The 224,117-nt window shown below is 62.1% G+C and carries 230 protein-coding genes, 3 tRNA genes and 1 pseudogene (2 of these 234 cut by a window edge); 105 read left to right on the forward strand and 129 right to left on the reverse strand.

Translation table 11 applies throughout. The annotated features are described in order from the left end of the window. On the reverse strand, positions 1–455 hold the 5' portion of the coding sequence (locus EOC83_RS05660) for an alpha/beta hydrolase (protein WP_063168027.1). Its footprint begins 382 nt before the window's first position; 455 of the gene's 837 nt are visible here — the first part of the coding sequence; its start codon is at positions 453–455; its stop codon lies off the left edge, out of view. Positions 456–762: 307 nt separating this feature from the next. Here EOC83_RS05660 and EOC83_RS05665 point away from each other — a divergent pair, with 307 nt between their 5' ends. Together EOC83_RS05665 and EOC83_RS05670 are read left to right on the forward strand one after the other, a co-directional pair. Beyond that, the gene (locus tag EOC83_RS05665; protein WP_013531545.1) at positions 763–1,380 is read left to right on the forward strand and encodes an NAD(P)H-dependent oxidoreductase; all 618 of its coding nucleotides are present in this window, start codon (positions 763–765) and stop codon (positions 1,378–1,380) included. Positions 1,381–1,536: 156 nt separating this feature from the next. Continuing rightward, the gene (locus tag EOC83_RS05670; RefSeq protein ID WP_013531546.1) at positions 1,537–1,701 is read left to right on the forward strand and encodes a DUF3309 family protein; all 165 of its coding nucleotides are present in this window, start codon (positions 1,537–1,539) and stop codon (positions 1,699–1,701) included. 128 nt (positions 1,702–1,829) lie between these two features. On the opposite strand, the gene EOC83_RS05675 is transcribed toward EOC83_RS05670, so the two are convergent. Next, complete coding sequence (locus EOC83_RS05675) at positions 1,830–2,651, reverse strand: DUF1236 domain-containing protein (RefSeq protein ID WP_127312568.1); 822 nt, start codon at positions 2,649–2,651, stop codon at positions 1,830–1,832. Between the two features lie 154 nt (positions 2,652–2,805). On the opposite strand from EOC83_RS05675, the gene EOC83_RS05680 reads away from it, so the two are divergent. Then, positions 2,806–3,297, forward strand: a complete 492-nt coding sequence (locus EOC83_RS05680; protein ID WP_224674205.1) for a hypothetical protein — start codon at positions 2,806–2,808, stop codon at positions 3,295–3,297. 91 nt (positions 3,298–3,388) lie between these two features. Next, a complete protein-coding gene (locus EOC83_RS05685; protein WP_013531549.1) occupies positions 3,389–3,625 on the forward strand; it encodes a hypothetical protein in 237 nt (78 codons plus the stop codon). A gap of 10 nt (positions 3,626–3,635) precedes the next feature. Here the strand turns inward: EOC83_RS05685 and EOC83_RS05690 are convergent, their stop codons facing one another. Continuing rightward, the gene (locus EOC83_RS05690; RefSeq protein WP_013531550.1) at positions 3,636–3,893 is read right to left on the reverse strand and encodes a hypothetical protein; all 258 of its coding nucleotides are present in this window, start codon (positions 3,891–3,893) and stop codon (positions 3,636–3,638) included. Positions 3,894–4,187: 294 nt separating this feature from the next. Between EOC83_RS05690 and EOC83_RS05695 the strand changes: the two genes are divergently transcribed. The 4 genes from EOC83_RS05695 to EOC83_RS05710 all read left to right on the forward strand — a co-directional run bounded on the left by EOC83_RS05695 (position 4,188) and on the right by EOC83_RS05710 (position 6,075). Then, positions 4,188–4,382 (forward strand): DUF2934 domain-containing protein, encoded by a 195-nt coding sequence (locus EOC83_RS05695; protein WP_013531551.1) that lies wholly within the window; start codon positions 4,188–4,190, stop codon positions 4,380–4,382. An 89-nt stretch (positions 4,383–4,471) separates the two neighbouring features. Next, positions 4,472–4,648 carry a hypothetical protein gene (locus EOC83_RS05700; protein ID WP_013531552.1) on the forward strand — a complete coding sequence of 59 codons (177 nt, stop codon included), beginning with the start codon at positions 4,472–4,474 and terminating at the stop codon, positions 4,646–4,648. Continuing rightward, complete coding sequence (locus EOC83_RS05705) at positions 4,645–5,541, forward strand: alpha/beta hydrolase (protein ID WP_063168025.1); 897 nt, start codon at positions 4,645–4,647, stop codon at positions 5,539–5,541. Before EOC83_RS05700 ends, EOC83_RS05705 begins: the two co-directional genes overlap by 4 nt. Positions 5,542–5,664: 123 nt before the next feature. Beyond that, positions 5,665–6,075, forward strand: a complete 411-nt coding sequence (locus EOC83_RS05710) for a DUF427 domain-containing protein (protein WP_013531554.1) — start codon at positions 5,665–5,667, stop codon at positions 6,073–6,075. 43 nt (positions 6,076–6,118) lie between these two features. On the opposite strand, the gene EOC83_RS05715 is transcribed toward EOC83_RS05710, so the two are convergent. Beyond that, the gene (locus EOC83_RS05715) at positions 6,119–6,538 is read right to left on the reverse strand and encodes an HD domain-containing protein (RefSeq protein ID WP_027161658.1); all 420 of its coding nucleotides are present in this window, start codon (positions 6,536–6,538) and stop codon (positions 6,119–6,121) included. 24 nt (positions 6,539–6,562) lie between these two features. Beyond that, positions 6,563–6,958, reverse strand: a complete 396-nt coding sequence (locus tag EOC83_RS05720; RefSeq protein ID WP_027161657.1) for a GFA family protein — start codon at positions 6,956–6,958, stop codon at positions 6,563–6,565. Between the two features lie 200 nt (positions 6,959–7,158). On the opposite strand from EOC83_RS05720, the gene EOC83_RS05725 reads away from it, so the two are divergent. Together EOC83_RS05725 and EOC83_RS05730 are read left to right on the forward strand one after the other, a co-directional pair. Further along, positions 7,159–7,767, forward strand: a complete 609-nt coding sequence (locus tag EOC83_RS05725; protein ID WP_063168024.1) for a cysteine hydrolase — start codon at positions 7,159–7,161, stop codon at positions 7,765–7,767. 100 nt (positions 7,768–7,867) lie between these two features. Next, a complete protein-coding gene (locus tag EOC83_RS05730) occupies positions 7,868–9,142 on the forward strand; it encodes a DUF763 domain-containing protein (RefSeq protein ID WP_063168023.1) in 1,275 nt (424 codons plus the stop codon). 23 nt (positions 9,143–9,165) lie between these two features. Here EOC83_RS05730 and EOC83_RS05735 read toward each other — a convergent pair whose 3' ends face one another. The 5 genes from EOC83_RS05735 to EOC83_RS05755 form a co-directional block, all read right to left on the reverse strand. Further along, complete coding sequence (locus EOC83_RS05735; protein ID WP_027161655.1) at positions 9,166–9,609, reverse strand: PPC domain-containing DNA-binding protein; 444 nt, start codon at positions 9,607–9,609, stop codon at positions 9,166–9,168. 44 nt (positions 9,610–9,653) lie between these two features. Beyond that, positions 9,654–9,971: a hypothetical protein gene (locus EOC83_RS05740; protein WP_013531559.1), complete on the reverse strand. Its 318-nt coding sequence runs from the start codon at positions 9,969–9,971 to the stop codon at positions 9,654–9,656. A gap of 117 nt (positions 9,972–10,088) precedes the next feature. Beyond that, a complete protein-coding gene (locus EOC83_RS05745; protein ID WP_082826674.1) occupies positions 10,089–11,669 on the reverse strand; it encodes a DHA2 family efflux MFS transporter permease subunit in 1,581 nt (526 codons plus the stop codon). A gap of 11 nt (positions 11,670–11,680) precedes the next feature. Further along, on the reverse strand, positions 11,681–12,856 hold the full coding sequence (locus EOC83_RS05750) for an HlyD family secretion protein (protein ID WP_244514300.1): 1,176 nt from the start codon (positions 12,854–12,856) through the stop codon (positions 11,681–11,683). Positions 12,857–12,955: 99 nt separating this feature from the next. Then, positions 12,956–13,126: a hypothetical protein gene (locus tag EOC83_RS05755; protein WP_082826673.1), complete on the reverse strand. Its 171-nt coding sequence runs from the start codon at positions 13,124–13,126 to the stop codon at positions 12,956–12,958. 181 nt (positions 13,127–13,307) lie between these two features. Between EOC83_RS05755 and EOC83_RS05760 the strand changes: the two genes are divergently transcribed. The 4 genes from EOC83_RS05760 to EOC83_RS05775 are packed head-to-tail and all read left to right on the forward strand — an operon-like array spanning position 13,308 to position 17,717. Continuing rightward, positions 13,308–13,925 (forward strand): (2Fe-2S)-binding protein, encoded by a 618-nt coding sequence (locus EOC83_RS05760; protein ID WP_013531562.1) that lies wholly within the window; start codon positions 13,308–13,310, stop codon positions 13,923–13,925. A gap of 1 nt (position 13,926) precedes the next feature. Continuing rightward, the gene (locus tag EOC83_RS05765) at positions 13,927–14,949 is read left to right on the forward strand and encodes a xanthine dehydrogenase family protein subunit M (protein WP_063168019.1); all 1,023 of its coding nucleotides are present in this window, start codon (positions 13,927–13,929) and stop codon (positions 14,947–14,949) included. A gap of 3 nt (positions 14,950–14,952) precedes the next feature. Continuing rightward, entirely contained in the window at positions 14,953–17,232 is a 2,280-nt protein-coding gene (locus EOC83_RS05770) for a xanthine dehydrogenase family protein molybdopterin-binding subunit (protein ID WP_063168018.1), read from the forward strand. Between the two features lie 23 nt (positions 17,233–17,255). Further along, positions 17,256–17,717, forward strand: coding sequence for a RidA family protein (locus tag EOC83_RS05775; protein ID WP_063168017.1), 462 nt, complete (start codon positions 17,256–17,258; stop codon positions 17,715–17,717). A 46-nt stretch (positions 17,718–17,763) separates the two neighbouring features. Here the strand turns inward: EOC83_RS05775 and EOC83_RS05780 are convergent, their stop codons facing one another. After that, positions 17,764–19,473 (reverse strand): HAD family hydrolase, encoded by a 1,710-nt coding sequence (locus EOC83_RS05780; protein WP_063168016.1) that lies wholly within the window; start codon positions 19,471–19,473, stop codon positions 17,764–17,766. 234 nt (positions 19,474–19,707) lie between these two features. Here EOC83_RS05780 and EOC83_RS05785 point away from each other — a divergent pair, with 234 nt between their 5' ends. Further along, a complete protein-coding gene (locus EOC83_RS05785; protein WP_013531567.1) occupies positions 19,708–20,214 on the forward strand; it encodes a ferritin-like domain-containing protein in 507 nt (168 codons plus the stop codon). A 59-nt stretch (positions 20,215–20,273) separates the two neighbouring features. On the opposite strand, the gene EOC83_RS05790 is transcribed toward EOC83_RS05785, so the two are convergent. From EOC83_RS05790 to EOC83_RS05800, 3 genes are all read right to left on the reverse strand, one after another. After that, positions 20,274–20,423 carry a hypothetical protein gene (locus EOC83_RS05790; protein WP_013531568.1) on the reverse strand — a complete coding sequence of 50 codons (150 nt, stop codon included), beginning with the start codon at positions 20,421–20,423 and terminating at the stop codon, positions 20,274–20,276. Positions 20,424–20,463: 40 nt separating this feature from the next. Then, positions 20,464–21,435: an SDR family oxidoreductase gene (locus EOC83_RS05795; protein WP_024505521.1), complete on the reverse strand. Its 972-nt coding sequence runs from the start codon at positions 21,433–21,435 to the stop codon at positions 20,464–20,466. A gap of 307 nt (positions 21,436–21,742) precedes the next feature. Next, positions 21,743–22,438, reverse strand: coding sequence for a TetR/AcrR family transcriptional regulator C-terminal domain-containing protein (locus tag EOC83_RS05800; RefSeq protein WP_013531570.1), 696 nt, complete (start codon positions 22,436–22,438; stop codon positions 21,743–21,745). A gap of 192 nt (positions 22,439–22,630) precedes the next feature. Between EOC83_RS05800 and EOC83_RS05805 the strand changes: the two genes are divergently transcribed. Together EOC83_RS05805 and EOC83_RS05810 are read left to right on the forward strand one after the other, a co-directional pair. Beyond that, on the forward strand, positions 22,631–23,113 hold the full coding sequence (locus tag EOC83_RS05805; protein WP_027161647.1) for a RidA family protein: 483 nt from the start codon (positions 22,631–22,633) through the stop codon (positions 23,111–23,113). A 418-nt stretch (positions 23,114–23,531) separates the two neighbouring features. Further along, complete coding sequence (locus EOC83_RS05810; protein WP_224620913.1) at positions 23,532–24,176, forward strand: GNAT family N-acetyltransferase; 645 nt, start codon at positions 23,532–23,534, stop codon at positions 24,174–24,176. 4 nt (positions 24,177–24,180) lie between these two features. Here EOC83_RS05810 and EOC83_RS05815 read toward each other — a convergent pair whose 3' ends face one another. From EOC83_RS05815 to EOC83_RS05845, 7 genes are all read right to left on the reverse strand, one after another. Next, positions 24,181–25,008: an MBL fold metallo-hydrolase gene (locus tag EOC83_RS05815; protein ID WP_127325922.1), complete on the reverse strand. Its 828-nt coding sequence runs from the start codon at positions 25,006–25,008 to the stop codon at positions 24,181–24,183. Between the two features lie 3 nt (positions 25,009–25,011). After that, positions 25,012–25,806, reverse strand: a complete 795-nt coding sequence (locus EOC83_RS05820) for a TatD family hydrolase (protein ID WP_063168015.1) — start codon at positions 25,804–25,806, stop codon at positions 25,012–25,014. Further along, entirely contained in the window at positions 25,806–27,356 is a 1,551-nt protein-coding gene (metG, locus tag EOC83_RS05825) for a methionine--tRNA ligase (protein ID WP_063168014.1), read from the reverse strand. The genes EOC83_RS05820 and metG overlap by 1 nt, the downstream gene beginning before the upstream one ends. A 90-nt stretch (positions 27,357–27,446) precedes the next feature. After that, a complete protein-coding gene (locus tag EOC83_RS05830) occupies positions 27,447–28,502 on the reverse strand; it encodes a DNA polymerase III subunit delta' (RefSeq protein WP_063168013.1) in 1,056 nt (351 codons plus the stop codon). Further along, on the reverse strand, positions 28,499–29,173 hold the full coding sequence (gene tmk, locus EOC83_RS05835) for a dTMP kinase (RefSeq protein WP_063170241.1): 675 nt from the start codon (positions 29,171–29,173) through the stop codon (positions 28,499–28,501). The genes EOC83_RS05830 and tmk overlap by 4 nt, the downstream gene beginning before the upstream one ends. Positions 29,174–29,313: 140 nt before the next feature. Then, positions 29,314–30,480: a D-alanyl-D-alanine carboxypeptidase family protein gene (locus EOC83_RS05840; RefSeq protein ID WP_063170240.1), complete on the reverse strand. Its 1,167-nt coding sequence runs from the start codon at positions 30,478–30,480 to the stop codon at positions 29,314–29,316. Between the two features lie 103 nt (positions 30,481–30,583). Beyond that, the gene (locus EOC83_RS05845; RefSeq protein ID WP_063168012.1) at positions 30,584–31,816 is read right to left on the reverse strand and encodes a septal ring lytic transglycosylase RlpA family protein; all 1,233 of its coding nucleotides are present in this window, start codon (positions 31,814–31,816) and stop codon (positions 30,584–30,586) included. A gap of 377 nt (positions 31,817–32,193) precedes the next feature. Here EOC83_RS05845 and EOC83_RS05850 point away from each other — a divergent pair, with 377 nt between their 5' ends. From EOC83_RS05850 to EOC83_RS05895, 10 genes are all read left to right on the forward strand, one after another. Next, entirely contained in the window at positions 32,194–32,529 is a 336-nt protein-coding gene (locus tag EOC83_RS05850) for a hypothetical protein (RefSeq protein WP_013531580.1), read from the forward strand. 362 nt (positions 32,530–32,891) lie between these two features. Then, positions 32,892–32,981, forward strand: a tRNA-Ser gene (locus tag EOC83_RS05855). A gap of 217 nt (positions 32,982–33,198) precedes the next feature. Next, a complete protein-coding gene (locus EOC83_RS05860) occupies positions 33,199–34,323 on the forward strand; it encodes a helix-turn-helix transcriptional regulator (protein WP_063168011.1) in 1,125 nt (374 codons plus the stop codon). Between the two features lie 227 nt (positions 34,324–34,550). Beyond that, positions 34,551–38,381, forward strand: coding sequence for an autotransporter domain-containing protein (locus EOC83_RS05865; RefSeq protein ID WP_063168010.1), 3,831 nt, complete (start codon positions 34,551–34,553; stop codon positions 38,379–38,381). Between the two features lie 177 nt (positions 38,382–38,558). Then, positions 38,559–39,356, forward strand: a complete 798-nt coding sequence (locus EOC83_RS05870) for a sterol desaturase family protein (protein ID WP_063168009.1) — start codon at positions 38,559–38,561, stop codon at positions 39,354–39,356. A gap of 102 nt (positions 39,357–39,458) precedes the next feature. Then, positions 39,459–40,157 carry a DUF2161 domain-containing phosphodiesterase gene (locus EOC83_RS05875; RefSeq protein ID WP_063168008.1) on the forward strand — a complete coding sequence of 233 codons (699 nt, stop codon included), beginning with the start codon at positions 39,459–39,461 and terminating at the stop codon, positions 40,155–40,157. Between the two features lie 56 nt (positions 40,158–40,213). Continuing rightward, positions 40,214–40,621, forward strand: coding sequence for a DUF930 domain-containing protein (locus tag EOC83_RS05880; RefSeq protein ID WP_032808257.1), 408 nt, complete (start codon positions 40,214–40,216; stop codon positions 40,619–40,621). A gap of 181 nt (positions 40,622–40,802) precedes the next feature. Further along, positions 40,803–41,465 carry a TerC family protein gene (locus EOC83_RS05885; RefSeq protein WP_013531644.1) on the forward strand — a complete coding sequence of 221 codons (663 nt, stop codon included), beginning with the start codon at positions 40,803–40,805 and terminating at the stop codon, positions 41,463–41,465. Positions 41,466–41,601: 136 nt separating this feature from the next. Next, positions 41,602–42,915 carry a 30S ribosomal protein S12 methylthiotransferase RimO gene (gene rimO, locus EOC83_RS05890; protein WP_013531645.1) on the forward strand — a complete coding sequence of 438 codons (1,314 nt, stop codon included), beginning with the start codon at positions 41,602–41,604 and terminating at the stop codon, positions 42,913–42,915. Positions 42,916–43,023: 108 nt separating this feature from the next. Then, positions 43,024–44,130, forward strand: coding sequence for an acyltransferase (locus EOC83_RS05895; protein ID WP_063168007.1), 1,107 nt, complete (start codon positions 43,024–43,026; stop codon positions 44,128–44,130). A 47-nt stretch (positions 44,131–44,177) separates the two neighbouring features. On the opposite strand, the gene EOC83_RS05900 is transcribed toward EOC83_RS05895, so the two are convergent. The 8 genes from EOC83_RS05900 to EOC83_RS05935 all read right to left on the reverse strand — a co-directional run bounded on the left by EOC83_RS05900 (position 44,178) and on the right by EOC83_RS05935 (position 52,485). After that, entirely contained in the window at positions 44,178–45,245 is a 1,068-nt protein-coding gene (locus tag EOC83_RS05900) for a BMP family ABC transporter substrate-binding protein (protein ID WP_013531647.1), read from the reverse strand. 49 nt (positions 45,246–45,294) lie between these two features. Continuing rightward, positions 45,295–46,215 carry an ABC transporter permease gene (locus EOC83_RS05905; protein ID WP_024503273.1) on the reverse strand — a complete coding sequence of 307 codons (921 nt, stop codon included), beginning with the start codon at positions 46,213–46,215 and terminating at the stop codon, positions 45,295–45,297. Then, positions 46,215–47,345, reverse strand: coding sequence for an ABC transporter permease (locus EOC83_RS05910; protein WP_013531649.1), 1,131 nt, complete (start codon positions 47,343–47,345; stop codon positions 46,215–46,217). Before EOC83_RS05910 ends, EOC83_RS05905 begins: the two co-directional genes overlap by 1 nt. Beyond that, on the reverse strand, positions 47,342–48,919 hold the full coding sequence (locus EOC83_RS05915; RefSeq protein ID WP_063168006.1) for an ABC transporter ATP-binding protein: 1,578 nt from the start codon (positions 48,917–48,919) through the stop codon (positions 47,342–47,344). The genes EOC83_RS05910 and EOC83_RS05915 overlap by 4 nt, the downstream gene beginning before the upstream one ends. Positions 48,920–49,052: 133 nt before the next feature. Continuing rightward, complete coding sequence (locus EOC83_RS05920) at positions 49,053–50,030, reverse strand: quinone oxidoreductase (protein WP_063168005.1); 978 nt, start codon at positions 50,028–50,030, stop codon at positions 49,053–49,055. Between the two features lie 57 nt (positions 50,031–50,087). Continuing rightward, on the reverse strand, positions 50,088–50,894 hold the full coding sequence (pcsA, locus tag EOC83_RS05925) for a phosphatidylcholine synthase (protein WP_024503276.1): 807 nt from the start codon (positions 50,892–50,894) through the stop codon (positions 50,088–50,090). A gap of 23 nt (positions 50,895–50,917) precedes the next feature. Continuing rightward, the gene (locus EOC83_RS05930; RefSeq protein ID WP_063168004.1) at positions 50,918–51,532 is read right to left on the reverse strand and encodes a DUF1326 domain-containing protein; all 615 of its coding nucleotides are present in this window, start codon (positions 51,530–51,532) and stop codon (positions 50,918–50,920) included. Between the two features lie 14 nt (positions 51,533–51,546). Then, a complete protein-coding gene (locus EOC83_RS05935; RefSeq protein WP_082826671.1) occupies positions 51,547–52,485 on the reverse strand; it encodes a DUF2182 domain-containing protein in 939 nt (312 codons plus the stop codon). A 70-nt stretch (positions 52,486–52,555) separates the two neighbouring features. Between EOC83_RS05935 and EOC83_RS05940 the strand changes: the two genes are divergently transcribed. Then, a complete protein-coding gene (locus tag EOC83_RS05940; protein ID WP_063168003.1) occupies positions 52,556–53,767 on the forward strand; it encodes a UbiH/UbiF family hydroxylase in 1,212 nt (403 codons plus the stop codon). Here EOC83_RS05940 and EOC83_RS05945 read toward each other — a convergent pair. Next, entirely contained in the window at positions 53,744–54,706 is a 963-nt protein-coding gene (locus tag EOC83_RS05945; RefSeq protein WP_063168002.1) for an AEC family transporter, read from the reverse strand. The genes EOC83_RS05940 and EOC83_RS05945 overlap by 24 nt on opposite strands. A 125-nt stretch (positions 54,707–54,831) precedes the next feature. Between EOC83_RS05945 and hspQ the strand changes: the two genes are divergently transcribed. Continuing rightward, positions 54,832–55,155 (forward strand): heat shock protein HspQ, encoded by a 324-nt coding sequence (gene hspQ, locus EOC83_RS05950; RefSeq protein ID WP_024503281.1) that lies wholly within the window; start codon positions 54,832–54,834, stop codon positions 55,153–55,155. A gap of 72 nt (positions 55,156–55,227) precedes the next feature. Here the strand turns inward: hspQ and EOC83_RS05955 are convergent, their stop codons facing one another. After that, positions 55,228–55,857, reverse strand: a complete 630-nt coding sequence (locus EOC83_RS05955; RefSeq protein WP_013531658.1) for an invasion associated locus B family protein — start codon at positions 55,855–55,857, stop codon at positions 55,228–55,230. A 260-nt stretch (positions 55,858–56,117) separates the two neighbouring features. Between EOC83_RS05955 and EOC83_RS05960 the strand changes: the two genes are divergently transcribed. Together EOC83_RS05960 and EOC83_RS05965 are read left to right on the forward strand one after the other, a co-directional pair. Beyond that, positions 56,118–57,938: an extracellular solute-binding protein gene (locus EOC83_RS05960; RefSeq protein WP_063168001.1), complete on the forward strand. Its 1,821-nt coding sequence runs from the start codon at positions 56,118–56,120 to the stop codon at positions 57,936–57,938. A 17-nt stretch (positions 57,939–57,955) separates the two neighbouring features. After that, the gene (locus EOC83_RS05965; RefSeq protein WP_063170238.1) at positions 57,956–58,636 is read left to right on the forward strand and encodes a DsbA family protein; all 681 of its coding nucleotides are present in this window, start codon (positions 57,956–57,958) and stop codon (positions 58,634–58,636) included. 38 nt (positions 58,637–58,674) lie between these two features. Here EOC83_RS05965 and EOC83_RS05970 read toward each other — a convergent pair whose 3' ends face one another. Continuing rightward, the gene (locus EOC83_RS05970; protein WP_024503284.1) at positions 58,675–59,103 is read right to left on the reverse strand and encodes a hypothetical protein; all 429 of its coding nucleotides are present in this window, start codon (positions 59,101–59,103) and stop codon (positions 58,675–58,677) included. A gap of 603 nt (positions 59,104–59,706) precedes the next feature. Between EOC83_RS05970 and EOC83_RS05975 the strand changes: the two genes are divergently transcribed. Then, complete coding sequence (locus tag EOC83_RS05975) at positions 59,707–61,611, forward strand: ABC transporter ATP-binding protein/permease (RefSeq protein WP_024503285.1); 1,905 nt, start codon at positions 59,707–59,709, stop codon at positions 61,609–61,611. Positions 61,612–61,883: 272 nt separating this feature from the next. Further along, positions 61,884–63,248 carry a magnesium transporter gene (gene mgtE / locus EOC83_RS05980; RefSeq protein WP_063168000.1) on the forward strand — a complete coding sequence of 455 codons (1,365 nt, stop codon included), beginning with the start codon at positions 61,884–61,886 and terminating at the stop codon, positions 63,246–63,248. A 60-nt stretch (positions 63,249–63,308) separates the two neighbouring features. On the opposite strand, the gene gor is transcribed toward mgtE, so the two are convergent. From gor to rpiA, 3 genes are all read right to left on the reverse strand, one after another. Beyond that, positions 63,309–64,700: a glutathione-disulfide reductase gene (gene gor / locus EOC83_RS05985; protein WP_063167999.1), complete on the reverse strand. Its 1,392-nt coding sequence runs from the start codon at positions 64,698–64,700 to the stop codon at positions 63,309–63,311. A 116-nt stretch (positions 64,701–64,816) separates the two neighbouring features. Further along, entirely contained in the window at positions 64,817–65,419 is a 603-nt protein-coding gene (locus tag EOC83_RS05990) for a DUF2059 domain-containing protein (protein WP_013531665.1), read from the reverse strand. Further along, positions 65,406–66,137, reverse strand: coding sequence for a ribose-5-phosphate isomerase RpiA (gene rpiA / locus EOC83_RS05995; protein WP_027036598.1), 732 nt, complete (start codon positions 66,135–66,137; stop codon positions 65,406–65,408). The genes EOC83_RS05990 and rpiA overlap by 14 nt, the downstream gene beginning before the upstream one ends. Before the next feature lie 325 nt (positions 66,138–66,462). Here rpiA and EOC83_RS06000 point away from each other — a divergent pair, with 325 nt between their 5' ends. Then, positions 66,463–67,146 carry a phosphoglycolate phosphatase gene (locus EOC83_RS06000; protein ID WP_063167998.1) on the forward strand — a complete coding sequence of 228 codons (684 nt, stop codon included), beginning with the start codon at positions 66,463–66,465 and terminating at the stop codon, positions 67,144–67,146. A 129-nt stretch (positions 67,147–67,275) separates the two neighbouring features. Then, positions 67,276–67,350 (forward strand) — tRNA-Val (locus EOC83_RS06005). 403 nt (positions 67,351–67,753) lie between these two features. Here the strand turns inward: EOC83_RS06005 and EOC83_RS06010 are convergent. Further along, positions 67,754–68,107: a hypothetical protein gene (locus EOC83_RS06010; protein ID WP_013531688.1), complete on the reverse strand. Its 354-nt coding sequence runs from the start codon at positions 68,105–68,107 to the stop codon at positions 67,754–67,756. Between the two features lie 671 nt (positions 68,108–68,778). Here EOC83_RS06010 and EOC83_RS06020 point away from each other — a divergent pair. Both EOC83_RS06020 and EOC83_RS06025 read left to right on the forward strand, forming a co-directional pair. Beyond that, positions 68,779–69,036, forward strand: a complete 258-nt coding sequence (locus EOC83_RS06020; protein ID WP_013531689.1) for a PepSY domain-containing protein — start codon at positions 68,779–68,781, stop codon at positions 69,034–69,036. Between the two features lie 153 nt (positions 69,037–69,189). Further along, positions 69,190–69,672: a hypothetical protein gene (locus EOC83_RS06025; RefSeq protein WP_063167997.1), complete on the forward strand. Its 483-nt coding sequence runs from the start codon at positions 69,190–69,192 to the stop codon at positions 69,670–69,672. Between the two features lies 1 nt (position 69,673). On the opposite strand, the gene EOC83_RS06030 is transcribed toward EOC83_RS06025, so the two are convergent. Continuing rightward, on the reverse strand, positions 69,674–71,563 hold the full coding sequence (locus tag EOC83_RS06030) for a murein L,D-transpeptidase (RefSeq protein ID WP_063167996.1): 1,890 nt from the start codon (positions 71,561–71,563) through the stop codon (positions 69,674–69,676). A gap of 210 nt (positions 71,564–71,773) precedes the next feature. Beyond that, entirely contained in the window at positions 71,774–72,517 is a 744-nt protein-coding gene (locus tag EOC83_RS06035) for a 3-oxoacyl-ACP reductase family protein (RefSeq protein ID WP_063167995.1), read from the reverse strand. Positions 72,518–72,616: 99 nt separating this feature from the next. Here EOC83_RS06035 and EOC83_RS06040 point away from each other — a divergent pair, with 99 nt between their 5' ends. After that, entirely contained in the window at positions 72,617–73,231 is a 615-nt protein-coding gene (locus EOC83_RS06040) for a TetR/AcrR family transcriptional regulator (protein WP_063167994.1), read from the forward strand. A 55-nt stretch (positions 73,232–73,286) separates the two neighbouring features. Further along, positions 73,287–73,682 carry a rhodanese-like domain-containing protein gene (locus EOC83_RS06045; protein ID WP_063167993.1) on the forward strand — a complete coding sequence of 132 codons (396 nt, stop codon included), beginning with the start codon at positions 73,287–73,289 and terminating at the stop codon, positions 73,680–73,682. A 13-nt stretch (positions 73,683–73,695) separates the two neighbouring features. Here the strand turns inward: EOC83_RS06045 and EOC83_RS06050 are convergent, their stop codons facing one another. Next, a complete protein-coding gene (locus EOC83_RS06050; protein WP_027161593.1) occupies positions 73,696–74,604 on the reverse strand; it encodes an alpha/beta fold hydrolase in 909 nt (302 codons plus the stop codon). 47 nt (positions 74,605–74,651) lie between these two features. On the opposite strand from EOC83_RS06050, the gene EOC83_RS06055 reads away from it, so the two are divergent. After that, complete coding sequence (locus EOC83_RS06055) at positions 74,652–75,104, forward strand: MarR family transcriptional regulator (protein ID WP_013531696.1); 453 nt, start codon at positions 74,652–74,654, stop codon at positions 75,102–75,104. Between the two features lie 18 nt (positions 75,105–75,122). Here the strand turns inward: EOC83_RS06055 and EOC83_RS06060 are convergent, their stop codons facing one another. Together EOC83_RS06060 and EOC83_RS06065 are read right to left on the reverse strand one after the other, a co-directional pair. Further along, a complete protein-coding gene (locus EOC83_RS06060; RefSeq protein WP_063167992.1) occupies positions 75,123–75,734 on the reverse strand; it encodes a pyridoxamine 5'-phosphate oxidase family protein in 612 nt (203 codons plus the stop codon). 65 nt (positions 75,735–75,799) lie between these two features. Next, entirely contained in the window at positions 75,800–76,153 is a 354-nt protein-coding gene (locus EOC83_RS06065) for a DUF971 domain-containing protein (protein WP_013531698.1), read from the reverse strand. Positions 76,154–76,352: 199 nt separating this feature from the next. Between EOC83_RS06065 and moaA the strand changes: the two genes are divergently transcribed. From moaA to EOC83_RS06125, 12 genes are all read left to right on the forward strand, one after another. Continuing rightward, the gene (gene moaA, locus EOC83_RS06070; protein WP_013531699.1) at positions 76,353–77,348 is read left to right on the forward strand and encodes a GTP 3',8-cyclase MoaA; all 996 of its coding nucleotides are present in this window, start codon (positions 76,353–76,355) and stop codon (positions 77,346–77,348) included. A gap of 54 nt (positions 77,349–77,402) precedes the next feature. Beyond that, complete coding sequence (locus tag EOC83_RS06075; protein ID WP_063167991.1) at positions 77,403–77,873, forward strand: hypothetical protein; 471 nt, start codon at positions 77,403–77,405, stop codon at positions 77,871–77,873. Positions 77,874–77,992: 119 nt separating this feature from the next. Beyond that, on the forward strand, positions 77,993–78,352 hold the full coding sequence (locus EOC83_RS06080) for a hypothetical protein (protein ID WP_013531701.1): 360 nt from the start codon (positions 77,993–77,995) through the stop codon (positions 78,350–78,352). Between the two features lie 221 nt (positions 78,353–78,573). After that, entirely contained in the window at positions 78,574–79,494 is a 921-nt protein-coding gene (locus EOC83_RS06085; RefSeq protein WP_063167990.1) for a DMT family transporter, read from the forward strand. Positions 79,495–79,549: 55 nt separating this feature from the next. Further along, complete coding sequence (gene mobA, locus EOC83_RS06090; RefSeq protein ID WP_063167989.1) at positions 79,550–80,176, forward strand: molybdenum cofactor guanylyltransferase MobA; 627 nt, start codon at positions 79,550–79,552, stop codon at positions 80,174–80,176. Next, a complete protein-coding gene (gene mobB, locus EOC83_RS06095) occupies positions 80,173–80,682 on the forward strand; it encodes a molybdopterin-guanine dinucleotide biosynthesis protein B (protein ID WP_024503305.1) in 510 nt (169 codons plus the stop codon). Before mobA ends, mobB begins: the two co-directional genes overlap by 4 nt. Before the next feature lie 157 nt (positions 80,683–80,839). Next, positions 80,840–81,625, forward strand: coding sequence for an ABC transporter substrate-binding protein (locus EOC83_RS06100; RefSeq protein WP_013531705.1), 786 nt, complete (start codon positions 80,840–80,842; stop codon positions 81,623–81,625). A gap of 80 nt (positions 81,626–81,705) precedes the next feature. Beyond that, positions 81,706–82,425: an ABC transporter permease gene (locus EOC83_RS06105; protein ID WP_024503306.1), complete on the forward strand. Its 720-nt coding sequence runs from the start codon at positions 81,706–81,708 to the stop codon at positions 82,423–82,425. Next, positions 82,422–83,243, forward strand: a complete 822-nt coding sequence (locus EOC83_RS06110; RefSeq protein ID WP_024503307.1) for an ABC transporter permease — start codon at positions 82,422–82,424, stop codon at positions 83,241–83,243. The genes EOC83_RS06105 and EOC83_RS06110 overlap by 4 nt, the downstream gene beginning before the upstream one ends. Positions 83,244–83,355: 112 nt before the next feature. Then, positions 83,356–84,225, forward strand: a complete 870-nt coding sequence (locus tag EOC83_RS06115) for an NAD(P)-dependent oxidoreductase (protein ID WP_024503308.1) — start codon at positions 83,356–83,358, stop codon at positions 84,223–84,225. Between the two features lie 9 nt (positions 84,226–84,234). After that, positions 84,235–84,939 (forward strand): DNA alkylation repair protein, encoded by a 705-nt coding sequence (locus tag EOC83_RS06120; protein ID WP_063167988.1) that lies wholly within the window; start codon positions 84,235–84,237, stop codon positions 84,937–84,939. Between the two features lie 124 nt (positions 84,940–85,063). Then, complete coding sequence (locus EOC83_RS06125; protein ID WP_013531710.1) at positions 85,064–85,633, forward strand: DUF3299 domain-containing protein; 570 nt, start codon at positions 85,064–85,066, stop codon at positions 85,631–85,633. 27 nt (positions 85,634–85,660) lie between these two features. Here the strand turns inward: EOC83_RS06125 and EOC83_RS06130 are convergent, their stop codons facing one another. From EOC83_RS06130 to EOC83_RS06145, 4 genes are all read right to left on the reverse strand, one after another. Continuing rightward, positions 85,661–86,152 carry an Lrp/AsnC family transcriptional regulator gene (locus EOC83_RS06130; protein WP_006205209.1) on the reverse strand — a complete coding sequence of 164 codons (492 nt, stop codon included), beginning with the start codon at positions 86,150–86,152 and terminating at the stop codon, positions 85,661–85,663. Positions 86,153–86,260: 108 nt separating this feature from the next. Then, positions 86,261–86,878 carry a uracil-DNA glycosylase family protein gene (locus tag EOC83_RS06135; RefSeq protein WP_024503311.1) on the reverse strand — a complete coding sequence of 206 codons (618 nt, stop codon included), beginning with the start codon at positions 86,876–86,878 and terminating at the stop codon, positions 86,261–86,263. Between the two features lie 2 nt (positions 86,879–86,880). Next, positions 86,881–87,492 carry a glutathione S-transferase gene (locus EOC83_RS06140; RefSeq protein ID WP_027161586.1) on the reverse strand — a complete coding sequence of 204 codons (612 nt, stop codon included), beginning with the start codon at positions 87,490–87,492 and terminating at the stop codon, positions 86,881–86,883. A gap of 43 nt (positions 87,493–87,535) precedes the next feature. Further along, a complete protein-coding gene (locus EOC83_RS06145) occupies positions 87,536–88,156 on the reverse strand; it encodes a thermonuclease family protein (protein WP_063167987.1) in 621 nt (206 codons plus the stop codon). 75 nt (positions 88,157–88,231) lie between these two features. On the opposite strand from EOC83_RS06145, the gene EOC83_RS06150 reads away from it, so the two are divergent. Continuing rightward, on the forward strand, positions 88,232–89,752 hold the full coding sequence (locus EOC83_RS06150) for a HAMP domain-containing sensor histidine kinase (RefSeq protein ID WP_063167986.1): 1,521 nt from the start codon (positions 88,232–88,234) through the stop codon (positions 89,750–89,752). Positions 89,753–89,763: 11 nt separating this feature from the next. On the opposite strand, the gene EOC83_RS06155 is transcribed toward EOC83_RS06150, so the two are convergent. Further along, a complete protein-coding gene (locus EOC83_RS06155) occupies positions 89,764–90,759 on the reverse strand; it encodes a nicotinate-nucleotide--dimethylbenzimidazole phosphoribosyltransferase (protein WP_063170237.1) in 996 nt (331 codons plus the stop codon). A 197-nt stretch (positions 90,760–90,956) separates the two neighbouring features. Between EOC83_RS06155 and EOC83_RS06160 the strand changes: the two genes are divergently transcribed. After that, positions 90,957–91,190 carry a DUF1289 domain-containing protein gene (locus tag EOC83_RS06160; RefSeq protein ID WP_024503316.1) on the forward strand — a complete coding sequence of 78 codons (234 nt, stop codon included), beginning with the start codon at positions 90,957–90,959 and terminating at the stop codon, positions 91,188–91,190. A gap of 7 nt (positions 91,191–91,197) precedes the next feature. Further along, positions 91,198–91,902 (forward strand): TIGR02281 family clan AA aspartic protease, encoded by a 705-nt coding sequence (locus tag EOC83_RS06165; protein ID WP_024503317.1) that lies wholly within the window; start codon positions 91,198–91,200, stop codon positions 91,900–91,902. 10 nt (positions 91,903–91,912) lie between these two features. Here the strand turns inward: EOC83_RS06165 and dusA are convergent, their stop codons facing one another. Beyond that, positions 91,913–92,911: a tRNA dihydrouridine(20/20a) synthase DusA gene (gene dusA, locus EOC83_RS06170; protein WP_063167985.1), complete on the reverse strand. Its 999-nt coding sequence runs from the start codon at positions 92,909–92,911 to the stop codon at positions 91,913–91,915. A gap of 242 nt (positions 92,912–93,153) precedes the next feature. After that, positions 93,154–95,136, reverse strand: a complete 1,983-nt coding sequence (locus EOC83_RS06175; protein WP_063167984.1) for a BTAD domain-containing putative transcriptional regulator — start codon at positions 95,134–95,136, stop codon at positions 93,154–93,156. A 151-nt stretch (positions 95,137–95,287) separates the two neighbouring features. Here EOC83_RS06175 and EOC83_RS06180 point away from each other — a divergent pair, with 151 nt between their 5' ends. The 3 genes from EOC83_RS06180 to EOC83_RS06190 are packed head-to-tail and all read left to right on the forward strand — an operon-like array spanning position 95,288 to position 97,885. Then, positions 95,288–96,286 (forward strand): DMT family transporter, encoded by a 999-nt coding sequence (locus tag EOC83_RS06180; RefSeq protein ID WP_063167983.1) that lies wholly within the window; start codon positions 95,288–95,290, stop codon positions 96,284–96,286. Positions 96,287–96,334: 48 nt separating this feature from the next. Further along, positions 96,335–97,036, forward strand: coding sequence for a hypothetical protein (locus EOC83_RS06185; protein WP_127224125.1), 702 nt, complete (start codon positions 96,335–96,337; stop codon positions 97,034–97,036). Between the two features lie 42 nt (positions 97,037–97,078). Beyond that, the gene (locus EOC83_RS06190) at positions 97,079–97,885 is read left to right on the forward strand and encodes a DUF1194 domain-containing protein (protein WP_063170236.1); all 807 of its coding nucleotides are present in this window, start codon (positions 97,079–97,081) and stop codon (positions 97,883–97,885) included. Between the two features lie 110 nt (positions 97,886–97,995). Here EOC83_RS06190 and EOC83_RS33175 read toward each other — a convergent pair whose 3' ends face one another. From EOC83_RS33175 to EOC83_RS06230, 8 genes are read right to left on the reverse strand one after another with little or no spacing between them, the layout of a single operon-like run. Continuing rightward, positions 97,996–98,535, reverse strand: a complete 540-nt coding sequence (locus tag EOC83_RS33175; protein ID WP_224619186.1) for a DUF982 domain-containing protein — start codon at positions 98,533–98,535, stop codon at positions 97,996–97,998. After that, a complete protein-coding gene (locus EOC83_RS06200) occupies positions 98,439–99,425 on the reverse strand; it encodes a dipeptide ABC transporter ATP-binding protein (RefSeq protein ID WP_013531723.1) in 987 nt (328 codons plus the stop codon). The genes EOC83_RS33175 and EOC83_RS06200 overlap by 97 nt, the downstream gene beginning before the upstream one ends. A gap of 8 nt (positions 99,426–99,433) precedes the next feature. Continuing rightward, the gene (locus EOC83_RS06205; protein WP_024503324.1) at positions 99,434–100,393 is read right to left on the reverse strand and encodes an ABC transporter ATP-binding protein; all 960 of its coding nucleotides are present in this window, start codon (positions 100,391–100,393) and stop codon (positions 99,434–99,436) included. Beyond that, a complete protein-coding gene (locus EOC83_RS06210; RefSeq protein WP_013531725.1) occupies positions 100,390–101,361 on the reverse strand; it encodes an ABC transporter permease in 972 nt (323 codons plus the stop codon). The genes EOC83_RS06205 and EOC83_RS06210 overlap by 4 nt, the downstream gene beginning before the upstream one ends. After that, positions 101,361–102,377 (reverse strand): ABC transporter permease, encoded by a 1,017-nt coding sequence (locus EOC83_RS06215; protein WP_063167981.1) that lies wholly within the window; start codon positions 102,375–102,377, stop codon positions 101,361–101,363. Before EOC83_RS06215 ends, EOC83_RS06210 begins: the two co-directional genes overlap by 1 nt. Before the next feature lie 39 nt (positions 102,378–102,416). Then, positions 102,417–104,078 carry an ABC transporter substrate-binding protein gene (locus EOC83_RS06220; protein WP_024503325.1) on the reverse strand — a complete coding sequence of 554 codons (1,662 nt, stop codon included), beginning with the start codon at positions 104,076–104,078 and terminating at the stop codon, positions 102,417–102,419. An 18-nt stretch (positions 104,079–104,096) separates the two neighbouring features. Then, positions 104,097–105,002 (reverse strand): proline iminopeptidase-family hydrolase, encoded by a 906-nt coding sequence (locus EOC83_RS06225; RefSeq protein ID WP_027161573.1) that lies wholly within the window; start codon positions 105,000–105,002, stop codon positions 104,097–104,099. A gap of 52 nt (positions 105,003–105,054) precedes the next feature. Then, positions 105,055–106,569, reverse strand: a complete 1,515-nt coding sequence (locus EOC83_RS06230) for a leucyl aminopeptidase (RefSeq protein WP_063167980.1) — start codon at positions 106,567–106,569, stop codon at positions 105,055–105,057. A 247-nt stretch (positions 106,570–106,816) separates the two neighbouring features. On the opposite strand from EOC83_RS06230, the gene EOC83_RS06235 reads away from it, so the two are divergent. Next, positions 106,817–107,719, forward strand: a complete 903-nt coding sequence (locus tag EOC83_RS06235; RefSeq protein ID WP_024503328.1) for a LysR substrate-binding domain-containing protein — start codon at positions 106,817–106,819, stop codon at positions 107,717–107,719. A 240-nt stretch (positions 107,720–107,959) separates the two neighbouring features. After that, positions 107,960–109,417: an NCS1 family nucleobase:cation symporter-1 gene (locus EOC83_RS06240; protein WP_024503329.1), complete on the forward strand. Its 1,458-nt coding sequence runs from the start codon at positions 107,960–107,962 to the stop codon at positions 109,415–109,417. A 38-nt stretch (positions 109,418–109,455) separates the two neighbouring features. Here EOC83_RS06240 and EOC83_RS06245 read toward each other — a convergent pair whose 3' ends face one another. The 5 genes from EOC83_RS06245 to tpiA form a co-directional block, all read right to left on the reverse strand. Continuing rightward, a complete protein-coding gene (locus tag EOC83_RS06245) occupies positions 109,456–109,992 on the reverse strand; it encodes a DUF1697 domain-containing protein (RefSeq protein WP_013531732.1) in 537 nt (178 codons plus the stop codon). Positions 109,993–110,003: 11 nt separating this feature from the next. Continuing rightward, the gene (locus EOC83_RS06250) at positions 110,004–111,641 is read right to left on the reverse strand and encodes a CTP synthase (RefSeq protein ID WP_013531733.1); all 1,638 of its coding nucleotides are present in this window, start codon (positions 111,639–111,641) and stop codon (positions 110,004–110,006) included. A 137-nt stretch (positions 111,642–111,778) separates the two neighbouring features. Next, the gene (locus EOC83_RS06255; RefSeq protein WP_013531734.1) at positions 111,779–112,906 is read right to left on the reverse strand and encodes a L,D-transpeptidase; all 1,128 of its coding nucleotides are present in this window, start codon (positions 112,904–112,906) and stop codon (positions 111,779–111,781) included. A gap of 209 nt (positions 112,907–113,115) precedes the next feature. Continuing rightward, the gene (secG, locus tag EOC83_RS06260) at positions 113,116–113,586 is read right to left on the reverse strand and encodes a preprotein translocase subunit SecG (RefSeq protein WP_013531735.1); all 471 of its coding nucleotides are present in this window, start codon (positions 113,584–113,586) and stop codon (positions 113,116–113,118) included. A gap of 170 nt (positions 113,587–113,756) precedes the next feature. Further along, positions 113,757–114,524, reverse strand: a complete 768-nt coding sequence (gene tpiA / locus EOC83_RS06265) for a triose-phosphate isomerase (RefSeq protein WP_013531736.1) — start codon at positions 114,522–114,524, stop codon at positions 113,757–113,759. A 145-nt stretch (positions 114,525–114,669) separates the two neighbouring features. On the opposite strand from tpiA, the gene EOC83_RS06270 reads away from it, so the two are divergent. The 5 genes from EOC83_RS06270 to glp are packed head-to-tail and all read left to right on the forward strand — an operon-like array spanning position 114,670 to position 120,075. Continuing rightward, entirely contained in the window at positions 114,670–116,562 is a 1,893-nt protein-coding gene (locus EOC83_RS06270; protein WP_063167979.1) for a SurA N-terminal domain-containing protein, read from the forward strand. Continuing rightward, the gene (trpD, locus tag EOC83_RS06275; RefSeq protein WP_063167978.1) at positions 116,559–117,569 is read left to right on the forward strand and encodes an anthranilate phosphoribosyltransferase; all 1,011 of its coding nucleotides are present in this window, start codon (positions 116,559–116,561) and stop codon (positions 117,567–117,569) included. The genes EOC83_RS06270 and trpD overlap by 4 nt, the downstream gene beginning before the upstream one ends. A gap of 3 nt (positions 117,570–117,572) precedes the next feature. Next, a complete protein-coding gene (gene trpC / locus EOC83_RS06280) occupies positions 117,573–118,385 on the forward strand; it encodes an indole-3-glycerol phosphate synthase TrpC (protein ID WP_063167977.1) in 813 nt (270 codons plus the stop codon). 2 nt (positions 118,386–118,387) lie between these two features. Then, entirely contained in the window at positions 118,388–118,870 is a 483-nt protein-coding gene (gene moaC, locus EOC83_RS06285) for a cyclic pyranopterin monophosphate synthase MoaC (protein WP_013531740.1), read from the forward strand. Beyond that, the gene (glp, locus tag EOC83_RS06290) at positions 118,870–120,075 is read left to right on the forward strand and encodes a gephyrin-like molybdotransferase Glp (protein ID WP_063167976.1); all 1,206 of its coding nucleotides are present in this window, start codon (positions 118,870–118,872) and stop codon (positions 120,073–120,075) included. Before moaC ends, glp begins: the two co-directional genes overlap by 1 nt. Positions 120,076–120,123: 48 nt before the next feature. Here the strand turns inward: glp and EOC83_RS06295 are convergent, their stop codons facing one another. After that, a complete protein-coding gene (locus tag EOC83_RS06295; protein WP_063167975.1) occupies positions 120,124–120,954 on the reverse strand; it encodes an alpha/beta hydrolase in 831 nt (276 codons plus the stop codon). A gap of 313 nt (positions 120,955–121,267) precedes the next feature. On the opposite strand from EOC83_RS06295, the gene EOC83_RS06300 reads away from it, so the two are divergent. The 4 genes from EOC83_RS06300 to lexA all read left to right on the forward strand — a co-directional run bounded on the left by EOC83_RS06300 (position 121,268) and on the right by lexA (position 126,203). Then, positions 121,268–122,893 carry an AMP-binding protein gene (locus tag EOC83_RS06300; RefSeq protein ID WP_063167974.1) on the forward strand — a complete coding sequence of 542 codons (1,626 nt, stop codon included), beginning with the start codon at positions 121,268–121,270 and terminating at the stop codon, positions 122,891–122,893. Then, entirely contained in the window at positions 122,890–123,726 is an 837-nt protein-coding gene (gene kynA / locus EOC83_RS06305; RefSeq protein ID WP_013531744.1) for a tryptophan 2,3-dioxygenase, read from the forward strand. The genes EOC83_RS06300 and kynA overlap by 4 nt, the downstream gene beginning before the upstream one ends. A gap of 78 nt (positions 123,727–123,804) precedes the next feature. Beyond that, a complete protein-coding gene (gene kynU / locus EOC83_RS06310; RefSeq protein ID WP_024503342.1) occupies positions 123,805–125,052 on the forward strand; it encodes a kynureninase in 1,248 nt (415 codons plus the stop codon). A 410-nt stretch (positions 125,053–125,462) separates the two neighbouring features. Then, on the forward strand, positions 125,463–126,203 hold the full coding sequence (gene lexA / locus EOC83_RS06315; RefSeq protein ID WP_013531746.1) for a transcriptional repressor LexA: 741 nt from the start codon (positions 125,463–125,465) through the stop codon (positions 126,201–126,203). On the opposite strand, the gene EOC83_RS06320 is transcribed toward lexA, so the two are convergent. After that, complete coding sequence (locus tag EOC83_RS06320; protein ID WP_063167973.1) at positions 126,197–128,659, reverse strand: ComEC/Rec2 family competence protein; 2,463 nt, start codon at positions 128,657–128,659, stop codon at positions 126,197–126,199. The genes lexA and EOC83_RS06320 overlap by 7 nt on opposite strands. Positions 128,660–128,761: 102 nt before the next feature. On the opposite strand from EOC83_RS06320, the gene gltX reads away from it, so the two are divergent. Next, positions 128,762–130,186: a glutamate--tRNA ligase gene (gene gltX / locus EOC83_RS06325; protein ID WP_063170234.1), complete on the forward strand. Its 1,425-nt coding sequence runs from the start codon at positions 128,762–128,764 to the stop codon at positions 130,184–130,186. A 184-nt stretch (positions 130,187–130,370) separates the two neighbouring features. Further along, the gene (gltA, locus tag EOC83_RS06330) at positions 130,371–131,696 is read left to right on the forward strand and encodes a citrate synthase (protein WP_013531749.1); all 1,326 of its coding nucleotides are present in this window, start codon (positions 130,371–130,373) and stop codon (positions 131,694–131,696) included. Between the two features lie 69 nt (positions 131,697–131,765). On the opposite strand, the gene lpxB is transcribed toward gltA, so the two are convergent. From lpxB to EOC83_RS06395, 13 genes are all read right to left on the reverse strand, one after another. Next, positions 131,766–132,944, reverse strand: coding sequence for a lipid-A-disaccharide synthase (gene lpxB, locus EOC83_RS06335; RefSeq protein WP_063167972.1), 1,179 nt, complete (start codon positions 132,942–132,944; stop codon positions 131,766–131,768). Next, positions 132,937–133,854, reverse strand: coding sequence for an LpxI family protein (locus EOC83_RS06340; RefSeq protein WP_063170233.1), 918 nt, complete (start codon positions 133,852–133,854; stop codon positions 132,937–132,939). Before EOC83_RS06340 ends, lpxB begins: the two co-directional genes overlap by 8 nt. Next, entirely contained in the window at positions 133,826–134,659 is an 834-nt protein-coding gene (gene lpxA / locus EOC83_RS06345; RefSeq protein WP_063167971.1) for an acyl-ACP--UDP-N-acetylglucosamine O-acyltransferase, read from the reverse strand. The genes EOC83_RS06340 and lpxA overlap by 29 nt, the downstream gene beginning before the upstream one ends. A 13-nt stretch (positions 134,660–134,672) precedes the next feature. Next, positions 134,673–135,140, reverse strand: a complete 468-nt coding sequence (gene fabZ / locus EOC83_RS06350; protein ID WP_027036657.1) for a 3-hydroxyacyl-ACP dehydratase FabZ — start codon at positions 135,138–135,140, stop codon at positions 134,673–134,675. Further along, positions 135,133–136,191, reverse strand: coding sequence for a UDP-3-O-(3-hydroxymyristoyl)glucosamine N-acyltransferase (gene lpxD / locus EOC83_RS06355; RefSeq protein ID WP_063167970.1), 1,059 nt, complete (start codon positions 136,189–136,191; stop codon positions 135,133–135,135). Before lpxD ends, fabZ begins: the two co-directional genes overlap by 8 nt. A 75-nt stretch (positions 136,192–136,266) precedes the next feature. Further along, entirely contained in the window at positions 136,267–138,633 is a 2,367-nt protein-coding gene (bamA, locus tag EOC83_RS06360; RefSeq protein ID WP_063167969.1) for an outer membrane protein assembly factor BamA, read from the reverse strand. A gap of 217 nt (positions 138,634–138,850) precedes the next feature. Then, entirely contained in the window at positions 138,851–139,993 is a 1,143-nt protein-coding gene (gene rseP / locus EOC83_RS06365) for an RIP metalloprotease RseP (RefSeq protein ID WP_063167968.1), read from the reverse strand. Positions 139,994–140,096: 103 nt separating this feature from the next. Then, positions 140,097–140,912: a phosphatidate cytidylyltransferase gene (locus tag EOC83_RS06370; RefSeq protein WP_013531757.1), complete on the reverse strand. Its 816-nt coding sequence runs from the start codon at positions 140,910–140,912 to the stop codon at positions 140,097–140,099. After that, entirely contained in the window at positions 140,909–141,643 is a 735-nt protein-coding gene (locus EOC83_RS06375) for an isoprenyl transferase (protein ID WP_013531758.1), read from the reverse strand. Before EOC83_RS06375 ends, EOC83_RS06370 begins: the two co-directional genes overlap by 4 nt. Before the next feature lie 34 nt (positions 141,644–141,677). Beyond that, on the reverse strand, positions 141,678–142,232 hold the full coding sequence (frr, locus tag EOC83_RS06380) for a ribosome recycling factor (RefSeq protein WP_013531759.1): 555 nt from the start codon (positions 142,230–142,232) through the stop codon (positions 141,678–141,680). Positions 142,233–142,324: 92 nt separating this feature from the next. After that, on the reverse strand, positions 142,325–143,047 hold the full coding sequence (pyrH, locus tag EOC83_RS06385; RefSeq protein WP_013531760.1) for a UMP kinase: 723 nt from the start codon (positions 143,045–143,047) through the stop codon (positions 142,325–142,327). A 147-nt stretch (positions 143,048–143,194) separates the two neighbouring features. Then, positions 143,195–144,304 carry an aldo/keto reductase gene (locus EOC83_RS06390; RefSeq protein WP_063167967.1) on the reverse strand — a complete coding sequence of 370 codons (1,110 nt, stop codon included), beginning with the start codon at positions 144,302–144,304 and terminating at the stop codon, positions 143,195–143,197. A gap of 37 nt (positions 144,305–144,341) precedes the next feature. Continuing rightward, a complete protein-coding gene (locus EOC83_RS06395) occupies positions 144,342–144,869 on the reverse strand; it encodes a nuclear transport factor 2 family protein (protein WP_063167966.1) in 528 nt (175 codons plus the stop codon). 116 nt (positions 144,870–144,985) lie between these two features. Between EOC83_RS06395 and EOC83_RS06400 the strand changes: the two genes are divergently transcribed. After that, positions 144,986–145,912 (forward strand): LysR family transcriptional regulator, encoded by a 927-nt coding sequence (locus tag EOC83_RS06400; RefSeq protein ID WP_063167965.1) that lies wholly within the window; start codon positions 144,986–144,988, stop codon positions 145,910–145,912. A 34-nt stretch (positions 145,913–145,946) separates the two neighbouring features. Here EOC83_RS06400 and tsf read toward each other — a convergent pair whose 3' ends face one another. The 5 genes from tsf to EOC83_RS06425 all read right to left on the reverse strand — a co-directional run bounded on the left by tsf (position 145,947) and on the right by EOC83_RS06425 (position 150,544). Continuing rightward, on the reverse strand, positions 145,947–146,867 hold the full coding sequence (tsf, locus tag EOC83_RS06405; RefSeq protein WP_013531764.1) for a translation elongation factor Ts: 921 nt from the start codon (positions 146,865–146,867) through the stop codon (positions 145,947–145,949). Between the two features lie 109 nt (positions 146,868–146,976). Beyond that, a complete protein-coding gene (gene rpsB, locus EOC83_RS06410; RefSeq protein ID WP_013531765.1) occupies positions 146,977–147,765 on the reverse strand; it encodes a 30S ribosomal protein S2 in 789 nt (262 codons plus the stop codon). Between the two features lie 202 nt (positions 147,766–147,967). Then, positions 147,968–148,246, reverse strand: a complete 279-nt coding sequence (locus tag EOC83_RS06415) for a DUF4031 domain-containing protein (RefSeq protein WP_013531766.1) — start codon at positions 148,244–148,246, stop codon at positions 147,968–147,970. Positions 148,247–148,304: 58 nt separating this feature from the next. Continuing rightward, positions 148,305–149,603, reverse strand: coding sequence for a hypothetical protein (locus EOC83_RS06420; RefSeq protein WP_063167964.1), 1,299 nt, complete (start codon positions 149,601–149,603; stop codon positions 148,305–148,307). Between the two features lie 113 nt (positions 149,604–149,716). Further along, complete coding sequence (locus EOC83_RS06425; protein WP_063167963.1) at positions 149,717–150,544, reverse strand: cell envelope integrity EipB family protein; 828 nt, start codon at positions 150,542–150,544, stop codon at positions 149,717–149,719. 138 nt (positions 150,545–150,682) lie between these two features. Here EOC83_RS06425 and EOC83_RS06430 point away from each other — a divergent pair, with 138 nt between their 5' ends. From EOC83_RS06430 to EOC83_RS06450, 5 genes are all read left to right on the forward strand, one after another. Continuing rightward, positions 150,683–151,147, forward strand: a complete 465-nt coding sequence (locus tag EOC83_RS06430) for a RidA family protein (RefSeq protein WP_063167962.1) — start codon at positions 150,683–150,685, stop codon at positions 151,145–151,147. A 14-nt stretch (positions 151,148–151,161) separates the two neighbouring features. Continuing rightward, a complete protein-coding gene (locus tag EOC83_RS06435) occupies positions 151,162–151,890 on the forward strand; it encodes a glycerophosphodiester phosphodiesterase (protein ID WP_063170232.1) in 729 nt (242 codons plus the stop codon). A 50-nt stretch (positions 151,891–151,940) separates the two neighbouring features. Beyond that, on the forward strand, positions 151,941–153,155 hold the full coding sequence (locus EOC83_RS06440) for a GNAT family N-acetyltransferase (RefSeq protein WP_063167961.1): 1,215 nt from the start codon (positions 151,941–151,943) through the stop codon (positions 153,153–153,155). An 86-nt stretch (positions 153,156–153,241) separates the two neighbouring features. Next, positions 153,242–153,673, forward strand: coding sequence for an HIT family protein (locus tag EOC83_RS06445; RefSeq protein ID WP_013531772.1), 432 nt, complete (start codon positions 153,242–153,244; stop codon positions 153,671–153,673). Positions 153,674–153,876: 203 nt separating this feature from the next. Then, positions 153,877–154,905, forward strand: coding sequence for a phosphatase PAP2 family protein (locus tag EOC83_RS06450; RefSeq protein WP_244514298.1), 1,029 nt, complete (start codon positions 153,877–153,879; stop codon positions 154,903–154,905). Between the two features lie 186 nt (positions 154,906–155,091). On the opposite strand, the pseudogene EOC83_RS06455 reads toward EOC83_RS06450, so the two are convergent. The 4 genes and pseudogenes from EOC83_RS06455 to EOC83_RS06470 form a co-directional block, all read right to left on the reverse strand. Next, positions 155,092–155,399, reverse strand: a pseudogene (locus EOC83_RS06455) (hypothetical protein); the annotation flags it as partial. A 59-nt stretch (positions 155,400–155,458) separates the two neighbouring features. Further along, a complete protein-coding gene (gene clpA / locus EOC83_RS06460; RefSeq protein ID WP_013531774.1) occupies positions 155,459–157,927 on the reverse strand; it encodes an ATP-dependent Clp protease ATP-binding subunit ClpA in 2,469 nt (822 codons plus the stop codon). 6 nt (positions 157,928–157,933) lie between these two features. Continuing rightward, a complete protein-coding gene (gene clpS, locus EOC83_RS06465; protein ID WP_023812950.1) occupies positions 157,934–158,263 on the reverse strand; it encodes an ATP-dependent Clp protease adapter ClpS in 330 nt (109 codons plus the stop codon). A 296-nt stretch (positions 158,264–158,559) separates the two neighbouring features. Beyond that, a complete protein-coding gene (locus EOC83_RS06470; protein WP_013531776.1) occupies positions 158,560–158,889 on the reverse strand; it encodes a phasin family protein in 330 nt (109 codons plus the stop codon). Between the two features lie 285 nt (positions 158,890–159,174). On the opposite strand from EOC83_RS06470, the gene EOC83_RS06475 reads away from it, so the two are divergent. Next, on the forward strand, positions 159,175–160,584 hold the full coding sequence (locus EOC83_RS06475; RefSeq protein WP_013531777.1) for a D-alanyl-D-alanine carboxypeptidase: 1,410 nt from the start codon (positions 159,175–159,177) through the stop codon (positions 160,582–160,584). Positions 160,585–160,630: 46 nt separating this feature from the next. Here EOC83_RS06475 and EOC83_RS06480 read toward each other — a convergent pair whose 3' ends face one another. The 4 genes from EOC83_RS06480 to EOC83_RS06495 form a co-directional block, all read right to left on the reverse strand. Next, the gene (locus EOC83_RS06480; RefSeq protein WP_013531778.1) at positions 160,631–161,329 is read right to left on the reverse strand and encodes a DnaJ domain-containing protein; all 699 of its coding nucleotides are present in this window, start codon (positions 161,327–161,329) and stop codon (positions 160,631–160,633) included. Next, positions 161,329–162,060, reverse strand: a complete 732-nt coding sequence (locus EOC83_RS06485; RefSeq protein WP_027161546.1) for a hypothetical protein — start codon at positions 162,058–162,060, stop codon at positions 161,329–161,331. The genes EOC83_RS06480 and EOC83_RS06485 overlap by 1 nt, the downstream gene beginning before the upstream one ends. A gap of 84 nt (positions 162,061–162,144) precedes the next feature. Beyond that, positions 162,145–162,582 carry a DUF1489 family protein gene (locus EOC83_RS06490; RefSeq protein ID WP_013531780.1) on the reverse strand — a complete coding sequence of 146 codons (438 nt, stop codon included), beginning with the start codon at positions 162,580–162,582 and terminating at the stop codon, positions 162,145–162,147. Positions 162,583–162,658: 76 nt separating this feature from the next. After that, complete coding sequence (locus EOC83_RS06495; RefSeq protein WP_063167959.1) at positions 162,659–164,062, reverse strand: L-serine ammonia-lyase; 1,404 nt, start codon at positions 164,060–164,062, stop codon at positions 162,659–162,661. Positions 164,063–164,240: 178 nt separating this feature from the next. Between EOC83_RS06495 and EOC83_RS06500 the strand changes: the two genes are divergently transcribed. Beyond that, positions 164,241–164,954 (forward strand): DUF599 domain-containing protein, encoded by a 714-nt coding sequence (locus tag EOC83_RS06500; protein ID WP_027161543.1) that lies wholly within the window; start codon positions 164,241–164,243, stop codon positions 164,952–164,954. Here EOC83_RS06500 and EOC83_RS06505 read toward each other — a convergent pair. From EOC83_RS06505 to EOC83_RS06535, 7 genes are all read right to left on the reverse strand, one after another. Beyond that, complete coding sequence (locus EOC83_RS06505; protein ID WP_063167958.1) at positions 164,933–165,724, reverse strand: YdcF family protein; 792 nt, start codon at positions 165,722–165,724, stop codon at positions 164,933–164,935. The two genes, EOC83_RS06500 and EOC83_RS06505, sit on opposite strands and share 22 nt — an antisense overlap. Before the next feature lie 7 nt (positions 165,725–165,731). After that, positions 165,732–166,262 (reverse strand): hypothetical protein, encoded by a 531-nt coding sequence (locus tag EOC83_RS06510; RefSeq protein WP_013531784.1) that lies wholly within the window; start codon positions 166,260–166,262, stop codon positions 165,732–165,734. A gap of 1 nt (position 166,263) precedes the next feature. Beyond that, a complete protein-coding gene (locus EOC83_RS06515; RefSeq protein WP_027161542.1) occupies positions 166,264–167,829 on the reverse strand; it encodes an amidase family protein in 1,566 nt (521 codons plus the stop codon). Continuing rightward, the gene (locus EOC83_RS06520; protein WP_013531786.1) at positions 167,829–168,284 is read right to left on the reverse strand and encodes a GNAT family N-acetyltransferase; all 456 of its coding nucleotides are present in this window, start codon (positions 168,282–168,284) and stop codon (positions 167,829–167,831) included. Before EOC83_RS06520 ends, EOC83_RS06515 begins: the two co-directional genes overlap by 1 nt. Before the next feature lie 8 nt (positions 168,285–168,292). Continuing rightward, entirely contained in the window at positions 168,293–168,580 is a 288-nt protein-coding gene (gene gatC, locus EOC83_RS06525; protein WP_013531787.1) for an Asp-tRNA(Asn)/Glu-tRNA(Gln) amidotransferase subunit GatC, read from the reverse strand. Between the two features lie 130 nt (positions 168,581–168,710). After that, positions 168,711–169,127 carry a hypothetical protein gene (locus tag EOC83_RS06530; protein WP_082826453.1) on the reverse strand — a complete coding sequence of 139 codons (417 nt, stop codon included), beginning with the start codon at positions 169,125–169,127 and terminating at the stop codon, positions 168,711–168,713. 24 nt (positions 169,128–169,151) lie between these two features. Then, positions 169,152–169,859, reverse strand: a complete 708-nt coding sequence (locus EOC83_RS06535; protein ID WP_063167956.1) for a metal-dependent hydrolase — start codon at positions 169,857–169,859, stop codon at positions 169,152–169,154. Positions 169,860–169,981: 122 nt separating this feature from the next. Here EOC83_RS06535 and ruvX point away from each other — a divergent pair, with 122 nt between their 5' ends. Beyond that, a complete protein-coding gene (gene ruvX, locus EOC83_RS06540) occupies positions 169,982–170,488 on the forward strand; it encodes a Holliday junction resolvase RuvX (RefSeq protein WP_063170231.1) in 507 nt (168 codons plus the stop codon). Here the strand turns inward: ruvX and EOC83_RS06545 are convergent. The 3 genes from EOC83_RS06545 to EOC83_RS06555 all read right to left on the reverse strand — a co-directional run bounded on the left by EOC83_RS06545 (position 170,406) and on the right by EOC83_RS06555 (position 173,139). Further along, complete coding sequence (locus EOC83_RS06545; RefSeq protein WP_063167955.1) at positions 170,406–170,747, reverse strand: DUF6105 family protein; 342 nt, start codon at positions 170,745–170,747, stop codon at positions 170,406–170,408. The genes ruvX and EOC83_RS06545 overlap by 83 nt on opposite strands. Beyond that, positions 170,747–171,316: a hypothetical protein gene (locus tag EOC83_RS06550; protein ID WP_013531792.1), complete on the reverse strand. Its 570-nt coding sequence runs from the start codon at positions 171,314–171,316 to the stop codon at positions 170,747–170,749. Before EOC83_RS06550 ends, EOC83_RS06545 begins: the two co-directional genes overlap by 1 nt. Before the next feature lie 194 nt (positions 171,317–171,510). Then, positions 171,511–173,139 carry a DNA alkylation response protein gene (locus EOC83_RS06555; RefSeq protein WP_013531793.1) on the reverse strand — a complete coding sequence of 543 codons (1,629 nt, stop codon included), beginning with the start codon at positions 173,137–173,139 and terminating at the stop codon, positions 171,511–171,513. A 193-nt stretch (positions 173,140–173,332) separates the two neighbouring features. Between EOC83_RS06555 and EOC83_RS06560 the strand changes: the two genes are divergently transcribed. The 11 genes from EOC83_RS06560 to EOC83_RS06610 all read left to right on the forward strand — a co-directional run bounded on the left by EOC83_RS06560 (position 173,333) and on the right by EOC83_RS06610 (position 183,936). Beyond that, positions 173,333–174,292: an aspartate carbamoyltransferase catalytic subunit gene (locus EOC83_RS06560; protein ID WP_063167954.1), complete on the forward strand. Its 960-nt coding sequence runs from the start codon at positions 173,333–173,335 to the stop codon at positions 174,290–174,292. Next, a complete protein-coding gene (locus EOC83_RS06565) occupies positions 174,289–175,575 on the forward strand; it encodes a dihydroorotase (protein WP_063167953.1) in 1,287 nt (428 codons plus the stop codon). Before EOC83_RS06560 ends, EOC83_RS06565 begins: the two co-directional genes overlap by 4 nt. A gap of 60 nt (positions 175,576–175,635) precedes the next feature. Then, positions 175,636–176,223 (forward strand): glycerol-3-phosphate 1-O-acyltransferase PlsY, encoded by a 588-nt coding sequence (plsY, locus tag EOC83_RS06570; RefSeq protein WP_063167952.1) that lies wholly within the window; start codon positions 175,636–175,638, stop codon positions 176,221–176,223. Continuing rightward, positions 176,220–177,359, forward strand: coding sequence for a DNA-processing protein DprA (gene dprA, locus EOC83_RS06575; RefSeq protein WP_063167951.1), 1,140 nt, complete (start codon positions 176,220–176,222; stop codon positions 177,357–177,359). Before plsY ends, dprA begins: the two co-directional genes overlap by 4 nt. A gap of 146 nt (positions 177,360–177,505) precedes the next feature. Further along, positions 177,506–178,390, forward strand: a complete 885-nt coding sequence (locus EOC83_RS06580) for a dihydrodipicolinate synthase family protein (protein ID WP_063167950.1) — start codon at positions 177,506–177,508, stop codon at positions 178,388–178,390. Positions 178,391–178,413: 23 nt separating this feature from the next. Continuing rightward, on the forward strand, positions 178,414–179,073 hold the full coding sequence (locus EOC83_RS06585) for a GntR family transcriptional regulator (RefSeq protein WP_063167949.1): 660 nt from the start codon (positions 178,414–178,416) through the stop codon (positions 179,071–179,073). Between the two features lie 62 nt (positions 179,074–179,135). Next, positions 179,136–180,473, forward strand: coding sequence for a sugar ABC transporter substrate-binding protein (locus EOC83_RS06590; RefSeq protein ID WP_027161536.1), 1,338 nt, complete (start codon positions 179,136–179,138; stop codon positions 180,471–180,473). Continuing rightward, positions 180,473–181,411 carry a sugar ABC transporter permease gene (locus EOC83_RS06595; protein WP_013531801.1) on the forward strand — a complete coding sequence of 313 codons (939 nt, stop codon included), beginning with the start codon at positions 180,473–180,475 and terminating at the stop codon, positions 181,409–181,411. Before EOC83_RS06590 ends, EOC83_RS06595 begins: the two co-directional genes overlap by 1 nt. Continuing rightward, positions 181,412–182,233 (forward strand): carbohydrate ABC transporter permease, encoded by an 822-nt coding sequence (locus tag EOC83_RS06600; RefSeq protein ID WP_013531802.1) that lies wholly within the window; start codon positions 181,412–181,414, stop codon positions 182,231–182,233. 41 nt (positions 182,234–182,274) lie between these two features. Next, a complete protein-coding gene (gene ugpC / locus EOC83_RS06605; RefSeq protein ID WP_013531803.1) occupies positions 182,275–183,336 on the forward strand; it encodes a sn-glycerol-3-phosphate ABC transporter ATP-binding protein UgpC in 1,062 nt (353 codons plus the stop codon). A gap of 129 nt (positions 183,337–183,465) precedes the next feature. Continuing rightward, complete coding sequence (locus tag EOC83_RS06610) at positions 183,466–183,936, forward strand: nucleoside deaminase (RefSeq protein ID WP_063170230.1); 471 nt, start codon at positions 183,466–183,468, stop codon at positions 183,934–183,936. 247 nt (positions 183,937–184,183) lie between these two features. On the opposite strand, the gene EOC83_RS06615 is transcribed toward EOC83_RS06610, so the two are convergent. Beyond that, positions 184,184–184,259: transfer RNA gene (locus tag EOC83_RS06615), tRNA-Lys, on the reverse strand. A 257-nt stretch (positions 184,260–184,516) separates the two neighbouring features. On the opposite strand from EOC83_RS06615, the gene EOC83_RS06620 reads away from it, so the two are divergent. After that, a complete protein-coding gene (locus EOC83_RS06620) occupies positions 184,517–185,002 on the forward strand; it encodes a BA14K family protein (protein WP_063167948.1) in 486 nt (161 codons plus the stop codon). Positions 185,003–185,097: 95 nt separating this feature from the next. Here EOC83_RS06620 and glpK read toward each other — a convergent pair whose 3' ends face one another. The 15 genes from glpK to EOC83_RS06695 form a co-directional block, all read right to left on the reverse strand. Beyond that, positions 185,098–186,591 (reverse strand): glycerol kinase GlpK, encoded by a 1,494-nt coding sequence (glpK, locus tag EOC83_RS06625; RefSeq protein ID WP_063167947.1) that lies wholly within the window; start codon positions 186,589–186,591, stop codon positions 185,098–185,100. Between the two features lie 200 nt (positions 186,592–186,791). After that, positions 186,792–188,519, reverse strand: coding sequence for an ABC transporter substrate-binding protein (locus EOC83_RS06630; protein WP_013531807.1), 1,728 nt, complete (start codon positions 188,517–188,519; stop codon positions 186,792–186,794). A gap of 79 nt (positions 188,520–188,598) precedes the next feature. After that, positions 188,599–188,892, reverse strand: a complete 294-nt coding sequence (locus EOC83_RS06635; protein WP_024503495.1) for a DUF2160 domain-containing protein — start codon at positions 188,890–188,892, stop codon at positions 188,599–188,601. Further along, positions 188,889–189,803 carry a carbohydrate ABC transporter permease gene (locus EOC83_RS06640; RefSeq protein ID WP_063167946.1) on the reverse strand — a complete coding sequence of 305 codons (915 nt, stop codon included), beginning with the start codon at positions 189,801–189,803 and terminating at the stop codon, positions 188,889–188,891. The genes EOC83_RS06635 and EOC83_RS06640 overlap by 4 nt, the downstream gene beginning before the upstream one ends. A 1-nt stretch (position 189,804) precedes the next feature. Continuing rightward, the gene (locus EOC83_RS06645) at positions 189,805–190,671 is read right to left on the reverse strand and encodes a sugar ABC transporter permease (protein ID WP_013531810.1); all 867 of its coding nucleotides are present in this window, start codon (positions 190,669–190,671) and stop codon (positions 189,805–189,807) included. After that, positions 190,672–191,739, reverse strand: a complete 1,068-nt coding sequence (locus tag EOC83_RS06650; RefSeq protein WP_013531811.1) for an ABC transporter ATP-binding protein — start codon at positions 191,737–191,739, stop codon at positions 190,672–190,674. Between the two features lie 10 nt (positions 191,740–191,749). Then, the gene (locus EOC83_RS06655; protein ID WP_063167945.1) at positions 191,750–192,829 is read right to left on the reverse strand and encodes an ABC transporter ATP-binding protein; all 1,080 of its coding nucleotides are present in this window, start codon (positions 192,827–192,829) and stop codon (positions 191,750–191,752) included. Between the two features lie 42 nt (positions 192,830–192,871). After that, the gene (gene glpD, locus EOC83_RS06660; RefSeq protein ID WP_013531813.1) at positions 192,872–194,398 is read right to left on the reverse strand and encodes a glycerol-3-phosphate dehydrogenase; all 1,527 of its coding nucleotides are present in this window, start codon (positions 194,396–194,398) and stop codon (positions 192,872–192,874) included. A 126-nt stretch (positions 194,399–194,524) separates the two neighbouring features. Continuing rightward, entirely contained in the window at positions 194,525–195,292 is a 768-nt protein-coding gene (locus EOC83_RS06665; protein ID WP_013531814.1) for a DeoR/GlpR family DNA-binding transcription regulator, read from the reverse strand. 78 nt (positions 195,293–195,370) lie between these two features. Beyond that, positions 195,371–196,780 (reverse strand): aspartate aminotransferase family protein, encoded by a 1,410-nt coding sequence (locus EOC83_RS06670; protein WP_063167944.1) that lies wholly within the window; start codon positions 196,778–196,780, stop codon positions 195,371–195,373. A 100-nt stretch (positions 196,781–196,880) separates the two neighbouring features. Further along, positions 196,881–197,612 carry a peptidase gene (locus EOC83_RS06675; protein WP_013531816.1) on the reverse strand — a complete coding sequence of 244 codons (732 nt, stop codon included), beginning with the start codon at positions 197,610–197,612 and terminating at the stop codon, positions 196,881–196,883. A gap of 132 nt (positions 197,613–197,744) precedes the next feature. Beyond that, positions 197,745–198,539, reverse strand: coding sequence for a transglutaminase family protein (locus EOC83_RS06680; protein ID WP_063167943.1), 795 nt, complete (start codon positions 198,537–198,539; stop codon positions 197,745–197,747). An 85-nt stretch (positions 198,540–198,624) separates the two neighbouring features. After that, positions 198,625–199,566 (reverse strand): alpha-E domain-containing protein, encoded by a 942-nt coding sequence (locus tag EOC83_RS06685; RefSeq protein WP_024503501.1) that lies wholly within the window; start codon positions 199,564–199,566, stop codon positions 198,625–198,627. 133 nt (positions 199,567–199,699) lie between these two features. Continuing rightward, the gene (locus tag EOC83_RS06690) at positions 199,700–201,112 is read right to left on the reverse strand and encodes a circularly permuted type 2 ATP-grasp protein (protein WP_024503502.1); all 1,413 of its coding nucleotides are present in this window, start codon (positions 201,110–201,112) and stop codon (positions 199,700–199,702) included. 171 nt (positions 201,113–201,283) lie between these two features. Beyond that, the gene (locus EOC83_RS06695) at positions 201,284–201,520 is read right to left on the reverse strand and encodes an Lrp/AsnC family transcriptional regulator (RefSeq protein ID WP_010909609.1); all 237 of its coding nucleotides are present in this window, start codon (positions 201,518–201,520) and stop codon (positions 201,284–201,286) included. 264 nt (positions 201,521–201,784) lie between these two features. Here EOC83_RS06695 and EOC83_RS06700 point away from each other — a divergent pair, with 264 nt between their 5' ends. After that, on the forward strand, positions 201,785–202,204 hold the full coding sequence (locus EOC83_RS06700) for a DUF4864 domain-containing protein (RefSeq protein WP_063167942.1): 420 nt from the start codon (positions 201,785–201,787) through the stop codon (positions 202,202–202,204). A 4-nt stretch (positions 202,205–202,208) separates the two neighbouring features. Here EOC83_RS06700 and tgt read toward each other — a convergent pair whose 3' ends face one another. The 7 genes from tgt to coaD form a co-directional block, all read right to left on the reverse strand. Continuing rightward, positions 202,209–203,339: a tRNA guanosine(34) transglycosylase Tgt gene (gene tgt, locus EOC83_RS06705; RefSeq protein WP_024503503.1), complete on the reverse strand. Its 1,131-nt coding sequence runs from the start codon at positions 203,337–203,339 to the stop codon at positions 202,209–202,211. Beyond that, on the reverse strand, positions 203,332–203,601 hold the full coding sequence (locus EOC83_RS06710) for a hypothetical protein (RefSeq protein ID WP_013531822.1): 270 nt from the start codon (positions 203,599–203,601) through the stop codon (positions 203,332–203,334). Before EOC83_RS06710 ends, tgt begins: the two co-directional genes overlap by 8 nt. After that, the gene (gene queA / locus EOC83_RS06715; protein WP_063167941.1) at positions 203,591–204,679 is read right to left on the reverse strand and encodes a tRNA preQ1(34) S-adenosylmethionine ribosyltransferase-isomerase QueA; all 1,089 of its coding nucleotides are present in this window, start codon (positions 204,677–204,679) and stop codon (positions 203,591–203,593) included. The genes EOC83_RS06710 and queA overlap by 11 nt, the downstream gene beginning before the upstream one ends. Continuing rightward, positions 204,679–205,128 carry a DMT family transporter gene (locus tag EOC83_RS06720; RefSeq protein ID WP_013531824.1) on the reverse strand — a complete coding sequence of 150 codons (450 nt, stop codon included), beginning with the start codon at positions 205,126–205,128 and terminating at the stop codon, positions 204,679–204,681. The genes queA and EOC83_RS06720 overlap by 1 nt, the downstream gene beginning before the upstream one ends. A gap of 12 nt (positions 205,129–205,140) precedes the next feature. Next, on the reverse strand, positions 205,141–205,653 hold the full coding sequence (locus tag EOC83_RS06725; RefSeq protein ID WP_013531825.1) for a peptidylprolyl isomerase: 513 nt from the start codon (positions 205,651–205,653) through the stop codon (positions 205,141–205,143). A 40-nt stretch (positions 205,654–205,693) separates the two neighbouring features. After that, positions 205,694–206,188, reverse strand: a complete 495-nt coding sequence (locus EOC83_RS06730) for a peptidylprolyl isomerase (RefSeq protein WP_224619653.1) — start codon at positions 206,186–206,188, stop codon at positions 205,694–205,696. A 109-nt stretch (positions 206,189–206,297) separates the two neighbouring features. After that, on the reverse strand, positions 206,298–206,798 hold the full coding sequence (coaD, locus tag EOC83_RS06735) for a pantetheine-phosphate adenylyltransferase (RefSeq protein WP_063167940.1): 501 nt from the start codon (positions 206,796–206,798) through the stop codon (positions 206,298–206,300). 322 nt (positions 206,799–207,120) lie between these two features. On the opposite strand from coaD, the gene EOC83_RS06740 reads away from it, so the two are divergent. Next, positions 207,121–207,273, forward strand: a complete 153-nt coding sequence (locus tag EOC83_RS06740; RefSeq protein WP_081714296.1) for a hypothetical protein — start codon at positions 207,121–207,123, stop codon at positions 207,271–207,273. Positions 207,274–207,342: 69 nt separating this feature from the next. Here EOC83_RS06740 and gyrA read toward each other — a convergent pair whose 3' ends face one another. Next, the gene (gyrA, locus tag EOC83_RS06745) at positions 207,343–210,144 is read right to left on the reverse strand and encodes a DNA gyrase subunit A (protein WP_013531829.1); all 2,802 of its coding nucleotides are present in this window, start codon (positions 210,142–210,144) and stop codon (positions 207,343–207,345) included. Positions 210,145–210,365: 221 nt separating this feature from the next. Continuing rightward, complete coding sequence (locus tag EOC83_RS06750; protein ID WP_063167939.1) at positions 210,366–211,190, reverse strand: AraC family transcriptional regulator; 825 nt, start codon at positions 211,188–211,190, stop codon at positions 210,366–210,368. A gap of 86 nt (positions 211,191–211,276) precedes the next feature. Here EOC83_RS06750 and EOC83_RS06755 point away from each other — a divergent pair, with 86 nt between their 5' ends. Both EOC83_RS06755 and EOC83_RS06760 read left to right on the forward strand, forming a co-directional pair. After that, positions 211,277–211,807 carry a hypothetical protein gene (locus EOC83_RS06755; RefSeq protein WP_063167938.1) on the forward strand — a complete coding sequence of 177 codons (531 nt, stop codon included), beginning with the start codon at positions 211,277–211,279 and terminating at the stop codon, positions 211,805–211,807. 160 nt (positions 211,808–211,967) lie between these two features. Further along, positions 211,968–212,597, forward strand: a complete 630-nt coding sequence (locus EOC83_RS06760) for a MarC family protein (RefSeq protein ID WP_013531832.1) — start codon at positions 211,968–211,970, stop codon at positions 212,595–212,597. 33 nt (positions 212,598–212,630) lie between these two features. Here EOC83_RS06760 and EOC83_RS06765 read toward each other — a convergent pair whose 3' ends face one another. Next, the gene (locus EOC83_RS06765) at positions 212,631–213,056 is read right to left on the reverse strand and encodes an OsmC family protein (protein WP_063167937.1); all 426 of its coding nucleotides are present in this window, start codon (positions 213,054–213,056) and stop codon (positions 212,631–212,633) included. Positions 213,057–213,191: 135 nt separating this feature from the next. Next, on the reverse strand, positions 213,192–213,713 hold the full coding sequence (locus EOC83_RS06770) for a single-stranded DNA-binding protein (RefSeq protein WP_063167936.1): 522 nt from the start codon (positions 213,711–213,713) through the stop codon (positions 213,192–213,194). A 183-nt stretch (positions 213,714–213,896) separates the two neighbouring features. On the opposite strand from EOC83_RS06770, the gene EOC83_RS06775 reads away from it, so the two are divergent. The 9 genes from EOC83_RS06775 to EOC83_RS06815 all read left to right on the forward strand — a co-directional run bounded on the left by EOC83_RS06775 (position 213,897) and on the right by EOC83_RS06815 (position 222,404). Next, on the forward strand, positions 213,897–214,316 hold the full coding sequence (locus EOC83_RS06775; protein ID WP_013531835.1) for a cupin domain-containing protein: 420 nt from the start codon (positions 213,897–213,899) through the stop codon (positions 214,314–214,316). Positions 214,317–214,360: 44 nt separating this feature from the next. Then, the gene (locus EOC83_RS06780) at positions 214,361–214,675 is read left to right on the forward strand and encodes a metalloregulator ArsR/SmtB family transcription factor (protein WP_013531836.1); all 315 of its coding nucleotides are present in this window, start codon (positions 214,361–214,363) and stop codon (positions 214,673–214,675) included. After that, a complete protein-coding gene (locus EOC83_RS06785; RefSeq protein WP_063167935.1) occupies positions 214,672–215,163 on the forward strand; it encodes an SRPBCC domain-containing protein in 492 nt (163 codons plus the stop codon). The genes EOC83_RS06780 and EOC83_RS06785 overlap by 4 nt, the downstream gene beginning before the upstream one ends. A gap of 20 nt (positions 215,164–215,183) precedes the next feature. Then, positions 215,184–215,789 carry an ATP-dependent Clp protease proteolytic subunit gene (locus EOC83_RS06790; RefSeq protein WP_063167934.1) on the forward strand — a complete coding sequence of 202 codons (606 nt, stop codon included), beginning with the start codon at positions 215,184–215,186 and terminating at the stop codon, positions 215,787–215,789. Positions 215,790–215,877: 88 nt separating this feature from the next. After that, on the forward strand, positions 215,878–216,174 hold the full coding sequence (locus tag EOC83_RS06795) for a hypothetical protein (RefSeq protein WP_063167933.1): 297 nt from the start codon (positions 215,878–215,880) through the stop codon (positions 216,172–216,174). A 692-nt stretch (positions 216,175–216,866) separates the two neighbouring features. Beyond that, positions 216,867–219,788 carry an excinuclease ABC subunit UvrA gene (uvrA, locus tag EOC83_RS06800; RefSeq protein WP_063167932.1) on the forward strand — a complete coding sequence of 974 codons (2,922 nt, stop codon included), beginning with the start codon at positions 216,867–216,869 and terminating at the stop codon, positions 219,786–219,788. Between the two features lie 30 nt (positions 219,789–219,818). Continuing rightward, positions 219,819–220,289: a GNAT family N-acetyltransferase gene (locus EOC83_RS06805; protein ID WP_063167931.1), complete on the forward strand. Its 471-nt coding sequence runs from the start codon at positions 219,819–219,821 to the stop codon at positions 220,287–220,289. 26 nt (positions 220,290–220,315) lie between these two features. Further along, on the forward strand, positions 220,316–221,137 hold the full coding sequence (locus EOC83_RS06810; RefSeq protein WP_063167930.1) for a DUF72 domain-containing protein: 822 nt from the start codon (positions 220,316–220,318) through the stop codon (positions 221,135–221,137). Positions 221,138–221,252: 115 nt separating this feature from the next. After that, on the forward strand, positions 221,253–222,404 hold the full coding sequence (locus EOC83_RS06815; RefSeq protein ID WP_013531843.1) for a GGDEF domain-containing protein: 1,152 nt from the start codon (positions 221,253–221,255) through the stop codon (positions 222,402–222,404). Between the two features lie 44 nt (positions 222,405–222,448). Here EOC83_RS06815 and EOC83_RS06820 read toward each other — a convergent pair whose 3' ends face one another. The 3 genes from EOC83_RS06820 to urtD all read right to left on the reverse strand — a co-directional run. Continuing rightward, a complete protein-coding gene (locus EOC83_RS06820) occupies positions 222,449–222,625 on the reverse strand; it encodes a hypothetical protein (RefSeq protein ID WP_013531844.1) in 177 nt (58 codons plus the stop codon). Between the two features lie 269 nt (positions 222,626–222,894). Next, positions 222,895–223,590 (reverse strand): urea ABC transporter ATP-binding subunit UrtE, encoded by a 696-nt coding sequence (gene urtE / locus EOC83_RS06825; protein ID WP_013531845.1) that lies wholly within the window; start codon positions 223,588–223,590, stop codon positions 222,895–222,897. Between the two features lie 69 nt (positions 223,591–223,659). Continuing rightward, a protein-coding gene (gene urtD / locus EOC83_RS06830) for an urea ABC transporter ATP-binding protein UrtD (RefSeq protein WP_013531846.1) crosses the window boundary here: on the reverse strand, positions 223,660–224,117 show its 3' portion. The gene runs 289 nt beyond the window's last position; the window shows 458 of its 747 coding nt (coding positions 290–747); the start codon falls outside the window, past its right edge; the stop codon is at positions 223,660–223,662.

The raw sequence follows: 224,117 nt of genomic DNA on the forward strand, positions 1-224,117 counted from the left end.
TCCGGTAACTCAGGCACCGCATGAAACGCAAAGTGCCAGATGCCCGGGTTTGCGACTACCTTCGTCCATGGATGAAGGCCGGGGATAACCGTATTCATCGGCACCGCGCCGACGATGCGACCGCCATGATGGCGAGCAGCAGCGAAGGCAATCATGCCGCCCACATCGAAGCCTGCAACGACGATGGATTTGGCCCCAAGCGCCTCGGCGGCTGAAATCACAATATCGGCAAGAACCTTCTTTTCCGCCGACGGCGGAGTGCCACGCGATTCACCGATCTCCGGAAGATCGAAAGCCAGCGTAAAGTATCGCGTGCCGAGTTCATCGAGCACACCATCATAGATTTTCCGGGAATGGGGCCAGCCGTGCAGAAGGATCAAGGCCGGTCGGCGCGGATCGCCGGCCGTGGATACCGCCAGCTGCATATCGCCTGCTTCGAGGGTCTGGACGAGCATCGTCTATCCATTTTCGGGAACTCAGAAGAAAACGAAGAGCGAACGAATAGGTTGCCCCACCAGTTCAATCTGCGTCGCTCGCCGCTGTCCGTTCTCCAACGTCTGTGCTCAAGGACCAGCCCGCTTTCTGAGCCGGCTCGACCGTCACCAAGTGGGAGGAGGGGGCCATCCACCGGCCCTGTTGGTCCGCCTGCGGAACAAGCATTTAACCCTGGCGTTAGAATGCCGGGCGATCCCGCAACGGGCGAATGGGCAGTCGCGAAGTCGTCGCGGCGGTTTGCAATTAGGACAATGCAGGGAGATTCACATGCCGCTTACGGCCTTCGCACTCAATTGCTCGCTCAAAGCTTCGAACGACAGGGAAAAATCCTCCACCGATCGGTTGCTCGCCGATGTCCTGGCGGCGTTGATGCAATACGATGTGAAGGGCGAGATCGTGCGTGCGCTCAGCCACGATATCAAGCCCGGCGTGCTCTCCGACATGGGCGAGGGCGACGATTGGCCGAAACTCAGAAAGAAGATACTGGCGGCCGACATCTTCGTGCTCGGGCTTCCGATCTGGCTTGGCCAGCCCTCGAGTGTGGCCAAGCGCGTCCTGGAGCGGATGGATGCCTTTCTCGAGGAGACGGATGACAGAGGGCGAATGCCGGCAGCAGGAAAGGTGGCCCTGGTGGCCATCGTCGGTAATGAGGACGGTGCGCATCACTGCCACGCGGAATGCTTTCAGGCATTGAACGATGTCGGCTTCACCATCCCGGCCAATGGCGGGGTCTACTGGGTTGGCGAGGCGATGGAGGACGTCAACTATGTCGACCTGCCGGCAACTCCGGAAAAAGTCTCGGGTGCGATCGAAATGGCAGCCTCAAACGCCGCCCATCTCGCTGGATTGCTGAAAGACCAGGGCTATTCGGGCGTCTCGGGATGACCTTTGTTCGCCTAAACAACTTTGAGCGGCCAGACATTGCAGCGTCGATGAGGTCTCAATCGGGAACAGGAAGGCTTGTAGCGAGTTCATATTCTCATCAGCCGGCGACCGCCGCTCCGTCTACACGGCGCGAAGCCGCAAACAGGAGAGCAAGTCATGGGTCTCGGCACAATTCTTATCATCATTCTGATTATCGCATTGCTTGGCGGCTTTAGTGGACTTGGCGGCGGGCCATTCTACGGCACCGGCTATTACGGGGGCGGCGGCCTCGGTCTTCTGCTGCTTATAGTCATAATCCTGGTCGTGCTCGGGCGTCTCTAGCCGAGTCCGCCATGCGGTGGCAGATTGTATCACCTGCCGCTTGCGGTTCTCTTCGGAGTTGCTTTGAATCCATAGCAGTCCGGCAATGACGGTCCGCCCTCTGGAGGGCGGACCACTCGTCGGACATATCAGGTCAAAATCAGCACGATCTTGAACGTATCCGGATCAACGATGACGATCCGACCGTCCGCAAGCACGAAATACTCGTAGCTTTCGTAAGCGGGAACGATCTTGACGATACGAGCCGGCAGCCGATGCAGCCTGACCTTGTGCCGCGGAACTTCGACGCCGACGCTGATGTCAAAATTGACATTGGACACAGGCTCGACCTTCGTCTCCCGGATAATCTGAGTGACTTGGGTTTTCTGCTCCACCGTCACGTTGTTGATGGAACCGGTCGACGTCGTATCCTGTGTCGAGGCCTTGCCCTGGGCCTGCTGGTCGGTGGTGGTGCCGGTCTTGCCCTGAGCCTGCTCGTCGGTCTGCATCTTGGTCTTGCCCTGGGCCTGCTGGTCGGTGGTGGTGCCGGCCTTGCCCTGAGCCTGCTCGTCGGTCTGCATCTTGGTCTTGCCCTGGGCCTGCTGGTCGGTGGTGGTGCCGGCCTTGCCCTGAGCCTGCTCGTCAGTCTTCAGCTTGGCTTTGCCCTGGGCCTGCTGGTCGGTGGTGGTGCCGGCCTTGCCCTGAGCCTGCTCATCGGTCTTCAGCTTGGCTTTGCCCTGGGCCTGCTGGTCGGTGGTGGTGCCGGCCTTGCCCTGAGCCTGCTCGTCGGTCTTCAGCTTGGCTTTGCCCTGGGCCTGCTCGCCCATCTTGGAGCCGTTCTGGCAGTCAGCCTGCCCGGAAGCGCAGTTGGCGTCTGCGCCAGATTGGCTTTCGGTCTGTTGTGTCTGAGCCGCCGCCGTTCCACAGCCGAGCCCGATGGCCAGCATGCTGGTAATGAGAACACGTTTCATGGGAAATCTCCCTGGGTAAGGTTCGTCCCTTCACTGGGTAGAACCAGCACCCAAAAAAAATGTTCCGAGATAGATGCGTGAGTGCTAAAAAACGACCCCGCTTGAGATCATACGATCGCGGGCGGAAGCCGCCGTTAAAGCGACCTTTTCAACCTTGGCGATTGCCCTAGCTGTCTCCGGAGAGGAGACCGACATGGCAATCTATAGTCTGAGAGTGGTCAGCTTCATTTTCGTTGCCCTGGCTTTCGCTCCGGCCGCCGCGCATTTCTTCGCTATGTTCAACAAGATGAAGCTCGACGGGCCAAACTATCTGGCTGCGCAGCGCGCCTATGATGGATGGAGCCTGTTCGGCATCGTGGTGCTGGGAGCATTGCTCTCCACGGCCGCCCTGGCGATCCTGCTCTATCGAGCGAGCGCATCTTTCGGCTTGGTTGTTGTCGCCTTTCTAAGCATCGGCGCCACGCAGTTTGCCTTCTGGACGCTGACCTATCCAATCAATCAGGCGACCCGGAACTGGACTGTCCTCCCTGAAAACTGGGAGCTGCTGCGGCGCCAATGGGAGTATTCGCATGCCATCGCCGCAGGCCTCAACGCCTTGGCGTTGCTGGTGCTTTTCATATCGGCGCTTCGCCCTGCGGTGCGTTGAACGACCACGTCGTCACCAGCACGGCCAGCGGGCAGGAACCACCATGAAGCGGAATCATTGAAACGCCAGATGTTCCAGCGCGGCAGGAAAAATGAAACGGTACTATTTTGATCTTCAAAACGGTGACGGCACGGTACCCGACGATGACGGGCAGCTGTTCGAATCCCGGGAACAAGCCAGAGCGGAAGCAATTCGTATTTTGCAGGATGTCGCCCAAGACGAAATGCCCGACTGCGATTTCGTCAAGATAACCGTCAAGGTACGCGATGAGATCGGTGCGCAGATGTTTGAGGCGTCGCTTGTTCTGACCTCCGGATGGAGCGTTTGATGTCGCAGTGCTAGCGGCGATACCGCACCGGGATTTGCACGACATTCTCCGATCCAGGCAGATCAAAGGCCATGGCCAGCTGACGTACGGAGGCCATCTCCACGATCAGTTCTTCAATCGAAAGGTCTGGCAGGCCGGTCTTCACCCTCTGCCTCACCCTGGCCGCAAGTTCATGAACCCGCACCGGGACGAAAAGCGGGCTGTCGTCCAGCAGCTTGCTGATTTCGATGACCACATCGGCGTCGATGTCTTTCGGCAATTCCCGCATGAGCGTCACCTCCAATCGAAGCAACAGCCCGCCATGTCGATGCGACGAGCGATCCGGCGTTGAGCGCCGGGCAGTGGGATCGGAGAGGGACGTGCTCGGCGCTGGCCGATATCCTGATTCATAAAACTGCGAGCATAGGTGTGTCACGAAAAAATATCGGTACGAAATTTACCAAGCCGGTCATCCCATGCAATCCACAAGGGCCTTCCCGAAATCCGGCAGCGGCTGTTGCCGACAGAGGAGGAACAAAAAATATGGCCCGGAATTGAGACTGACGAATTGGAGGATCTAGCCATGGACAGCAGGGAAGAAAAGATCAAACGACGGGCCTATGAAATCTGGGAACAAGAGGGCCGGCCGGTAGGCCGCGAGCAGGAGCACTGGGATCGGGCCGTGCAGGAGATCGAAGCTGAGGGTTCGGAGACTGAACGTGGCCCGGTTCTGCCTGACCCGACAGTTGCGGCCGATTCCAATAGCTCGAAGCGTTGATCGGCAATCCCATGGCGTCTTGAGGACCCCGGTCGGGCAACCAAATTGGCGGAACCTCGTTTGCCGGGCATCAACCAGAGGAGGTTTCGATGAAGAGGTTCTTTTCATTCCTGGTCTTGGCCGCTGCCCTTGCGCTCGGCGCCTGCGACAACAACACCGAGCCGATGAAAGCCACCAGCAACAAGAACCCACAGGTTGATCAGGCCGCCAGACCAGGCCCCACGACTGGCGGCGACCAGCCAGCTACGGTGCCTCAGAGCAAATGAACTCCGTCTCACATTGCGACACACCTCTGCTGCGCGTCGCCTATCTCGATGGTGGACCGCAGGACGGCGCCCCGGTTATCCTGCTGCATGGCTGGCCCGACGACGCGACGACATACGCTCGTATTTCGCCGATGCTTCATGAAGCTGGCTTCCGGACGTTTTCCCCTTGGTTGCGAGGCTTTGGGCCGACATCGTTCCTGTCGAAAGAAACCATGCGCTCGGGCGAGATTGCCGCGATGGCGCAGGATGTGCTGGATTTTGCAGATGCGCTTGGCATCAGCCGCTTTGCAGTTGTCGGACATGATTGGGGCGCTCGGATATCCTATCTGCTCGCGTCGGTTTTTCCGGACCGCATCAAGTGCTGCGCTGCGCTGTCCCTCGGCTGGCAACCAGGCAAACCAGCAACGCCGACGCCCGAACAGGCGAAAGCATTTTGGTATCAATGGTTCATGGCGACCGCACGGGGCGCCGAGTTCGTACGAAAGAACGGCAAGGAATTCGCCAGGTATCAGTGGGACAGCTGGGGTCCATTAGGCTGGTTCGACGACGCCATTTTCGATGGCGTTGCGAGCTCGTTCGAAAATCCTGACTGGGCGGATGTGACGTTGCATTCCTATCGGGTCCGGTGGGAAGAGGCCGAGCCCGATCCGCGTTATGCTGAACTCGCCCGCCGGCAAGCAACGGTCAAGATCATCACCGTGCCGATCCTGACGCTTCACGGTGGTGACGACCGCGTTGTGTTTGCCCAGTCTTCAGAGGGGCTCGAAGAGCATTTCACCGCGTTCTACAGGCGGGTGGTGCTGGATGGCATCGGACACTTCCCGACGCGTGAGGCTTCTGATCAGGTTTCGCGAATGTTGGCTGCGTTTCTCGATAGCCATGGCAAGCGCTGAAGGAGGGGCGCCATCGACCCCATAGTAAAGGCCGGAACCTGACGCATCGCCGCGCATTTCGTCTCCATGCATGACGAACCGAAATGCGGTCTCGCAATCAATCGGCAGCCAGGGAGAATTTGGATGCAAGCTTCAGGCGCAATCTCAAGACACCATGCTGGCCAGTTGGCCATAGAACCGTTTGCGGGCACGGTGACGGTACGATTTTCCGACGCCATAGTCGCTGCCACGGAACGGGCGAAAGTGCTTCAGGAAGAAGGACATGAGCCCGTGTTCTATATTCCTTTCGAAGACATCTATTTTGACCTTTTCGAAAAAACGAACACCACCAGCCGCTCCCCTTTGAAAGGTACCGCGAGCTACTGGCGCGTCCATGCCGTGGGCAGCTCGGCTGACGATTTCATGTGGGCGTACGAGACGCCTGAAACCGCGGCGCGGGCCATTGCACGTCATGGTGCATTCGATCCGGAAAAGGCGCGCATCGATGTCGAGCCCGCGGAGGACAGAAGGCATACGCCCCACGTCACGGAGTAGATTGCCCGTTCTCATCGGCGCGAGCTGAAATTCAAGGCAGGTGCTAACCGCGTGGAAACTCTTCATCAAGGATGCGTAGTGCCTCCTCGTATCTGACGGTTGATGCCCCGGCCTGTCGTGCCTGCCAGATATTGTCCGCCAGATCCGCGCGCTTCACCGGCAGCGCCAATGGATTCGATGCCGCTCGTCGCACGAACGCGAAGTAATCCTCGCCGTCCCTACGCGACATGGCGTCGACGGCCGACGCGATCGTCGGGCCAAAACCGGCCTCTTCCAACCTGGTCCGGTCCCAGCCTTCGCCCTTTTCCAGGACGTCATGGAGATAGGCGACGACCTTCTGATCCTTGGTTTCGACCGCGTCAACGACACGGCGACAGTGCTCGATATAAGGTCGCCCGGTCTTGTCGCGCTGTGCCTGGTGGACCTCTTCGGCAATCTTGGCCGCCCGGTAAAACATGCTCATCAGGCTTCCCCTTCAGACATGGTTTCACCATCGCTCCTCGGTGTCGTGGTGCGGCAGGTCCATTCCGCAGCAAACCCAGCCAAGTCGCTGCCTCGATCCATAATTGTAGCGCGGCTCCAGGCGAGCCGGATCGTCGAACGTTCCGACATGAAGCGCGATCTCTCCCGGCGATGCGTCATAGGCGAGGCTGAGCGGCGATCCGCAGGCGGAGCAAAACCCCCTGCAGGCAATCGGCGAAGACCTGCGATAGGTCGGCGTCGCATCGGTCCAGGTCACGCTTTGGGAAGGCACCCAGGCCAGAACCGCGAACGCACTGCCGGTCGCTCGCCGGCACATATCACAATGGCAGTAATGCACTCTCGGTTCGCTTCCAACGCGGAAGCGGATCGTGCCGCAGAGACATCCTCCGCTCAGTTCCATTTTGGCGCCCCGGTTGACTTGCGGCTCCAACGCCTCTCGCGCGGTCTCATGCGAGCACCTCCATTCATCACAGCGAAAACGCCGGTCATTTGCGTCGGTTCCTGTTGGCTATCTCAGGAACCAGTGCTTGCGCGCGGCGTTGCGTGTCTTTGCTGGCAAAATGAGGAGTCAGGAATGCTTGGCCGGTCGGAGACGCACTGATGTCGATGCCGGGGCTGGCATACGGTCCCCTGGGCGATCGATGCATGCATGTCTGCGTGGACATGCAGCGGCTGTTTGCCGAGCCGTCTCAATGGGCAACACCCTGGATCACCCGGGTTCTCCCGCAGATCGAGACGCTGGTCGAAAGACGCGCGCCGCAGACGGTCTTTACACGCTTCCTGCCAGCCAAGAAGCCGGGGCAGGGCGTCGGCACCTGGAAGCGCTATTATGAGCGCTGGGCTTCACAGACGATCGAGACGATCGGGCCTGAAATGACCGAACTGTTGCCGTCTTTAGCCGGCTACTGCCCGCCAGCGGCGATCATCGACAAGCACATCTACTCGCCCTGGTTCGAAGGGCGCCTCAGAGCCTTCCTGGTGGAGCGCGGCATCGATACGCTCGTCATCACCGGTGGCGAAACGGATGTTTGCGTTCTGGCCACGGTGCTCGGAGCCATCGATTTCGGCTATCGCGTGGTTCTCGTCACGGACGCGCTATGCAGTTCTTCCGATTCAACCCACGACGCACTGCTGACCGTTTACCACCAACGTTTCGCGCAGCAGGTCGAGACGGTTGAGATGGAAACGGTTCTCTCGAACTGGACTTGACGTTCGCCAACTCGGCTCGGCGGAAAGTGTCCATGCTTCCTTGCGCGGTTTGGCTGCCTATCTGTTAAGAGAATAACGGACACCAGAACGGATAGCAGACGTGACGCAACGATCGGGAAGTGCTGATCTTCCACTCCATGGCGGGCGCGTGCCAAAATGGCTCGGCGACCGCATGACGCGTCTTGGCGCCGTGATGTGCGAAGCGATCATTCATCACTATGGTCGAGACGAACTGCTGCGACGGCTGGCGCATCCGTTCTGGTTCCAGTCCTTTGGTGCTGTCATGGGCATGGATTGGCATTCGTCGGGGATCACGACCAGCGTCGTGGGCGCTTTGAAGCGTGGCCTCACGCCGCTTTCCGGCGAGCTCGGCATTCATGTCTGCGGTGGTCGCGGCGCGCATTCGCGAAAAACCCCGCATGAACTCGAAGCCATCGGCCAACGCGTCGGCTTTGACGGAGCGGGCCTGGCCACCGTCAGCCGTCTTGTCGCCAAGGTCGACAGCGCCGCAGTCCAGGACGGTTTCGATCTTTACCTGCATGGTTTCATCGTCACCGATGACGGTCGCTGGGTCGTGGTGCAGCAAGGCATGAACGGTGACAGCAAGGTGGCGCGCCGCTACCATTGGCTCTCCGAGGGGCTCAAGAGTTTTGTCGACCAGCCGCATGCCGCCATCGAGGGCATCAATCAAGGCGAGATCGTCAACCTGACCGACAGGCGCGCCGACGCGTCGCGCCAAGGGCAACTGAACCTTTTGCAGGAGCTCGGACCCGATCGCATCCTGGGCGAGCTTGCAGCATTGGAGCGTTGCGCGGAGCCGAGGCGCCGGCAGGAACCGGAGCAGCCGCTGCTGCCGCATTTGGTCATGCCGGCCCATCACGACGTTCGCGAAAGCGATGTCGTCATGCATCGTCTTCACGGCAATATCGCCGCCGCCGCGGACCGCGGTCCCACCGATTTCGCCGAGCTCCTTCTGGTCCCCGGCGTCGGCGCGCGCACGGTGCGCGCGCTGGCCCTCGTTGCCGAGGTGGTGCATGGCGCGCCTTGCCGCTTTTCCGATCCCGGCCGCTTCTCGCTGGCGCATGGCGGCAAGGACAGGCACCCGTTCCCTGTGCCGCTTAAGGTCTATGACGAGACGATCGGCGTGCTGAAGTCGGCCGTGCAAAAGGCAAAGCTCGGTCGCGATGAAGAAATCGGCGCCTTGAGGCGGCTCGACGATCAGTCGCGGCAAGTCGAACGATACGTCACCGGCCTCAGCCTGAAGGAAATTGTCGCGGGAGAATTCGACCAGTCGCATCTGCTTGGCGGGCGCAGCGTGTTCGGGTGGGAAGCGGCCCCGGACACAGCACCTGCTGAGCGGAGCAAGAAGGCCTGAGAACGAGCTAGAGCGGCTGTAGATCAATCGTCCAGATCGATGAGCGCGACACCGAGATCCGGGCGCTTGCTGCGGCGCAGATGGCCGGGCGCTTCCACCAGGGTGATTTCGAGCGTTGGCCGAACGATGCCATCAAGCAGATGTCCACCCCGGGTGGTGCCATCGCTCAATCCCAGCACCGCATGGACGTGCAGGCTGGGCTTATCGTCATCACCCAGTGCGACATCGCCGATCGCGCTCAGAACCTCGCACTGTTCGTCGATAGGGATTTTGCGGTAGGTCTTCGCGTCCGGATCAAACCAGCCCACGGTGGCTTTTTCGAAAGCCCCTATGGCGGTCAGGGACGCGCTGCCGATCTTCTGGTCGACCGCGAAGGCGGTCAGTGCCGCGAACGCTTCTTCGCCTGGGTCGAGCACCAGGACAAATGTCCTTTGTCCGCCGATCTCATTGACGAGCTGCGATTTCATCCCTGTCCTTCCATCGTTCGGCCCCATTGAGCGCCGCCGTCAGATCAATGGGCACGGTGTTCCGCATTGCGCTTGCGGGTCGCTGCAGCTTTCTTTGCCGATTCCGATCGGCTTGCGGCAGACCGTGATGCCGATGCCTTGCCGCCGCTTTTGCCGCCTTTGTGCGCCGCCGGATGGCCCGTGTGTTTGCCGCGGCCCGAACCGCCTTCCTTCTTGCCACCGCCATCGTCCTTGTTGACGGTTGCCCATGCGCGCCGCTCTGCCTCCTTGTCGGAAACCCCGCGCTTCTCATAACCTTCGGCAATGTGGTCGGCTTTACGCTCCTGCTTGTCAGTGTACTTCGATTTGTCGCCTCGTGGCATGGCCAGCTCCTCCTGTTGAACAAGGGCTGAACGTCGACCCGACGCGGTGGTTCCAACATAAGTTCGCGAAGCCGAGGCCGCATGGCGGGGCAGCGCCATACACCGCCGCGGCGCGAGCTAACGCTTTTCGGGCCGGGGAGAGCGCAGCAGCAAGGCGAGAGGAACGAGCAGTGCGGTCGCTACCGCGCAATATCGAAAGACATCGATATAGGCGAGCAATGAGGCCTGCCGCGCTATCAACTGTCCTATCCAGCCGAGCGCCTGCTGTTTTGCGTCGATCATCGGCGAGCCTTGAGCCACGAAGTGCTCGGTCGCCTGACGCAGAACCTGCTGGTAGGCCGGTGACGACTGTGCCGTGTGGCCGACGAGGTTTGCCTGATGGATTTGCGCGTTCTGGGCTATCACCGTGTTGGACAGCGACACACCGATGCTTCCGCCGATGTTACGGGCAACGTTGATGAGTGCCGACGCCTGGTTCGTCTGCTGCGGAGCAAGACCGACGTAAGCCGCCGTCGAGATGGGGATGAACAGGAAGGGCAAACCGATCATCAGGAAGATGCGCGCGAAGGCAAAGAAGCCGAAACTGACGTCCGGGGTGAGCGATGTCATATGCCAGAGCGCGACAGCGACGACGGACATGCCTGCCATGATCAGGTATTTGGGCTGGACGATGGCGCCGGCAAATCCGGAAATCGGCATAAGCATCAACATTGCGATGCCACCCGGCATCATCGACAGGCCCGACAGGGTCGCCGTATAGTTGAAGGCGGTCTGCTGCAGTTGCGGCATCAACTGGGTGGTGCTGAACAGCACGGCGCCCACTGCCATCATCACCAGGAACGATGTGCCGAACTGGCGGCTGAACAGCAGGCGGACGTCGACGATCGGATCGCGGTGACTGAATTCCCACGGGATCAGCAGCAGAAATGAGACCGCCGAAATCGCCGCGAAGGTCACGATGAAACCTGATGCGAACCAGTCGTTGCGCTGGCCCTCATCGAGAAAGATCTCCAGGCAGCCGAGTGCCGTGGCGACCAGGATGAAACCGACCCAGTCTATTCTGAGGCCGCCCTTCAACCGTTCCTGCCGTTCGCGCTCGAGCACATCAGGCTCGACCACCAGCCACTGCACCAAGGCAAGCGACATGATGCCGAACGGGACATTGATGAAGAATATCCAGTGCCAGGAGAAATGGTCGGTCAGCCAACCGCCGATGGTCGGCCCGACTGTCGGTGCGACGATGACGGCAATGCCGTAAAGAGCAAATGCCTGGGAGCGTTTTTCGGGTGGAAAGGTGTCGGCGAGAATGGATTGTTCGCTGGGTGCCATGCCGCCGCCCCCGAGGCCTTGCAGGATCCTGAAGACGATGAGCATTTCCAGATTGGGCGCCAGGCCGCACAGCAGCGACGCTATGGTGAAGATCGCCACGCAAAGCATGTAGTAACGCTTGCGGCCGATGACGCTGGCCAACCAGCCGCTAACCGGGATGATCACGGAATTCGCGACCAGATAGGTGGTGATCACCCAGGTGCTTTCGTCCATCCCGGCCGCGAGGCTGCCGGCGATGTTGCGCAGCGCCACGTTGGCGATCGAGGTGTCGAGCACCAGCATGAAGGTGGCGATCGAGACGACGACTGCGATCAGCCACGGATTGCGCCCGCCGGCGGCGGACCGGGTTTCGCTCCGTTCACCAGCCATTTCGACGGCGCTCATCTCACCTTGACTGTCGGCACCACCGACAGGCCTGGACCCAGCAGCACGCCCGGCGGTCGGTCGAAGACGATCTTCACGGGCACGCGCTGCACCACCTTGACGAAGTTGCCGGTGGCATTCTCGGCCGGCAGCAGGCTGAAGGCGGTGCCACTGCCCGCCTGGATGCTGTCGACGCGGCCGTGGAAGTTCTTTTCGGGATAGGCGTCGATATCGATGTCGACGGGCTGTCCCGGCCGCATCAGATCAAGCTGGGTCTCCTTGAAATTAGCCTTCACCCAGACCTCGTCGGGAACGAACATCATCAGCACCTGACCAGGCTGGGCGTAGGTGCCCTTGGCGGCCGTGATACTGGTGGCGCGACCGGCGACAGGCGCGGTTATGATGGTGCGCGACAGCATGGTGCGGGCCTGCTCCTGGCTGGCCTTGGCTTGATTGAGCTTTGCTTGCGCGCTCTTGGTCTGTGCTTGCAGAACAGTGACCTGGCTTTTCGCGGCTGCCACGTTTGCTCCGGCGCTGTCGAGGGCGGCCTGGTCCTGGCGCAGGGTAGAAGCGGCCTGTTCCGCCTGCTGTTGGGTGGAGGTTCCCTTGGCCAGCAGCTCACGGTTGCGCTTGTCCTCCGCTTTGGCAAACTCGAGCGCGGCCTGGGCCTGCGCCACCTGCTTCTGTGCCGCATCGATCTTGGCGTTTTGTGCTTCGATCTGTGCACCGACATCGACGATCTCGGCCTGCGCCGAGGCCACACCGGCGTCGGCTTCCGCCAGGCTTGCCTGATAGTCGCTGTCGTCGATGCGCAAGAGCACGTCGCCGGCTTTCACAGACTGGTTGTCGGTGACCGCGACATCGGTGATACGACCCGATATCTCGGCACCGATCGTCACCGTGCGGGCGTCGATGAAAGCATCGTCGGTCGATTCATACTGACGCGCGTCCAGCCACCACAAGACCAGCCCTACGGCAATCAGCAGCACTGCGAGCAGGATGGCGATGGATATGTAAGGGTGCCGCCGAGGGAAGCTCAGCAGGCTGGGCTTTGGTTCTCCGGCCTGCTTATCCTGCTTGTGCTCCTGACCGACGTCTCTCCGGTGCTTTGGCGCCGCCTCTGAGGTGGCCCTGCGTGACGTGGCGTGCGTGTCGCCGGTTTCAGATTCTTCGGTTTGGGTTTTCGCGTCCACGGGAGAACTCCCAGGAGTTTTGACCGTGGCCAGTCAACGACAACTGGTCGTAAAAGGTTCCTGGCGACCGGGCACGGTTTCGCGCCTGGCGGAATTGGTTCAGCCGATTGCCAACCTGACCACGATGGCCAGGATCACGATACCGACCAAGCCGGCTATGAACATAACCCGACGCGTGCGCGTTCGCAGGATGATCTCGCCCTGTCTCGCCTGCTCCGCAGAGAACACAGGTCCATTGTCACCGTCCTTGTCATGCCGACCATCGCTCATGATCGCCTCCTTCCGGCCCTTGGCACACACCGGCTCTTGGCACACAACCATCGCTCGACAGGCGAGGTTCCGGTTATATCGATCCCGCCAGCAGAAAAAGGATCACAGGCTCGTGAGGAGGGAACTTTGTCCTCCGCGACTGGTTTGGGCCGCTTGAGACCCAGCCAGCCCGGAGCCAGCCATGCCCGATGCCAAGATGTCCAGTGGCCTGAGCAGACGCATGTTCATGACGGCCTCTGTTTCGGCGGCGGCGGCGATGCCGCTTGTGAATTCCCCGACGAGAGCTGCCCAGCCAGCGTCCGCAAAGCCAGCCGAACCGCGCGACTTGTCGGCGGTTTCAATGCGTATCAACAAACAGACCTACAATCTCGCGCTCGACAATCGAACCAGCCTGCTTGACGCTCTGCGCGACCACGTCGGCCTGACCGGCACCAAGAAAGGTTGCGATCACGGTCAGTGCGGCGCCTGCACGGTTCTGATCGATGGAAAGCGGGTACTGTCCTGCTTGAGCTTTGCCGTCATGAACCAGGGGCGGGAGATCACAACGGTGGAAGGCCTGGCCTCGACGGACGGGGAACTGCATCCGGTCCAGCAGGCCTTCGTCGACCACGATGCCTTTCAATGCGGCTATTGCACACCGGGTCAGATCATGTCCGCAATCGGTTGCATCAACGAAGGCCATGCTGGATCGGAAGATGACATTCGCGAATATATGAGCGGCAATCTATGTCGCTGTGCGGCGTATCCCAACATCGTTGCGGCGATCGTCCAGGCGCGCGACGAGATCAGGAGGGCTTAGGATGCGCCCCTTCGTTTATGAAAGACCAACCAGCGTCTCCGCTGCAATCGCCATGGCATCCCGTGTCGATGCCGTGCGCGTTCCGCCAACCGGCGCCGACACGCAATTCATCGCCGGCGGCACCAATCTGGCCGACTACATGAAGCTCGGTGTCGCGCGGCCGGACCGACTGCTTGACCTCAACACTCTTGCCGAGCCAGCCTTGCGGCAGATCAGGATAAACGATAACACGATCCGGTTTGGTGCACTGGTCCGCATGGGTGAAGCAGCCGACAACGATGACGTCCGGCGGCGTTGCCCCGCCCTTGCCGACAGCCTGAAATTCGCCGCCAGCGGTCAGCTTCGCAACATGGCGAGCCTGGGCGGCAATGTGCTGCAACGTACGCGCTGCGAGTATTTTCGAGAGATTTCCTGGCCGTGCAACAAGCGCGAACCCGGCTCCGGTTGCGCTGCGATGGAAGGGTCCAATCGCCAACACGCCGTGCTGGGTACGAGCGATGCCTGCATCGCCACGTATCACGGCGATTTCGCGCAGGCGCTGGTTGCGCTCGATGCCACCGTCGAGATCGAAGGTCCGCGGGGAAGGCGCACGCTTGCATTTGCCAAGCTGCACAAACGGCCGGGCGACACGCCCGACATCGAGACGGATCTCGCCGCCGACGAGCTCATAACCGCCATCGAAGTGCGGCTCGAACGGTGGAGCAGCCGGTCGCGCTATCTGAAGATTCGTGATCGCGAATCCTACGCGTTTGCGTTGGCGTCCGCGGCTGTTGCGCTCGACATGGATGGCGAGACGGTAAGGAGTGCGCGCATTGCGCTTGGTGGTGTGGCGACGGTGCCGTGGCGGGCGCGCGAAGCAGAGGACGCGCTACAGGGCAAAGTGCTTGACGAAGCCGCGGCGCAAGAGGCTGCCGAGGCTGCCTTCGCCGATGCCAGACCGCGCGAGCATAACGCATTCAAGATACCGCTCGGCAAGCGCACGCTGGTGCGGGCGCTGCTCGAAACCCGGGATATGAAGGGCTGAGCCATGAACCAAGCTGCACCCGCCCCCAGGGAAAACCAGGGCGATCCGGTTGTCCGCATTGACGCCCGGCTAAAAGTTACCGGACAGGCCGGCTATCCCGCCGACATCGTCACGGCCAACGTCGCCTACGGTGCCCTTGCCACCAGCAGCATTGCCCGGGGCAAGGTTTCGGGACTTCACACGAAAGACGCCCGGGCCGTACCCGGTGTGCTGGACATCGTCACCTATGACGATATGGACAAGACCGACACGCCGAAATTCGGCAACACCGGCGCAAGTTCGATCGGGCCTTTGCACGACAAGACGGTTTTTCACGACGGTCAGATCATCGCTCTGGTGGTTGCCGAGACCTTCGAGGCGGCGGAGGAAGCCGCAATGTTGATCCGCGCCGACTATGAGGACGAACGGCCCGCCGCCAGCTTTGATTCCAAGGGCGTGAAGATGGAGCCGGCTGCCGGCAAAAACCCTATGTTCAAGGAGGATGCGAAGGCCGGTGATTTCGATGCCGCCTGGGCGGATGCGACGGTAAAGATCGACGAAAAATATTCGACACCGACCCAGCATCACAATCCGATCGAACTGTTTTCGACCACCGCAATATGGCAAGGCGACCAGTTGACCATACACGAGCCCAGCCAGAACGTTACCGGCTGGAAGGTGGAACTGGCACGCCAGCTGAAGCTCGATCCGGCCAATGTGCGGATCGTCAGTCCCTATATCGGCGGCGCCTTCGGCTCCAAGGGGCCGATGACGGCACGCACCGCTATCGTTGCCGTCGCGGCGCGACGCATTGGCCGCCCGGTTCGTTGCGTCGTCAATCGCATGCAAGCCTTCGGTACGCAGACCTATCGCGCCGAAACGCGGCATCGGATCCGCATGGGCGCCGGCAAGGACGGCCGCATCACGGCGTTCGGACATGAGGCCTGGGAGGTGACGTCACGCCCCGACCCTTATGTCGTCGGCGGCACGTCCGCCACCGCGCGCATGTACAATTACGGCGCCGTTCTGACGCATGTTTCGCTGGTTCATGCCGACCGCAACACGCCTGGCTACATGCGATCGCCGCCGGAGACGCCTTATGTCTACGCGCTGGAAAACGCCATGGACGAAATGGCCGTGGCCCTCGGCATGGATCCTGTCGAGTTTCGTCGCATCAATGAACCGGAGAAGGAGCCCATCGGAGGCAAGCCATTTTCCAGCCGCTCACTCATCAAGTGCTACGACCAGGCGTCGGAGGCCTTTGGCTGGTCGAAGCGCGATCCCAAGGTCGGCTCGATGCGCGACGGCGACTGGCTGGTCGGGATGGGCTGTGCGACGGCGATCTATCCGACTGCCGCCGCGCCCTGCGCGGCCCGGGTTCGTCTCACCGCCGACGGCGAGGTTCGGATCCAGTGCGGCTCGCATGAAATCGGCACCGGCGTTCGCACCATTGCCGGCCAGATGGCGGCCGAAAGACTGGGCATCGGCATGGACAAGATCAGCGTCGAGATGGGCGACAGTGCCTTGCCGCCGGCTCCCGTGTCGGGCGGATCGATCTCGACCGCCAGTGTCTGCTCGGCGGTCATGAAAGCCTGCGACGCGATACGCGAAAAGCTGTTCGCCGCCGCTGCGGGCAGGGGGGCTCCGCTGGCCGGTTCGGGCAATGCGAAGCTGGACTTGAAGGACGAAGAGGTCGTCACCGAGACCGGCAAATCCGCAAAGCTGGCTGATGTCTTCAAGGCTATGCAAGTCGGCGCCATCGAGGAATATGCCGAGTTTGCGCCGAAGGGTTCTTCGCCTGAAGCCCTCAGCAAACTCTATGCCGGACAGTCGGAATTTCATGGTGGAGAGAACGACGAAGATTCGGTCAAATATGCCTTTGGCGCCGAGTTCGTCGAAGTGCGCATCAACAGCTATACACGCGAAATCCGGGCCCCGCGCATCGTCGGGGCCTTCGCCGCCGGGCGCATCATGAACACGCGCACCGCGCGCAGCCAGCTGATGGGTGGCATGATCTGGGGTATCGGCCAGGCGTTGCACGAGGCGACGGAAATCGATCAGCGACACGCGCGCTACGTCAACCGCGACCTGCAGGACTATCTCGTACCGGTCAACGCCGACATCAAACAGGTCGACGTTATCCTGGTCCCCGAAATCGACCATCAGGTCAACCCTGCCGGCGTCAAGGGTTTGGGCGAACTCGGCAATGTCGGAACGGCTGCTGCCGTGGCGAGTGCCGTCTATCATGCCACCGGCAAGCGCATTCGCGATCTGCCGATCAGAATAGACGATTTGATAGGCTGACGATCAAGAGTTCTGGACGAAGCATGGAACTCGTAACCCATAAGAAATTCAAAAACGGAAAGTTGATGCCGTGGGGAAAAGGCACGGTCGTCTCCGGAGCAAAGGGATTTGTCTACCTTTGCGGAAATACGGCAACCGCCGAAAATTATGATCCGACCGGAAAGAGAGGAGGGGGATTCACTGGCGATGCGGCGGCACAGTGGCGTGCAATTCTGGCGAACATCAAATCAGATCTGGAAGAACTCGGCAGCGCGCTCGACTATCTCATCCGGCTGACCTTCTTCATCAAGGGGCCATTTCCCGATGGCGGCGTTCTGAGTTCACCCAATTTTCGTCTCGACGTACTGGACGAGTTCTTTGCCGAGCATTGCCCGAAGCACTGCAGCTATAACAACCCGCCGCCTTCGGAGGTGATCGGAGTTGCAGCGCTTGCGCAAGCCGACATCGTCGTTGAAATTGTCGCGGTGGCGGCGTTGCCTGACTGAAGAATTTCGCATGCAGCGCTGGCTTGATTGCCTTGGCTCTCGCGTGTCACTCCGGGGCTGTGGCGGGAGCCGTGTAACGGCGGCGCACGGCATCAAGCACCCGCTTGCGGCTCTCCTCCGCCGACAGGGTCTTGTCCTCTTCCGCCTCGGCGGTTTCGCGCGCCAGGTCCTTGTCCCTGATCTGATGTCGAAACCATTTGGAATAGTCGCCGGTGCGCAAATGAAACTCCCAGGTCTTGTCATCTATGCCCTCGGCGATCTGAGCGAAGATCATCAGATTGTGAGCCCTGAGATTCATCGCATTCTCAGGGCCATGGAAATAGAAGCTGCCGGCTTCGTCGAGCTGGCCTTCGGCATATTTCCGGCTGTGCCGCTTGAGTGACTGACGTGGTTCGACCACTTTGACCGTCTTGACTTTTTTGCCTGCCTGCGGCCGCCAGAACAGCACGCGCGCACCTTTCGGGCTGGGGATGACCTTCGGCGGCTCAATGCCGGTTTCACGGCAGAAGACCTTCACGACGTCCTTTGCCTTGGGGCCAAGCGCAATGATGGCTGTCACCAGGCGCAAGGCGTCTGTCGAGATCGCCTCGGGGTGAACGGTGATCAGGATTGTGCCAGGCAATTCCAATGACAGAACCGCCCGCGTATCGTCGCGCCGCTTGGGCAGAAGATGATGCGCTTCATCGATCACGAGCCAGTGCGGTCTCGCGGTGCGCCGGCGGAAACTGCTGAGGCCAGGCAGCAGGTCGGCAAAGAAATCCGGCCTCTCGTCGACCCGCAGGGCCAGTCCATTGACGACTATGTTGCTGTCGGCCTTGGCGATCAGATCGAGCACTTGCGCCTTTGTCGGCGCGCTTGAGCCGTCTCCCAGGCGAACGGCGCCTTCGAGGCCATCATAGTCGCCTTCGGGATCGAAGACACAAAACTGAAAGCCGCTTTCGACGAAGCGTTCGGTCAGCGCGGTGGCCAAGGTGGATTTACCGATACCGGAACTCCCGGCAATGAGGATCGTGTCGCTCGGCGACAGGTAGGTATCATCGCCGCCAGATGATCCAAGAACGATGCCGTCATGGCGCTTCGGCACTATCGCGTGATCACGCTTTATCAGCTTTGCGATCAGTTGCTCCACGCCTTTGCCTCGGGCGCCAGGCATGATCAGGTTGGCTGTATCCTTGACCGCCGGAATTGCATTGTCGACGGCGACGCTGCAGCCACAGGCTTGCAGGAACGCATGATCGTTCTCGGCGTCGCCGACGCCGACGACGTTGTGCGGCGAAAGTCGAAGGTCCTGAAGGGCCGCGGCGAGCCCGGTGGCTTTGTTGATGCCGCTCGGCAGGATCATCACCGCGCCCTTGTTGAAGATGATTTCCAGTTCGAGACCCATCTTCTTGATGACCTCAAGCACGGTCGCTTGATGCGGTTCCCAGGTCGCGACGATCGATCGTCCGACCGAAAGCGGCTTGACGCCCTGCCTCTTCAACCTGGCGACGAATTTGGGCTCGGGCGGCGGGGCGATCACCCGCTCTTCCTCGCTGGCCGGCGTGTAGATCATCGCGCCATTCTCAGCGACGACCTTGTCGAAGAGGCTAAGCTCGGGAAAGACGCCCTTGAGATCGGGCAGTTCACGCCCGGTGACGAGAACCAGCTTGCGGCCGCTTTTCTTGAACCGCTCAAGCGCAGTGAGCGTTTTCTTGGCGACGACCCCATCATGAGCCAGCGTGCCGTCATAGTCAGTCGCCAATGCAATGAAATACATTCCGCCAACCCTTCTCGGTTCCGATTGCTCTGCGGCTAGAACGTGTGATCGAGACAAAGGCTCCCCGCCGACCGGATCGAGGTCTTGGAGAAGGGGGAACGGTCCGCCCTCGGAAATCAGGAACTCCTTCGGTGCCGGCACGTTGACCAGAGAAGCCGGGAACCGTCCCGGTCTTTGTTGGCGGCGCAAACCCCGTCGCCGAAATCCACACCAAGCGCAATGAAAGGTAAGGCCATGGGCTTCTTTTCGAAGGACATAAAGACACTCGACGATCTCTTCGTGCACACGCTGCGCGACATCTATTACGCCGAAAAGCAGATCGAGAAAGCGCTGCCGAAGATGATCGACAAGGCAACCGACCCGCAATTGAAAGCCGGATTTGAAAAGCACCTCGATCAGACGAGAGGCCATGTCGAGCGCGTCGAACAGGTGTTTGAGTTGCATGGCGTCAAGGCCAAGGAGGTCAACTGTCCGGCAATCGACGGCATTCTCGAGGAGGCCGACGATGTGAGCGGTGACGTCGATGACAAGGAGGTTCTCGACGCGGCGCTGATTGCTTCGGCGCAGGCCGTCGAACACTACGAGATGACGCGCTACGGCACGCTCATCGCCTGGGCCAAGCAGCTTGGCCGCACCGACTGCGCCAATGTGCTGGCCAAGAATCTCAAGGAAGAACAGGCGACAGATCGCAAGCTCACCGAAATGGCGGAAAGCAAGATCAACCTGCAGGCAGCCGAATAAGGCTGCAATCCGGCCGGCTGGTAACTCGGCCGGCCGGATTGCCGGTAGGTTCCATCCCGTCAGCGAGACGGGTCGACGCCCAGTGCCGCTGATTGCTTGCGCAGCGCCTCACCGTCATCCTGCGGCACATGCCGAGCAGACCCTGCGGTTTCCGTGTAGATGCGATACGCTACACAAGCGAACGCCACCATGAAAAGCAGACGGCCCATCCATCCTACTCCTTCGTTGCGGACTTCGTTTCGGCCATCCTCAGTACCCTCCGACGACGGGCAAGATTTCGCCGGTGATGTAGCTCGAGCAATGCGGCGAAGCGAGGAACACATAGGCCGGCGCGAGCTCTTCCGGTTGCGCTGGTCGTTTCATTGGCGTGTCGGCGCCGAATTTCGAGACGTCGTCAGCTTCCTTGTCCGACGGATTGAGCGGCGTCCACACCGGACCCGGTGCTACCGCATTCACCCTTATGCCCTTGCCGATGAGATTGCCCGACAGGGCCCGCGTGAAAGCATGAATGCCGCCCTTGGTCATCGAATAGTCGACCAGCTGTTTTGAACCGTCGATACCGGTTACCGAACCGGTGTTGATGATCGCCGAACCGGGTTTCATGTGCGGCACCGCTTCCTGCGCCATATGAAAATAGCCGTAAAGATTGGTCTTCAACGTCGTGTCGAAATGTTCTTCGGTGAGCTCGCCGAAGTCGCTGGAATGGATCTGGAACGCAGCATTGTTGACCAGCACGTCGATGCGGCCGAATTTTTCAACGGTCTCCATGACCGCCTTGTGGCAGTGGCTGCGTTCGCTGACATCGGCCTTGACCAGGAGGCAGCGTCGTCCCTCCTTTTCCACCGCGGATTTGGTCTCTTCAGCGTCCTTGTCCTCGGCCAGATAGACGATCGCGACGTCGGCGCCCTCGCGGGCGAACAACACCGCCACCGAGCGGCCGATGCCCGAATCGCCGCCCGTGATGAGCGCTACCTTTTGGTTGAGTTTTTTCGATCCGAGATAGTAAGGCGCATCGTACAGCGGCGCCGGCTCTATGGCCCATTCATGTCCCGGTTTGGGCTGATGTTGCTCAGGGAAGGGGGGCTCGGGATATTCGCGGGCGCCAGCCTGCATGGCGCCTTGAAGCTTCCCATCGCCTTTCGATTTGTCCTTGGCATCGATGCCACGTTGGATATGGCGCTGCTTGGCCGCTTCACCGGCTATTTCCGACTTCATCTGCATGATCGTCTCCTTGGCTTGGAGAGAAAACAACGCATGTCGGCCAAAAAGGTTTTGCGCAAAAGATCGACTGCAGAGAGGATTCCGACCAGCGGTTGGCAATGCGTGGCGACGACATCGCCAACTGCAACAATTCAGCTGCAATGCAGCCGCACCAGCCACCGCCGCGATGGGATCGAGCATCTGGGGCTTGCCCGCTGCCTGCGCCGCCTTGGCGGCGAGCCAAACGTGATGATGTGGACTGGGAAGCTCTTGCGTCGCGTGCGCAAAGCAGCGCCATCCGGTCTGCTCCGGGCGGAGCGCCGGAATTCTATCTTGGCGAGAGGCCGTCGAGCAGGAAGTCGAGGCCTCTTCGGAAGGCGCCATCCCAATCGTTGTCCAACAGCAGACGAGAGCGTTCGATTGTCGGGTAGTGTTCGCTGAGATGTGTAAGACGCTGCTGTGCGGCTGCCCTGTCTTCTTCCGAGAGATCGAAGCTTGCCCGGGTGAGGGTGGCGCCCATCACATAGTTCCAGAGCGACCATATCGCGGCGTTCAGATCCGCGTCCGCAACACCGGCTCTGGACAAGGTCTTGCTCAGCATTTCCAGGCGACCGAGAATGTTCCGACCGAGCGCCCGGCGCGGCAACAGCGATGCCGACCAAGGATGGCGCAACATTCTGGCGCGCCAGTCTTCGAGCATATGAACGACGTCTCCGCGCCAGTCCGGAGACTCACCTGTTTCAGGCGATCCGCGATGTTCGAGCACCGAATCGACTGCTAGATCAAAGACATCCTCCTTGTTGTCGACGTGCCAATATAGACTCATCACACCCGAGCCGAGGCGATCGGCCAGCCGACGCATTGTCAATCCGTCTATGCCCTGGGCGTCCAGCAGTTCCACCGCGGTCGCCACGATACGCTCTCGAGACAGCGGCGGCTCGGTGCTCGCTTGCTGCACGGGCTGGAGCGACACGCTTATCCGTTGATCCCCTTTGCTCCGGGCGCCGCTGCGTTTGGCTACCATCCGTCGTCCTCGCTTTTTCAGAACATCGATTTTGACCGGCAACGCGACAAATGTCGATCTTGAGCGATTGACTCGTACGACGTACCATACGATGACTCGTACATCGCACGATTCACGTAGCGATTAGGTTAAAGTTCAATCTGCAGGCGCCAGGGTAGGTTGCTCGCAGGCTGCGGAGCCAAGCGAAAAACCATGTCACGCGCAATCAAGCATCTGCTTATCGGAGGGCTAATCATCATGACCATTGCAGTCCCCACTGCGTCGCCGGCGAACGAGTTCAAGCTGACTATTGTCAATCCACAGGCACTCTACGACCCGTCGCCGAATGGCTACAGCACCGCCGTAATCGCACCGCTCGGAGCTCGGATCGCCTACATCTCCGGGCAGGGCGGCCAAGACAGCACAGGAACCTTGTCACCGGATTTCGCCGTCCAGGTGAAGCAGGCCTACGCAAATTTGCATGCTGCGCTTGAGGGCATCGGCGCCAAGCCGGATCAGGTGGCGAAGCTCACGGTCTTCGTGGTCGACCACGACATGTCCAAGCTCGAGGTGTTGACCAGGAACGTCAAGGACATGTTCGGCGAGGCGCTGCCGGCGCAGACTCTGGTTCCCGTTCCCAAGCTTGCAATCGATCCCATGCTTTTCGAGGTGGAGGCCACCGTTATTCTGGAATAGTCGCTCCGATTGACCCGATCGTTCGAACAAAGAGTCGAGCGCGCTGCCGACGGCTGCGCGCTCACAATATCGAGCGGATGTTTCCAAGCCTCACGTGTTTCCAGGCTGAAGCCTCCAAGGGAACTGGAAAGTGAAGTCGGGGACCGCCGCATCCATGCCGCTCGCCGTATCCAAAAGTCGCATAAGATAGATTATGGAACTAACGCATGGGCCAAGAACTGTAAATTGCCGCTGATTCTCATAGGCTTGAGCCGATTGTGGCGTATTGCCTTGAGCGGATCGCCAACGCTAGGCTGTTGAAATGAAGATGGCAAACAGCGAGATCGAAGCGGCAATCGAAGTGTTCGTGCATGGCTTCAGCGCTGATAGGAGCCGCACCTTTCCTTACGAGGCCAGCCGCGTTGGACCATTGTGGCTGATGCGCGATGCCGAACGCAAGAATCCTCGCGATTACCGCGGCGAAGAATGGGTCGTCCATGACGTCGCCGCTCAAGAGACCGATGCCGTCGTGCGGCAGCATGCGCGGCCGGGCTTTGCCATTTCCGTTGTGATCGCGAACGACGATCCGGACGGGCCGACACGAACCGCCTACAAAGCTCTCGGCTACCGGCTGCTGCGGACCGAAGGCTTTTTCGTCCACCGATTGCACCGGATTCCGAACCCGCCATCGGTTGCTTCGGTCGAACGCGTGCAGACGGCCGAACGGGCGGCACAGTTGGGAAAGATCATCCGCAGGCAGCCGATCCCAGACGATTTGCTCGGCGACACCGCGCCGTTCCGCCAGTATGTGGCAATCGACGGCGCCGACATCGTTGGGCGCGTTCGCAGCCTGGATGCCGTGGGAGCCACCTGGTGTTCGAGCATGTATGTCGAGCCGTCGCACCGGCGTCGCGGCATTGGTCAGGCTTTGATATCGAAAATGTTGCACGACGATCGCGCGCGCGGGTCAAGGTACTCGGTGCTGGCAGCAACCCATGCCGGGGCGCTGCTTTATCCCCGGATGGGCTACGAGCGGATCGGAACGCTGCTGATATTTGCACCAAGGAGCCGAAAGCCCTCATGAAGCTCTATTCGCATCGTGCTGATTCATAAGGGATTTCTATAACCATGCCGTCATAGGCGGGTTCGACATTGGCTGGTGTCTCGGCCATCACCGAGACGTAGTCGAGCGGCACGTGCATATGTGTCAGCACCGCATGTATCGGCGCCAGCCGCTGGATCCATTCAAGCGCTTCGCCAAGTGACAGATGACTTGGATGCGTCCGGTACTGCAGCGCGTCGATGATCAGCACGTCGAGGTCGCCCAGCCGTTCGGCGGTGGGTTCCGGAAAGTCGCTGATGTCGGGGCAATAGGCGAGACCGCCAATGCGGAAACCGAGCGATACGATGTCGCCGTGGATCTGCGGCAGCGGCTCGAGGGTGAGGGTACCCCCCTCTCCTTCGACGACCACCGGCCTGGTGTGGTCGATGAGATGCGGCCTGACGATCGGCGGATAGGAACTGCCTTGCGGCGTCTCGAAACAGTATCCGAACGCTTCCCGCAGCCGAAGCATCGTCGCCCTGTCGGCATGGACGTCGATGAGCTGGCGCTGATCGAGGACGAAACCGCGCAGATCGTCGATGCCATGGATATGGTCGGCATGCGGGTGGGTATAGACGACCGCATCGACACGGTTGACGCCGGCCAGCAGCATCTGCTGCCGAAAATCCGGCCCCGTGTCGATGACGACAGTCGTTCGGCTGCCGTTCGCCGCAATCCGCTCGACGAGCGCGGCGGCACGGGTGCGCCGGTTCCTGGGGTTGTCGGGGTCGCAATTGCCCCAATCGCCGGTGATGCGCGGCGTACCTGGGGACGAGCCGCAGCCGAGAATGGTGAGGCGCAGCCGGTCAGTCATCGTTCAGGCACTTTGCTCTGCAGGCCGCGGCATCTTGCCGAACAGCCGGAAGAAATTATCTGTGGTCAGATCGGCGATTTCAGCTTCGCTTACCCCGATCGTTTCGGCCAGCACTTTGGCGGTATGGGCGACATAGGCGGGCTCGTTGCGTTTGCCGCGAAACGGCACGGGCGCCAGATAGGGCGCATCGGTTTCGACCAGCAATCGGGCATGCGGGACATCGGCGGCAATGGCACGCAACTCAGCTGAATTCTTGAAGGTCAGGATGCCCGAGAACGACACGTAGCCACCGAGAGCGACGCCCACCTCGGCAAGCCGGCGCCCGGAAGAAAAGCAATGCAGGATGAAGGGGAAGGCGCCCTTCCCTGTTTCGTCCTCGAGAATATCAGCCATGTCGGCATCGGCATCGCGCGAATGGATGACCAGCGGCAGCCCCGTTTCACGGGCGGCGGCGATGTGGTTGCGAAAGCCTTGCGCCTGTGCATCGCGTGGCGCCTTGTCGTAAAAATAGTCGAGACCGGCCTCGCCGATGGCCACTACTTTTGGGTGCGCGGATAGCCGCACAAGCTCCTCGACCGTGATATCCAGTTCTTCGGCCGCATTGTGCGGATGAGTGCCGACAGAGCAATAGATTTCGTCGAAAGTTTCAGCGATCTCAAGTACTTGCGGAAACCGCTTCACGCGTGTCGAGATCGTCACCATACGGCCAATTCCGGCGGCTAAAGCGCGGGCGACGATGGCCGCCCGCTCCTCGGCGAAATCTGGAAAATCCAGATGGCAGTGGCTGTCGACGAGCATCAGATGTTCGCGTCCGGCTGTTCGACGTAACGCGGAAACACGCCTTCCGGCACCGGCAACGCAGTGCCGGGCACAAGCGCGTGATCCGCGTGGACATGCACGAAATCGCGGCTCTCCGCCGGCACCGCCAGCAGGTCGAGCAGTTTCGCGGCCGAGCCCGGAGTGAAGGGCTGACACAGCACCGCCACGCGGCGCACGACTTCGGCGGTCGTCCACAGCACCGTTTCCATGCGCGCCGGGTTGGTCTTCTTCAGCGCCCATGGTGCCTCGCCGGCGAAGTAGCGATCGGCTTCCGCCACCACGCCGAAGATAGCTGCCAGCGCCAGATGGATGCCCTGCTCGGCGACCGCCTTGCGCGCGGTGTCGAGCGCGGCGGCGGCCTGATCCAGGATCGCTCTGTCTGCATCCGTCAGCTCGCCGCGCTGCGGCACCACGCCGCCGCAGTTCTTGGCGATCATCGACAGCGAACGCTGCGCCAGGTTGCCGAGACCGTTGGCAAGATCGGCATTGGTGCGGTTGACGATCGCGTCATGGCTGTAGCTGCCATCGTTACCGAACGGCACCTCGCGCAGGAAGAAGTAGCGCACCTGGTCGAGACCGTAGTGCTCGACCATCGCGAATGGATCGACGACGTTGCCAACAGATTTCGACATCTTCTCGCCGCGGTTGAACAGGAAGCCATGCGCGAAGACGCGCTTTGGCAACTCGATGCCCGCCGACATCAGAAATGCCGGCCAATAGACCGCATGGAAGCGGACAATGTCCTTGCCGATGATGTGCGTGGCCGGCCAATAGTGCCATTGCTCGGCCTTTGTGTCGGGATAGCCGGCGGCGGTGATGTAGTTGGTCAAGGCGTCGACCCAGACATACATCACATGCTTGTCGTCGCCTGGCACCGGCACGCCCCATTTGAAGGTCGTGCGCGAGATCGACAGATCCTTCAGCCCCGACTTGACGAAGCTGAGCACCTCGTTGCGGCGCTCGGTCGGACCGACAAAGTCGGGCTGGCTCTCATAAAGCGCCAGCAATTTGTCCTGATAGGCGGAAAGCCGGAAGAAATAGCTTTCTTCCTCGTTCCATTCGACCGGCGACCCAAGCGGTTCGCGGCGCACGCCGTCGTCGCCGAGCGTCGTCTCGCTCTCGTCGAAATAGGCTTCCTGGCGCACCGAATACCAGCCGCTATAGCGGTCGAGATAGATGTCGCCATTGGCGGCCATCGCTTTCCAGATCGCCTGACAGGATTCGTAGTGGCGCGGTTCGGTCGTGCGAATGTATTGGTCATTCGAGCCGCCCATCGCCTCGGTCATTGCGCGGAAAATCGCCGAATTGCGGTCGGCCAGCGCCAGTGGCGTTATACCTTCCTTCTCGGCAGTTTGCTGCATCTTCAGGCCATGCTCGTCGGTGCCGGTCAGGAAGAAGACGTCCTTGCCGTCCAGGCGCTGGAAGCGTGCCAGGGCGTCGGTTGCAATGACCGTATAGGCGTGGCCGATATGCGGCTTGCCGTTCGGATAAAAGATCGGGGTGGTGATGTAGAATTTGTCGCGTGACATGAATGAACCGTCATGAATGTCTGAATGGAAAGGCGTGGCGGTGGATATCGTATCGAGGCAGCATTTGCCATCCCGATCCAGGAAACCCAGTCACATTCGCATTGCAGAATTCAGGCGGTCGATCATGATCAAGGCGTGCTGCTTCTTATCGAGATTGTAAGTATCGGTCTCAGATATAGCGTCCAGCGCCTCATGCCAAGTGTCCGACAGCGTTTTGGCTCGTGCGAGATCGCCAGCCAGTGCTGCCTGGCTTGCCGCGTCCGACAACAGGTCTAGCACCCGGCGGTTGAAGATATCGAACTGGATCGCCTGATCGCGGCCGGCCACGGCTTCGGCGAGGCGGAACGCGCCGCCGACATCGCTCTTTTTCCCGGTGACCAGAGCGTCGAGCGTCGAAGCGATCTCCAACCCGCCATACTGCGTCAAGAGGATCGCGGTGCGGGCGCTGCCCCCTGCCCGCTCGGCCAGTGCCGCGCGCGCCGCCGGATCCTCAGGCGGCGCCGGCTCGGTCGTTTCCAGCACCGTCATCAGGTCGTCGGCGTCGAGCGGGTTCAATCTCACCACCTGACAGCGCGACCGGATCGTCGGCAGCAGGCTGCCCGGCGCGTGGACAATCAGGATGAACAGAGTCCGTGCCGGCGGCTCTTCAAGATTTTTCAGCAAGGCATTGGCGGCATTGGTGTTCATGTCGTCGGCGGGGTCGACGATGACGACCCGGTAGCTGCCGTCATGCGAGGTCAGCGACAGGAAGCGGCTGACCTTGCGGATCTCATCGACGGTGACGACCGTCTTGAAACTCTTGGTCTTGTCGTTCAGCGGCCGGGTCAGATGCAGCACGGAAGGATGCGCCCCGGTGGCGATCTGGCGAAACAGCGACGACGCCGGATCGGGAGCGGCAAGGCTTTCCGGCGCCTGCGCGAAATCCGGGTGCTTCAGCAGATGATGCGCAAGGTGGAAGGCGAGCGTCGCCTTGCCGATGCCGACTGGCCCGGAAAAGATCAGCGCATGCGGCAGCTTGCCGGCGCGATAGGCGGCGGTGAGCACGCCTGCAGCCTGGCCGTGCCCGACCAGAAGGGGCGTTTCGGAGGGCTCCGGCACGCCGTCGAGCGTGTCGTGCTGCTCGGGTGCGATGCGCTCGAAGATCATGCCGGCGTCGCCTGCCTGTCGCGTGCCGGCGCTCTCGCCGCCAGCGCCGCGAACACTGCCGCGGTGACGACGTTCTCAACCGCGTCGGGCTCGGCGGCTGCGTCGACGACGATGCAGCGCTCCGGCTCGGCCTTGGCGATCGCCAGAAACGCCTCGCGGCGGGCCTGGTGGATCGCCAGCGTCTCCTTTTCGAAACGGTCGGCGACTGCCTCGGCGCCGCGCCGCAGCGTTGCGCGCCTCAGGCCTTCCGCTGGGTCGATGTCGAAGATCAGCGTCATGTCCGGCATCATGCCGTTGATGGCGACCTGTTCCAGCGCATCCATGAACGCCGGATCGATGCCGCCGGTGACGCCCTGATAGACGCGTGAGGAATCGAGGAAGCGGTCGCAAAGCACGATGGAGCCACGCTCGACCGCCGGCCGGATCACCTGCTCGACATGATCGGACCGCGCGGCGGCGAACAGCAGCGCTTCCATCTTCGGCCCGAACGGTTCGGCTGCGCCCGACAGCAGCACATGCCTGACCGCTTCGGCGCCCGGCGAGCCGCCGGGTTCGCGGGTAAGCAGCACGTCGTATTTCTTGGCGCGCATCTTCCTGGCCAGCCGCTCGATCTGCGTCGACTTGCCTGCCCCCTCGCCGCCTTCGAAGGTGATGAAAAAACCGCGTGCCAACCGAGAGGCCTTCTTGTCCATGGCTGAATGGGATTGTAGCGCTCTAGATAGTCCGCGTTGGGCCAAACGTCCATGCCGTCGATTTTTTGCCCTTATGCATGCCGTTCCCCAAAACCATGGCTGGTTTTGAGCGACATGCGTTAGCGCAGCCAGCCGATCACCAGTTCCTTGACGGCATCGAGCGCGCGCTGCGGCAGCGTGCCGACGCCGATCGATTCGGCAGCGAAAAGCGGCGTCTCCTGGCTCAGCGTATCGCCGATCCAGACGCGCAGCGCACCCACCGGCTGCCCCTCCTCCACCGGTGCTGCAACCGGGCCGTCATAGACGATCCTGGCCGTCAGCTTGTCGCGGTTGGTGATCGGCAGGAAGATGTCGATCGGTCCCTTTGCCTTCAGCGTCACCCCGGATTTGGCGCCGCCGAAAACCTGGGCTTCTCCAACCACCTCGTCCCTGGCGAAAATTTCGGTCTTCTCGAAGGAGCGGACACCCCAGTCGAGCAGCTTTCGCGCTTCCTCGGCGCGCTCCTTGTCCGAGGCCAGCCCGCTCATCGCCGCGATCACGCGGGTACCATTGTGGCTGAGCGAACCGACGATGCCGAAGCCGGCTGCCTCGCTCGCCCCGACCGCCAGGCCGTCGGCGCCGATGTCCATCGCCAGCAGCGGATTGCGGTTCCTCTGTGAGATCTTGTTCCAGGTGAAATCCTTTTGGGCATAATAGCGATAGAAATCCGGATAATCGCGCCACAGGTGCAGGGCGAGCTGCGCCAGCTCGCGCACGGTCGTCTGCTGGCCATCCGCCGGCAGGCCGGTCGAATTGACGAAAGTCGACGTCTTGAGGCCGATCTGGCGGGCGCGTTCGGTCATCTGCACGGCAAAATTGTCTTCGGATCCCGACATGCCTTCGGCGATGACGATGCAGCCGTCATTGGCCGCCTGCACGGTCACGCCCTGAATCAGGTCTTCGAGCCGGATCGACGACTTGAGCTTGGCGAACATCGTCGATGTTCCCGAAGGCGCGCCACCCTTGCGCCAGGCGTTCTCGCTGACCACGAACGTATCGTCGAGCTTCAGGCGGCCGGATTTGATGGCATTGAAAACCACTTCCATGGTCATCAGCTTGGCCATCGAGGCCGGCGGTATCGGCTTGTCGGCCTCCTTGGAAAACAGCACCGTCCCGGTCTCGGCATCGATCATGAAGGCCTGCGCGGCCTTGGTCTCGAACAGCTGTGCACCGGCCGGAGCCTGGAAAAACAGCAGCAAGCCAAAAACCAGAAGCCCGGCGAGAGGCGGGAGCAAGCGAAATTGCATGATGTTCGACCCGTTGGCCGGCACCGCCGGCAAGCCCGCGAAAAGTATCAGGCTTTTTGCGCGGCGGATCAACCGCGCAGCGGAAATCCCATCAGGCTTGCGCTCAGTTGCGCACAGCCAGCGCATCGGGCGCGCCATGCGACCAGGCAGCCTGCAGCAAATCATCGAGATTGCGGTGGCCATCGGGATAGAGATTGACCGAATACCAATCCTCGCCATCGAGTTCCGAACGCTGGATCTCGATCTTGCCGTATGCGGCAAGCTCAGCGGCAACACGCTTGGCCTCCGCTGCATCCTCGAACGAACCAGCCGCGACGTAGTCAGTGGACGGACCGGCCGCTGGCGGCTGCCGCTTCCATGATTGGAGCACATCGGCCGGCGACATGCCGTCGCCACCCATCGCGGCGAAGGCATTTGAGGCGCGTTCGACCCGCTCGTCGGCATAGGACAGCGAGGCCACGGCAAACGGCGATTGCGGCGGCAGATTGATCTGCGGACGCTCCGGCACGATCGGGCCGAAATCCGGAAGCGCCAGATCGCCATAGGCCGACGACTGCGTCGACATGATCGGCTGGACAGAACCGGTATCTGTCAACTGGCCCGGAAACGGCACGGCAGCAGTGCCGGCAGGCAGGCTTGGCGACGGCCCGTTCATGGCGACCATGACGCCGGTCGGCAGTCCATCCGACGGGTCTGGCGCCCTGTTGCCGGGATGATAGGAGGCCATCAGATACTGGTCGTCATCGCCGTCGAGCGGCGCGCGGCCGACATATTCGACCTTCACCTGAGCGGTGCCGGTGTTGGCATAGTCAAGCATCTGGGCAGCGCGCTCCGATACGTCGATGATGCGGCCTTCGTGATATGGGCCGCGATCGTTGACGCGAACGATGACCGAACTGCCGGTCTTGAGATTGGTGACGCGGGCATAGCTTGGCAGCGGCATGGTCGGGTGCGCCGCCGTCAGATGGGTCATGTCGTAGACTTCGCCATTGGCGGTAAGCCGGCCATGGAAGGCGTCGCCATACCAGGAGGCGAGGCCGACCTTGGCGTAGCGCTTGTCTTCCTTCGGGTAATACCACTTGCCACGGACCTGATAGGGTTTGCCAAGCTGATCCCTGCCGCCGCCACGTTGGATGCGCCCGTTCCGGGAGATCACACGCGGGCTTGCCTTCACGCCATATTCGGATTCGGCGAAATACTCCTTGGAGCGGGTCTTCTTGTTGACCATCGCTTTCGGCTCAGGCTGCGACGCGCAGGCGGCCAGCAAGGCAGCCGACATGGCGAACAACGCGACGGTAGCAGCGCGACGAAGACGCGGTGGCGTCACAGCCTGCATTTTCCTGATGTCCCCTTCAGTCTCAACTCAAGGCGTCGCGTTCAACCACCAGAGGAGCCAAAACACTCACCCGACAATACCAACGACGCTTAAAACCCCGATCCTTTGTGCGCAGGAATTGCTTATCACGGTATTAACCGATTGTGGCCGCAACCGGGCAAGATTGTGGCGTCTCCACCGTAAGAGCTCTCTGAAAAGTAACGGTTTTCGTGCTTCCACGCGAGAGATGTGATGCCCTCTGCCACAGAAAGCCTGGCTTCGCTCCTGCCCGCCGTGTCTGCCGGTTGACCGGGCTTTGTCGGGCAGCGGACCGACCGCCGGAACAAAGAAATGCGCCGCTAGTTTCATCCGCAGGGCACTCGAACAGAAGGACGAGCATGATGAAAATGACTTCATTGATGGTCGCGATCGCGATGTCGCTTTCTGCCGGGTCTGCGATCGCCGCATGTCCGGACAAGTCAGCTTCGAACACCGGGACCGATGCCGGACAGACCGCCGGTATTTCGAAAGATGGAACCCACGCGCCTTTAGAGACTCCGAAGGCCATGGGCAACGCGAACAAGCCAGCCGCCAAGGATGGCACCACGATGCCATTGGCGGGCGCTGAAGGCGGGGGCGACAAAAACCTTGCAACCTCGCAGCAGGATATCGAGGCGCAGCAGCACGGTGATAAGGCCGCGGCGGCAAAGGCGGACGAAAATTGCAAAGACTGAGGACCGTACAGGCCGGAGCCGATTTGCAGCTTCGGCCTTCCTCACCAGTAGCTGTTCCCTTGGCGAAAGTTAAATCTGCGGGATACCGCAGCTGTCCCAAGAGGCTGACCCGTAGGGATTCGCCAGTCGGCGGGCTCCTTCTTCATCATGCACCAATGGGATAGCGAGTTCCGGTGCTCGATTCCGACAAACTCAGAGCCTGCCAGGACGGCAGGAACCGACACAGTGGTGGTTGACGCAGCCCTCAATGCCGCTTTACAGGAATGAGGCGTGAACCAGCCGGGAGCGCCTTCGGTGCCAATCCGGTGCCACAGGCCAAACGAGTTGGCCCCGCGCTGCCCAAATGGTTGAAAAACCACGATGGAGGAATGGCCGAGCGGTTTAAGGCACCGGTCTTGAAAACCGGCGTGGGTGCAAGCTCACCGTGGGTTCGAATCCCACTTCCTCCGCCATTCGATCGAGAAGGGCATACAGAGCATACAGAACTGAGTACGCCGATTTCCGCCTCCGTGGACGTAAGGGTGAAGCGTCAAACATCATGTCTGCTTTCTCCTGACCTTGGGCGTCAGCACTGGTAACCCCCCTGCTCATTCGACGTTCTATCCCTTGCATCGACCGCAATCAGAGGTATGCTAACACTTCATTCTGGTTGTATATTTCGCAAGGCTTATGGGATATTCGATCTCTCACGAGCGCCTGTCGGTAGTGATCGGTCGCATATATGAGGCCGCCTACGATCAATCGATTTGGCTTGACGTGGTCCTTCAGTTGCAAGCCATGTTTCATGGCTCCAGAGCCTGTTTCTCGGGCATCGACTGGGCCAATGTCGAGGATAGCTTTTGCGTCTCACCGAGCCGCGACCCCTATTGGGACAGGATTTTCCTTGACCATTTCGCGACCAACGAACTCTTTGCGCCGCGTGTGGCCGCGCCGCTTGGCCGGGTTTTTAGCGACACCCAGTTGATTGGGCGGCACCGTATTGAACGCACCTCCGTCTGGAACGAATGGATGATGCCGCAGGACATGTATGACGGCATGTTCTGCAATCTGCGCGCGTCGGAAAAGAACTACTGGTTTTTCGACGTGCAGCGAGGCCGAGGGCAGCCGGCGTTCGACGCCGATGATCGTGCGATGCTCGCCCTGATCACGCCTCATCTGCAGCGCGCTGCGGGTTTGGGCCGACATTTCGAGGCGCGACCTGTGCTCCGATCGCTGCTCGGCCACCTGCCCTTCGCCGGCTTTATCGTCGATCCGCGCCTGCGCATCCTTGACATGAATGACGCCGCGCAAAGACTTTTGGTACAGCCGATCACTCTGCTGACGGCGAACGGTGGCCATCTGGCCACCTCCGATTCCACGCAAACCCAAATGCTGCAACGTGCGGTCGCACGAGTCTGCCGGGTGGACGAGAGCGAGTTTCCCATTTCGGCTGCCGATTTGATCTTGCGGTCGGAGCGCGGCGACCAACTGGTATTGTCGATTGGATTGTTGCCCGACGGCGAGATGTTCGGCCTGTCGGCTGGACCTTGCGCGGTGGTGCTGGCGCGCGAATCACGTTTGGCCCTGTCGACGAGCTTAGCCGATCAACTGCGAAAAACCTTTGGGCTGACAGGGAAAGAAGCTTCCGTCGCGCTCGCGCTCGCAAGCGGATTGTCCTTGAAGGAAATAGCGATCAGGGAAAACATGGCCTACGGCACCGCACGCGTTCATCTGGACAAGATTTTTCGCAAGACAGATACGCAGAGGCAGAGTCAGCTCATTGCGCTGCTGAATGCATTTCGTCTTCTGCCCTAACAAGCTGCAATAGCACATTAAGGTTCTTCGAGTGCAGGGCGTTGCGACTGTGGCGAGCCAGCGACAGTGCGCCACTCTTTGGCCGGTCTATGGCATTTGATATATATATCGCCCACCCATCATCCGTTATTGCGAATCTGAAGCACTGATTTGCTCGAAGCATTGCTTTGCTTGGGCTGTTCTGATGACGGCAGATTGCATTTATTGGACGATGGGGCGGGCCTATCATGAGACTCTACGGTTTTTCGGCAGACAAAGCCTACCCACTCGTTTCCTTGCGCGCGCAACTCCTCTCGCAGGCCAGTCGCTCGGCACTGCGTTTCGCAATCGGCATGGCCGGTTTCGCCGGCTCGGCTGTTTTCTTTTCCCCGCAGGCGCAGGCGGCATGTACGGTCACTCTGGGAACTGATGTGCAGTGCGGCACCACCTCCACGGTCAATGCCGTCAATCCGGCTGCTCCTCCCAACGACCGGGGCTATTCATTTTCTTCACCGTTTACGGCCCACCTCGCGATCGATGCCGGGGCGACGGTCAGCGGATTTGGCCTCGCGATCGAGAATACCGGCAATGGCGCCGTCATGGTCGTCAACAACGGCACGATCAGTGTCGATGCGGGCAACACGCCAACAGCCGGCGGGACCGCGGCACTCAATATCGATGCCGCCTCCAACCTGATCACGTACACAGGCAGCGGCGCGATCACCAATAACGGCAGTGGCGATGCCTTCGCAATAAAGCAGAATGGCCTGGGCTCGATCGATGTCGATGCCACCGGCGATATCACGGCGGCTGCCGGCTCAGGCATTGTGGTGCGTAACACGGCGGCGAGTGGCTCCATCGATGTCACCACGGGCGCGGTGACGGCGCTGGCTGCTGGCATGTTCGGTATCGACGTCCAGTCGTCTTCGACGGCAGGCAATCTCACGACCGTGGCGAACGGCGATGTGACGGCGGGCAATACCGGTATCTTGGGTCGAGTTTCCTCCACAGGAACTGGCAACATCGATATCACGGCGAACGGCGCCATCGACGCAGGCAACGGCATTATCGCGCAGAACTTGGGCAACGGCTCGACGACGGTGAAGGCGATGGGACCGGTCACCGCGACAATGGCGTCGGGCCTTGGCGTCTTCGCTCAGGGCCGGGGCGATGTCTCGATAACAACGGGTGCGGTGACCTCGACGGGCGGTCAGGCGGTCTATGCAATAGGGACCGGCACAGGCACAGGCACAATCGATGTGACGACCAACGGCAACGTCTCGGGCACTGCAGGCATCCTCGCAGGTAACTCCGGCACGGGCATGATCAGCGTGATCGCCAATGGTGCGGTGACCGGCACATCCTTTGACGGCATCGTCGCGAACGGTGGTGGCGCGGTGGACGTGCAGGTCGCCGGCACGGTGATGGGCGCGCGTTCCGGCCTGACCTTGATTGGTGGCGGCGGCGGCACGGGTAATCTCTCGGTGACGGGCGCGGGCGGCTTCGTCGGCGGCAGCGACGATGCGGTGAATATTCAGAACTATGGCCCGGGCACGGTCACGGTCGATATATCCGGCGCCAGCAGCTCGACGAGTGGCGGCGGCATCGTGGTGCGCGACACGGCGACGGGCGGCAACATCGGCGTCACGACGGGCGCGGTGACGGCGCTGGCTGCCGGCAGGATCGGCATCGACGTTGAGACGCTGTCGGCGACGGCCAATGTGACGATCGTGGCGAACGGCGATGTGAAGGCGGGCGGCCCCGGTATCTTCGCTGGCCTTTCCTCGGGAAGCGGCAACGTCGATGTCACGGCGAACGGCGCGATCGACGCGAGCAGCGGGATTGTCGCAGGGACTGTCGGTACAGGTTCGGTGACCGTGAAGGCGGTTGGTCCGATCACCGCGACGACTGGTCGAGGTATCGACGCTGAAAGCTCGGCCGGCAATGTCGCGGTGATAACGGGTGCTGTGAACGCAACTGCGGCTACGGCGATCTTCGCGCTCCAGGACAATCCGGTGGGCGCTGGCACGATCAATGTGACGACGAATGGCAATGTCTCGGGTACGACAGGTATCCAGGCAACCAATCTTGGCACGGGCGCGATCACGGTGATCGCCAATGGCGCGGTGACCGGAACGTCGGCCGAGGGCATCGTCGCGACGGGCAACGGCGTAGTGGATGTGCAAGTCGCCGGCACGGTGACGGGCGCGACGCGTGGCCTGACTTTGACTGGTGGGACGGGCGCCATCAACGTCGCCTCGTCGGGCGCGATCCGTAGTCTTTCCGGACTGTCCAGCGATGCGGCGATCGAGACCAATGCCGCGACGATGGCGCTCACAAACGCCGGTTCGATCGTCGGTACAGCGCAGTTTGCCGGCGGCGCGACACTGTTCGCCAACGACGGGAACTGGAACGGCGCCGGTGGAACCAGTGATTTCGGCGGTGGCGCCAGCAGGCTGGTCAACGACGGGACCGCCGTCGGTGGAAACTCCGCCGGCGTCGCGGAGACGACGCAATGGACCAATCTGTTTCAGTTCACCAATCAAGGCACCTTGACAATGGCCGACGCTGGCGCCGGCGATGTGATCCGGCAAACCGGCGGCAATGCCGCTTTCGCGACTGGCAGCATCATGGCGATCGATATCAACACGGCCGGCCAGGCCGACAGGTTCAGCACCTCCGGCACCGCGACGATCACTGGCGCGACGCTGACCGTGAACGCCGCGGGCGGCATTGCGGTGCCGGGCACCCGCTATACGGTGTTGACCGCCGATGCCGGGCTGACCGGGCAGTTCGCTGCCTTGACTGGAGTTCTCAACACCGCCTTCCTCAGGCTTGTCGATACCTATGACACCAACAACGCCTATCTCGACATCCTGAAATACCGCAACTTCACCGACGCAGCCTTGACCCGCAATCAGATCGCAACCGCTGGGGGGCTCGAGAGCCTGCCGACATCCGGATCCCTGTACAACGTCATCCTCAACCTCGCGACCGACGTGCAGGCACGTGATGCCTTCGACCAGCTCTCGGGCGAGGTGTATCCCTCGGCGCAGACTTCCCTCATCGAAGATAGCCGTCTTCTGCGCGACGCGGCGACGAACCGCATCCGGGCCGCTTTCGGTATCGTCGGTGCATCGGCCGCTCCGGTCATGGCCTACGCCGATCAGACCTATGGCGGTGCTGCGGGCGCCTATGTCTCGCTCGATCCCAATACGACCGCTGCAGTGGCGTCGGACACCGATCGCTTCGCCCTCTGGAGTCAGGGCTTTGGTTCATGGGGCCATACTGGCAGCGACGGCAATGCTGCCCGCGTTGACCGCTCGACTGGCGGTTTCCTGGCCGGCGGTGACGCCGCCATTTTCGACACCTGGCGATTGGGTATCATGGCGGGATACAGCCGCACCAACCTCGATGTGAAAGACCGCGCCTCGTCGGGCTCGAGCGACAACTATCATCTCGGCCTCTATGGCGGCACCACTTGGGATGTTGGGGGCGGCACGCTCGGCTTGCGCACCGGTACATCCTATACTTGGCACGACATCGCGACGAGCCGCTCCGTCACTTTCCCCGGTTTCAATGACAGCCTCAAGGCAGATTATCGCGCCGGAACGGCGCAGGTGTTCGGCGAACTGGGCTATGGTATCCATGCTGGAAATTTAGGCTTTGAGCCCTTCGCCAATCTCGCCTATGTGAACCTCCGGACTGACGGCTTCACCGAGACAGGCGGCGCGGCGACGCTGACAAGCGCTTCGGCAATCACCGATGCGATCTTCACCACGCTCGGCCTACATGCCTCAGGCGAGTTCACCGTCGGCGAGATGGCGGCGACGGTTCGCGGCACGCTCGGCTGGCGCCATGCCTTCGGCGAGACCGTACCGCTGTCGCGCTTCGCATTCGCCGGCGGCGCATCATTCACCGTCGCGGGCGTGCCGATCGCCAAGGACGGGCTGATACTCGATGTCGGGTTCGACATCGCCATCGCACACAATGCCACGCTCGGCCTCACCTATGGGGGACAATTCGGCAGTCGCGCCGCAGACCAGAGCGTGAAAGCCAATCTCGCGGTCAGGTTCTAGTTGGGGGATGGGCCACACGCCGCAGGACGAGCCCGCATTCGCGTCTCCTCGTCCACCCGCGTTCCATTCACAATCCGCGTTTGCCGCCGCCACTTGCGCAAAAGGTAGAGCCTTTAGCCTTTGGAAAGGGAGATGTGGTTCCTCTCAGAGGCGCGGACTGCGCGCTGAGGCGAATCGATGGATATCTTTGGCATCAAGGCACTTCTGATCTGCGCCCTGATCTTCATTCCGTTCGAACATCTGTTTGCCGAGCGGCCGCAGAAGATCTTTCGCAAGGGCTTCGCTGTCGATCTGATTTATCTGCTGTTCAACGGCTTCATCATAAAGCTGGCCATCGTCATGATGGCGGCAGGCGCGCTCGGTGCCGCTGCACTCCTGGTCCCGCAAGCGATAACGCATGCCGTCAGCGGCCAGCCCGTCTGGCTGCAGGTTGCCGAAATCATCGTGATCACCGATGTCGGCGTCTACTGGACACATCGGGCCTTTCACAAAATCCCGGCGCTTTGGAAGTTCCATGCCGTTCACCACGGCATTGAGGAACTCGACTGGCTCGGGGCCTTCCACAATCATCCCGTCGACGCCATCGTCACAAAGGCAATATCGCTGACGCCGATCTTTTTCCTCGGCTTCTCGGAAGCGTCGATCGCCGTCTTTTCGACTCTCTACCTTGGACATACGCTGCTTGTGCATTCAAACGTGCGGATTCCGTTCGGCCCCTTGAAGTGGCTGATCGCCAGCCCGCAGTTCCATCGCTGGCACCATGCCAACCAGCGCGAAGCCTATGACAAGAACTTCGCCGGGCAGTTGCCTTTCCTCGACGTGCTGTTCGGCACCTACAATCCCACCGGTGACAAGGTGCCGGACAAGTACGGCGTCGACGATCCGATCCCTTCCACCTATTTCGGCCAGATCGGCTATCCGCTCCTGCGCCGCAGGAAGCTGCCGAACCGGGCGGTGCCGAACGCCGAAGCCTGACGGCTGGCCCGGCGTTGCGGTATCCACACCGGTCCCCTTTCGAGCCGCAGGACGCCGAACCACCGGAAGGCTTTTCGCCTCGAATCGGCTAAACCTTGCGCCATGAACGAGACCTCACTCTATGCGCCGGTGAAGCGGTTCCTCGAAAGCCTCGACTTTGTCGTCAAAGGCGAGATCGACGGCTGCGATGTTGTTGCGTTGCGCGAGGGGGAGCCGCCGGTTGTCGTCATCTGCGAGTTGAAGCTGCAGTTCAATCTCGAACTGGTGCTGCAAGGTGTCGATCGTGCGGCGGCCTGTGACGAGGTGTGGCTGGCCGCGCGCATGTCGGCTCGCGGCAAGGGACGCGAAAGCGATGCCAGGTTCCGCAATCTCTGCCGCCGGCTTGGCTTCGGCTTGCTTGGCGTGACCGCGACGGACCGGGTCGAGGTGCTTCTCAGCCCGATCGCGCTGGCGCCGCGCAAAAATGCCCGCCGGCGCTCCCGCCTGGTCGATGAGCACCAGCGCCGTCGCGGCGATCCCGTTGCCGGAGGAGGATCGCGCAATCCGATCATGACCGCCTATCGCCAAAGCGCCCTCGCCTGCGCTGCCGCCATGGTGGATGGCCCCAGGCGGCCGCGAGATCTGAAGGCGGTGACGCCGATCGCGCCCAAGATCCTGCAGCACAATGTCTATGGCTGGTTCGCGCGCGTCGACCGCGGCCTCTACGATCTTACCGATGCCGGCCGTGCCTCTTTGATCCGTTGGCCGCAGGCATCGCACGACGAATCCCGACACGCAATTTTGAACGCAGCAGCCATATGATTGAAGATTCCCGCAGCGTCCGAGGCGGTCCGCTCGGTTGATTTCTCCGACAAAATATGTTGCTTGTCCCGCCCATGAAGAAGCTCTGCATGACCGCCTTGGCGTCAGTGACACTGAGTTTTCCAGCCAGCGCAATGGACAATGCATTGCGCGCCGGACTGATGAAACTCGATCCCCAAACTCGCCTTGAACAGCGTTGCGACGCCGAAGTGCTCGACCGCATCACCCATGACGATCGCAAGTTCAAAGCCGATCGCGTCGTCGCCTACGCCTTTGCCACGCCCGAGATGGGCGCCGATGCAATCAAGAGCCCGGGTGCTGCGTTTCGCAGCAAGGGGCAGTGGTACAGGCTGAAATTCAAGTGCCAGACCGGGCCGGACCATATGGAAGTCTTGCAACTCCGCTACCGGATCGGCGACGAGATTCCGGAAGCCGACTGGGCAAAGTATAATCTCTACGATTGATTGGCGATCGGCCATGGTTTTGCCTGGCTGTCGGCGAGTGCCGCGAGCATTGGATCTGGCTTGACGTAGCGATGCTTCGGTGATGGCGCCACGCGTGATCCCTTGACGCCAAGGGACCACCAAGTTAGGGCCTCTGGGTAATCGACGAACACTCGGCAAAATCAGCAAGGGCTTCCGGTCGATGGACATTTTTTTCAGCGCTGCCAGCCTGACCGCCCTGCTCCAGGTCATCGCCATCGACCTCGTGCTGGCCGGCGACAATGCGATCGTCATCGGCCTTGCCGCTGCCGGCCTGCCGGCTGACCAACGCAAGAAGGCGATCCTCATCGGCGTGATTGCGGCAACGGTGCTGCGCATCGGTTTTGCCGCAATTACCGTCAAGCTGCTGGCGATCGTCGGCCTGCTGCTGGCCGGCGGCATCCTGCTGCTGTGGGTCTGCTGGAAAATGTACCGCGAGCTGCGCACGTCACATGCCGATGAGCTGGAAGCGACCGAGGCGCTGTCGAATTCGGACCTCAACAGTGACCAAGCAGTCGCCGGCAAGTCGAAGCGCAAGACCCTTGGCCAGGCTGCCTTGCAGATTGTCGTCGCCGATGTGTCGATGTCGCTCGACAACGTGCTGGCGGTGGCTGGAGCGGCGCGTGATCATTTTCCGGTGCTGGTCATCGGCCTTGTGCTGTCGATCGCGCTCATGGGGCTGGCTGCGACCTTCATTGCCAAGCTGCTGCATCGCCACCGCTGGATCGCCTATGTCGGCCTGCTGATCATACTCTATGTCGCGCTGGACATGGTCTATCGCGGCGCGGTGGAGGTCTGGCCACATGTGAACAACGTGGTCGGCTGAAGCTGGCGGACATCCGCGTCTTCACTCCGTCGAAGCAAGACCGCCGTGCGTTTTGCCGCATCGCGGGCCTGCCCATACCAATGCCGCAATAAGTGTGGTACTGCGCCGGCAATCCTGAAAAGCCCGGAAACCCTCTATGTCCGCTCCCCGCGTGAGTTTTGTCAGTCTTGGATGCCCGAAGGCCCTCGTGGATTCGGAGCGCATCATCACGCGCCTGCGCGCCGAAGGTTACGAAATCGCGCGCAAGCATGACGGCGCCGACCTCGTCGTCGTCAACACCTGCGGTTTTCTCGATTCCGCCCGCGACGAGTCGCTCAACGCCATCGGTTCCGCGCTTTCGGAAAACGGCCGAGTGATCGTCACCGGTTGCCTGGGCGCCGAGCCGGACGTCATTCGCGAAAAGCACCCCAATGTGCTGGCGATCACCGGGCCGCAGGCCTATGAGAGCGTGATGGCCGCGGTGCATGAGGCCGCACCGCCGTCGCACGATCCCTATATCGATCTCCTGCCGCCGCAGGGTGTCAAGCTGACGCCGCGTCACTACGCCTATCTCAAGATTTCCGAAGGCTGCAACAACCGCTGCACCTTCTGCATCATTCCCGCACTGCGTGGCGACCTCGTCTCGCGGCCGGCGGCCGATGTGCTGCGTGAGGCTGAGAAACTGGCCAAGGCTGGCGTCAAGGAACTTCTGGTCATCTCGCAGGACACCAGCGCCTACGGCATCGACATCAAATACCAGACGTCGATGTTCGGCGACCGTGAAGTGCGCGCAAAATTCCTCGATCTTTCGGAGGAACTGGGCAAGCTCGGCATCTGGGTGCGCATGCACTATGTCTACCCCTACCCGCATGTCGCCGACGTCATCCCGCTGATGGCGGAGGGCAAGATCCTCCCTTACCTGGATATCCCGTTCCAGCATGCCTCGCCGCAGGTGCTGAAAAACATGCGCCGGCCCGCGCATGGCGAAAAGACGCTCGAGCGCATTCGCGGCTGGCGCGAGGTCTGTCCGGATCTGGCCATCCGCTCGACCTTCATCGTCGGCTTCCCCGGCGAGACGGATGACGATTTCGAGATGCTGCTCGACTGGCTCGATGAAGCCAAGATCGACCGCGCCGGCTGCTTCAAATACGAGCCGGTCCGCGGCGCCCGCTCCAACGATCTCGGTCTCGAACAGGTCCCGCAGGAAATCAAGGAGGCGCGCTGGCACCGCTTCATGCAGCGTCAGCAGAAGATTTCGGCGACACAGCTGGCCAGAAAAGTCGGCAAGCGCCTCCCGGTGCTGATCGACGAGGCGCATGGCACATCGGCAAAGGGCCGCACCAAATACGACGCGCCCGAGATCGATGGCTCGGTGCACATCCAGTCGCGTCGTCCGCTGCGCCAAGGCGATATCGTCACCGTCAAGATCGACCGTGCCGACGCCTATGACCTCTATGGTTCGGCGGTCTGACGCCTCGTTCCGCGTAAATTTACTACATCTGGCGATAATCTAGGCCTCTTAACCCGCTCAGCCGCGATCCGCTCTATGGTTTGCCGACCGTAGATGCGGGAAATGCGGATGAACACCAGACCTGCGGAACAAAATTACATTGCGACGCTGGACCTGCTCAGGCTGGTCGCGGCGATGGCTGTCGTGTTCTTCCACTATTTCTTTCGCGGCGCGGCTGCCGAGGGCATTCTGGCTGAGGGTTATCCGCTTGCGGCACCGTTCGCCCTCTACGGCTATCTCGGCGTCAATCTGTTCTTCCTGATCAGCGGTTTCGTCATTGCCTGGTCGGCGGAAAACCGCAGTTGGGACCAGTTTGCGGTCGCGCGGTTCGTTCGCCTCTATCCGGGCTTCCTGCTCTGCATGACGATCACCTTCGCGATTGTCTTCCTTGCCGGGTCGCCGCTGCTTTCGGCCTCTTTCGTTCAGTATGCCGCCAATCTGTCGATGTTCGCGCCGGCGTTCGGCCAGCCCTTCATGGACGGCGTCTACTGGTCGATCGTTCTTGAGCTGGTGTTCTACGGCTGGGTGACGCTGGCGCTGCTCACCGGGCTGTTTCAGAAACGCAAGCTGGAGCTGATCTTGATCTGGCTGGCGATCTCGGCCTTGAACGAGTTCTTCATCGGCAGCGGCGCCGCCAGGCTGCTGTTCATCACCGAGTTTGGACCGTTCTTCGCCGCCGGCGTGCTGGTCCACCACCTGCATGCGCATGGCCGTTCACTGCCTGCAATGCTGCTGCTTGCCGCCGCGTTCCTGATCTCCTGCGGCACGCTGTCGGTGACGCAGCACTGGATGCTTGGCCACTACGGCATTGCCGTTTCGTCGGCCAATCTGGTCATCGCCAACGTCGTCATGCACGCGGCCTTGATCGGTGCGGTGCTGCTGCGCGGCCGTATCAGGGCATCGGGGCTCACCCTGGCGCTGGGCGGGCTGACCTATCCGCTCTATTTGCTGCACCAGGACATCGGCTATCTCGTCATCAATGCGGCAACGCCCCTTATCGGCAAATGGTTTGCCGCCTTTGGCTGCGGCGCACTTATGCTTTTCGTTTCGTGGGCAATCTGGCGCGCCTGCGAACGACCCGCACAGCGGCTGCTGAGGATTTGGCTCGGCCGCGCGGTCGATGCTGGCCTGGCGCGATTTCGTCGCGTCTCAGCCGGAGCGCAGCCCGCCGAATGAAAAAGGGCGCCTCGCGGCGCCCTCCTCATTTCGATCTCTTGCGCTACTTACTGCGGCAGCTTGTCGTCGACACCCTTCACATAAAAATTCATGCCGAGCAGCGTGCCGTCATCGGCGACTTCGCCATCCTTCAGCCACGGCGTGCCGTCTTGCTTGGCGATCGGCCCGGTGAAGGGGTTCCAGCCGCCGGCGATCTTCTTCTCGGTGGCCTCCGCCATCGCCTTCACGTCGTCGGGCATGTTGGTGTAGGGGGCGAGCTTGACCGCGCCGTCCTTGATGCCAAGCCAGACATTGTCCGGCTTCCAGGTGCCGTCGAGGGCTGCCTGGACCCGGCTGATGTAATAGGGACCCCATTCGTCGGTGAGCGAGGTCAGCTGCGCGTTCGGCGCGAACTTGATCATGTCGGAGGACTGGCCGAAGCCGTGCAGCTTGCGCTCCTCGGCCACCTGCAGGGCAGCGGTCGAATCGGTGTGCTGGACAATAATGTCGGCACCCTGGTCGAACAGCGCCTTGGCGGCGTCGGCTTCCTTGCCCGGATCGAACCAGGAATTCACCCAGACGATCTTGGCCTTGAAGTTCGGGTTGATCGACTGCGCGCCGAGCATGAAGGAGTTGATGCCCATCACCACTTCGGGGATCGGGAAGGAAACGATGTAGCCGGCAACGCCTGCCTTCGATTCCTTGGCGGCGATCTGGCCGAGCACATAACGGCCTTCATAGAAACGCGCATTGTAGATGCCGAGATTGTCAGATGTCTTGTAGCCGGTGGCGTGCTCGAACATCACCTTCGGGAATTTCTTGGCGACCTTCACTTCTGGGTCCATGAAGCCGAAGGAGGTGCCGAAAATGATCTTGCAGCCTTCGCGTGCCAGGCGCTCGAAAGCGCGGTCGGCGTCGGGGCCTTCCGAGACGTTTTCAAGATAGGCGGTTTCGACCTTGTCGCCGAGCGCCTTCTCCACTTCGAGACGGCCCTGGTCGTGCTGGTAGGAATAGCCGAAATCGCCGATCGGGCCGGTGTAGACCCAGCAGGCCTTCAGCTTGTCCGCGGCCTCGGCCGTCGCTGCCAGCGACATGGCGGCGGTCGTGGTCATCAGGGCAATAAGCAGTTTTTTCATCGTGTTACCTCTCTGAGTTAGCCTTGGAGCTTCCCGTTTGTTTTTGTTGTCAACGATCCGGAACGAATGGCTGCCCCAAGGAAGCCGGCGTGTTCATCATCGTCAGACGCTTGTTGCGCGAGATTAGAACGAGAACCACGACGGTTGCCAGATAGGGCAGCGAAGAAAGGAACTGTGAGGGCACTGGAATGCCAAAAGCCTGTGCATGAAGCTGGCCGATCCATACCGCGCCGAAGATGTAGGCGCCGGCCAGCACCCGCCATGGCCGCCAGGAGGCGAACACCACCAGCGCCAGCGCGATCCAGCCGCGGCCGGCGCTCATGTTCTCCACCCATTGCGGCGTGTAGACCAGCGAGAGATGGCCGCCGGCGAGACCGGCACAGGCGCCGCCGAAGATGACCGCGAGGTATCGGTAGCGGATGACCTTGATGCCAAGCGCATGCGCCGAGGTGTGGCTGTCGCCGATCGAACGCAGCGTCAGCCCGGTGCGGGTCTTGAACAGGAACCACATGACGGCGGCGGTCAGTGCGATCGAGATGTAGAAGATCGGATCCTGGCCAAACAGCAGCCTGCCGACCACAGGGATTTCCGTCAGGCCGGGAATGTCGAGGTTGGGCAGCCTTTCGCCGGGCTGGCCGACGAAGCTGGTGCCCATCATGCCGGACAGGCCAAGGCCGAGCAGCGTCAGCGACAGGCCGGTCGCCACCTGATTGGTGGCCAGCGACAGCGTCATGACGGCAAACAGCAGCGAGAACACCGCGCCCATGGCAATGGCCGCCAAAAGGCCGATCCAGGGTGATCCGGTGAGATAGGTTGCGCCGAAGCCGCCGACGGCGCCCATGATCATCATGCCTTCGACGCCGAGATTGAGTACGCCGGAGCGCTCGACCACCAGCTCACCGATTGCCGCGATCAGCAGCGGCGTTGCCGCGGTGGCGATGGTCAGAAGGATGTTTACGGTGATGTCCATCAACGGGCTTCCTTCAGCTTCGGTGCGGCTTCGAGTTTGGCCACGCCTTCCGGTTTGGTCAGCGCCAGGCCGACCAGACGTATGCGGTAGTGGATGAGCGTGTCGCAGCCGAGCACGAAGAACAAAAGCATGCCCTGGAACACCCGCGCCACCTTGTCGGAGATGCCGAGCGCGCTCTGCACTGCTTCGCCGCCGAGATAGGTCAGTGCCAGCACCAGTCCGGCGGCAACGATGCCAAGCGGGTTGAGACGGCCGAGGAACGCCACGATGATGGCGGTGAAGCCGTAGCCGGGCGAAATGACGGGCTGCAGCTGGCCGATGGCGCCCGAGACCTCCGAGATGCCGGCAAGTCCCGCCAGCGCGCCCGACAGCAGGAAGGCAAAGAACACCATCCGGTTGAGGCCGAAGCCGGCGAAGCGTCCTGCCCGCGGGCTCGAGCCCAGCACGCGCACCTCGAAACCTTTCAGCATGCGGCTCATCAGGATCCAGACCAGCACCGCGGCGACCAGCGCGAAGACAAAACCCCAGTTTGCCCGTCCGGCATCCGGCATCAGTTCCGGCAACACGGCCGAATCGTTGAACTGGATGGTCTGCGGGAAGCCATGGCCCTGCGGATCGCGCCAGGGGCCGCGCACCAGCCAGTCAAGGAAAAGTTGCGCGACATAGACCAGCATCAGGCTGGTCAGGATCTCGTTGGTGCCGAAGCGCGTCTTGAGCAGAGCCGGGATCGCCGCATAGGCCGCACCTCCGACCATGCCGAGCAACAGCATCAACGGCAGCACCAGCGGGCCTTCGAACTGCGGAAACAGTACTGGAAGCATCGAGCCAACGATGCCGCCGAGGATGAACTGGCCTTCGGCGCCGATGTTCCAGATGTTGGCCTTGTAGCAAACCGACAGGCCGACAGCGATCAGGATGAGCGGCGCGGCCTTGATCGCCAGCTCATGCAACTGCCAGATTTGGCTGATCGGCTCGATGAAATAGATGTTGAACGCAGTCAGCGGATTGACGCCGAGCAGTGCGAACATGACGGCCCCGGCAATGATGGTCAGCGCGAAAGCGATGAACGGCGACAGGGCCGAAAACAGCATGGAGCGCTGCGGGCGTTTGACGAGTTCGAGGCGCATCATGCCGTCTCCAACGTGTGTTCGGCGTGACCGGGTTCGGCGCCACCCATCAGCAAGCCGACCTTCTCGAAGGTCGCTTCGGCGATCGGCATCGGCTTCGACAACTCGCCATTGTGCATGACCGCGATCGCATCCGAGATCTCGAACAGCTCGTCGAGATCCTGGCTGATCACCAGCACCGCTGATCCGCTGCGCGACAACTCGATCAAGGCCTGGCGGATGTGGGCGGCAGCGCCCGCATCGACGCCCCAGGTCGGCTGGTTCACCACCATGACGCTTGGCCGGCGGTCGAGTTCGCGGCCGACGATGAATTTCTGCAGATTGCCGCCCGAAAGAGCCGCGGCCTCCGGATCCGGCGCGCTCTTGCGCACGTCCATCGCCTCGATGATGCGTTGGGACGCGGCCTGGATGGCGGCGCTCTTGACCATTCCGCCGGAACCGACGAACGCCTTGCCGTCGGTGGCATGGCGCGACAGCAGCAGGTTTTCGGAAAGCTTCATGCGCGGTGCGGCACCGTGGCCGAGGCGCTCCTCCGGCACGAAGGCAGCGCCCAGCAGGCGCCGTCCGGTGATGGTGAGGCTTCCCGAATCCTTGCCGCGAATGCGCACCGAGGCGGCATCCTGCTGCAGCACTTCGCCCGAAACGGATTCGAAGAACTCGCCCTGACCATTGCCGGCGACGCCGGCGATGCCGATCACCTCGCCGGCGCGGACGTTCAGGTTGATGCCCTTGAGCGGGATCGAGAACGGCGTCGCCGGTTGGCGGCTGAGATTGCGGATTTCGAGCAGCGGCTGCGCCTTGTCGATGCCCTCGACCGGCGCGCGCACCACGGCCTGCACCTCATTGCCGACCATCATTCGCGCCAGCGAAGAGGCTGTTTCCTCACGCGGATTGCAATGGCCGACCACCTTGCCGTGGCGCAGCACGGTGGCGCGGTCGCAGATGCGTTTGACCTCTTCGAGCCGGTGCGAGATGTAGAGGATGGATTTGCCTTCCGAGCGCAGGCGCTCCAGCGTCTCGAACAGCTTGTCGGCTTCCTGCGGCGTCAACACCGAGGTCGGTTCGTCCAGGATGATGAGCTGCGGCGTCTGCAGCAGGCAGCGGATGATTTCGATGCGCTGGCGCTCGCCCACCGACAGGTCGCCGACCAGCGATTCAGGATCGAGCGGCAGGCCATAGCTGAAGGAAAGCGCCCTCGCCTTCGCAGCGATGCTGCTGATCGGCGAGCCGTCGTCCAGCGACAGCGCGATGTTTTCGGCCGCGGTCAGCGCCTCGAACAGCGAAAAATGCTGGAACACCATGCCGATGCCGAGCTTTTTCGCGACGCCCGGGCTGGAAATCCTGACGGCCTGACCGTTCCAGAAGATCTCGCCGGCATTGGGCTCCAGCGAGCCGAAAAGCATCTTGACCAGCGTCGACTTGCCGGCGCCGTTTTCGCCGAGCAAGGCGTGGATCTCACCCCTGGCGATGTCGAGATCGATATGATCGCACGCCGTCAGCGTGCCGAATATCTTGGTGAGGCCACGCACCTCAAGCAGGTTCGTGCCGTCCTGATTTGCACTCACAGTGCCTCCCATCTGGTTAGCCAGACATGTTCTGTGTTCCCGCAGGCATGGTAGGCGCGGCCGGCTCTCATCGGAAAGCGGCACACGTCTTGAAAGAGCTTCAAGAATTTCAGCGGAAATTCAAGGGATAGCAAGGCAGAACGAACTAAGGGATGAGAATGGTCGTCCCTGTGGTCCTGCGGCCCTCGAGGTCGGAATGCGCCTTGCCGGCGTCCTTCAGCGCGTAGCGCTGGTTGATCCGGATCTCGACCGCGCCGCTGAGCACGACCTCGAACAGGGCGGCAGCAGAAGCGTCGAGGTCCTCGCGTTTTGCGTTGTAGACGAACAGTGTCGGCCTTGTTGCGAACAACGAGCCCTTCTGTGCCAGCAACGACATGCTGAACGGCGGTATAGGTCCCGAGGACTGGCCAAAGCTGACGAACATGCCGAGCGGCCGCAGGCAGTCGAGCGAAGCCGGAAACGTGTCGTTGCCGACCGAATCGTAGACGACATCGCATTTCTTGCCGCCGGTGATGGCGGCGACGCCGGCGACGAAATCCTGTTCCTTGTAGTTGATGACGTGATCGAAACCATGCGCCCTGGCGAGCTCGATCTTGTCGGACGAGCTGGCGGTGCCGATGACGGTGGCGCCGAGATGTTTTGCCCATTGGCCGAGGATCAGGCCGACGCCGCCTGCAGCGGCATGGAACAGGATCGTGTCGCCGGCCTTCACCTTGAACGTCCGGCGCAGCAGATATTCCGCGGTCATGCCCTTCAGCATCATCGCTGCGGCCTGTTCGTCGCTGATGCCATCCGGAACCTTGACGACGCGGCTGGCATCGATGACGCGTTCTTGCGCGTAAGCCCCCGTCGTCACGGCATAGGCGATGCGATCGCCCGGATTCAGCCAGTCGACGCCATGGCCGACCTCCAGCACCACGCCGGCGGCTTCGCTGCCTGGCACGAGCGGGAAGCCGCCGGGTGGCGGATAGAGACCGGAGCGATGGTAGACATCGATGAAATTGAGGCCGATCGCGGTGTGCCGGACCAGGATCTGCCCGGATCCCGGCTGGCCGGGATCAGCGTCCTCATAGGTCAGAACTTCCGGGCCGCCATTGGCATGAATGCGGATCGCTTTGGACATTGCTAGGCTTCCTGTGGGCTAGGCTTGTGGGGCCAGGCTCCCTGTGGGAGTGGCCGATCAGGCCTTTTTGGCACCGAGATTGGGAAAGAACTGCATGATGCCACCGATGCAGGCAAGATAAAGCCCGGTGATGGTGATGCCGATCTTGGTGAAGGTGCTGACCTGCTCGCCCAGCACGCCGATCTGATCGTAGAAGGCGGCGAGCGCCGCTTGGGCCAGGGCAAGCGCGCCGAAAGCGCACCACAACAGGGTCATCCCAAGGTTGATGCGCCGCAGCCGCACCACCCGCACCGGGTGGATGAAGTTGATCGGCACGAAAGTCAGGACGCCGGCCACCACCACCACCGCGAACGAAACCCATTGTCCGGGCTCGATGACGAACAGGGTGAACACCACCATGTTCCAGACCACCGGGAATCCCTTGAAGAAATTCTCCTTCGTCTTCATGCCGGTGTCGGCATAGTAGATGGCGCTGGAAACGACGATGATCGCCGCCGACAGGAATGACAGGCCCTCGCCCATGAAGCCGCGCTGATAGAGCGCGAAGGCCGGGATCAGCACGTAGGTCACGTAGTCGATGATGTTGTCGAGCAGTTCGCCCGACCATGTCGGCAGGATCTCCTTGACCTCGAGTTTTCTGGCGATCGGCCCATCGATGCCGTCGACGAACAGGGCCAGCCCGAGCCACCAGAACATTGCGGTCCAGCGCTCTTCACTTGCCGCCACGAGCGACAGGAAGGCCAGGAACGACCCCGAGGCGGTCAAAAGGTGGACGGAGAACGCCCTCGCCTGCGGCCAGGTGACCTTCTTCTTCGGGCGCGGAATCCGGTCCGTGATCTTTTTGGCGGCTTTTCGTGCTGCCAAATTCCTGGCCGTTGTGTTCTTGCTCACGGGCCCCGCCAATCCAGCTTGCAGATTTCGGCCGAACGGCCGGCGAAATTCCAGTTGCGGCCAAAAGCCCGCACCTTGCTCTTGTCGGACCTGGCCACGATGATCTCGGGCGCGATCCAGTATTCCGAATTGCTGATCACCGTATCCTTGTCACGGTCCTTGCCTTGGAAGGGTGTGACCGCTCCGTCGATAATCCTGGGTATCTGGAAGATACGCGTTTTGTCACGCGTCTCATAGGTGATCGGCACCTGCTCGACACCGAGGAATTTGCCGACGAGGATTGAGAGCAGCGATGTGGTTCCACCTGCCTTGCCCGTGAAGATCTTTGTCAGCGCCTTGACCGCATAGACAGAGGCGCGGCTGTCGATGAACAGGCCCGCGGTCCAGTTGCCGCGGCTCATATAGCCTGGGATTTCCATGATCAGCCCAAGATTGAGCCCGGACAGATCGACCTCACCGAAATGGCCGGCATCGATGCGAAACCCGGCCCATGTCTGGCAATAGCCTTCGGTCGGCGGATGATTGCCAAGCGAGAGCACGCAAGGGCAAAAAACCGTGCAATTGCAGGAGAGTACGAGCTCTCCCTTCATCGCCCAGCTCTGGTCTGCCATCGATTTTCCCCCACTCACAGCGAGACTACTAGCAGCGCGGCTGCCCAGACAAGCAGTATCGCACCGGCCAGCCGGGTTGGAACCCTGCTGGCCGTTTGTTTTTCGATCAGGGTGAACAGGCCGATCAACGCCATCCAGAAAACGTTCATGACGCCCACGGCGAACATCACCAGCATCAAGGCCCAGCAGCAGCCCAGACACCACAGACCTTGCGCGGCACCGAGCCGAAAGATGTTAAGGGGCCTTGCGCTCCAGCTCGCGAAAAGGATCGAGAACGGGTTCCTGCATTTCTTCAGGCAAGCTTCCTTCAGGCCGCTGAACTGGTAGAGGCCGGCAATCAGCAGAGCGAGCGCACCGGCAATGCCGACGACCGGATCGAGAATCCCGGCTGACGAAGCGAATGCATGGACGGCCAAGGTCAGCGCCGCGAACACAATTGAAGCGGCGAGCCAGACGCTGAGATAGCCGGCGACCAGCAGCAGCGGGTGAACGACCGGTTCGCCCTTGATGCGTGCCGTGTCAGCGATCTCGCAATAGGTGCGTATCATCGGCGCCGCCGAAGGCAGCATCGTCGCGATCGCCATCAGGAACCACATCGAAACGAGCGCGCCGGCCCGCAAGCCGAGACCTGCGTCCAAAGGCACCGGTGAGAGGCACAGCACAAAGAACCGTTCCAGGAAATCGGGCAGCGGCAGTTGCGGCAGGCTGCGAAGGATCGTGTCGCCAGGGGCGCCGACGCCCGCAATCCCTGTTTCAGCCCCGCGGATTGCCATCGCCGCAAGAGACAGCCATGCAAGCAGGATGCAAGCGCCGACAACGACGTTTACCGTAACCCGGGGATTGCGCGCGATGCCGGCCATGGCGCGGCCGGCGCGGTCGAGATGGCTGAAGTCGTCCTGCTGGCCGGTCATGACATCCGAATGGGCCGAATCGCCGCGTTGATCAAGCGGCATGATCTGACCTATATGCTGATCGAACGGCAGGTCGGGTGGACCGCCTCGCATTGCAAGCCGGAAGCCGATCTTGGAGCATCAGCAAACTGCGCGGATACTGGTTGCCGGCACGGGGCCGGCAGGGCTGATCGCGGCACTGGGTTTTGCCGCCGAAGGTTTCCCGGTGACACTGGTCGGGCCGGAGGCCACCGCCCCCGATGGTCGCACGACGGCCCTGATGAACCCTGCCTTGAAAGTGCTCGACCGGCTCGGCGTGCTCGAAGCCGTCGTATCCAAGGCGGCGCCTTTGAAGGTGATGCGCATCGTCGATGCCACCAGCCGGCTGATCCGCAGCCCGGTCGTCACCTTCCGCGCCAGCGAGATCGACGAGGATGAATTCGGGCTGAATCTTCCCAACAGCGTCCTCACCCCGGCACTCGCCAGCGCCGTTGCCGCGCGCGCCGGCATCGACTGGCTGAGGTCGATGGTGGCGAACTGGCATCTCGATGCCGAGCATGTTCGTGCCGGCCTCGCCGACGGCAGCTCGGTTGACGCATCGCTGGCGGTCGCCGCTGACGGACGCTTGTCACCGGCGCGCCAGGCGGCCGGCATCTCGACCTCGGCCCGCTCCTATCCGCAGGCAGCTCTCGTCCTCAATTTCGGCCATAGCGGCGATCACGCCTTCACCTCGACGGAATTCCACACCGAGACCGGTCCGTTCACGCAGGTCCCGCTGCCCGGCAATCGCTCCAGCCTGGTCTGGGTGGTCAAGCCCGAGACCGCGACCGAGCTCGCCGCGCTGGACGATGCGACACTTTCTCAGCGGGTCGAACAGCAGATGCAGTCGATGCTGGGCCGGGTGGCTGTCGAGCCGGGCCGGCAGATCTACCCGCTATCGGCGGTGACGCCGCTTCGTTTCGCAAGGGATCGGGTGGCGCTGGTCGGCGAAGCCGCCCATGTGTTTCCGCCGATCGGTGCGCAAGGCCTCAACCTCGGCATCAGAGACGTCGACGATCTAATTGGAATCGCTTGTGAAAATCGATCCGATCCGGGCGCAGCCAAGGCGCTTGCAGCCTACGATTTCAAGCGCCGCCCCGACATTCTGGCGCGCAGCAGCGCGGTCAACCTGCTCAACATGTCGCTGCTTTCCGACATGCTGCCGGCGCAGATGGCCCGCGTTGCCGGGCTCGGCGTGCTCGGAGGCTTCGCGCCGCTTCGGGCTTTTTTCATGCGCGAGGGGCTTCGTCCCGGCAGCGGTTTTGCCGCGCTTGCCGGCGGGTTAGGGAAACAGGTCCGGCGCTAGGATATTGTGCCGGATCAGGTAGAGCAGCCCGGTAACGGTCACGACCGACAGGCAGGTTGTGATCAGCACACTGGCCGACGCTCGCTGTACCCAGACGCCATACTGCTGGGCGATGACGAAGACGTTCGTGGCGGTCGGCAATGCGGCCAGAAGCACCGCCGAGAAGACCCATGTCTCAGAGAAATTGCCGATCCAGCTCAGCACGACATAACAGAGCAACGGGTGCAGGATCAGCTTCAGCGCGGCGATCGGAACCATCTCATGCGGGACGCGATTGAGTGGCCTGAGCGCCAGCGTGACGCCCATGGCAAACAGCGCGCAAGGTGCGGCCGCACGGGAAAGATATTCTAGAAATCGCTCCACCGGCACGGGCGGTCGAAAGCCGATATAGGCGGCGCCGACACCCAGGGCGGTTGCGATGATGAACGGATGCAGCACGATCTTGCGCAGGACGCCCAGGGCAAGCCGGAGAGGAGTGGTCTTCTCGTCGCCAGACAGCGCCATCATCATGGGCGCGATGGCGAAATGCATGATGTTCTCGAAACAGAAGATCAAGGCGACCGGCACAGCCGCCTCCTCGCCGAAGGCCAGCAGCGCCAGCCCCGGCCCCATATAGCCGATATTGCCATAGGCGGCCGCGAGCGCCTTGATGGTCGATTGCGCTATCTCGCCGCGCGAGGTCAGGACCGACCCCATGAACATCAAGGAAAATATCATGAAGGTCGAGACGACCGAGCCGAAGATGAAGCGCCATTCCGTCAGGTCTTCGAACGGCGTCTTGGCAAGCAGTTGAAAGAAAAGTGCCGGCAGCGCGACATAGACGATGAACGTGTTCATCCAGCCGAGCGCGTCCAGCGGCTGCCTGGTGATGCGCGCCACCAGAAACCCGACAAAAATCAAGCCGAAGAACGGAAGAACAAGACCGATGACGTCAGACATTTTTATGCTGGTCCGAAACCCTGGCGCCGGGCTAACCCGTTGCTTAATAGGGCGTCAAGCGCCTCGGGATTGAATTGATGCGCGGTCTGCGCCAAATAAGCTCAAGGAACTCAGTGGTGAGTACGATGAAAACAGCCAAATTCGCAATCGGACAGGTGGTTCGCCACCGGCTGTTTCCATTCAGGGGCATCATTTTCGATGTCGATCCGCAATTCGCCAACACCGACGAATGGTACGAAGCCATCCCCGCCGACGTGCGGCCGCGCAAGGATCAGCCTTTCTACCATCTGCTCGCCGAGAATTCGGAGACCGAATACATCGCCTACGTCTCCGAGCAGAACCTGCTCGAGGACCAGTCGGGCGAGCCGGTCCGGCATCCGCAGATCAAGGAAATGTTCGACAAGAAGCCGGACGGCGGCTACCAACAGAAGCGGCAGTCCAGGCATTAGCCTGCTGGAAGACAGTCACAAAAAAGCGGGGCATGAACCCCGCTTTTTTGTTGGCTCGGCGATATCGGCCGATCAGTTGGCGGTCTTCGCCTTGTCCTGCTCTTCCTTGAGCTTCTTGGCGAAATCCTGGTTGTTCTTGGCGACGAAGTCCTGAAGCTTCTTCTGCCTGTCCTCGATGTCCGACTGCTGCAGCGCCGGGCCGTCATAGGCGCCGCTGAAGCCCTGCAGGGCGATCTTGATCGGATTGGGCTGATTCTGGAAATTGACCGAAGTCAGCGTGATCGCCTGGCCTTTCTTGAATGCCGCGACGAGCTGATCGGTCAGCGGCACTTCGGCCACGCAACGATCCGGGAAGCAGATCACATAGTCGAGCTTCTGCGCCTTGCCGGTGTCGATCTGCAGGCCGATGCCGGGAGGCACCAGACGGCCGGTCGGAACCGTCACCTGGAACACCTTGCGGTTCACCTTGCCCTTGAGCTCGATCAGGCTGACGCCGGTGACCAGCTGGCCATTGCCGGCAGTGGTGATGTTCTGGACGTTGCAGATGTCGACATCTTCCTGCTTGGTGCAGGCCTTGAACCAGCCTTGCGGAATCTGCTGCTGCTGCTGTGCGGAAGCGGCGGGAAGCCCTGCGCCGAGAAAGCCGACCACGCCAGCGGCCATGACCGACAGGCGGTACGCGTTGCTGTTCAGGCTCGTCATGTCGTGCACTTCCTCTCAAATGATCCCGGGACCGGCTTCTTCGTGCCGTGTGGTCCAGCTACCTGTTGCCGAAATGAGGCAACAGAATGACTTCGGAGGGCGTGTTACACTGCAAGCGAGGCCGAATCCAGCCCGGCGCCTGCGATTCTTGGCCGTGCGATTTGGGCCGTGCGATTTGGGCTGATGTATCTGGCCGGAGCGCGGTGGCGCCATGCTAGGGTGCAGTCCGAATCATCAAGCCGCCCAGTAAGGAGACGGTCATGGGCCGCGTTCTTGTTTGGCTGATCACCGCGATATCGTTTCTCGCCCTTTCGCATCAGCCGGCCGCATCGGAGCCGAAGCACGCCATCGCCATGCAGGGCGAGCCGGCGCTGCCGCCCGACTATACGCATTTCAACTACGTCAATCCCGACGCGCCGAAGGGTGGCTCGATCACCTATTGCGTCGTCGGCAGCTTCGACAATCTCAACCCTTTCATCCTCAAGAGCCTGCGCACCACGGCGCGCGGCATGATGGATACGATCTTCGGCAATCTGGTCTTCGAGCCGTTGATGCAGCGCAATGCCGACGAGGCTTTCACGCTCTACGGTTTGTTGGCCGAAAGCGCCGACATGGATCCGGAGCGCAAGAGCATCGAGTTCCATCTCAATCCGAGGGCCAAATGGTCGGACGGTCAGCCGGTGACGCCGGAGGACGTGCTGTTCAGTTATGATGTCTACACCGACAAAGGCCGCCCGCCTTACAGCGACCGCATGGCCAGGGTCGCCAAGCTCGAAAAGACCGGCGACCACAGCGTGCGCTTCACCTTCAACGACAAGGCCGATCGCGAATTCCCGCTGATCATCGCGCTGACCCCGATCATCCCGAAGCACGCCTTCGACAAGGAGACTTTCGACAGGACGACGCTCAAGCCGGTGATCGGCAGCGGTCCGTATACGATCGCGCAGGTGCAGCCAGGCCAGCGCATCGTCTTCAAGCGCAACCCGGACTATTGGGGCAAGGATGTCCCCGCCAAGCGCGGTTTCGACAATTACGACCAGATCACCATCGAGTATTTCCTCAACGCCAACGCCAAGCTCGAAGCGTTCAAGAAAGGCCTCTGCGCCATCGATGACGACAGCGATCCGGTGAAGCGCGAGCGCGATCTCGATTTTCCGGCCTTCCACAAGGGGGACGTGATCGCCGAAACCTTCGACACCGGCATTCCGCCGGTGGTGACCGGTTTCCTGTTCAACACGCGGTTGCCGAAATTCGCCAACCCGGTCGTGCGGCGCGCGCTCGGCATGCTCTACGACTTCGAATGGGCCAACAAGAACCTGTTCGGCGGCAAATACACGCGCACGATGAGTTACTGGCAGAATTCCGAGCTTTCCGCGCTCGGCCATCCGGCCGACGACAGGGAGAAAGCGCTTCTGGCGCCCTACCCCGGCCGCGTGCCGGCCGATGTCATGGACGGCACATGGCGGCCGCCGGTGACCGACGGATCGGGCCAGGATCGGCGCGTCTTGAAGGCAGCTTTCGATCTTTTGAAAAGTGTCGGCTACCACGTGCAGAATGGAACGATGCTTGATCCCGAAGGCAAACCCTTCGGCTTCGAGATCCTGACCGCTTCGCAGGACGAGGAGCGCCTTGCCGGCATCTATCAGCGCACGCTGGAGAAGATCGGCATCAATCTCACCATTCGCAGCCTCGACGGCGATCAGATACAGTCGCGCAAGCAGCGCTTCGATTTCGAGGTCTTGGTCGGATCGAGCGGCTTCAACAATTCGTTGTCACCCGGCATCGAGCAGAGCGGGCGCTGGAGTTCGACTGCCGCCCGGACGGAAGGCTCGTTCAATCTCGCCGGCGTCGCCGACCCGGCTGTGGACGCGGCAATCGAGGCGATGCTGCGCGCCCGTTCCAAGGAGGATTATGTTGCCGCCGTTCGCGTTCTCGACCGGCTGCTGATCTCCGGCAACTACATGGTGCCGATGCAGTACAACACGCAGCAATGGATCGCCTACTGGAACTACCTGGAACATCCGCAAAAGACGCCCATATTCGGATATCAACTGCCAACATGGTGGCGCAAACCCAACTGAGGGATCAGGAGATCGAGATGAGCGAATTGAACGCCATCACCGTCGATGTGGTGTCCGATGTCGTCTGCCCCTGGTGCTTCATCGGCCAGAAGCGGCTCGACAGGGCAATCGCCGCCGTCGGCGATGTCGACGTGCATGTCCGCTGGCGGCCGTTCCAGCTCGATCCGACCATTCCGCCTGAAGGCAAGGACCGGCGCGAATACATGCTGGCAAAATTCGGCAGCGACGAGCGTATCCGCGAGATTCACGACCGCATCGAGCCGCTGGGCGAAGCGGAAGACATTTCCTTTGCCTTCGACGCCATCAAAGTGGCGCCGAATACGCTGGATGCGCACCGGCTGATCCGCTGGGCAGGGGCCGCCGGCGAAGCCATTCAGAACAGGCTTGTACGGCGGCTGTTCCAGCTGAATTTCGAGGAAGGCGCTGACATCGGCGACCATGCCGTGCTGGTCGAAGCCGCGCGCGAGGCTGGCATGGATGCGTCCGTGGTCGCCTCGCTTTTGCCGACCGAGGCCGATGTCGAGGCGGTGCGCACCGAGATCGCCACCGCGTCGCGCATGGGCATTTCTGGTGTGCCGTGCTTCCTGCTCGAGGACAAATACGCCGTCATGGGCGCGCAGGATGCCGATACGCTGGCCGATGCCATTCGCCAGGTGGCGGCCGCCAAGGCGCGCGGCGAACTGGACAAGGCCGGCTGAGGCCGGCCGGCCTCTCCTCTCCGCGACAGCGGCAGACGTTACTTCGCCGTCGCCTTGGCCTTGCTGATGAAAAATCCATGGCCGTTCGTGGCCGTGCAGGTCAGTCCCTTGGTTGACGACTGGCACGAGAACGGCCCGGCGCTCCAGCTGTTGCCGTAGCCAAGCTTATCGACATCGCTGCAGCAGCCCTGCTCGCCTGGGTTCTTGATCAGCGTTGCTGGCCCCTTCGGACCCAGGATAATCGTAAGGTAGCTCGGCTCGACGCGCGAGCAGCTCAGTTCCGGGCCGCCATCCCTCGGCTCATAGGTGCCGGTGCCGCCTTTGGGCGTGTAGATGCAGCCGATGTTGCCGGACGGCGTGTTGAACTCGATCTGGCCCTCGGCGCTGGCCGGAATGCTTTGCTCGCCGGCATGCGCCAAAGGTACAAAGGCAAAGAGGGACAGGATTGCGGCCGCGCGTGCAAGCATTGGGAGCTTCCTTGTTGAAGAACCGGACATGCATGAGTGTCGCCGATGCCGGGCAAGGTTCAATCCCAGGCGGATGAATTGTCAAACGCAGTCCCTCAGCCGATCCGACAAGACGGAACGCGCCGCTCGATCGATTCTCTCGTCAATTCCTGCCCCCGGCAGGGACGACCCCGGCAATCCTGGCGAGTCACGAGCCGCAGATTTTCGAGCTCTTTGAGCCGTCCACAGTGAGAAAACCGGTCGCTCGATACGATTTCGAGTTCACGAAACCGTGTGAAAGCCTTCCCTAGGGGAAGCCGTGCCAACGCCACGCCCTCGATATATCAAGCCCATGAAATTAAAAGCAATATCCGGATTTTTGTCGACTGTTGTCGCTATATTTCAGCATGTAATCTGTTGCCTCACGGCAACGGCTGCCGGGGCAATCCGGTCGGCCCGGTTTTAAATTAATGGAAAATGATCAATTGGTGTTACCATCCGTAACAAAAGAAAAAAGGTTTGGGCGGGATAGTGATTCGGGTCGGTAGACCATCGCAAGAGTCAGTACCGGAAAAAACACCTCGCGATGCCGCAGGGCGATCGCTTCTGACGCCGGTGTCGTCGATGCGCAGCTTCTGGGGCCTGATGCGGGCCTACTGGGTTTCCGACCGCTGGAAGGAAGCCTGGACGCTGACGCTGGTGATCGCGCTGCTCACGGCGTTGTCCAGCAAGGCCGGTGTCTGGTTCGCCGAAGCCTCGGGCGAACTGGTCAATTCCATCGCCTTCTTCCATGACGCCGCCAACACCACGCCGCTTCGCTCGCTTTTGGTCAATGCCGGCGTCCTCGTGCTGCTGGTCGTACTCAAGGACGCTGGCTTCACCGGCATCCGCAACCTTGTCTCGGCGACGTTGCACCGCAAATGGCGCGGTTGGCTGGACAGCCGCTTCAATGAAGCGCTGCTGGACGGCAATCATACGCATTTCCATGCCCAGCACGCGTCGACCGGCAGCGGCGCACCGGCCCCCGACAATATCGACCAGCGCGTCCAGGAATCCATCAAGGACATGACCGGTGGCGCCATCGGGCTCGCCATGGGCGTGCTTGGCGTTGCCACATCGCTCTATTTCGTCGGCCAGAAGCTGCTCGAAAACTCCGTCGAGGTGAAGGGGCTGGAATTCCTCGGCAGCTATGGCAGCGCCATCCTCGCCTTCCTGGCCGTCGCCACCTACGTGCCGCTGAACACTTGGATCGCGGTCAAGCTCGGCGGCCTGCTCGAGCGCCTCAATGTCAGGATGCAGCAGGCCGAGGGCAGCTATCGCGGCGAGCTGACGACATTCCTGCGCCGCTCCTTCCATGTCGCGGCGTCTCAGGGCGAAGGCGTGCAAAGGACCATGCATGGCCGGCTTTATGTCGACATCGACGGCACCTGGACGCGGCTGAACATCGTCAACACCGTCTACATGTCGTTCGAGCTGATCTACAATTTCATCGGTGCCCGCATTGTCGCCTACGGACCGGGCCTGGTGCCGTTCATCCACAACGGTCTCGACCTCAAGGGCTACATAACCGGCTCCGAGCTGGTCAATTCGCTGATCGGCCAGTGTTCCTGGTTCATCCACGTCATGCCCGCCATCGCCACGTTGCGCGCCAACAGCCAGCGTGTCACCGAGCTGGCCAATGCGATCGAGAATGTCCAGCATCCGCAGGAATTCTACAGCCAGACCGGCCGCTCCGACTTCCACTATGCCAGCCAGAACCCGGTTTTCGGCCTGACCATCCAGAAGCTCGAACTGGCGCATCAGGGCGAGGACGCGACGCCCTTTCTCAGCGCCGCCAATCTGCGCTTCCGGCGCGGCGAATGGACTTTCCTGAAAGGCGAGTCCGGTTGCGGCAAGACCTCGCTGATCAAGGCGATCAACGGCCTGTGGCCCTATGGCCGCGGCACCATCGTCTTCCCAGAGGGCGTCAAGAGTTTCTATGCCGCCCAGGAGGTCAAGCTGCAGCCTGTGTCGCTGAAGCAACTGGTCTGCCTGCCCGGCTCCGAGCACGACCATGGCGATGCGCAGGTGGCGTCGGCGCTGCACAAGGCGGGGCTCGGCGACTTTATCGAGCACATGGCCGACGAAAGCCGCGAAGGCAAAAGCTGGGACCAGGTTCTGTCGGGCGGCCAGAAACAGAAGCTGGTGGTGGCCCGCATCGTGCTGCAGCAGCCGGGATTGCTGTTCCTCGACGAGGCGACCGGCGCGCTCGACCCCGATGGCAAGGTCGCCTTCCACCAGGCCATCAAGGACAACTGCCCCGATGTCACGGTGATCTCCGTCATGCACGAGGCGGTGGCGCCGAGATCGATGACGGGCAGCGAATTCTATCACAGCATCGTCGCGATCGCCGACGGCGTCGCCACCAAGAAGCCGCTGGTTCCGACCCTGCCCGCCGAACTCACCACCATTCTGGTGCAGCCAAGGCCGGTCCCAAGGCCGGTCGAAGACAAGTGGCTGCGCTTCTCGCGCCGGCTGAAGCAGAAATAACGGTTATTCCACCCCGGTCTGCCTGGTCGAACGGCGGCCGGTGATCACAGTCTCGCGATCTTGCCCGCTCGTCGGCATTTTCCCTCCTCACCGCGATTGACACGGCGAGGCGCGCTCCTATGTTGCGCCCGCTTGCAGACAATCAAACGCGAACCCGCAAGCGGAAAGGTCACCGCGCCATGCCTGGCGACAGTCACAGTCGAACGCAACAGCCGTCCGCCCTGACGTGACCTCACATGGTTCATGTCCTGCCGGACGGCAAGGAGTGAGCCATGAACGAATTTACCACGGTGGCAAGCGACGAGGCCGTCGCGATTGCCCGTATCCTAGCCAACGATCACGTCGCCGACATTGTCGAGGCCCTGAACAGGGAGCCTCGAGAGACCGCGACGGAACTGCTCTGTGAAGTGACGTTCGAACGTCTGGTCGAGATCTTCGATCAGCCGGAACTCGACGGCGCGTCGGAACGCATGGAGGCGCTGCCGCGCGCCAAGGCGGGCAAGCTGCTCACCGCCATGTCGGTCGACCGGGCAGCCGACATCCTGCGCGAGCTGGAAGAGCCGGCGCGTTCCGAGCTGCTTGGCGGACTTGCGCCGCCGCTGCGCGCAACGCTGCTCTCCATCCTCGGCTATCCCGAAGGCAGTGCCGCATCGATCATGACGACGGAGTTCGTCAGCGTGCCCTCGGACTGGAGCGTCGGGCAAACGCTCGACTACATCCGCAAGGTGGAGCGGACGCGCGAGACCGTCTATGCGATCTATATCGTCGATCCGCAAACGCACCTGCTTGTGCGCTCGACGGGCCTGCGCCGGCTGATCACCGGTGAGCCGGACGATTCGATCATGACGGTGGCGCCGGATCATCTTCCGATGACGGTCGGCCCGCTGACCGATCGCGAAACGCTGGCGCAGACGATCTCCAAATACGATCTGCTCGCCGTTCCGGTCGTCGACCATGGCAAGATCCTCGGCATCGTCACCATCGACGACATCATCGACACGATGATCGCGGAGACGACCGAGGACGTGCACCGTTTCGGCGGCATGGAGGCGCTGGACGAGCCGTACATGAAGATGAGCTTCCTCGCCATGATCAGGAAACGCGGCGGCTGGCTGTGCGCGCTGTTCATCTCGGAGATGCTGACGGCCAACGCCATGCAGAGCTATGAGGGCGAGCTGGAGAAGGCGATCGTGCTGACGCTGTTCATCCCGCTGATCATGAGCTCCGGCGGCAATTCCGGCTCGCAGGCGACCTCGCTGGTCATCCGCGCGCTGGCCTTGCGCGAGATCGGCCTTGGCGACTGGTGGCGGGTGGCGCTGCGCGAGCTGCCCACCGGCCTGGTGCTGGGCGCCATGCTCGGTGTGGTCGGCGTCTGCCGCATCGCGCTCTGGCAGTATATGGGCTTCTACGACTATGGCCCGCACTGGCCGCTGATCGCCACCACGGTGGGTGCTGCACTGGTCGGCATCGTCACCTTCGGTTCGCTGTCGGGGTCGATGCTGCCGTTCGCCTTGAAGCGCATCGGCTTCGACCCGGCCAGCGCATCGGCGCCGTTCGTTGCCACGCTGGTCGATGTCACCGGGCTGGTGATCTATTTCTCGGTGGCGCTGGTGATCCTGCGCGGCACGCTTCTGTAGCAACCATCTCCGCCGTGGCATGACCTTGCCGCGGCGGAGTTCCTCAACCAGGATTTGCCGTCAATCGACCCGCTCGCCGTCCTTCACGCGATAGGTCGGCTTGTACATGGTGACCAGTTCTTCCGCCGCTGTCGGATGCACGGCCATCGTACGGTCGAAATCGTCCTTGGTCAGGCCGGCCTTCAGCGGGATGCCGAGAAGCTGCGCCATCTCGCCGGCGTCCGGCCCCAATATGTGGGCGCCAAGCACTTTCTTCGACGCGCCATCGACCACCAGCTTTATCAGCATCTTCTCGTCGCGCCCGGACAGGGTGTGCCGCATCGGCCGGAATGTGGCGCGGTAGATCTCGATGTCGGAAAAGCGTTTGACGGCGTCGTCCTCCGACAGGCCGACAGTGCCGATCTCGGGCTGTGAAAAGACGGCGGTCGCGATCGTCTCGTGATCGGGAGCGGTCGGATTTCCCTTGAAGGCGGTTTCGATGAAGCACATCGCCTCATGGATCGCCACCGGCGTCAACTGCACGCGGTTGGTGACGTCGCCGATTGCCCAGATGTTGTCGACATTGGTGCGGGAATATTGGTCGACGGCGATGGCGCCGGTCTTGGTCATCTCCAGTCCGATGCCTTCCAGGCCCATATTCTCGGTGTTGGGAATGCGGCCGATGGCCAGCATCACCTGGTCGACGGTCAGCACCTCGCCGCCGCTGACCAGCGCGTCGAGCCGGCCGTCCGGCCGCTTGCGGATCCATTCGGACACGGAATGGCAAAGGATCCTTATCCCCTTCTTTTCCATGGTTTCGTGCAGCATGCGCCGCAGGTCCATGTCGAACCGGCTGAGGATCTCCTTGCCGCGATAGACCAGCGTCGTGTCGACGCCGAGACCGTGAAAAATGTTGGCGAACTCGACGGCGATGTAACCGCCGCCCTCGATCATGATCGCCCTGGGCAACTCCTTGAGGTCGAAAGCTTCGTTGGAAAAGATGCAATGTTCGTGGCCGGGCAGCGCCGGATGCGCCGCCGGGCGGCCGCCGGTGGCAATCAGGATCTGGTCTGCTGTGACGGTGCGATCCTCACCCAGGAGATGCACGACATGCGGATCGACGATCATGGCGCGCGAGTGGAAGGTCTCGCCGCCGGCGCCCTCGACGTTCCTGACGTAGATCGCCTCCAGCCGGCTGATCTCGCGATCCTTGTTGGCGACCAGCGTCTGCCAGTCGAAACTGGCTTCCGGCACCGTCCAGCCATAGCCGGCGGCGTCGGCGAAGTGCTCGGGAAATTGCGAGGCATAGACGTAGAGCTTTTTCGGCACGCAGCCGCGGATGACGCAGGTGCCGCCATAGCGGTATTCCTCGGCGATGCCGACACGCTTGCCGAGTGCCGCGGCGACGCGGGCCGCCCTCACCCCGCCCGAGCCGCCGCCGATGACGAAAAGATCGTAGTCGTAACCGGCCATGACGCGGCTCCCAGGCTTCAGAAATGTGTCAGACAGGTAGGCCGCAAAACGGCAAAAGAAAAGCCCGGACAGGCCGGGCTTTCGCAGTAGGCCGCAAGGCCATTTGAAAATGCGCGTCAGTTGTTGTCCGCGGGGGCCGCACCATCGGCGGGCGCTGCGCCATCGGCCGGAGCGGCGGCTCCGTCGGCGGGCGCGGCGGGTGCTGCCTGCGCCTTTGCCTTGGCGGCAGCGGCCAGCGTTTCGCCGACCTGCTGGGCGAGATCGCGGCCGAGGCCGTTCTGCCAGATGTCGGCTGCCTTGACCAATTCGCGGGTCACCGTCGGGCCGCTATCGAGCAGCTTCTTGCCCGAATCGGAATTGTAGAAGGCGGCGATGTCGGTCAGTTCCTTTTCGGAGAACACTTTCGCGTAGGCGAGTGCGGCTTCCTTCTCGAGGTCGGCACGGCGCGAGGCCAGCGCCAGAGCCTTCTCGTTGATGGTCTTGCCGATCAGTTCCTGCATGTCCGGGTTCTTCTGGATCAGCTGCGATTCGAGCGCCGCGGCTGCCTGCGGCAGGATGTTGTCGAACGGGTCGGTCGCGTGGATCGCAGCGACCGCCGCGCGGGCGGCCTTCAGGTGCGCTTCCGTGACATCCTGCGAAAACGCCGGCGACGAGAAGGCGAAAACGGCCGAGGCCGCCAGAAGGACGGAAAGGCTGCGAACCCGGTTATGCAACGTCATGATCGGTAGAACTCCCTGGTTTTCGGGCGGCATGGACGGTTTGGATACCGTCGCCGCCGGCGATGATGGCCGCTGAAGCCAGCCCGATGAAAAGACCATGCTCGACCACGCCCGGAATGGCGTGGAGAGCATTCGAAAGCGCTCTTGTATCCGGAATGCGGCCAAAAGATGCATCGAGGATAAAATGGCCGCCGTCTGTAACAAAAGCCTGCCCGCCCGTCATCCTCAATGTGACCGGTCCGGAAAGACCGAGCTTTTCAGCCGCCGCGGCAACCGCGATTTCAGTGGCGCGCAGGCCGAACGGATTGACTTCGATCGGCAGGGGAAAACGGCCGAGCGTCTCGACCATCTTGGAGCGGTCGGCGATGACGATCATGCGCTGGGACGCCGCGGCGACGATCTTCTCGCGCAGCAGCGCGCCGCCGCCGCCCTTGACCAGGGTCAGTTCCGGGTCGACTTCGTCGGCGCCGTCGACGGTGAGATCCAGCTCTGGCGTTTCCTCCAGCGTCGACAGCGGCACGCCAAGCTCGCGGCAGAGCAACGCGGTGCGCTCCGAAGTCGGTACGCCGATGACGGTCATGCCGGTTGCAACCTTTTCGGCAAGCAGCCGCACGAACTCCTCGGCCGTGGTGCCGGTGCCGATGCCAAGCCGCATGCCGTCGCTTACATGGGCGAGTGCTGCCCGCGCGGCTTCGACCTTCAACTGCCTTGCATCCATGTCGGTTATTGCCCCGGAAATTCGCTGCCGGGCTCGTAGCATTTTTGCCGGTCCGGTCAAAGCCCTGGACGGCGCTTCTCCAGGTGATGCTCAGTGTAGGAATTATTTCCTTGACGGGTGAGTGCAGCTATGCTACATTTTTGCCTATGGTGCTGATTTGCGCCAACAACCCGCCGTCGAAGCGGGTTTTTTCATATCGGACGGGCCCGCTGCGAATGCCCGGCCTGATAAGCAGGCCCCGCCTGAACGAGCTGGCCCAGCGCTTGCCTTGACGCGCCGCAGCCTTTATCGCCTGCCCCTGTAGAAACTTGCCCCAGGACAGACCATGACCCGACCGATCATCGTGTTCGACCTCGACGGTACGCTGATCGACACAGCGCCGGACCTGCTCGACAGCCTCAACCACAGCCTGGCCGCCAGCGAGATCGCGGCGGTCGACGAAGCCGGCTTCAGGCGCTTTGTCGGTCACGGCGGCCGGGTGATGATCGAGCGGGCGCACGCCGCCCATCAGCGATCGCTTGCCGTCGAGGAGCACGACCGGCTGCTGAAACTTTTCCTCGACCACTACACGCTCAACATCCCCGGCAAGTCACGCCCCTACCCCGGTGTCGTCGAGGCGATCGCGCGCTTCGAGGAGGCCGGCTATACCCTCGCCATCTGCACCAACAAATACGAAGCCAACTCGCTGGCGCTGATCGAGGCGCTCGGCCTGACCAAACATTTCGCGGCCATCGCGGGCCAGGACACGTTCGCCTTCCGCAAACCCGACCCGCGCCATTTGATCGAGACCATAAAGCTGGCCGGCGGCGACCCTCACCGCGCCCTGATGGTCGGCGATTCGCAAACCGACATCGACACGGCGAAAGCCGCCGGCATTCCGGTGGTGGCGGTCGATTTCGGCTACACCGACCGCCATGTGCGCGAATTCGAACCGTCGGCTGTCATTTCGCATTTCGACGCCCTGACGCTCGACCTGGCGCAAAGGCTGATTGCCGCTGCCGGAAACTGACTGGAAGGCGGCCGGAGACAGGGCGCAAAGCACAGCAAAACCGATCCGTGTCAGAACGCCGGACAGCGCCTTGACTTCCCGCACCCGCCTCCCTTATATCGCGGCTCGCTTGGCCTTCGGGCAACGAGCGGGCGATTAGCTCAGCGGGAGAGCACACCCTTCACACGGGTGGGGTCGCAGGTTCAATCCCTGCATCGCCCACCATCGGCCTTCCTGAACGCCGCACCCCAAAATGCCTAGCAACTACACCCCGCCCCTTGCCCGCCAAAAATTCTTCTGGGCGAATTCCACGCGCTGCTGTAGCTCGCATATCTCTGGAACGGGCAGACGTCGGAGCCGTTTTGGACCTTCATCTGTTCGCGATCCCAAAACGACACCCTCGATGCGGTCGTCGGCGCAAAAGACCGTATAGCGTTGTTCCGGCTCAGCGCTCGGGCTTGCTCCATGGGCCGGGCTTCATCGAGCGCCACTTGCCCGACAGGTCGCTGACCGCTTCGTCCGTTAGCCAAAGATGCGTAGTCGCAGCAATGGAAGGCGGCGAGATAGTCGCCGCGCATGAACTCCTGTCGATGGGGCCAAACTCTGCCCTACGCCGGTCGAGCCGCGATCAGCGCTTCATCGCGTGCAGGATGGCCTGCATGTGCTCTTCCAGGTCGAGTTCGCCCCGAGCCTCGGCGGTCAACAGGTAATCGGCCTTGGCCCGGCGGTCGCCTCGGCTGATCGCAGGATAGGAGCAGATGGCAAGCAATGCTTCCTGTTCAATCCGGTCTGCCCTCTTGCGATCGTGGCTGCTGCTGCCCGCTTGATGAACAACCCTGTGAAGCCCGACATAGCTGGCTTCATGGGCTCCGATCAGCGCCCGCAATTCGGGTGAGGCCCCTTCCGCTTCGGCAAATGTCGGTTCAACAACCGAGGCCACGGCGGTGAACGCAAGAAGTGTACGGCGTGTGATTTCGGGCATGCCTCATATCCCTGCTGTCTGATCATGCAGGCACACCATAGCACCGGCGCAACGGTTCGAAGAGATGCTCCTGGACGCGACCGCACTGTCTGCTGACAAAATGTACTCGCTCCCGTAGCTCGCCCGCCCAGCAGCCAGTGTGGCCTTAAGTCGCAAGGATTGGCTTGCGAAAGCGGGGTTTCGGCCTTCATTGACGCTGCGATCGACACCATATGGTGATCCACAGCCCTCCAAACGAGAGAAGCTCGCTTGACGCGGTCGCATAGCGGCCGTCAGCCGGCAATGGCTATGAACCAGGAACCTGAAAAACCATGCCTGAAAATGTCAGACCAATTTCGAAAGACGTCCCCCTCATTCAGCTAGGCGTCTATCAGTGCCGCTTCCCGGTAAGCGAAGACCGGTCGGTACCCGGCGGTTATCGTTTTTGTGCCGGGCCAACTTCGGCGGATCGCGTCTATTGCGATCACCACCACAGCATCGTGACCGCCGTCGACCCTCGCCGAACCCGTTCAGGTCTCCACCCCGCTCAACGACGCGCCGCGTAAGTCAAGCGGGCAGCGGCCCCTCGTTCGGGCAGCTGCAAACCGGTGGACTGAATCGGCACGCATTCCACCCGCGGAACAAACCGGTACGCCAGCGAGTTTCTCCCCGACGAAACTTGAGGGAAAGCCATGTCCAGATTTCTGCTGGCGACCAGCGTCGCCGTTCTTTTCGCCGTCGCGCCGGCCTTGGCCGCGGACGACAAGCCGCTGCCGCCGCCCAATGCCAAGAAGCTGTCGGAGATCATCGCCAAGGTCGAGCAGCGCGACGGCTTTCGCTATGTGGACGAGGTCGACTGGGACAGCGGCGCCTACACCGTCACCTATTACACGGCGGACAAGGCGAAGGTCGAAATCACCTACGATCCTGTGACGGCGGAGCCGAAATAGGGACGCTCCGACGCGAATTCGTTCTCGGCTGCGTCACAGGCTCCCGGCGCCAACTTCGGCGATCGCCCTGGCGCGGGCGCCTCCCCTTGCGTCAGTCGTGCTTTGATGGCTGACTGTCGTTTCCTGGAATAGCTCCGGGCGCCGCATTGGGGGATGGGGATGGCGACGGCAAAGCACGTGATGAAGCGCATATTGATGATGTTGGCCGGCTACTTCGTATCGGTGCTGGTCGGCCTGATCGCCGTGGCGGTGATCTATGGCGTGCTCAGTTCCTTGCCCAATGCGCCCAACTATTTCGACGTCATGGGTGTTTCGCCGATCGCGGTGCTGCTGGTGCCGCCGCTCGGCATGTTCGTCTATTTCCTGACGATCGTGGTGACCGCGCTGCAAACGTTGATCTTCGCGCTGATCGCAGAGTTCTTCTCGCTGCGCAATGTCCTGCTGCACATGGTTTTCGGCGCTGGCGCCGCAGTCGGCGGCTTCGCCCTGATCTGGCCGAGCGCACCGGAGGACATGGACCCGGAGCGTTGGGTCGACATCGGCATCATTGCCGCTGCCGGCCTTGTCGCCGGGTTGCTCTATTGGCTGATCGCCGGGCGCGACGCCGGCTTCCGACGGCCACTGTTCGAGCGCTAAATCAACTCGAAGGCGAGCGAACCGCCTCCGTGGCATCCAGGGCCTGCTTCAGCCGCGAGTCGCGGTCGTAGACGTCGCCGAAATATTCGACCTTGCCCGACAGATCGGGCCATGCGGTGAAATAGGCGACATAGACCGGGATCGTGCGTGTCACGTTCTCGGTCGCGTGGCCGTGCTTCAGCTTCTCGGCGATATAGTCCACGGAGGTGCCAAGCACCGCCGCCGCCATGCCGCGCGGGTCCTGCAGCCGCACGCAGCCATGGCTGAGCGCGCGCATATCGCGCTGGAAGAACGATTTCTGCGGCGTGTCGTGCATGTAGATCGCATGCTTGTTGGGGAACAGGATCTTCAACTCGCCCAGCGCGTTGGCCTCGCTCGGCTGCTGGCGCACGCTGTATGGGATGTTCGAGCCATAGGCGCCCCAGTTGACCGCCGACGAAGGAATGCGCTTGCCGCGCGAATCCGTCACCTCATAGCCGGCCCGGTCGAGATAGCCCGGATCGTTGCGCAATCTCGGCAGCATCTCGTTGACGATGATCGACTGGGGCACGCCCCAATAGGGATGGAAATCGACCTGCTTGATCTGGTCGTAGAAGAAGGAGGTCTGGTTGGTGGTCCGGCCAATGACGGCACGCGTCTTGAGCTTTTCCTCGCCATTGTCGATGTAGCTCGCGGTGAAGGCCGGCTGGTTGATGAAGACGCGCGGGCTGCCGAGATCGGAGGGCAGCCAGCGCAGTTCCTCCAGCGCCACTTCCACCTTCAGCAACTTGTCGGCCTTGGATGTTCCGGCCAGCGACGCGACGGTGCGCGGGCCGATGACGCCGTCGCCCTTCATGCCTGCCTTTTGCTGCACGGCCTTGATGACCGGGATCAGTTCCGGATCATAAACTTCGCTGGTGGCCAGCCTGGACAGGACCTCGCCATAGGCGCCGCCCATCTCGTCATCGAGATTGCGCGCGATCAGGGTCAGCAGCTTCGGCAGTTCGGGGCTGGTTTCGCCCGGCTTCAACAACAGTTTGGGGTCGACGACGATTTCGTTTTCCGCACTGGCCTGCAGCGCTTCCAGTTCGACGCGCAGCGCCTGGTATTCCGCATTCTGCGGGTGCCGCGATTCGAGATAGGTGCGCACCTGCTGGGTATGCGCCAGCGTTTTCAGCACGCCTTGCAGATCGAGCGGCTTGGCCGGGAAATCATAATAGCCGGTCATGCGGTTGGGATCGACGCGGCCGTTCTGGGCGTCGTGGGCATAGCGCAGCACACGCGCCGAAAGCGCCATCTCGAAACGGACGAGTTCTTTCAGTTGCGCATTGGCATCGGTCGTCGATGCGCCGGCAGCGGGCACTTCGACCGTATAGTCGGCGGGCGTGAGGCCATAGCTTGAAGCCTCGCCAAGCACCCGCACCGCATCCTGCGCACGGCTGTTGAGGCTGGTTCCGCTTATCCAGATGAAATCCGGATTGGCCGAGTAGTACGCGATCAGCGCCTTGGCGATGTCGGGCTCGGCTAAGAATTCGTAGTCGCCCAAGCTGGCAACCGCATCACGAAACGCGGCACCCGTAGCCGACGGGACGAAGGCGGCGTCCTGCGGTGTCGCCTGCGCCGGCGTCGCGGCCAATGCCGAGAAGTCGACGCGAACCAGCCGGTCGGCCTTGTAGGTGTAGTAGGACGGGCTGCTGATCTTCACATTGCCGCCGCCGCCACCGGACACTTTCGGCTTTGGCTTGTTCTTCGGTGGCGGGGGCGGAAACTCGCCTTTCGGCGCATGCCTGACGCCGCCGCCGAAAAGCATGTCGAAGAGCCCCTGCGCGCCTGCCTGGGGTACACCGAAAGCCAGCGTCGCCGTGATTGCCATCAGCGGCATCACGGTTGCTTTGTTTCCGAGGAATTTCATGAATCACCCGCTCCGGCCGCAACCGGTTCCCGTTCCGCACGCTCGATCGTCCCGCTCACCGCATGGCGGATGTAAGGCGCGACTATACTGATTCATACCGATTTCGTTAAGCTTTCATAAATTTTGGAAAGCCTGTTGCAGAACGGTTTCACAAGATCGTGACGGCTGGAGCGGAGGGTGGTTCCGCCCCAGCCGGAAATCCCCGCGGGATCAGGCGTTGGCGCCGCCGTCGATGGTCAGGGCAGCGCCGGTGACGAAGCGGCCTTCCGGGCCTGCGAGCCAGGCGACCATGCCGGCAATGTCGTCGGCCTTGCCGAAGCGCGGCGTTGCCATCTTCCGGCGCTGATGCTCGGCATGCGGGCCGTCGGCCGGGTTCATGTCGGTGTCGGTCGAACCGGGGTGGACGACATTGGCGGTGATGCCGCGCGGGCCGAGGTCACGCGCCAGCGCCTTGGTCAGGCCGACCAGCGCCGCCTTGCTGGCTGAATAGGCCGTGAGGCTGCCGTCGGCCCGCTCGGCAAGGTTGCTGCCGATCGAGATGATGCTGCCGCCCTCACCCATATGGGCGGCCGCGGCCTTGGAAGCGATGAATGGGGCCCGGAGATTGACCTCCATGGTCTCGTCGAAATCGGCGAGCGACAGCGTGTCGATTGGGGCGGCGCGCCAGATGCCGGCGCTGTTGACCAGGATGTCGAGCCGGCCAAAGGCGGTTACGGCGTCGTCGACTGCCTTGTCTAGGGCGACCGCATCGCGGTTGTCGGCTTTGATCGCGATGGCGCGGCCGCCCTTGGCCTCGATCTCGGCGACGACAGCGCGGGCCTGTTCCTCGCCATGCACATAGGTCAGCGCGACGCTGGCGCCATCGGCCGCCAGCCTCCGCGCAATCGCTGCGCCGATGCCGCGACTGCCGCCGGTGACGAGCGCGGCCTTGCCGTTCAATCTGCTGGAAGACATCGAATTCTCCTTTTATGTAATGATCGATACATAAATATCTGTCAGCCTTGCCCGCTGGCGTCAACTGAATTATGTATCGATCAACACAGAAAGAGCGTCATGTCGGAACGAGGCCGTCCCCGCACCTTCGATCGAACCGCAGCCCTGCGTTGCGCGATGCAGGTGTTTTGGGCGCGTGGTTACGAAGGTGCATCGATGAGCGAACTGACCGCCGCCATGGGCATCAACTCGCCCAGCCTCTACGCTGCCTTCGGCAGCAAGGAGGCGCTGTTCCTGGAGGCGACGGATTTTTACTCGCACACCGAGGGTGCCGACATCTGGCTGGCATTGGACGAGGCTCCGACCGCGCGGCAGGCGATCGAACAATTCCTGTGCCTGACGGCGAAAGCCTATGCGCAGAGCGATCGCCCGCAGGGCTGCCTGATCACGCTGGGCGCACTGCATCAGGATTCGAGCCGCGGCGCCATCTGCGACGATCTGCGCCGCCGTCGTGCCGAAAACCACACCGCCCTGCAAAAACGTCTGGAGCGCGGTATTGCCGAAGGCGAATTGCCGGCGGATTTCGACGCGAGCGCTGCCGCGACCTTCTTCGCCACGGTCCAGCACGGCATGTCGATCCAGGCGCGAGACGGCGCCTTGCACGCTGCCCTGCTGGCGACGGTTGCCGGGGCCATGGCTGCCTGGCAGACGTTGGCCGGCGGCAACGCGGCGTGACAAACGCCGGCTGGTGTGCTCGAAATCCGCCAGCAAGGCCGGGAGGGACGAGAGCGTGAAAAAGGGTTATCGCGAGCTGCTGGACGAGGCGAATGCCGTGATCGAGGTGGTTTCGCCGGAGGAAGCGGCCGGGCTGCTCGACGATGAAGACACCATCTTCGTCGATCTGCGCGATCCACGCGAAGTGGAACGCGACGGCCGGATTCCGGGCGCCAAGCATGTCACGCGCGGCATGCTGGAATTCTGGATCGACCCCGAAAGCCCTTACCACAAGCCGTTCTTCGCCTCGGGAAAGAGCTTCGTGTTCTTCTGCGCCGGCGGCTGGCGCTCTGCCCTGGCCACAAAGACGGCGCAGGACATGGGGCTTTCGCCGGTCAAGCACATCCTCGGCGGCTACACCGCCTGGAAGGCCGCCGGACTGCCGGTCGAACCCGGCGAGCAGAAGAAATAATCTCGACCGCCGCTCAATGCAGCAGCAATGGCTCGCGATGCGTCACGAAGCCGACCGCGCGTTCGACCACGCCCTTGTCGGCAAGAATGCGGCGATGGCCAAGCCCGTCGGCCCAGTAGAGCCGCACATGGCCGCCGGCACCGGCATAGCGCCTTGCGTGATCGGCCGAGACTTCGCGGTCGTCCGGCGCGTGGATGACCAGGGTCGGCACCGGTGCCTGGGCGAGCTGGCGGTCGCCGGTGAATTCGTGCAGCGGCCGGCCGGAAAGATGCTCGACCCGGTCCGCCATGGCGGCTTGCGAGCGCGGGCCGACATTCAACATATGACTGAAGTCGGCAAAGATCGCCGGCAGGGAACTTGGCGCCGCGATCAGCACCAGGCGTCCCGCCGCCAGCGGCGGGATGTTCTTGACCGAACCGGCGATGGCATTGGCGGCGACGGCGCCGCCGAAGGAATGGCCAACCGCCGCCGCGAACGGGCCGAACCATTCGCCGGCAACCCGCACCGCATCCACCGCATTGACCATGTTCAGGCGCCGGCCCTGCGACTGGCCGTGGCCAGGCAGGTCGAGCGAAACGACCCTGTAGCCGGCGGCGCGATAGCCTTCGATCAAGGCGCGCATATATTCGGTGCGCGAGCGCCAGCCATGGACGACGAGCACCGTGCCGACGGCCGCCCTGCCCGGCTCGGGCCGGAACTCGTGCACCATGACGCAGCCGGTCGCGGTCTTCAGCCGGTGATGACGCGCCTCGGTCATGAACCCCGTCGCACGCTCGACAGCGCGGCGCTCGCCATCGCTGAGCGCCTTGACATTCGGGGTGCGGCAGAACAATTCGAACGCCGCGCGTCCGCTGAGCCGCGGCGCGACACGCTCTGCCGCACCGAACACGCCCCGGATGACCTTCAGCCCGAATGATGCCATAGTGAGAATCCATCCATACGTTCAAGCATGAACATAATAGTTCAAAGATGAACAATAAACAAGAGCTGCCTTGGGACAACCCGCGTTTCCGCAACTGGGTCGCGGTGGCGCGCGCCTGCCATGTGCTTGAGCGCACGCTGGCGGTGAAACTTGCGCCGCTCGATTTGAAGCCGGCGCAGCTCGACGTGCTGATGAACCTCTATCGCCACCCCGGAATGTCGCAGCACGATCTTGCCCGCAAGCTGCTCGTCGGCCGCTCCAACATCACCATGCTGTTGCCGCAGCTGGAAGCGCGTGGCCTGCTGCGTCGCGAAGGCGACGAGAAGGACAAGCGCATCCTGCGGCTCGCGCTCACCGAGGCCGGCGAGGCGCTGCTGATGCAGGCGCTGAAAGTGCATATGGCGCTGATCGAGAAGGCGATGAGCCAGTCGACGCCGGAGCAATGCGACATGATCGGCGAGCAGATGCGCAAGATCTATGATGTGCTGAATGAGGCTTGAGCGCCCTTCAGCCCAACCTTACCACATCGTCTTCTTCGCCCGTTCCGGCCATTCCTTGTCGTAGGTTTCGCCGTCGATGTTCTTGCGGCTGGTGATTTCCAGGATCTGTCCGGGCGTCGGCAGCGACTTCGGCTCGACATGCCTTGCCGGGTTCCAGAGCTCGGAGCGGACGATGGCCCGGGCGCATTGGAAATAGACCGCATCGATGTCGACGACGGTCACCGATCGCGCCGCCTTGCCGTCCACCGTGAATGACGCGCACAGCGCTGTATCCGTTGTGATGTGGGCGCGGCCATTGACGCGCAGCGTCGTGCCGGAGCCCGGCACCAGGAACAGCAGGCCGACGCGTGGGTCGCGAATGATGTTTTTCAGCGAATCGGCGCGGTTGTTGCCGCGTCGGTCCGGCATCATCAGCGTTTTCGGATCATGGATGCGCACGAAGCCGGCGAGATCGCCGCGCGGCGAGCAATCAAGCCCCTCCGGCCCGCTGGTCGCCAGCGCGACAAAGGGCGAGGCTTCGATGAAGGCGGCATATTCGGGAATGATGTGGTCGAGTTCCTTGACCAGCGAGGCCTCGCCTGGAACGCCATAGAGTGCCTCGAGCTGCTCGACCGTGGTGATGACGGACATGTTTTCGCCTCCAAACCTTTGCCGGCGCTACCCCAGATCGATGACATCTTCACGACAGCGATGCCCTAGCGGTCCCGGCTAAGGCCCTTTTCCGCAAGCTCCGCGAGATAGGCTTCCCAGCGCGCATCCTTCTCGTGGCCGAGCGTATGCAGGTAATTCCAGGTGAAGATGCCGGTGTCGTGGAAATCGTCGAAGGTGATGCGCACGGCGTAGTTGCCGACCGGCTCGATCTTCAGGATCGCCACATTGCGCTTGCCGGGGACCGTCACCCGCTGATCCGGCGAATGGCCCTGCACTTCGGCCGATGGCGAGGCGACGCGCAGCAGTTCCGCCGGCAGTTCGAACGGATGGTGGTCGGGAAAGGTGACGGACAGAAGTTTGCGGTCCTTGGAAACCCTGAGTTCTTTCGGTGCGGTCATGCTGTTCGATCCCGTGTCATCCGCCCTTCCCTACGCCGCTTCGCCAAACGGGAAAAGGTCTGATGAGACCGACCGACATGCGATGTCGGCTGAGAGATGTTACCAAAGATCGAGAGGCGCTATCTTGAACAGCAGGCCGGATCGTATCACATAGCGGTATATAACGAAGCCGTTCACGGCCACGGGAAGCGCTTGAAGCATGGACATGATTGATCCTTTCGGCCGCACGATCAGCTATCTCCGCGTGTCGGTTACCGACCGCTGCGATTTCCGCTGCACCTATTGCATGGCCGAGGACATGGCCTTCCTGCCTAAGAAGGACCTGCTGTCGCTGGAAGAGCTCGACCGGCTGTGCACGGTTTTCATCGAAAAGGGCGTCAGGCGATTGCGGCTGACCGGCGGTGAGCCGCTGGTGCGCAAGAACATCATGCATCTGGTGCGCCAGCTGTCGCGGCATCTCGAAAGCGGCGCGCTGGAAGAACTGACGCTGACCACCAACGGCTCGCAGCTGTCGCGCTTTGCCGCCGAACTCGCCGATTGCGGCGTCAGGCGCATCAACGTCTCGCTCGATACGCTCGATGCCGACAAATTCCACAAGATCACCCGCTGGGGCCATCTCGACAAGGTCATGCAAGGCATCGATGCCGCGCAGGCGGCCGGGCTCAAGGTCAAGCTCAACGCAGTGGCGTTGAAGGATTTCAACGACGCCGAGCTGCCCGAGATGATGCGCTGGGCGCATGGCCGCGGCATGGACCTGACGGTCATCGAAACCATGCCAATGGGCGAGATCGATGCCGACCGCACCGACCAGTATTTGCCGCTGTCGCTGCTGCGCGCGTCGCTCGAACGCCAGTTCACGCTGACCGACATTCCCTTCAAGACCGGCGGCCCGGCGCGCTACGTCCAGGTCGCCGAGACCGGCGGACGGCTCGGCTTCATCACGCCGATGACGCATAATTTCTGTGAGAGCTGCAACCGCGTCCGGCTGACCTGCACCGGCACCCTCTATATGTGTCTCGGCCAGGAAGATGCCGCCGATCTGCGCGCGCCCTTGCGCGCCTCGGAAGGCAACGAGCTGGTCGCCGAAGCTATAGACGAAGCCATCGGCCGCAAGCCCAAGGGCCATGACTTCATCATCGACCGCCGCACCAGCCGCCCATCGGTGTCACGCCACATGAGCGTCACTGGCGGCTGATCTTTCCGTGAAATTCATGCAATATCGCTTCGGGATCATGACTTCGAGGCGAGCATGCGGCTGCACTCTTCATTCCTGGTCATTGCGACAATGGCAGCAACCAGTGCGGTCGCCGCGCCATTCACCTATGTGAACGATCGCTTCGGCACTGTCTGCACCTTTCCCGACGACGTCTTCACCGATCGCCAGCCGGAGCCCGACAATGGCGACGGACAGCAATGGCTGAGCGCCGATGGCGCCAGCCTGATCTGCTCGGGCATCCTCAACGTCGACGACGACACGCCGAAAGGCTTTGTCGCGGCGGAGAAGGCGAGCAAGAAGCCGGGCTACAAGGTCACCTACAGCAAGGCCGGAAAGGACTGGGCCGTGCTGTCGGGCCTGAGGGATGGAAAGATATTCTACGAGCGACGTCTGTTTGGGAAAGACGGTATCATCCGTACGGTCTGGGTCGACTACCCGCCGGCGCTGAAGTCGAAATACGATCCGCTGGTCGGCGCCATCGCCGGCAGTCTCAAGGGGCCATGACGGTTTCGGACCACACCCCAGAAAAAGTCTTGTTCGCGAACCGCAGCCGGATTTACGGCCAGTCTGTTCCAGCCTAGCCTTCCCCTGGAAGCTGCTCTTCGCTCGCAGGGGGATACACCATGCGCAAACTCGTTCTTTCTCTGGCACTGCTTGGCCTCGCGGCCGTGCCCGCGGCGGCGCAGTCGATCGGCGGCACCTATACGGTCGCCGGCACCAACTTCGACGGCTCGGCCTATGGCGGCGAAGCCACCATCACGCTGACCAGCGGGACGACCTGCGCGATCCATTGGGAAACTGGTGGCTCATCTTCCGACGGCATCTGCATGCGCAACGATGATGCCTTCTCCGCCGGCTATGTCATGGACAAGGACATTGGCCTCGTCGTCTACAAGGTGGCGGCGGACGGTTCGCTGCACGGTCTTTGGACGATCGCCGGCAAGGAAGGCAATGGCACCGAGGTGCTTACGCCGAAGAAGTAAGTTCGCCATCGCAGGCGATATTCCGGGCCACAAACAAGGCTGTGGCCCAGTCCTTTGCTGTTGCTGTTTCATGCCCGACTGTTACAGGCTTGCTGCCTAAAGCGCGTCGCGTTTGAACGGATTCAGGCCACGCGCTTCAGGTCTTTGTTTCTTATGCATGTCGTTTCCCCAAAACCGAGGTCACTTTTGGGCGATATGTATTAGCAGAACCGGTAGCCGTCTTGCCCCTGTCTCCAAATCTTCACGGCGCGTTGTTCATGATGGTGGCGATGGCCGGCTTCACCCTCAACGACGCCATAACCAAATACTCGTCGCAATCGATGAACATGGCGCAGGTCATGTTGATCCGTGGGGCTTTCGCTTCGCTTTTCGTCGGCCTGCTGGCCTGGCAGCGCGGCGCTCTCGCCCGCCCGGGCTCGATGCTGCAGCCTCTGGTCGCCTTGCGCGTGATCAGCGAGGCCGGCGCAACGGTGAGTTTCCTCGTCGCCCTCGCCCATCTGCCGATCGCCAATGTTTCGGCGGTGCTGCAGGCGCTGCCGCTGGCGGTGACGATGGGAGCGGCACTTGTCTTTGGCGAGACTGTCGGTTGGCGGCGTTGGCTGGCCATCGCCATCGGATTTGCCGGCGTGCTGATCATCGTGCGGCCGGGCTTCGAAGGGTTCAGCGTCTACTCGCTGTCGGCGCTGGCCAGCGTCGCCTGCTGCGCGGTGCGCGATCTCGCCACCAAGCGGATCCCCAAGGCCATTCCGACATTGCTGGTGTCGACCGCGACCGCGCTTGCCATGACAATCGTCGGCGCGGCGCTGTTGCCGGCAATGGGCGGCTGGACGCCGATGACGGGCAACAGCACGGCCCTGCTGGCCCTGGCTGCTGTGCTGGTGATTATCGGCTACCAGTTCATCATTATGGCGATGCGGGCGGGCGACATCTCCTTCATCGCGCCGTTCCGCTACACGGCCCTGATCTGGTCGATCCTGCTTGGCCTGTTCATCTTCGCGGACATTCCCGATCTGCCGATGATCGTCGGCGCCACCATCATCATCGGCTCCGGCCTCTATGCGCTCTACCGCGAGCGGGTCGTCGGCCGGCGCAAGATCGTCGCCGAAAGCACGGGGCCAAGCATGGTTCCGGACGGAATCTAGCCAGATCATTGAAGGTTCTTGTGATTTCCGACGGCTGGCGTACAGGCTTCGTGGCATGAAGCGAGACATTGCGGGGATTGTTCTGGCCGGTGGCCAGTCGAGGCGGATGGGCGGCGGCGACAAGAGCCTGTTGCCGCTTGGCGATGGCTGCCTGCTTGACCAGGTCGTGTCGCGCTTCGCCCCGCAAATAGAATCGATGGCGCTCAGCGCCAATGGCGACCCTGCACGATTCCTGCGCTTTGGACTGCCGGTGCTTGCCGACAGCGTGCCCGGCTTTGCCGGTCCGCTCGCCGGAATCCTGACCGGCCTCGAATGGGCCGCGGCCAACAGGCCTTGCAAGGCGATCGTCAGCGCTGCCGGTGACACGCCTTTCCTGCCGTTGGACCTTGTCGAGCGTCTGGCAGGGGCCGCCGATCAAAGCCCCGGTTCTATTGCCGTTGCCCGCTCGGCCGGCAAGCGGCATCCGACCTTCGCGCTGTGGCCGATCGGCTGCCGCGATGCCTTGCGGCACTTTCTGGTCGATCAGGATATCAGGCGGGTTTCGGCTTTCATCGACCGGCAGGGTTTTGTCGAGGTGGAGTTCCCGGTTCCGCCATCGGCGGGGATCGACCCTTTCTTCAACATCAACGAACCGGACGATCTTGTGTCTGCCGAGCGTCTGTTGCAGAGCATCAAGCCATGAACAGACGCGTCTTCGGCATCACCGGCTGGAAGAATTCCGGCAAGACGACTTTGACCGAGAGGTTGGTCAGCGAATTGGTCCGGCGCGGCTGGAAGGTGTCGACGGTGAAACATGCCCACCATGACTTCGACATCGACAAACCTGGCGCGGACAGCTTTCGCCACCGGCAGGCCGGCGCCACCGAAGTCGCGATCGTCTCCGGCGTTCGCTGGGCACTGATGCACGAGCTGCGCGGCGAGGATGAGCCGACATTGGAGACTGTCCTGTCGCGGCTTGCCCCTTGCGACCTCGTGCTGGTCGAGGGCTACAAGCGCGAAGCCCACAGCAAGATCGAAACCCGCCGGCTGGATGCGAAGGACCGCACGCCGCTTTCGGCGGAGGATCCCAACATCGTCGCTGTCGCCGCCGATTTTGCCATTGAAGGCGAGCTGCTGCCGGTATTCGATCTCGACGATGCAAAATCGATAGCCGACTTCATCGAGCGCACCACCGGGCTCGTTGCTTGAGCGCTGACGCAACGGCAGAATAGCCTTGCCCATTTTTATGGTTTTGCAGTTGCTTTTTTCTTGGAAAGAGTGGGAGTATCGCGCCAGCGGGCGGTCAAAAGCACCGCCCCACAGAGCCGTTCGGAACGACGGCCGGGACCATAAAGAGAGGACCATCATGCGTATTTCACTGCGTATCGCGCTTGCCGCTTCGGCCGCGCTGCTGACGCTCGGCGTCGCCCAGGCCCAGGAAAAGACCCTGAGGATCGGCACCGAAGGCGCCTACCCGCCCTTCAACAACCTTACCGCCGATGGCCAGCTCGTGGGCTTCGATATCGACATCGCCAAGGCGCTTTGTGATGAGATGAAGGTCAAGTGCACCTTCGTCGCCCAGGATTGGGACGGCATCATTCCAGCCCTCCAGGCCGGTAAATTCGACGCCATCGTCGCCTCGATGTCGATCACGCCGGAGCGCAAGGAGAAGGTCGACTTCTCGAACAAATACTACAACACGCCCTCGGCGATCGCCGTGCCGAAGGACAGCACGCTGAAAGGCGTGACCAAGGAAGATCTCGCCGGCAAGACCATCGGCGTCGCCACCACCACCACGCATTTCAACTATGCCTCGAAGACCTACACCGACAGCACCGTGAAGGGCTATCCGAGCAGCCCCGAGGAGCAGGCCGATCTTGCCAATGGTCGTCTCGACGCCATCGAGGACGATATCGTCGTGCTGCAGCAGTTTCTGGACTCGCCTGACGGCGCCTGCTGCAAGATCCTCGGCCAACCTTCGCCGCAGCCGGTCGAGATTTTCGGGCCTGGTGCCGGCATTGCCGTACGCAAGGGCGAAACCGACCTGGTCAACAAGCTCAATTCGGCCATCGCCGCCATTCGCGCCAATGGAAAATACAAGGAAATCAACGACAAGTATTTCAAGTTCGACGTCTACGGCGCCGAGTCCTGATAAGCCAGGTCAAGACGGCGGGGAATTTCCCCGCCGTCTTTCTATTCGTCTTGGGAATGCCGTGAGGATAAGACCGGTCGATGCCAGCCCAGAGCATATGGACACTTCTCAGTTGGGGACCTGAAGGCTGGCTTGACGATATTGCCTATGGCGCACTGATCACCATTGCGTTGGCGCTTGCCACGCTGCCCATCGGATTGACGATCGGCTTTTTCATTGCACTCGCCAAGCAGTCCGAAGAACCGTCGCTGCGCCTTGCCGCCAACATCTACACCACCGTCTTTCGCGGCCTGCCAGAACTGGTGACGCTCTTCCTGTTCTTTTTTGGCATGCCGATCCTGCTGCAGCATCTCGTCAGGTATTTCCGGCCTGACGTCACCATCGACGTCAACAGCTTTGTCGCCGGCATGATCGTGCTTGCACTGATCTTCTCCTCCTATGCCAGTGAGGTTTTCCTTTCCGCCTTCCGCGCCATTCCCAAAGGCCAGTATGAGGGCGGCTATGCCATCGGTCTTTCGAACTGGCTGACCATGCGCAAGGTGATCGTGCCGCAACTGCTGCGCATCGCGTTTCCTGGACTGGAGAACTGCTGGCTCAGCCTGCTCAAGGACACGTCGCTGGTGTCGGTCGTCGGCCTGGCCGAGACGCTGCGCAATGCCAGCATTGCGGCCCGCGTCACCAAGCACGCTTTCCTGTTCTTCGGCGTCGCCTCGCTGGTCTTTCTTGGCCTGGCCGTCCTGTCGTCCTTCGCCACCAATGCGATCCTGCGCTCGCTTGGCCGGCGGGAGGCGCAGCGATGAGCGCCACGGCCACCATGGTCGAACGTCCGCCGCCACGGGCGCGCGGCTGGCCGCGCAGGCGTATCGCCGGTTACGCGCTGGTGGGCCTATGGATTTTGTTCGGAATCGGCATCGTCAGCTATCTCTTCCTTGCCTGGAATCCTGATTTCTTTGCCAAATATGCGCCGGCTTATCTGAGCGGGCTTGGGGTCACGCTGGCGCTGGTTTCCATATCGATGGTACTCGGCGCGATCCTGTCGGTGCCCGTCGCTTACGGGCGCATGTCCAGCAACCGGATCCTGTCCGGCCTCGCCTATTGCTACGTCTATTTCTTCCGCGGCACGCCGCTGCTGGTCCAGACCTATCTGGTCTACTACGGATTGGGCTCGTTCCGCGTCGAACTCCAGTCGGTCGGCCTCTGGGATTTTTTCAAGGACGCGTTCAATTGCGGCGTCTTTGCCTTTGCGCTCAACACGGCCGCCTACCAGGCGGAGATTCTGCGCGGCGCCATAGAGAGCGTGCCAAGAGGGCAATGGGAAGGGGCGGCCTCGCTTGGCCTGCATAAGCTGCAGACGTTGCGCAAGATCATCCTGCCGCAAGCCTTGATCGTCGCCTTGCGGCCCTATGGCAACGAACTGATCCTGATGGTCAAGGCGTCCGCCATCGTCGCCATCATCACGGTCTACGATCTGATGGGCAATGCCAAGCTCGCCTTCGCCAACTCGTTCGACATCCAGGCCTATATCTGGGTCGCCCTCGTCTATCTGGTGATGGTCGAGATATTGCGGCATGGCGTCGAATGGATCGAGCGCCGGATCACCGTTCACCTGAAACGCTGACGATTTTCGATTCGGCTGCACCAGTCGATCAGGCTATACGCGTCTTGACGAATTGAGCGCAGAGCCTAGAGCTTTCGCAGCAAATTCCGTTTCCATTCTGAAGGGCAAGCTCATGGCATCTGTGGCATTTCTCGGTCTTGGCGTGATGGGCTATCCGATGGCCGGACACTTGAAGAACAAGGGCGGCCATGACGTCACCGTCTACAACCGCACCAAGGCCAAGGCCGAGCAATGGGTTGGCCAGCATGGCGGTAGCCTGGCGGCGACCCCTGCGCAGGCCGCCGAGGGCAAGGATTTTGTGTTCTCCTGTGTCGGCAATGACGACGATCTGCGTTCGGTGACGACCGGTCCGGAAGGCGCCTTCAAATCGATGAAGAAGGGTTCGGTCTTCATCGACAACACCACCGCCTCGGCCGAGGTCGCTCGCGAGCTGGCGGCGGCGGCGCTAGCCGGCGGGTTTTCGTTTCTCGATGCGCCGGTCTCGGGCGGCCAGGCCGGCGCCGAGAACGGCGTGCTGACCGTGATGGTCGGCGGCGAGCAGGACGCTTTCGACAAAGCGAAGCCTGTCATCGACGCTTTTGCCCGCATGGTCGGCTTGATGGGGTCGGCCGGTGCCGGCCAGCTCACCAAAATGATCAACCAGATCACCATAGCCGGTCTCGTCCAGGGCTTGGCCGAAGGCATCCATTTCGGCAAGAAGGCCGGGCTCGACATCGAGAAGGTGATCGAGGTGATTTCCAAGGGCGCCGCGGGCTCCTGGCAGATGGAGAACCGCCACAAGACGATGAACGCCGGCAAATATGATTTCGGCTTCGCCGTCGACTGGATGCGCAAGGATCTCGGCATCTGCCTGGCCGAGGCCGACCGCAATGGCGCCAGACTGCCGGTCACCGCACTCGTCGACCAGTTCTACAAGGATGTGCAGGCGATGGGCGGCAAGCGCTGGGACACGTCCTCGCTGCTCGCCCGTCTCGAAAAATAGGTCTCTGCCGTGGCAGAGCTCTCGCCTCAATCCAGTGCCGCGGAAATCGTCGCCCATCTTCGCGCCATCGGATCCGAGCAGAACCGCCTCGGCATGTTGCGCTACGGCATCAAGATCGACCGTGCACTTGGCATCTCGCACGGCATGCAGCGGCAGATCGCGCGGACGATCAAACGCAACCACGAGCGCGCCTTCGAGCTATGGGACAGCGGCATCATGGAGGCGCAGTTCATTGCCTCCGTCACGGCTGACCCGAAACGGTTTTCTGCTGGAGATGCAAGACGATGGGCGGCGAGTTTCGACTCCTGGGACATCGTCGACGGCGTCTCGGATCTCTTTGTCGATACGGACGCCTGGAAAGAACTGATCGCCGAGTTTGCGGCCGACGAGCGGGAGTTCGTTCGGCGCACGGCCTTCGCCATGATGGCCTGGTCTGTCGTCCACCGGAAGCAGGAGCCAGGGGCGACCTTCCTCTCCTTCCTGCCGATCATCGAAACGCACGCGAACGACAGCCGCAATTTCGTGAAGAAAGCCGTGAACTGGGCGCTTCGGTCGATCGGTAAGCGATCGATGAACATGCACGGTGCCGCCCTGGCTGTCGCCGAACGACTGGCGCAGTCGGCAGACAAGACGGCGCGCTGGATCGGCAAGGACGCCGTAAGGGAGCTGACCAATGCCAAGACGCTCGCGCGGATCGCCGCCAGGAAAGGCTGACGGCGCGCGTTCCGCCATGTCAGGATCTCGCCGACATGTGAAGTGGCTGCCGACATGTGATGCGCCTCGAGCGTTGACGTCTTTGGCAGCGGCGTCTTTACTTGAGGCTCAAAGGAAGCGGCCGATGAGCAATCCTCTAAAATCAACCCTGGCGCTCGCTGCCGCTTTGTTTGTGTCCGCTGCCGCCGATGCCTCGGCCGAGACTGCGCACATATTCTGGAAGGATCTGCGTCCGGCTACGCAATCCGCCGCCGAAAACGTCGGGCTGCCGATGATCGCGGCAAAATTGCCCGACCATGGCGAAACGCTGTCCGTCAATCTTCAGGACAAAAGCATTCAGCTAGCCGGCTACGCATTGCCGGTCGATCGCGACGGTGATCTTGTCTACCAGTTCCTGCTGGTACCCTGGACGGGTGCCTGCAGTCACATGCCGACGCCGCCGCCCAACCAGATTGTCTTGGTTACGCCGGCCCGTCCCTACAAGATGTCCGAGGCCTATCAGCCTGTAGCGGTCACCGGCGCGCTGAAGCCGGACATGGAGAAGAGCCAGCTGTTCATCCTCGACGGCGTCAGCATCATCCAGTCTGGCTACAGCGTGCGCAAGGCAGATGTGGTGAGCGTCGAGACCGTGCCGGATACGATCACGCTGCCGGTGAACTCACCCTGGAGTTTCCTCAACAAAAAGAAGAACTAAGCGGGACGACTTTATGTGACGTTCAGCTCAGGCAGCGTTGGCACCCGATTCCTTGTCCAGAACCATGTAGTCGAGCGGGATTTCGGTCGTGTACTTGATCTGCTCCATGGCGAAGGACGACGACACATCACGGATTTCGATCTTGGCGATCAGCCGTTTGTAGAAGGCGTCATAGGCCGCGATGTCGGGCACCACGACGCGCAGGAGATAATCGACGTCGCCGCTCATGCGGTAGAACTCGACCACCTCGGGAAACTCCTGGATGACTTCCGAGAAACGCCGCAGCCATTCATGGCTATGCGAATTGGTGCGGATCGACACGAAGACGGTGACGCGCACATTGACCTTTTCATGGTCGAGAATGGCAACGCGCCGCTTGATGACGCCCTCTTCCTCGAGCTTCTGGATGCGTCTCCAGCAAGGCGTCGTCGACAGCCCGACTTTCTTGGCGACATCGGCGACCGCGAGTGTCGCGTCCTCCTGCAAGAGGCGGAGAATTTTTCTATCGAGGCGATCCATATCGTGCTCCCAAGGGAATAGAATGCCTATACTCTGCCTTATCCAGGCCTTTCACAAGAAAGAAATTCTGCTGATCGGGCAAAAAGCGAGTGATTTCTTGCTGAAAGGTCAGCCGAGGCGATAGCGGATTTCCGAACGCAGAAAAGGCAGCAAATCCATTTCAAACCACGGATTCTTCTTCAGCCAGCCCGTGTTGCGCCACGAGGGATGCGGCAGCGGCAGCACTTTCGGACCGATGGAATTCTCCCAGATGGAGCGCCAGTCCATGACCGTTTCCGTCAGTGAGGGCCGGCGCGCCGCACCCATGTGCCAGGACTGCGCGTAGATACCGATCGTCAGCACCAGATCGATCCGTGGCATAGAGGCCATCAAAGGTGCGCGCCAGGCCGCCGCGCATTCGCGCCTCGGCGGCAGATCTCCCCCCTTGGCATCCTGGCCGGGAAAGCAGAAGCCCATCGGGACGATTGCGAATTTTTCGATGTCGTAGAATTCGTCGCTCGTCACGCCAAGCCAGCTGCGCAGGCGGTCGCCGGAAGCGTCGGTGAACGGCATGCCCGACAGATGCACCTTGGTGCCGGGCGCCTGGCTGGCGATCAGGATCCGGGCGGTGGATGATGGGCGCAGCACTGGTCGCGGCTCATGCGGCAACGGCTTGCCGGCCGGATTTTCCACGCAGATGCGGCAGGCGCGGACCCTGGCGACGAGGTTTTCGAGTTCGGCAGTCATTCTCAGGCTGATGCGCTCGGCCGGCTGGAAACGGCTTGATGCCAGCGCAACACATTCGCGCACTCATCCGGTACCTTGATGCGTGCCGGCTTCATGAAGTCGACAGCGATCAGGCCGGTGATGTCGGCGATCGAATAGCTGTCACCGGCGATGAACTCCCGGCTGCCCAGTTCGCCGTCCAGCAGCCTGAGGAACGCCACGGCCTTCGGCTTGTTGGCCTCACCCCATTCAGGGACCTGCGGGATTTCCCATTCCTTCATGGCCGGATGGATGTGCCGGAAGGCCTGCGTGACGCAGCTGAGCAAATTGAATTCCATCCGCCTCTGCCACATCTCGACCTGCGCCTTGCCGAGTGCGCCACGCCCGAACAGGGCCGGTTCGGGATGCAGCTCCTCGAAATAGCGGCAGATGGCGACGGATTCGGTGATGACGGTGCCGTCGTCGAGCTCCAGCACCGGCAGACGCTGCAAGGGGTTGCGCGAGCTGACCGCCTGTTGCCTGTGTTCCAACGCGCCCATATCGATGGGCACCTGCGGAACCTCGATGCCTTTCTCGGCCAGGAAAACGCGGACCCGCCTTGGATTGGGCGCCCGGCCACCGTCGAAGAGCTTCATTCCATCCTCCTGTTCGTCCTCGGTTCCAGTTCCAGGATGCGCATCACCAGAAGCGAAAAATCTCGCGCACGGCATCGCCGATCGACGCCAGTGTGCCGTGCTTCTTCTCGACGACTTCGCCGTGATGGCTGTCTCGCCAATTCTGCGGCTGATCGAACGTTCCCGCCCAGATGCCGGCCTTTGCCGCGCGGGCGATGGCTTCCTCGCTCTCGAAGTCGCCATAGGCAACCGCCCAGCCCGCCTCGACCTGCGCGCGGTTGAGATCCTTGCCGCCGGCGGTGCAGTCGCCGAGCAGCCGGCCATAACGATCACGCTGCCAGCCGGTACAAGAGACGGGCTTGCCGGCGATCAGGCGAACGAGCGACTGACGCGCAAGCGTGCCGCAGGAATAGTCCGCGCCGTTCTTGCGGCAGGTCTGCGTATATTCCGGAGCATCGATGCCGCGCATGCGGATACGCTCGGTGCCAAGCGTGATCGAATCGCCGTCGTTGATGATTGCCACGCCTTGCGTCTTGCGTGTCTCCACCCGGTCGAGGCGGGCCGCCAGCAGGATCAGCAGTCCGAGGATGATGACGGCAAGCCCGTAATCCACCAGCCGGCGCCACAGGCTTCTGGGGCGCGCAACGTATCGCCGGCGCGGCCTCGGCGACCATGAACGGCTCATATGGCAAACGGTTGGTTAATCATTCGAACGTAGCTTAACACTTGGAAACCGCTGCTCGCATAAATTGAAGTTTTGATGCCCTTGCAACGCTCGAACACAGCGGACAAGTTCATTGTGGACCGCAGGAAACGCCATCGCAACAGCGATGTCGCGCGCGCGGTGCGCAAGACGCGTGACCGTCTTTCGCAGCAGGCCGGCAATCCCGATTTCGATCGCGAACTGCTGAAGCTGCATGCCCGAGCGATGACAAGCGGCGCCATCGCCATCCCGCTTCTCGTGCTGGCGATTGCCGCGGGTGGCCGGCTGGCCGGAATCGGCAATGAGATCGGGCTTTGGGCGCTGTTCACGCTAACCTGCTACACTATCGTTGCCGTCATGGCGCGGCGCATCGAGCGCACTGAAGCTTCCGAGCTCAACCCTTTGCAAGCACGGCGGGAATTCCTGATCGGCCATTTCCTGTGCGGTCTCGGCTGGGCTTGGTTCGTGTGGCTTGGCTGCAGCGTCTGCGAGGTCGATCCGTTCCACATCGTCAAGGCCGTGGTGCTGTTGTTCGCCATGGCGGCGACCGCGGTGATGACCTCGTCTCTGCGGGGCGCGCTGCTGGCGACCTTTGCCGTTCCCGTGGCGCTCTACGCCTATGCCGGCGCCAAGCTATGGATGCCGGTCGAGGCGATCATGGCCGCGCTGCTGGTCGTGTCGCTGCCGTTTTTCGCCTATGTGGCCCGTCATCTGAACCACTCGTCCCTGATGATGCTGTCGTTCCGCTCCGAAAAGGATGCGCTGATCGCCGAACTGGAGACGGCGAAATCGATGTCGGACGAAGCGCGGCGGCGGGCCGAGGACGCTAATCTGGCGAAATCGCGGTTCCTCGCCTCGATGAGCCACGAATTGCGCACGCCGCTCAACGCCATTCTCGGTTTTTCCGAGGTGATGTCGAACGAGGTGCTGGGACCGATGAGCAATCCCACCTATCGTGACTACGCCCATGACGTGCACGAATCCGGCCAGCATCTGCTCGACCTGATCAACGAGATTCTCGACCTGTCACGCATCGAGGCCGGCCGCTACCAGCTCAATGAAGAGCCGGTGATGCTGCTTGGTATCGTCGAGGACTGCTGTCACATGATGGAGTTGAGAGCGCGCAACAAGGATATCCGTGTCGTCCAGGATTTCGAGCACGAGCTGCCTCGGCTGTTCGCCGATGAACGGGCCGTGCGGCAGATCACGCTCAACCTTCTGTCGAACGCGATAAAATTCACCGCCACCGGCGGCGAAATCCGCGTCCGTGTCGGTTGGACGGCGGGCGGCGGACAATACATTTCGATCAAGGACAATGGCCCGGGCATACCGGAAGATGAGATCCCGATCGTGCTTTCCGCCTTCGGCCAGGGCTCCATCGCCATCAAGAGCGCCGAGCAAGGCACCGGGCTTGGCCTGCCGATCGTGCAAGGGCTGCTCGCAATGCATGGCGGCGAGTTCGAACTTCATTCCAAGCTGCGCGAAGGCACCGAGGCGATCGCCATCTTCCCGCTGAGCCGGGTGATGGAGGAATTGCCAGCATTGCCGACCGCGGCGGTGGCGGCTCGACGGCGGTAATACCTCAAGCCCTAACCGCGTACCGCCGCAGCCATGCCCGAACTGGTCAGCGCGGCGGCCTTGACCAGACCCGCTGCAAGGGCGGCCCCTGCCCCTTCGCCATGGCTGATGCCCAGATCAAGCAACGGGCGCAAGCCGAGCCGTTGGGCGGCGCGTGCATGCGCGGGTTCCGGCGACAGGCTGGCCAGCAGGCAATGGTCGAGCGCGGCGGGATTGACGCCATGCAGTACCGCTGCGGCTGCCGTCGCCGCCAATCCGTCGAGCAGCACCGGGATCTTCTGCATCCGCGCGGCCAGAATGGCACCGGCGATCGCCGCGAATTCCCGGCCGCCGACCCGGCGCAGCGCCTCGAGCGGGTCGCCGAGATGGCCGCCATGAAAAGCCAGCGCCGCATCGACCACGTCCGCCTTGCGTGCCTGCATCGCCGTATCGGCGCCTGACCCCGGGCCGGCCCAGTCGGCGCCCCCGCCCCCGAACAGCGCCGCAAACAGGGTGGCGGCGACGGTGGAGTTGCCGACGCCGAGATCGCCGAGACACAAAAGATCGGTGCCGCCGGCGATCGCTTCCATGCCGAAGGCCATGGTGGCGGCACAGCCACGCTCGTCAAGCGCGGCCTCTTCGGTGATGTCGGCGGTCGGGATGTGCAGGGCAAGATCGAAAACCTTAAGCCCGAGATCGTAGGCAATGCAGATCTGGTTGATCGCGGCACCTCCGGCGGCGCAAAGTTCGACCGCGTTGGCGGTCGCCGCCACCGGCCGTGGCGAAATGCCGTGGCGCGTGACGCCGTGATTGCCGGCAAAGACCGCCATCAGCGGTCTTGTCACCGCGGGCGGAGCCCGCCCGCTCCAGGCGGCCAGCCAGGCGGCGATGTCCTCGATGCGGCCAAGCGAATTGCCCGGTTCGGCCTTGGCAAACAGCGTGCGCACGCGGGTCTCGGCTGCCGTGTCGGCCGCCGGCAGATTGGCCAACAGGTTGCGAAAATCGTCGAAAGGCAGTGCGCTGGTCATCTTGTTATCGATCATTCCCTGGATTTGGTAAGCGGCATAGCCGCCTTGCGGGGTTGGCACAACCTCTGGGATGATGGGCCTGCATTTGCCGCAAAGCCGGCCCCGAAGGGCGCAATCGCGAGGGCTTGCATTGGCTTTGCCGTTGCACCATGTGGAGGTGGAACAAGGGATTGCGGATGGAAGCCCAAGAGAAAGTCATGACGGCCATCGAATCCCCGTGCATCCTGGTCTGTTCGATCGACATGAAAACCGGCTTCTGTTTCGGGTGCGGCCGCACGCGCGAGGAAATCGGCGCCTGGATCGGGATGACGCCGGAAACGCGCCGCAGCGTCATGGCTGAATTGCCGGCCCGGCTGGAAACGGTCGAGCGCCGGCCGCGCCGGGAAACGCGCCGCACCCGCATGGCGCGCGAACGCGACGCGCTGTCGTGAGGTGCGGATGAGCCGGTTGTTCTGGATATTGATGGCCGCGATCGGGGTGGGAGCAGTCCTGCTCATGCTCAACGATTCCGCCGGCAGCACCCTCGGCGTGGAGAACAACGATTTCAGCCGGCTGATCTGGCTCGGCGCCTTTGGCGCCCTTATCGGCGCCGGCCTGCTTCGCTCGGGCCGACCCCTGGGCGCCATGGCCCGCAACTTAGGCGCCTGGGCGGCCATCGCGCTCGCGCTGATCGCCGGCTATCAGTACCGCTATGAGCTGCAGGATGTCGCCAGCCGGGTGACCGCGGGCCTTGTTCCCGGCAGTCCGCTTGCGCTTGGCGTCGAGGACGGCCACGCCACGGTGACGCTCGACAAGGCGGACAACGGCCATTTCGAAGCGCGCATCCTGGTCAACGGCAACCCGGTCCGGGCCGTGGTGGATACCGGCGCGACCAGCACCGTGCTGACGTCCGAAGACGCACAAGCCGCCGGATTCAATCCAGCGGCGCTCAACTACACCATACCGGTTTCGACCGCCAACGGCATGGCACGCGCCGCGGCCGTGAAAACCGATCAGATTGCGATCGGCGGCATCACGCGCAGGGATATGTCGGTGATGATCGCCGCACCCGGCATGCTCAGCCAGAGCCTGCTCGGCATGAACTTCATCGGTTCATTGTCGGGTTTTGACGTGCGCGGCGACCGCATGATCCTCAGGGACTGATCCCTGAATCTCAAGCCGCTTCGGCTGCCGCTCCGCCGAGCTCGACGGCCGCGAAAGCCGCCTTCAGCACGTCCGGGCCGGCGCCGGGTTTTGTCGCGTCGGTGGACAGGATCTGCCGGTAGCGGCGCGCGCCGGGCAAGCCATGGAACAGTCCGACCATGTGGCGGGTGACATGTCCAAGCCGCCCACCCAGCTCGATATGACGTGCCGCATAGTCCGCCATTGTATCGATCAGCGCGGCGAAATCGAACGGCTCGGACTGGACGCCGTAGAAAGCGGCATCGACGCCAGCCAGAATGCCGGGTGTGTGGTAGGCGGCGCGGCCAAGCATGGCGCCATCGACATGGTCGAGATGCGCCAACGCCTCTTCGATCGTCTGAATGCCGCCATTGATGCCAATGAATTCGTTAGGTTTTCTAGCCTTCAACCGATAAACTCTGTTGTAATCGAGCGGCGGGATGTCACGGTTTTCCTTGGGGCTCAGCCCTTCCAGCCACGCCTTGCGCGCATGCACCCACAATGCGTCGGCGCCGGCGTCGAAAACCCCATCCGCCAGCGCATCGAGGGCCGGCTCCGGATCCTGCTCGTCGACGCCGATGCGGCATTTGACGGTCACGGGAATTGTCACCGCCGCCTTCATCGCCGCGACACAGCCGGCAACGAGGTCCGGCACCTTCATCAGGCAGGCGCCGAACGTGCCCGACTGGACGCGGTCTGACGGACAGCCGACATTGAGGTTGATCTCGTCATAGCCAAAGGCCTCGCCGATGCGCGCCGCCTCGGCAAGTTTTTCGCGATCCGAGCCGCCGAGCTGCAGCGCGACCGGATGTTCTGACGCATCGAAGCCGAGCAGACGCTCGCGTGCGCCATGGATGACGGCGTCGGCCACCACCATCTCGGTGTAAAGCAGCGCATGGCTCGTCAGCTGACGGTGGAAGAACCGGCAATGCCGGTCCGTCCAGTCCATCATGGGCGCTATGGCTACCCTTAACCTTTGATAATCTTGCATGTTTCGTAACTTCAACAGGTTGGATCGCGTCGTACGGGCTCTATCACGCGCCATGATAGGCCCAAGCCGCAAATCGGCGGATGACTGGCCGGCGCCACGGCGTGGGGCGTCGAATACCTCAATCGCAGGGTAGCGTATAGGTCGACCTGGCCGGAATTGCCAACGCGTCGTCTGCTTTCGATGCCTGGGCGGAGGACGGAACCCTCCAGCTTCGTATGACGGTGTCTGCGCCAACGATGTGGCTAGGAACTGGGAAGGCCAGCCCTCGACAGCATCTCAAGGAACCGGGAATGATGATGATCCTTTACATAGCGCGGCACAAAGCCAGGGCAGACGTTGCTCAGATTGAGATGCGGAAGTTGTGACAGGCAATGGTGGATGGCCCGGGACGCTTCTTCGTTATTTCCGGTGGCCGATGCGGTCGCGGCCCAATAAAGGGCGCCGCGAACGAAGCCAGGCTTTGTCCTGACTACTTTGCGGGCGGCTTCGAGCGCCCGCTGGTTGTCTCCGCCAGCGAAGAGCGCCACAACCAGGCCGTGGTGGCGCCAGAAGTCGATGACATCGTGCGTTCCGAGCCGGATTGCTTCGTTGGCCTCACGCACCGCTTCGTCGACCTGTCCGCGCAACGCAAAGAGCATCGAAATATCGCCGTGGCCAGTTGGGTAGCTTGGGTTGAGGCTGATCGCGTGGCGGCATTCGGCGATCGCCTCGTCGATGCGACCGCAACTTTCGAGAGCGAACGACAGAATACATCGGGCAATTTCATCGTCCGGTACCGCCCGTACTGCGGCTTCCGCAAGCTCGACCGCACGCTCGATCACCCCACGCCCCCGAGGCAGCGCACCAAACGCCACGCCCATGGATATCACGATCGAGAGCGTCCGCTTTGCACGGGCATTGTCGGGACCTATCGAGAAGGCCCTCTCGGCAAGCTCTATCCCGACCAAAAGTGAGTCCCGAGTCATCTCAAAATATTTCATGAGGGCTTCGTTCACCAGCCTGCGCACTTCAGGGATCCCTGGCGGGCTTTTGTCTCGAACCTTCCAGTTGGTCAGTTGAAGTTCGAGGATCACGGCAAGAACAACAGATTGTGCGATCCTGTCCTGGAATTCGAGCGCGTTCTCGGAGTGGCCGTCGAACTTCTGGGCCCAGACGTGGTGGCCGCCGGCGGCATCGACGAGCTGGACATTCACCCTCAACCCATTGCCGGATCTCTGGACGCTGCCGCTGAGCATATATCGCGCCCGGAGTATCCCTGGTGTCTTGGCTTCTTCGCCTGGGCCGCTCTTCTCGGACGGAAGCGCGGCGAGCACGACATAGTCGGCCACTCCGGAGAGGGCTGTCGTGATGTCCTGGACAAGTCCCTTGGCGAAAAAGTCGTCGCCTTGCTTTCCGGTCAGATTAACGAAGTCGGCAACGCTGATGGACGGACGCCCAAGGCGCTGGCTGGACGGAACACCATTTGTCGACTGCACATTTGAAGCGTCGTCGGCGGCAAGCAACAGAGATTGCCAAAGCGCCCGCGTTTCAGGGCCGGCTTCGACGCCGAACTCCTTCTTCAGCATGCTTCTGCAAGCTTCGTATGTCCTGATTGCCCTGTCGCGTTGGCCACATGCGAGCAGCAATTCCATCTTGAGCCGATAGGATTCTTCCCGTGTCGGTTCCATGGTCAGAATACGATCGGCCAGGATCAGCCCGGCATCGGGGTCGACGAGACGGGCCAGTTTTTCGAAGGACTCAAGCGCGCGGCCGAGCAGCCTGTCGCGTTCCGATGTGATCCAGTCATCGAACGCATTGCTTCCCAGATAAAGCCCGTCGAGGAAGGGCCCGGTGTAGTTCGCCAAGGCCTTCGCCAGCTCCTGGGCGGAACGGGCCGAGAGACCCGTTTCGAACTTCTCCACGTCGACTTGAACCAGCTCTGGCCTCAGGGCGATCAACTCACCGCTGGAATGGATGAGATCCACCCCCTCTCGCGCCAGATCCTGGCGCAGGACACTGAGGGCCTGCCGAAGGCTGTTGCGCGAATGTTCAGCGTCGCTGTCGCCCCATAGGAGGTCAGCCAGCCTCTCCCGCGTCGCCGCCATGCCCGGACACCGGGCCAGATAGGCGATGATTGCCGGCCCTCGTTTCCCGGTCAGCCGAAGCGGGCCGGCCGTTTCATTTTCAATCCGGAAACCGCCGAAGAGTGAGATTCTATTTGCAGCGCCGCTGTCCTCACTTTGCATTTGCTATCCCAGCCTGACGAAATCCTAACTCAAAACTAACGCTTCGCAACAGTCGGCCTTCGCGCTCAAGCGCTGCCGTAACGGCAGGCTGTTTAGGCTTTGCTAAATTAAGGCGACCAAGTCAACGAAAGGCTTGGTTCGAGGGGGGCGCGTGTCCAGGACAAGAGCCAATTTGCTGCTGCTGTTTGCAGCCGCTTTGTGGGGCTTCGGCAATGTCTCGCAAAAGATGGTGCTTGTGCATCTCGACGCGCTGAGTGCTGTGGGTCTGCGATGCCTGATCGGCGGGCTGCTTGTGCTGCCCTTTGTCTTCATGGAGAAGCGGCTTCCGCTCGGGCCGGACTATTTTTCCAGCTTGGCCAAGGTGGGCGCGCTGTTTGCCATCTCCATCACGCTCCAGCAGCTTTGCTATCTCGGGGCCTCCGTCACCAATGCGAGCTTCCTGGTAAGCACGGCAACGGTAATGACACCGCTGGCCGCCTGGTTTCTCGTAGGCGAACGTCCGACAGCGAGTCTTACAATCGCCGCCGGATTGACCCTTGTTGGAGCCCTGCTGTTGTCGGATGGGATAGCCGGGTTCAGCAGTGGCGATCTTACCGCTGTCCTCTCGGCTGCCTGCTATGCGCTCTGGGCAGTCGAGCTGGGCCGGCACATGCAGGTGCATGCGCGGCCGTTCACCGCTGCCGCGACACAGTTCTTCGGCGCCGCAGCCTTCGCCCTGCCGCTCGGTGCAATGCAAGGCAATCTGTCGCTGGCCGCCGCATCCGCAGCCGGCCCGGAACTGGCCATCCTCGGCGTGTTCTCCACTGCGATTGCCTTCGGCATACAGACGGTTGCCCTCCGCTTTACGCCGGCCAGCCACGCCGCCGTGATCGTCAGCGCAGAAAGCGTTTTCGGGGCGCTGGGCGCGGCAATCTTTCTCGGCGAGCGGAGCTCGTCCGCGAGCGTCTTGGGTGCCGGCATCATCCTGGGTGCGATCCTGTCCGTTGCAATGTCGAACCGAGCGCTGCAGGCACGCACGTCCTTGCGAACCGCTTCGGTTCAATCCTTCGACGCGGCCCCTGCCTTTGCAACTGCGTCCGCAAATCGGGCGGGCGATCGTCATCCCAACAATTCAGGTCCAGTGGAGGAATGTGATGGCCCTTGCCGGTGATGCGAAACGTATTCCAGACCCGGCCGGACTTGTCGCGGGGGCGCAGTGATGGATGCGCGGACAATCCTTCTTCCGGTCGCACATTTGGTATCGGCGCTTCGCGCCCGCATGAAGGGACCGGGTGGCTACTACAACAGCGGCAATGCGCTCGGCCTCATTGTCGGTCTGGCGATCCAGATTGCCACCGCGCCGGTCGGCTTGCATGAGGGAAGCAGCGTCACCATGGCGGTGATCGAATATTTCGCTGGCAGCCATGGCACTGTTGCGCTGACCTTGACCACCCTGGTCTTCTTCTGGGGCGGCGAGGCCTATCACCGGGCCTGGGCAAGGCCGGATGCTCCCGATCCCGCCCTCAACCGTCTAGGCGACTTCCTGTCGGGCCTGGGTGCGATCGGGCTCGGCATTGCCCTGTTGCTGCTCGGCGATCCATTGCTTGCGGCGACCTCCGGCCTGCTGCATGCGCTGGGCAAATTCGGCAGCACCTTCCACAGGCCCGGCACGCCAATTCCGATCTGGCCGGCCGCTTGGCCCGATCCGTTCCGCAGTGCGGTGCTCGCCAGCCGGTTGCCGGCAATGCTGGCGACGACAGTGGCCCTCGCCCGCGCTTTGCCTGAGGTCTGGTGGAGCGGCTCCTTCGCGGCCCTCGCCATGCCACTGACCTTGCTCGGCTGTTATCTCTTGTGGACCAAGGCCGATCTGCTGCTCTTCGGCGTGGGCACCAAGGCCACCCGCCAGATTTCCACATGTTGAACCCGCTTTTTGAAACGACCGGATGTCGAGATGGAGAATGACATGTTTGGCAGTGTGTATCATCAGGACGCCGGCCCCCCATCCTTTCGCAAACTGGTGCGGGCGACAGGCTGGGGCAGTCTCCTGACGCCGGCCGGTTCAATCTCGAGAGTGACAGGAATACTTGCAGCTTCGCTGTTTTGGGGGGCCTCGGCCCATGCCGCGAACGTTGACGTCGCCATCGTGTTCGCGGTCGACTTTTCGTCATCCATCGATCCGAAGATCGCCGATATGCAACGCGAGGGACATGCCGCGGCACTCACCTCGCCAGAGATCATCGCCGCCATCAGCCGGAATTATATTGGTTGCATCGGCGTTGCCTATTTTGAGTGGTCGAGCCCCGGACACGCGCGCGTCGTGCTGCCGTGGACAAGCATCTGCGGACTGGAAGATGCCGAAGCGGCGGCTGCGGTGATCAGCAGGAAAGGCGATACCGGCTTCATCCGCAGAGGGCGTGGCGGAACATCCGTCTCCTCGGCTATCGACATCGGCAGTCTCCTGCTCGACCAGTTCCCGGGAAAGGCCGCAAAGAAAGTCATCGATATCTCCTCCAATGGCGAGAACAACGACGGGCTTCCCGTCCAGCCGAGCAGGTCGAACGCCATAGCCAAGGGATATACGATCAATGCCATCGCCATCCCGACGGAGGATGAGAATCCCGACCAACCTCTGGCATCCTATTTTGCCAAATCGGTCATTGGCGGTTCCCAGGCCTTCGTCATGACGCCGAAGGGGCCAGACGACTACACCATGGCGCTTCGCCGCAAGCTCGTGACTGAAGTAAGCATGAACGACGACCGTCCGCTGTGAAAGTGCGCCATGTAGGACGAACTTTCGAGGCCCCATCCCGGAGCGCATTGCACAACGAGATCCCCGCGCCGCTGCAGCGCGAGACCTTGTAGGACCGTCAGGACAACAGCCTATCGCCGCAATGCGTGCACGCTTGCCTTGCCTTCGCCGCCTACCGGCAAAGCCATGTCATCGTCGAGAAGGCGCGTGATGCGGGCAAAGCCGGTGAACGCTTTCCTTGCTTCCTCGGCCGACATCTGGCCCGACAAGGCGGCCGAGCAACAGTTCAGCGCGCACTGATAAACCGGACCGCGCCGTCCCGTTGGCCATTTCCGCAAGAACATCATGGCTTCGGCAACACTATCGATTTCTTCCGCAGGGTGTCCTTGCCCGCGCGAAATCCGCACGGGCGAAAAGAAATGCAATTGATCCATCGTTTCCTCCCGGTCGACCGCAATGCGCTCGATCGAACCCCACCAAACGCACCAACAGCCGGTTGGTTCCAGCCAAAAAATGGAATTTTTTGAGAAATCTGTCAGGCGAAGGCGATCACCTGTGCGGTGGTGAGTGTCGCCTACATCGTCGGAAAGTGGCAGGCGACTTTGCGACCGGGTCGGTATTCCCGCAACTGCGGCCGCTCCGAACGGCAGCGCTCCGCCGCGATCGGGCATCGGGGATGGAAACGGCAGCCGGTTGGAGGGTTCAGAGGGCTCGGTACGTCGCCGGTGAGGATGATGCGCTTGCGCGTCCCGCTGGGCGTCGTCTCCACGATAGGAACCGCCGAGATCAGCGCCTGGCTATAGGGATGGGCCGGTGCTGCAAACACTTCTTCCGCCGGCCCTTCTTCGACGATCGAGCCGAGATACATGACCGCTATGCGGGTTGAAACCTGACGTACCACCGACAGGTCGTGGGCGATGAAGATGTAAGTGAGATTGAGCTTCTCCTGCAGATCGGCAAGCAGGTTGACGATTTGCGCCTGCACCGACACGTCGAGCGCGGAGACGGGTTCGTCCAGGACCACGAGGTCCGGGTTCAATGCAATAGCCCGCGCGATGCCGACGCGCTGGCGTTGCCCGCCGGAAAATTCGTGCGGAAACCGCATGACGTGATCCGGCAGCAGGCCGACAAGGTCGAACAGTTCCGCCACGCGTCTGGTGATCTCGCTCGACGAGAGCCTGCCATGGATGCGCAGCGGCTCGGCCACCAGGTCGCCGACGCGCCGGCGCGGATTGAGCGATGCCGACGGATCCTGGAAAACCATTTGCAAGCGGCGCCGGAGCGGCCTGAGTTCGGACAGCGACTTCGAGGTGATATCGTTGCCTTCGAACAAAAGCTCGCCGTCCGATATGTCGTAGAGCCTCACCAGGCAGCGCGCCAGCGTGGACTTGCCGCATCCGGATTCGCCGACCAGGCCGACCGTCTCGCCGCGCCACACGGTCAGGGAAACATTGTCGACCGCATGAACGGTTCGCTTGCCTTCGGCGGAAAAACGGCTGCCGATCGAAAAGCGCTTGCCCAGCGAACGCGTCTCGATAATGGGGCGATTCTTGTCGGTCATCGATCCGCTCATGCCTGTGCCACCCTGAAGCACGCCGCGGCATGAGTGCCGCTCCCGAGGTCGGGTTTGCCGGCCTCGCAGGGCTCATAGTGAACCGGGCACCGCGGACCGAACGCACAGCCCTGCGGCAATCGCAGCAATGACGGCGGCGAACCGGGAATGGCCGGCAGGCGGCGTGGTTTTTCGCCGGTCAGCGGCGGGATCGAACCGAGCAGCGCGCGCGTATAGGGGTGTCGCGGATCGGAAAACAGCTCCGCGCGACTGCCGCGCTCCACCACGCGGCCGGCATACATGACCATGACCCGGTCGGCGAGTTCGGAGACCACGCCCATGTCATGCGTGATGAAGACCACCGCCGACTTGTGCGTCGCGCGCAGCTTGCGCACCAGATCGAGAATGCCGGCCTGTACGGTGACGTCGAGCGCCGTGGTCGGTTCGTCAGCCACCAGCAACGCCGGATTGCAGGACAAAGCCATTGCGATCACCGCCCGTTGACGCATGCCGCCGGACAGTTGGTGCGGGTAGCGCGACATCGCCTCGTGCGGGTTCGGAAAATTCACCTCGGCCAGCAATTCCTCCACGCGCTCCATCGCCTTGGACTTGCTGATGTTGCGATGCGCGCGGATCTGTTCGGCGATCTGCCAGCCGATCGTGTAGACAGGCGTCAACGCGGTCATCGGATCCTGGAAGATCATCGCGATCTCGTTGCCGCGCAGCCGCCTCAGTTCGCGCGCGGGCAGTCCCACCAGTTCGCGGCCCTTGTAACGGATCGAGCCTTCGATGGTGGCGTTGGGATCGGTGATCAGACCCATGACGGCCAGCAGCGACACGGTCTTGCCGGAACCGGACTCACCGACGACGCCGAGGATCTCGCTCTCCTCGAGGTCGAAGGAAACGCCATCGATGGCCCGCACCAGGCCATCATTTGTGCGGAAGGATACTTTGAGGTCGCGCACCGACAGTATCATGATGTCCTCAGGCGCGGATCGAGAAGGATGTAGACGAAATCGACCACCGCATTGGCAACAACCACGAACATCGAAGCGTACATCACCGTTGCCATGATCATCGGCAGATCGAGATTCTGCAGCGCGTCATAAGTGAGCTTGCCGATGCCGTGCAGCCCGAACACCACCTCCGTCAGCAGGGCCGAGCCTCCGACCAGCGCACCGAAATCCAGGCCGAACAAGGTGACGAAGGCGATGAGCGACGTGCGCAAGGCATGGCGCAGCAGGATGCGGGTCTCCGACAGGCCCTTGGCCCGGGCCGTACGGATATAGTCCTCCTGCAGGGATTCGATGATCGCCGCGCGCAGCACGCGCCCATAAATGCCGATGTAGAGAATGGACAGCGTGATCCACGGAATGACCAGGGTCAGGAACCAGCCCTTTGGATCGTCGGAGAAGTTCTTGTAGCCGAGCGGCGGCACCCAGGAGAACGCCCAGCTGTCGTGGTAGCGGCTCTGGGTGATCAGGTTCATCACCTCGCCCAACCAGTACACCGGCATCGAAATACCGAGCAGCCCTAGCGCCATCAGCAGCTTATCCAGCCAGCTGCCGCGCGTGGCGGCGGCGGCGATGCCGATGATGATGGAGACGACCACCCACAGGATCGCCGCTCCGAACACCAGCGAGAGCGTGACCGGGATCGAATCCATGACCGCCGGCACCACCTTCCAGCCACGATTGACGAAGGAGGTCAGATCGCCGGTGACGAAGATCTTCTCCATCATCGTCACATATTGCACGTAGAGCGGCCGGTCGAAGCCGAAGCTGTGGCGTACCGCCTCCAGCACTTCGGGCGATGCATTGCGGCCGGCGATGCGCGCCGCCGGATCGGAGCCCGGCGTTGCGAAGAAAATCAGGAAGACGATGACCGAGATGCCGAACATCACGAACAGCATCTGGCCGAACCGGCGCAGGATTGCGTAGATCATCAGTCGCGCCCCAGCCGAACCTTGGAGCGCGGGTCGAGCGCGTCGCGCAGACCGTCGCCGAAGACATTGAGCGCCATGACGGAAACCGCGATCGCCAGGCCCGGCACCAGCGCCACCAGTGGCCTGGTGTAGAGCAGCGCCTGTCCGTCCTGGATGATGGTGCCCCAGCTCGCGGCCGGCGGCTGCACGCCGATCGAAAGGAAGGAAAGGGCTGATTCCGTAAGCATGTTCAGCGCCATCATCAGCGGCACGAAGACGATCAGCGTCGTGGTGACGTTGGGCAGGATGTCGCGCCACAGGATGCGCCACCCCGGCACGCCCAGATTGATCGCGGCGAGCACGAATTCGCTTTTGCGCAGTGCCAGAACCTGCCCGCGTATCGGACGAGCCACATAGGGCACGTAGACGATACCGATGATGATGACAGGCAGCCACAGACTGCCGGACTCGATCTGGATCGGTCCTATCGTGATGCCATGCGCGATGGTGACGATGGAGAGCGAAATCGCCAGCAGATAAATGGGGAACGCCCACAGTATGTCGAGGAAGCGCGACAGCACCGTGTCGGTGACGCCGCCGAAATAGCCGGCGATCAATCCCGCCGCCGTGCCCAGGATCAGGGTGAAGATGGTTGCTGCTCCGGAGATCAGCAACGAGCTCAGCCCGCCATAGAGCATCCTGGCCATGACATCGCGCCCCTGGCTGTCGGCGCCGAGGAAATAATTGCCCAGCCGCCAGGTCGGGCCGAGCGGTGTGTAGCCAAGCCCGAGCCCCTCCGTCGATTGTTCCATCACCGGAACGTCGGCACCGTCGATCTGGATGACGGCGTCGAGCGTCGAGGCGAAGGGGTCCACGCCTGCCCATTTCGCATAAAGAGGCGCACTGAGGCAGGCAAGGACGATGAGGAGGAACACGGCCAGCGACGCCATGGCGGCCCTGTCCCTTGCCAGCTTCGCAAACGCGACGGCCCAGGGCCCTCGCGTCTTGCGCGGCGCGGCGACAGCTACGTTCGACACGGACGTGCCCCTCCGCGGTTCGTTACTGCACCCAGGCCATTATTGTACCCAGGATTGGGTGATCATCCAGTTGAACTGCCTGTTGAACTTGAAATTGCCAAGACGTTTGCTGACGAAGTCTAGCCGCTTCGGCGTAAAGAGGCCGACCGCAGGTGCCTTGTCGGTGACTTGCCTGTCGATTTCAGCCCACATTTTATCGGCGGCTTTCTGATCGGTGACGCCGAGGTCCAATGCCTTTTGCATCTTGGCGTCGATTTCCTTGTCGCAGAAGCCGGCGATGTTGATCGAGGCGTCCGAACCTTCGCGGAAGGAGGCGCAGCTGAACAGGATGTTCAGGAAGTCCGAAGCCGCCGGATAGTCCTTGTACCACTGGGTGACGGACATCTGCACCTTGTTGTTGGTGTTCTGGATGTAGGTGAACTGGATGTTCGACGAGATCGGCTTGACGTCGGCGACATAGCCGATGCTGGTCAGCACGCTCTGCAGATAGACGCCGATGGAGCGCGAAATGGCGGTGTCCTCGACGATGATCGTCACCTTCTGGCCCTTGGTGCCGGAGTCCTCAACGAGCTGCTTTGCCTTGTCGAGATCAGGAGCCGACCATTTGGCGCCCGGGTTCTTGGTGAAGGGACAATAGTCTTCATGCCCGGGGAAGTCCGGAGGCAGGACCTGGCAGACCGGCGAGGCCAGCACCTTGCCGCCGAACAGCTTGACCAGCGTGTTGCGATCGATCGCATAGGCAACGGCCTGGCGGGCTTTTTCGTTGTCGAAGGGTGCGAGACGGTTGTTCAGCGGCGCGTACCACCAAGCCGAAAGCGGCGAGATGTGCAGCTGGTCCATGGACTTGCTGCCCAGTTCGCCCAGGCGGTCGCTCGGCAGAGCGTCGAACATCCAGTCCGCTTCGCCGTTCTGGATCGCGGTGACGGCTGCCTCTTCGGACAGGCCGAAATCATATTGGACGACATCCGGATAGCCGTCCGGCTGGGCTTCTTCGCTCCACTGCTTGAAATTGGGGTTGCGGGAAACCGTCATGCCCTTGTTCGGGTCGAAGGCGGAGATCATGTACGCGCCGGTGCTGGGAATGGGCTTGGAACCCATGTCTTCAGCGGGCGTGTCCGCCGGCAGGACCACGGCATGCGGCAAGGCAAGCTTGTAGAGCAGCTCGGCATCCGGCTTGGTGATGTTGATGGTGATGGTGCCGGCCGCTTCGTCGCCGACAACGCCGCCTTCCAGCGTGCAGCTCTTGGTGTCGGCCAGGCATTTGTCCGCCCCGACGATGCCGGCATAGAACGTGCCGGAGGTGGGTCCGGAAACCTTGAAGATGCGCTGGAAAGAAGCGACGACGTCCTTCACGCCAAGATCCTGGCCGCTGGAGAACTTGATGCCCTTGCGCAGCTTGAAGGTGAAGGTCTTGCCGTCATTGCTGACCTGCGGCAGGGCCTCGGCCAGATCGGGGACGATGGTGAAACCGTCCATGCCCTCGGCCTTGCGGAAGGCCACCAGGCCGTCATAGATCGGCTGGTACATCTGCCAGCCCTGGTCCGTGTAATTGATGTGCGGATCGAGCGTTCCGGCCGCGGAGCGGGCCAGCAGGCGGATGGTGCCGCCTCGGTGCTCCTTGAGATATTCGGCCTGTGCCGGGGCCAGCCATGTACCGGCCAGCAATGCCGCGGCTGTTGCCGCCAGAAGCAGTTTCTTCATGTCTTGATTCCCCTTTTTTCAGTTATCGTTGTGGTCCAGGAAGTCTCCCACCACCCGCATGCACGCATCTTGCTCTTCGACATGCGGCATGTGGCTGGAATGCTCGAATATCTCCCAGCGAGACCCCTTGATGCCGTCCTTGTAGGGCTGCACGGTCGCGGGCGTGGCCTCGTCGTGACGTCCGGAGATGATCAGTGTGGGAACATCGATGGCCGGCAGGCGCTCGACGATGCTCCAGTTCCTCAGCGTTCCGATGACATGGAACTCGTTTGGCCCATTCATCAGATTATAGACGGTCGGATTGCGCACGACCTGGGCGAAACTTTCCGTGACTTCGGGCGGGAAAGGCACGACCCGGCAGACATGCCGCTCGTAGAACACCATCGTCGCAGCCTGGTAAGCCGCATCGTCCGTCGTGCCGGCCTGTTCGTGTCGGGTCAGGGTCTCCTGCACATCCGCGGGCAGATCCGCACGCAACCGGTTGGCCTCTTCGACCCACAGTTTCATGGACGCCGGTGAGTTGGCTATGGTCAGCGATTTCAGGCCTTGCGGCCGCGTCACGGCATATTCGGCGCCCAGCATACCGCCCCAGCTCTGGCCGAGCACGTGGAAGCCTGTCCGAATGCCGAGGTGGTCGACGAGGTTTTCAAGCTCGTCGATGAACAGCCCAGGTGTCCAGAAATCGGCGCCTTTCTCAGGCAGCAAGGTGGAATTGCCGCAGCCCAACTGGTCGTAGTGGATGACGGCGCGATCCCTTCGCGCAAGAAGCTTGTAGGCATCGACATAGTTGTGAGCGACGCCCGGGCCGCCATGCAGGATCACCACAGGCGCCTTTTCGCCGCCGAGTTCGCCACTGACCCGATACCAGGTCTCGTAGGCGCCAAAAGCGGCCCGTCCTTCCATGCCGATGATCTCAGATGACATCCCAATTCCCAGTGCGATTGAAGGTACTTTTATCGTCCGCGGCGGCAGGCGCCTAACTCATGTTACGGGTGACCTGCACCCACTCTTCCAGCATCTGCACGCCAAATGCCGTGGCACCTTGCCTGCCGAGCGGCCGATCGGTGTCGGTCAGTTCCTTGCTGGCGATGTCGAGATGCACCCAGGGGCGATCTTCCGTGAAATGGCGCAGGAAGGCTGCGGCATAGGGAGCATCGCCATCTTCCATATCCTTGGCATGATGCCGCAGGTCCGCGAACGGCGATTGCAGGCCCTCGTCGTAGGCCCGATCGAGCGGCAGCCGCCAGAACCGCTCGCCGACCGTTTCTCCGGCCGCGATCATCTGTGACGCGATGGCATCGTCGGTGCTGAACAGGCCGGCGAATATCGACCCCAACCCACGCGTCACCGAATAGGTCAGCGTTGCCAGATCGACGATCACTAAAGGGTTGAAGCGCGTGGCTGCATAGTGGAGGCAGTCGGCCAGAAGCAGGCGTCCCTCCGCATCCGTGTCGAACACTTCCACTGTCTGTCCGGACGCCGTCGTGATGATGTCGCGCGGTTTGAGCGCCGTGCCGGATGGCATGTTCTCCGCAATGCCGAGAACACCGACAACGTGTACCGGGCTGCCTTGCCGGGCGAGTGCGATCAGCAGGCCGACCACAGCGGCCGCTCCGCCCATGTCGGCTTTCATGTCGAACATCTGCGCTCCGCCCTTGATGCAGAGGCCGCCCGAATCGAAGCAGACGCCCTTGCCGACGAAAGCGAGTGGTTGGGCGGGAGCACCCTTGCCCCGGTAGCGCAGGACAGCGACCCGCGGCGGGCGCGCCGAGCCCGATCCGACAGCAAGAAGCGCGTTCATGCCGAGCTCCTTCAGTTGCGCGGCATCAAGCATTTCGATGTCGATGCCGGCTTCACGCAGGGGCTCAAGATGATCGTGGAAATTGTCTGGATGGAGATGGTTCGGCGGCAGGTTGACCAAGGTGCGTGCATATTCGACGCCGTCGGCGATGGCATTGATCCGCGCCAGCGCCGCTGTCAGATCCGGGCCGCGAGCCCCTACCAGTTTCACCCGCAAGGTTCTATCCGCTCCCGCCCCTTGCCGCCGGTTGCGCATATCGAAACGATAGCGGCGTAGCCGCATGCCAAGCGCGACACGCGCCAGGATTTCGGCGCCGGGCAGGTCAACGCCGGCGATCGGGTCCAGGACCAGGGTGGGCGCGCATTCCCCCTTGCCCTCGAGATGCGCGGCAAGCAGACCGCCGGCGCGCGCCAGTGATAGGGTGGTTACGGCTTCAGCTTTGCCCAGGGCCAGGACGACCACGCGCTTGGTCGATACGGACTGCGGGGCAATAAGATCGATGCAGGTGCCGGATTCGATCAAGGCGGCCGGGTCGGAGCAGGCGCGCGAGAGAATCCCGCCCATCTCGGCATCCAAGGCGGCTGCCCGCGGGCCGAAGCCTGTTTGGGCAGTTTGCAAGATCACGACGACGGAGGCTTCCGAGGAAATCTCGTCCGCGGTCTCGAAAACCGGCGCTGGCGATTGAGGCATAGGCTGGCGCTCTCTCCGATTGCGGCAATACCAGCCGGGTAGCGAGCAACGCTTCGCTCACCCCGGTGGAGACTGGTCAAGCCGGTCTCCGCCGTTCGTGGTATAATGCCGGTCCCCAAATAGTCGCTTTCTTGAGACGACTTAATTGCTCTTGTCATCTGGGTATCCCCTAACAGGGCAGGCGATCAAACGCGAATTCTGCCCATGTCGATTGACAAAAACTCAACTCACAATTCATGATCGGCCAATGGCCCTTCCCTCACTCAATGGCATGCGCGCTTTCGAGGCCGCCGCTCGCCTTGGCAGCGTCAAGGACGCGGCGGAAGAACTGCATCTGACACCCTCGGCTGTCAGCCGGCACATCCGCGCGCTTGAACGAAATCTTGGCCAGGACCTGTTCGAACGCGGTTTTCGCCAGATAACGCCAACCATAAGGGGCTCCTACTATGCGCGCAGCCTCTCGGAGGCGTTCGAAGCGATCTGGCGCGCCACCGATGACGTCAGCCTCTCCGAGGGGTCGCGCCACGGCAAGATCCAACGTGTTCGGGTCTTGTGCGTGCCCACCGTTCTGAACCTTTGGCTGGCGGACCGGTTGCCGAACTTTCGCCGGTTGCATCCGTCGGTGGATCTGGAGATCTCCACTTCAGGCAAGCGCGCCAACTTCGATTTGGCCATTGTCGACGAGTTCGTCTACAAGGCCGGCCCGGCTCTGACGCTGCTGATCCCGCTGCTTTTGACGCCGGTCTGTGCGCCTTCGCTTCTGGAGGGGCCTGTGCCGCTGCGATCGCCGGCCGATCTGGTCAATCATCATCTGATCCATGAATGCGAAACCATGAGATGGAAGCGTTGGCTGGAGCAGGAAGGCGTTCTGGAAACGACGCCAAAATCCAGCACAACACTGGATGATTGCACCTTGATCATGCGCGAAGCGATCAATGGCGCCGGAATAGCGCTTGCGGACACGATGATGGCGCAAGATTTTCTGCAGCAAGGCAAGCTGGTCGCGCCGTTCCGTGCCCGCCACACCTATCCGGCCGGCATTTACCTGCATCAGCGTCGCAGCATCGGCAACAAGCCAGGCACCGGTCTGTTTCAGGATTGGCTGCTCGCCGAAGTCGCGGACCACAAGCAGGTGATGGCAATCGCTTAGATGCCCCCCAACCGAAAATGTCGGGAGCCACCGCTTCAGATTGGAATCCCCGCGTCGAACCTCGACTCATCCGTGGTCCAGCGATGACCCACCATCGCCTTGCATCGATAATCGCAGTTCTCATTGAATATCTTTAAGGCCAAAGCCGGCAAATAGGTTGCTTGTCGGTTCCCCTGCGGCAGGCTTAACCTGCACGCGGCCAACGCGTGAGGGCGCGTGCTGCAAAAGGGGAACATTGCCATGACGATACAGGGTGCTTCACCTGATCTGTACAACGAGGATTTGGCTCCGGCCAAAGTTCGAAACTGGGGACCATTCTCGATCTTCAACGTCTGGACGTCGGACGTCCACAGCCTTTGGGGCTACTATCTTGCCGCCAGTCTGTTCCTGTTCTGCGGCGGCTTCGTCAATTTCATCATCGCCATAGGCATCGGCTCGCTGATCATCTACGCGCTGATGAACATGGTCGGCTATGCCGGCGTGAAGACGGGCGTGCCCTACCCCGTGCTTGCCCGCGCCTCTTTCGGCATCTGGGGCGCCAACATACCGGCGCTGGTGCGCGCCGTCGTCGCCTGCTTCTGGTACGGCGCGCAGACTGCCGCCGCCTCGGGCGCGATCGTGGCGCTGCTGATCCGCACGCAATGGTTCGCCGATTTCAACGCCAGCACGCACTTCCTCGGTCATACCGGCCTGGAGGTGATCTGCTTCGTGGTCATCTGGGGGCTGCAATTGCTGATCATCCAGAACGGCATGGAAACGGTCCGCCGCTTCCAGGACTGGGCCGGCCCCGCGGTGTGGGTGATGATGCTGATCCTGGCGATCTATCTCTGTGTCAAATCCGGGAGATTTGCCTTCACCAGCGACATCCCGATGGACGTGCTGCTGGACAAGACGAAGGATGCGGGCGTGCCCGGCACGCCTGGCTCCTGGACCTCGCTGTTTGCGGTGGCCGCGATCTGGGTCACCTATTTCTCGGCGCTCTATCTCAATTTCTGCGATTTCGCCCGTTACGCGCCTGACAAGGCATCGCTGCGCAAGGGCAACATCTGGGGCCTGCCGATCAACCTGATCCTGTTTTCTCTGGTGGCCGGCGTCACCACCATTGCCGCCTTTGACGTCTATGGCGAGGTGCTGCTGCATCCCGACCAGATATCGGCGAAATTCGACAGCTGGTTCCTGGCAGCCCTTGCTGCCCTGACCTTTGCAGTTGCGACGCTTGGCATCAACGTCGTGGCGAACTTCGTCTCGCCGGCCTTCGACTTCTCCAATGTCTTTCCCAGGCAGATCGACTTCAAGAAGGGCGGCTATATCGCGGCCGTGATCGCCCTGCTGCTCTATCCCTTCGCGCCATGGGAAGGCAGTGCGGCTTCCTTCGTCAACATCATCGGCGCGACGATGGGGCCGATCTTCGGGGTGATGATGGTCGACTACTACCTGATCCGGAAGGGTGAGGTCGACGTCGAGGCGCTTTATCGCGAAGATGGCGAATTCCGCTTCCAGGGCGGCTGGCACGTCAACGCCTTCATCGCCGCCGGCATCGGCGCCATCTTCTCGTCGATCCTGCCCAACTTCACCAACTGGCTGCCGTCCTGGTGGGGTGTCTATGGCTGGTTCTTCGGCGTGGCGATCGCCGGCATCATCTACTACGTGCTGCGCACCGCCGCTTTGGGCGCCGGCGCCAGGACCGCGAAGGCCTGACAAGGTGAATTTTGGGGCGGCGAGAGCCGCCCCAAAACCTACCCGAGCATCTCGGCCAATCTGCGCACCGTGTTCCAGTTGCGCGACGTGCCCGTGCCCATGCGCTTGTGATTCATCGCCGCAAGCAGCCGCGAGCTTGGCCTCTCGCGCGAAAAGACGACCCAGATGTCGCCGCCGACCGAAGTCACTTTTTCATCCTCGCCGGCATAGGCCTGGAGCCCCGTCACGGCCTCCACGGGCGCAGGCTTGCGCATCACCCGTACGGCCACCTGATCGCCTGCTTTGGCCGAATCGGCCGGGAACGGATTGCCGGCGGCAAGCTTCAGCCAGTCCTTGGCACCACGCACGATGATGTCGACATGGCGGCCGAAGGTTTTTTCGAAGGCTGCCTCCAGCCGCTGTTCAAGGTCGGCAATATCAGTTGCCGGCGCCTCGAAGACCAGATTTCCGGTCGCCACCAGGGTGCGCGGGTTCTTCAGCCCGAGATCTTCCGCCATGGCCTTGAGATCGGCCATGACGACCCGGCGGCCCTCGCCCAGAATGATGCTGTAAAGCAGCGCGACATAGGTCTGCATGGCCGACCGGCCTACACCAGCCGGCTCTGCTCCACCGCTGCCTCGATGAAACTGGCGAACAGCGGATGCGGGTCGAGCGGCCGGCTTTTCAGTTCCGGATGATACTGCACGCCGATGAACCAGGGATGGTCCGGGTATTCGACCGTTTCCGGCAGCACGCCGTCGGGCGACATGCCGGCGAACACCAGGCCGCAATCCTCAAGCCGCTCCTTGTAGTCGACATTGACCTCGTAGCGGTGGCGATGGCGCTCGGAAATCTGAGTGTCGCCGTAGATCTCGGCGATCTTGGAGCCCTTGGCGAGCTCGGCCTGATAGGCGCCGAGCCGCATCGTGCCGCCGAGATCGCCGGTTTCGCGGCGCTTCTCCAGCATGTTGCCTTTCAGCCATTCGGTCATCAGGCCGACGACCGGTTCCTCGGTCGGACCAAACTCGGTCGAAGACGCATGCTCGACGCCGGCCAGCGACCGCGCCGCCTCGATGCAGGCCATCTGCATGCCGAAGCAGATGCCGAAATACGGCACTTTTCGCTCACGCGCGAACTTCGCCGCCAGGATTTTGCCTTCCGAGCCGCGCTCCCCAAAGCCGCCGGGAACCAGGATGCCATGCACCTTTTCCAGCCACGGCGTCGGATCCTCCTTTTCGAAGATCTCCGATTCGATCCAGTCGAGCTTGACCTTGACGTGATTGGCCAGGCCGCCATGCGACAGCGCCTCGATCAGCGATTTGTAGGCGTCCTTGAGGCCGGTATATTTGCCGACAACGGCGATGGTCACCTCGCCTTCCGGATTGTGGATGCGGTTGGACACCGCCTGCCACGGCTCCATACGCGGCTTCGGCGCCGGATCGATGCCGAAGGCGGCCAGGACTTCCGAATCGAGCCCTTCCTTGTGATAGGCCATCGGCACGTCGTAGATATGCGGCACGTCGAGCGCCTGGATCACGGCGCTTTCGCGCACATTGCAGAACAGCGACAGTTTTCTGCGCTCTTCCTTGGGGATAGCGCGGTCGGCGCGGACCAGCAGGATGTCGGGCGCGATGCCGATGCCGCGCAGTTCCTTGACCGAATGCTGAGTCGGCTTGGTCTTCAGCTCACCGGCCGTCGGGATATAGGGCATCAGCGTCAGATGCACGTAGACGGCATTGTTGCGCGGCAAGTCGTTGCCGAGCTGGCGTATAGCCTCCAGGAACGGCATCGCCTCGATGTCGCCGACCGTGCCGCCGATCTCGCACAGCACGAAATCATAGTCGTCATTGCCGTTGAGGACGAAATTCTTGATCTCGTCGGTGACGTGGGGGATGACCTGCACGGTGGCGCCGAGATAGTCGCCGCGCCGCTCGCGCTCGATGATGTTCTTGTAGATGCGGCCGGTGGTGATGTTGTCCTGCTGGTTGGCGGAGCGGCCTGTGAAGCGCTCGTAATGGCCAAGATCAAGATCGGTTTCCGCACCATCGTCGGTGACGAAAACCTCGCCATGCTGGTACGGCGACATCGTCCCCGGATCGACATTGAGATAGGGATCGAGTTTTTTGATGCGTGCGCGATAGCCTCGCGCCTGCAGGAGAGCCCCAAGGGCCGCTGCGGCAATGCCTTTTCCAAGTGAGGAAACCACGCCGCCTGTGATGAATACATATCGCGCCATGGGAGTCATCGCTTAACGCGGCCGGATTGATTCCGCCAGAGAAAAAACCACCGCGAAGGTTTTTTCCCAAGAAGGCGCTCGGATCGTGAACAGGGCAAAACAAAAGGGCCGGCTGAGCCGGCCCTTTCGGCAGGATGACGAAAACGTCAGATGATGACGACCTTGGTGCCAACCCTGACGCGGCTGTAGAGATCCATGACGTGCTCGTTGATCATGCGGAAGCAGCCATTAGAGGCGCTGGTTCCGATCGACTGCGGCGCGATGGTGCCGTGGATGCGCAGATGCGTGTCCTTCTTGCCGTCATAGAGATAGATGGCGCGGGCGCCGAGCGGATTCTGGCCACCGCCAGGCATGCCGTCCTTATACTGGCCGTAATGCTTCGGCTCGCGCTTCTGCATGTCCAGCGTCGGGATCCAGCGCGGCCATTCCTGCTTGTCACCGACCGCGACCGTGCCCTTGAACTGCAGGCCCTCGCGACCGACCGCAATGGCGTAGCGCCGCGCGGTGGAAGATGATTCGACGAGGTAGAGGCGCCGCGCGCTGGTGTCGATGACGATGGTGCCGGCATCGTAACCAGTGAATTCCACGTCCTGCGGCACGAATTCCGGCTTCACCTTGAACTGCTTCTTGGCCTCCCTCTTGGCGAGAGCCTGATCGAGAGCCCGCGTCTCGGGAAGATAGCTTATCGAGGAGCCGGACGACGTCCCGCCGAAAAGGCCGGCGAACAGGCCGCCGCCGCTCGGCTTCTTCTGGCCGATGACTTCGCTGCGCAGTTCGCCATTGTTGCCGGTCAGGGCGACGTTCATGGCCTCCGCCGGAAGCGGCTCGGCCGACTGGATCGGCGCTATCGGTTCGATAGGCTCGATGATCTTGGCAGCCTGCTTCTTGGCCGGCTTGGCATCGGCCACCTCGGTTGCCGGCGCGCTCTTGCCCTTCTTGGCAAGGAACGCCTGCCGTTCCGCGTCGGCCTTGGCCTTTGCCGCCTCGCGCATTGCCAGCTTCCTGGCTTCGAGCGCCTTGGCTTTGGCGGCTTCCTTGTCGGCAACGATCTTGGCCTCGATCTTCTTGATCTGGGCGAGGTCGTCGGGCGTCGGGTTTTTCTTCTTCTTGAGAAGCTTCAATTGCGACGCATCACTCTTGACGGCGACGTTGATGGCAGAAGTTGTTTCAGCCGAAGGCTGTGCGGCCATATTGGCCGGAACGCCTGCGAAAGCGGGGGAACTCACGCCGAGTGCGGCGCAAAGTCCCAGGAAAATGAAGCTGCGAAGCTGCATGGCGAAGATCCGATCGTTCTATGCTTGTTGCCACGGCGTCGCCCAGCGCCCCCCAAGGGCGCCGGAAATGCCGCGTGCAATCTATAGTCGAATAAGCGCGGCCGCCTCAAGCGTGGGGCCATGCCTCACCCCGTCGAATCTTCGTGATCTCGCTGCATTTGCCGCGACTGTGTTCAAACGACCACAGATCGCGGTTCAGGCACCGAGGACTACTGGTTTGGAACCTGCGGGGTCGCCGGTGCGGCGGGAGCCGTGCCGTTGGTCGCCGGCGGCGTCGAGCCGGCGGCAGGCGCAGTGGCCGGGGCAGTCGCAGGAGCCGAAGCATCGTTGCCGGAAGGCGGCGTCGGCGTGGTGGTGCCCGCGGGCGCCGGAGTTGTGGTTCCAGGCAACTGGTTGAGCACGCCTTTGCCGGCGCCGTCCGAGGTCGCCGGCACGCGGTCCAGGATATCGATCGGCTTTTCGCCGTAGCGGGCGACGATCGACAGGGTCAAGGAGGTGGCGAAGAAGGCAGCCGCCAGGATCGCCGTCGCACGCGTCAGCGCATTGGCCGCACCACGCGCGGTCATGAAGCCGGACCCGCCACCGATGCCGAGGCCACCGCCTTCGGAACGCTGCAGCAGCACCACGCCGACAAGGGCGAGCACGACCATGAGATGGATGACGATCAGTACGGTTTCCATAGTTTATCCTGGCAAGGCCTTGCCCGGCCGCGGACACGACCGGTGAATTGGAGGCGGCTCAATACAATGCTTTGACGGCATTTCCAAGCCCGTGGCCGGAATATGGGAAGCAACCCGTCCTTTGCAACGATTTCGTGCACCGGAAGCCCTGTCCGGCAGGGAAAATGTCTTCAAGCAATATTGCGATAGGCCTCGGCGATGCCGAGAAAGTCCGCCGCTTTCAGGCTGGCGCCGCCAACCAGCGCGCCGTCGACATTCCTGACGCCGAGCAGTTCGACCGCGTTGGAGGGCTTGACCGAGCCGCCATAGAGAATGCGCACCTTCGCCGCGACGCCGCCGAGCTTTTCCGATAGCTTTTCGCGGATATGTGCGTGTGCCGCAGCGACGTCGGCCGCTGTCGGCGTCAGGCCGGTGCCGATCGCCCATACCGGCTCATAGGCAATGATGGTGTTGGACGGGGTGGCGCTTGGCGGGACTGAGCCCTCGACCTGCCGCGACAGCACGTCCAGCGTGGCGCCCGCTTCACGCTGCTCATGCGTTTCGCCGACGCAAATGATGGCAACAAGCCCGGCACGCCACGCGGCGGATGCCTTGGCCTGGACAGTGGCGTCATCCTCGCCGCGTTGCTCGCGGCATTCGGAATGGCCGACGATGACATGGCTCGCACCGGCATCCCTGAGCATTTCCGCCGAGATGCAGCCGGTGTAGGCGCCGCTCTCCTTGGTGTGGCAATCTTCGCCGCCGGCATGCACCGGCGTGCGCGACAGGATCTCGGCGGCGTGGGCAAGCAGGGTTGCGGGAACGCAAACCAGCGCTTCGGTCTCCGCGTCAAGCCCACTCATGAAGCCGTTGCCGATCATCCTGAGCTCGTTGAGGGAGGCGCTGGTGCCGTTCATTTTCCAGTTGCCGGCGACGAGCGGGCGAATTCCTGGCGTCATGGGTTTGCTTCTCCGGATGATATCGGGGCTCTGGCCCTCACTACCAAAATCAGGCCACAAAGCAATCGACAGTGGGCCGGAAGGGCGCTATTGCGCTTGTTTCAGACTCGGCGCATGCGAAAATGCGCATAAATCGGAAGTAAAAATGCTTGGTATATTGAGAAGCGCGGCAGGCACCTGGGTCGCGAAGGGGCTGTTGGTGCTGCTGGTGCTCAGCTTTTTGGTCTGGGGCGTTTCCGGACGGCTGATGGGCGGTTTGGCCGGCCATGATTCGGTGATAACCGCTGGCGGCACCAAAGTGTCGATCAACGAATACCGTCTCGCCTATGATCGCCAGCTCGCCGTCATGTCGCAGCAGTTCGGCCAACGTCTCAGCCACGAACAGGCAAAGGCGCTCGGTGTCGATAACCAGGTGCTGGCGCAGCTCGTCTCGGGTGCCGTTCTCGATGAACAGGCCCGCAAGCTGGGCCTCGGACTTTCCAAAGACCGGCTGGCCGAGCTGACACGCGAAGACCCGGCCTTCAAAGGCCCGGGCGGCCAGTTCGATCGCAGAACGTTCGAATATATGCTGCAGCAGATTGGCATGCGACCCGAGGACTATTTGAAGAACCGTGCTCAGGTGGCGGTGCGCCAGCAGATTGTCGAGGCGGTCTCGGACGGCCTCAAGGCTCCGGACACTTTCTTCAAGGCAGTTGCGCTCTATCGCGGCGAAGACCGCACCATCGACTATTTGACGCTGCCCAAGGCACTCGTCGAGCCGATCGTGGCGCCATCCGATAGCGTGCTTTCGGCCTATTTCGAAGCCAACAAGAAGACATATGCGGCACCCGAATACCGCAAATTCTCCTATGTCCGCCTCGAGCCGGTCGACATCATGGATCCGACCGCCGTCACCGACCAACAGGTCAGCGACGATTACAACAAGAACAAGGCGCGTTACACCACGCCGGAATTGCGTACCATCGAGCAGCTCGTGTTCAAGACGCCGGATGCGGCCAAGGCCGCGTTCGATTCGCTCAAGGCAGGCGCCACTTTCGACAAGCTGGTCACGGCGGAAGGCAAGACCCCAGCCGACACGTTGCTCGGCACGCTTGCCAAGGACAAGATCGCCGACAAGGCGGTCGCCGACGCCGCCTTCGCGCTTAACGCCAATGAAGTCAGCCAGGTCGTGCAGGGCGCCTTCGGTCCGGTGCTGCTGCGTGTCACCGAGATCAAGCCCGAGGTGGTGAAGCCGCTGGCCGAGGTGTCCGACCAGATCCGCAAGGATCTGGCGCTGGGCGAGGCAAGCCGCATCCTTCTGGACGTGCGCGACAATTACGATGACACCCGCGCCGCCGGCAGTTCGCTGGCCGACGCTGCGGCCAAGCTGAAGCTGAAGGTCGTCACCATCGACGCCATCGATCGCAGTGGACTGCGGCCAGATGCAAGCATCGTCAAGGACCTGCCGCAATCGCCGGAGCTGATCAAAGCGGTCTTCGACGCCGAACCCAACACGGAAAACGATGCCTTGACCACAGCCGACAACGGCTTCGTCTTCTATGAGGTGGCGTCCATCACGCCGGCTCGCGACCGCACGCTGGATGAGGTTCGTCAGAAAGTCGTGGCCGACTGGACGGCGGCGGAAACAAGCAAGCGGCTCGCCGCCAAGGCTGACGAGCTGGAAAAGCGGCTCAAGGCCGGCGCAACGCTCGATGTCATTGCCAGCGAACTGAAGCTGGAAAAGCAGACCAAGCGCGGTGTGAAGCGCGAGGCTGACGACGTCGATTTCGGCAAGGAAGGTGCCGCAGCGATGTTCGGAGTCGGCGAAGGCGGTACCGGCCTGATCCCCTCGCCTACCGGCGACGGAGAGATCCTGTACAAGGTCGCCGAAGTGTTCGAGCCCGCCGGGGCCGATGCCAGCTCGGTGCCGGATGACGCACAGAAATCCTTCACCTCCGGCATGTCGGACGACCTGCTCGACCAATTGGTGGCGCAGTTGCAGACGCAGTACGACGTTCGCGTCGACCAGGCCGCCGTCGCCCAAGCCTCGACAAGATGAGCGCGCTGAAAACCCATATCGCCAAGATCGCGACCGGTAGCGCGCTTTCCTTCGAGGAAGCGCGCGAGGCCTTCGACATCATCATGTCGGGTGATGCGACCCCCGGCCAGATCGGCGGTTTCCTGATGGCGCTGCGCGTGCGAGGCGAGACGGTGAGCGAGATTTCCGGCGCCGTCGCCACCATGCGGGCCAAGATGCTGCAAGTCGACGCGCCGGACGGCGCCATCGATATCGTCGGCACCGGCGGGGACAATTCCCACAGCGTCAATATTTCCACGGGATCGGCCTTTGTCATCGCCGGCAGTGGTGTGCCGGTTGCCAAGCACGGCAATCGTGGCCTGTCCTCGCTGACAGGAGCCGCCGACGTGCTGGTTGCGCTCGGCGTCAAGATCGACATCTCGCCCGAATTCATCGGCCGCTGCATCCACGAGGCTGGCATTGGTTTCATGTTCGCGCCCGCGCACCATCCAGCGATGAAACATGTCGGTCCGACCCGCGTCGAACTCGGCACCCGCACCATCTTCAACCTGCTCGGGCCGCTCTCCAATCCAGCTGGCGTCAAGCGGCAGCTGGTCGGTGTGTTCCTGCCGGAATGGATCCTGCCGGTTGCCGAGACGCTGAAGGCACTGGGTGCGGAGCATGCCTGGGTTGCTCATGGCGACGGCTATGACGAGATCACCACCACCGGCGAGACGCAGGTCGCCGAACTGATCGGCGGCGAGATCCGCAGCTTCACCCTGACGCCTGAAGCGGTCGGGTTGCCGCGCCACAGCAGGGACGAACTGCGTGGCGGCGATGCGGACTACAATGCCAAAGCCTTGCGCGATATGCTGGGCGGCGCTGCCGGCGCCTATCGCGACACCGTGCTGATGAATGCCGGCGCCGGCCTGGTGGTGGCGGGCAAGGCGACGACGCTTGCTGACGGCATCGCGCTCGCCGCGCAAGCCATCAACAGCGGCCGGGCCCTGCAAGTGCTCGACAGGCTGGTCGAGATTTCGAACGGGTAAAACGTGTCTGACATTCTTCGCAAGATCGAGGCCTACAAGCGCGACGAGATCGCGGCGGCAAAGGCACGTGTGCCGCTGGCCGAAATCAAGGCGCGAGCCAAGGACGCCGACGCACCGCGCGGCTTTCTTGCCGCACTCGAAGCAAAGCGCAAATCCGGCGCCTTTGCGCTGATCGCCGAGATCAAGAAGGCAAGCCCGTCCAAGGGGCTGATCCGCGCCGATTTCGATCCGCCGGCGCTGGCGCAGGCCTATGCCAAGGGTGGCGCTGCCTGTCTTTCGGTGCTGACCGACGCACCGTCCTTCCAGGGCGCGCCGGAATTTCTCACCCGGGCGCGAGCCGCCGTCGCGCTGCCGGCGCTGCGCAAGGATTTCCTGTTCGATCCCTATCAGGTCTACGAAGCCCGCGCCTGGGGCGCGGATGCCATCCTGATCATCATGGCCAGCGTCGACGACGCCCTGGCGAGCGAGCTTGAGGCAACGGCATTCGAACTCGGCATGGATGCGCTGATCGAGGTGCATGATGAGGCCGAGACGTTGCGCGCGCTAAAACTGTCGTCGCGGCTGATCGGTATCAACAACCGTAATCTGCGCACATTCGAGACCAGCCTCGACACTTCAGTGCGGCTGGCGAAGATGGTTCCGGCCGACCGCTTGCTGGTCAGCGAGAGCGGTATTTTCTCGCATGACGACTGCCTCAGGCTGCAAAAGAGCGACATCGGCACTTTTCTTGTCGGCGAGAGCCTGATGCGGCAACAGGACGTCACCACCGCGACGCGCTTGCTTCTGACAGGCAAGGCTTTGGCCGAGGCTATCTGACGATGGTATCAGGCCTGACCCATCTCGGCGCGCAGGGCGAGGCCAACATGGTCGATGTCGGCGACAAGGAAGAAACAACGCGCACGGCGATCGCCGAAGGCTTTGTCGCGATGCAGCCCGAGACGCTGAAGATGATCCTCGCCGGCAACGCCAAGAAGGGCGACGTGCTCGGCACCGCGCGCATCGCCGGCATCATGGCGGCGAAGAAGACGCATGATCTGATCCCGCTCTGCCATCCGCTGCTGCTGACCAAAGTTTCCGTCGACATCGAGCCCGACCATGCATTGCCGGGCCTGAAGGTCACCGCGCTGGCGCGCGTCACCGGCAAGACGGGCGTCGAGATGGAGGCGCTGACGGCCGCTTCGGTAGCCTGCCTGACCATCTACGACATGGCCAAAGCAGTAGACCGCGCCATGGTCATCACCGGCATCCGCCTGGTCGAAAAGACCGGCGGCAAGTCGGGTGACTACAAGGCGAGTTCCTGATGGCGCTGGTTCCTATCGCGGAGGCGCTTGAGCGCCTGCTCGATGGTGCGGCACCTCTAGCCGGCGAAAGCGTTCCTCTGTTCGAGGCGGTGGATCGTGTTCTGGCGGAACCGGTCGTGGCACTCCGTACCCAGCCACCTTTCAACGCTTCCGCCATGGATGGCTATGCCGCTCGAGCCGCCGACGTGGCGTCGGTACCATCCAGGCTGTCGGTGATCGGCATGGCGCCGGCCGGACGTGGTTTTGCCGGTAGGATCGGCAAGGCACAAGCGGTGCGCATCTTCACCGGCGCGCCGCTGCCCGAAGGCGCCGACACCATCGTCATCCAGGAGAATGTCCGCGACCTCGGCGGCGGCGAAATCGAAGTGACCGAGCCGACGGCGCAATGGCGCAATATCCGTCGCATCGGGCTCGATTTTTCAACAGGCGACATGCTGCTCGAAAGAGGCCGTTTGCTCGACCCGGCGGCACTGTCGCTGGCAGCATCGGCCAACCATCCCCAGGTCAAGGTGGTAAGACGACCGCTGGTCGCCATCATCGCCACCGGCGACGAATTGCTGCCGCCGGGCAGTAATCTCGGCCCGGACCAGATCATCTCGTCCAATGCCTATGGCGTCGCTGCCACCGCACACTCGGTCGGCGCCCGCGCGCTCGATCTCGGCATTGCCGCCGATCGCAAGGAGGCCATCGCCGAACTGGTGCAAAAAGCGGTGGCGGCCGGTGCGGATGTCATCGTGACGCTTGGTGGCGCCTCGGTCGGCGATCACGACCTGATCCACGACGTGCTGACCGGCGAAGGCATGACGCTCGGCTTCTGGAAGATTGCCATGCGCCCCGGCAAGCCGCTGATGTTCGGCCGCCTCGGCGATATCAGGTGCATCGGCCTGCCCGGCAACCCGGTGGCAAGCCTGGTCTGCTCGCAACTGTTCCTGAAGCCGCTGCTGGCGCGGCTCGGTGGCCGCAACCATCGCCAGGACATTCGCCCAGCGCGACTGGGTACCGCAATGCCGGCCAATGATTTGCGCCAGGACTATGTCCGAGCCGTGGTCAGGGAAGATGACGGCGCGCTGGTGGCGACGCCGTTCGGCATTCAGGATTCCTCGATGCTGAGAATGCTGGCCGACGCCAACGGGCTGATCGTGCGGGCGCCGTTTGCCCCTGCAGCAGCCGCGGGCGAGGCTTGCAGCGTTTTGATGCTGCGCTGAGGAATTCCAGGCAAGCCGTTCATAACAGACGAGAAAGTGATCTCGGCTCTAGCTCGAGATCAAGCTCTGTGTCAGCGGATGCGCCGGATCGGCAAGGCCGTCGACAATGTCGTAGTGATGCCGGTCGGGCTCGACCACGGTGCTGGTGGTGGCGCCAAGGCCGGTCCAGATGTTGGCAAGCAACGCATTCTGGCGCAGGAACTCGGCGCGCTCACCGCCGCCGGCCCAGCAGGTGATGCGGGCGCCATCCATCGGGCGCAGCAGGGCTGGGCTTTCAGCCAGCGCCTCCTCTTCGTCGATTGCCAGGTCCTTGTTCATGCCGGTGCGCATGAGCGGACGCAAATCGTGTAGACCTGAAATCGAAACGACATGGCGTATGCGCCGCGCCACATCCGGCGCCAGAGGCGTGGTTGTCGTCACCATCCGGGTGGCGAGATGGCCGCCGGCCGAATGTCCGGTCAGCATCAGCGGTCCGTCAACCATTGCCGCTGCCTTGCCAATCGCCGCCCCGACCTCCCGGACGATGCCTGCGATGCGTATGTCCGGGCACAGCGTGTAGGAGGGCATCGCAACGGCGAAGCCGCTGCCGACCGCGCCATTGGCGAGATGCGACCACAAGCTCTTGTCGGTCTCCAGCCAGTAACCACCATGGATAATCACCACCAGTCCTTTGGGCGCGGCCTTGGGAAGGAAAAGATCGAGCCGATTGCGCGGCCTGTCGCCGTAGGCGATGTCGAGCCGTGCCCGGCTCTCTGCCGAGAGCGCATCGCGGAATGCTGCCGCTGGCTCGGACCAGGCGGCTGGCCAACGGTCGCTGCCGGCAATGTTCGCGCCGTTGGCATAGGCATCATCCCAATCGACGATGTGACGTTCGAACATCTGCGCCCTCCCCCAAAACGGCATCGCTGTTGCGCTAGCAATGGCCAGCGCCACGCCATGCGTCAATGCTCCAGGGCAAAAACATTTTAGGCTTGAAACAAATTTCGACTGGTGCGATCCTGCCCGCACGAACAGCCGACAATGGGAGGTCTGCTGTGCTGCCCTCACCTGCAGATGTTCACCCTTTCGGCGCGCATCTCCGAGCAGGCGTGATGGGCAGCACGAAGCCTCCTCAGAGCAGGACCTTAGGATCCACCACATCCAGCCAAGGCGCATTGCGCACTGGCCAGGCAGCAGACGGGAGAGCGGCGACATGCTTGGGCCTTCAGCGCATATCGACACGTTCACGCGCGATCACCTGCCGCCGCCGGAGCAATGGCCCGATATACTGCTCGACGGCTTCGACTATCCCGAACGCCTCAACGCCGGTGTCGAACTGACCGACCGGCTGGTCGAGAAGGGCCTCGGCGACCGCACAGCCCTGATCGGCAATGGCCGCCGCCGCACCTACAAGGAACTGTCCGACTGGACGAACAGGCTCGCCCACGCGCTGGTCGAGAATTATGGCGTCGAGCCCGGCAACCGGGTGCTGATCCGCTCGGCCAACAACCCCGCCATGGTCGCCTGCTGGCTGGCTGCCACCAAGGTCGGCGCCGTGGTCGTCAACACCATGCCTATGCTGCGCGCCGGCGAACTGGCCAAGATCGTCGACAAGGCGGAAATCACCGTCGCGCTCTGCGACACCAGGCTGATGGACGAGATGACCGCCTGCGCCAAGGACAGCACCTTCCTCAAACAGGTCATAGGCTTCGACGGCACCGCCAACCATGATGCCGAGCTCGATCGTGCCGCTCTCGACAAGCCGGTGACATTCACCGCCGTCAACACCGGCCGCGACGATGTCGCGCTGCTCGGCTTCACCTCGGGCACGACAGGCGTGCCGAAGGCGACGATGCATTTCCACCGCGACCTCCTGATCATCGCCGACGCCTATGCCCGCGAAATCCTGGAGGTGACGCCGGACGACATCTTCGTCGGCTCGCCGCCGCTGGCTTTCACTTTCGGCCTTGGCGGGCTCGCTATCTTTCCCCTGCGCTTCGGTGCGGCGGCGACGCTGCTGGAGCAGGCGACGCCACCCAACATGATCCACATCATCGAGACCTACAAAGCCACGATCTCCTTCACCGCGCCGACTGCCTACCGCGCCATGCTGAAGGCCATGGATGAAGGTGCCGATTTGTCTTCGCTGCGGGTTGCCGTTTCAGCCGGCGAAACCTTGCCCGCTCCGGTTTTCGAAGAGTGGACGCAAAAGACCGGCAAGCCGATCCTCGACGGCATCGGCGCCACCGAAATGCTGCACATCTTCATCTCCAACCGCTTTGGCGACATGAAGCCCGCGTCGACCGGCAAGCCGGTCGGCGGCTACGAGGCGCGCATCGTCGACGACGAGATGCGCGAAGTACCGCGCGGCGCGACCGGCAGGCTGGCGGTGCGCGGCCCGACCGGCTGCCGCTACATGGCCGATATCAGGCAGAAGGACTACGTGCGCGACGGCTGGAACATCACCGGCGACACCTTCACGCAGGACGAGGACGGCTTCTTCCATTTCGCCGCGCGCTCCGACGATATGATCGTCAGCGCCGGCTACAACATTGCCGGCCCCGAGGTCGAGGCCGCACTTCTGTCACATCCCGACGTCGCCGAATGCGCGGTGATCGGCGCCGAGGACGCCGAGCGCGGCCAGATCGTCGAGGCGCATGTCGTGCTGGTGCAGGGCGTGGCGCCTGACGCATTGACGACCAAGCGCCTGCAGGACCATGTCAAGGCGACGATCGCGCCCTACAAATACCCGCGATCGGTGAAATTCATTGCTGCTTTGCCCAAGACCCAGACCGGCAAGATCCAGCGCTTCCGGCTGCGCACGGAGAAAGTCAATTGAGCGAGCCCTACGATCCGGCGTCCGAAGGCGCACAGATGTCGTTCAACGAGCGCATGTCGTACAGCGACTATCTGCACCTGGAGAAAGTGCTGGAGGCGCAGACACCGCTCTCGTCGGCGCATGACGAGATGCTGTTCATCATCCAGCACCAGACCTCGGAACTGTGGATGAAGCTCGCTTTGCACGAGATTGGCGCCGCGATCCGCTCGATCCGCGCCGACCGGCTTGAGCCGAGCTTCAAGATGCTGTCGCGAGTCGCGCGCATCTTCGAGCAGCTGAACAATGCCTGGGATGTGCTGCGGACGATGACGCCCAGCGAATACACCGAGTTTCGCGACGCGCTCGGCCAGTCCTCGGGTTTCCAGTCCTGGCAGTATCGCGCCATCGAGTTCATGGCCGGCAACCGCAACCTGGCCATGCTCGGCCCTCACAAGCATCGGCCTGACCTCAGCGGAAAGCTGGAAGCCATTCTGGCCGAGCCGTCGCTCTATGACGAAGCGCTGCTGCTTTTGGCGCGCAACGGATTCGACATCGGTGCCGATGCCAGGCGCACGGACTGGCGTGAGACGCGAACCGAGAATGAAGAGGTCCTGGTCGCCTGGCAGACTATCTACCGCGATCCGCAGCGCTACTGGATGTTCTACGAACTGGCCGAGAAGCTGGTCGACTTCGAGGATTATTTCCGCCGCTGGCGCTTCAACCACGTCACCACGGTGGAGCGCATCATCGGTCTGAAGCGCGGCACCGGCGGCACGTCGGGCGCTTCGTATCTGAAGAAAATGCTCGAGGTCGTGCTGTTTCCGGAGCTGTGGACGGTCCGCACCCGGCTCTGACATCATCGAAATGAGAACAGGCTCACCGAAGGGACGCTCTGTGGCGGAAACCCCTTCGCGAACAACCGGGGACTGACCATGAGTGGAATTCCTGATCTCGCCGCAGTCGAAGCGATGGATGCCACGGATCCGCTGCGGGCCATGCGCGACCGTTTCATTCTGCCGGAGGGGGTGATCTATCTCGACGGCAATTCACTGGGGGCAGCATCTCATGCCGTTTTCGGCGAGCTGCAGCAGGCGGCGACGCAGGAATGGGCCCGAGATCTTATCCGAGCCTGGAACACGGCCGGATGGTTCGAGATGCCGATCGAACTCGGCGACCAACTCGGACGCCTGATAGGAGCCGCGGCCGGCCAGACCGTTGTCTGCGACACGACATCGACCAACATCTACAAGGTGCTGCACGCAGCGATGGAGATGCGGCCCGGCCGGTCAGCCATCGTCGCCGAAGGTGACAGTTTTCCCACCGACCTGTACATCGCCGAAGGCGTGGCCTCGACCCGGGATGGCGTCCTGCTGCGCCTCGCGGGCGTCGACGCGCCGACCATCGAAGATCTGATCGACGAAAACGTCGCGGTGGTGCTGGTCAACCACGTCAATTACAAATCGGGTGAACTGCGCGACATGGCGGCGCTGACGCGCAGGGCTCATACGGCCGGAGCGCTGATCGTCTGGGATCTCTGCCACACCGCCGGCGCCCTGCCCGTCGAGCTCGATCAGGCAAATGCCGATTTCGCTGTCGGCTGCACGTACAAGTACCTCAACGGCGGTCCGGGCGCGCCGGCCTTCATCTATGCCGCGCAGCGCCACCACGGCGATATCAGCCAGCCGCTCAGCGGCTGGTGGGGCCATGCGCGGCCCTTTGCCTTCGAACGGGGTTATGTTGCCGGCACCGGCATCCGCCGTTTTCTGTGCGGTACGCAACCGGTCCTGTCGATGCGGGCGCTCAAAGGCGCGCTTGCCATCTGGAGCGACGTCGACATGGCGGCATTGCGAAAGAAGAGCGTCGCGCAGACAGAACTGTTCATCCAGCTCGTCGAAGCCAAGTGCGGCGCCTACGGTCTCACGCTGGAGACCACCCGCGACGCGACCAGGCGCGGCAGCCAGGTGTCGTTCCTTCACGACCACGGCTATCAAATCATGCGGGCGCTGATCGAGCGCGGGGTGATCGGTGACTTCCGCGCACCGTCGACCATCCGTTTCGGCTTCACGCCGCTCTATGTCAGCTACAAGGATGTGTGGCTGGCGGTTGAGGTTCTGGAAGACATTCTGCGCACGGGAGCATGGAAGGACCAGCGTTTCGCCGTCAAGGAAGCCGTTACCTGACGCACCGATCCCGGCGATCCGCCGTCGCTGCCCTCACTGCCTGGCAAATGACGGAGAGCTGAATTTCCAGCCAAAATGCCCAACTGACGTTGGCGTTTTGGCTCCGTTTCGTTCACGGCCAACGAACGTCCCGAAGGTTGCAATCGCCCCTTGTCGAGGTCGATCGACAGATAATGCCAAGCTTTGGTAGGGGATAAGCCACAGGTCATTAACCATAACAATTTCAATGTGAGCAGGCGCATTGCCGAAGGTGGCGCCCGTCGATCGTAACCCGCTGGCAAGCGCCAAATAATTTCAGCAGCCTTAACAAATTCATTAAACTTTAAACGGTTGCAGAACACAACTGGAACAGATAGTGTTTGTTCTGGGTTTGTTTTTCGATTCTGGTTTCAGGGAACCTGGGGGCCGCCATGCTGACACGCAAGCAACATGAACTGCTGATGTTCATCCATGAACGCCTGAAGGAGAGCGGCATTCCGCCATCCTTCGACGAGATGAAGGAGGCGCTCGACCTTGCCTCCAAATCCGGGATTCATCGGCTGATCACGGCCCTTGAGGAGCGCGGCTTTATCCGCCGGCTGCCCAATCGGGCCCGCGCGCTGGAAGTGCTGCGGCTGCCGGACTCCATCGCGCCAGGCCTCAATGCGGCAAAGAAGTTTTCGCCAAGCGTCATCCAGGGCAGTCTTGGTCAGGGTGGTGCTCTTGGCCGGCAGATCAAGCCGGCGCCTTCGCGGATGCCTTCGCCCGGCAATGACGACGATGCGGTCTCTGCCGTTTCGATCCCGGTCATGGGTCGCATCGCCGCCGGCGTGCCGATCGATGCCATCCAGCATCAGACGCATTCGATTTCGGTGCCGCCGGACATGATCATGGGCGGCGCGCACTATGCGCTGGAGGTCAAGGGCGATTCGATGATCGAGGCCGGCATCTTCGACGGCGACACCGTTATCATCCGTAACGCCGACACGGCCAGCCCCGGCGAGATCATCGTGGCGCTGGTCGATGAAGAGGAAGCGACGCTGAAGCGGTTCCGCCGCAAGGGCGCCTCGATTGCCCTCGAAGCCGCCAATCCAGCCTATGAGACACGGATTTTCGGGCCGGACAGGGTCAAGGTGCAAGGCAAGCTCGTCGGCCTGATCCGTCGCTACTGAGACGGCTGTGGGTTGACCACTGGCTTCTCGGGTTTCTTGAAGGGTGCCAGCCCCCTCGCCTCGCGAGAGTATCTGCGTTGCGTGTGCCAGGGCCGATATGGGCTGTCCACCGCGAAGCTGATCGTCGCCGGCGTGGTCGCCGATTGGCGATCGAAGAAGACCGCGGCACTGCCTTTGCGAGCCAGTTGCCGCTTGGTGATGACGAGAACCAGCGGGTTGTGACAGGCGTCATAGGCGGTGGCGTCGTTGACGACGATCAGTTCGGCGAAGCCGCAGGCTTTCCAGGTGTCCTTGCGGTCCTCGACATAGGCAATGATCGCACCGGACATGTGCCTGGCCACGCAAACGCCTGAGGAGCAATAGAACGGCGATCCCGGCGGTAGCTCAACGGCATCCGCGACGTCGAATTGCCCATCGCTGTTGTCGAACACTTCCGGAACGACGATGGTTTCCGATGTCAGCGCGCGTTTCCAGTTGTCGACGGTGAATTCGTTCGGCCGTTGCCGGCTGACGGCAAGCTCACCGCCACCGATCGGCAACGCCACCAGCCGGGCGTCTTCCGAGATCAGCACATCGGGCGTGCGCGTATCCGAGACGGTCAGCAAGCCTGCCAACGCGAATGGCAGAGCCGCGAGCCGCAGCCATGTCGTCGCCATCGTCGCGATGACCAGGGCAATGGCCACCAGCAGGACCGACTGTTGCGAAATCAGCCCGACCCCATCGACAGGCGAACGCTCGGAGATCCAGCCCGATATGGCGATCATCATCGTCAGGCCCTTGCCCATCAGGTAGAGACCTGGCCAATCCAATCCGAAAGGCATCAGCAGCGCGCTGGCGACGGCCAGGAACATGACGACGGTGACGATCGGCATAACCGCGAGATTGGCGAACAGGCTGAGCGGCGACACACGCTGAAAATGCCAGATGGCAAACAGCGTCGTGGCGCTGCCGGCGATGATCGAGGTCATGGCCAGACCGATTGCCGCCAGCAGGAATTTTCGTGTCAGGAACCCGGGCAAGGATCGCTTCGGCGGCGGCGTTCTTGCTTTTCCCGCGCGGTGATCCGCCCAGCCGGCATAGGCGCCGACCAGAGCCGCGGTCGCGGCGAACGACATCTGAAAACTCGGGCCGACCACCTCATGCGGCGACACCACGATGACGGCGATCGCCGAGATCGCCAGATTGCGCATGGTGAGTGCTGCTCGATCGAACAGAACTGCAATCAGCATCACTGCCAGCATGATGAAGCTGCGTTCGGCGGCGACGACGATACCTGAGATGACGAGGTAGGCTGCGATCGAGAACAGTGCGGCGGCAGCGGCATACTTCTTGACCGGGCGACGCGCGGAAAAATCGGGAAACAAGGCGAAGGCGCCGCGCAGCAACCCCATGATGGTGCCGGCGACCAGAGCCATATGCAGTCCCGAAATGGAGATGATGTGGTAGATGCCGGTACGTCGCATCGCCTCATTGATGTCGTCGGGAATGCCGGCGCGCACGCCGACGATCAGCGCCGCGGCGATCTCGCCTTCGGCGCCGCCGACGCTCGCCCTGATATGGTCGGCGATGCCTTCACGGGCATTTTCCACGCTGGAGGAAATTCGGGCCGACAGCGGCATGTCGCCATCATCGCTGACGACAAGCTTGGGATTGCCGAGAAAGAACCCGCTGCCGCCAATGCCGGCAAAATAGCTGTCGAAGGAGAAATCATAGCTGTCCGGTCGCACCGGCCCGGTCGGCGGCAAAAGCTTGGCATATCCAGTGATGAGAGAGCCTGCGGTCACGTCAGCCGGGATCTTGCGTGCCGAAAGCCGTACCCGTTCCGGCGCATAGCGCAGTTTCGGTCTTGCGGTCGATGTTACGTCGATGGTCAGCCGGATACGGCCAGTTTCCATACGGTCGAGCGAGACGACGCGGCCGGTCACCTGCGTCGAGATTTCCGAGCCCAACATTTGTGTGCCCGCACGCCACGTCTCGACCTTGGCAGCAAGCAGCCCTAGGGCGCACAAAAGTGCCGCCATGAAACACAGATGGGTCTTTGGCCATGAGCGCGAGACCAGCGCACAGATCCCCGTCAGGATGACAACCGCGACAGGTCTCGCAAAGTCGGGTTCAGCCGTCAGCGAAAAATAGCCGATCGCTCCGATCGCAAGGCAGACCGGTACCAGCAGGAAGGCCACGCCCCGGTCGAGTTCCAGGCTCGCCGCCATGTTCACGCTGTGGCGCAGGCGTGGCAGTGATATCAGGCCGATCTGCCGGCGCACGCGCACGATCCTGCCGGTTCCGGCAACAGGAACAGAGGCGGCGATACCCGTTTGCAAGGGCAGCTTGCCGGAATCCGGCACGAGGGGCGACGGCGGCGGCAATGAGGCTGGCAGAGGCGCAAACAGGGACCGTTCGCTGACGCCAATGGCAGCGTCCTCGCCCTGATCCGAGCCCCAGCCTCGTCCAGCCATCGGGTCTGCCCCTTGCGCCCTCGACACCCTATGCTACATGAACGCGCAAAGCGCGAAAGTCCGCGCGACCGCACCCCGCTTCAGATGGTTTCCGAGAGTTCCATGTCCGACAAGGTCGTCACCCGTTTTGCCCCCTCGCCCACCGGCTATTTGCACATAGGCGGCGCGCGCACGGCGCTGTTCAACTGGCTGTATGCAAAGCACACCGGCGGCACGATGCTGCTGCGCATCGAGGACACCGATCGCGAACGCTCCAATGAAGCCGCGACGGCTGCCATCCTCGACGGGCTTTCCTGGCTTGGCCTGAGCTGGGACGGCGAGCCGGTGTCGCAGTTCGAGCGTGCGCCCCGCCACCGCGAGGTGGCCGAGGAGCTCGTGCGCATCGGCAAGGCCTATTATTGCTACGCCACGCCAGCCGAACTGGAGGCCATGCGCGAGGCCGCCAGAGCCAAGGGGCTGCCACCCCGCTACGATGGCCGCTGGCGCGACCGCGACCCCTCAGAGGCACCCGCAGGTGCCAAGGGCGCCATCCGCATCAAGGCGCCGACCGAAGGCGAGACCGTCGTCCATGACCGGGTCCAGGGCGACGTGCGCTTTCCTAACAAGGATCTCGATGACTTCATCATCCTGCGTTCCGACGGCAATCCCACTTACATGCATGCCGTCGTCGTCGACGATCATGACATGGCCGTCACCCACATCATCCGCGGCGACGACCATCTGACCAACGCCGCCCGCCAGACCGTCATCTACAACGCCATGGGCTGGGACGTGCCGTCCATGTCGCATATCCCGCTGATCCACGGCGCCGATGGCGCCAAGCTATCGAAGCGGCACGGCGCGCTTGGCGTCGAGGCTTATCGCGCCATGGGCTACCTGCCGGAGGCGCTGCTCAACTACCTGGCGCGTCTCGGCTGGAGCCATGGCGACGACGAGATCATGTCGATCAAGGACATGATTTCCTGGTTCGACATCGGCGACGTCAACAAGGGCGCGGCGCGCTTCGACTTCGCCAAGCTGGAGGCAATCAACGGCGCACATATGCGTCGCATGAGCGATGCCGAACTGTTCGACATCTTCATCGCCACCCTGCCCTACCTCGAAGGTGGCCCGGCGATCGCCGCACGCCTGAACGACAGCACCAAGGCGCAGTTGCTGGCAGCGCTTCCGGGCCTGAAGGAGCGCGCCAAGACGCTGGTGGAGCTCGTCGACGGCGCGGCCTTCCTGTTTGCCACGCGACCGCTGCCGATCGACGACAAGGCGGCCCTTCTGCTCACCGACGATGCCCGCAAGATCCTGCGCAGTGCTCACGAAGCTTTGAACGGGCTTGCGGGTGACTGGACAGCCGTCTCGGCGGAGGCGGCGATCCGCGAGGTGGCGGCGGCCGGCAGCCACAAGCTCGGCGCGGTGGCCCAGCCTTTGCGCGCCGCTTTGACCGGCAAAAGCACCTCGCCGGGCGTGTTCGATGTGCTCGCCGTGCTCGGCCGCGAGGAAAGCCTGGCGCGCATCTCAGATCAAATCGATTAGGAGCAAACTGGCCCAAGAAGATTGGCATTGAAAGGCGGGTTTCGCAGTGCAACATTAGGCCTTGGCCCAATCTGGCACGCACCTCCTGAAATGCGGTGGCGAATACGCGCATTGCGGTGATTTTCGACGTGTCGCTCTGCGAAATTTGCCTTTGCCGGCATGAGGAAACAAGAAGGAGTTTGCAATGACCGAAGCTGCGAAAAAACTGGATTTGGGCAAGACCCAAGAGGCCACCGCAACGCTTGAATTCGCCGGCAAGACCCATGAATTCAAGGTGCGAAGCGGTTCGGTCGGGCCTGATGTGATCGACATCGCCTCGCTCTACTCAACCACCGGCGCTTTCACCTACGATCCCGGCTTCACCTCGACGGCAAGCTGCGAGTCCGAAATCACCTTCATCGACGGCGACGCCGGCATCCTGTTGCACCGCGGCTATCCGATCGACCAGTTGGCCGAACATGGCGACTTCCTCGAGGTCTGCTATCTCCTGCTCTACGGTGAATTGCCGACCAAGGCGCAGAAGGACGATTTCGATTACCGCGTGACGCGCCACACCATGGTGCATGAGCAGATGTCGCGCTTTTTCACCGGCTTCCGCCGCGACGCGCATCCGATGGCGGTGATGTGCGGCGTGGTCGGCGCGCTGTCGGCCTTTTATCACGACTCCACCGACATTTCCGACCCCTACCAGCGCATGGTTGCCTCCATGCGGCTGATCGCCAAGATGCCGACGATCGCGGCGATGGCCTACAAATACCACATCGGCCAGCCCTTCATTTACCCGAAGAACGAGCTGAACTTTGCCGCCAACTTCCTGCATATGTGCTTTGCCGTGCCTTGCGAGGAATACAAGATCAATCCGGTGCTGGCGCGCGCCATGGAACGCATCTTCATCCTGCACGCCGACCACGAGCAGAATGCCTCGACCTCGACCGTTCGCCTCGCCGGCTCGTCGGGCGCCAACCCGTTTGCGTGCATCGCCGCCGGCATAGCCTGCCTGTGGGGACCCGCGCATGGCGGCGCCAATGAAGCGGCGCTCAACATGCTTGGCGAGATCGGCCATGTCGATCACATCCCGGAATTCATCGCCCGCGCCAAGGACAAGGACGACCCGTTCCGCTTGATGGGCTTCGGCCACCGCGTCTACAAGAACTACGATCCGCGCGCCAAGATCATGCAGAAGACGGCACATGAGGTTCTGGGCGAGCTCGGCATCAAGGACGATCCGCTGCTCGACATCGCCATGGAGCTGGAAAAGATCGCGCTGACCGATTCCTATTTCATCGAGAAGAAGCTCTACCCGAATGTCGACTTCTATTCCGGCATTACGCTGAAGGCGCTGGGCTTCCCCACCACGATGTTCACCGTGCTGTTCGCGGTCGCCCGCACCGTCGGCTGGATCGCCCAGTGGAAAGAGATGATCGAGGATCCGCGCCAGAAGATTGGCCGCCCGCGCCAGCTCTATACCGGTGCACCGGAGCGGGATTACGTGCCGATCGCCAAGCGGTGAATTAGGAAATAGTGAGTAGTGAGTAGTGAGTAGTGAGTAGTGAGTAGTGAAGTCGACCATTTCTACTGATTACTGACTACTCACTCTCTTGACATACCGCATCACCACCTGCGCGGCGATCTCGCCGGACGGTCTGCCCGTAGCCATGCGCCGCCTGATCTCTGCAAATCCATCCTTCTGCCAGGCACGCATGCCGCTGTCGGCGAACAGTGCCTCCAATTGCCGGGCAAGATTGTTCGGCTTGATATAGCCGTCGTAGAATTCGGGAATAAGCGCTCGATCCGATATCAGATTGGGCAGCAGCGCCGACCAGACGGAAACGAGGTACGGCGCCAAGATGCGCGCGACCGGGTCGAGCCTGTAGCAGGAAATCATCGGCACGCCGGCCAGCGCCAGTTCCAGCGATACCGTCCCGGACGCGATCAGCGCCGCATCGGCCCTGCCGAAAGCCTGCCATTTGCGCTGGGGCTCGACGATGATCTCAGGCTTTTCATCCCAGCGGTTGACGGAAGATTTGACGAGGTCGGCGACATGCGGGACGGTCGGCAGCAGCAGCCGCAAGCGGTGGCCGCGCGCGCGCAGGATCGACACCGTCTCGCCGAACGGGTCGAGCAGCCGCCGTACCTCGCCACGCCGCGAACCGGGCAGGACGAGCAAGGTTTTGACCCGATCAGGAGAAAGGTCGCGCGGCAACTCCTGCGCCTTGGCTGCAGCGAGCAAGCCCGCATCGTGCGTCAGGCGATGCCCAACATAGGTGCCCGATGGCCCGCCGAGCCGCTCCAACTCCTTAACCTCGAAAGGCAGGATGCAGAGGATGTGGTCGACATAGGGCTTCATCGCGACCGCCCTGCCCGGCCGCCACGCCCACACGCTCGGGCAGACATAGTGGATGATCGGAATCGACGGGTTGGCCGCACGCACCTTTTTGGCGACGCGCAACGAAAAGTCCGGACTGTCAATGGTGACGAGGCAATCCGGCTTTTCGTCGGCAACGGTCTTGGCCAGTTGGCTGATCCGCCGCATCAGGCGCGGAAGGTCGCGCAGGACGGCACTGAACCCCATGAGGGCGATCTCACCGGCATCGAATGGCGAGACCAGTCCCAGCGTCTGCAAATGACGGCCGCCGAGGCCGACGAGTTGCACCTCGCGCCCGGCCGCCTGCCTGAGCGAGCGTACTATGTCGGCGCCGAGCAGGTCGCCGGACTCCTCGCCGGCAACAATCGCGATCTTCAATGCCCTGTCAGCCACTGTGCGGCTCCGTCGTGGCAGGCAGGCCAATGACGAACAGGCCGAGTGCGTTGGCGCGCGCGATGGTTTCAGGACCTTCGAGAACCAGCGAACGTCCCGCCTCGACGGCAATCCCGGCAAGCTCGGCTGCATGCGCTGCTTCGACCGTCTGCAGGCCGATGGACGGAAGATCCGCTCGCAGTTCCTGGCCAGGCTTGGCGCACTTGACCAGGACGCCGCGGGTCTTGCCCGCAATACGGCCGTGGCCGCGTAAAAGCTTTGCCCGCTCAAGCAATCCGGCTGTTCCTTCGATGCCTTCCAGCGCAATGGTCCGGCCACCGATGGCGATCGCGGCCTGGCCGATGTCCAGCGCCCCGATGGCCTTTGCTGCGTCAAGGCCTGCCTCGATGTCACGCCAGTCCGACTTTTGTGGCGCGGCGTTGGTCAGGACGCCTTCGGCGGCGACAAGGCTCGGCACGATTTCATGCGCTCCCACAACCTTTATTCCACGGGCTTCGAGGCCCCTCGCCAAGACCTTCAGCAGGCCATCGTCGCCACGCGCGAGCGCCATGACGACCAGCGGAATTACCGCGAGCAGGCTGAGACTGGGGCGCAGCGCAAGCAATCGCGGCCGGCGCTTGATCTCGCCTGCAAGCACCAGATGGGTGATCCGGTGCCGCCGTAGCAATGGGACCAGCGAGCCTATACCTTCCAGAGCGAGGCTTTCGTGATCGTATCGGGAGAGCTCCGCGATGCGGTCGACCTCGCCTTCCATCAGGATGACGAAGGGCGGATAGCCTTGTTCAGCCGAACCGGCCGCGACTTCGACCGGCAGACTGCCGCCGCCGGCAATGATGCCGACCCTGGAGCCCGGCGGAAGATCAAGACGCGCTGCCGCTGTCTCAGTCTTCGTCATCGACATCGTCGCCATCGCCGCCCTTGAGCGACGGCACAGCATAGTGCCGCTTGCCGCGACTGGTGATGAAATCGATGATCTTCATGGCGGTCGGCGACGACGCGAACTCCGCCTTGGCGAACTCGATGTTCTCGCCAACGGTGCGGGAACGATCGAAGATCATCCTGTAAGCCTTGCGCAGCACAAGGATTTCGGACCTTGGCAGGCCGGAGCGCTTGAGGCCGATGATGTTGAGGCCGCGTAGGCTGGCGCGGTTGCCGACCGCTATGGCAAAGGGGATGACATCGCCGACGATCGCGGAGCAGCCGCCGAGAAAGGCGTTGTCGCCGATGCGGACAAACTGATGCACTGCGGTCAGTCCGCCGATATAGACATTGTTGCCGACCTCGCAGTGGCCGCCCAGCGTTGCGCCATTGGCGAACGTCGCATTGTTGCCGACGACGCAATCATGGGCGATATGGGCGTAGGCAAGGAAATTGCCATTGTCGCCGACCGTCGTCTCGCCGCGGCTGGAATCGGTGCCGAGATGCATGGTCACGCCTTCGCGGATCGTGCAGTTCCTGCCGATGACCAAGGTGGTTCGGCCGCCCTTGTGCTTGGTGTTCTGCGGCGGTGCGCCCAATGTCGCCATCGGATAGACCTTGGTCGAGGCGCCGATCGACGTCGCGCCCATCACCGAGACATGACTGACCAGTTCGACGTCGTCGCCGATCACCACATCGGCAGCGACATGGCAGAACGGCCCGATGCGCACACCTTGGCCGATTTGGGCGCCTTCCTCGACAATGGAGGAAGCATGAATGGATGTCTTGATTTTCATAAGCACTCGATCGTCAGTCGCTGGTGACCATCATGGCTGAAATCTCGGCCTCGGCCGCCTTGGCGCCGTCGACCATGGCTTCACAAGCGAATTTGAGCAGGTTGCCGCGTTTCTTGATTTTCTTGACATAGATCTTCAACTGGTCGCCGGGAACCACCGGTTTGCGGAATTTGGCGTTGTCGATGGTCAGGAAATAGACCAGCGACGGCTTTTCGGTACCCAGGCTGCGGATACAGATGGCGCCGGCCGTCTGCGCCATCGCCTCGACGATGAGCACACCCGGCATGACCGGCTGCTCAGGGAAATGGCCCTGAAAATGCGGCTCGTTTATGGTCACGTTCTTGATGCCAACAGCGGATTCGTCGCCATCGATGTCGACGATACGATCGATCATCAGGAACGGATAGCGGTGCGGCAGGAGCTTCATCAGCCCCATAATGTCGACCGCCTCCAGCGTCGTCGACGCGATCATGTCAGCCATTGCCTCCCTCGCCCTGTTTGCGGGTCCTGGCGAGCTTGCGCAGCATGGCTATCTCCCGCATGGCTTCCGCCATTGGCTGTGCCGGATAGCCGCCCCAGATCTCGCCTGCAGGGACATTGCTCATAAATCCACTTCTGGCGGCAAGCTTGGCCCCTGTCCCAATGGTCAGGTGATCCGCAAGCCCGACGCCGCCGCCCATGGTGACATTGTCACCTACGACCACAGAACCCGAAATACCCGAAAGCCCGGCTATTATGCAATTGCGGCCGATGCGGACGTTATGGGCGATCTGCACGAGATTGTCGATCTTGGTGCCCTGGCCGATGATCGTATCGGACATGGCGCCGCGATCGACGGTGGTGTTGGAGCCGATCTCGACGTCGTCCTGGATAACGACACGGCCGATCTGCGGCACGCGCTCAGGACCCTTGGCCCCGCCGACGAAGCCAAAACCATCCTGGCCTATCCTGGCGCCGCCATGAATGATGACGCGATTGCCGATCAAGGCATACTGGATGCTGGCGCCCGGACCGACATAGCCGTCGCGGCCGATCTGGCAGGATTGTCCGATGACCGCATTTGGGGCGATGACGGTGCCGCTGCCGATCGAAGCACCTGGCCCGACAACCGCGCCGGCCTCGATGACGGCACCGGCTTCGACATGGGCGGTCGCATCGACGTGAGCGTGCGGCGAGACGCCGGTTTCGCTGGTCATTGGCCCTGGTGTCGCCGCCCTCGGAAACAGCAGACGCCCGATCAGCGCGAAGGCCTGTTGTGGACGCGGATGAATGAGAACGGCAACGCTTGCCGGCGCCTTGCCGGCAAATTCCGCCGGGCACAGCACCGCGGCAGCCCGCAGCGACGGCATCAGCGCGGAATTACGCTTGCCGTCGACAAAGACGAGCGCGTTCTCGCCGCCCTCGCTGGCCGGCGCGAGTGCTTCGATCAAAATATTGGAGTGGCCGGAATCGACAAGCACCGAGCCGGTCAGATTCGCGACTTCGCCCGCCGTATACCGGCGTGATGGCGCGAAGAACACCGGATCGGTCATTCCAGAAGCTATATCCAGCTAGGTCGGAACATTTCTCCCGGACCCTGAAGACCCGGGAGCATCGTTGGCCGCCGATCAGAAGCGGGTCGATATGCCGAAGTTGAATTCCTGCACGTCGTCGCGCGCTTCCTTCTTGACCGGGATCGCATAGTCGATACGAATCGGACCGAACGGCGACGCCCACATCAGACCAACGCCGACAGAGGCACGCAGCTGCATGTCCGTTGACTCCTGAGCAACGCTCGTAACCTTGCTGCCATAGAGAGTCGCCGCGTCAGCAAACACAGCTCCGCGAAGGCCGAAGCTTTCCGGAACGACTGGCAGCGGGAACTGGGCTTCAGCAGAAGCATTGAAGTAGGTCGTACCGCCGAGATGGTCACCCGTGAGAGGATCCACAGGCCCGATACCGCCATAGGCGAAGCCACGGATCATGCGGTCCGTGCTCTGGAACTGATCGAAGATACGCAGGCCGTCACTGCCATAACCCTCGACATGGCCGGCGCCGCCCGAAATAAGGCCGACAAGATCAAGCGACTCGGACAACGTCTGATAGACGCTGCCGCGTCCCGTGATCTTCACGAACTTGGCATCGCCGCCAAGACCGGCCACTTCGACGGTTGTGTTGGCATAGATACCCTCATGCGGGTTCTTCATGTCGTCGATGGTGTTGTAGACCAGCCCGAGACTGACCGACGACTTGATCCAAGGGCTCTGATCGATGCCATCAAGGATTGCAGTTGAGATATTGCAAGGGCTGCCAGGAATATAAACCCCATCGGTCAAGCAACCATCGTCAACTTTATATTTTTCCTGCGATATGTTGTACGCCAACTGGGTCGTGATGCTGTCGGTGATCGGCAGGCCGAAACGGATCGTCGCGCCCGTGGTATCGCTGTCATAGTTGTTGTTGTATTCCCGCGTCGACTTATAGATGTCGAAACCGGCGGCGATGCGCCGTCCGAGGAAATAAGGCTCGGTGAAGGACAGGCTGTAGTCGCGTGAATTCTTGCCGCCGCCCGCAGACAGCTTGATGAACTGACCGCGACCGAGGAAGTTGCGCTCGGTCACCGAGCCTTCGACCGACGGACCGGCCGTGTCGCCACCGGTCGAATAACCAGCGCCCACCGAGAACTCACCGGTCGATTTCTCAACCACGTCGACCACCAGAACGACCTGGTCGGGCTGCGAGCCAGGCACGGTCGAGATGTCGACTTTCTCAAAGTAGTTCAAGTTTTCCAGGCGCTTCTTCGCGCGCTGGATGAGCACCTGGTTGAAGGCGTCGCCTTCGCTGACGTCGAACTCCCGGCGAATGACATAGTCACGCGTGCGATCGTTGCCGCGGATCTCGATGCGCTCGATATAGGCCTTGGTGCCCTGGTCGATCGTGTAGACGACCGAAATGGTGTGGTTCTCGAAATTGCGGTCGCCGCGCGGCGTGACCTGCGCGAAGGCATAGCCGGAACCGGCCACCTTCTCGGTCAGCGCGATGATGGAATCCTCGACGTTCTTGGCGTTGTAGACGTCACCCTTGTGCGTCTCGATCACCGATTCCAGCGACTTGCCGTCGACTTCAGGGATCGTGCTCTCGACGCTGACATCGCCGAACGTGTAGCGGTCGCCTTCCTGGACGGTGATGGTGACCGTGTACTTGTTCGTCGCGCTGTCGAGCTCGCCGACGGCGGACACGACCTGGAAGTCGGCATAGCCGTGATTGTAGTAGAAGCGGCGCAGCAGCTCCTGGTCCGCGCGCAGCTTGTCATCGTCGTAGACGTCGTCGCGCAGGATGAAGGAAACCCAGGACGAACGCTTGGTGTTGATGATATCCGACAGGCGGCGGCTGGAATAGGCGCTGTTGCCGACGAAATTGATCGCCGCGATCTGCGTGCGATCGCCTTCGGCAATGTTGAAGACCACATTCACGCGATTGTCGCCAAGCTGCATGACCTGCGTGGTCACGGTCACGTCGTCGCGACCAATGCGCCTGTAGGCAGCCTTGACCGACTCCACGTCGGCATCGAGCGTCGCCTGCGAGAACGTTCCGCGTGGCTTCAGCTGCACCGCCGCCGCGAGCGCATTGTCCTTGAGTTTCTTGTTGTTCTGGAACAGCACCTGGTTGACAACCTGATACTCGGCAACCTTGACCACCAGCGTCGAGCCGACCTGGTTGATCTGCACATCCGAAAACAGGCCGGTGCCAAACAGTGCCTTGACCGCACCGTCGATATCGGAACTGGAGAAAGCCTTGCCCGGCTTGATGGTGATGTAATTGCGGATGGTCTCAGCGTCGATACGCTGGTTGCCGCTTACTTCGACTCTGCTGACGACAGCGGCTTCAGCCGCCGATGTGGCAACGAACTGCACTGCGAGCGCGCCTGGCACGACCATGGCCGCGGACAGGGTCACCGCGGACGCGGCGCTTAGAAACTTGGATGCTGCCTTCATCGGGCTTAATAACCTTTTCTCGTAGTCCCCACGGCGAGAAAACCGGACGTGCGGTAATTTCCCCTACCGTATTAACCGGATTTTCCCTACACGCAAGGCTTCTGGTTAATTTGTATTTACTTAACCCTGCGGCGTGGCTTTCGCGTCACTCATATCCCCTTGCATGGTAAACGGCGTCTCAACATCGTCCATGCAGAAGCCAAATTTCTTCATGATTTCAGCACCCAAACAGATCGTTCCAAAAAACGAACCCCATGAAGCACAGCACCAGAAGCAACCCGGCCCGATAGGCCATTTCCATCATCCGTTCCGACACCGGACGGCGAATGACAGCCTCCACCCCGTAGAACAAGAGGTGACCGCCGTCGAGAGGGGGAATCGGCAAAAGGTTCAGAATTCCGATGCCAACGGATAGCAGTGCAACCAGTTGCACGAGCCATTCGAATCCCAGTTTCGCAGCCCTGCCCGCCATGTCGGCGATCTTCACCGGACCGCCCAACTGACATTTGTCTTCGCGCCCGACAACAAAGCGCTGCAGGAACTGGCCGGTGCGCTGGATGACGTGACCGGTTTCCTCGACCGCCGCCGCGACAGCTCCAACAGGCGTGTAGGTGATGAGCCGTGGCTGGCCGAGTTCCTTGTTGTTGACGACACCGATTACAGCGACCTTGACCTTGTTGCCGAGCGCGTCTTCCTGTTCCATCAGCCGCGGTGCCGCGGTCACAGTGACCTCCCGGCCGTCGCGCAGCATGACGAAAGTGATTGCGTCGTCCGCACGGCCCGAGACCAGGCGTTGGACGTCGCCAAAGGTTTCGACCTTGTTGCCGTCGACGCTGACGAATCGGTCGCCGGGAAGGATGCCGGCCTTCGCCGCCGGGCTGTCGGCGGTCACCTCGGCCACCATGGGCTCGGCGACATAACGGCCATAGGCGGTGAACAGCACGGAAAAGACGACGATCGTCAGCAGGAAATTGAACAGCGGCCCGGCCACCACCGTTGCCGCGCGCTTCCAGATCGGCTGCGTGTGGAAGGCGACCTTGCGCTCTTCCTCGGTCAGCGTTTCAATTTCTTCCGACGTGGGCTGGCTCGATGTGGCGTTCATGTCGCCGACGAATTTGACATAGCCGCCAAGCGGTATCGCACACAGTTTCCAGCGCGTGCCGTGGCTGTCGTTGAAGCCGAAGAGTTCCGGGCCGAAGCCGATCGAGAAGGCCCTGACGCCGATGCCGCACCAGCGCCCGACAAGGTAATGGCCCATTTCGTGGACGAACACGACCACGGTCAGCACGAAGAGGAATGGCACCAGCGTGCCGAGGACAAAGCCTTGTGTGCTGAAAAGCGCGTGAAGAATCTCGTTCAAGACAAACCCTCAAATTCTTCCACGGCGCAGACTGCGCCGTGACTGTGACACCAATCCGGGCGAATCCAAGGCGCATCGCGCAAAGGACCTGAAATGACACCACTCAAACGGGAAACAGACCCTGCGCCGGATGATCGGCGTTCGCCGAAATCCAGCCGATGACGTATAGGGCGAATGCGGCTGCGACAAGCCCATCGACACGATCCATGACGCCGCCATGGCCCGGGATGAGCGCGCCTGAGTCCTTGCGGCCATGGCGGCGCTTGACCCAGGATTCAAACAGGTCGCCTGCCTGCGAGACAATCGACAGCACGAGCGCCACCAGGCCGAGCAATGCCAGATTGCCGACACCGGCAGCTACGGCGAGGACCAGCCCGGCGACGACGCCGCCGAGCGCACCGCCGAGCGCGCCGCTGCGCGTCTTGCCGGGCGAGATAGAGGGCGCCAGTTTCGGCCCCCCAACGGCACGGCCAACGAAATAGGCAAGGATATCGGTGGCCCAGACGACCGCAAACAGGAACAGGATGGCAATGAGGCCCGAACGATCGCCATCGCGCAGCAAGGCGAGCGACAGGCCTGAAACCGCGGCATAGGCGAGGCCGCTCGCATCCCATTGTCCGGTCTTGCGAAGCGAGGCGGCTATCGCCGTTGCGGCAACAATGGCCGCCACAAGCGGTAGCAGCCAGGAGGCGGCCAGGCCGCCGATCAAGGCGCCAACGAAGACGACCAGCAATGCTTCCGGCAGGAAACCCAGGCCCGTGACCCCGGTCGGGCGCGACATGCGGGTCCATTCATAGAAGATCGCCGCCGATATCACGGCGCACAGCAGCCGGAACGGCAGACCGCCGATCCAGGTCAGACCGAGAGTGATGATGGCGAGCACGATCGCCGAAACGACACGCAGCTGGAGATTGCTCATCCCGCGGCCGGTCGCGAAGCGACGTCCTGGCCTCCAAGTCCGCCGAAACGGCGTTCGCGGCCAGCAAACTCACGCAAGGCCTCGGCAAGGTGTTCGCGGCTGAAGTCGGGCCAGTAGCAAGGCAGGAAGACAAGCTCGCTATAGGCGGCCTGCCACAGGAGGAAATTCGACAGCCGAAGCTCGCCGCTGGTGCGAATGACCAGTTCCGGGTCGGGAATGCCTTGCGTATCAAGCGCAACGGCAAAGCTTTCGGCAGATATCGCCTCGGCGTCGAGTTCGCCACGCGCCACGGCCAAAGCGAGCTTTTGCGCCGTGCGAACGATCTCGTCGCGTCCGCCATAGTTGAAGGCGATCACCAGCGTCAGAGATTCATTTGCGGCAGTCAGCGTTTCGGCCTCGTCGAGCAGTCCCCTGATATCGGGCTGCAGCCCTGCCCGGTCGCCGATGATTCTAACCCGCACACCGCTCTGGTGCAGTTCGGCAAGGTCACGGCGGATGAACATTTTCAGAAGGCCCATCAGGTCGCTGACCTCGGATTTCGGCCGCGACCAGTTCTCCGACGAGAAAGCGTAGACGGTCAGGTAGGAGATGCCGAGTCCGGGTGCTGCGCGCACCGTCTTGCGCAGCGCCTCGACGCCGGCACGATGGCCCGCAAGACGAGGCAAGCCGCGCGCCTTGGCCCAGCGTCCGTTTCCGTCCATGATGATCGCGACATGCGCGGGCGTTGCCATGTTCTCGCTTTCGGGTCAGCCGGAGGCCAAGACCCTAAACCTGCATGATTTCAGCTTCCTTATCGGAAAGCAGGTGGTCGATGGTGCTGATCGTCTCGTCGGTAAGTTTCTGAACCTGGTCCGAGCGCTTGCGCTGATCGTCCTCGCTGATGTCGCCGTCCTTCTCCGCCTTCTTCAGGAAGTCCATGCCGTCGCGGCGCACATGGCGCGCGGCGACCCGGGCGTTCTCGGCGTAGGTGTGCGAGATCTTGACCAGTTCCTTGCGTCGCTGTTCGTTGAGTTCGGGAAGCGGAATCCTGAGGTTGGTGCCGTCCACGATCGGGTTGAAACCCAGATTGGATTCGCGGATCGCGCGGTCGACCGCGCCGACCATCGACTTGTCCCATACCGATACCGAGATCATGCGCGGCTCCGGCACCGAGACGTTGGCGACCTGGTTGATCGGCATGGTGGTGCCATAGGCCTGCACCTGGATCGCATCAAGCAGATTGCTGGAGGCGCGACCGGTCCGCAGCGAAGCCAGATCATGCTTGAACGCGGCGATGGCCCCATCCATGCGCCGCTTGAGATCGTCGTACTCACCACTCATCTTTATCTCCTCGACCCGTCTAATGCGGGCTCACTGCTCCGTCTTCGAATCGGACCTTCGAAAACCGGTTTCCCTTCGAGCCTGGCCGCCGATCAATCGTCCGCGACGACCGTGCAGCGGCCGCCGCCCCTCAGAATATCGCCGAAACCACCTTTTTCGTGGATCGAATAGACGATTATCGGAATGTTGTTTTCGCGCGCAAGTGCAATCGCTGCAGTATCCATGATGGAAAGGCCGCGATTTATGACTTCGCCATGGCTGATGCGCTCGAAACGCGTCGCATTCGGGTCCTTCTTCGGGTCCGCCGAGTAGACGCCGTCGACCTGAGTGCCCTTGAACAGTGCGTCGGCGCCGATTTCAGCCGCGCGGAGGGCGGCGGCCGAATCAGTGGTGAAGAACGGATTACCGGTGCCGCCGGCGAAGATCACCACCTTGCCCTGGTTCATGTAGGCAGTCGCCTGGCGCTGCGAAAAGCTCTCGCAAAGTTCGGGCATGGCGATCGCCGAAAGCACCACGGCGTCGACGCCGATCTTGTTCAACGACGTGCGCAGCGCCAGCGAGTTGATCACCGTGGCAAGCATGCCCATGTGGTCGCCGGTGACACGGTCGCCGCCCTTGGAGGCAACGGCCACGCCGCGAAAGATGTTGCCGCCGCCGATGACGACACCGACCTCGATGCCCAATGCACGCGCCTCGGCGATGTCGCCGGCGATGCGATCCACCACTGAAACGTCGATGCCGAAATGCTGCTCGCCCATCAACGCTTCGCCCGACGCTTTCAACAAGACACGTCGGTAGAGGGGCTTCACCGTCATCTGGGCCTCTTCATTTGCATGTGGCGCGTTTCGGTGGCTACCCTCGCGCAGGCGCCGCCTCGAAACAATGGCGTTCCGATACACGAAGGGCGCCGCGATGTCACGCGGCGCCCAAACGGCAAATTCGCCGGTTTCCTGTCCCATCAATCAATTGGTGGACACGCTGGCCGACTCTCCTTCGATAAGCACCGGTGACACGTAGTTGGAGGGCTTGTCGCCGGTTGTCGCGCCGCCGGTGACGCGCGCCTGTATCTGCGCGCCGAAATAGGAATAGGGAAACGGCGCTGGAGTTCTGCTGACCCTCTCCAGCCGGTCGCGATGCGCTTTCGGAATCTCGAAATCCAGCGCGCCAAGATTGTCCTGCATTTGGCTGAGCGTCGTCGCACCGAGAATGACGGTCGCGATCCCCGGCTGCGTCGCTACCCAGTTGAGCGCGACCTGAGGCATGCTGCGGCCGATCTCGGATGCGACCTTCTCGAGTTCGGCCACGATAGCCCAGTTGCGTTGCGTGAACTTTTGGAACCCCGGATGCGTCGAGTTGCGAAATCCGTCGAGCCGGCCCGCGGTTCCGGCCTGAGCCGGCCGATACTTGCCGCTCAGCAGTCCGCTGGCCAGCGGGCTCCACACCATGATGCCGGCGCCATGGCGCGTGCCGAATGGCACGAACTCATTCTCGATCGCGCGTTCGGCCAATGAATATTCGAGCTGTAGCGCCGAAACCGGCTCATATCCGCGCAATTCGGCGATCGCCTGTGCGCGGCCCGCATACCAGGCGGGCACATCCGAAAGACCGACATGGCGCACCTTGCCCATCCGAACCAGGTCGTCCAGCGTGCGCATGACCTCCTCGGCCGGGGTCAGCCTGTCCCAGACATGCATGAGATAGAGATCGATATAGTCGGTCCCCAACCGTTTCAGCGAAGCATCGACGGCCCGCATGATGTTCTTGCGGCCATTGCCGCCGGCATTCGGATTGCCGGGCTGCATGTTCATGGTGAACTTGCTGGCGATCACCGCCATGTCGCGCAAGCCGCGCTCGGCGATGAATTCGCCAAGCCAGGCTTCGGCCGTGCCGTCTGTGTAGAGATCCGCCGTGTCGAAGAAATTGCCGCCCGCCTCGACATAGGCGTCGAACATCGCCCGCGCCGTATCCCTGTCGGCTCCCCAGCCCCATTCCGTGCCGAAAGTCATCGTGCCCAGCGCCAGCCGGCTGACCCTGAGGCCGCTGTTGCCAAGAGTGTAGTAGGTCATGGTCATAATCGTCTTCCAATGCTTGGTGATAGATGCCCGAGCGTCACTGGCCCGGAGTGGTCTTGACCCAGGGATTGCCGCGCTCGTGTGTCATGCGGAACGCAAAGCCATCGACCTTCCAGCCATCCGCAAAACGCGTCAGGTGATGCTCATAGGTGCCCCAGACCTCCCAAAGCGGGTCGCCATTGCCTTCCATCCGGTTCCAGGCATAGCCGTTCGACAGGACAGTCGCCGTGTCCCCTTCGAGAACGACCTGGTGATTGGTGCGCAGATGCAGGCTTGTCTTGCTGCCCTTGAGGTTGGCCGCCCAGGCGCCAATCAGGTCGTCGGAAGCGATGTTGGCCGCCGGCTGTCCGGAAAGGCTGCTGAAATCGGCAGTGGCCCGATCCGCGAAATAGCTGCGTGCAAGCTTCCAGTCCTGGGCGTCGACGGCCCGGTCGATGGCATCGGCAATGCGAATGACCGCGCGTTCGTCTGCGAGGGCCCGCCAGTCTGATGGCTCCGCCCCGCCGGCGTCCATCGGCGCCAACGCCATGCCTGCCGCGAAAGTTACGCGCTTCAACGCATTCATGTTCTTTCTCCTCGATGCCATCAGCCCATCGCCGACGTGCGGCCGGCAATGTGGACCGCTCGGTCGACATCGATAAGATTGCATTGTTCGTATGGACCATGCGATATCATGCATGAATGTACCGGGACCTGCTCACCCACTTGCCTGTGATCGTCGCCGTGGCCCGACGCGGCGGCTTTGCGCTTGCCGCCGCCGAACTCGGCATGAGCCCTTCGGCAGTCAGCCATGCGGTGCGCATTGTCGAAGAGCGGATCGGCCAGCCTTTGTTCGCACGGACGACGCGCAGCGTTTCGCTCACCGAGGCCGGCAAGGCGCTGGTGGAAACGGCGGCTCCGGCCCTCCAGGATATTGCCGAGCGGATGGACCGTATCCGCAGCGTCAAAGGCAGGCCGTCTGGCCTGCTCAGGATCAACGCCTCCAACATCGCCATACCATTGGCGGTGACGCCGGTGGTCGCCGCGATGGCCGAGCGCTATCCGGAGGTTACCGTCGAGGTCTTCGCTGACCAGGGTCTGGTTGATATCGTCGGCGAAGGCTTCGATGCCGGCATCCGGCTTGGCGAGATGATCGCCCAGGACATGGTCGCGGTCCGGCTGACGCCGCCGTTCTCCGTCGTCATCGTGGCCTCGCCCGTTTATATCGGACGGCACGGCCGTCCCAGCAGCGTTGCCGATTTGGCGAACCACAATTGTATTGGCTACCGGCTCGTCCGCTCCGGTGCGCTCTATCGCTGGGATCTGATCGAGGATGGCAAGGACATCGCCATGGAGACGCGGGGCAGCGTTGTCGTGACGGATTCGCTCGCAGCAATCGATCTTGCGCTTGCAGGCGTCGGGCTTGCCTATGTCTTCGAGCCGCTGGCGCGCGCCGATCTTGCCGCGGGCCGCCTGGTCCAGGTGCTGCCGCAGACGGCGATCGAGGAACCGGGGCTATTCCTCTATTTCCCGCGCCGGGCGTCAATGGCGCCGAAGCTCAGGGCCTTTATCGACACCGCACAAGAAATCGGCCGGGCATCCTTGCGGACACCCGGCCGAGTTGCCTGAGCTGAGAAGCCCCTTCAGGGGCTATTTGTAAGGATTATTTCTTCACCGCAGCCGCGACTTCCGCCGCGAAATCGGTCTCTTCCTTTTCAATGCCTTCGCCGAGCGCAAAGCGCAGATAGGCGGAAATCTTGGCCGGAGCGCCGATTTCCTTCTCGGCATCCTTCAGTGCCTGCTCGACAGTGATGTCGGGATTGAGCACGAAGGCCTGCTTCAGGAGCACGACTTCCTCATAGAACTTGCGTAGGCGGCCTTCGACCATCTTTTCGATGATCGCTTCCGGCTTGCCGGACTGGCGCGCCTGATCGGCGAAGATCGCCTTCTCGCGCTCGACCGCAGCCGGATCGATCTGCTCGGCCGTCAGCGCCAGCGGGTTGGTGGCGGCGACATGCATGGCAACCTGGCGGCCAAAGGCATTGGCGGCATGCTCATTGCCCGTGGTCTCGATCGCGACCAGAACGCCGAGCTTGCCAAGACCATCGGCAACTGCGTTGTGGACGTAGGTGGCGACAGCACCGTGCGGGACGGTGAGCTTGGCCGAGCGGCGGAAGCCCATGTTTTCGCCGATGGTGCCGACAGCGTCCTTGATGGTGTCGGCAACCGACTTGTCGGAACCTGGATACTTTGCGGCGGCCACAGCTTCCGTCGTGCCGTAGGCCAGCGCAACCTTGGCAACATTGGCGACGATTTCCTGAAACGCGGCGTTGCGGGCAACGAAGTCGGTCTCGGAATTGACCTCGACGACGGCAGCCTCGCGCACGCCGTTGTCGACGCCGATCAGGCCCTCAGCCGCGGTGCGGCCAGCCTTCTTGTCAGCCTTGGAGATACCCTTCTTGCGCAGCCAGTCGACGGCCTCTTCCATGTTGCCGTTGGTCTCGGTCAACGCCGCCTTGCAATCCATCATGCCCGCGCCGGTCAAGTCGCGGAGTTCTTTGACCTGTGCAGCCGAAATGCTCATTGTCGCCTCTTTGTTTTAAATGCACCGACGCACCATCGGTATTCGATGGTGCGTCTGTTTAGCGTGCCAGAATATGAGAAAGATGAAGGCCGCAACCGGCCTTCGATTATCAAGCTTCCGGAGCGTCTGCAGCCGGGGCCGGAGCCGGGTCGAGCGCCGGTTCGACGGGAGCTTCGATCGAAGCGCCGATGTCGACGCCGAGCGCGCCCTGCTGACGGGCAATGCCGTCGATCGCAGCCTTGGCGATCAGATCGCAATAGAGCTGGATGGCGCGGGCCGCGTCGTCATTGCCGGGGATCGGGAAGTCGATCTTGTCCGGATCGCAGTTCGAATCGATGATGGCGACGACCGGAATGCCGAGGCGCTTGGCCTCGAGAATGGCGATCGCTTCCTTGTTGGTGTCGATCACGAACATCAGGTCGGGCGTCGAGCCCATGTCCTTGATGCCGCCCAGCGCCTTGTCGAGCTTCTCGCGCTCGCGGTCGAGGTTCAGGCGTTCCTTCTTGGTCAACCCTTGCGCCTCGCCGGCCAGCATCTCGTCGAGCTTGCGCAGGCGCTGGATCGAATTCGAGATCGTCTTCCAGTTGGTCAGCATGCCGCCGAGCCAACGCGAGTTGACGTAGTACTGAGCCGAACGCTGTGCCGCATCGGCGACGATGTCGGACGCCTGGCGCTTGGTGCCGACGAACAGCACGCGGCCGCCCTTGGCGACGGTGTCGGAAACCTGCTTCAGCGCCTGGTGCAGCAAAGGCACCGTCTGCGAGAGGTCGATGATGTGGATGTTGTTGCGGGCGCCATAGATGTAGGGCGCCATTTTCGGGTTCCAGCGATGGGTCTGGTGGCCGAAGTGAATGCCAGCTTCCAAAAGCTGGCGCATGCTGAAATCAGGCAGTGCCATTCAAAGTTCCTTTCCGGTTAGCCTCCACGGACACAGGCATTTTTGGACTTTGTCCTCGAACGCCACCGGAGGTTTCAGCCGGATTTCTCCCGGGCAGACACCAAAGTCCGTGTGTGGAATGAGCGCGCATATAGAGGGGATGCGCGATAAACGCAAGCGCCGTGGGACCTGTGTACGGCGTGCGACGATCCGCGCGCTGCCGTCAGCGCTTTATCTTGCCGTTCGGCACCCGCACCCGCCGGAAGACCGCGACGATCTCCTCGCGGCTGCATTCGATGGCGCCGAGCCGCACCGCACGGTCACGCTCGAAGCCGGTTATGTCATAATGCGGCGCCGATGTCTTGGGCGGCCCTTGGTAGGATGAGCGCTTGACGCCAAGATGCGCGGCAAAGCGATGCAACTCGTCGGTGTCGTCGGCCAACAGATGGCACCAGCGATGGCCGGCCCAGTTCCAGATCGCTGCGTCGACATAGGCTGCCATAAAGCTTGCTGTCTGCCTTCCATCCGTCACGACAGTCGGCCACATGGCCCGGCTGATGTCAGTGACGATAGAATGGATTCGGATAGAAAATGAAGCCGCCATTGGCTGCAAGCTCGGCGACGATGTTGGTGACTGTATCCTGCATGCGACGGTGCAGATCGGCAACCGCATCGTCGATCGAGCCCGTATGCTCATGCAAGCCCAGTGCCTCCGGCACCCGGATGTGGGCGCAACGCGGCCCGGCCGGCTGCGGAACGAATCGGTTCATCGTGTCGCGCAGCCCGCCCCGACAATAGTCGTTGCGGATCCGCTTCAGATGTTCGGCGATCTCCTCCTGGCTAATGCGCGGATTGGCGCAGGCCCAGGGTCCGACGCGTTGCAGCCTCTGAACCCTATCGACGAGCGCGCGGACCTGCCTTTGCCGTTCGGCATCGCCAGTGTTTTCGCGCTGCCAGCGGCGCGCCCGCCGCAGAATCTCGGTGATGTCGGTGACATCAATGTCGGCTGAGATGCTTTTGCCGAGCTGGCGGCTGAGCTCGGTGACCAAAACCCTCTGACGCTGGGCATAGGAAGCGCCTTGGTCGAACGGCATGCCGGTGGCAGCTTCATCGCGGGCCAGCAGTGTCGAATAGACATGGTGAATGCGCTGCGGCAGCGTGTCGGTCGCCTGGCGTTCTATTTTGAGGTTTTTCTCGACATAGGCGCATTCCTTCGCCAGTGCCGCTTCGACGTTGCCGGTGAAGGCAAGCTTCCAGACGACGGGCGCGATCCAGACCTTGAAATTGGGATCCGTGGCCCGACCGCGCTTGAGGGCCTCCAGTCCCATCTCGACGGCACCCGGCAGCAAAGGCGCAACGACATTGGCATGCCAGCCGACGCCGCCTTCGGGATGCAGCAGCACGCCATGGCCTTTCAAGGCCCAGGCGATCGAGTGTTCCTTCGCTGCCCCGCTGTTGCCGGGAATCTGGGCGATCAGATTGTTGGCCAGCCAGAACTTCTGCATCAGCCGGCCAAGGCCGTTGACGACACCATTGGTCGCCCATGAGGCCGTGAGCGGGCTGACCTGCGACACGATTTCCTTGTCGATCATCCAGTCGGTGAAGAACTCGGGATGATTGGGCGTGATGAAGGTCGCCTTCCCTGCCCCGCAACTGGCCTTCAGCCGCTCAAGATCGGCGTCGGGAAAGTCGATATGGCGGACATTTGAGACGCCGCGCAGACCGGCCAGGCGATTGAACGGCAACAGATCCCGAAACCCGGGAATGCCGCGCAGCATGACGATCCGGTTGACGGATGTCATGGCCCTGATCAGTGCCGGGTTGGGCCGCGGCGCGACGAACGTATCGATCCTGCTCAAGCTGATCCCCCTCGCGCCTGGACGCTGGAAGAGGTTGAGGGACGATTGCGGCACGTTCAAGTCGTTCGTTACGACCACGCCGTGCCGTGGCAAATCAGCTGCCTAGACAGGCACTATTTGGCGGGACAAGGTTTTGTCTGGTCGAACAGCGACAGGTTGACCAGCTTGCCGGTCATCGAGAAGTCGCCATAGTCCATGACGAGATCGCGGGTGATGCCGTTCTCATGCAGCTTGAAGCTGATACGGTATTCCGGAACCTCTTCGCCGGTCTTGTTGGTGTCGTCGAAATAGGCGATGTCGACCGGCCAGTATTTGTCGGTGGCGAGCTTTGCCAGTGCCGAAGCTTCCGGGTCGGCCTTGTCGGCATCGGTTTTCTTGCCGACAACGACGGTGGTGGTCATCACCTTGTTGGCGTCTTCGGAACCGTCGAACAGGTTGGTTTCGTAAAAATTCTCGCCTTTTTCGGCCTTGCCGATCAATTCGACCAAATGCTGGGTCGGGAATTGGGTTGTCGCCAGCTCGACGCTGTTCTTTTCGGGCTTGTCGATATCGACCTTCAGGCCCTTGGCCTCTTTCGTGGCTATGCCCTTGACCTCCTTGTCGAGGTTCTGGTCGGAAAAGGATTTCGTCACGAACGAAAAGGTCTTGCCTTCGGCGTCCTCGAAAGTTGTCGTCTGCTGGTCCGTCAGCTTCGTGCCGTCAGCGGTGACGATCTGGGTGACGAAGCGGAATTTCACCGTATAGCCTTCGCAGGCCGAGCCGTTGAACTCATAGACCATGCGGCCGGATATGCCCGTGATGCCGGACTGATCGGAAGCCTTTTTCAGGGTAAGATCGTAGACGGCGCGGTGGGCTTGCAGCGCCGGCGCTGCGAAGACAGGGCCTATCGAGAATATCCCCGACAACAGGACGGCATGGAATGCGAGGCGCGTTGCGCGCATGAGGTACTCCGATCGTCGCGACTGATGGCAGGCCGCAGGGAAAGATGGTCCAGCTTAAAAAAAGTCGTGGCGGAAGCGAGGCAAAAATAGCAATTTCGGCCCGGCCGGCGCGGCGTCACCAAGCAATAGGGAAATACCATGAGTGAAACAATCGAAAAGCGGCTAAGCGATCTGGGTGTGACGCTTCCCGTCGCCGCCGCGCCCGCCGCCAACTACGTGCCCTATTGCAGGACCGGCCATTTGCTGTTCACTGCCGGGCAATTGCCGCTTAAGGACGGCAAGCTGCAGGCGAGCGGGCTGTTGGGCCGCGATCTCGATACCGCAGGCGGCAAGGATGCGGCAAAATACTGCGCGATCAACATCCTGGCGCAGGCCAAGGCAGCACTCGGCGACCTCGAGAAGATCAGCCGCCTGGTGAAGATCACCGTTTTCGTCGCCTCGACACCCGAGTTCGTCGAGCAGCATCTGGTTGCCAACGGCGCCTCCGATTTCCTGGTCGCCGCCCTTGGCGAGCGCGGCAAGCATGCACGCTCCGCCGTCGGCACGGCCTGCCTGCCGCTTAATGCCGCAGTGGAAATCGAAGCCATCTTCGAAGTCGCATGAGCCAGGGTACAGATATGACCGAGCTATCCTGGCTGACCGCCCGGCCCGTTGCCCACCGCGGCTTCCACGACATGAACAAGACGCGCTGGGAAAACACGCTGTCGGCCTTTGCCGCAGCCGCCGAACGCGGCTACGCCATCGAATGCGACGTGCACCTGTCGTCCGACCGCGTTCCCGTCATCATCCATGACGGCGATCTCAAGCGCCTGACCGGCCAGGATGGTTTCGTCTGGCAGCGTACCGCAGCTGAACTCGCGGCGCTCAGGGTCGGTGGCACGGCGGACCATGTGCCGACGCTGCAGGAAGCGCTCGACCTGGTCGATGGCCGCGTGCCACTGGTCGTCGAGCTGAAAGGCACGCCCGGCTATGACGAAGGCCTGGTGGCAAGCGTCGGCAAGATGCTCAAGCGCTACAAGGGCAAGGCGGCGATCATGTCGTTCGACCATTGGCTGGTCCGCGATTTTCCGAAGGACGCGCCGGGTATCCCAGGGGGTCTCACCGCCTACGGCAAGGACGTCGGGTTGATCGAGGCGCATTTCGCCATGCTGGCGCATGAGATCGCCTTCACCTCCTACGCCGCCGGCGACCTGCCAAACCCATTTGTCAGCTTCGTGCGTGAAAGGCTGAAAATGCCTGTTATCACCTGGACGGTGCATGACCAGCCGGCGGTCGACCTGACCTTCAGATATGCCGACCAGATGACTTTCGAAGGGTTCGAACCCGATCTGGTCAAAGTCGCCTGAGTGTCTGAAACGTGACTTGCACCAGGCCGGACGGAGCTTAAATAAGCCTCATGGATCAGGGCGATGAGGGTGACGGACAAACGGCCAATGCGGACTATTCGATCCGCGTCGCCGCCGGCATCGGCGCCTTCACCTATGATGAATGGAATGGCTTTGCGGGAACTGCGCGCGGCGATTTAGAAGCCAGCTACAATCCTTTGGTTTCATTCGCTTTTCTAGGCGCGCTCGAAGATTCTGGATGCGCCGTGCGGCGTACCGGCTGGCAGGGCCACCACCTCCGGCTCGAGGATGGGCAAGGCAGATTGCTGGGCGCGGTGCCCTGTTATCTCAAATCGCACAGCCAGGGCGAATATGTGTTCGACCATGGCTGGTCGGATGCGTTCGAACGCGCCGGTGGCCGCTACTATCCCAAACTGCAAAGTGCCGTGCCGTTCTCCCCGGTCACCGGCCCTCGCCTGCTGGTCACCAGGGGCGAGGACAGTGCCAAGGTGAAGGCCGGTCTCGCGGCGGGCCTGAAGGCGGTGACGCAAAAGCTCGGTGTCTCTTCCGCACATGTCACCTTCGCGCAAGAGAGCGATGTGGAGGTGCTGGAAGCAGCCGGTTTCCTGCACCGCACCGACCAGCAATTCCATTTCTTCAACGAAGGCTTTTCAACCTATGACGACTTCCTCGCCACCCTTGCCTCGCGCAAGCGAAAGGCGATGAAAAAGGAAAGGCGCGAAGCGCTTGCCCCAGGCATTTCAATCGACCGGCTGACCGGCAAGGACCTCACGGAGAAAGCCTGGGACGATTTCTTCGCCTTCTACATGGACACCGGCAGTCGCAAATGGGGCCGGCCCTATCTCAATCGTCAATTCTTCTCGATGATCGGCGAGCGCATGGCCGACGACATCCTGCTGGTGATGGCCAGGCGCAACGGGCGCTATATCGCCGGCGCGATCAATTTCATCGGTTCGGATGCACTTTATGGCCGCAACTGGGGCTGCATCGAGGACCATCCCTTCCTGCATTTCGAGGTCTGCTATCATCAGGCGATCGACTTCGCCATCGAGCGCAAGCTCAAGGTGGTCGAGGCGGGAGCGCAGGGCGAGCACAAGCTGGCGCGCGGCTACCGGCCGGTGACCATGCATTCCGCGCACTACATTGCGCACCCAGGCCTGCGCAACGCCGTCGCCGACTATCTTCGGCGCGAACGGCAGGAGGTGGAGCGGATGAGCGAATATCTGGAAGAGCATACCCCGTTCCGCAAGGATCTCGAGGAGTAGCCCCGGCTGGCCGGCTGGGGGGCGACGATTATCTTGCCGAATTTCGACGCCTTCGCTACACGAAGGCACAATCCGGAGCGTTCGCCATGACCGAGGCCGCCTACGATACCGACAACATTTTCGCCAAGATCCTGCGCGGCGAAATTCCCTCGCACCGTGTCTACGAGGATGACGCGGTCATCGCCTTCATGGATGTGATGCCGCAGGGGCCCGGCCATACGCTGGTGGTGCCGAAAGCGCCGTCGCGCAACCTTCTCGATGCCGATCCGTCAATTTTCGGCCATCTCTTGAGCGCCGTTCAGAAAGTGGCGCTGGCGGTGAAAAAGGCCTTCGGCGCCGATGGCGTCACCGTCATGCAGTTCAATGAGCCGGCCTCAGGGCAGACCGTCTATCATCTGCATGTGCATGTCATTCCGCGCTTCGACGGCATCCCGCTGAAGCCGCACACGGGCGAGATGGAGAAGCCGGAGATTCTGGTCGGTAACGCCGAAAAGATACGGACTGCACTCAAAAATTGAGAGCGGGAGGTCCGCCAATGATGTGGTGGACCGGGTCGAGAATATCGGACTAACAAGCGCCGTTCAGTCCAGAAGCCGATTCTAATGCCCGGCCGTGCCCAGTGCCGACTCAACCGTTTGCAACTCTAATCGTCTGATTAGGAAATATCGAACCATCTCACGGTAAAATGCTAACGCGTGGCGAGCTGTGGGGCTTCAAAACCATGGAACATTCGGTTGCGGCATCGGCCCCACTGGCGGGGGCAATTGTCGAGCGTGCTTTTCTTGGCATCTTGGCGGATGCCTTTTGGCGACACCGGCTGCTGCACGCTATGGCTGCCGCTGCGCTGCTTCTGGCAAGCGCAGTCGGGTGGCACACTGGAAACATGCCGGATTTCGGCGTTCTGGAGGAATACGCTGAGTATCTTTTCATCGCCTTCTGGATTTGCGGCTCAGCCTTTGCACTTGGGACGCTTCTCCATCTTGCGCTGGTCCAGCGGGATACCGAACCGCTGCACACCTTCCTCAAGTCACTGGGTAGATTCTTTGGCGACGCCGAACGCATTGCCAACAGCCTGAATGGCCTGGGTGCGGGTCTTGCCTTCATATCCGCGATCGGTGTGTTGAAGGGAGCCATTGCAATCCTCTCTCCGTTTGCATGGGACAAGGCATTGGCTCAGGCCGACCGCATCCTGCATTTCGGTCGAGCCCCGCACGAATGGTTGTGGTTTACCGTCCAGTCGCCGCTTGCATTGAAGATCATCAACATCGCTTACAATTTCTGGTTCGTCGTGCTCATTACCGCGGTTTTCACCGTGTGCATCGCACGCAAGGATACGAAGCTGCGTCACCAGTTCCTGATGAGCTTCATGACGGTGTGGACGCTGGGTGGCTTCTTCCTCGCGATGGGCCTGTCGTCGGCTGGCCCTTGCTTTTACGAGCGATTGGGGTTCGGCAACGACTTTCACGCCCTCATGCAAGCACTCGCCACCGCCGATCGCATCTATCCAATCTGGGCGCTCAACACGCAGGATATGCTGTGGGGTGGCTACACCGGCGCAACTACCGGCAGCGTCGGTATATCCGCCTTCCCATCCCTGCACGTTGCGATGGCGGTGCTGTTCGCTCTCTATGCAACGCGGCGGTCTCGGCTGGCCGGTGTTGTGATGTGGTTATTCGCGGCGTCATTATGGTCGGATCCGTCGTGCTTGGCTGGCACTATGCCGTGGATGGCTATGCGGGCGCATCCCTGATGGTCGCGATCTGGAAGGCGTGCGGATATTTGCTGACCCGTTTCGAGTCGGACAGCGCGGCCGCTGAGAGCTCCACCATGCAATCGCCGGCCCTTTGCGGGATGTAAATTCGCCGATCTGGACGAACTCGCCTGCGGCGGCATGCCGGTCAAAACGCCTCAAGGGCGGCGCTGGATGGGTTGGACATTTCCGAAACGCTGTTCGATACGGTCCTTGCCGAAGCTGCTCTGCGAGCGTGTCCGCGCATTGCCCAGGGCTCAGGAGCGACGTGTCGACTTCCAGATCGTACACGCCGGGCCGGTGCACCTCTTCCTGCCACAGGCGCGCCACCGGGCCGCAATCCCATCTCGGGTCGATAGCGCGGCGGCATGGCCTGATCGCAAACGTCGACACCGAGATTGATCCAGACGCCATCGAAGCACTCCTGAACAGCCTTGGCGATGCTTGTTTTTCGATCGCGGCGCACCGTTCAGGATGATGATCTGGCCGATTATGCCTACCCTCGCTCCAATAAAAAAGCCCCGTCTCCGGGGCTTTTTTGACTTTCGTAAGCTCAGTTCTTTCGGGGCAGTTGTGGCACCAGGCTGCGCTTGCCGCCGTCCTTGCCCTTGGCTTCGGGCTTCTGCGCCACCAGCTTCTTGGCCGCCGGCTTTTTCACCACGGCCTTTCTGGACTTCGGCGTTTCTTCCGGCTCTTCCTTCTTCGGCTTCACCGGCGCCTCGTCGGCCAGCGATTCGAGCTTCAGGCCGGTCTCGCCGGTTTCCTTCTTCTCGACGGTGACGCGCACCGTGCCGCCCTTCTTGAGCTTGCCGAACAGCACCTCGTCGGCCAATGGCTTCTTGATGTGCTCCTGGATCACACGACCGAGCGGCCGCGCGCCCATGCGCTCATCATAGCCCTTGTCGGCGAGCCAGGCGATCGCGTCCGCCGACAGGTCGAAGGTGACGCCACGCTCGGAAAGCTGGGCCTCGAGCTGCATGACGAACTTCTGCACCACCTGATGGATGACCGGCACCGGCAGCGAGCCGAACGGGATGATCGCATCGAGACGGTTGCGGAACTCCGGCGTGAACAGCCGGTTGATCGCCTCGACATCGTCGCCTTCGCGCTTGGTCGAGCCGAAGCCGATCGCCGCACGCTGCGCATCCGACGCGCCCGCATTGGTGGTCATGATCAGGATCACATTGCGGAAGTCGATCTGCTTGCCGTTGTGGTCGGTCAGCTTGCCATGGTCCATAACCTGCAACAGGATGTTGAACAGGTCCGGATGCGCCTTCTCGACCTCGTCCAGCAACAGCACGCAATGCGGATGCTGGTCGACGCCGTCCGTCAGAAGACCGCCCTGGTCGAAGCCGACATAGCCGGGAGGAGCACCGATCAGCCGCGACACGGTGTGGCGCTCCATATATTCCGACATGTCGAAGCGGATCAGCTCCACGCCGAGCGACGCGGCCAACTGCTTGGCCACTTCGGTCTTGCCGACGCCGGTCGGGCCGGAGAACAGGTAGGAGCCGATCGGCTTCTCCGGTTCGCGCAGGCCGGCACGCGCCAGCTTGATCGCCGAGGTCAGTGCGGTGATCGCAGTGTCCTGGCCATAGACGACTCGCTTCAGCTCGATATCGAGGCCCTGCAGCACCTTCTCGTCGTCGGCCGAAACCGTCTTCGGCGGGATGCGGGCCATGGTGGCGATCGTCGCCTCGATCTCCTTGATGCCGATAGTCTTCTTGCGCTTGGCTTCCGGCACCAGCATCTGCGAGGCGCCGGTCTCGTCGATCACGTCGATCGCCTTGTCCGGCAGCTTGCGGTCGTTGATGTAGCGTGCCGACAGTTCCACCGAGGCCTTGATCGCCTCGTTGGTGAACTTCACCTTGTGGAACTCCTCATAATAGGGCTTGAGGCCCTTCATGATCTCGATCGCGTCCTCGATGGTCGGCTCGTTGACGTCGATCTTCTGGAAGCGCCGCACCAAGGCACGGTCCTTCTCGAAGAACTGGCGGAATTCCTTGTAGGTGGTCGAGCCGATGCAGCGGATCGCACCCGACGACAGCGCCGGCTTCAACAGGTTGGACGCATCCATGGCGCCGCCTGAAGTCGCCCCTGCCCCGATCACCGTGTGAATCTCGTCGATGAACAGCACGGCGCCAGGATAATCCTCGAGCTCCTTGACGACCTGCTTCAGCCGTTCCTCGAAATCACCGCGATAGCGCGTGCCGGCGAGCAGCGTGCCCATATCGAGCGCGAAGATGGTGGCATTGTGCAGCACTTCGGGAACGTCGCCCTCGACGATGCGCTTGGCCAGGCCCTCGGCGATCGCCGTCTTGCCGACGCCGGGGTCACCGACGTAGAGCGGGTTGTTCTTGGAGCGGCGGCACAGCACCTGGATGGTGCGGTTGATCTCGGACTCGCGGCCGATCAGCGGGTCGATCTTGCCGGCCTTGGCCTTGTTGTTGAGATTGACGCAATAGGCCGTCAGCGCGTCCTGCTGCTGCTTCTTCTTGCCGCCTTCCTCTTGCGGCTCGGCGCCGTTCTGGCCGCCCTGCTCGTCATCGGCGCCGCGCGGCGAGCGTGTCTCCGACGCGCCCGGACGCTTGGCAATGCCGTGCGAGATGTAGTTGACCGCATCGTAGCGGGTCATCTGCTGTTCCTGCAGGAAATAGGCGGCATGGCTCTCGCGCTCGGCGAAGATGGCGACGAGCACGTTGGCGCCCGACACTTCCTCGCGGCCAGAAGACTGCACATGGATCACCGCGCGCTGGATGACGCGCTGGAAACCGGCCGTCGGCTTGGAGTCCTCGTCGTAGCCGGTGACGAGGTTGTCCAGCTCGGTGTCGATATAGGTGAGAACCGTATGCTTGAGCTCATCGAGATCGACATTGCAGGCGCGCATGACGGCGGCCGCCTCGGTGTCGTCGATGAGCGCGAGCAGCAGATGTTCTAGGGTTGCATATTCATGGTGCCGCTCATTGGCGAGCGTCAGCGCCTGGTGAAGCGCCTTTTCCAGGCCTTGGGAGAAAGCCGGCATGTTACCTCACTTCTTCTCCATCACGCATTGCAGCGGATGCTGATTCTGTCGGGCGAAATCCATGACCTGGGACACTTTGGTCTCGGCCACCTCGAATGTATAGACCCCGCACTCGCCCACTCCATGATTGTGAACATGAAGCATGATGCGTGTGGCGGCTTCGCGATCCTTCTGGAAAAAACGCTCCAGCACGTGAACCACGAACTCCATCGGAGTGTAGTCGTCGTTGAGGATGAGGACCCGATAAAGGCTGGGCTTCTTGGTCTTGGTTTTGGTGCGCGTGATGACGGCCGTCCCACGGCCGGCCCCATTGCCGTTACCGTCGCCGTCTTGCATTCGCACCACGCGTCTCGTGGCAGTCAAACCGATCGTCACGTATTCCTGCCTCTTTCGATTCCCCATGCGAGTTCGACATGTAGGTGTTCGATGTACGATTTTAAGCCCTTCTGGTTAGCTGACAATATGGCTAGGTCACCAAACTTGGACGATTTTCGCAATCGTGAAGGGGCGCGAGGCTCTGGAACGGAAATTGACACGAAAAAGCCCGGCCACGTTTCCACGGCCGGGCTTTTTCTCGGGTCAAAAGGCTGAATCTGGGTCACGTCAGGCGAAATCAGTTCGCCCGGGCGAAATTACTTCGCCTTGGCAACGATCGATTCGAATGGCTTGTAGGCTTCCTTGGCGAGTTCGGCATAGAGATCGCCGATCTTGGTAGCCTCGGCGACGAACGCCTCATAGGACTGCTTGGCGTAGTCCGACTGGATCTCGATGGCCTTTTCCAGCGACTTGGCTGAAAACAGCTTCTCCACAGTGGCGCTGCCGGTTTCAAAACTCTTCTTGGTGTATTCACCAGCCTCGGTGGCAATCGCCTGTGCGCCCTTGGAGAGCGACGCGAAGCTCTTCAATCCGGTGTCGGCGAACTCTTTGCCGTATTTGCTGAAGTCCTCATAGGTCTGGGTCATTTCACGATTCCCTTGACGGTTGAGGCGTCCTTCTTCGGGGCGCCCTTGTGCAATGCAAGATAATATATTGTGCGCCGCACAAAAGTCAAGATTTCGCGGGCTCGCGGACCCGCCTGCGCAGCCAATGGCTAAAAATCGAATAAAGAGAGCTTCAAGCACGAAGAAAATGGTGAACGCGGCGGTTACCATAAACGGATTGGTAACGCTGCGCCGGTAGCTTGGCCGGAAGCGAGGCAGGACCCTTTGCCGCCTCCAACGCAACGAAGAAATCCAAGGGAAGTACCAGTGCGTAAGGCGTTGTTGGGCATCGTTTCCAAATCCACCTCCCCTCTCAAAACGATGATGATCATCGCCTTGGCGATGACATTCGTTTTTGGAGACGTTGCCTCGTCGCTGGCGGCCAAGCAGGCGGCCATCGTCGTGGATGCCAAGACTGGCAAGGTGCTTTACTCCGCAGATGCCAACGGCAGGCGCTATCCAGCTTCGCTGACCAAGATGATGACGCTGTACCTGACCTTCGAAGCGATGGCGAAGGGCAAGATCAGCAGGAATACGCCAGTGGTGTTTTCCGCCAAGGCCTCCGCCGAGGCGCCGACGAAACTTGGCGTGAAGCCGGGCGGTTCGGTCACGGTCGAGACCGCGATCCTGTCGATCGTCACCAAGTCGGCGAATGACTCGGCCACCGCGCTCGGCGAAATGCTCGGCGGCAATGAAACCACTTTTGCCCGCATGATGACCGCCAAGGCGCGTGCGCTGGGCATGAACGGCACCGTGTTCCGCAACGCCAATGGCCTGCCAGACCCTGGCCAGTTCACCACCGCGCGCGATATGGCGACGCTCGGCATCGCGCTGCGCGAACATTTTCCGCAATATTACGGCTATTTCTCGCAGCGCTCCTTCCTCTACGGGCGTCAGCGCATCAACGGTCACAATCGCCTGCTCGGACGCATCAAGGGTGTCGACGGCATCAAGACGGGCTACACCCGCGCCTCCGGCTTCAACCTCGTCTCGTCGGTTTCCGACGGCAATCGCCGCATCGTCGGCGTGGTCATGGGCGGCAGTTCCGGCCGCAGCCGCGACAATCAGATGGCCAGCTTGATCAACACCTATCTGCCGAGGGCATCGACTCGCGGCGGTGGCGATCTGGTGGCCAAGGCCGGCGGCAACAACCCGGTCACCGCCCTCGCCCAGGTTCTCCTGCCCAAGCATGACGCTCCGACGCCCGATGACAAGCCTGTTGTGGCGCAGGACGACGCCACCGTCGCCGAGGACGCCACGGTCGCGGAAGACGATACCCCGCAGGCCGAAGAAGCAGCCCCCGTCGTCAAGACCAGAAAGGTCAAGACCGTCATCGTTTCAGCCCCCCAGGTCGCGACGGCCCAGGTCGTCGCTGCCTATGCCGAGCCAACACCAGCGGCCGTCGATCCGGTCAACACGGCGTCGGTGCCGTCGGGCTGGGCCATTCAGGTCGCCTCGTCGCCAAAGCAGTCCGAGGCACAGGCCTTCCTCGACAAGACCACCAAGCAGGCGCCCAAGGTGCTGGCCGACGCCTCCGGCTTCACCGTCGCCTTCGACAAGGACGGCGTCACCTACTATCGCGCCCGCTTCGGCGGCTTCGGTTCGAAGACCGCCGCCTGGAAGGCCTGCACCGCTTTGAAGAAGAAGAACATCGAGTGCTACGCCGTCCAGCAGTAGGACGGCGTGGAAATCATCTCCCGGAAAAATTCTGCGTCGAAGGAGACTAGTTGTGATTGGAGAGCAAGACGTCCTTGGCTTCGTTAATCCGCGCCGCCAGGAAAGACGTGCCGCCGACATCGGGGTGCAGGCGCTGCATCAGGCGGCGGTGCGCCTTGCGGACATCCGCCGCGGCGGCCCCCGCTTCAAGACCAAGGACCTTGTAGGCCTCCTCCTTAGTCATGGCGCCCGGACCTGGCGCAACACCCAGCCCTTCGCCACCGTTCGTCTCAGTGTTTTTGCGCCAGACGGGAAATCTGCCGTCAAGATACGTCTCTAGCAACTGCCGGCTCTCCGGATCACCGGAGAGTTCGCGGTAGAGGTGCTGCAATTCCACCAGCCCCATCGCGCCAAGCATCTTGCCTTCGTGGCGGCCAGCCAGGACCAGTCCTTCGAGGCCGCCGGTATCGTGATCGAGCTCCATTTCCAATGCCGCTGTGCGCACCGTCGAGCGTTTGCCCGGTGCAAGCCCCGCCGGCTGGCGTTTCATTCGCATGGAACCATACCAGGCAATTGCCGCGGTGAGGATCATGCCGCCGACGCCTTCACGGCCGACCACCAGCACGGCGACGCCGACAACTGCCAGAAGAGCCGGCCCAAGCGTTCGCAGCGTGCCCGCCAGTTTCGCTGGCTCGGCACGCAGAAAAATCGTCACCGCGCCGAGCAGCAGCAAAAGCAACGCTACAAAAGCGATGATTGCGCCCATTATTTTCCGCCGCCCCGCAGATGCTCGATCATCAGCCGGTCTTCCGGCCTGCCTCTGGCTTCGAGCGCCTTCAACCCGCCGGTCGCGAACACGGCGACAGCCGAAAGCAGTCCGGCCAGGGTCGCGGCAGCCCGCCGATCAAACCGGAACCAGGCCCCCTTGGACAGCCGCGCAACCTCTTTGAATGCCTTTTCCGCGCTGGAATCATGGCCTTCCTGAAAGACGAAGACAGGAACGCCATGAAGGCCGAGGCTGCCGGCCTTTTCGGCCAGATCGTCGATATCCTCTTCCATCGCATCGCCGATATAGACCAGCGCATTGACCTTAGCGGTTGCCGTCTGTTTCAACGCATGCGCCAGCACCTTGCCGATCTGGGTGTGACCGCTGCGGCACTCGATCCGCGTCATCAGCTGCTTCAAGGCATTGGTGTCGCTCACGAAAGCGGACGAACGGCACTCGCCAAGACCGCGAAAATAAACCAGTTGCACGCTGAGGGTTCCTGCCTTGCCGACGGCGTCGAACATCTGGCCCTGCAGCGTGCAGGCCAGATCCCAGGTTGGCTGGCGGCTCATCGTCGCGTCGAGAGCAAGGATCAGCCTGCCCGAACCGGTCGCCGATGCGGCAAGTGTCCTCGCCTGGCGAATGAAGGCGTCGATCTCGCCAGCGTTGGATTGAGGCTTGATCGGCGCAGGATTGGTCCTCGCTGGCACAGGTTGCTTCTTATCGCTCATAAAAAACAAGATGTGGCGTTGCCACATCGCTTGCAAGCCCCACATCGGGTGGCACAAAGGGCCAGACGGTGATGCCACCTGGGGTCAGAGCAGGCCGAGGTCGGCAAGCTCGCGCCTGAGTTTCGGCGGCATCTCGATCAGTCCGGCCTTGCCCTTGCCCAGATCGAGCGGCGCGTCGGCCGGCTTCAGATAGCGCCAGCCCTGAAAGGCCCGGCGCGGCTGCCAGTCGGTTCGAACAACCTCGGGGTCGAGAATCAGGTGGCAGCGGCCGATGCCTTCACTATCGGTGAACGGCCGGATCTCGGTGATCAGTTGGCGGCACTGCACATTTCCTTTGATCACCCAATAGAGCGAACCGCCATCGGTGACCTCGGCGCCGCGCGTCGGCATCATGCGCGTGGTGTGATATTGCTCGACCGGCTCACCGGCGCGCCGCCGCTCGTCGAGGCGGAAGGCGATCCACTCCTCGAGATCTTCGACGCTGTCGCAGCCGACACAGAGTTTTATGAGATTGAGAGACATCGCTTAAGGTTAGTCCCGCATGCGGACGCGTCAACGACCGGATCGACTTCTCCACAGTGGCAGTTTAGGCCAGCCTTCAGCATTCCACGACGTTGACGGCGAGCCCACCCAGGCTGGTTTCCTTGTACTTCTCGTTCATGTCGAGGCCGGTCTGGCGCATGGTCTCGATTGCTGCATCGAGAGGTACGAAATGGGTGCCGTCGCCCTTGATGGCCAGTGACGCTGCCGTCACCGCCTTGACCGCGCCCAGCGCATTGCGCTCGATGCACGGCACCTGCACCAGCCCGCCAACCGGATCGCAGGTCATGCCGAGATGGTGTTCGAGCGCGATCTCGGCGGCATTCTCGACCTGCTCGGGCGTACCGCCCATGACGGCGCACAGGCCGGCCGCCGCCATTGCCGATGCCGACCCGACCTCGCCCTGACAGCCGACTTCGGCGCCGGAGATCGAAGCATTGGTCTTGATGATGCCGCCGACCGCAGCAGCCGTCAGCAGGAAATCACGAATGCTCGGCTGGTCCGCCTCGGGATGGAAATGCAGCCAGTAGCGCAGCACCGCCGGCAGCGTGCCGGCCGCACCGTTGGTCGGCGCTGTGACGACCCGGCCGCCAGCGGCGTTTTCCTCGTTCACCGCCATGGCGTAGATCGACAGCCAGTCATTGGCGAGCAAGGGATTGGGCTTGTTCTGCTGCCATTGCTCCTGCAGCTTGTCATGCAGCATGCGGGCACGGCGGCGCACCTTCAACCCGCCCGGCATGATGCCGTCCTGCGACAGGCCGCGGTCGATGCAGCCTTTCATGGCGCTCCAGATGCCGTCGAGGCCGGCGTCGAGCGCCTCGCGCGTCATCTGCGTCTCCTCGTTGACGCGTTTCATGTCGGCGATGGAAAGGCCGCTTTTGCCGGCCATGGCCAGCATCTCGACCGCATTCTTGAACGGATAAGGCACTTTCTTGCCTTCCGTCGTCACCGATCCCTTGGCCTTCATCCGCTGCAGTTCCTCTTCGGAAACCACGAAGCCGCCGCCGATCGAATAATAGATGCGCTTGAGCAGCAGGCGGCCGCCGGAATCATAGGCGTAGAACGCCATGCCGTTGGCGTGGCCGGTGAGCGGCGTCTTGCGGTCCAGCACCAGATCGCTGGCCGGATCGAAGCGATAGGTGGGATGGCCGGGCGGCGAAATACGCTTTTCGGCGGCGATGCGACTGGCAATGCCATCGGCCTGGTCGGGATCGACCGTCTGCGGCGTCAGACCGGCAAGGCCGAGCATGACGGCGCGGTCACTGCCGTGGCCGATGCCGGTATAGGCGAGTGACCCGTGCAGGCTGGCGCCAAGGCGGTCGACCTTCACACCCGCCGGGCGCGGCCAGTCATTTCCCGCGACCTCGTCGAGAAACCGCGCCGCGGCGGTCATCGGTCCCATCGTGTGCGAACTCGAGGGTCCTATGCCGATCTTGAACAGGTCGAAAACCGAAAGGAACACGCGGCGTTGTCTCCTGGAGTCAGGTCGAGGACTACATATAGGAATTCCCACGATGTTTCCGCTCTTTTGGAAATCGCGGCGCTGCACCCGCCGACCTTGTTTGCTCCGGCAGCGACATTGGCACGATCGCTGAATGCGGACATCGAAGCGATCGCCCTGAATGTGATAAATTCAGGCCATGGGCGATTCCCTCGATCTTTCGACAGCCGATCTCGCGGCGCTGGCCTTCTTCCTCGTCGCGTGGCTGCTGCACACGTTTGCCTCCGACGGCAAGCTTGTCAGCCGGATGTCGCTGACGACGGCGATGAATGCACAGCGGCAAGCCTGGATGCGGACCATGGCCGAGCGCGAGATCCGCATCGTCGACACCGCCATCATGAGCGGGCTGCAGCAAGGCACCGCCTTCTTCGCCTCCAGCTCGCTGATCGCGATCGGCGGCTGCTTTGCCCTGCTCGGCGCGTCCGACCGGGTTCTTGAAGTGCTCAGCGACCTGCCTCTGGGTGGCGCGCCGTCGCGCGCGGCCTTCCAGATAAAGGTGTTTGGGCTGGTGCTGATCCTGGCGTTTTCGTTCTTCAAATTCGGCTGGGCGTACCGGCTGTTCAATTATTGCACGATCCTGATCGGCGCCGTACCGATCCCGCATGGCGAAGCCTCGCGCAATCCGGTCACCGAAACGGCGGTGTGGCGTGCGGCGCAAATGAACATGCTGGCCGGAAAGCACTTCAACTCCGGCCTGCGCGGCGTGTTCTTCTCGATCGGTTATCTCGGCTGGTTCGTCGACCCCATGGTGTTCGTGTTGTCGACGCTGTTGCTGCTGGCGGTGCTGGTGCGGCGCCAGTTCTTCTCGGCGGCCAGGCAGGCGGTGATCGGTCAGCCGCCCGGAAAAGGCTGATCGATCCGGCCTGACAGCCAGTAGGCAAAAAGCCCGATCCATTCCCGGATGGCCATGGTGGTGGCCCGCAGCGAATCGGCTGGATTGTCGCGGAACAGGCCGACGCCTTCCCGTCCCGAGGTGCGATAGTCGACCGGCCATGGAACGGTTGCAAAGCCGGCCTTGTCGAACAGCGCCTTGGCGCGCGGCATATGGAAGGCCGAGGTCACCAGCAGCCAGGTCTCGCCGGGCTTCGGCGTTACCAACTCCTTGGTGAAGACCGCGTTCTCATAGGTGTTGCGGGACTTGTTCTCCAGGATCATCCAGTCGGCGGCCACGCCAAGCGCGGTGAGCAGGCGCGGCGCGGTTGCGGCATCGCCCTCGCCATCGAGAAACAACGCGCCGGTGCCGCCGGAGACGACCACCTTGGCGGTGGGAAAGCGCCGGGCGAGAATCGCGGTCTCGACCATCCGATCGCCGCTGCTGTTCAGCTCATAGCCGCCGCGCGCCAGATTGATGGCGCCCTCGAAGCCGCCGCCGAGCACGACGATGCCGTCGACCTTTTCCGGCAGCGGCGGGCGTTGAAAGCGCTCTTCCAACGGATTGAGCATCATGGCGCCGAGCGACGTCCATGCTGACAGTGCAAGGATCAAAAATGCCAGCACGCTGCCGGCGGCCGCTAACCGTCGGCGCCCGATCGTGACCGCGAGCAGTCCCGCTAGCAGCAGGAAGATCGCCAGGTTGAGCGGCTGGATGAAGAACCAGAAGATCTTGGAAAGGTAGAAGAACATTGGCTGCCTATCGTCGGCTCGAATTCTCACGACCGATGAAGTGCTCGACGGCACTTGTCACAGCCTCGGCCTCGGGCCGGCTCAACTCCCTGCCGAAAACAAGGACGCCGTTGGTGTTGGTCAACCTGATGACTTCCGACAGCCCCGCTTCATCCGTTGGATAGGTATGGTCGAGGATTTCGGCCTCAAGGTGCCCTTTCAAAGGCAATGAGGAACGATTTCGCACAAAACCCCTGACGTCGCGCACGGCTGCCACGTCGGTTAGCCGCAGGGTTTCCTTGCCGAACACCAGCCACATGAAATCCTTGCCGAGGAAGTAGGTGAAGAGGGCAATGATCGCAGTGAACGACAGCAGTCCGAGAGTGCCGCTGGCGACGTTTGCGGGCGACGTGTCGGTCAATCCCATGTAGCCGGTATAGGCAACGATCGCGGCCCCAACCAGGACGAAGCCCATCCTGAAATCCGAGATGCGCGGTGGGTTGGTTATCAGCAGTTCGTCTTCCGTCTCGACGATGGAAATGCGAGACGGGGGCGGCATGCTACCACCATTTCTCCGGCTGGAATGTGCCGGCGGCTTGCTCGATGACGGCGGCGGTCTGGAACAGGGTTTCCTCGTCAAACGGCCGGCCGATCAACTGAAGCCCGAGCGGCAAACCCTTGGCGTCGAGCCCGGCGGGCACAGCGATGCCCGGCAGGCCGGCCATGTTCACCGTGACGGTGAAGATGTCGTTCAGGTACATCTTGACCGGATCGGCAGCCATGTCCTCGTCGGCGATGCCGAAGGCGGCGGATGGCGTTGCCGGGGTCAGGATGACATCGACGCCGGCGGCGAAGACAGTCTCGAAATCCCGCTTGATCAGATTGCGCACCTTCTGCGCCTGCAGATAGTAGGCGTCGTAATAGCCGGCCGACAGCACATAGGTGCCGATCATGATACGGCGCTTGACCTCACGGCCGAAACCGGCGGCACGGGTCTTCTCATACATGTCGACGATATCCTTGCCCGGCACGCGCAAGCCGTAGCGGACGCCATCGTAGCGGGCGAGGTTGGACGAAGCCTCGGCGGGCGCCACGATGTAATAGGCAGGCAACGCATATTTGGTGTGCGGCAGGGAAATATCGACGATCTCGGCGCCGGCGTCCTTCAGCCAGGCAATGCCCTTCTGCCACAGCGCTTCGATCTCTTCGGGCATGCCGTCGACGCGGTACTCCCTGGGAATGCCGACCTTCATGCCCTTGATCGGCTTGCCGATCGCGGCCTCATAGTCCGGTACCGGCATGTCGACCGACGTCGTGTCCTTCGGATCGACGGAGGCCATCGACTTCAGCAGGATCGCGGCATCGCGCACGTCACGAGCGATCGGGCCGGCCTGGTCGAGCGACGAGGCGAAGGCGACGATGCCCCAGCGCGAGCAGCGGCCATAGGTCGGCTTGATGCCGACCGTGCCGGTGAAGGCGGCCGGCTGGCGGATCGAGCCGCCAGTATCCGTCGCGGTCGCGCCGGCACACAGGAAGGCCGACACTGCGGTTGCCGAACCGCCGGAAGAACCGCCCGGCACCAGCTGCGCATTGTCCAGGCTGCGCGCGGTCCTGGTGCCGCCGGCCGAGACGAAGCCGCCATCACCCTGATGCGTCGTCGGCATCACCACCGTGTCTAGGCGCGAGCGCCGCCACGGATTGATGACCGGGCCATAGTAGGACGTCTCGTTGGACGAGCCCATGGCGAACTCGTCCATGTTGAGTTTACCGAGCATGACGGCGCCGTCGGCCCACAGATTTGACGTAACGGTCGATTCGTAGCGCGGCTTGAATCCGTCCAGCACATGACTGCAGGCCTGCGTATGGACGCCTTCGGTGCCGAACAGGTCCTTGATTCCGAGCGGGATGCCTTCCAGCGCACCGCCCTCGCCCTTGACCAGCCTTGCGTCGGACGCCTTGGCCATGTCGCGCGCCTTGTCGCCTGTCACCGCGACATAGGCATTGAGCGCGGGATTGGCGCGATCGATGGCCGAGAGATAGGCCTCGGTGATCTCGGTCGCGGTGATTTCCTTGCCGTGCAGCTTGGCGCGGGCCTGTGAAATCGTCAGCTGGGTCAGGTCGCTCATCAAAGGCTCTTTTCGTAAAACACCGACCACTCGGAATCGGGATAATCCAGCACCGGGCCGCAACGCGAAAACCCGGCGCGTTCGTAGACGGTCCACGCCGCGGGGTGACGGTCGCCCGTCTCCAGCACCAGGCGCTTCAGCCCCTCGTTGCGCGCCAGCGCCTCGACCTGCTCGACGATTTTCGCGCCGATCTTCTGCCCGCGATGCGAGGGCCGCGTGTACATGCGCTTGACCTCGCCGACAGCGCCGTCATGGCGTTTCAGCGCACCGCAGCCAATGGCCATGCCGTTGTCGCGGGCGATGAAGACAGTCGTGTCCTCACCAGCCATCTGCTCGACCGTCAGATGGTAGCAATGCTCCGGCGGCGTCAGTTCGAGCAAGGTCTGGTTGAGTTCCTCGACCAGGCCGCGCACGTCGTCCTGCAGTGGCGTTTCAATGGCGATGTCGATTGCCATCGGCCGGTTTACTCCACGACCTTCGGCACGAGGAAGAAATTCTCTTCGGTCGCCGGCGCGTTGGCGACGATGTCAGCTGCCTTGCCGCCGTCAGTAACAACGTCCTGACGCTTCTTCATGTCCATCGGCGTCACCGAGGTCATCGGTTCGATGCCGGAAACATCGACCTCATTCAGCTGTTCGACGAAGCCCAGAATGGCGTTCAGCTCGCCGGTCATCCGTTCGGCATCTTCCTCGCTCACCGCAATGCGGGCGAGATGCGCGACGCGCTTCACTGTCTGAAGATCTACGGACATGTTTTTGCCTCGGGGAAAACCAGTTCGGGCTATAGCGGCGCCGCGCGCGCTGCGCAACATGCATCGTGCGAGAGACCAGGCTGCGGCGGCGGCCTAGTCTTCGGCCATCGATCCACGCACAGGATGATGTCTACGGCAGGGCAACGCCCTCGCACAGATAGTAGCTGCCGCTGTTGCCGCTTGCTTCGCTTTCGTCGTTGACGGGCCGGACCGACACGAGATCGATCTGCTTGTCGTTCATTTGCGTCACCGAGAGGACATCCGGGAAGACATAGCCCGGTTCCTGGCAGAGGGCCGTCACCGCCCAGCTCGGCGAAGCGGTCGCCTTGCTGACCTGCAGAAACTCGCAATTGTATTCCACGCTCTGCAGGCCGTGCGCCGAAAGCACGATGTTGCCGGCGTCGATCAGCGTTTGCAGCGTGTCCTTTTTGGCCTGCGTGCAAAGCTCTTCGGACTGAAGGTAGACGCCTTCGATGAAATCATCCGCGGCCAGCGCGGGCGACGCCGCGACAAACATGGAAACGCAAAGAGATCGCCCCAATACCATGGATTTATTCCACTTTAGCTGTTTCTAGATCGTAATCGTCTCACCGATTTTCGGCAACGCCAGCCTTACACCGGATCCTTCCAGGCCGGCCTCGAACTTATCGGCGGTCGGGTCGATCATCGGAAACGTGCCGAAGTGGCAGGGAACCACGGTGTCGAATTTGAAGAAGCGCCGGCAGGCAAGTGCCGCCACCGCGCCGCCCATGGTGAAGCGGTCGCCGATCGGCACCAGGCCTATCTTCGGCTCATGCAACTCGTTGATCAGCGCCATGTCGGAGAAGATGTCGGTGTCGCCCATGTGATAGAGCGTTTTGTCTTCCGCGAAATGCAGGACGAGGCCGCCCGGATTGCCGAGATAGGTGTTCTGGCCGCCCTCGCCCGGGAACGAGGATGAGTGCAGCGCCTGGACAAAAGTGGTGGTGAAGCTGCCGCAATCGACGGTGCCGCCGATGTTGCCGGGATTGATCTTCTTGTCGCTGACGCCCTTGCCGACCAGATACATGCAGATCTCGAAATTGGCGACGAGCTGGGCGCCGCTTTTGCCGAGCACCTCCACCGCGCCGCTGATGTGGTCGCTGTGGCCATGCGTCAGCAGCACATGCGTGACACCCTCAGCCGGGCCCTCCCAGCCACCCGTCCATGACGGATTGCCTATCAGATAGGGGTCGATGAGGATCTTGGCATCAGCGGTATCGATCCGAAAGGCCGAGTGGCCGTACCAGGTCAGTTTCATGAATGCATTCCTCGATTTTTGACTTGCCAAAGGATAGAACGCCAATGGCCCCGAGATCAAAGGGTTACTTGTCCGCCACGCGTTTGACAAAACACCTGGTGGTGAAAGGCGAAGGACGGCCGGTGGGCATTATCGCGATCGAAGAATTGCCGGCGCGGTTAGCCGGCGGCAAGACGCTGGCGGGGCTTGACCTCGGCGACAAGACGATCGGCGTCGCGGTCTCGGACCAGAGGTTTTCCTTCGCCCATCCGCGTCCGGTCATCATGCGAAGGAAATTTTCGCTCGATGCGGCGGTGCTGCTCGCCTTGCTGCAGAAGGAGAATGCCGGCGCCGTGGTGATTGGGCTGCCGATCAACATGGACGGCTCGGAAGGTCCGCGTGCGCAGAAATCGCGCGCCTTCGTCCGTAACATGGCACAAATGAGCGACCTGCCCTTCGTGCTCTGGGATGAAAGGCTATCGACGGTCGCGGCCGAAAGGACGCTGATCGAGATGGATTTCTCGCGCCGCAAGCGCGCCGGCAAGATCGATTCGGCGGCAGCCGCGTTTATTCTGCAGGGAGTTTTGGACCGGCTTCAGTCGCTCCACGCATCCGCTCGAACGGAACCGGATCCGCCCAGCGCTGTCTGACCCAGCCGGCGATTTCGCGGCGACGGCGGAATGCCCAAAGCGCCATCAGCAGCAACCCGTCGAAGACGCACGTCTTCGCCACCATGCCGGGGATGATCGCCGGATCGATGCCGAGCATCTGACCGTAGAGCCGGAAGAAGAAGTCGTGCATCTGTCGGCTGAGCATCGCGTAGCCGAAATTGATGTCATTGGCCGACAGATAGAACCAGCCCCAGAAAATCGCCATCGGCGCCGCCCAGCATCCGAAGATGTAGCGCATCAGCGGCCTCCCCTGGGATTGGAGCCGGTTTTGGACACCGTTCGGCCTGATATGAGTGAAAGCAGCGAATTGTGGGCTGCGGCTTTTGCCATGCCGTGCGCGACGGCATGGATCTCGCCTTCGCCCGAAGCCGCTGCCGCAACCACGGACCGCCGTTCGGCAAGCATGGCGACATAGGATGCCAGAAGTGCTGCCAGCTGCACGGCAACAGCCATGAACAGCCCGTTTATGCCTTGCGCAGCACCCCCGATGACGATCAGCGACAACACGCCGGACGCGCAGATGAAGGCGATGCGGGCAACGCTGTCGGCGTCCGGGCTGGTCGCGTCGTTGACCAGGGCTTCGACAAAGGCCCAGAAAAACAGAACCGCGACGACCAGCAATGCGGTGGCAAGCGGCGCCACGACAACGAAATTGTCGAGGTTGACGAAGCGGGTACCCTCGATTGTGGCACCGATCACGCCGAGCGCCGCCGCCACACCACGGTTTCCGTCGATGCAGATGAGCGCAAGCAGGGCGAAAACAATCGTCCAGTGCAAGGTCAGAAAAGAGGTCAGTACCTGTCGCATCGGTGTTCCTGCTTCGCAAAGCAGGAGACGGCCAATCTGAACCATTGCCTGCTTGCGCCGGGACAGTGGGCCTTGCCGCTCGCCATCGCAACGGAAACCATTTGTTAAGGTTAACGGAAATTAGCCATATGCGAGAGGATACGGACCAACGCCTCAAAACTGTGGATGGCGCCGGTTTTTGCGATGCTCGCGGCTCAGTTCACTGGCGGATAGAGCGTGTCGATGATCATGCGTGCATCGTGGCGCGAATCGATCATGCCATAGGTGTTGCGCCATTGGCCGGCCAATCGCGTCTCGACGAAAGCGTCGGCGATCCGCCCTGCCCCCAGACGGCGCAATTCCGCCGCCGCAGCCGACAGAGCCAGCTGCTCGGTGAGCAGCCGAGCCGAACCTTCGTCGGTTGAAGCGACCTGCATCGCCGCCTTCAGCACGCCGATCGTGCCGCGTCCGCCGGCGCCGAGATCGCGGTCGATGCCGGCCAGCACATCCTCGAACAGGCCGGGCGCACGGCCAAGCACGCGCAGCACGTCGAGCGCCATGACATTGCCCGAGCCCTCCCAGATCGCGTTGACCGGGGCCTCGCGATAATAGCGGGCGAGCGGCGCCTCCTCGACATAGCCATTGCCGCCGAGGCACTCCATCGCCTCATAGAGCAAAGGCGGCGCGATCTTGCAGACCCAGTATTTGACGACCGGCGTCATGGCGCGGGCAAACGCCGCTTCACCGCGGTCGCTGGCCGCCTCGTCGAAGGACCGCGCCAGCCGGAACGACAGTGCGGTGGCGGCGGCGACATCGAGTGCCATGTCCGCCAGCACGCGCTGCATCAACGGCTGCTCGATCAGGGTCGAACCGAACACCTGACGATGGCGGGCATGATGAACGGCCTCGGCGAGGCCCGCGCGCATGATCGCCGACGAGGCGATGGCACAATCGAGCCGGGTGAGCGTCACCATGTCCATGATCGTCTTCACACCGGCACCGGGTTCGCCGACCATCTCGCCGATGGCATTGACGAATTCGACTTCGGAGGATGCGTTGGAACGGTTGCCGAGCTTGTCCTTCAGCCGCTGGAAGCGGAAGCCGTTGCCCGAGCCGTCACCGAGAACGCGCGGTACGAGGAAGCACGACAGCCCCTCCGGCGCCTGCGCCAGCACCAGGAAGGCATCCGACATCGGCGCCGACATGAACCATTTGTGCCCGGTCAGACGATAAAAACCGCTGCCGGCGCGTTCCGCCCTCGTCACATTGGCGCGCACATCGGTGCCGCCCTGTTTCTCGGTCATGCCCATGCCGAGCGTCAGCCCGGTTTTCTCGACCGGCGGCTTTTGGCTCTGGTCATATTTGCGCGTCGTCACGCGCGGCGCCCATTCACGAAACAGTTTCGGGCTGGCCATCAAGGCCGCCAGCGAAGCGTTGGTCATGGTGATGGGGCACAGATGCCCGGTCTCGAGCTCCGCCGTCAGATAAAACCGGGCGGCACGGACCTGATGGCGGCGGCCGATCTCGGTGTCGCCGTTTTCCCACACCGAGGAATGCAGCCCATTGGCCACGGAGCGGCGCATCAAGGCGTGATAGGCGGGATGGAACTCGACCACGTCGATGCGCCGTCCTTGGCGATCATGCGTCCTCAGCTTCGGCGTCTCGACATTGGCGAGGCGCGCCAGTTCCTGCGCCTCCTGCGTCAGCACGAAACGGCCGAGACCGTCGAGTTCCCGGCGCACCGGATCGGAAAAACGCTCCGCGAGCTGGATCAGCAACGGATCGCCCCGCCAGGCGTTGCCGCCCGTCAGCGGCGGCGGCTGGTTCGTCACGTCGTCGGTCACGCCCAATCCTTCTATCGTCAGAAAGCCACGAATCCGAGGCTGTCGGCTAGATATAGCCAAGCCATGCAGCGCGCGCGATGAAAATACCGGCCGATACAATCGGCCATCTACACGAAAAAAATGAGGAGAACGGTTCCAATGCAAAGCTGGCGCTTGCAGCCGCAAAGTCTCCACCCTATAGCAGCCCCTTGAGATGACCGACGCTTCGTCCCCCTATCCTCAACGCCATCTTCTGGGCATCCGCGACCTTTCCCCTGCCGACATCGAGCTGTTGCTCGACAGGGCGGACCGGGCGGTCGCGATCTCGCGGCAGTCCGAGAAGAAAACCTCGACGCTGCGCGGCCGCACACAGATCAACCTGTTCTATGAAGCCTCGACGCGCACGCAGTCGTCGTTCGAACTGGCCGGAAAGCGGCTTGGCGCCGATGTCATGAACATGTCGGTGGCAAGCTCTTCGGTGAAGAAGGGCGAAACGCTCATCGACACGGCGATGACGCTGAATGCCATGCGGCCCGACATATTGATCATCCGCCACCAGTCGGCCGGTGCGGCCGCGCTTCTCGCGCAGAAGGTCGGCTGCTCCGTCGTCAATGCCGGCGACGGCGCGCATGAGCACCCGACACAGGCGCTGCTCGACGCGCTGACCATCCGCCGCGCCAAAGGCCCGCTGTCGAAGCTGATCGTGGCGATCTGCGGCGACATCCTGCATTCGCGCGTGGCGCGCTCCAACATCATGCTGCTCAACGCGCTCGGCGCGCAGGTGCGCGTCGTTGCGCCGTCGACGCTGCTGCCCACTGGCATCGAGAAGATGGGCGTCATCGTCACCCGTTCGATGGCCGAAGGCCTCAAGGACGCCGATGTGGTGATGATGCTGCGCCTGCAGCGCGAGCGCATGGAAGGCGCCTTCGTGCCTTCGGTGCGCGAGTATTTCCGCTATTTCGGCCTCGATGCGGAAAAACTGAAGGCGGCCAAAGACGACGCGTTGGTGATGCACCCCGGACCGATGAACCGTGGCGTCGAGATCGCTTCGGAAATCGCCGACGGCCCGCAAAGCGTCATCCAGGAACAGGTCGAAATGGGCGTTGCTGTGCGCATGGCGGTCATGGAAGCGCTGCTCGATCCCCGTCGCAATCAAGAGGGCCGCGGCGCATGAGCATAACGGTCTTTGAGCGCGCCCGCATCGTCGACCCCTCGCGCGGCATGGACGAGATCGGCGCCGTCATCGTCGATGGCCGCAAGATCGTTGCCGCCGGCAAGCCAGCGCTCAACCAGGGCGCGCCCGAGGGCGCCACCATTATCGACTGCGCCGGCAAGGCGATCATTCCAGGCCTTATCGACGGCCGCGTCTTCATCGGCGAACCGGGCGGCGAGCATCGCGAAACCATTGCGTCGGCGAGTGTCGCGGCGGCGGCTGGCGGCGTCACCTCCATCGTCATGATGCCCGATACCGACCCGGTGATCGACAATGTGGCGCTTGTCGAGTTCGTGCTGCGCACCGCCAAAGACACGGCTATCGTCAACGTCTTTCCGGCTGCGGCGATCACCAAGGGCCTCGACGGGCGCGAGATGACCGAGTTCGGCCTGCTGCGCGAAGCCGGCGCGGTCGCCTTCACCGATGGCCGCCACACCATATCGAGTGCGCTGGTGATGCGCCGCGCGCTGACCTATGCGCGCGACTTCGGCGCCACCATCGTGCATGAGACGCAGGATGCGGACCTCGGTTCATCCGGCGTGATGAATGAAGGCCTCTACGCCAGCTGGCTCGGCCTTTCCGGCATTCCGCGCGAGGCCGAATCCATCCCGCTGGAACGCGACCTTGCGCTGGCGCGGCTGACGCGCGGTTCGTACCATGCGGCGAAGATCTCGACGGCGATGGCGGCAAACGCCGTGACGCGTGCCAAGGCCGACGGGGCGACGGTGACGTCGGGCGTGGCGATCCACAATCTGTCGCTCAATGAAAACGATGTCGGCGAATACCGCACCTTCTTTCGCCTGACGCCGCCATTGCGTGCCGAGGAAGACCGGCTGGCGATGATCGAGGCGGTCAGGGACGGTACGATCGACGTCATCGTCTCCTCGCACGATCCGCAGGATGTCGACACCAAGCGCCTGCCCTTCGCCGATGCGGCGGCCGGCGCCATCGGGTTGGAGACGCTGCTGGGCGCGGCCTTGCGGCTCTACCACAATGGCGACGTGCCGTTGCTGAGGCTGATCGAGACCCTGTCCACGGCCCCGGCAAAACTGTTCGGACTGCCCGGTGGCACGCTGAAGCCCGGCGCTGTCGCCGATCTTGCGCTTGTCGACCTCGACGAACCCTGGATCGTCAGCGAAAGCGGCATTCGTTCGCGCTCAAAAAACACCTGTTTCGAAGGTGCGCGCCTGCAAGGCAAGGTCTTGCAAACGCTGGTTGCGGGCCGCACAGTGTTCTCCGTCTGAGCCGGACAACCCGCGCACCGCGCCTGATCCGGCCAAACTGGGGGAAATGCGGGGGAAACAATGACTTACAGCCTCATCCCAGCGCTTGTGTTCGGCTATCTCCTGGGCTCGATTCCGTTCGGACTTCTGCTCACCCGCGCGGCCGGCCTTGGCGATGTGCGCCAGATCGGCTCGGGCAACATCGGCGCCACCAATGTTCTGCGCACCGGCAACAAGGGCCTAGCCGCGGCGACGCTGTTGCTCGACGCGCTGAAGGGCACGGCCGCCGTGCTGATTGCTGGCTATTTCGCGCCTGACCTGGCGATCTGGGCCGGTCTCGGCGCCTTTCTCGGTCATCTCTTCCCGGTATGGCTGGGCTTCAAGGGCGGCAAGGGCGTCGCCACCTATCTCGGCGTGCTGATCGGCCTTGCCTGGCAGGTAGCGCTGATCTTCGCCGTCGTCTGGCTGGTGATGGCATTCCTCTTCCGTTATTCCTCGCTTGCGGCGCTGACGGCGGCGGTCATCGTGCCGATCGCCCTCTATGTCCTGAGCACGCCGCAAATTGCCGGATTGTTCGTGGTGATGAGCGTCATCGTTTTCATCAAGCACCGGGAAAACATTTCGCGCCTGCTTGCCGGCACCGAGGGCAAGATCGGAGCCAAGGGATGAGCGAGCCGACCGCCGGGCCGCGCCTCAGCGACCGGCAGCGGCTGAGCTGGCTACGACTGATCCGCACCCAGAATGTCGGCCCTGCCTCCTTTCGCGACCTGATCAACCGCTTCGGCTCAGCCGAAGCGGCGCTTGAAATACTGCCGGAACTGATGATTTCGGGCGGCGCCATCCGGATCGCCCGCATCCCGTCCGTTGCCGAGGCCGAGGCCGAACTGGAAACAGCTGGAAAGGCCGGCGCCCGCTTTGTCGGCATCGGTGAAGCAGACTACCCACCCCTCTTGCGCAACATGGATCATCCGCCGCCCCTGCTGGCGGTAAAGGGCAACGCAGCTGTTTTCCGGCTGCCGGGTGTCGCCATAGTCGGGGCACGCAACGCGTCGCTGGCCGGCATCAAGATGGCGCGCATGCTGGCAGCCGACCTCGGCCGCGACGGCTACGCAATCGTCTCCGGCCTGGCGCGCGGCATCGACACAGCGGCGCATCAGGGCAGTCTTGCGACCGGCACGATCAGCGTGCTGGCCGGCGGCCTCGACCAGCCTTATCCGCCTGAAAATGCAGGCCTGTGCGAAGAGATTGCCGAGCGTGGCGCCATCATTTCGGAGATGCCGTTCGGCTGGCAGCCGCGCGCTCAGGATTTTCCGCGCCGCAACCGCCTTGTCGCGGGTGCGGTCCTTGGGCTGGTGGTGGTCGAGGCAGCGCAACGCTCTGGGTCCCTGATCAGCGCCAGGCTTGCCGGCGAAATGGGCCGACTGGTCTTCGCTGTACCGGGCTCACCGCTCGATCCACGCGCCGCCGGCGCCAATGGCCTGCTCAAGGATGGCGCCACCCTGGTCACCGAGGCATCGGATATTTCCAGGGCAATCGCGCCGCTGACCGGCATGCGGGCGCCCGACGTGCCGCCGTTCGAAGAGCCGCCCGACTTCTTGGCCGCACCACCGCCCGGCGAAAGCGATCGCGCCCGAGTCATCGAGGCGCTCGGCCCGACGCCCGTCTCGGTCGACGAGATCATCCGCCACACTGGCCTGCACCCGGCCCAAGTGTTCATGGTGCTGCTGGAACTCGACCTCGCCGGCCGGCTAGAACGCCATGCGGGAGGACATGTTTCGCTGGTGTTTGGGGATTCTTCTGTCTGACCGACACCTCCGGTGTGACGCTGTTCGCTTCCCAGCAAGAAGATTCGCCCACGTCATCCGGGGACAGAAAAAACGCACCAACCAGATTTACAACTGACATGTTAGTGAGATATCACTGCCTTCGAACTTCTTTTCGGAGACTCCCGGTGACATCACGTTTTGGCCTTTCGGCCGCCCTCGCCACGCCTTTCGATGCCTCCGGGCAGATCGCCACCGCCCTCATGGTCGCCCAGGCCAAGCGTTGCCTGGCGGAGGGGTGCACCAGTGTTACGCTTTTTGGCACCACCGGCGAAGGCGCATCGGTTGGCACCGGGGAGCGGCGGTCGGTGACCGAAGCCATGCTGGCTGCCGGCATCCTGCCGCATCAGCTTGTTGCCGGCGTGCTGGTCGATGCGGCCGAAGACGCCGCTGAGCAGGCCCGGCATGCCTTGCAGCGCGGCGCCCGCAACATTCTGCTGGCGCCGCCGAGCTACTTCAAGAATGTCGGCGACGATGGTCTTTTCGGCTGGTTTTCCACTGTCTTTGCCGTGCTCGGTCCCCTCGCCCGTGGCGTTCTGCTCTACAACATTCCGTCGGTCACCATGGTGCAGCTCTCGCTTGACCTGATCGGCCGATTGCGTACGGCTTTTCCGGATGTCATTGCGGGGGTCAAGGATTCCGGCGGGGATTGGGACTACAGCGAGGCGCTGCTCGGCGCCCATGGCGATCTGGTGATCTTGATCGGTGACGAGCGGCATCTGGCACGAGCCGTGCGAATTGGTGCTCAAGGCGCAATCTCCGGCATGGCCAATTTCGTTACCAGCGAAATCCGGGCCATGGCCGGGGACGGGCGCGACGACACACGCGTCGAGCGTTTCGTGCTCGAATTGCTCAAACACCCGGTAACGCCGGCGGTGAAGGTCATGGTGGCGCGCAAAACCGGCGACGACCGCTGGCTGGCGGTCCGTCCGCCGCTGGAGCCGATCGGTTCGCAGGGGCGACAACAGCTGGCTGACGCCTATGATGGGCTGTTTGCCAGGGAATCAGCCTGACCGGCAAAGGGATACGCGCTGAAATGGAAGACGGCAGCGAGCCGACCACGCTTAGGGAAAAAGCCTATGCCAGCTTCACGCGGCATTTGCTGGCCCGCGATCTGCTGCCGGGCCAGTTCGTATCGCAGCGCGAACTGGTCGCCTTCACCGGTCTGCCGCTCGGCGCCATTCGCGAAATCGTGCCGCGTCTCGAGGCCGAAGGGCTTCTGACGACGATCCCGCAGCGCGGCATGCAGATCGCCCATATCGACATCAGCCTGATCCGCGAGGCTTTTCAGTTCCGCCTGTTCATGGAACGCGAAGCGGTGGCGCTGTTCACCGTCAGCGCTTCCGATGACGAACTTGCCCGCCTGCGGCGTGAACACGAGGAGATGCTGGCTCAAGCCCTTTCGCAGGCGCCGACGCCGGAAATGGAAGCCAGGGCGCAGAGCATCGACTGGGCGATGCACGACACTTTCATCGATGCGCTGGGCAACGAGATCATCGCCAAGGCCTATCTGGTCAACTCGGTGAAGATCCGGCTGATCCATCAGGAGCGCTTCCGCATCGACGGGCGCGTCGTGCCGGTCATGCGTGAGCACCTTGCGGTCATCGAAGCCATGGAAAGCCGCGACCCGCAGAAGGCGGTCGAGGCGATCAGCCTGCACATCGACAAGGCGCGCCGGCTGGCGCTGCAAATCTGAGGAAGCATGAGCCGCGTCGCGGTCGCGACGCATTCGACAACGACAGCAACCGGGAGGAAGAAATGTCGTCCAATCTGTTCAACCCAACCAGGAGGCAACTCCTCCAGGGAACCGCGGCACTTGCCGCCGCCGGCCTTGTGGGTGTTCGCCCAGGCTTTGCCGCGGCCGTCGACTGGAAGCGCTTTGCCGGCACGACGCTCGACGTCAATCTGGTGAAAAGCCCGCGCAGCGACACCCTGATAAAATATCTCGCCGAGTTCGAGGAGTTGACCGGGATCAAGGTCAATGCCGAGGCAACGCCTGAGCAGCAGCAGCGCCAGAAGACGGTGATCGAATTGAGCTCCGGCAAGCCGAGCTTCGACGTCGTGCATCTGAGCTACCATGTGCAGAAGCGGCAGTTCGAAAAAGGCGGCTGGCTTGCCGACATATCAGGCTATCTCGCCGACCCCACCCTTACCGATCCGGGTCTGGTCGAAAACGATTTCGCCGACGCCGGCATGCTGTTCGCCAAGGACGGTCAGGGCGTGCTGCGCTCGCTGCCCTTCTCGGTCGACTACTGGATCGTTTACTGGAACAAGGAGTTGTTCGAGGCCAAGGGCCTCAAATATCCCGAAACCTTCGAGCAGCTGGTGGCCGCGGCCGAGGCGCTGACCGACCCGTCGACCAATACTTATGGTTTCGTCGCCCGCGGCATCAAGAACGCCAACACGCCGGTGTGGACATCGCTCATGCTCGGCTACGACATGACGCCACTCGACGCTCAGGGCAAGCTGCGCACGACGTCGCCCGAGGCGATCGAGGCCGCCGGGCTCTACCAGCGGCTGATGACCAAATCCGCGCCTCCAGGCGTCACTGGCTTCAACTGGGCCGAAGCGCAGTCCGCCTTCCTGCAAGGCAAGATCGGCATGTGGTTCGATGGCGTCGGCTTTGCCCCGCCGATGGAAAATCCGGAAAAATCGCGGGTGGTCGGCAAGGTCGGCTATGGCGTCATGCCCAAGGGTCCCAAGGCGCACGCGGCTGGCACCTTCGGCGACGGTATCGGCGTGACGGCCACCAGCGAGAAGAAGGAGGCCGCCTATCTGTTCTGCCAGTGGGCAGTGTCGCCGGTCATGGGCGCGCGCCTGCTGCAGGCAGGCGCCGGCGTACCGTTCCGCAAATCGGTGCTCGAAGATCCAAAGGTGCGCGAAGGCGTCACCATGCCGGCAAGCTGGCTCGATGCGGTGGTCGGCTCCGGCAATGTGAGCCGGCTGTCGCTGCCGGTCATCATCCCGGTCACAGAGTTCCGCGACATCTACGGCGTGGCGCTGACCAATTTGATCGCCGGCGCTGATCCCGCCGAGGAGTTGAAGAAGGCTACCGACCAATTCCAGCCGGTCCTCGACAGGAGCGAGCAAGGCTGATGTCCGCCACCACCCCAGAACGCACCGGGGTGACGACGCAAGCCATCGAAGGGAGCCAGACGATCCGGCTGGCTCCCAACTACTGGCCTTTCGTCGTTCCGGCGCTCGTCGTCGTCGGCGCCGTGATCGTCTTTCCCTGGGCCTTCACGCTGTGGATGAGCGTCAACCGCTGGACGCTCGGCCAGTCGCGAAGCTTTGCCGGGATGGAGAATTATCTGCGGCTGGCGTACGACCAACGCTTCTGGGAATCGCTTCTCCATACGTTGAGCTACACCTTCCTTTCGGTTGCCGCGCCGATGTTGCTCGGCACCATCGCCGCCCTGATCTTCGACGCCAGGTTTCCGCTGCGTGGCCTGCTGCGCGGCGTCTTCGTGATGCCTATGATGGCAACGCCCGTCGCCGTGGCGCTGGTCTGGACGATGATGTTCCACCCCCAGCTCGGCGTCCTCAACTATCTTCTGTCGCTGGTCGGCATTCCGGCGCAGGAATGGATCTTCAACGCCAACACGGTCATCCCGTCGCTGGTTGCGGTCGAGACCTGGCAGTGGACGCCGCTGGTGATGCTGATCGTGCTCGGCGGCCTGGCGTCCGTGCCGCGCGAGCCGTTCGAAAGCGCCGAAATCGACGGCGCCAATGCCTGGCAGCAATTCCGCTATCTCACCTTGCCGATGATCGCGCCGTTCCTGATGATCGCGGTGATCATCCGCACCATCGACGCACTGAAGAGTTTCGACATCATCTACGCGATGACCCAGGGCGGGCCGGGCACGGCCTCGGAGACCATCAACATCTATCTCTACAACACCGCCTTCTCCTACTACGACATCGGCTATGGCTCGGCCATGGCCGTGGTGTTCTTCATCGTCATCGTCGCCCTGTCCTTCATCCTCCTGATGTTGCGCCAGCGCTCGCAGTGGATCGGCGTGGAGGGCAAATAGATGAGTTCACGACTGCTCAACCGGATCGGGCTGTTCTTCGCGGCCCTGGTCTTCGTCTCGCCGGCGATCCTGTTCTTCCTCTGGATGATCTCGCTGTCGCTGAAATTCGAGATCGACAACGGCGCCTATCCGCCGATCCTGATCCCCGAACATCTCGCCTGGTCGAACTATGCAAAAGTGTTCGAGGAGAACAATTTCCTGCTCTATCTCTGGAATTCGGTTCTGGTGACCGGCACGGCGACGCTTTTGGCGCTGCTGATCGGCGTGCCGGCCGGCTATGGCATCGCGCGGCTCAAGGCCGAGCGATCGGCGGTGGTCATCATGATCGCCCGCATGACGCCGGGGCTTTCCTATCTCATCCCGCTGTTCCTGCTGTTCCAATGGGTCGGCATTCTCGGCACGCTGTGGCCGCAGATCATCATCCATCTGGTGGTGACCGTGCCGATCGTCGTCTGGGTGATGATCGGCTATTTCGAGACCACCCCGATGGAACTGGAAGAGGCCGCCAACATCGACGGCGCCAGTTCCTGGCAGGTGTTCCGGCTGGTCGCCTTGCCCATCGCCAAGCCGGGCATAGTGGTCGCCTTTATCCTGTCCGTCATCTTCTCATGGAACAATTTCGTCTTCGGCGTGGTGCTCGCCAGCCGTGAAACGCGCACGCTGCCGGTCGCCGTCTACAACATGCTCTCCTACGAGCAAGTGAGCTGGGGGCCGCTCGCCGCCGCGGCCCTGGTGGTGACACTGCCGGTACTGGTCCTGACCATGTTCGCACAAAGGCAGATCGTCGCCGGACTGACCGCGGGCGCCGTCAAGGGCGGCTGAAGGCACGCTACGGCATCGCACTCTTTTTCGAGGAAAACCCAATGGCATCGGTCACAATCAACAACGTGCAAAAGGCTTTCGGAACGGCCAGGATTATCCACGATGTCAGCGTCGATATCGCTGACGGCGAGTTCGTCATCCTGGTCGGCCCGTCGGGCTGCGGGAAGTCGACGCTGCTGCGCATGATTGCCGGACTTGAAACGATCTCGGGCGGCAGGATCGCCATTGGCGATCGCACCGTCAACAATCTGCGGGCGCGCGACCGCAACATCGCCATGGTGTTCCAGAACTACGCGCTCTATCCGCACATGACGGTGGCCGACAATATGGGCTTTGCCCTCAAGATCAAGAAAGCCGATCCGGCCGACACCGCAAGCCGCGTCGGCAGGGCCGCCAGCATCCTGGGCCTCGACAAGCTGCTCGACCGCTATCCGCGCCAGCTCTCCGGCGGCCAGCGCCAGCGCGTCGCCATGGGCCGCGCCATCGTGCGCGACCCGCAAGTCTTCCTGTTCGACGAGCCGCTCAGCAATCTCGACGCCAAATTGCGCGTCCAGATGCGCGGCGAGATCAAGGCGTTGCACCAGCGGCTGGGCACCACCACCATTTACGTCACGCATGATCAGATCGAGGCCATGACCATGGCCGACAAGATCGTCGTGCTGCATGACGGCCTTGTCGAGCAGATCGGTGCGCCGCTCGACCTCTATGACCGTCCGGCCAATCTGTTCGTTGCCGGCTTCATTGGCTCGCCGGCCATGAACTTCATTGCCGGCCGCGTCGAGGAAGGCGTTTTCCGCAGCGCCAGTGGGCTGACCCTGCCGCTGCCGGAAGGCATCAACCTGGCAAAAATTCCCGTGGGTGAACTCATCTACGGCATCCGTCCCGAACATATCCGAGCAACGATTTCCCAGGGTATTGCCGGCACGATCGTGCTTCTGGAAGCCACGGGTTCGGAAATCTTCGCCAGGGTCGACTGCGCCGGCGAGGAAATCTCCTGCCTGTTCCGGGAGCGGCTTGCGCTGAAGCAAGGCGCGCAGATGCGCATCGAGATCGACCGCGCCTGTGCTCATCTGTTCGACGCCAAGACCGGTCGGCGATTCTAGCGCAAAGGTCTGATATCCCGGCGCAAAGGTCTCAAGCCACGGTTCGCTCTTGCCACTCGCATCGCTTGGCAGCAATCTCGGATCAAAGAGCCGCTCATCGGGTGGATGTCGGCGTCCCGGGGTTTTGCCATGACACGCGATCAGATGCTCGCCCACCTTCGATCCGCCGACGCGGTCGCGCGCGAGGCGGCGGCACATGGGCATCATCCCTTTGGTTGCGTTCTGGTCGGGCCGGATGACCGCGTGCTGATGCGGCAGGGCAATCTCGACACGGTGCGCCATGCCGAGACGGAGCTCGCCCGCCGCGCCGCGGCTGCCTACGCGCCGGAGTTCCTGTGGCAATGCACGCTGGTCTCAACCTTCGAGCCGTGCGCGATGTGCGCCGGCACGATGTATTGGGCCAATATCGGGCGGCTGGTTTACGGGGTCGAGGAGACCGAACTCCTGGCGCTCACCGGGGATCACGCGGAGAATCCGACGATGAGCCTCTCTTCGCGCACCGTCCTCGGCTCCGGCCAGAGAAAGATCGAGGTCTTTGGCCCCTTCCCCGAAATCGCCGACGAGATGCTCGCACCGCACCGCGATTTCTGGAAGCGCTGACGGCTTCGTCCCGGCCGGTAAGGTCGATCAATGGCAGCAGTGACTGTCGGATCGCGGTGGGAGCCGCCGCCGCCGTTCAACAAAATCAAAGACTTGTAGAATCAACGATCCGAAGTCGGACGATCTTGTCATGCGTTGCCCGTGGCGAGATCCTTGAGAAGGGCGTGCAGGCCGTGAAAACTCGGACAGTCGCTGCTTTCTCAAAGACTCAAAGGCCCTAAGTGGCTGATATTTAATGCTAAAACAATGGTGAGCGCGATGGGATTCGAACCCATGACCTACTGATTAAAAGTCAGTTGCTCTACCGGCTGAGCTACGCGCTCCCGCGGGCGAAAGGCGGCCCTCGAAATTGCGCGGAACATAGGGAGAGTGCCTCGACCGGTCAACCGGAAAAAGAGGTCTCGCAAACACGGGCGGCTTCGCCCTGTCGCGGCACTTGTCCCACGCGCTGTCGGGGGGAGAACGGCCAAGGAACGCTGCCATTTATGCCTGACGGTGGCATCCAGTCTGGGGAACAATTGTATGCGCCGCTCGTTTTTCGGGCACAGGGACGTCCGCCAAACCATCGAGGAGAAGACCAATGAACAGAATCACAACGAGCCTGCTGGCGACCGCTCTCTCCGCCACATTCGTTGCGGCGGAGGCGGTGTCGGTTAATGCCCAACCGAACTATGTGCCGCAGTCCCAGGTCGCGGTGCCGGATGTACAGACAGTCCAGTACCGGGAGTGGCGCAAGGACCGCTACAATCGCAATTTTTCGCGTGACCGCAGTTTTTCGCGTGACCGCAATTTTTCCCGCAATCGCGGCATGTATTGGAACGGCCATCGGGGCTATCGTGAATATCGCCCCGGCTACCGTCGTCACGGCGATTATTGGTTCCCGCTTGCGGCCTTCGCTACCGGCGCGCTGATTACCGGGGCAATCATCAACAACGAAAACAACCGCGTCTATGAAGGCAATGCGCATGTGCGATGGTGCTACGACCACTACCGCAGCTACCGTGCTTCGGACAACACGTTCCAGCCGAATTACGGCCCCCGCAGGGAGTGCCGCTCGCCTTATTGATGTGGGTGAGTGGGAGTAATTGATAGTGCTGCATTGAAGGCCCATGCCAGAAGTGGCGCGGGCCTTTCTTTTCGGTCACCCCTGCCAACTGAGGCCTATGGCGTGCTCAGCGTCCGGCGCACAGCATCGCGCCAACCAGCAAGTTTGGCTGCGCGCGCAGAGCCATCCATGGCCGGCTGGAACCTCCGCTCCAGCGCCCAGCTCTTCGCGAATTTCTTGGCATCCGGCCACACGCCTGCCTTCGACCCGGCGAGCCACGCGGCACCCAGCGCCGTCGTCTCCAGGATGGTCGGACGGTCGACCGGCGCGTCGAGGATGTCGGCCAGCCTCTGCATGGTCCAGTCCGACGCAACCATGCCGCCGTCGACCCGCAGCACGGTCTTGGCCGAAGCTCCCTTCCAGTCCTTTCGCATGGCGTCGAGCAGGTCGCGCGTCTGGTAGGCGACGGATTCGAGTGCGGCGCGGGCGAATTCCGCCGGCCCGGAATTGCGCGTCAGCCCGAAAATGGCGCCGCGTGCCTCGGCGTCCCAATGCGGCGCGCCGAGCCCGACGAAGGCCGGCACCAGGTAGACGTTTTGCGTTGGATCAGCCTCGGCAGCCAGCTTGCCGCTTTGCTCGGCCTTGCCGATCACCTTGATGCCGTCGCGCAGCCATTGGACCGCGGCGCCGGCAATGAAGATCGAGCCCTCCAGCGCATAAGTGGTCTTGCCGTTCAGCCTGTAGGCAATAGTGGTCAAGAGCCGGTTCTTCGAACGCACAAGGTCGCTGCCGGTGTTGAGCAGCGCAAAGCAGCCCGTGCCGTAGGTGGATTTCATCATGCCCGGCTCGAAACAGGCCTGGCCGATGGTCGCCGCATGCTGGTCGCCGGCAACACCGAGGATTCTTATCTCGGCGCCGAAGAGATTTTTCTCCGTGATTCCATAGTCATCGGCGCAGTCCTTTACCTCGGGTAGCATTTTCGCCGGGATGTTCAGTATCGACAGCAGTTCGTTGTCCCAGGCATTTTTCTCGATATTGTAGACCAGCGTGCGCGACGCGTTGGTGGCATCCGTGGCGTGGACCTTGCCGCCGGTCAGCCGCCAGATCAGAAAGCTGTCGATGGTGCCGGCGAGCAACTCGCCTTTCTCGGCACGACGCCGCGCCCCTTTTACCTTGTCCAGCATCCAGGCGATCTTGGTACCGGAAAAATACGGATCAAGCAGCAGGCCGGTTTTTTTGGTGAACTTTTTCTCCAGTCCCTGCTTCTTCAGTTTCTGGCACAGCGGCGTGGTGCGCCGGTCCTGCCAGACAATGGCATTGTGGATCGGCTTGCCGGTCGCCTTGTCCCAGATGACGATGGTCTCGCGCTGATTGGTGATGCCGAGCGCGGCCACTTCGGATGCAGCCCGGCCGGCCTTCTTCAGCGCCGCCTTCACGGTCGTCACCACGCTCGCCCAGATGTCTTCGGGATCGTGCTCGACCCAGCCGGAGGCCGGATAGTGCTGGATGAATTCCCTCTGCCCGCTGCCGGCGACCTTCATATCGCCGTCGAACAGGATCGCCCGGGTCGAAGTCGTGCCCTGGTCGATGGCAAGGATGTATCCGGTCATTCTGCTTCCCCGCTTAATGCATGTCGCCCAAAGGTGACCTCGGTTTTGGGAGAACGACATGCACAAAAACAAAGACCTAAAGCGCGTTGCATGAATCCGTCTCAACGCGACGCGCTTTAGTCTTTTGCACAAACAGGGGAGACGGCAAGATGCCGCCTCCCCCTATTCTCATGATGCTGGCGCGAGCGCCGACACCAAGGCTACTTCTGCCAGCTCTTCACCAGTTCGTCGTAGTTGATGGTGATCGGCTTTTCCTTCTCGTTCTCGATCTTCAACTGAGGAGCGAGATTGCCCTTCTTGACCGCGTCGGCGTTCCAGTAGGCGAGGTCATGCTCTTCGGCCATCTTCGGGCCGATATCGCCCTGAACGCCCGACTTCTCGATGCGGCTCATGACCTTTTCCTGTTCGCCGCAGAGCGAGTCCATCGCTTCCTGCGCGGTCTTGGCGCCCGACGACGCATCGCCGATCGCCTGCCACCAGAGCTGTGCCAGCTTCGGATAGTCAGGCACGTTGGTGCCGGTCGGCGACCACTGAACGCGGGCCGGCGAACGGTAGAACTCGATCAGGCCACCGAGCTTCGGAGCCCGCTCGGTGAAGCTCTTGTCGTGGATCGTGCTCTCGCGGATGAAGGTCAAGCCGACATGGCTCTTCTTCACGTCGACTGTCTTCGAGGTGACGAACTGCGCGTAGAGCCAGGCGGCCTTGGCGCGGTCGGTCGGGGTCGACTTCATCAGCGTCCAGGAGCCGACGTCCTGATAGCCGAGCTTCATGCCGTCCTTCCAGTAGACGCCATGCGGCGACGGCGCCATGCGCCACTTCGGCGTACCGTCGTCGTTCAGCACCGCCTTGGCGCCGGCATCGACCATCGAAGCGGTGAAGGCGGTGTACCAGAAGATCTGCTGGGCAACCGCGCCCTGCGCCGGAACCGGGCCGGATTCGGAGAAGGTCATGCCCTGGGCTTCCGCCGGAGCGTAGGCCTTCAGCCAGTCGAGGTATTTCTGTATCGAGTAGACGGCGGCCGGGCCATTGGTGTCGCCCCCGCGCGCCGTGCAGGAGCCGACCGGACGCGAATTCTCGTCGACCTTGATGCCCCACTCATCGACCGGCAGACCGTTCGGCAGGCCCTTGTCGCCATTGCCGGCCATCGACAGCCAGGCGTCGGTGAACCGCCAGCCGAGCGACGGGTCCTTCTTGCCGTAGTCCATGTGGCCATAGACCTTCTTGCCGTCGATCTCGCGGCCGGTGAAGAACTCGGCGATGTCCTCATAGGCAGACCAGTTGACGGGAACGCCAAGGTCGTAGCCGTACTTGGCCTTGAAGTCCGCCTTGTTCTTCTCGTCGTTGAACCAGTCGTAACGGAACCAGTAGAGGTTCGCGAACTGCTGGTCGGGAAGCTGGTAGAGCTTCTTGTCCGGAGCGGTCGTGAACGAGGTGCCGATAAAATCCTTCAGGTCGAGGTTCGGGTTGGTGACATCCTTGCCCTCGCCCGCCATCCAGTCGGTCAAATTGCGCACCTGCTGGTAGCGCCAGTGGGTGCCGATCAGGTCGGAATCGTTGACCCAGCCGTCATAAAGGTTCTGGCCCGTCTGCATCTGGGTCTGGATCTTCTCGACGACGTCGCCTTCCTGGATGACGTCATGCGTGATCTTGATGCCGGTGATGGCGGTAAAGGCCGGCGCCAGCACCTGCGATTCATACTGGTGCGTGGCGATGGTTTCCGAAACGACCTTGATGTCCATGCCGGCGAAAGGCTTCGCGGCATCGATGAACCACTGCATTTCGGCTTCCTGGCCAGCGCGGTCGAGCGTCGAGAGCGGGCCGATTTCCTTGTCCAGGAAAGCCTTTGCCTCGTCCATCCCGGCATAGGCATTGCCCACGCCCAGCAACAGGACAAGGGCCGTCGTTGATGTTAAAAATTGCCTTCGCATGTGTTTCCTCCACAGTTTTAAGGTTCAAGTGCGATCTGGAGCGGCCGCCGGCACGCGGTCGCTCCAACAGTTTCCCCCTCTATACGTAGCGGAACACGCCAATGGCGTAGACCACGGAGAGAGCGAGAGCCCACCACAGGTTGGATCCGACAAGACCCAACCAAGCGAGATGGATAAAGGCGCTGCCAAGCAGCGACAGGAAAAGACGGTCGCCGCGCGTTGTCTCGAAGCGCAGCACGCCGACGCGCGGATTGCCGCCCGGCGAAGCGTATTCCCAAGCCGCCATGCCGCACAGCAGCAGAAGGATGGTCCCGAAAAAGGCCGCCGTCGGCCACGTCCACGCCATCCAGGTGAGGTCGAAATTCATCGTCAAACCCTCCCCAGGGCGAAGCCCTTGGCGATATAATTGCGCACAAACCAGATGACGAGCGCGCCGGGGATCAACGTCAGCACGCCGGCGGCGGCGAGCAGGCCCCAGTCCATGCCAGCGGCCGAAACCGTGCGGGTCATGGTGGCGGCGATCGGCTTGGCGTCGGTGGTGGTCAGCGTGCGGGCAATCAACAGTTCCACCCAGGAGAACATGAAGCAGAAGAAGCAGGCCACGCCAATGCCGCTGGCGATCAGGGGCATGAAGATCCTGACGAAGAAGCGCGGGAACGAATAGCCGTCGATATAGGCGGTTTCGTCGATTTCCTTCGGCACACCCGACATGAAGCCTTCGAGGATCCACACCGCCAGCGGCACGTTGAACAGGCAGTGCGCCAGCGCCACCGCAATGTGCGTGTCGATCAGGCCGAAGGCCGAATAGAGCTGGAAGAACGGCAGCGCGAACACCGCCGGCGGCGCCATGCGGTTGGTCAGCAGCCAGAAGAACAGGTGCTTGTCGCCGAGGAAGCGGTAGCGCGAGAAGGCGTAGGCTGCCGGCAGCGCGGCAGCCACCGAAATCACCATATTCATCACCACATAGGTGATCGAGTTGATGTAGCCCGAGTACCAGGAGGCGTCGGTGAAGATGGTGACGTAGTTGGCGAGCGTCGGCTGGTGCGGATAGAGCGTCAGCGAGGAGACGATCTCGGCATTGGTCTTGAAGCTCATATTAATGAGCCAGTAGATCGGCAGCAAAAGCACGACGATGTAGACCGTCGGCACGATCCACCACCAGCGCGATTCCTCGCCGCGTTTGCGCATCAGCCGGGCGACCTGATCCTGCGAGAGTGTGCTCGCCAGTTTGCCCGCTGCTGTGGTCTCGCTCACTCTATCGGCTCTTTCGTTGGCGCCGGTCATCTCAGCGCTCCGCGTCGTAGTTGGTCATCACGGTGTAGAAGACCCATGACAGCAGAAGGACGATGAGGAAGTAGACCAGCGACATGGCTGCGGCCGGACCGAGGTCGAACTGGCCGAGCGCGGTCTTGACGAGGTCGATCGACAGGAATGTCGTCGAGTTGCCGGGACCGCCTCCCGTCACCACGAAGGGTTCGGTATAGATCATGAAGCTGTCCATGAAGCGAAGCAGCACGGCGATCAGCAGCACCCTGTTCATCTTCGGCAGCTGGATGTAGCGGAACACCGCCCAGCGCGAGGCGCCATCGATCTTGGCCGCCTGATAGAAGGCATCCGGAATGGAGACCAGGCCGGCATAGCAGAGCAGCACGACGAGGCTGGTCCAGTGCCAGACATCCATGATGATGACGGTGACCCAGGCATCGAACGGGTCCTGCACATAGTTGTAGTCGATGCCGAGCGCGTTGACGTAGTAGCCGAGCAGACCGATGTCGTTGCGGCCGAAGACCTGCCAGATGGTGCCGACGACGTTCCACGGAATCAGCAGCGGCAGCGCCATGAGCACCAGGCAGACCGGCACGCCCCAGCCCTTTTTCGGCATGTTGAGCGCGATGAAGATGCCGAGCGGCACTTCGATCGCCAGGATGATGAAGGAGAAGATCAGGTTGCGGACCATCGCTTCCCAGAAGCGGCTGGAAGACAGCAGTTCCTCGAACCACTCGGTGCCGGCCCAGAAGAAGACGTTGTTGCCGAACGTGTCCTGCACCGAATAGTTGACGACGGTCATCAGCGGGATGACCGCCGAGAACGCCACCAGCACCAGCACCGGCAGCACCAGGAACCAGGCCTTGTTGTTCCAGGTCTTTTCCATCTATGCCCCCATCTCGACGCGCCAGGAATCGGCATAGATGTTGATGCCGGCCGGCTCGAACCGCACCTTCGGATCGGCTGGCACGGTCTCGTCCTCGCCGATGACGGCCGCAATCTCGCGGCCTTCGAGCTTGGCGCGGACCACCTTGTGGCGGCCGAGATCCTCGACCTTGCTGACCTGCACGGCCATGCCGTCGCGGCCAAGCCGGACATATTCGGGACGGATGCCGAGTTCGATGGCGCCGCTGCCCGCTTTTGGCGCGCCCGGCAGTTCGATGCGCTGCGAGCCGAGCGTCGCCGTCTTGCCGTCGATGGCCACCGGCATGACGTTCATGCCGGGCGAGCCGATGAAATAACCGACAAAGGTATGGCGTGGCCGTTCGAACAGTTCGGCTGGCGTGCCGATCTGGACGATGCCGCCGTCATACATGACCACGACCTGGTCGGCGAAGGTCAGCGCCTCGGTCTGGTCGTGGGTCACATAGACCATGGTGTAGCCGAAGCGGCGGTGCAGCTGCTTCAGCTGCGAGCGCAGCACCCATTTCATATGCGGGTCGATGACGGTCAGCGGCTCGTCGAACAGGATGGCGTTGACGTCGGAGCGCACCAGCCCGCGGCCGAGCGAGATCTTCTGCTTCTGGTCGGCGGTCAGGCCCCTCGCCTTCTTCTTCGCCCAGGACGCCAGGTCGATCATCTCCAGCGTCTCGCGCACCTTGCGGTCGACATCGGCTTCCGGCACGCCGCGATTGCGCAGCGGGAAGGCCAGATTGTCGTAGACGGTCATGGTGTCGTAGATGACCGGGAACTGGAACACCTGCGCGATATTGCGCTCCTGCGTCGACAAATTGGTCACGTCCTTGCCGTTGAACAGCAACTGACCGTGCGACGGGTGCAGCAATCCCGAAATGATGTTGAGCAGCGTGGTCTTGCCGCAGCCCGATGGCCCGAGCAGCGCATAGGCGCCGCCGTCCTCGAAGGTGTGGTGCACTTCCCTGAGCGCGAAATCGGCATCCTTCCGAGGGTTCGGCAGATAGGAATGCCTGACATGGTTGACGTCTATGCGTGCCATATCTTTCCCCTCAAGCCGCCAGCTTCGGCGCGGCCACGGCACGGCCGTGCTCGTCGAAGACCATGATGTGGCGCGGATCGATGAACACCTCGACCTCGGCGTCGGGTTCGAAGTCGCGGATGCCGTGGGTCAGCATGACCCAGCGCGCGTCCGCGAAATCGAGATGGATGAAGCTTTCCGAGCCGGTGATCTCGGTGATCGTCACCTTGGCGCGCACCGGCACAGCGGCGGCATTGGGCTGATCGAGCGACAGGTGATGCGGCTGAAAACCGACCGTGTACATGGCATCGGCAATGCCGGCGAGATCGGCGGGCACCGGCAGTTTGACCCCACCCTCGAGCAGGAAATCCCCACCTTTCTTGGCCAGCACGATGGTGTTGAGCGGCGGGTCGGCGAAAGTCTTGGCCGTCACCAGATCGACCGGTTTGCGGAACACGTCGATGGTCGGTCCGAACTGGGTGATGCGCCCTTCGGAAAGCGTCGCCGTGTTGCCGCCGAGCAGCAGCGCTTCGTGCGGCTCGGTCGTGGCGTAGACGAAGATGGTGCCGGCGGCGGCGAAGATCCTGGGCAATTCGGCGCGCAGTTCCTCGCGCAATTTGTAGTCGAGATTGGCGAGCGGTTCGTCGAGCAGCACCAGGCTGGCGTTCTTGACGATGGCGCGCGCCAGTGCGGTGCGCTGCTGCTGGCCACCGGACAGGCTCAGCGGCGTGCGGTCGAGATAGGGCGTCAGCTTGAGAAGTGCTGCGGCATGGCGCACTTCCTTGTCGATCTTCGCCTGATCGGTTCCCGCCACCCTGAGCGGCGAGGCGATGTTCTCATAGACGGTCATCGCCGGATAGTTGATGAACTGCTGGTAGACCATGGCGATCTTGCGCTTCTGCACCGGCACGCCGGTGACATTCTGGCCGTCGAACCAGATCGAACCGGAGGTCGGCACGTCGAGGCCGGCCATCAGCCGCATCAGGCTGGTCTTGCCGGATAGCGTCGGTCCGAGCAGGACATTGAGCGAGCCGTGCTGGAGCGTCAGCGACACATCGCTTATATGCGCGACCGCACCGACCGTCTTGGTGACGTTTCTCAGTTCCAGCATGACGCCTCCTCCCAGGCCTTCCGCATCAGCTCAAACCCCTCTTCATTCGGCAGCCGCGACATGGCGCCGGCTTATGCCGTGCATGAATTCATCGAGAGCCGCCACCTGCTCGCGGCTGAGATGCAGACCGCGCTTGGTACGGCGCCACAATACATCTTCCGATGTGACGGCCCATTCGTTTTGAACGAGATAGCGCACCTCGGCCTCGTAGAGATCGGCGCCGAAGTTGCGGCCGAGATCGACGTTCGATTTGGCCAGCCCCAACAGCATCCTTGCGCGGGTGCCGTAGAGCCGGGTCAGCCGGCGAGCCAGGCGCGCGTCGAGGAACGGATAGGCGGTCTTCAGTTTCGCCACTTCGGCATCGAAACCGGTGGCCGGGAAATCGCCGCCCGGCAACGGCGCGTTTGCCGTCCACGGCTTGCCGCGTTTACCCAGAAAACCCTCGATCTTTTCCAGCATCGATTCCGACAGCCGGCGATAGGTGGTGATCTTGCCGCCAAAGGCGTTGACGATCGGGGCGGCGCCCTCGCCGCCATCGGCCTTGAGCACATAGTCGCGCGTCGCTTCCTGCGCCTTGGAGGCTCCGTCATCATAGAGCGGACGGACGGCCGAATAGGTCCAGACGATGTCCGAACGCTTGACGGCTTCAGCGAAATATTCGCTTGCCGCGGCGCAGAGGTAGTCGATCTCGGTGTCGCTGATCCTCACGTCATGCGGATCGCCGGGGTAATCCTGGTCCGTGGTGCCGATCAGGGTGAACTCTTCTTCGTAGGGAATGGCGAAGATGATGCGACCATCCCTGTTCTGGAAGAAATAGGCGCGCGGATCGTCGAACTTCCTGGCGATGACGATGTGGCTGCCCTGCACGAGGCGGACATTGTGCACATCGTTGAGGCCGACGACGCCGGAAAGCACATGATCGACCCAGGGTCCAGCGGCATTGACCAGCAGGCGCGCCTTGATCTCCTCGGTCTCGCCGGTCTGCAGATCCTCGACCTGGACCGTCCACAAGCCGTTTTCGCGGCGCGCGCCGGTCACTTTCGTGCGGGTGCGGACCGTTGCGCCGCGGTCGGCGGCATCACGTGCGTTCAGCGCCACCAGCCGCGCGTCATTGACCCAGCCATCCGAGTATTCGAAGGCCTTCTTGAATAGCGGCTTCAAAGGCTTGCCGGCCGGATCCCTGGCCATGTCCAGCGTCCGGGTCGCCGGCAGCAATTTGCGCCCGCCAATGTGGTCGTAGAGGAAGAGACCGAGCCTGATCAGCCAGGCCGGGCGCAGGCCCTTGGCATAGGGCAGCACGAAGCGCATCGGCCAGATGATGTGCGGCGCGTTCTTCCACAGAACCTCGCGCTCCATCAGCGCTTCGCGCACCAAGCGGAATTCGTAGAATTCGAGGTAGCGCAGGCCGCCATGGATCAATTTGGTCGAGCCCGAGGAGGTCCCGCTGGCGAGGTCGTTCATCTCGGCGAGAAAGACGGAAAAGCCACGCCCGACGGCGTCGCGGGCGATACCGCAGCCATTGATGCCGCCGCCTATGACGAAAATGTCACGGATCGGAGATGCGTCCACAAATTCCTCCAGCGATTTCGCATTGCACCATTTTTGGGCTTTTACGAAACCGTGTCGGAATTATTTCGAAATGATAACGAATGTCAAACGAAATATCACGGGCGCGTGATATCAGCTGAAAACCGCCTAGGCGAGCGACGTCTCGATCAGCTGAACCTCGGCCTCCTGGCAGATCTTGCGCACCGAGGGGATGTCGCAGCGGTCGGTGATGAAGGTGTTGACCTGCGACAGATGGCCGATGCGCACCGGTGCGGTTCGCTCGAATTTGGTCTGGTCGGAAACCAGGATGACATGCCTTGCATTGGCGATGATCGCCTGCGCCACCTTGACCTCGCGAAAATCGAAGTCGAGCAAGGCCCCGTCATGGTCGATGGCGGATGCGCCGATCACCGCGTAATCGACCTTGAACTGCCTAATGAAATCGACCGCCGCCTCGCCGACCACACCGCCATCGGAACCGCGCACGACACCACCGGCGATCACCACTTCGATCGACGGATATATCCGCATCCTATTGGCAACATTGATGTTATTGGTGATGACCATGAGACCGTTGTGATCGAGCAACGCCTTGCTGACCGACTCGGTCGTGGTGCCGATGTTGATGAACAGCGAGGCGTTGTCGGGGATCAGCCTGGCTGCCGCACGGCCGATCGCCTCCTTCTCGTCGGCGGCAATCTTGCGTCTCGCCTCATACTCCATGTTCTCGATGCCGGAGGGGTACAGCGCGCCGCCATGGATGCGCGAGAGCAGCCGCTGATCGCACAAATCGTTGAGGTCCTTGCGTATGGTCTGCGGCGTCACATTGAAGTGGTTGGCCAGATCATCGACCAGCACGCGGCCGTGATCCTTGGCCATCTGGATAATCTCGGCATGGCGCGGCGACAGATACATGGGCAACCTCCCGTTTTCGTTTTTCTTGTCTATAGTCGAAAACGAAACCGATGAAAAGGCATAAGCCGGCTAACGAAATCAGCGACCCAGGCCACGTGCGATTTCAGTAATCACCACAAAAGCCGTTTCGACATCGGCGGCGGTCGCCTCGAACTGTCCGACCTGGAACCGGATTGCGATCAGTCCATCAACCTTCGTCTGCGTCAGGTAGATGCGGCCATCGTCGTTGATCGCATTGACAAGGCGCAGATTGTGCTCGTCCCCGTCGGTTGCGGTCTTGTGCCGGAACGAGAACAACGACAGCATCGGTTCGCTGACGATCTGGAAATCCGGCTCCCTTGCCAGCCGCGCCGCCAGCCCTTCGCTCCACGCGACATGATTGCGGATCATCGTGCGCAGGCGTTCCAGGCCATGGGCGCGCAGCAGGAACCATAATTTCAACGCGCGAAATCGCCTGCCGAGCGGTACCGACCATTCGGAATAGTTGATGATGCCGTCATGACCGTGCGTCTTCAGATAATCCGGCTTGATGGCCAGCGTCCTGACATGGCTTTCAGGGTCGCGCAGGAACTGGATCGAGCAGTCGAACTGAGCGCCCAGCCATTTGTGCGGATTGAAAACGATCGAATCGGCGCCTTCGACGCCTGTCCAGAAATGCCGATATTCCGGACAGATCATCGCCGATCCCGCCCAGGCGGCATCGACATGGAGATAAAGCCCATGCCGCCGTGCCACCTCGGCAACCGCAGCAATGTCGTCGGTGCCGCCAGTGCTGGTGCCGCCGACGCAAGCGATGATGCCCGCCGGCAGCATGCCGGCTTCCCGGTCGGCGACGATTGCCGCCTCGAGCGCGGCCGTGTCCATGGCGCGAAAGCGGCCGCTGACGGGAATGCGCACGAGATTGTCCTCGCCGATGCCGGACACCCAGATCGCCCGGTCGATCGACGTGTGCACCTGGTCGGAGGAGTAGATGCGCAGCCGCGCCTGCCCTGCCAGGCCCTGTTTGTTGCCTTGCCAGTCGAGTGCCCGTTCGCGCATGGTCAGCACCGCGGCCAACGTCGCCGATGAGGCTGAATCCTGGATTACGCCCGAGAAGCCTTCCGGCAGACCGAGCGCCTGGCGCATCCAGTCGACGGTGCGCGTTTCGAGTTCGGTCGCCGCCGGCGACGTCTGCCACAGCATGCATTGCGCGGCCATCGCCGAAACCAGATATTCCGCCACCACCGAAACCGGCGCCGCATTGGCCGGGAAATAGGCGAAGAAGCGCGGATGCTGCCAATGGGTCATTCCCGGCAGGATCTTCTCTTCGAAATCGGCGAAGATCCGGTCCATCGGTTCGGCGTCTTCGGGCGGCGAAACCTCGATGCTTCTAGAAATGGCGCCGGGTTCTACCAGTGGCCGCACGGGGCGGTCGCGCAGATTGTTGCGATAGTCAACGCCCCAGTCGGCGGCGCGCCGCGACCATTGCCGGAAATCATCATTGTTCATCCTGTCCTCCCGACATGATCCATCGCTACCATCCGTCGCGGTTGGTCTCTTATTAATTAACGCGTGAAATATATGCAACCAGCAAGAGATGCCGCACGCCTTAGCCAGGGAAATCCGGCAGGCTGGCAAAAGCCGTCTTCAGCGCATTCGACCAGCCATCGGAGATCGTGCGGTAATACTGGTCGTCCTGGCCGATCCGCTTCTTCAATCCGACCTTGAAAGCGTCCTTCTCCAGGAAGAGCAGGTCGAGCGGCAAGCCGACAGACAGGTTCGACTTCAACGTCGAATCGAACGACACCAAAAGCAGCTTCACCGTCTCGGCGAGGCTCATCGTCTTTTCGTAGGCGCGGATGATGATCGGCTTGCCGTATTTGGTCTCGCCTATCTGGAAGAACGGCGTGTCATCGGTCGATTCGATGAAATTGCCTTCGGGATAGATCATGAACAGGCGCGGCTCGCTGCCCTTGATCTGACCGCCGAGGATGAAGGACGCATTGAAATAGGAATCCGCCTTCTCGCCAGCGGGTGACGAATTGGCGATGACCTCCTTGACCGTGTCGCCAACAATGCGGACCGTTTGGTACATCGACGGCGTTTCGAGCAGTGTGGAATGTCTTTCGGAGATTGCCTTGGTGCGCTCGTCAAGCAGGCTGACCACGGCCTGCGTCGTCGCCAGATTGCCCGCCGACATCAAAACGATGACGCGTTCGCCCGGCTCTTCCCAGACATGCATCTTGCGAAAGGTGGAGATGGAATCCATGCCTGCATTGGTGCGCGTGTCGGACATGAACACGAGCCCGCGATCGATCTTCAGGCCAACGCAATAGGTCATGGAATCTCTTCTAGAGCAATTCCAGGAAAAGTGTGAAGCGGTTTTCCGTCCGGAATTGCGTTAAAACAAAGGGATAGAGCGGTTCGGGGTTCCTTGAAACGATGAACCGCTCGGCAGCAATCTTGCGGAGGATTACTGCTCCACCGTGACGGTGACCGCAAGCTGTTCTTCCGCCTGTCCCAGCCGAATTCCCGACACCGGCGTGGCGTCGCGGTAATCGCGGCCCGTCGCCACCTTTACATAGCGCTCGTCGGGCGAGATGCCATTGGCGGCATCGAAGGCAACCCAGCCGAGACCCGAAACATGCGCTTCGGCCCAGGCATGGCTGGCCGCCTGCTCGACCGTCGCATCCAGCATCAGATAGCCGCTGACATAGCGGGCCGGAAAGCCCATGGCACGGGCGGCGGCGGCAAAGATATGGGTATGATCCTGGCAGACCCCGGTCTTGAGCGCCAAGGCTTCCTCCGCCGGCGTCGTCGCATTGGTCGTGCCGGGCGTGTAGGCGACGCGCTCTCCGATGACAGCCGTCAGCCGGTGCAGCCGTTCGATGTCGCTGCCCTTGCCAACCGATGCGGCGAGTTCGCGGATACCGCTGCCGATCACCGTCAATGGTGTCTCATGGCTGTACAGCCAGAGCGGCGTGAAGCCCTGGTGTGGCCCCGAGACGCCCGCGGTGTCGCGCGTCACCACTTCGCCCGACGCCTCCACCGTGATGAAGTCGCGCTCGCCCTCGACGCTCAACAGCCTTGTGTCGTTGCCGAAATGGTCGACAAAGCGGACCTCTTCGCGCGCGCCTTCGATCGCCAGAGCCCAGGACAGAACGGTCTGCGTCGACCCGCTGACTGGAAGCAGCCGCAGCCGCTGCAACAGATAGTGCACCGGCGTATCGTAACGGTACTCAGTTCGGTGGGTAATCTTCAGCCGCATGCTTCTATTCCGTTTGTGAGCGCGATCTCCGGACAAACGGTTTCCGTTTGTCTAAGAAAACCGGCTCCACCTTTCGGGACCATGCTCAATTGAACCGATAATCTTGTGCGATTTCGTCGCCCAGCTTGGTGTTGTCGCGAATGAAATTGGCCAGGAATTCATGCAGCCCGGTATCGAAGATATCCTTGATCGACCCGGCTCTCAGCATTGTCTGCGTCTTCTCGGCCGTTGCGTGGCAGGCATGGCGCTCGCCGTAATCGTCGCCGAGGAATTTCAGATGCTCCGACAGGAAGCGATAGCAGAACATCAGCGAACGCGGCATGCGGACATTGAGGATCAGATAGTCGGCAATGTTGGTCGGCTTGTAATCAGCATCGTAGACCCAGCGATAGGAGCGATGCGCCGAGACCGAACGCAGGATCGATTCCCACTGATAATTGTCGAGCGTCGAGCCAACCCAGGAGATCGACGGCAGCAGCACATAATATTTCACGTCGAGGATGCGCGCCGTGTTGTCGGCGCGCTCGACGTAAGTGCCGAGTTGCGAGAAGTCGAAGATCTCGTTGCGCAGCATGGTGCCGTAGAACGAGCCGCGGATCAGCGCCGTCTCGCGCTTGATGGCGTCGAGCACGCTTGGCAGGTCGCGCTCGTCGATCGGCTTGGCCAGCATCCGCTTCAGCGCCATCCAGGCTTCGTTGATGCTTTCCCAGGTCTCGCGCGTCAGCGCGGTGCGCACCATGCGGGCATTGTTGCGGGCTGTCTCGATGGACGACATCGTGCTCGATGGGTTCGACGTGTCGCGCAACAGGAAGTCGGCGACATTGGCGGCGGTATAGTCGGAATATTTCTGGCTGAAGGTGACGTCGGAACCAGCGCTGAGCAGCACCGAATTCCACTCTTCCGAGGCGCTTTGGGTGCGGGTCAGCGCCATGCGCAGGCCGGCATCGACCAAGCGCGCCATGTTTTCCGCCCGCTCGATATAGCGGTTCATCCAATAGAGCCCGTTTGCGGTGCGGCCTAAAAGCATGAAGTGGCCCTTCGGGCTAGTGAGTAGCGAATAGTGAGCAGTGAATATTAAGCAATTGAATCTCAATGAAATATGGCATTTCCTGTCCCTCTATTTCCGCTACTGACTACTGACTATTCCCTACTCACTCGTCTCAATCATCCAACACCCAAGTATCTTTCGTCCCGCCGCCCTGCGACGAGTTCACAACCAGCGAACCTTCCTTCAACGCGACGCGTGTGAGGCCCCCAGGCACGATCTGGATGCGGTCGGAGACCAGCACATAGGGCCTGAGATCGACGTGGCGCGGCGCCAGCCCTTTTTCCGTCAGGATCGGGCATGTCGACAGCGCCAGCGTCGGCTGGGCAATATAATTCGATGGCTTGGCCGCCAACTTCTTGGCGAAGGTCTCGCATTCCTTCTTGGTTGCCGCAGGCCCGACCAGCATGCCGTAGCCGCCGGAACCGTGCACTTCCTTGATCACCAGCTCGTCGATGTGTTCGAGCACGTATTTCAGGCTGTCGGGCTCCGAGCAGCGCCAGGTCGGAATGTTGCCCAGGATTGCCTTGCGACCGGTGTAGAACTCGATGATCTCGGGCATGTAGGAATAGATCGCCTTGTCGTCGGCTATGCCGGTGCCCGGCGCATTGGCGATGGTGATGTTGCCGGCGCGATAGACATCCATGATGCCGGGTATGCCGAGAGCGGAATCCGGACGGAACGTCAGCGGGTCGAGGAAAGAATCATCGACGCGGCGGTAGAGCACATCGATCTGCTTGTAGCCTTCCGTCGTGCGCATGGCGACATGGCCGTCGACCACGCGCAGGTCCTGGCCTTCGACCAGTTGCACGCCCATCTGGTCGGCAAGGAAGGCGTGTTCGAAATAGGCGGAATTGAAGCTGCCGGGCGTCAGCACCGCAATGGTCGGCGCACCTTTGGTGCTTTGCGGCCGCACCGCCGCCAGCGACTGGCGCAGAAGCTGCGGGTAGTTTTCCACCGGCCGCACCTTGATCTTCTGGAACAGCTCGGGGAACAGCTGCATCATCGTCTCGCGGTTCTCCAGCATGTAGGAGACGCCGGACGGCGTGCGCGCATTGTCCTCCAGCACGTAGAACTCGTCCTCCGAGATGCGGACGATGTCGACGCCGATGATGTGGGTATAGACGCCGGCCGGCGGCCTGACCCCGATCATCTCCGGCAGGAATGCCTCATTCCTGGCGATCAATTCCCTGGGTACGCGCCCTGCCCGCAGGATTTCCTGGCGATGGTAGATGTCGTCGAGGAAGGCGTTCAGCGCCTGCACGCGCTGCTCGATGCCCTGCGTGAGGCGCCGCCATTCATTGCCTGAAATGATGCGGGGAACGATGTCGAACGGGATCAGCCGCTCGGAGGCTTCTTGCTCACCATAGACGGCGAAGGTGATGCCGGTCTTGCGGAAGACGCGTTCAGCGTCCTGCATCTTCTCGGTCAGCCTGGCTGGATCCTGCTCCTTCAGCCAGCGATCATACGCCGAATACGGTCTTCTCAATCCGGAGACTTCCGGAAGCATTTCATCGAACGCTGCCAATCGCATACTCCCCTGTGACGCCATTTCACTGGCGTCGCCGGAGAAAATCAAGCGCAATCGGTGATTTGGGAGATACGGGCGATCAGTATGTTGCGCCTGCCTAAAATTGAGGCAGCTGAAATATGACCTTGATCAGCCTTTGCCTCGTGCCCGGGCAAATGCGTTTACCGGCTAGAAAGCACGGAACGTGACGACGGTGAACGTGTCCTTGATGCCGGGGAGAATCTGCACCTTTTCGTTGACGAAATGGCCGACGTCTTCCTCGTCGTCGACATAGAATTTGGCGAGCAGATCGTAGTTGCCGGCGGTGGAGTAGATTTCCGAGGCGATCTCGGCATCGGCAAGCGCGCTGGCAACCTCATAGGATTTGCCGAGCTCGCATTTGATCTGCACGAAAAACGCCTTCATGGCTTCGTCCCGCTAAACGTCCAAGTCCAGCGGCCCTTCTGGCAGACTGGAGGCGGGCTTTCAAGCGCTGGAATCCGTACTCTGCCGGCCCAGGCCTGGGCTGCGACCTGCCGCAGCTCTCCGCCAGCATGCAACCTGCCGCCGAGCGCCAGCGATTATTCGCGATCGCTGAAACCGCGATGCGCTGCCAAGCGTATGTTATGATGCGTCTTCGGACAGCACCATTTCAAGGGAAGATGTTTCGCGGGACAACGGAGACAGGCCATGCGCCGCGCCTTTTTCGCATTCGCAGTCGTTCCATTCCTCTGCGTGTCGTCGGCATTGGCCGGCGATGCCGAGATCAAGGCAGGCCAGTCCGTCATCGACGGTCAGCTAAAGGCCCTCATCGCCAATGACGGCGCCACCGCCTACAGCTTCGCCGCCCCGAATGTGAAGCGGATCTTCCCGACCGTCGATGCCTTCATGAACATGGTGACCAACGGCTATCCGCCGGTGCGCAAGCCGCAGACTTATTCCTTCGGCAAGGTCGAGGAGACCGGTCCGGGTTCGATCGTCCAGCAGGTGCTGATCGTCGGCCCCGATGGCAAGGATTACGAGGCGGTCTATACGCTGCAGCAGCAGCCCGACGGCACGTTCCAGATCACCGGCTGCAGCCTGCGCGCCTCGAATTCGCTCAGCACTTGAGGCCTTACAGCAACGGGATATCGCCCCTCGCCCAGCCCTCGGTGATTTCGGCGCCGCGCGCCTCGAAGGTGCCAGCCTCGATCGCAGCGCGGATGTCCTGCATCAGTTTCTGGTAGTAGGACAGGTTGTTCCACGTCAAAAGCATGGCGCCGAGCGCTTCCTGCGAGCGCACCAGATGATGCAGATAGGCGCGTGAGTAGTCACGGGCGGCCGGGCAGTCGCTTTCCTCGTCGAGTGGGCGCGGATCGTCAGCATGGCGGGCGTTGCGCAGATTGACCTTGCCGCGCCTTGTATAGGCGAGGCCGTGGCGGCCGGCCCGTGTCGGCATCACGCAGTCGAACATGTCGATGCCGCGCGCCACCGACTTCAGGATATCGTCAGGCGTGCCGACGCCCATCAGATAGCGCGGTTTGTCCGCCGGCAGCTCCGGACAGGTGATGTCGAGCATCTCGAGCATCACCGCTTGCGGTTCGCCGACGGCCAGGCCGCCGACCGCATAGCCCTTCAACTCCATCGCGCTCAGCGCCTGCGCCGATCGCACCCGCAGCGCTGCGTTGTCGCCGCCTTGCACGATGCCGAACATCGCCTTGCCCGGCTGGTCGCCGAACGCCGTCTTGCAGCGCTCGGCCCAGCGCAGCGACAGCTCCATGGCGCGCTCGATCTCCTTCATTTCGGCCGGCAGCGCCGTGCATTCGTCGAGCTGCATCTGGATATCGGAATCGAGCAGCCCCTGAATCTCGATCGACCGCTCCGGCGACATCTCGTAGGCGGCGCCATCGATATGCGAGCGGAAGGTGACGCCCTTTTCGGTCAGCTTTCTCAGCTTCGACAGCGACATGACCTGGAAACCGCCACTGTCGGTCAGGATCGGATGCGGCCAGCGGGCGAATTCATGCAAGCCGCCGAGCCGCGCCACACGCTCGGCGCCTGGCCGCAGCATCAGATGGTAGGTGTTGCCAAGGATGATGTCGGCGCCGACGCCGCGCACCTGGTCCATATACATCGTCTTGACGGTACCGCCGGTGCCGACCGGCATGAAGGCTGGCGTGCGGATTTCGCCGCGCGGCATGTCGATCACGCCGCGCCGCGCCTTGCCGTCGATTGCCAGAACCTTGAAGCTGAACTGCTTAGCCATTGAATTCCTTGTCGTGGACCGGGGCGTCCGGCGCCTGCTTGTCGAGCGACTGGCGGTAGTGGATGCAGCCGCGCATGAATTTTGGCCAGGGCGGCACGGCGATCGATGGTTCGGTTTTTTCCGGCAGCAGGTCCCACAGATCGGGGTGATGCCAGCACAATTCATGGCCGGTGGAATCGCGGTGCTGGCGAATGCCGGCGCGCAGTTTTTTCACTTCCGCGATCAGCGCATCGCGGTCAAAGGCTTGCAGATCATCGTCCATCGCTCGTCTCCGCTCGGAAAAGCAGGCTTGCGTCGCCATAGGAATAGAATCTGTAACGGTTCTCGATCGCATGGGCATAGGCCGCGCGCATCGTGTCGAGGCCGCTGAAGGCCGAAACCAGCATGAACAGAGTCGAGCGCGGCAGATGGAAATTGGTCATCAGCATGTCGGCGGTGCGAAAACAGTAGCCGGGCGTGATGAAGATATCGGTCGGGCCGGACCACGCAGCCAGAGTACCGTCCTCACGCGCCGCACTCTCCAGCAGACGCAGCGAGGTCGTGCCGACAGCAACGATGCGCCCGCCCCTTGCTCTTGCGGCATTCAGGGCGTCCGCAGTGGCTTCGCTGACCGACCCGGTCTCGGCATGCATCTTGTGGTCGGCGGTGTCGTCCGCCTTGACCGGCAGGAACGTACCGGCGCCGACATGCAAGGTGACGAAGCGGCGTTCGACGCCTTTGGCGTCAAGCGCTGCAAAAAGCTCCGGCGTGAAATGCAGGCCCGCTGTCGGAGCCGCGACGGCGCCTTCCTCGCTTGCATAGATGGTCTGGTAATCGGCCCGGTCGCGTTCGTCGTCGTCGCGTTTCGAGGCGATATAGGGCGGCAGCGGAATATGGCCTACCGCGTGCAGCGCCTCGTCGAGGAACGGCCCCGACAGGTCGAAGCCAAGCAGCGCCTCGCCGCCCTCGCCTTTCTCGATCACCGTGGCGTCGAGCTGACCGAGGAAACAGGAATTGCCGTCATGGCCGAAATGGATGCGGTCGCCGGCGGCAATGCGCTTGCCCGGCCTCATGAAGGCCAGCCAGCGGTCCGGCGCCATGCGCATATGCAGCGTGGCTTCGACCTGCGCCGTCGCCTCGCCCCGCCGCCTTATGCCTTTGAGCTGCGCCGGAATGACTTTGGTGTCGTTGAACACCAGCACGTCGCCGGCCCTGAGCAAGGACGGCAGGTCGCCAACCGTCCGGTCCTCGAGCCCTTCGCCGGGCTTGACCAGAAGCATCTTGGCGCTGTCACGCGGCTGCGCCGGGCGGAGCGCGATGCGCTCCTCCGGCAAGTCGAAGTCAAAGACATCGACGCGCATCAGTAGAGCCGGACGAGCAGCGCTCCGGCCAAGAGCAGCACCGCGCCGGCAACGCGGCCGAGCGAGATTTCACGCACCGCGACGCCGAGGAAGCCGACGCGGTCGATGAGCATGCCGGCCAGCAACTGGCCGGCGACCAGAAACGCCATCAGCGCGGCAGCACCTATGCGTGGCGTCAGGATCGTCGACAGCGTGACATAGAAACCGCCGAGCATGCCGCCGGCCACGAACAGCCAGGGCGCCGGCGCTTTCCAGTCGAGCGAGATGCCTTGCAGCTTCACCACCGTAACGGAGATAATGCCGAGCACGATCGCGCCCGACAGGAACGAAAACGCAGCCGCCGCGACTGGGAGACCCAGGCCGCGCGCCAGCTGCGAATTGATCGGCGCCTGAATGGCAATGAAGGCGCCGGATAGGATGCCGAGAAGCGACCAGACGACGCCCATCATTGTCGTTTGCCCTTACTTGACGTCGGCCGCGACCTTCAGCGACACGATCTTGTCGGGATCCTGCACCGGCTCGCCGCGCTTGATCTTGTCGACATTGTCCATGCCTTCGATGACCTGGCCCCAGACCGTGTACTGGCGGTTGAGGAAGGCGGCATCGTCGAAGCAGATGAAGAACTGCGAATTGGCCGAGTTCGGGTTCTGCGAACGGGCCATCGAGCAGGTGCCGCGGCCATGGTTGGCGTTGGAAAATTCGGCCTTCAGGTCCGGCTTCTCAGAGCCGCCCATGCCCGCGCGGGACGGCGCGAAGGAAGGCTTGCTCGAATTGCCGAACTTGACGTCGCCGGTCTGGGCCATGAAGCCTTCGATGACGCGGTGGAAGACCACGCCGTCATAGGCGCCTTCCCTAGCCAGTTCCTTGATGCGGGAGACGTGGCCCGGCGCCAGGTCGGGGAAAAGTTCGATGACGACCGTGCCCTTGGTCGTTTCCATGATGAGCGCGTTCTCGCGGTCCTTGATTTCGGCCATGTCAGATATCCTTTTGAGAAAACAGAGTTATTTGACAATTTTACTTGTCTGCGGCGATGCGCACCTTGATCATCCGGTCGGGGTCGGAGACCGTGCCGTTATCCGCCTGGTCGCCCTTCTTGATGTGATCCACCAGTTCCATGCCGCTGACGACATTGCCGACGATGGTGTACTGGCCGTCGAGCGGCGGTGCCGGAGCGAACATGATGAAGAACTGCGAATTGGCCGAATTGGGGTCCTGCGAGCGGGCCATGCCGACCACGCCGCGCTTGTAATGTTCGGTCTGCGAGAATTCGGCCGGCAGGTCGGGCAGGTCGGAACCGCCGGTGCCGACGGCCTCGGCGCTGAAACCCTTTTTCATATTGCCGAACTTGACGTCGCCGGTCTGCGCCATGAAGCCGTCTATGACGCGGTGGAAGGCGACGTTGTCATAGGCGCCTTGGCGCACCAGCTTCTTGATCTGCTCGACATGCTTTGGCGCCAGATCGGGCCGAAGCGCAATGGTGACGTCTCCGTCCTTCAGCGTGATGACCATGGTGTTTTCCGGGTCGGCGGCGAAGGCCGAGACCGATGCGGTCACAAGGCCGGCAAGCACAACGAGGAACGAGGCGAGCTTTTTCAGCTGCATATCTATCTCCGGAATCTTATTTCGCGAATTTGGCGGTGAGCGCACCGGCAACCGCCGCCGGCACGAAGGGGCGGATGTTGCCTCCCATAGAGGCAATCTGGCGGACAAGTGTGGCGGTAATGGTGCGCACGGACGGGCTGGCGGGCAGAAAAACCGTCTGCAACTCAGGTGCCATAGTCTCGTTCATGCCGGCCATCTGCATCTCATAGTCGAGGTCGGTGCCGTCGCGCAGGCCGCGGATCATGATCGAGGCGCCGTGCTTCCTGGCGGCGTCGATGACCAGCCCCTCGAAGGCGACGACCTTGATACGGGCACCATCGCTGCCGAATTCCGCCTTCGCCGCCGTCTCGATCAGCTTCACCCGCTCCTCGAAGGAAAACAGCGGCTGCTTGCCCGGATGGATGCCGATCGCCGCATAGACGATGTCGGCCACGGCCAGCGAAGCCTTCAGCACATCCAGATGGCCGTTGGTCAGCGGGTCGAAGGAGCCGGCATAGAGGGCGATGCGTTCGGTCATGGCAGGTGCTTCTAATGCATGATCCCAAAAAGTGGAAACCGGTTTTTGCGGACAAACGGTTTTTCGTTTGTCCTAGAGATCATGCTCAAATGAAAGCTAGAGCCTGTTCCGTCTTCCGTCCACCAAGATGGAACAGGCTCTAGCGAGCCTCTCTCGCAAAGGCAAATCCGATCGGGGCGCCGGCCGTGAACCTTTTCCGGCACATGAACGACAGATGAACACGCTGATCACGAAGCCTTCACGCAGCGTTCACTAGGTTGCACCTTAATAAGATGAAACCAAAATCCCATCTATCCGTTGTTAGGCGCAGGAGAACACGCACATGCTGATCTACATGCTCGCCACCGCAATGACCGTCGCCATGCTGATCGCCACCGTATTTGGGCTGCATCAGGAGGCACAACGCATCCGCGTCAAGGCAAACACCAAGCGCTTCGAAGGCTTCGGCCCGCGTAAGCCATATCGCCACTACTGATAAAGCCTGGACTTGCTGCCGCGCCGGCCAGCTGGCCGGCGTTGCCATGTCAAAACCTGGGTGCCGGACTTAGTCCGCACCCTCCGGACCGGCGTCAGACGCCGCAGCGGCATCGGCACCGCCCTCGACGGTTTCTTCGCTTTCTTCGTCCGCTTGCGGTTCAGAGATCCGCTCGACCGAAACCACCTTTTCGCCTTCAGCCGTGTTGAAGATGGTCACACCCTTGGTGGCGCGGCTGGCGAAACGAATGCCGTTGACCGGCACCCGGATGACGGTGCCGCCGTCCGACACCAGCATGATCTGGTCGTCATTGCCGACCGGGAAGGTCGCCACCAGCCTGCCAATCTCGGCCGCCTTCGACACGTCGGTGGCGCGGATGCCCTTGCCGCCGCGTCCGGTCAGCCGGAAATCATAGGACGACGAACGCTTGCCGTAGCCGAATTCGGTCACCGTCAGCACGTACTGTTCGTGCGCCTTGAGTTCTTCGTATCGGCTGTCGGAAAGCTCTGTCTCCTCGCCGATCTCCTCATTGGTCAGCGCGATCTCTTCCTCTTCTCCGGCCGTTTCCGTGGCAAGCCGCCGCTCCGCCGCCGCGCGCTTCAGGTAAGCGGCGCGTTCCGCCGGCGAAGCATCGACATGCTCGATCACCGACATCGAGATGATGCGGTCGGTCTCGGCCATGGTTATGCCTCGCACACCGACCGAATTGCGGCTCTGGAAGACGCGCACGTCGCCGACGGAGAAGCGTATGCACTGGCCGGAACTGGCGGTCAGCAGCACGTCGTCCTTGTCGGTGCAGGTTTCGACGCCGAGGATCTCGTCGCCTTCTTCCTCCAGCTTCATGGCGATCTTGCCGTTGCGGTTGACCTGGACGAAGTCGGATAGATCGTTGCGGCGCACGGTGCCGCGCGTGGTGGCGAACATCACGTAGAGTTCGCCCCAGCTGGCCTCGTCCTCGGGCAGTGGCATGATGGTGGTGATGCGCTCGCCCTGCTCCAGCGGCAGCATGTTGATCAGCGCCTTGCCGCGTGACTGCGGATTGCCGATCGGCAGCCGCCAGACCTTTTCCTTGTAGACGATGCCGCGCGAGGAGAAGAACAGCACCGGCGTATGGGTGTTGGCGACGAACAGCCGGGTGACGAAATCCTCTTCCTTGGTCGACATGCCGGAGCGGCCCTTGCCGCCGCGGCGCTGCGCCCGGTAGAGCGACAGAGGCACGCGCTTGATGTAGCCGGAATGGCTGACCGTCACGACCATGTCTTCGCGCTGGATCAGATCCTCGTCTTCCATGTCCGAACCGCCGTCGGTGAGTTCGGTGCGGCGCGGCGTGCCGAACTCGTCGCGCACGGCGGCAAGCTCGTCCTTGACGATCTGCTGGACGCGCGCGCGGGAAGACAAAATGTCCAGATAATCGATGATTTCGGCGCCGATCGTGTTCAACTCGTCGGCGATCTCGTCGCGGCCGAGCGCGGTCAGGCGCTGCAGGCGCAGCTCGAGGATGGCGCGCGCCTGCTCCTCGGACAGATTGTAGGTACCGTCCTCGTTGATCCGGTGGCGTGGGTCATCGATCAGGAGGATCAGAGATTCCACGTCGCCAGAGGGCCAGCGCCGCTCCATCAACTGCTCACGCGCCGTCTGCGGATCCGGCGCGGTGCGGATCAGCTTGATGACTTCGTCGATGTTGGCGACTGCGATAGCGAGACCGACCAGCACATGGGCGCGATCGCGCGCCTTGCGCAGCAGGAACTTCGTCCGCCTTGTGATCACCTCCTCGCGGAAGGCGACGAAAGCCTTCAGCATATCGGTCAGGTTCATCACTTCCGGCTTGCCGCCATTCAGCGCCACCATATTGGCGCCGAAAGAGGTCTGCAGCGGCGTGAAGCGGTAGAGCTGATTGAGGATGACGTCGGCAACGGCGTCGCGCTTCAGCTCGATGACGACCCGGTAGCCCTGGCGGTCGCTCTCGTCGCGGATATCGGAAATGCCCTCGATGCGCTTGTCGCGCACCAGTTCAGCCATCTTCTCGATCATCGACGACTTGTTCACCTGGTAGGGAACTTCGGTGATGATGATGGACTCGCGGTCGTTGCCGCGCTGTTCGATGTTGACGCGCCCGCGCATGACGATGGAGCCGCGGCCGGTCGAATAGGCGCTGTAGATGCCCGAACGGCCAAGCACGATGCCACCGGTCGGGAAATCCGGCCCCGGAATGATCTCCATAAGCGCCGGCAGGTCGATCGCCGGATTGTCGATGATGGCGATGGCGCCATTGCAGACTTCACCGAGATTGTGCGGCGGGATGTTGGTCGCCATGCCGACGGCGATGCCGCCCGAGCCATTGACCAGAAGGTTGGGAAAACGTGCCGGCAGAACCTTAGGTTCGCTGCCGGAAGCATCATACGTGTCCTGGAAATCGACGGTATCCTTGTCGATATCCTCCAGGAGCTCGTGCGCGACCTTGGTCAGCCGCGCTTCCGTGTAGCGCATCGCCGCAGGCGGATCGCCGTCGATGGAGCCGAAATTGCCCTGCCCGTCGATCAACGGAACGCGCAACGACCAGTCCTGCGCCATGCGCACCAAGGCGTCATAGATGGAAGCATCGCCATGCGGATGGTATTTACCCATCACGTCGGCGACAGGACGCGCCGACTTCACATATTTGCGGTTCCAATGGTAGCCGCTCTCATGGGCGGCGAAGAGAATGCGGCGATGCACCGGCTTCAGGCCGTCGCGCACGTCCGGCAGCGCACGGCTGACGATCACGCTCATGGCGTAATCGAGATAGGAGCGCTGCATCTCCTCGACGATGGATATCGGCTCGATGCCGGTGGGGCCGCCGTCGGCGCCGCGCGGTGTCTTCTGGTCGGTCAAATCGGATCACAATCTAATCAGGAATCACTTGGTGCTTATATAGGAAGCAAGCCCGAAACTCCAACCTTCACGGCACTTTTCCAGTGTCATTTTTGATGGTAATTTCAAATGGATACCGATGATTGCGACGATATGGCCAAGGCGGTTTTCACCGCCCTGACGCAAAAGCCTGCGTGTCTGCCTTTGCGGTGCACCGGGCCGATTCACCAAGCAGAAACGACCTATGCGCCACGGCGGCTGCGATACTGGCTTGGCGTCTGCCCCATGATCCGCCGAAAACGACGATTGAAGGTCGACAGATCGCTGAAGCCAGCGCCGAAAGCGATCGCGGAAACCGTATCGTCCGACATGCGTAGCCGCACCGCGGCCCTGTGCAATCGCGTCCTGAGCAGGAATTGGTAGGGGGTCATGCCCGCCACCTGCCGGAAGATGCGCAGGAAATGATACGGACTGGTCGCCGTCCCATCGGCAAGCGCTGAAAGGGAAACCGGCCCGTCTGCATCGAGTTCGATGCGCCGCACAGCTTCGGCAACCCGTTTTTGATCGCGGCGGCTCGGCGCGCGCCTGACATGCGTAGCGCCGGAGGCTGTAGCCACGGCAGCACCGGCCATGCGCAGGGAAAGTTCCTCGAACGCGTCGATGTCGGCCATCTCGCGAGCGGTTTCCGCCTCGGCCAGGAGTGGCGCCAGGACCGGCAAAGGCGGCAGGAGCGCCGCCTCGAAGGCCAGCTTCCTGGCGCCCGGCACGCCAGCCGCGATCCGTTCCATGTAGGACGGCCGGAAATGGAACGAGAGGCAACGGTCGCCGCTGCCATGCTCGTGCCCGCATTCGTAACATGTGCCGGGATTGCCGAGCAGGAGCGCGCCGGGCGCCAGCATCGCCGTGCCTTGCTGGGCACGGTAGCGAAACGTGCCGCTGGTGACCGCGGCGACACAGAAATCCTGATGCGCTTCCTCGAACGGCCGGTCGCCGGCGCTAGCCGTGCAGATCACATCCGCCACATGCCAGCCGGGTCCGGATGCGAGCGTATGCGTGGTCGCTGTCATGACCGGAATATAGCAATTTTTCCCAAGCCCAGAACCTCGTAACCGCCTATTCCCTCCCAATCTCCTGACAAGAAGAGGCCACAACCATGTTCGATCAATCTTCGTTTGCCGATGCCCTGCATAGCCCCGGACCGATCGAAGGCCTTGCCGAAAAACTGAGCCTTTACGGCCGCTTCGTCGGCGCCTGGACTTTCGACGCCTCGCGCCACCTCGAGGACGGAACGGTGCTGACAGGGCGTGGCGAGGTGCATTTCGGCTGGGTGCTGGAAGGCCGGGCGATCCAGGACGTCTGGATCCTGCCCGCGCGGGACACTGGTTCCCAGCCTTCGCTCGGCAAATGGACTTTTTATGGCACGACGCTGCGCGTCTATGATCCCGGCGCGGATGCCTGGCACATCTTCTGGAGCGACCCGCCCAACCAGTATTTCAGCCGCCAGCTCGGCCGCGCCGAGGGTGACACGATCGTGCAAGTGGGCGCCGACGGCACCGGTAGCTCCGTACGCTGGGGCTTTTCACGCATCACCGAAAACGCCTTCCGATGGCTGGGCGAGCGCTCGCACGACAATGGCGCGACATGGCGGCTGGAGGTCGAGTTCCTGGCGCGCCGAGCGGTTTGATCGCCGAAGAATGCAGCAGCCCGGAATAAAAGCGTCGCGACCCTTTGCGCCCTCCGCTGTCTCGCCGGCATCAACCACTTTCTCACGAACAGTTCCCACCGAACGGGCTTTGCTCTACCAATTATCCTGGTACGGGCACGGCCCGGCGGGAGGGTCAGAGATGCCGAGTTTCGACAGCCTGTTCAACGCGTTCGTCACCATTCTCGTGACCATCGATCCGCCCGGCCTGGCGCCGCTGTTCCTCGCCGTGACGCGCGGCATGAACCGCGAGGAGCGCCAGCAGGTTTCCGTCCGCGCCTCGATCATCGGTTTCCTGGTGATGGCGCTGTTTGCGGTTGCAGGCGCCTCGATCCTGTCGGTGTTCGGCATCACGCTGCCGGCTTTCCGCGTCGCCGGCGGTTTCCTGCTGTTCTTCATCGCCTTCGAAATGGTGTTCGAGCGCCGGCAGGACCGCAAGGAGAAGATCGGCGACGTCGCCATCACCAAGGACATGATCCACAACATCGCCGCCTTCCCGCTGGCAATCCCGCTGATCGCGGGTCCCGGCGCCATTTCGGCAACTGTGCTGCTCTCAGGTTCCTTTCAAGGCTTTGCGGCGCAGGCGGCGCTGGTCGGCATCATCTTCGTCTGCCTTGCCATCACCTATCTGGTGTTCGTGCTGTCGGAACGCATAGACCGCATCCTCGGCCAGACCGGCCGCTCGATCCTGACCCGCCTGCTCGGCGTCATCCTGGCAGCACTGGCCGTGCAATTCGTCGCCGACGGCATCAAGGCGCTGATAGCGGGCTGACAGGCTGACGCGGCGAGAATCTCAAAGCCGGCTCTATCTCGCCGTCGTGTCGATGACCTCGAAATCGTGGGTAATCGTGGCGGTCTTGGCAAGCATCGCGGAGGCCGAGCAATATTTTTCGATCGAAAGGTCGATCGCGCGTTTCACCTTGTCGCTGGAGAGTTGCCTGCCCTTGACGACGAAATGCATATGAATGCGGGTGAACACTCTGGGTTCGGTTTCCGCCCGGTCGGCTTCGAGCTCGACAACGCAGTCCTCGACCGCGTCGCGCCCCTTTTCGAGGATGTGCACGACATCATAGGCCGAACAGCCGCCGGTGCCGATCAGCACCAGCTCCATCGGGCTCGGTCCCGGCGTCCTGCCTTCCGGTCCGGGCGCGGTTCCCAGCACCAGTTTGTGGCCGCTACCGGACTCGCCGACGAAGGTGCGTTCCTCGACCCATTTTACGCGTGCTTTCATCGAACTCGTCCTTCGCCATATTTCGTTGATCGCCATGTCGGCGTTCAGTTCGACAATGCAAAACCCCGAAAGTCCATGATGGACTCTCGGGGCGCAATGTTTGACTTAAGCCAAAAACAACATCTGCTGTTGCGATCAGAACGGGATTTCGTCGTCCAGTTCGCGCGACGAACCGCCACCGCCGCCGCTCTTGGCACCGCCACCACTGCGATTGAAGCCTTCGCTCGGGCTGGACTGGCCGAAATCGGAACCACGGCTGCTGCCGCCACCGGCATAGCCGCCGACTTGGCCGCCTTCACCCTGCCCGCGCGCGTCGAGCATCTGCAGCTCACCGCGGAATTTCTGCAGCACGACTTCCGTCGTGTACTTGTCGGCGCCGGTCTGGTCCTGCCATTTGCGCGTCTGCAGCTGGCCCTCTACATAGACCTTCATGCCCTTCTTCAAATACTGCTCCGCCACCTTGGCGATGCCCTCATTGAAGATGACGACGTTGTGCCATTCGGTCTTTTCCTTGCGCTCGCCGGAATTCTTGTCACGCCAGCTTTCCGACGTCGCAATGCGAATGTTGACGACCGGCTCGCCCGAGTTGAGGCGACGGATTTCGGGATCCGCGCCGAGGTTGCCGACCAAAATGACCTTGTTGACGCTACCCGCCATGATATTTCTCCGCGCTCATCCGAAACAAATTTTTTTGTCGCAGCACCTTACAGGCTGCAGGCGTCAGCCGCTTGCCGTGGCTGCCTTTACCCACAAGGTTTTTGTTCCCTGTTCGTTCTATGGTGCAGATGACGTTCTGTCAATGTTTGTCAGCAAGATGTAGTGTCCCGGCCGGAAATTTCCATGAAATCGGATCTGACCGGGGGCGATCAAATGAAGTCTGTCGCACATGAGGACCAGCAGCGCGAGCAATGGCGAGCAGGTGTGGAAACACGCATGCATGTGTCGGCCAGCAATGGTGCATCGCAACTTTGCATATTCGAGCAATGGGTCGAGCCCACGGTCGGCGCCCCAACGCATTGGCATCCCGTGGAGGAAGTGCTGACCGTTATCGCCGGTAGGGCTGAGATGTGGATCGACGATGAGCATACAGTCGTGACATCGGGCCAGTCTCTCGTTGTCCCCGCGAACAGGAAACACGGGTTCAAGAACGCCGGCACTGGAACGCTTCACATCCACGCCGTCCTTGCGTCGCCGATTTTCGAGGCGACGTTCGATGGGCCTGCCGGAATGGTGAGACGCTGGCTTCCGACAATCTCGTAAAACAGTGCTTGCCAAATCAATAAGTATTCACTTATGCTTTTGACATGATCGAAGCAGAGATTTTTCGCGCACTGGCCGACCCGACGCGCCGCGCCGTCTTTGAGCGGCTAGCCGCAGGCGAGATGAGCGTGTCGGAATTGCGCACCGGTATGACGGTGTCGCAGCCCGCGGTGTCGCAGCATTTGGCCGTCCTGCGTGGCGCAGGCCTGGTGGTCGAGCGGCGAGCCGGCCGCAACGCCTATTACCGCGCCGATCCGCAGGGGCTCGCTCCCTTGCTCTCCTGGATCGAACGCTACCGGACTTTCTGGCCGGAACGCATCGAAAGGCTGAAGGCGGTTTTGAAGGACATGGATCAATGAACGACAGGGGATCAATGGCCGACGAAAGCCATCGCGAAGTCTCTCCGGATGCGCTCGAGTTCGAGTACGACCTTGCCGAGCCGCCGGAAAAGGTCTGGCGGGCCCTGACCGTACCGGAATTGCTCGCCGCCTGGATGATGCCCAACGACATGAGACCCGAGATCGGCAACCGTTTTGCCTTCGCCGGGACGGGCGCGCCGATCGAATGCGAAATCCTCGACGCCGAACCCGAGAAGTTGCTGCGCTATTCCTGGCGGGAGCAGCCGGGCGACGCAGCCAGGCAGGATCCGCTCGACAGTACCGTCACCTTCACGCTTGCCCGCACCGCTTCCGGCGGCACGCATCTGCGCATCGTCCACGACGGTTTTGCCCGCAAGGCCATGCCGGCCATCGCCATGGCAGGCGCCGGCTGCCGTCTTTCGCTCGGTTTGCGCGCAATTGGAAAGCCCATCGCCGCGAACGCACCGCGCCTTCTGCGCGCGGCATAATAGAAAATCGGAGAAGAAAAATGAGCGGTGTTGCCAGTCTGGTGCCGATGGTCATCGAGCAATCGAGCCGCGGCGAACGCGCCTTCGACATCTTTTCGCGGCTGCTGCGCGAGCGCATCATCTTCATCAACGGCGAGATCAACGACGACATCTCGGCGCTGGTCTGCGCGCAGCTTTTGTCGCTGGAATCGGACAATCCCGACAAGGAGATCTCGCTCTACATCAACTCGCCGGGCGGCGTAGTGACCAGTGGTTTCGCCATCTACGACACGATGCAATATATCAGCTGCCCGGTGTCGACCGTATGCATGGGCTTTGCGGCATCGATGGGCTCGTTCCTGCTGATGGCAGGCACACCGGGGCGCCGGATTTCCCTGCCGAACGCCACCATCCTGCTGCATCAGCCGCTGGGCGGGTTCCAGGGCCAGGCCTCCGACATCCAGCGCCATGCCGAGCGCATCGGCAGGACGAAACGGCACATGGCCGAGCTCTACGCGCAGCATTGCGGCCGTACCTATGAAGAGGTCGAGCGCACGCTGGACCGCGACCACTTCATGACCGCCCGCGAGGCGCAGGCATGGGGCATCGTCGACCATGTTTTCGACACGCGCAAAAAGGCGGCGTAAGCCAGGGCCGGAGCGGAGTCCGGCCGGCTGCCGAAGATTTGACGATGCCGGTCTGGTTCCATCGGCGGCGCGCCACTATAGTCCTGGGATGACCGACACTCATCCTTCCAGACCACTGCGCCCCGTCATCGCCGTCGTGGTGCTCGCTTTTGCCAGTCTCGTGAGTGGCGCGGCTCTTGCAGAGGACAGTTCGCCGTCGACGCAAAAAAGCGCCCTGCCCGGCGTGACCGGCGACTACCGCATCGCCAAGCCGGCTCCCGAGCCGGACGATGCGCTGCCGGCCGGCGAGAACGGCACATTCAAGATCGGCGATACGGATGTCAGGATTTCCGGCAGCATCACCGTCGATGTCGGCGCCGACTCGATCGGGCCGCCGCGTCACTGAGTGCGCGCGGAAATGAGCGTTCCCCACATAAAACGGCCCCGCCGTGCCTTGGGCAAACGGACGGGGCCTTCTGGATCTCAAATCCAACTTTGCCGGGAGTGTACTGCCGGCGTTTGATTTCGGATGCACCGCGGCGTTCGGCCGACGATCCGACTAGCAGTCTCTGATTTTTAGGGGATATGGCAGGTCACGGTTTGCCGGGTGGCGCAGACGCTAAACCCTGGCACTTATGCCTGCCGCGGCTCCAGTGACAACTGGAACCCTAGGGGACGATCCGGTGGCGTCATAGCTCCGCTCCTCTGTCCGTTGCGATTGTTGTCAATTCGAAGCACAAATCGCAAATGCCTGCGGCGTCTCGCAGGCCGCCTTTGGGCGGCGAGGCCATCGAAAGACGGCCGGCTTCGTTGACTTCCGGAGACTGCGCTCCTGGGTTGCCCGCGTCAACCATCAATAGCCGGTTACCGAAAAACGTGATCGCCGGGAGGTTACGTACAAGTCAGTTTTTGCACAGCTTTGTCAGGAGCGTGTTCGGCCTTTGTTCTTTCCGCTTGCCCGTTCACGCGAAAGACGCTTAAACGCTTTTGTCGGGAATTGTGGCGTCTCTCGACGTGGCGGCAAAACTACCTACATAGGGGATGGCCGGGAAAACCCGCCATTCCAGGAAATTCCAGATTCTGAGGCGGCGACCGGCTATGGCCGACCATAAATATCTTTCCATTCGCGGGGCGCGCGAACACAATCTGAAGAATGTCGATCTCGACCTGCCGCGTGACAGCCTGATTGTCATGACCGGCCTGTCGGGGTCCGGCAAGTCATCGCTTGCCTTCGACACGATCTATGCCGAGGGCCAGCGCCGCTACGTCGAAAGCCTGTCGGCCTACGCGCGGCAATTCCTCGAAATGATGCAGAAGCCTGACGTCGACCAGATCGACGGCCTGTCGCCTGCCATTTCCATCGAGCAGAAGACCACATCGAAGAACCCGCGTTCGACGGTCGGCACCGTCACCGAGATCTACGACTATATGCGCCTGCTTTTTGCGCGCGTCGGCATCCCCTATTCGCCGGCCACCGGCCTGCCGATCGAGAGCCAGACGGTTTCGCAGATGGTCGACCGCGTGCTGGCGATCGAGGAAGGCACGCGCCTGTTCATTCTGGCGCCGATGGTGCGCGGCCGCAAAGGCGAGTACCGCAAGGAGTTGCTGGAACTGCAGAAGAAGGGCTTTCAGCGCGTCAAGGTCGACGGCGTCTTCTATGAGATCGCCGACGTGCCGGCGCTGGACAAGAAGTACAAGCATGACCTCGATGTCGTCGTCGACCGCATCGTCGTGCGCGGCGATCTCGCGACGCGGCTTGCCGATTCCATCGAAACGGCGCTGAAGCTGGCCGATGGGCTGGCGGTCGCCGAATTCGCCGACAAGCCGCTCGATTCCAGCCAGACCGGCGAGGATTCGGTCAACAAGTCGAAGAACGAGACGCATGAGCGCATCCTGTTCTCGGAAAAGTTCGCTTGCCCGGTCTCCGGCTTCACCATTCCGGAAATCGAACCGCGGCTGTTTTCGTTCAACAATCCGTTCGGCGCCTGCCCGACTTGCGACGGTCTCGGCAGCCAGCGCGCCATCGACGGCAATCTGATCGTGCCGGATGAAAACATCTCGCTGCGCGACGGCGCCGTCAGCCCGTGGGCGAAGTCGACCTCGCCCTATTACGCGCAGACGCTGGAGGCATTGGGCAAGGCCTATGGCTTCAAGCTCGGCGACAAGTTCAAGGATTTGTCCGAAGAGGCCAAGGAAGCCGTCCTGCGCGGCACCGGCGAGCGCGAGATCACCTTCCAGTATGATGACGGCCTGCGCTCCTACAAGACGACGAAGACTTTCGAAGGCGTCATCCCCAATCTCGAGCGGCGCTGGAAAGAGACCGAATCCGCCTGGATGCGCGAGGAGATCGAGCGCTTCATGTCGGCCACACCCTGCCCGGTCTGCAAGGGCTATCGGCTGAAGCCCGAGTCGCTGGCGGTGAAGATCGCCGGCAGGCACATCGGCGAAGTCACCGAGCTTTCCATCCGCAAGGCCGACCAGTGGTTCACCGACCTGCCCGCGTCGCTCAACGACAAGCAGAACGAAATCGCGGTGCGTGTGCTCAAGGAAATCCGTGAACGGCTGCGCTTCCTCAACGATGTCGGGCTCGACTATCTGACGCTGTCGCGCAATTCCGGCACGCTGTCGGGCGGCGAGAGCCAGCGCATCCGGCTGGCATCGCAGATCGGCTCCGGCCTGACCGGCGTGCTCTATGTGCTGGACGAGCCGTCGATCGGCCTGCACCAGCGCGACAATGCGCGCCTGCTCGATACGCTGAAGCACCTGCGCGACATCGGCAACACGGTGATCGTCGTCGAGCATGACGAGGACGCCATCCTGCATGCCGACTATGTCGTCGACATGGGCCCGGCCGCCGGCATCCATGGCGGCGAGATCATCGCCCAGGGCACGCCGCAGCAGGTCATGGCCAATCCCAATTCGATCACCGGCAAATATCTGTCGGGCGCGCTCGAAGTGGCGACGCCCGGCGTGCGGCGTGAAGCGAAGAAGAACCGCCGCATCAAGATCGTCGGCGCGCGCGGCAACAATCTGAAGAACGTCACCGCCGAAATCCCACTCGGCACCTTCACCGCCGTCACTGGCGTGTCCGGCGGCGGCAAGTCGACCTTCCTGATCGAGACGCTGTTCAAGGCCGCTTCGAGACGCATCATGGGCTCGCGCGAACATCCGGCCGACCACGACCGCATCGAGGGCCTCGAATTCCTCGACAAGGTCATCGACATCGACCAGTCGCCGATCGGCCGCACACCGCGTTCAAACCCGGCCACCTATACCGGCGCCTTCACGCCGATCCGCGACTGGTTCGCTGGCCTGCCGGAGGCCAAGGCGCGCGGCTATCAGCCGGGACGCTTTTCGTTCAACGTCAAGGGCGGCCGCTGCGAGGCCTGCCAGGGCGACGGCGTCATCAAGATCGAGATGCACTTCCTGCCCGACGTCTACGTCACCTGCGACGTCTGTCACGGCAAGCGCTATAACAGAGAGACGCTCGATGTCCTGTTCAAGGGCAAGTCGATCGCCGACGTGCTCGACATGACGGTCGAGGAAGGCGTCGATTTCTTCGCCGCCGTGCCCGGCGTGCGCGACAAGCTCGACACGCTGAAGCAGGTCGGCCTCGGCTACATCCATATCGGCCAGCAGGCGACAACGCTGTCCGGCGGCGAGGCGCAGCGCATCAAGCTGGCCAAGGAACTGTCGCGCAAGGCGACCGGCAAGACGCTCTATATCCTGGATGAGCCGACCACTGGCCTGCATTTCCACGACGTTGCCAAACTGCTGGAAGTGCTGCACGAACTGGTAGACCAGGGCAACACGGTGGTGGTCATCGAGCACAATCTCGAAGTGATAAAAACCGCGGACTGGGTGCTCGACCTCGGCCCCGAAGGCGGCGATGGCGGCGGCGAACTGGTCGCCTCCGGCACGCCGGAAGCCATCGTGCGCGAAAAGCGCAGCTACACCGGCCAGTTCCTCAAGGAGCTTCTGGAGCGACGTCCCGGAGGCAAACGCGAAGCGGCGGAGTGATCGACCGGTTGGCGCCTGGAGAGCTTTTGAATGACAATCAGAAGAGCGCTTGCCGGTGATCTCCAAACCGTCGTCTCGCTGACGGAAGCGGCTTATGCGCCTTACATCGCACTGTTCGGCGCGCCGCCGGTCCCGGTCACCGAGGACTATGCACCGCGCATCGTGCGCGGCGAGGTCTGGTTGCTGGAAAGTGGCGGCGAGCTTGCCGGGCTGATCACGCTGGAGCGACATGACGACCACGCGATGATCTTCTCCGTCGCGGTCTCCCCCGACTTTCAAGGCAAGGGCTTCGGCATTGCGCTGCTGAAACACGCGGATGAGCAGACCCATCTCTGGGGTCTGCCAGAAGTGCGGCTCTACACCAACGCCAGGATGGAGCGGAACATTGCGCTCTATCTTGCCTATGGTTTCCACGAAACGGGTCGCCGGCCCAATCCCTACCGGCCAGGATGGGTGCTCGTCGACATGGCCAAAACCGTCGATCAGATCACCGCGGCCTGATCTTTTTCTGCATTGGGAGGATGACAATGAGCACATCGGGAACAATCCGCGCCGGCATGGGCGGCTGGACCTTCGAACCCTGGGATACGTCCTTCTATCCCGACAAGCTTCCCAAGGCCAAGCAGTTGAACTACGCCACTCGCCAGGTGCCGAGCATCGAGGTCAACGGCACTTACTATTCCAGCTTCAAGGAGCCGACCTTCGTCAAATGGGCCAGCGAGGCGCCGGACGGCTTTGTCTATTCGCTGAAGGGCAACCGCTTCGTCACCAACCGGCGCGTGCTGGGCGAGGCCGGCGAATCGATGATGCGCTTTCTTGGCTCCGGCGTGGCGGCGCTCGGCGAAAAGCTCGGGCCGATCCTGTGGCAGTTCGCACCGACCAAGAAATTCGATCCGGACGATTTCGAAGCCTTCCTGAAGCTGCTCCCGGAAAAGCAGGACGGCGTTGCGCTGCGCCATGCGCTCGAAGTCCGCAACGACAGTTTTGTCGTGCCGGAATTCGCAGCACTTGCCCGAAAATACAAGGCCGCGATCGTCTACGCCGACCATGCCAAATATCCTGATATCGCCGACATCACCGCCGATTTCGTCTACGCCCGACTGCAGACCGGCAGCGATGACAATCCCGACTGCTATACGCCGAAAGGCCTCGATGAATGGGCCGCGCGGGTAAAGACCTGGGCGCAAGGCAAGCAGCCGGCCGACCTGCGGCGCGCCGACCCCGCCACCGATGCGCCGGTCAAGCCGCGCGACGTGTTCGTTTACTTCATCACCGAGGGCAAGGTGCGCGCGCCGTTCGGCGCCATGGCACTGATGAAGCGAGTGGACCAGGGTCAACCGGTGCCCTGACGCAGCGGAATCATGGCATCTTCGCCACCGTCGTAACCTTATCGATACCTCCTTGCTGCATGAATCCAGCCAGACCAGTCGCAGATCTGGGCCGCCACGGGCAAGGACGAGGGGCATGTCGCTCGACTACACTTCACTTCTCCTGGCTGTCGGTTTTTCCGCGGCCTGCCTGAGCCTGACATTGTTCGGCATGTGGCTGACCGCTCGCTCGGAGAAATTCCTGCTGACATGGGCGATCAGCCTGGTGTTCGTGGTCGGCGATATTTTTGTCTATGACGCTTATATCGACATGCCCGGGCGCCTGCTGGGCATCGCCACGCTGGCTTTCCTCCTGCTCGGTTTCTCGACAATGCTGGGCGCGGCCTACCAGTTTAGAACCGGCGGCTCGCCAGTGCCCCGAACTGTACTTGGCAGCGCCATTTCGCTGGCCGTGACGTTGCCTCCCATGGCTCTAGGCTATGACGGGCTGGGCTTCATGTTCGAAAATGCCTTCGCCGCCTTGCTTCTGTTCGCAACGGCGGTCGAATACTGGAAGGGCCGCGACGAAGCCCCTGCCCTGACGATCGGTATCACCGCGCTCTATTCTGCCACGGCCGCATCCTTCGCTCTCTGCGCCATGGTTTTAGCCTTGGATGGAAAGCTGGTCCTTGGACATGCGCCAAGCAACTGGGCCGAGGAACTGAGCCTCATCATCGTCATCGCCAGCATGACCGGGATTGGAGCGCTTTCCCTGGCCCTGAATCAGGGACGCTTGGCCCGGCATCACCGCCACAATGCCCTGACCGACCCGCTGACCGGCCTGCTCAACCGCCGCGCCCTGTTCGACCTGCACGGCGATGCGCCGGTCGGCGCCTTCACGGCGGTGGTCGTCTTCGATCTCGACAACTTCAAGGCCATCAACGACGAATTCGGCCACGCCGCCGGTGATGAGGTGCTGAGGGTGTTTGCACGGGAACTCGCCAGCAATCGCCGCCCGGCCGACGTCGCCGCGCGCATGGGCGGCGAGGAGTTCGCGCTGGTGCTGAAGCGGACCTTGCCCGAAACGGTGGAGGCCACCGCCGAGGCCATACGGGCAGCTTTCGCCGCGCACCGCATCGAAACCGAGACAGGCTCGCTGATATGCACCGTCAGTGCCGGATTTGCTTTCGGCACCAAGGAAGGCCTCGGCTTCGACAAGGTGCTCAACGCCGCCGACAAGGCGCTCTACGACGCCAAGCGCGGAGGCCGTAACCGCGTCACCGCATCTCCGTTCAGGCGCGCAAGCTAATCGCGCAACACCGGCCTCTGATCGTGGGGAGACGAATGCGGCTCCTAGGCCGCCATGACAATCTCATTGAAGGTATCGAGATCGACATAGAAGACCTTGGTGATCTCCTCGATCAGATCGTCGTAGTCGCAGCCCTGTGATCTCAAGATATTGATGGCAGCGATGATGTCGACGCGTTCGGTAAGCCGCCGCTTCTGGTAATCCTCGACGTAACGTTCCATGGCTGTCCCTTAGCCTGTGTGCCCAAACGCGTTTGAACGACAGAGATCGCAGGAGGGAAGCTAGGCAGCCTTGCTTGCGTGAAACTTGCCCGGCATTGGCCGTGGTCCTCGATCTGCGATAACCAGACTGATACGGAAGCGGCCGACTCACAAAGCCATGGAAAAGACTAGCACGCGATATTGAGCGTGCCAGAGACGCAGGTGATCGGATGGAGAAATATTGGACTTGGCAAGAACTTCGGATCGCCAACTGAAGTTCACCGCCAATGCTAGACGGTAAGGAACTTCCGCACATCAGCCCGGTCTAAATCTTCAGCCGGGCCGGTATGGACGATCACGCCCCGGTCCATGATGTTGACCTCGTCGGCGAGCTCGCGGCAGAAATCGAGATATTGTTCGACCAAAAGCACGGCGATGCCCGCCTGGTCGCGTAGATAGCGGATGGCGCGGCCGATGTCCTTAATGATCGACGGCTGTATGCCCTCGGTCGGTTCATCGAGCACGAGCAGTTTCGGCCGCATCACCAGCGCCCGCCCGATGGCGAGCTGTTGCTGCTGGCCGCCGGAAAGATCGCCGCCGCGACGGCCGAGCATCTGCTTCAGCACAGGGAACAATTCGAAGACATGCGCCGGAATGTTGCGGTCGGCTCGCCTCAGCGGCGCAAAGCCTGATTCCAGGTTCTCCCGCACGGTGAGCAGCGGAAAGACCTCCCTGCCCTGCGGTACGAATGCGATGCCCGACCGGGCGCGGTCATACGCCGCGCTCCGGTCGAGCGCCTTCCCCTCGAAGGCAACGCTTCCGCTCGTCAGCCGGTGGTGGCCGACGATCGATCTCATCAAACTGGTCTTACCGACGCCGTTGCGGCCGAGCACGCAGGTGATCTTGCCGGCGCCCGCCTTCAGCGATACGCCGCGCAGCGCCTGGGCGGCGCCGTAGTGCAGCGTGGCATTGGAAACTTCGAGCATGTCAGCGCCGTCTCCAGAACCTGAGAAACGACAGATCGAAGTGATGGAACTGAACCCGCCAGACCATGCTCATCTCCCCAGATAGACTTCGACGACACGCTCGTCGGCCGACACGAAATCGAGTGTGCCTTCCGAGAGCACCGAGCCCTCGTGCAGGCAGGTGACCTTGACGCCGAGCTCGCGCACGAAATGCATGTCGTGCTCGACGACGATGACCGAATGGTCGCGGGCGATATCCTTGAGCAGCCGCGCGGTTTCCTCGGTCTCGGCATCGGTCATGCCGGCGACCGGCTCGTCAACCAGAAGCAGTTTCGGGTCCTGCGCCAAGAGCATGCCGATCTCCAGCCACTGCTTTTGCCCATGGCTGAGATTGGCCGCCAGTTCGTCACGCTTGTCGCCAAGCCGGATGATGCCGAGGATGTCATCAATCTGCCGCGTCTCGGCGGCCGAGCGGCGGTGAAACAGCGCCGGGAAGATCGAGCGAGGACCCTTCAGCGCCAGCATCAGGTTTTCCTCGATCGTGTGGC

This window comes from Mesorhizobium sp. Primo-A (assembly GCF_003997175.1).
Lineage (GTDB): Bacteria > Pseudomonadota > Alphaproteobacteria > Rhizobiales > Rhizobiaceae > Mesorhizobium > Mesorhizobium ciceri.

Bases quoted from the DNA above. Each gene is read 5' to 3' on its own strand.
- EOC83_RS05760 (WP_013531562.1), top strand. From the start codon at position 13,308: ATGCCCGATGCCAAGATGTCCAGTGGCCTGAGCAGACGCATGTTCATG.
- EOC83_RS05670 (WP_013531546.1), top strand. From the start codon at position 1,537: ATGGGTCTCGGCACAATTCTTATCATCATTCTGATTATCGCATTGCTT.
- lpxA (WP_063167971.1), bottom strand. From the start codon at position 134,659: ATGAAAATCAAGACATCCATTCATGCTTCCTCCATTGTCGAGGAAGGC.
- mobB (WP_024503305.1), top strand. From the start codon at position 80,173: ATGAACAGACGCGTCTTCGGCATCACCGGCTGGAAGAATTCCGGCAAG.
- EOC83_RS06050 (WP_027161593.1), bottom strand. From the start codon at position 74,604: ATGGCATCATTCGGGCTGAAGGTCATCCGGGGCGTGTTCGGTGCGGCA.
- EOC83_RS06240 (WP_024503329.1), top strand. From the start codon at position 107,960: ATGACGATACAGGGTGCTTCACCTGATCTGTACAACGAGGATTTGGCT.
- rimO (WP_013531645.1), top strand. From the start codon at position 41,602: ATGTCCGCTCCCCGCGTGAGTTTTGTCAGTCTTGGATGCCCGAAGGCC.
- rpiA (WP_027036598.1), bottom strand. From the start codon at position 66,137: ATGGATGCAAGGCAGTTGAAGGTCGAAGCCGCGCGGGCAGCACTCGCC.
- EOC83_RS06250 (WP_013531733.1), bottom strand. From the start codon at position 111,641: ATGACTCCCATGGCGCGATATGTATTCATCACAGGCGGCGTGGTTTCC.
- EOC83_RS05820 (WP_063168015.1), bottom strand. From the start codon at position 25,806: ATGCTCGTCGACAGCCACTGCCATCTGGATTTTCCAGATTTCGCCGAG.
- EOC83_RS06100 (WP_013531705.1), top strand. From the start codon at position 80,840: ATGCGTATTTCACTGCGTATCGCGCTTGCCGCTTCGGCCGCGCTGCTG.
- EOC83_RS05910 (WP_013531649.1), bottom strand. From the start codon at position 47,345: ATGATGCGCCTCGAACTCGTCAAACGCCCGCAGCGCTCCATGCTGTTT.
- EOC83_RS05930 (WP_063168004.1), bottom strand. From the start codon at position 51,532: ATGGCAGACCAGAGCTGGGCGATGAAGGGAGAGCTCGTACTCTCCTGC.
- lexA (WP_013531746.1), top strand. From the start codon at position 125,463: ATGCTGACACGCAAGCAACATGAACTGCTGATGTTCATCCATGAACGC.
- EOC83_RS06200 (WP_013531723.1), bottom strand. From the start codon at position 99,425: ATGACCGACAAGAATCGCCCCATTATCGAGACGCGTTCGCTGGGCAAG.
- EOC83_RS06815 (WP_013531843.1), top strand. From the start codon at position 221,253: ATGTCGCTCGACTACACTTCACTTCTCCTGGCTGTCGGTTTTTCCGCG.
- EOC83_RS06390 (WP_063167967.1), bottom strand. From the start codon at position 144,304: ATGACCATGACCTACTACACTCTTGGCAACAGCGGCCTCAGGGTCAGC.
- EOC83_RS06205 (WP_024503324.1), bottom strand. From the start codon at position 100,393: ATGATACTGTCGGTGCGCGACCTCAAAGTATCCTTCCGCACAAATGAT.
- EOC83_RS05955 (WP_013531658.1), bottom strand. From the start codon at position 55,857: ATGACGAGCCTGAACAGCAACGCGTACCGCCTGTCGGTCATGGCCGCT.
- EOC83_RS06640 (WP_063167946.1), bottom strand. From the start codon at position 189,803: ATGACCGGCGCCAACGAAAGAGCCGATAGAGTGAGCGAGACCACAGCA.
- EOC83_RS06695 (WP_010909609.1), bottom strand. From the start codon at position 201,520: ATGAAGGCGTTTTTCGTGCAGATCAAATGCGAGCTCGGCAAATCCTAT.
- glpK (WP_063167947.1), bottom strand. From the start codon at position 186,591: ATGACCGGATACATCCTTGCCATCGACCAGGGCACGACTTCGACCCGG.
- clpA (WP_013531774.1), bottom strand. From the start codon at position 157,927: ATGCCGGCTTTCTCCCAAGGCCTGGAAAAGGCGCTTCACCAGGCGCTG.
- EOC83_RS06565 (WP_063167953.1), top strand. From the start codon at position 174,289: ATGAGCATAACGGTCTTTGAGCGCGCCCGCATCGTCGACCCCTCGCGC.
- EOC83_RS06300 (WP_063167974.1), top strand. From the start codon at position 121,268: ATGCTTGGGCCTTCAGCGCATATCGACACGTTCACGCGCGATCACCTG.
- EOC83_RS06790 (WP_063167934.1), top strand. From the start codon at position 215,184: ATGAGCGGTGTTGCCAGTCTGGTGCCGATGGTCATCGAGCAATCGAGC.
- EOC83_RS06115 (WP_024503308.1), top strand. From the start codon at position 83,356: ATGGCATCTGTGGCATTTCTCGGTCTTGGCGTGATGGGCTATCCGATG.
- EOC83_RS06080 (WP_013531701.1), top strand. From the start codon at position 77,993: ATGCGCAAACTCGTTCTTTCTCTGGCACTGCTTGGCCTCGCGGCCGTG.
- EOC83_RS06590 (WP_027161536.1), top strand. From the start codon at position 179,136: ATGTCGTCCAATCTGTTCAACCCAACCAGGAGGCAACTCCTCCAGGGA.
- pyrH (WP_013531760.1), bottom strand. From the start codon at position 143,047: ATGACGGTGAAGCCCCTCTACCGACGTGTCTTGTTGAAAGCGTCGGGC.
- EOC83_RS06545 (WP_063167955.1), bottom strand. From the start codon at position 170,747: ATGCGCTACATCTTCGGATGCTGGGCGGCGCCGATGGCGATTTTCTGG.
- lpxD (WP_063167970.1), bottom strand. From the start codon at position 136,191: ATGACCGATCCGGTGTTCTTCGCGCCATCACGCCGGTATACGGCGGGC.
- EOC83_RS06675 (WP_013531816.1), bottom strand. From the start codon at position 197,612: ATGACCTATTGCGTTGGCCTGAAGATCGATCGCGGGCTCGTGTTCATG.
- EOC83_RS05885 (WP_013531644.1), top strand. From the start codon at position 40,803: ATGGACATTTTTTTCAGCGCTGCCAGCCTGACCGCCCTGCTCCAGGTC.
- EOC83_RS06020 (WP_013531689.1), top strand. From the start codon at position 68,779: ATGTCCAGATTTCTGCTGGCGACCAGCGTCGCCGTTCTTTTCGCCGTC.
- EOC83_RS06400 (WP_063167965.1), top strand. From the start codon at position 144,986: ATGTACCGGGACCTGCTCACCCACTTGCCTGTGATCGTCGCCGTGGCC.
- queA (WP_063167941.1), bottom strand. From the start codon at position 204,679: ATGCGCGTCGATGTCTTTGACTTCGACTTGCCGGAGGAGCGCATCGCG.
- EOC83_RS05900 (WP_013531647.1), bottom strand. From the start codon at position 45,245: ATGAAAAAACTGCTTATTGCCCTGATGACCACGACCGCCGCCATGTCG.
- EOC83_RS06145 (WP_063167987.1), bottom strand. From the start codon at position 88,156: ATGAGCCGTTCATGGTCGCCGAGGCCGCGCCGGCGATACGTTGCGCGC.
- EOC83_RS06795 (WP_063167933.1), top strand. From the start codon at position 215,878: ATGACCGACACTCATCCTTCCAGACCACTGCGCCCCGTCATCGCCGTC.
- EOC83_RS06760 (WP_013531832.1), top strand. From the start codon at position 211,968: ATGCCGAGTTTCGACAGCCTGTTCAACGCGTTCGTCACCATTCTCGTG.
- EOC83_RS05765 (WP_063168019.1), top strand. From the start codon at position 13,927: ATGCGCCCCTTCGTTTATGAAAGACCAACCAGCGTCTCCGCTGCAATC.
- EOC83_RS06255 (WP_013531734.1), bottom strand. From the start codon at position 112,906: ATGCAGCTTCGCAGCTTCATTTTCCTGGGACTTTGCGCCGCACTCGGC.
- EOC83_RS06030 (WP_063167996.1), bottom strand. From the start codon at position 71,563: ATGAAATTCCTCGGAAACAAAGCAACCGTGATGCCGCTGATGGCAATC.
- EOC83_RS05720 (WP_027161657.1), bottom strand. From the start codon at position 6,958: ATGGAACTGAGCGGAGGATGTCTCTGCGGCACGATCCGCTTCCGCGTT.
- EOC83_RS06710 (WP_013531822.1), bottom strand. From the start codon at position 203,601: ATGGACGATGATCTGCAAGCCTTTGACCGCGATGCGCTGATCGCGGAA.
- EOC83_RS06470 (WP_013531776.1), bottom strand. From the start codon at position 158,889: ATGACCCAGACCTATGAGGACTTCAGCAAATACGGCAAAGAGTTCGCC.
- EOC83_RS06165 (WP_024503317.1), top strand. From the start codon at position 91,198: ATGAGCCGGTTGTTCTGGATATTGATGGCCGCGATCGGGGTGGGAGCA.
- mobA (WP_063167989.1), top strand. From the start codon at position 79,550: ATGAAGCGAGACATTGCGGGGATTGTTCTGGCCGGTGGCCAGTCGAGG.
- EOC83_RS06000 (WP_063167998.1), top strand. From the start codon at position 66,463: ATGACCCGACCGATCATCGTGTTCGACCTCGACGGTACGCTGATCGAC.
- EOC83_RS06150 (WP_063167986.1), top strand. From the start codon at position 88,232: ATGCCCTTGCAACGCTCGAACACAGCGGACAAGTTCATTGTGGACCGC.
- EOC83_RS06535 (WP_063167956.1), bottom strand. From the start codon at position 169,859: ATGAAACTGACCTGGTACGGCCACTCGGCCTTTCGGATCGATACCGCT.
- EOC83_RS05745 (WP_082826674.1), bottom strand. From the start codon at position 11,669: ATGGCTGGTGAACGGAGCGAAACCCGGTCCGCCGCCGGCGGGCGCAAT.
- EOC83_RS06610 (WP_063170230.1), top strand. From the start codon at position 183,466: ATGACACGCGATCAGATGCTCGCCCACCTTCGATCCGCCGACGCGGTC.
- EOC83_RS06035 (WP_063167995.1), bottom strand. From the start codon at position 72,517: ATGTCTTCCAGCAGATTGAACGGCAAGGCCGCGCTCGTCACCGGCGGC.
- rpsB (WP_013531765.1), bottom strand. From the start codon at position 147,765: ATGGCACTGCCTGATTTCAGCATGCGCCAGCTTTTGGAAGCTGGCATT.
- dprA (WP_063167951.1), top strand. From the start codon at position 176,220: ATGAGCGAGCCGACCGCCGGGCCGCGCCTCAGCGACCGGCAGCGGCTG.
- EOC83_RS06530 (WP_082826453.1), bottom strand. From the start codon at position 169,127: ATGGTATTGGGGCGATCTCTTTGCGTTTCCATGTTTGTCGCGGCGTCG.
- glp (WP_063167976.1), top strand. From the start codon at position 118,870: ATGGCGCTGGTTCCTATCGCGGAGGCGCTTGAGCGCCTGCTCGATGGT.
- EOC83_RS06185 (WP_127224125.1), top strand. From the start codon at position 96,335: ATGGATGCGCGGACAATCCTTCTTCCGGTCGCACATTTGGTATCGGCG.
- EOC83_RS06720 (WP_013531824.1), bottom strand. From the start codon at position 205,128: ATGATGGGCGTCGTCTGGTCGCTTCTCGGCATCCTATCCGGCGCCTTC.
- EOC83_RS06225 (WP_027161573.1), bottom strand. From the start codon at position 105,002: ATGTCATCTGAGATCATCGGCATGGAAGGACGGGCCGCTTTTGGCGCC.
- EOC83_RS06820 (WP_013531844.1), bottom strand. From the start codon at position 222,625: ATGGAACGTTACGTCGAGGATTACCAGAAGCGGCGGCTTACCGAACGC.
- gltA (WP_013531749.1), top strand. From the start codon at position 130,371: ATGACCGAAGCTGCGAAAAAACTGGATTTGGGCAAGACCCAAGAGGCC.
- EOC83_RS06430 (WP_063167962.1), top strand. From the start codon at position 150,683: ATGAGTGAAACAATCGAAAAGCGGCTAAGCGATCTGGGTGTGACGCTT.
- EOC83_RS05970 (WP_024503284.1), bottom strand. From the start codon at position 59,103: ATGCTTGCACGCGCGGCCGCAATCCTGTCCCTCTTTGCCTTTGTACCT.
- EOC83_RS05845 (WP_063168012.1), bottom strand. From the start codon at position 31,816: ATGCAGGCTGTGACGCCACCGCGTCTTCGTCGCGCTGCTACCGTCGCG.
- EOC83_RS06725 (WP_013531825.1), bottom strand. From the start codon at position 205,653: ATGGCCGAAATCAAGGACCGCGAGAACGCGCTCATCATGGAAACGACC.
- EOC83_RS05830 (WP_063168013.1), bottom strand. From the start codon at position 28,502: ATGATCTTCGAGCGCATCGCACCCGAGCAGCACGACACGCTCGACGGC.
- EOC83_RS33175 (WP_224619186.1), bottom strand. From the start codon at position 98,535: ATGCCCGATCGCGGCGGAGCGCTGCCGTTCGGAGCGGCCGCAGTTGCG.
- EOC83_RS06510 (WP_013531784.1), bottom strand. From the start codon at position 166,262: ATGCCGCCCCCGTCTCGCATTTCCATCGTCGAGACGGAAGACGAACTG.
- EOC83_RS06480 (WP_013531778.1), bottom strand. From the start codon at position 161,329: ATGGGCGCAATCATCGCTTTTGTAGCGTTGCTTTTGCTGCTGCTCGGC.
- EOC83_RS05770 (WP_063168018.1), top strand. From the start codon at position 14,953: ATGAACCAAGCTGCACCCGCCCCCAGGGAAAACCAGGGCGATCCGGTT.
- moaA (WP_013531699.1), top strand. From the start codon at position 76,353: ATGGACATGATTGATCCTTTCGGCCGCACGATCAGCTATCTCCGCGTG.
- EOC83_RS06805 (WP_063167931.1), top strand. From the start codon at position 219,819: ATGACAATCAGAAGAGCGCTTGCCGGTGATCTCCAAACCGTCGTCTCG.
- EOC83_RS06680 (WP_063167943.1), bottom strand. From the start codon at position 198,539: ATGCGGCTGAAGATTACCCACCGAACTGAGTACCGTTACGATACGCCG.
- EOC83_RS06040 (WP_063167994.1), top strand. From the start codon at position 72,617: ATGTCGGAACGAGGCCGTCCCCGCACCTTCGATCGAACCGCAGCCCTG.
- EOC83_RS06190 (WP_063170236.1), top strand. From the start codon at position 97,079: ATGTTTGGCAGTGTGTATCATCAGGACGCCGGCCCCCCATCCTTTCGC.
- EOC83_RS06395 (WP_063167966.1), bottom strand. From the start codon at position 144,869: ATGAATGCGTTGAAGCGCGTAACTTTCGCGGCAGGCATGGCGTTGGCG.
- EOC83_RS06740 (WP_081714296.1), top strand. From the start codon at position 207,121: ATGCTGATCTACATGCTCGCCACCGCAATGACCGTCGCCATGCTGATC.
- EOC83_RS05875 (WP_063168008.1), top strand. From the start codon at position 39,459: ATGAACGAGACCTCACTCTATGCGCCGGTGAAGCGGTTCCTCGAAAGC.
- EOC83_RS05935 (WP_082826671.1), bottom strand. From the start codon at position 52,485: ATGCCGCTTGATCAACGCGGCGATTCGGCCCATTCGGATGTCATGACC.
- EOC83_RS05895 (WP_063168007.1), top strand. From the start codon at position 43,024: ATGAACACCAGACCTGCGGAACAAAATTACATTGCGACGCTGGACCTG.
- EOC83_RS05920 (WP_063168005.1), bottom strand. From the start codon at position 50,030: ATGTCCAAAGCGATCCGCATTCATGCCAATGGCGGCCCGGAAGTTCTG.
- EOC83_RS06665 (WP_013531814.1), bottom strand. From the start codon at position 195,292: ATGTATCTGTCGCCGCGCCATGCCGAGATTATCCAGATGGCCAAGGAT.
- clpS (WP_023812950.1), bottom strand. From the start codon at position 158,263: ATGCAAGACGGCGACGGTAACGGCAATGGGGCCGGCCGTGGGACGGCC.
- EOC83_RS05785 (WP_013531567.1), top strand. From the start codon at position 19,708: ATGGGCTTCTTTTCGAAGGACATAAAGACACTCGACGATCTCTTCGTG.
- EOC83_RS05960 (WP_063168001.1), top strand. From the start codon at position 56,118: ATGGGCCGCGTTCTTGTTTGGCTGATCACCGCGATATCGTTTCTCGCC.
- EOC83_RS05790 (WP_013531568.1), bottom strand. From the start codon at position 20,423: ATGGGCCGTCTGCTTTTCATGGTGGCGTTCGCTTGTGTAGCGTATCGC.
- EOC83_RS06700 (WP_063167942.1), top strand. From the start codon at position 201,785: ATGCGCCGCGCCTTTTTCGCATTCGCAGTCGTTCCATTCCTCTGCGTG.
- mgtE (WP_063168000.1), top strand. From the start codon at position 61,884: ATGAACGAATTTACCACGGTGGCAAGCGACGAGGCCGTCGCGATTGCC.
- EOC83_RS05990 (WP_013531665.1), bottom strand. From the start codon at position 65,419: ATGACGTTGCATAACCGGGTTCGCAGCCTTTCCGTCCTTCTGGCGGCC.
- EOC83_RS06245 (WP_013531732.1), bottom strand. From the start codon at position 109,992: ATGCAGACCTATGTCGCGCTGCTTTACAGCATCATTCTGGGCGAGGGC.
- EOC83_RS06220 (WP_024503325.1), bottom strand. From the start codon at position 104,078: ATGAAGAAACTGCTTCTGGCGGCAACAGCCGCGGCATTGCTGGCCGGT.
- EOC83_RS06105 (WP_024503306.1), top strand. From the start codon at position 81,706: ATGCCAGCCCAGAGCATATGGACACTTCTCAGTTGGGGACCTGAAGGC.
- bamA (WP_063167969.1), bottom strand. From the start codon at position 138,633: ATGAAGGCAGCATCCAAGTTTCTAAGCGCCGCGTCCGCGGTGACCCTG.
- EOC83_RS06730 (WP_224619653.1), bottom strand. From the start codon at position 206,188: ATGGTCATCACGCTGAAGGACGGAGACGTCACCATTGCGCTTCGGCCC.
- EOC83_RS06435 (WP_063170232.1), top strand. From the start codon at position 151,162: ATGACCGAGCTATCCTGGCTGACCGCCCGGCCCGTTGCCCACCGCGGC.
- EOC83_RS05675 (WP_127312568.1), bottom strand. From the start codon at position 2,651: ATGAAACGTGTTCTCATTACCAGCATGCTGGCCATCGGGCTCGGCTGT.
- EOC83_RS06450 (WP_244514298.1), top strand. From the start codon at position 153,877: ATGGAACATTCGGTTGCGGCATCGGCCCCACTGGCGGGGGCAATTGTC.
- tpiA (WP_013531736.1), bottom strand. From the start codon at position 114,524: ATGACGCCAGGAATTCGCCCGCTCGTCGCCGGCAACTGGAAAATGAAC.
- EOC83_RS05945 (WP_063168002.1), bottom strand. From the start codon at position 54,706: ATGTCTGACGTCATCGGTCTTGTTCTTCCGTTCTTCGGCTTGATTTTT.
- EOC83_RS06130 (WP_006205209.1), bottom strand. From the start codon at position 86,152: ATGGATCGCCTCGATAGAAAAATTCTCCGCCTCTTGCAGGAGGACGCG.
- EOC83_RS05880 (WP_032808257.1), top strand. From the start codon at position 40,214: ATGTTGCTTGTCCCGCCCATGAAGAAGCTCTGCATGACCGCCTTGGCG.
- EOC83_RS06515 (WP_027161542.1), bottom strand. From the start codon at position 167,829: ATGAGCGACCTGACCCAGCTGACGATTTCACAGGCCCGCGCCAAGCTG.
- EOC83_RS05725 (WP_063168024.1), top strand. From the start codon at position 7,159: ATGTCGATGCCGGGGCTGGCATACGGTCCCCTGGGCGATCGATGCATG.
- EOC83_RS06550 (WP_013531792.1), bottom strand. From the start codon at position 171,316: ATGCGACAGGTACTGACCTCTTTTCTGACCTTGCACTGGACGATTGTT.
- EOC83_RS05705 (WP_063168025.1), top strand. From the start codon at position 4,645: ATGAACTCCGTCTCACATTGCGACACACCTCTGCTGCGCGTCGCCTAT.
- plsY (WP_063167952.1), top strand. From the start codon at position 175,636: ATGACTTACAGCCTCATCCCAGCGCTTGTGTTCGGCTATCTCCTGGGC.
- EOC83_RS06230 (WP_063167980.1), bottom strand. From the start codon at position 106,569: ATGCCTCAATCGCCAGCGCCGGTTTTCGAGACCGCGGACGAGATTTCC.
- frr (WP_013531759.1), bottom strand. From the start codon at position 142,232: ATGAGTGGTGAGTACGACGATCTCAAGCGGCGCATGGATGGGGCCATC.
- EOC83_RS06655 (WP_063167945.1), bottom strand. From the start codon at position 192,829: ATGCTGGAACTGAGAAACGTCACCAAGACGGTCGGTGCGGTCGCGCAT.
- EOC83_RS06370 (WP_013531757.1), bottom strand. From the start codon at position 140,912: ATGAGCAATCTCCAGCTGCGTGTCGTTTCGGCGATCGTGCTCGCCATC.
- dusA (WP_063167985.1), bottom strand. From the start codon at position 92,911: ATGCAAGATTATCAAAGGTTAAGGGTAGCCATAGCGCCCATGATGGAC.
- EOC83_RS06750 (WP_063167939.1), bottom strand. From the start codon at position 211,190: ATGACAGCGACCACGCATACGCTCGCATCCGGACCCGGCTGGCATGTG.
- fabZ (WP_027036657.1), bottom strand. From the start codon at position 135,140: ATGGCTGACATGATCGCGTCGACGACGCTGGAGGCGGTCGACATTATG.
- gatC (WP_013531787.1), bottom strand. From the start codon at position 168,580: ATGTCCGTAGATCTTCAGACAGTGAAGCGCGTCGCGCATCTCGCCCGC.
- EOC83_RS05905 (WP_024503273.1), bottom strand. From the start codon at position 46,215: ATGGACATCACCGTAAACATCCTTCTGACCATCGCCACCGCGGCAACG.
- EOC83_RS05780 (WP_063168016.1), bottom strand. From the start codon at position 19,473: ATGTATTTCATTGCATTGGCGACTGACTATGACGGCACGCTGGCTCAT.
- EOC83_RS05850 (WP_013531580.1), top strand. From the start codon at position 32,194: ATGATGAAAATGACTTCATTGATGGTCGCGATCGCGATGTCGCTTTCT.
- EOC83_RS05810 (WP_224620913.1), top strand. From the start codon at position 23,532: ATGCGCGATGCCGAACGCAAGAATCCTCGCGATTACCGCGGCGAAGAA.
- EOC83_RS06140 (WP_027161586.1), bottom strand. From the start codon at position 87,492: ATGAAGCTCTTCGACGGTGGCCGGGCGCCCAATCCAAGGCGGGTCCGC.
- EOC83_RS06775 (WP_013531835.1), top strand. From the start codon at position 213,897: ATGAAATCGGATCTGACCGGGGGCGATCAAATGAAGTCTGTCGCACAT.
- EOC83_RS06505 (WP_063167958.1), bottom strand. From the start codon at position 165,724: ATGTTCTTCTACCTTTCCAAGATCTTCTGGTTCTTCATCCAGCCGCTC.
- metG (WP_063168014.1), bottom strand. From the start codon at position 27,356: ATGTCACGCGACAAATTCTACATCACCACCCCGATCTTTTATCCGAAC.
- EOC83_RS06630 (WP_013531807.1), bottom strand. From the start codon at position 188,519: ATGCGAAGGCAATTTTTAACATCAACGACGGCCCTTGTCCTGTTGCTG.
- EOC83_RS06155 (WP_063170237.1), bottom strand. From the start codon at position 90,759: ATGACCAGCGCACTGCCTTTCGACGATTTTCGCAACCTGTTGGCCAAT.
- ugpC (WP_013531803.1), top strand. From the start codon at position 182,275: ATGGCATCGGTCACAATCAACAACGTGCAAAAGGCTTTCGGAACGGCC.
- EOC83_RS05975 (WP_024503285.1), top strand. From the start codon at position 59,707: ATGCGCAGCTTCTGGGGCCTGATGCGGGCCTACTGGGTTTCCGACCGC.
- EOC83_RS05860 (WP_063168011.1), top strand. From the start codon at position 33,199: ATGGGATATTCGATCTCTCACGAGCGCCTGTCGGTAGTGATCGGTCGC.
- EOC83_RS06025 (WP_063167997.1), top strand. From the start codon at position 69,190: ATGGGGATGGCGACGGCAAAGCACGTGATGAAGCGCATATTGATGATG.
- EOC83_RS06485 (WP_027161546.1), bottom strand. From the start codon at position 162,060: ATGAGCGATAAGAAGCAACCTGTGCCAGCGAGGACCAATCCTGCGCCG.
- uvrA (WP_063167932.1), top strand. From the start codon at position 216,867: ATGGCCGACCATAAATATCTTTCCATTCGCGGGGCGCGCGAACACAAT.
- EOC83_RS06175 (WP_063167984.1), bottom strand. From the start codon at position 95,136: ATGCAAAGTGAGGACAGCGGCGCTGCAAATAGAATCTCACTCTTCGGC.
- EOC83_RS06645 (WP_013531810.1), bottom strand. From the start codon at position 190,671: ATGGAAAAGACCTGGAACAACAAGGCCTGGTTCCTGGTGCTGCCGGTG.
- moaC (WP_013531740.1), top strand. From the start codon at position 118,388: ATGGTATCAGGCCTGACCCATCTCGGCGCGCAGGGCGAGGCCAACATG.
- EOC83_RS06440 (WP_063167961.1), top strand. From the start codon at position 151,941: ATGGATCAGGGCGATGAGGGTGACGGACAAACGGCCAATGCGGACTAT.
- EOC83_RS06065 (WP_013531698.1), bottom strand. From the start codon at position 76,153: ATGACCGCACCGAAAGAACTCAGGGTTTCCAAGGACCGCAAACTTCTG.
- EOC83_RS06270 (WP_063167979.1), top strand. From the start codon at position 114,670: ATGCTTGGTATATTGAGAAGCGCGGCAGGCACCTGGGTCGCGAAGGGG.
- EOC83_RS06110 (WP_024503307.1), top strand. From the start codon at position 82,422: ATGAGCGCCACGGCCACCATGGTCGAACGTCCGCCGCCACGGGCGCGC.
- EOC83_RS06500 (WP_027161543.1), top strand. From the start codon at position 164,241: ATGGGCGATTCCCTCGATCTTTCGACAGCCGATCTCGCGGCGCTGGCC.
- EOC83_RS05740 (WP_013531559.1), bottom strand. From the start codon at position 9,971: ATGCCACGAGGCGACAAATCGAAGTACACTGACAAGCAGGAGCGTAAA.
- EOC83_RS06055 (WP_013531696.1), top strand. From the start codon at position 74,652: ATGAACAATAAACAAGAGCTGCCTTGGGACAACCCGCGTTTCCGCAAC.
- EOC83_RS06755 (WP_063167938.1), top strand. From the start codon at position 211,277: ATGTTCGATCAATCTTCGTTTGCCGATGCCCTGCATAGCCCCGGACCG.
- EOC83_RS06490 (WP_013531780.1), bottom strand. From the start codon at position 162,582: ATGTCTCTCAATCTCATAAAACTCTGTGTCGGCTGCGACAGCGTCGAA.
- EOC83_RS06295 (WP_063167975.1), bottom strand. From the start codon at position 120,954: ATGTTCGAACGTCACATCGTCGATTGGGATGATGCCTATGCCAACGGC.
- secG (WP_013531735.1), bottom strand. From the start codon at position 113,586: ATGGAAACCGTACTGATCGTCATCCATCTCATGGTCGTGCTCGCCCTT.
- hspQ (WP_024503281.1), top strand. From the start codon at position 54,832: ATGAAAACAGCCAAATTCGCAATCGGACAGGTGGTTCGCCACCGGCTG.
- EOC83_RS05870 (WP_063168009.1), top strand. From the start codon at position 38,559: ATGGATATCTTTGGCATCAAGGCACTTCTGATCTGCGCCCTGATCTTC.
- EOC83_RS06340 (WP_063170233.1), bottom strand. From the start codon at position 133,854: ATGGCGACGATGTCGATGACGAAGACTGAGACAGCGGCAGCGCGTCTT.
- EOC83_RS05795 (WP_024505521.1), bottom strand. From the start codon at position 21,435: ATGCAGATGAAGTCGGAAATAGCCGGTGAAGCGGCCAAGCAGCGCCAT.
- gor (WP_063167999.1), bottom strand. From the start codon at position 64,700: ATGGCCGGTTACGACTACGATCTTTTCGTCATCGGCGGCGGCTCGGGC.
- EOC83_RS05815 (WP_127325922.1), bottom strand. From the start codon at position 25,008: ATGACTGACCGGCTGCGCCTCACCATTCTCGGCTGCGGCTCGTCCCCA.
- EOC83_RS06595 (WP_013531801.1), top strand. From the start codon at position 180,473: ATGTCCGCCACCACCCCAGAACGCACCGGGGTGACGACGCAAGCCATC.
- EOC83_RS06075 (WP_063167991.1), top strand. From the start codon at position 77,403: ATGCGGCTGCACTCTTCATTCCTGGTCATTGCGACAATGGCAGCAACC.
- urtE (WP_013531845.1), bottom strand. From the start codon at position 223,590: ATGCTCGAAGTTTCCAATGCCACGCTGCACTACGGCGCCGCCCAGGCG.
- kynU (WP_024503342.1), top strand. From the start codon at position 123,805: ATGAGTGGAATTCCTGATCTCGCCGCAGTCGAAGCGATGGATGCCACG.
- coaD (WP_063167940.1), bottom strand. From the start codon at position 206,798: ATGACCGAACGCATCGCCCTCTATGCCGGCTCCTTCGACCCGCTGACC.
- gltX (WP_063170234.1), top strand. From the start codon at position 128,762: ATGTCCGACAAGGTCGTCACCCGTTTTGCCCCCTCGCCCACCGGCTAT.
- EOC83_RS06425 (WP_063167963.1), bottom strand. From the start codon at position 150,544: ATGCGCGCAACGCGCCTCGCATTCCATGCCGTCCTGTTGTCGGGGATA.
- EOC83_RS06375 (WP_013531758.1), bottom strand. From the start codon at position 141,643: ATGGCAACGCCCGCGCATGTCGCGATCATCATGGACGGAAACGGACGC.
- EOC83_RS06210 (WP_013531725.1), bottom strand. From the start codon at position 101,361: ATGATCTACGCAATCCTGCGCCGGTTCGGCCAGATGCTGTTCGTGATG.
- EOC83_RS06600 (WP_013531802.1), top strand. From the start codon at position 181,412: ATGAGTTCACGACTGCTCAACCGGATCGGGCTGTTCTTCGCGGCCCTG.
- EOC83_RS06810 (WP_063167930.1), top strand. From the start codon at position 220,316: ATGAGCACATCGGGAACAATCCGCGCCGGCATGGGCGGCTGGACCTTC.
- EOC83_RS06620 (WP_063167948.1), top strand. From the start codon at position 184,517: ATGAACAGAATCACAACGAGCCTGCTGGCGACCGCTCTCTCCGCCACA.
- tsf (WP_013531764.1), bottom strand. From the start codon at position 146,867: ATGAGCATTTCGGCTGCACAGGTCAAAGAACTCCGCGACTTGACCGGC.
- EOC83_RS06560 (WP_063167954.1), top strand. From the start codon at position 173,333: ATGACCGACGCTTCGTCCCCCTATCCTCAACGCCATCTTCTGGGCATC.
- EOC83_RS06125 (WP_013531710.1), top strand. From the start codon at position 85,064: ATGAGCAATCCTCTAAAATCAACCCTGGCGCTCGCTGCCGCTTTGTTT.
- EOC83_RS06445 (WP_013531772.1), top strand. From the start codon at position 153,242: ATGACCGAGGCCGCCTACGATACCGACAACATTTTCGCCAAGATCCTG.
- EOC83_RS05700 (WP_013531552.1), top strand. From the start codon at position 4,472: ATGAAGAGGTTCTTTTCATTCCTGGTCTTGGCCGCTGCCCTTGCGCTC.
- EOC83_RS05775 (WP_063168017.1), top strand. From the start codon at position 17,256: ATGGAACTCGTAACCCATAAGAAATTCAAAAACGGAAAGTTGATGCCG.
- EOC83_RS05915 (WP_063168006.1), bottom strand. From the start codon at position 48,919: ATGGGAGGCACTGTGAGTGCAAATCAGGACGGCACGAACCTGCTTGAG.
- EOC83_RS05800 (WP_013531570.1), bottom strand. From the start codon at position 22,438: ATGGTAGCCAAACGCAGCGGCGCCCGGAGCAAAGGGGATCAACGGATA.
- EOC83_RS06780 (WP_013531836.1), top strand. From the start codon at position 214,361: ATGATCGAAGCAGAGATTTTTCGCGCACTGGCCGACCCGACGCGCCGC.
- EOC83_RS05865 (WP_063168010.1), top strand. From the start codon at position 34,551: ATGAGACTCTACGGTTTTTCGGCAGACAAAGCCTACCCACTCGTTTCC.
- EOC83_RS06415 (WP_013531766.1), bottom strand. From the start codon at position 148,246: ATGGCAGCCTATGTCGACGCAGCGATCTGGAACTGGGCCGGCCATCGC.
- EOC83_RS05695 (WP_013531551.1), top strand. From the start codon at position 4,188: ATGGACAGCAGGGAAGAAAAGATCAAACGACGGGCCTATGAAATCTGG.
- EOC83_RS06685 (WP_024503501.1), bottom strand. From the start codon at position 199,566: ATGCTTTTAGGCCGCACCGCAAACGGGCTCTATTGGATGAACCGCTAT.
- EOC83_RS05690 (WP_013531550.1), bottom strand. From the start codon at position 3,893: ATGCGGGAATTGCCGAAAGACATCGACGCCGATGTGGTCATCGAAATC.
- EOC83_RS06135 (WP_024503311.1), bottom strand. From the start codon at position 86,878: ATGACTGCCGAACTCGAAAACCTCGTCGCCAGGGTCCGCGCCTGCCGC.
- EOC83_RS05710 (WP_013531554.1), top strand. From the start codon at position 5,665: ATGCAAGCTTCAGGCGCAATCTCAAGACACCATGCTGGCCAGTTGGCC.
- EOC83_RS05735 (WP_027161655.1), bottom strand. From the start codon at position 9,609: ATGAAATCGCAGCTCGTCAATGAGATCGGCGGACAAAGGACATTTGTC.
- EOC83_RS06785 (WP_063167935.1), top strand. From the start codon at position 214,672: ATGAACGACAGGGGATCAATGGCCGACGAAAGCCATCGCGAAGTCTCT.
- EOC83_RS05965 (WP_063170238.1), top strand. From the start codon at position 57,956: ATGAGCGAATTGAACGCCATCACCGTCGATGTGGTGTCCGATGTCGTC.
- EOC83_RS05685 (WP_013531549.1), top strand. From the start codon at position 3,389: ATGAAACGGTACTATTTTGATCTTCAAAACGGTGACGGCACGGTACCC.
- EOC83_RS06650 (WP_013531811.1), bottom strand. From the start codon at position 191,739: ATGGCACGCATAGACGTCAACCATGTCAGGCATTCCTATCTGCCGAAC.
- EOC83_RS05840 (WP_063170240.1), bottom strand. From the start codon at position 30,480: ATGCAATTTCGCTTGCTCCCGCCTCTCGCCGGGCTTCTGGTTTTTGGC.
- EOC83_RS06585 (WP_063167949.1), top strand. From the start codon at position 178,414: ATGGAAGACGGCAGCGAGCCGACCACGCTTAGGGAAAAAGCCTATGCC.
- trpD (WP_063167978.1), top strand. From the start codon at position 116,559: ATGAGCGCGCTGAAAACCCATATCGCCAAGATCGCGACCGGTAGCGCG.
- EOC83_RS06235 (WP_024503328.1), top strand. From the start codon at position 106,817: ATGGCCCTTCCCTCACTCAATGGCATGCGCGCTTTCGAGGCCGCCGCT.
- EOC83_RS05665 (WP_013531545.1), top strand. From the start codon at position 763: ATGCCGCTTACGGCCTTCGCACTCAATTGCTCGCTCAAAGCTTCGAAC.
- EOC83_RS06060 (WP_063167992.1), bottom strand. From the start codon at position 75,734: ATGTCCGTCATCACCACGGTCGAGCAGCTCGAGGCACTCTATGGCGTT.
- EOC83_RS05755 (WP_082826673.1), bottom strand. From the start codon at position 13,126: ATGAGCGATGGTCGGCATGACAAGGACGGTGACAATGGACCTGTGTTC.
- EOC83_RS06770 (WP_063167936.1), bottom strand. From the start codon at position 213,713: ATGGCGGGTAGCGTCAACAAGGTCATTTTGGTCGGCAACCTCGGCGCG.
- EOC83_RS06670 (WP_063167944.1), bottom strand. From the start codon at position 196,780: ATGAACAATGATGATTTCCGGCAATGGTCGCGGCGCGCCGCCGACTGG.
- EOC83_RS06160 (WP_024503316.1), top strand. From the start codon at position 90,957: ATGACGGCCATCGAATCCCCGTGCATCCTGGTCTGTTCGATCGACATG.
- EOC83_RS06320 (WP_063167973.1), bottom strand. From the start codon at position 128,659: ATGGCTGGACGAGGCTGGGGCTCGGATCAGGGCGAGGACGCTGCCATT.
- EOC83_RS05805 (WP_027161647.1), top strand. From the start codon at position 22,631: ATGTCACGCGCAATCAAGCATCTGCTTATCGGAGGGCTAATCATCATG.
- EOC83_RS05715 (WP_027161658.1), bottom strand. From the start codon at position 6,538: ATGAGCATGTTTTACCGGGCGGCCAAGATTGCCGAAGAGGTCCACCAG.
- tgt (WP_024503503.1), bottom strand. From the start codon at position 203,339: ATGGCTAAGCAGTTCAGCTTCAAGGTTCTGGCAATCGACGGCAAGGCG.
- EOC83_RS06520 (WP_013531786.1), bottom strand. From the start codon at position 168,284: ATGGCAATCGACATCGCCATTGAAACGCCACTGCAGGACGACGTGCGC.
- EOC83_RS06765 (WP_063167937.1), bottom strand. From the start codon at position 213,056: ATGAAAGCACGCGTAAAATGGGTCGAGGAACGCACCTTCGTCGGCGAG.
- EOC83_RS06010 (WP_013531688.1), bottom strand. From the start codon at position 68,107: ATGCCCGAAATCACACGCCGTACACTTCTTGCGTTCACCGCCGTGGCC.